General features: G+C 69.0%; 180 protein-coding genes, 1 tRNA gene and 1 pseudogene. 72 read left to right on the top strand and 110 right to left on the bottom strand.

Annotated features, from left to right (window positions below):
• On the top strand, positions 1 to 1616 hold a 1616-nt coding region (locus tag Q0599_RS19725; RefSeq protein WP_298833300.1), incomplete at its 5' end, for a sodium-translocating pyrophosphatase.
• A gap of 63 nt (positions 1617 to 1679) precedes the next feature.
• On the opposite strand, the gene Q0599_RS19720 is transcribed toward Q0599_RS19725, so the two are convergent.
• On the bottom strand, positions 1680 to 2279 hold the full coding sequence (locus Q0599_RS19720) for an HAD family hydrolase (protein ID WP_298833298.1): 600 nt from the start codon (positions 2277 to 2279) through the stop codon (positions 1680 to 1682).
• Between the two features lie 155 nt (positions 2280 to 2434).
• Here Q0599_RS19720 and Q0599_RS19715 point away from each other — a divergent pair, with 155 nt between their 5' ends.
• The gene (locus Q0599_RS19715; protein WP_298833296.1) at positions 2435 to 2695 is read left to right on the top strand and encodes a hypothetical protein; all 261 of its coding nucleotides are present in this window, start codon (positions 2435 to 2437) and stop codon (positions 2693 to 2695) included.
• A 29-nt stretch (positions 2696 to 2724) separates the two neighbouring features.
• Here Q0599_RS19715 and Q0599_RS19710 read toward each other — a convergent pair whose 3' ends face one another.
• Complete coding sequence (locus Q0599_RS19710) at positions 2725 to 3690, bottom strand: PDR/VanB family oxidoreductase (RefSeq protein ID WP_298833293.1); 966 nt, start codon at positions 3688 to 3690, stop codon at positions 2725 to 2727.
• Complete coding sequence (locus Q0599_RS19705) at positions 3687 to 4721, bottom strand: aromatic ring-hydroxylating dioxygenase subunit alpha (protein ID WP_298833290.1); 1035 nt, start codon at positions 4719 to 4721, stop codon at positions 3687 to 3689. Before Q0599_RS19705 ends, Q0599_RS19710 begins: the two co-directional genes overlap by 4 nt.
• 94 nt (positions 4722 to 4815) lie before the next feature.
• On the opposite strand from Q0599_RS19705, the gene Q0599_RS19700 reads away from it, so the two are divergent.
• On the top strand, positions 4816 to 5526 hold the full coding sequence (locus Q0599_RS19700) for a GntR family transcriptional regulator (protein ID WP_298833287.1): 711 nt from the start codon (positions 4816 to 4818) through the stop codon (positions 5524 to 5526).
• A gap of 56 nt (positions 5527 to 5582) precedes the next feature.
• On the opposite strand, the gene Q0599_RS19695 is transcribed toward Q0599_RS19700, so the two are convergent.
• From Q0599_RS19695 to Q0599_RS19645, 11 genes are all read right to left on the bottom strand, one after another.
• Positions 5583 to 5659, bottom strand: a tRNA-Pro gene (locus Q0599_RS19695).
• A gap of 43 nt (positions 5660 to 5702) precedes the next feature.
• Positions 5703 to 6143, bottom strand: coding sequence for a MerR family transcriptional regulator (locus Q0599_RS19690; protein WP_298833285.1), 441 nt, complete (start codon positions 6141 to 6143; stop codon positions 5703 to 5705).
• A 34-nt stretch (positions 6144 to 6177) separates the two neighbouring features.
• Complete coding sequence (locus Q0599_RS19685) at positions 6178 to 6540, bottom strand: integration host factor subunit alpha (RefSeq protein ID WP_298833283.1); 363 nt, start codon at positions 6538 to 6540, stop codon at positions 6178 to 6180.
• Between the two features lie 13 nt (positions 6541 to 6553).
• Positions 6554 to 8968, bottom strand: coding sequence for a phenylalanine--tRNA ligase subunit beta (gene pheT, locus Q0599_RS19680; protein WP_298833281.1), 2415 nt, complete (start codon positions 8966 to 8968; stop codon positions 6554 to 6556).
• 10 nt (positions 8969 to 8978) lie between these two features.
• Positions 8979 to 10022 (bottom strand): phenylalanine--tRNA ligase subunit alpha, encoded by a 1044-nt coding sequence (gene pheS, locus Q0599_RS19675; RefSeq protein ID WP_298833278.1) that lies wholly within the window; start codon positions 10020 to 10022, stop codon positions 8979 to 8981.
• 113 nt (positions 10023 to 10135) lie between these two features.
• A complete protein-coding gene (gene rplT / locus Q0599_RS19670) occupies positions 10136 to 10492 on the bottom strand; it encodes a 50S ribosomal protein L20 (RefSeq protein WP_298833275.1) in 357 nt (118 codons plus the stop codon).
• A 23-nt stretch (positions 10493 to 10515) separates the two neighbouring features.
• Positions 10516 to 10719: a 50S ribosomal protein L35 gene (rpmI, locus tag Q0599_RS19665; protein ID WP_298833273.1), complete on the bottom strand. Its 204-nt coding sequence runs from the start codon at positions 10717 to 10719 to the stop codon at positions 10516 to 10518.
• A 119-nt stretch (positions 10720 to 10838) separates the two neighbouring features.
• Entirely contained in the window at positions 10839 to 11387 is a 549-nt protein-coding gene (gene infC / locus Q0599_RS19660; protein ID WP_298833320.1) for a translation initiation factor IF-3, read from the bottom strand.
• An 89-nt stretch (positions 11388 to 11476) separates the two neighbouring features.
• The gene (gene thrS / locus Q0599_RS19655) at positions 11477 to 13396 is read right to left on the bottom strand and encodes a threonine--tRNA ligase (RefSeq protein ID WP_298833271.1); all 1920 of its coding nucleotides are present in this window, start codon (positions 13394 to 13396) and stop codon (positions 11477 to 11479) included.
• Positions 13397 to 13574: 178 nt separating this feature from the next.
• Positions 13575 to 14018 (bottom strand): glycine zipper 2TM domain-containing protein, encoded by a 444-nt coding sequence (locus tag Q0599_RS19650; RefSeq protein ID WP_298833269.1) that lies wholly within the window; start codon positions 14016 to 14018, stop codon positions 13575 to 13577.
• 169 nt (positions 14019 to 14187) lie between these two features.
• A complete protein-coding gene (locus Q0599_RS19645) occupies positions 14188 to 15261 on the bottom strand; it encodes a phospholipase (RefSeq protein ID WP_298833266.1) in 1074 nt (357 codons plus the stop codon).
• A 40-nt stretch (positions 15262 to 15301) separates the two neighbouring features.
• Here Q0599_RS19645 and nthA point away from each other — a divergent pair, with 40 nt between their 5' ends.
• Genes nthA through Q0599_RS19630 form a run of 3 tightly spaced genes read left to right on the top strand, consistent with a single transcriptional unit; the run spans position 15302 to position 16934 of the window.
• Positions 15302 to 15922, top strand: a complete 621-nt coding sequence (gene nthA / locus Q0599_RS19640) for a nitrile hydratase subunit alpha (protein WP_298833263.1) — start codon at positions 15302 to 15304, stop codon at positions 15920 to 15922.
• Complete coding sequence (gene nthB, locus Q0599_RS19635) at positions 15919 to 16578, top strand: nitrile hydratase subunit beta (RefSeq protein WP_298833260.1); 660 nt, start codon at positions 15919 to 15921, stop codon at positions 16576 to 16578. Before nthA ends, nthB begins: the two co-directional genes overlap by 4 nt.
• Positions 16575 to 16934 carry a nitrile hydratase accessory protein gene (locus tag Q0599_RS19630; RefSeq protein ID WP_298833258.1) on the top strand — a complete coding sequence of 120 codons (360 nt, stop codon included), beginning with the start codon at positions 16575 to 16577 and terminating at the stop codon, positions 16932 to 16934. Before nthB ends, Q0599_RS19630 begins: the two co-directional genes overlap by 4 nt.
• A gap of 12 nt (positions 16935 to 16946) precedes the next feature.
• Here the strand turns inward: Q0599_RS19630 and Q0599_RS19625 are convergent, their stop codons facing one another.
• Both Q0599_RS19625 and Q0599_RS19620 read right to left on the bottom strand, forming a co-directional pair.
• Complete coding sequence (locus tag Q0599_RS19625; protein WP_298833256.1) at positions 16947 to 19280, bottom strand: Tex family protein; 2334 nt, start codon at positions 19278 to 19280, stop codon at positions 16947 to 16949.
• Positions 19281 to 19374: 94 nt separating this feature from the next.
• Complete coding sequence (locus Q0599_RS19620) at positions 19375 to 20076, bottom strand: hypothetical protein (protein ID WP_298833253.1); 702 nt, start codon at positions 20074 to 20076, stop codon at positions 19375 to 19377.
• 115 nt (positions 20077 to 20191) lie between these two features.
• Between Q0599_RS19620 and Q0599_RS19615 the strand changes: the two genes are divergently transcribed.
• From Q0599_RS19615 to Q0599_RS19600, 4 genes are all read left to right on the top strand, one after another.
• Entirely contained in the window at positions 20192 to 20884 is a 693-nt protein-coding gene (locus tag Q0599_RS19615) for a hypothetical protein (protein WP_298833251.1), read from the top strand.
• A 78-nt stretch (positions 20885 to 20962) separates the two neighbouring features.
• Positions 20963 to 21277, top strand: coding sequence for a BON domain-containing protein (locus tag Q0599_RS19610; RefSeq protein WP_298833248.1), 315 nt, complete (start codon positions 20963 to 20965; stop codon positions 21275 to 21277).
• Between the two features lie 63 nt (positions 21278 to 21340).
• On the top strand, positions 21341 to 21487 hold the full coding sequence (locus Q0599_RS19605; RefSeq protein ID WP_298833245.1) for a lmo0937 family membrane protein: 147 nt from the start codon (positions 21341 to 21343) through the stop codon (positions 21485 to 21487).
• 10 nt (positions 21488 to 21497) lie between these two features.
• Complete coding sequence (locus Q0599_RS19600) at positions 21498 to 21719, top strand: hypothetical protein (protein ID WP_298833243.1); 222 nt, start codon at positions 21498 to 21500, stop codon at positions 21717 to 21719.
• Here the strand turns inward: Q0599_RS19600 and Q0599_RS19595 are convergent.
• Positions 21716 to 22969: a TIGR03862 family flavoprotein gene (locus Q0599_RS19595; protein WP_298833240.1), complete on the bottom strand. Its 1254-nt coding sequence runs from the start codon at positions 22967 to 22969 to the stop codon at positions 21716 to 21718. The genes Q0599_RS19600 and Q0599_RS19595 overlap by 4 nt on opposite strands.
• A gap of 84 nt (positions 22970 to 23053) precedes the next feature.
• Here Q0599_RS19595 and Q0599_RS19590 point away from each other — a divergent pair, with 84 nt between their 5' ends.
• The gene (locus Q0599_RS19590; RefSeq protein ID WP_298833237.1) at positions 23054 to 23776 is read left to right on the top strand and encodes a thioredoxin family protein; all 723 of its coding nucleotides are present in this window, start codon (positions 23054 to 23056) and stop codon (positions 23774 to 23776) included.
• Here Q0599_RS19590 and Q0599_RS19585 read toward each other — a convergent pair.
• The 21 genes from Q0599_RS19585 to Q0599_RS19485 form a co-directional block, all read right to left on the bottom strand.
• Positions 23759 to 24268, bottom strand: coding sequence for an ASCH domain-containing protein (locus Q0599_RS19585; RefSeq protein WP_298833235.1), 510 nt, complete (start codon positions 24266 to 24268; stop codon positions 23759 to 23761). The genes Q0599_RS19590 and Q0599_RS19585 overlap by 18 nt on opposite strands.
• Positions 24269 to 24346: 78 nt before the next feature.
• On the bottom strand, positions 24347 to 25258 hold the full coding sequence (locus tag Q0599_RS19580; RefSeq protein ID WP_298833233.1) for an SDR family oxidoreductase: 912 nt from the start codon (positions 25256 to 25258) through the stop codon (positions 24347 to 24349).
• Positions 25255 to 26187: a glutathione S-transferase family protein gene (locus Q0599_RS19575; RefSeq protein WP_298833230.1), complete on the bottom strand. Its 933-nt coding sequence runs from the start codon at positions 26185 to 26187 to the stop codon at positions 25255 to 25257. The genes Q0599_RS19580 and Q0599_RS19575 overlap by 4 nt, the downstream gene beginning before the upstream one ends.
• A gap of 9 nt (positions 26188 to 26196) precedes the next feature.
• A complete protein-coding gene (locus tag Q0599_RS19570; protein WP_298833228.1) occupies positions 26197 to 27846 on the bottom strand; it encodes an isovaleryl-CoA dehydrogenase in 1650 nt (549 codons plus the stop codon).
• A 34-nt stretch (positions 27847 to 27880) separates the two neighbouring features.
• Positions 27881 to 28900 carry an NADP-dependent oxidoreductase gene (locus Q0599_RS19565; protein ID WP_298833226.1) on the bottom strand — a complete coding sequence of 340 codons (1020 nt, stop codon included), beginning with the start codon at positions 28898 to 28900 and terminating at the stop codon, positions 27881 to 27883.
• A 10-nt stretch (positions 28901 to 28910) separates the two neighbouring features.
• Positions 28911 to 29348, bottom strand: coding sequence for a PaaI family thioesterase (locus tag Q0599_RS19560; RefSeq protein ID WP_298833222.1), 438 nt, complete (start codon positions 29346 to 29348; stop codon positions 28911 to 28913).
• A 78-nt stretch (positions 29349 to 29426) separates the two neighbouring features.
• Positions 29427 to 30218, bottom strand: coding sequence for an SDR family oxidoreductase (locus Q0599_RS19555; RefSeq protein WP_298833219.1), 792 nt, complete (start codon positions 30216 to 30218; stop codon positions 29427 to 29429).
• A 25-nt stretch (positions 30219 to 30243) separates the two neighbouring features.
• Positions 30244 to 32217: a M3 family metallopeptidase gene (locus Q0599_RS19550; RefSeq protein ID WP_298833216.1), complete on the bottom strand. Its 1974-nt coding sequence runs from the start codon at positions 32215 to 32217 to the stop codon at positions 30244 to 30246.
• Positions 32214 to 32411: a hypothetical protein gene (locus Q0599_RS19545; protein ID WP_298833213.1), complete on the bottom strand. Its 198-nt coding sequence runs from the start codon at positions 32409 to 32411 to the stop codon at positions 32214 to 32216. Before Q0599_RS19545 ends, Q0599_RS19550 begins: the two co-directional genes overlap by 4 nt.
• 2 nt (positions 32412 to 32413) lie before the next feature.
• Positions 32414 to 34258 carry an acyl-CoA dehydrogenase gene (locus tag Q0599_RS19540; protein ID WP_298833206.1) on the bottom strand — a complete coding sequence of 615 codons (1845 nt, stop codon included), beginning with the start codon at positions 34256 to 34258 and terminating at the stop codon, positions 32414 to 32416.
• Positions 34255 to 34701, bottom strand: a complete 447-nt coding sequence (locus tag Q0599_RS19535; RefSeq protein ID WP_298833204.1) for a PaaI family thioesterase — start codon at positions 34699 to 34701, stop codon at positions 34255 to 34257. Before Q0599_RS19535 ends, Q0599_RS19540 begins: the two co-directional genes overlap by 4 nt.
• On the bottom strand, positions 34698 to 35597 hold the full coding sequence (locus Q0599_RS19530; RefSeq protein ID WP_367180972.1) for a haloalkane dehalogenase: 900 nt from the start codon (positions 35595 to 35597) through the stop codon (positions 34698 to 34700). The genes Q0599_RS19535 and Q0599_RS19530 overlap by 4 nt, the downstream gene beginning before the upstream one ends.
• 10 nt (positions 35598 to 35607) lie before the next feature.
• Entirely contained in the window at positions 35608 to 36783 is a 1176-nt protein-coding gene (locus Q0599_RS19525) for an acetyl-CoA C-acyltransferase (RefSeq protein ID WP_298833202.1), read from the bottom strand.
• A gap of 17 nt (positions 36784 to 36800) precedes the next feature.
• Positions 36801 to 37382 (bottom strand): phosphohydrolase, encoded by a 582-nt coding sequence (locus Q0599_RS19520; RefSeq protein WP_298833200.1) that lies wholly within the window; start codon positions 37380 to 37382, stop codon positions 36801 to 36803.
• Between the two features lie 7 nt (positions 37383 to 37389).
• Complete coding sequence (locus tag Q0599_RS19515; protein WP_298833198.1) at positions 37390 to 39483, bottom strand: 3-hydroxyacyl-CoA dehydrogenase NAD-binding domain-containing protein; 2094 nt, start codon at positions 39481 to 39483, stop codon at positions 37390 to 37392.
• Positions 39484 to 39595: 112 nt separating this feature from the next.
• Complete coding sequence (locus Q0599_RS19510) at positions 39596 to 40291, bottom strand: ABC transporter ATP-binding protein (RefSeq protein WP_298833317.1); 696 nt, start codon at positions 40289 to 40291, stop codon at positions 39596 to 39598.
• Positions 40292 to 40293: 2 nt separating this feature from the next.
• Positions 40294 to 41070, bottom strand: a complete 777-nt coding sequence (locus tag Q0599_RS19505; protein ID WP_298833196.1) for an ABC transporter ATP-binding protein — start codon at positions 41068 to 41070, stop codon at positions 40294 to 40296.
• Positions 41067 to 42359, bottom strand: a complete 1293-nt coding sequence (locus Q0599_RS19500; protein WP_298833188.1) for a branched-chain amino acid ABC transporter permease — start codon at positions 42357 to 42359, stop codon at positions 41067 to 41069. Before Q0599_RS19500 ends, Q0599_RS19505 begins: the two co-directional genes overlap by 4 nt.
• Positions 42360 to 42363: 4 nt before the next feature.
• Positions 42364 to 43392, bottom strand: coding sequence for a branched-chain amino acid ABC transporter permease (locus Q0599_RS19495; RefSeq protein ID WP_298833185.1), 1029 nt, complete (start codon positions 43390 to 43392; stop codon positions 42364 to 42366).
• Positions 43393 to 43496: 104 nt separating this feature from the next.
• Positions 43497 to 44735, bottom strand: a complete 1239-nt coding sequence (locus tag Q0599_RS19490) for a branched-chain amino acid ABC transporter substrate-binding protein (RefSeq protein ID WP_298833182.1) — start codon at positions 44733 to 44735, stop codon at positions 43497 to 43499.
• A gap of 133 nt (positions 44736 to 44868) precedes the next feature.
• Positions 44869 to 46515: a 3-(methylthio)propionyl-CoA ligase gene (locus Q0599_RS19485; protein WP_298833180.1), complete on the bottom strand. Its 1647-nt coding sequence runs from the start codon at positions 46513 to 46515 to the stop codon at positions 44869 to 44871.
• A 198-nt stretch (positions 46516 to 46713) separates the two neighbouring features.
• Here Q0599_RS19485 and msrB point away from each other — a divergent pair, with 198 nt between their 5' ends.
• The 4 genes from msrB to Q0599_RS19465 all read left to right on the top strand — a co-directional run bounded on the left by msrB (position 46714) and on the right by Q0599_RS19465 (position 48845).
• The gene (gene msrB / locus Q0599_RS19480) at positions 46714 to 47112 is read left to right on the top strand and encodes a peptide-methionine (R)-S-oxide reductase MsrB (RefSeq protein WP_298833178.1); all 399 of its coding nucleotides are present in this window, start codon (positions 46714 to 46716) and stop codon (positions 47110 to 47112) included.
• The gene (locus tag Q0599_RS19475; RefSeq protein WP_298833176.1) at positions 47109 to 47753 is read left to right on the top strand and encodes a septation protein A; all 645 of its coding nucleotides are present in this window, start codon (positions 47109 to 47111) and stop codon (positions 47751 to 47753) included. Before msrB ends, Q0599_RS19475 begins: the two co-directional genes overlap by 4 nt.
• Entirely contained in the window at positions 47750 to 48019 is a 270-nt protein-coding gene (locus Q0599_RS19470) for a BolA family transcriptional regulator (protein WP_298833174.1), read from the top strand. The genes Q0599_RS19475 and Q0599_RS19470 overlap by 4 nt, the downstream gene beginning before the upstream one ends.
• Before the next feature lie 61 nt (positions 48020 to 48080).
• The gene (locus Q0599_RS19465) at positions 48081 to 48845 is read left to right on the top strand and encodes a peptidylprolyl isomerase (protein ID WP_298833315.1); all 765 of its coding nucleotides are present in this window, start codon (positions 48081 to 48083) and stop codon (positions 48843 to 48845) included.
• Positions 48846 to 48869: 24 nt separating this feature from the next.
• On the opposite strand, the gene Q0599_RS19460 is transcribed toward Q0599_RS19465, so the two are convergent.
• Positions 48870 to 49556: an ABC transporter ATP-binding protein gene (locus Q0599_RS19460; protein WP_298833172.1), complete on the bottom strand. Its 687-nt coding sequence runs from the start codon at positions 49554 to 49556 to the stop codon at positions 48870 to 48872.
• Here Q0599_RS19460 and Q0599_RS19455 point away from each other — a divergent pair.
• Positions 49555 to 50229, top strand: a complete 675-nt coding sequence (locus tag Q0599_RS19455; RefSeq protein ID WP_298833170.1) for an arylesterase — start codon at positions 49555 to 49557, stop codon at positions 50227 to 50229. The two genes, Q0599_RS19460 and Q0599_RS19455, sit on opposite strands and share 2 nt — an antisense overlap.
• Positions 50230 to 50232: 3 nt before the next feature.
• On the opposite strand, the gene Q0599_RS19450 is transcribed toward Q0599_RS19455, so the two are convergent.
• From Q0599_RS19450 to scpA, 7 genes are all read right to left on the bottom strand, one after another.
• Complete coding sequence (locus Q0599_RS19450; protein ID WP_298833167.1) at positions 50233 to 52227, bottom strand: DUF6600 domain-containing protein; 1995 nt, start codon at positions 52225 to 52227, stop codon at positions 50233 to 50235.
• 142 nt (positions 52228 to 52369) lie between these two features.
• Complete coding sequence (gene def, locus Q0599_RS19445) at positions 52370 to 52906, bottom strand: peptide deformylase (RefSeq protein WP_298833164.1); 537 nt, start codon at positions 52904 to 52906, stop codon at positions 52370 to 52372.
• Positions 52903 to 53379: a VOC family protein gene (locus Q0599_RS19440; RefSeq protein ID WP_298833162.1), complete on the bottom strand. Its 477-nt coding sequence runs from the start codon at positions 53377 to 53379 to the stop codon at positions 52903 to 52905. The genes def and Q0599_RS19440 overlap by 4 nt, the downstream gene beginning before the upstream one ends.
• Positions 53380 to 53381: 2 nt before the next feature.
• On the bottom strand, positions 53382 to 55412 hold the full coding sequence (gene accC / locus Q0599_RS19435) for an acetyl-CoA carboxylase biotin carboxylase subunit (protein WP_298833159.1): 2031 nt from the start codon (positions 55410 to 55412) through the stop codon (positions 53382 to 53384).
• A gap of 21 nt (positions 55413 to 55433) precedes the next feature.
• Positions 55434 to 56966, bottom strand: coding sequence for an acyl-CoA carboxylase subunit beta (locus Q0599_RS19430; RefSeq protein ID WP_298833156.1), 1533 nt, complete (start codon positions 56964 to 56966; stop codon positions 55434 to 55436).
• Between the two features lie 13 nt (positions 56967 to 56979).
• The gene (gene meaB, locus Q0599_RS19425; protein ID WP_298833153.1) at positions 56980 to 57987 is read right to left on the bottom strand and encodes a methylmalonyl Co-A mutase-associated GTPase MeaB; all 1008 of its coding nucleotides are present in this window, start codon (positions 57985 to 57987) and stop codon (positions 56980 to 56982) included.
• A gap of 1 nt (position 57988) precedes the next feature.
• The gene (gene scpA / locus Q0599_RS19420) at positions 57989 to 60151 is read right to left on the bottom strand and encodes a methylmalonyl-CoA mutase (RefSeq protein ID WP_298833151.1); all 2163 of its coding nucleotides are present in this window, start codon (positions 60149 to 60151) and stop codon (positions 57989 to 57991) included.
• A gap of 141 nt (positions 60152 to 60292) precedes the next feature.
• Between scpA and Q0599_RS19415 the strand changes: the two genes are divergently transcribed.
• From Q0599_RS19415 to Q0599_RS19400, 4 genes are all read left to right on the top strand, one after another.
• Positions 60293 to 60982, top strand: coding sequence for a GntR family transcriptional regulator (locus Q0599_RS19415; RefSeq protein WP_298833148.1), 690 nt, complete (start codon positions 60293 to 60295; stop codon positions 60980 to 60982).
• A gap of 23 nt (positions 60983 to 61005) precedes the next feature.
• Positions 61006 to 61518: a dihydrofolate reductase gene (locus tag Q0599_RS19410; protein ID WP_298833143.1), complete on the top strand. Its 513-nt coding sequence runs from the start codon at positions 61006 to 61008 to the stop codon at positions 61516 to 61518.
• 198 nt (positions 61519 to 61716) lie between these two features.
• Positions 61717 to 62286 (top strand): histidine phosphatase family protein, encoded by a 570-nt coding sequence (locus Q0599_RS19405; RefSeq protein ID WP_298833140.1) that lies wholly within the window; start codon positions 61717 to 61719, stop codon positions 62284 to 62286.
• Positions 62287 to 62358: 72 nt separating this feature from the next.
• Entirely contained in the window at positions 62359 to 62991 is a 633-nt protein-coding gene (locus Q0599_RS19400; protein WP_298833138.1) for an exopolysaccharide biosynthesis protein, read from the top strand.
• Here Q0599_RS19400 and Q0599_RS19395 read toward each other — a convergent pair.
• Complete coding sequence (locus Q0599_RS19395; RefSeq protein ID WP_298833135.1) at positions 62972 to 63352, bottom strand: hypothetical protein; 381 nt, start codon at positions 63350 to 63352, stop codon at positions 62972 to 62974. The genes Q0599_RS19400 and Q0599_RS19395 overlap by 20 nt on opposite strands.
• Positions 63353 to 64061: 709 nt before the next feature.
• Between Q0599_RS19395 and Q0599_RS19390 the strand changes: the two genes are divergently transcribed.
• Entirely contained in the window at positions 64062 to 64784 is a 723-nt protein-coding gene (locus Q0599_RS19390) for a bifunctional 2-polyprenyl-6-hydroxyphenol methylase/3-demethylubiquinol 3-O-methyltransferase UbiG (protein ID WP_298833132.1), read from the top strand.
• Between the two features lie 23 nt (positions 64785 to 64807).
• On the opposite strand, the gene Q0599_RS19385 is transcribed toward Q0599_RS19390, so the two are convergent.
• The 7 genes from Q0599_RS19385 to Q0599_RS19355 all read right to left on the bottom strand — a co-directional run bounded on the left by Q0599_RS19385 (position 64808) and on the right by Q0599_RS19355 (position 69817).
• A complete protein-coding gene (locus Q0599_RS19385) occupies positions 64808 to 65095 on the bottom strand; it encodes a copper-binding protein (RefSeq protein ID WP_298833129.1) in 288 nt (95 codons plus the stop codon).
• 20 nt (positions 65096 to 65115) lie between these two features.
• Complete coding sequence (locus Q0599_RS19380) at positions 65116 to 65601, bottom strand: DUF411 domain-containing protein (RefSeq protein ID WP_298833126.1); 486 nt, start codon at positions 65599 to 65601, stop codon at positions 65116 to 65118.
• A gap of 1 nt (position 65602) precedes the next feature.
• Positions 65603 to 66109 (bottom strand): cupredoxin family protein, encoded by a 507-nt coding sequence (locus Q0599_RS19375; protein ID WP_298833123.1) that lies wholly within the window; start codon positions 66107 to 66109, stop codon positions 65603 to 65605.
• 16 nt (positions 66110 to 66125) lie between these two features.
• Positions 66126 to 67541, bottom strand: coding sequence for a copper oxidase (locus tag Q0599_RS19370; RefSeq protein WP_298833120.1), 1416 nt, complete (start codon positions 67539 to 67541; stop codon positions 66126 to 66128).
• A gap of 15 nt (positions 67542 to 67556) precedes the next feature.
• A complete protein-coding gene (locus Q0599_RS19365) occupies positions 67557 to 68981 on the bottom strand; it encodes a TolC family protein (protein ID WP_298833118.1) in 1425 nt (474 codons plus the stop codon).
• Positions 68982 to 68992: 11 nt separating this feature from the next.
• On the bottom strand, positions 68993 to 69301 hold the full coding sequence (locus tag Q0599_RS19360; protein ID WP_298833115.1) for a hypothetical protein: 309 nt from the start codon (positions 69299 to 69301) through the stop codon (positions 68993 to 68995).
• An 84-nt stretch (positions 69302 to 69385) separates the two neighbouring features.
• On the bottom strand, positions 69386 to 69817 hold the full coding sequence (locus tag Q0599_RS19355; RefSeq protein ID WP_298833112.1) for a hypothetical protein: 432 nt from the start codon (positions 69815 to 69817) through the stop codon (positions 69386 to 69388).
• 56 nt (positions 69818 to 69873) lie between these two features.
• Here Q0599_RS19355 and Q0599_RS19350 point away from each other — a divergent pair, with 56 nt between their 5' ends.
• Positions 69874 to 70662 carry a hypothetical protein gene (locus tag Q0599_RS19350; RefSeq protein ID WP_298833110.1) on the top strand — a complete coding sequence of 263 codons (789 nt, stop codon included), beginning with the start codon at positions 69874 to 69876 and terminating at the stop codon, positions 70660 to 70662.
• Positions 70663 to 70738: 76 nt separating this feature from the next.
• On the opposite strand, the gene Q0599_RS19345 is transcribed toward Q0599_RS19350, so the two are convergent.
• The 4 genes from Q0599_RS19345 to Q0599_RS19330 form a co-directional block, all read right to left on the bottom strand.
• The gene (locus Q0599_RS19345; protein ID WP_298833107.1) at positions 70739 to 71863 is read right to left on the bottom strand and encodes a hypothetical protein; all 1125 of its coding nucleotides are present in this window, start codon (positions 71861 to 71863) and stop codon (positions 70739 to 70741) included.
• On the bottom strand, positions 71860 to 72273 hold the full coding sequence (locus Q0599_RS19340) for a hypothetical protein (protein WP_298833104.1): 414 nt from the start codon (positions 72271 to 72273) through the stop codon (positions 71860 to 71862). The genes Q0599_RS19345 and Q0599_RS19340 overlap by 4 nt, the downstream gene beginning before the upstream one ends.
• A gap of 80 nt (positions 72274 to 72353) precedes the next feature.
• Entirely contained in the window at positions 72354 to 74198 is a 1845-nt protein-coding gene (locus tag Q0599_RS19335; protein ID WP_298833101.1) for a hypothetical protein, read from the bottom strand.
• A gap of 28 nt (positions 74199 to 74226) precedes the next feature.
• Complete coding sequence (locus Q0599_RS19330; RefSeq protein WP_298833098.1) at positions 74227 to 75675, bottom strand: phosphatidylserine/phosphatidylglycerophosphate/cardiolipin synthase family protein; 1449 nt, start codon at positions 75673 to 75675, stop codon at positions 74227 to 74229.
• A 461-nt stretch (positions 75676 to 76136) separates the two neighbouring features.
• Between Q0599_RS19330 and Q0599_RS19325 the strand changes: the two genes are divergently transcribed.
• Positions 76137 to 76502 carry an SH3 domain-containing protein gene (locus Q0599_RS19325; RefSeq protein ID WP_298833095.1) on the top strand — a complete coding sequence of 122 codons (366 nt, stop codon included), beginning with the start codon at positions 76137 to 76139 and terminating at the stop codon, positions 76500 to 76502.
• A gap of 2 nt (positions 76503 to 76504) precedes the next feature.
• Here Q0599_RS19325 and Q0599_RS19320 read toward each other — a convergent pair whose 3' ends face one another.
• A complete protein-coding gene (locus Q0599_RS19320; protein WP_298833092.1) occupies positions 76505 to 78133 on the bottom strand; it encodes a mechanosensitive ion channel family protein in 1629 nt (542 codons plus the stop codon).
• A gap of 308 nt (positions 78134 to 78441) precedes the next feature.
• On the opposite strand from Q0599_RS19320, the gene Q0599_RS19315 reads away from it, so the two are divergent.
• The 7 genes from Q0599_RS19315 (at position 78442) to Q0599_RS19285 (ending at position 85458) form a co-directional block, all read left to right on the top strand.
• Complete coding sequence (locus Q0599_RS19315; protein ID WP_298833089.1) at positions 78442 to 79179, top strand: Crp/Fnr family transcriptional regulator; 738 nt, start codon at positions 78442 to 78444, stop codon at positions 79177 to 79179.
• Between the two features lie 312 nt (positions 79180 to 79491).
• Entirely contained in the window at positions 79492 to 80547 is a 1056-nt protein-coding gene (locus Q0599_RS19310; RefSeq protein ID WP_298833086.1) for a L,D-transpeptidase, read from the top strand.
• Between the two features lie 52 nt (positions 80548 to 80599).
• Complete coding sequence (locus Q0599_RS19305) at positions 80600 to 81244, top strand: hypothetical protein (RefSeq protein ID WP_298833084.1); 645 nt, start codon at positions 80600 to 80602, stop codon at positions 81242 to 81244.
• Positions 81245 to 81275: 31 nt separating this feature from the next.
• A complete protein-coding gene (locus Q0599_RS19300) occupies positions 81276 to 82352 on the top strand; it encodes a hypothetical protein (RefSeq protein ID WP_298833081.1) in 1077 nt (358 codons plus the stop codon).
• Between the two features lie 40 nt (positions 82353 to 82392).
• Entirely contained in the window at positions 82393 to 83232 is an 840-nt protein-coding gene (locus tag Q0599_RS19295) for a hypothetical protein (RefSeq protein WP_298833079.1), read from the top strand.
• A gap of 249 nt (positions 83233 to 83481) precedes the next feature.
• On the top strand, positions 83482 to 84903 hold the full coding sequence (locus Q0599_RS19290) for a hypothetical protein (protein ID WP_298833077.1): 1422 nt from the start codon (positions 83482 to 83484) through the stop codon (positions 84901 to 84903).
• 318 nt (positions 84904 to 85221) lie between these two features.
• The gene (locus tag Q0599_RS19285) at positions 85222 to 85458 is read left to right on the top strand and encodes a hypothetical protein (RefSeq protein ID WP_298833073.1); all 237 of its coding nucleotides are present in this window, start codon (positions 85222 to 85224) and stop codon (positions 85456 to 85458) included.
• Here the strand turns inward: Q0599_RS19285 and Q0599_RS19280 are convergent.
• Entirely contained in the window at positions 85439 to 85777 is a 339-nt protein-coding gene (locus Q0599_RS19280) for a hypothetical protein (protein ID WP_298833070.1), read from the bottom strand. The two genes, Q0599_RS19285 and Q0599_RS19280, sit on opposite strands and share 20 nt — an antisense overlap.
• 94 nt (positions 85778 to 85871) lie before the next feature.
• Here Q0599_RS19280 and Q0599_RS19275 point away from each other — a divergent pair, with 94 nt between their 5' ends.
• Positions 85872 to 86174, top strand: a complete 303-nt coding sequence (locus Q0599_RS19275) for a hypothetical protein (RefSeq protein ID WP_298833067.1) — start codon at positions 85872 to 85874, stop codon at positions 86172 to 86174.
• Here Q0599_RS19275 and Q0599_RS19270 read toward each other — a convergent pair.
• From Q0599_RS19270 to Q0599_RS19260, 3 genes and pseudogenes are all read right to left on the bottom strand, one after another.
• Positions 86147 to 87463 (bottom strand): DUF1015 domain-containing protein, encoded by a 1317-nt coding sequence (locus tag Q0599_RS19270; protein WP_298833064.1) that lies wholly within the window; start codon positions 87461 to 87463, stop codon positions 86147 to 86149. The two genes, Q0599_RS19275 and Q0599_RS19270, sit on opposite strands and share 28 nt — an antisense overlap.
• A gap of 266 nt (positions 87464 to 87729) precedes the next feature.
• A pseudogene (locus Q0599_RS19265) lies at positions 87730 to 89185 on the bottom strand (IS1182 family transposase).
• Between the two features lie 106 nt (positions 89186 to 89291).
• Entirely contained in the window at positions 89292 to 90566 is a 1275-nt protein-coding gene (locus tag Q0599_RS19260; protein WP_298833061.1) for a M12 family metallopeptidase, read from the bottom strand.
• Between the two features lie 413 nt (positions 90567 to 90979).
• Here Q0599_RS19260 and Q0599_RS19255 point away from each other — a divergent pair, with 413 nt between their 5' ends.
• Positions 90980 to 91747 (top strand): exodeoxyribonuclease III, encoded by a 768-nt coding sequence (locus Q0599_RS19255; RefSeq protein WP_298833058.1) that lies wholly within the window; start codon positions 90980 to 90982, stop codon positions 91745 to 91747.
• A 26-nt stretch (positions 91748 to 91773) separates the two neighbouring features.
• Here Q0599_RS19255 and ntrC read toward each other — a convergent pair whose 3' ends face one another.
• The 7 genes from ntrC to Q0599_RS19220 form a co-directional block, all read right to left on the bottom strand.
• On the bottom strand, positions 91774 to 93252 hold the full coding sequence (gene ntrC / locus Q0599_RS19250; protein ID WP_298833055.1) for a nitrogen regulation protein NR(I): 1479 nt from the start codon (positions 93250 to 93252) through the stop codon (positions 91774 to 91776).
• Positions 93253 to 93296: 44 nt separating this feature from the next.
• Positions 93297 to 94391, bottom strand: coding sequence for a nitrogen regulation protein NR(II) (glnL, locus tag Q0599_RS19245; protein WP_298833052.1), 1095 nt, complete (start codon positions 94389 to 94391; stop codon positions 93297 to 93299).
• The gene (locus Q0599_RS19240) at positions 94388 to 94903 is read right to left on the bottom strand and encodes a hypothetical protein (protein WP_298833049.1); all 516 of its coding nucleotides are present in this window, start codon (positions 94901 to 94903) and stop codon (positions 94388 to 94390) included. The genes glnL and Q0599_RS19240 overlap by 4 nt, the downstream gene beginning before the upstream one ends.
• A 155-nt stretch (positions 94904 to 95058) precedes the next feature.
• Positions 95059 to 96474 carry a type I glutamate--ammonia ligase gene (gene glnA, locus Q0599_RS19235; RefSeq protein ID WP_298833046.1) on the bottom strand — a complete coding sequence of 472 codons (1416 nt, stop codon included), beginning with the start codon at positions 96472 to 96474 and terminating at the stop codon, positions 95059 to 95061.
• A gap of 225 nt (positions 96475 to 96699) precedes the next feature.
• Positions 96700 to 97521 (bottom strand): molybdopterin-binding protein, encoded by an 822-nt coding sequence (locus Q0599_RS19230; protein ID WP_298833043.1) that lies wholly within the window; start codon positions 97519 to 97521, stop codon positions 96700 to 96702.
• Complete coding sequence (locus tag Q0599_RS19225; RefSeq protein ID WP_298833040.1) at positions 97518 to 98366, bottom strand: EI24 domain-containing protein; 849 nt, start codon at positions 98364 to 98366, stop codon at positions 97518 to 97520. The genes Q0599_RS19230 and Q0599_RS19225 overlap by 4 nt, the downstream gene beginning before the upstream one ends.
• Positions 98367 to 98425: 59 nt before the next feature.
• The gene (locus Q0599_RS19220) at positions 98426 to 99241 is read right to left on the bottom strand and encodes a TIGR00266 family protein (protein ID WP_298833037.1); all 816 of its coding nucleotides are present in this window, start codon (positions 99239 to 99241) and stop codon (positions 98426 to 98428) included.
• 141 nt (positions 99242 to 99382) lie between these two features.
• On the opposite strand from Q0599_RS19220, the gene Q0599_RS19215 reads away from it, so the two are divergent.
• From Q0599_RS19215 to Q0599_RS19200, 4 genes are read left to right on the top strand one after another with little or no spacing between them, the layout of a single operon-like run.
• Positions 99383 to 100597: a GGDEF domain-containing protein gene (locus tag Q0599_RS19215; RefSeq protein WP_298833035.1), complete on the top strand. Its 1215-nt coding sequence runs from the start codon at positions 99383 to 99385 to the stop codon at positions 100595 to 100597.
• Positions 100598 to 100617: 20 nt separating this feature from the next.
• Positions 100618 to 101439 (top strand): IclR family transcriptional regulator, encoded by an 822-nt coding sequence (locus Q0599_RS19210; RefSeq protein ID WP_298833312.1) that lies wholly within the window; start codon positions 100618 to 100620, stop codon positions 101437 to 101439.
• 21 nt (positions 101440 to 101460) lie between these two features.
• Positions 101461 to 103137, top strand: coding sequence for a Na/Pi cotransporter family protein (locus Q0599_RS19205; RefSeq protein WP_298833033.1), 1677 nt, complete (start codon positions 101461 to 101463; stop codon positions 103135 to 103137).
• Positions 103138 to 103141: 4 nt separating this feature from the next.
• A complete protein-coding gene (locus Q0599_RS19200) occupies positions 103142 to 104002 on the top strand; it encodes an EamA family transporter (protein WP_298833031.1) in 861 nt (286 codons plus the stop codon).
• Between the two features lie 15 nt (positions 104003 to 104017).
• Here Q0599_RS19200 and Q0599_RS19195 read toward each other — a convergent pair whose 3' ends face one another.
• The 4 genes from Q0599_RS19195 to smc form a co-directional block, all read right to left on the bottom strand.
• Complete coding sequence (locus tag Q0599_RS19195; RefSeq protein WP_298833028.1) at positions 104018 to 104794, bottom strand: NUDIX domain-containing protein; 777 nt, start codon at positions 104792 to 104794, stop codon at positions 104018 to 104020.
• Positions 104791 to 106848 (bottom strand): NAD-dependent DNA ligase LigA, encoded by a 2058-nt coding sequence (gene ligA, locus Q0599_RS19190; RefSeq protein ID WP_298833026.1) that lies wholly within the window; start codon positions 106846 to 106848, stop codon positions 104791 to 104793. The genes Q0599_RS19195 and ligA overlap by 4 nt, the downstream gene beginning before the upstream one ends.
• Before the next feature lie 142 nt (positions 106849 to 106990).
• Positions 106991 to 108046, bottom strand: a complete 1056-nt coding sequence (locus Q0599_RS19185) for a cell division protein FtsZ (protein WP_298833024.1) — start codon at positions 108044 to 108046, stop codon at positions 106991 to 106993.
• A gap of 13 nt (positions 108047 to 108059) precedes the next feature.
• Positions 108060 to 111575, bottom strand: coding sequence for a chromosome segregation protein SMC (smc, locus tag Q0599_RS19180; protein ID WP_298833022.1), 3516 nt, complete (start codon positions 111573 to 111575; stop codon positions 108060 to 108062).
• Positions 111576 to 111769: 194 nt separating this feature from the next.
• On the opposite strand from smc, the gene queF reads away from it, so the two are divergent.
• The 9 genes from queF to Q0599_RS19135 all read left to right on the top strand — a co-directional run bounded on the left by queF (position 111770) and on the right by Q0599_RS19135 (position 120472).
• Positions 111770 to 112198, top strand: coding sequence for a preQ(1) synthase (gene queF / locus Q0599_RS19175; protein ID WP_298833309.1), 429 nt, complete (start codon positions 111770 to 111772; stop codon positions 112196 to 112198).
• A 22-nt stretch (positions 112199 to 112220) separates the two neighbouring features.
• Complete coding sequence (gene dapC, locus Q0599_RS19170; RefSeq protein ID WP_298833020.1) at positions 112221 to 113411, top strand: succinyldiaminopimelate transaminase; 1191 nt, start codon at positions 112221 to 112223, stop codon at positions 113409 to 113411.
• 3 nt (positions 113412 to 113414) lie between these two features.
• Positions 113415 to 114236 (top strand): 2,3,4,5-tetrahydropyridine-2,6-dicarboxylate N-succinyltransferase, encoded by an 822-nt coding sequence (dapD, locus tag Q0599_RS19165; RefSeq protein ID WP_298833018.1) that lies wholly within the window; start codon positions 113415 to 113417, stop codon positions 114234 to 114236.
• Positions 114237 to 114273: 37 nt separating this feature from the next.
• Positions 114274 to 115461 carry a PilT/PilU family type 4a pilus ATPase gene (locus Q0599_RS19160; RefSeq protein ID WP_298833014.1) on the top strand — a complete coding sequence of 396 codons (1188 nt, stop codon included), beginning with the start codon at positions 114274 to 114276 and terminating at the stop codon, positions 115459 to 115461.
• A gap of 5 nt (positions 115462 to 115466) precedes the next feature.
• Complete coding sequence (dapE, locus tag Q0599_RS19155) at positions 115467 to 116615, top strand: succinyl-diaminopimelate desuccinylase (protein ID WP_298833011.1); 1149 nt, start codon at positions 115467 to 115469, stop codon at positions 116613 to 116615.
• The gene (gene prmB / locus Q0599_RS19150; RefSeq protein WP_298833006.1) at positions 116612 to 117508 is read left to right on the top strand and encodes a 50S ribosomal protein L3 N(5)-glutamine methyltransferase; all 897 of its coding nucleotides are present in this window, start codon (positions 116612 to 116614) and stop codon (positions 117506 to 117508) included. Before dapE ends, prmB begins: the two co-directional genes overlap by 4 nt.
• Before the next feature lie 4 nt (positions 117509 to 117512).
• A complete protein-coding gene (locus Q0599_RS19145) occupies positions 117513 to 119465 on the top strand; it encodes an ABC-F family ATP-binding cassette domain-containing protein (protein ID WP_298833003.1) in 1953 nt (650 codons plus the stop codon).
• Between the two features lie 85 nt (positions 119466 to 119550).
• Positions 119551 to 120039, top strand: a complete 489-nt coding sequence (locus Q0599_RS19140) for a MarR family winged helix-turn-helix transcriptional regulator (RefSeq protein WP_298833000.1) — start codon at positions 119551 to 119553, stop codon at positions 120037 to 120039.
• Positions 120040 to 120049: 10 nt separating this feature from the next.
• Positions 120050 to 120472, top strand: coding sequence for an organic hydroperoxide resistance protein (locus Q0599_RS19135; protein WP_298832997.1), 423 nt, complete (start codon positions 120050 to 120052; stop codon positions 120470 to 120472).
• Positions 120473 to 120479: 7 nt separating this feature from the next.
• Here Q0599_RS19135 and Q0599_RS19130 read toward each other — a convergent pair whose 3' ends face one another.
• A complete protein-coding gene (locus Q0599_RS19130; protein WP_298832995.1) occupies positions 120480 to 121409 on the bottom strand; it encodes an asparaginase in 930 nt (309 codons plus the stop codon).
• 75 nt (positions 121410 to 121484) lie between these two features.
• Here Q0599_RS19130 and lexA point away from each other — a divergent pair, with 75 nt between their 5' ends.
• On the top strand, positions 121485 to 122162 hold the full coding sequence (gene lexA / locus Q0599_RS19125; protein WP_298832992.1) for a transcriptional repressor LexA: 678 nt from the start codon (positions 121485 to 121487) through the stop codon (positions 122160 to 122162).
• Positions 122163 to 122178: 16 nt separating this feature from the next.
• On the top strand, positions 122179 to 122475 hold the full coding sequence (locus tag Q0599_RS19120) for a helix-hairpin-helix domain-containing protein (RefSeq protein WP_298832990.1): 297 nt from the start codon (positions 122179 to 122181) through the stop codon (positions 122473 to 122475).
• 13 nt (positions 122476 to 122488) lie between these two features.
• Here Q0599_RS19120 and Q0599_RS19115 read toward each other — a convergent pair whose 3' ends face one another.
• Positions 122489 to 124894, bottom strand: coding sequence for a penicillin acylase family protein (locus Q0599_RS19115; protein ID WP_298832988.1), 2406 nt, complete (start codon positions 124892 to 124894; stop codon positions 122489 to 122491).
• Positions 124895 to 125044: 150 nt separating this feature from the next.
• Between Q0599_RS19115 and Q0599_RS19110 the strand changes: the two genes are divergently transcribed.
• From Q0599_RS19110 to Q0599_RS19090, 5 genes are all read left to right on the top strand, one after another.
• Entirely contained in the window at positions 125045 to 125494 is a 450-nt protein-coding gene (locus tag Q0599_RS19110) for a hypothetical protein (RefSeq protein ID WP_298832986.1), read from the top strand.
• A 142-nt stretch (positions 125495 to 125636) separates the two neighbouring features.
• Positions 125637 to 126644, top strand: coding sequence for a D-2-hydroxyacid dehydrogenase family protein (locus tag Q0599_RS19105; RefSeq protein WP_298832985.1), 1008 nt, complete (start codon positions 125637 to 125639; stop codon positions 126642 to 126644).
• Positions 126641 to 127798 (top strand): MFS transporter, encoded by a 1158-nt coding sequence (locus tag Q0599_RS19100; RefSeq protein WP_298832984.1) that lies wholly within the window; start codon positions 126641 to 126643, stop codon positions 127796 to 127798. The genes Q0599_RS19105 and Q0599_RS19100 overlap by 4 nt, the downstream gene beginning before the upstream one ends.
• Positions 127795 to 128370 carry a chromate transporter gene (locus Q0599_RS19095; protein WP_298832982.1) on the top strand — a complete coding sequence of 192 codons (576 nt, stop codon included), beginning with the start codon at positions 127795 to 127797 and terminating at the stop codon, positions 128368 to 128370. Before Q0599_RS19100 ends, Q0599_RS19095 begins: the two co-directional genes overlap by 4 nt.
• The gene (locus tag Q0599_RS19090; RefSeq protein WP_298832979.1) at positions 128367 to 128915 is read left to right on the top strand and encodes a chromate transporter; all 549 of its coding nucleotides are present in this window, start codon (positions 128367 to 128369) and stop codon (positions 128913 to 128915) included. Before Q0599_RS19095 ends, Q0599_RS19090 begins: the two co-directional genes overlap by 4 nt.
• Here Q0599_RS19090 and Q0599_RS19085 read toward each other — a convergent pair.
• From Q0599_RS19085 to rlmB, 4 genes are all read right to left on the bottom strand, one after another.
• Complete coding sequence (locus Q0599_RS19085) at positions 128912 to 129361, bottom strand: hypothetical protein (RefSeq protein WP_298832973.1); 450 nt, start codon at positions 129359 to 129361, stop codon at positions 128912 to 128914. The two genes, Q0599_RS19090 and Q0599_RS19085, sit on opposite strands and share 4 nt — an antisense overlap.
• Positions 129362 to 129467: 106 nt before the next feature.
• Positions 129468 to 130094, bottom strand: a complete 627-nt coding sequence (gene upp, locus Q0599_RS19080) for a uracil phosphoribosyltransferase (RefSeq protein WP_298832970.1) — start codon at positions 130092 to 130094, stop codon at positions 129468 to 129470.
• A 33-nt stretch (positions 130095 to 130127) separates the two neighbouring features.
• Positions 130128 to 130883 (bottom strand): NAD-dependent deacylase, encoded by a 756-nt coding sequence (locus tag Q0599_RS19075; RefSeq protein WP_298832968.1) that lies wholly within the window; start codon positions 130881 to 130883, stop codon positions 130128 to 130130.
• Positions 130876 to 131616, bottom strand: coding sequence for a 23S rRNA (guanosine(2251)-2'-O)-methyltransferase RlmB (gene rlmB, locus Q0599_RS19070; protein ID WP_298832965.1), 741 nt, complete (start codon positions 131614 to 131616; stop codon positions 130876 to 130878). The genes Q0599_RS19075 and rlmB overlap by 8 nt, the downstream gene beginning before the upstream one ends.
• A 150-nt stretch (positions 131617 to 131766) precedes the next feature.
• On the opposite strand from rlmB, the gene thrH reads away from it, so the two are divergent.
• Positions 131767 to 132384 carry a bifunctional phosphoserine phosphatase/homoserine phosphotransferase ThrH gene (gene thrH / locus Q0599_RS19065; RefSeq protein WP_298832962.1) on the top strand — a complete coding sequence of 206 codons (618 nt, stop codon included), beginning with the start codon at positions 131767 to 131769 and terminating at the stop codon, positions 132382 to 132384.
• A gap of 3 nt (positions 132385 to 132387) precedes the next feature.
• On the opposite strand, the gene Q0599_RS19060 is transcribed toward thrH, so the two are convergent.
• Entirely contained in the window at positions 132388 to 133104 is a 717-nt protein-coding gene (locus Q0599_RS19060) for a DUF1624 domain-containing protein (protein ID WP_298832959.1), read from the bottom strand.
• A 109-nt stretch (positions 133105 to 133213) separates the two neighbouring features.
• Between Q0599_RS19060 and Q0599_RS19055 the strand changes: the two genes are divergently transcribed.
• Positions 133214 to 135037 carry an ATP-binding protein gene (locus tag Q0599_RS19055; protein ID WP_298832956.1) on the top strand — a complete coding sequence of 608 codons (1824 nt, stop codon included), beginning with the start codon at positions 133214 to 133216 and terminating at the stop codon, positions 135035 to 135037.
• An 82-nt stretch (positions 135038 to 135119) separates the two neighbouring features.
• On the opposite strand, the gene Q0599_RS19050 is transcribed toward Q0599_RS19055, so the two are convergent.
• The gene (locus tag Q0599_RS19050) at positions 135120 to 136100 is read right to left on the bottom strand and encodes a crotonase/enoyl-CoA hydratase family protein (protein ID WP_298832954.1); all 981 of its coding nucleotides are present in this window, start codon (positions 136098 to 136100) and stop codon (positions 135120 to 135122) included.
• The gene (locus Q0599_RS19045) at positions 136097 to 136744 is read right to left on the bottom strand and encodes a TenA family transcriptional regulator (protein WP_298832951.1); all 648 of its coding nucleotides are present in this window, start codon (positions 136742 to 136744) and stop codon (positions 136097 to 136099) included. Before Q0599_RS19045 ends, Q0599_RS19050 begins: the two co-directional genes overlap by 4 nt.
• A 261-nt stretch (positions 136745 to 137005) precedes the next feature.
• On the opposite strand from Q0599_RS19045, the gene Q0599_RS19040 reads away from it, so the two are divergent.
• From Q0599_RS19040 to ftsH, 3 genes are all read left to right on the top strand, one after another.
• A complete protein-coding gene (locus tag Q0599_RS19040) occupies positions 137006 to 137599 on the top strand; it encodes an NAD(P)H-dependent oxidoreductase (RefSeq protein WP_298832948.1) in 594 nt (197 codons plus the stop codon).
• 43 nt (positions 137600 to 137642) lie between these two features.
• A complete protein-coding gene (locus tag Q0599_RS19035) occupies positions 137643 to 138470 on the top strand; it encodes a helix-turn-helix transcriptional regulator (RefSeq protein WP_298832945.1) in 828 nt (275 codons plus the stop codon).
• Positions 138471 to 138534: 64 nt separating this feature from the next.
• A complete protein-coding gene (ftsH, locus tag Q0599_RS19030) occupies positions 138535 to 140391 on the top strand; it encodes an ATP-dependent zinc metalloprotease FtsH (RefSeq protein ID WP_298833306.1) in 1857 nt (618 codons plus the stop codon).
• Here ftsH and Q0599_RS19025 read toward each other — a convergent pair.
• Genes Q0599_RS19025 through purL form a run of 3 tightly spaced genes read right to left on the bottom strand, consistent with a single transcriptional unit; the run spans position 140370 to position 145648 of the window.
• Positions 140370 to 141188, bottom strand: a complete 819-nt coding sequence (locus Q0599_RS19025; protein WP_298832943.1) for a metal-dependent hydrolase — start codon at positions 141186 to 141188, stop codon at positions 140370 to 140372. The two genes, ftsH and Q0599_RS19025, sit on opposite strands and share 22 nt — an antisense overlap.
• Positions 141185 to 141610: a hypothetical protein gene (locus Q0599_RS19020; RefSeq protein ID WP_298832940.1), complete on the bottom strand. Its 426-nt coding sequence runs from the start codon at positions 141608 to 141610 to the stop codon at positions 141185 to 141187. Before Q0599_RS19020 ends, Q0599_RS19025 begins: the two co-directional genes overlap by 4 nt.
• A 39-nt stretch (positions 141611 to 141649) precedes the next feature.
• Positions 141650 to 145648, bottom strand: coding sequence for a phosphoribosylformylglycinamidine synthase (purL, locus tag Q0599_RS19015; protein WP_298832936.1), 3999 nt, complete (start codon positions 145646 to 145648; stop codon positions 141650 to 141652).
• A gap of 92 nt (positions 145649 to 145740) precedes the next feature.
• Here purL and map point away from each other — a divergent pair, with 92 nt between their 5' ends.
• From map to Q0599_RS18995, 4 genes are all read left to right on the top strand, one after another.
• Positions 145741 to 146544 (top strand): type I methionyl aminopeptidase, encoded by an 804-nt coding sequence (gene map / locus Q0599_RS19010; RefSeq protein ID WP_298832933.1) that lies wholly within the window; start codon positions 145741 to 145743, stop codon positions 146542 to 146544.
• 24 nt (positions 146545 to 146568) lie between these two features.
• The gene (locus Q0599_RS19005; RefSeq protein ID WP_298832930.1) at positions 146569 to 149208 is read left to right on the top strand and encodes a [protein-PII] uridylyltransferase; all 2640 of its coding nucleotides are present in this window, start codon (positions 146569 to 146571) and stop codon (positions 149206 to 149208) included.
• The gene (gene mnmH / locus Q0599_RS19000) at positions 149208 to 150263 is read left to right on the top strand and encodes a tRNA 2-selenouridine(34) synthase MnmH (protein ID WP_298832927.1); all 1056 of its coding nucleotides are present in this window, start codon (positions 149208 to 149210) and stop codon (positions 150261 to 150263) included. The genes Q0599_RS19005 and mnmH overlap by 1 nt, the downstream gene beginning before the upstream one ends.
• Before the next feature lie 165 nt (positions 150264 to 150428).
• Positions 150429 to 150977, top strand: a complete 549-nt coding sequence (locus Q0599_RS18995; protein ID WP_298832925.1) for a DUF2087 domain-containing protein — start codon at positions 150429 to 150431, stop codon at positions 150975 to 150977.
• Positions 150978 to 150983: 6 nt separating this feature from the next.
• Here the strand turns inward: Q0599_RS18995 and orn are convergent, their stop codons facing one another.
• A complete protein-coding gene (orn, locus tag Q0599_RS18990; RefSeq protein ID WP_298832922.1) occupies positions 150984 to 151541 on the bottom strand; it encodes an oligoribonuclease in 558 nt (185 codons plus the stop codon).
• A 63-nt stretch (positions 151542 to 151604) separates the two neighbouring features.
• Here orn and Q0599_RS18985 point away from each other — a divergent pair, with 63 nt between their 5' ends.
• From Q0599_RS18985 to rsgA, 3 genes are read left to right on the top strand one after another with little or no spacing between them, the layout of a single operon-like run.
• Complete coding sequence (locus tag Q0599_RS18985; protein WP_298832919.1) at positions 151605 to 152876, top strand: M48 family metallopeptidase; 1272 nt, start codon at positions 151605 to 151607, stop codon at positions 152874 to 152876.
• Between the two features lie 58 nt (positions 152877 to 152934).
• Positions 152935 to 153216 carry a 4a-hydroxytetrahydrobiopterin dehydratase gene (locus Q0599_RS18980; protein ID WP_298833303.1) on the top strand — a complete coding sequence of 94 codons (282 nt, stop codon included), beginning with the start codon at positions 152935 to 152937 and terminating at the stop codon, positions 153214 to 153216.
• A complete protein-coding gene (rsgA, locus tag Q0599_RS18975; protein ID WP_298832916.1) occupies positions 153213 to 154121 on the top strand; it encodes a ribosome small subunit-dependent GTPase A in 909 nt (302 codons plus the stop codon). Before Q0599_RS18980 ends, rsgA begins: the two co-directional genes overlap by 4 nt.
• Positions 154122 to 154128: 7 nt before the next feature.
• Here rsgA and Q0599_RS18970 read toward each other — a convergent pair whose 3' ends face one another.
• The 6 genes from Q0599_RS18970 to rpsP form a co-directional block, all read right to left on the bottom strand.
• Complete coding sequence (locus Q0599_RS18970; protein ID WP_298832913.1) at positions 154129 to 155118, bottom strand: CobD/CbiB family protein; 990 nt, start codon at positions 155116 to 155118, stop codon at positions 154129 to 154131.
• A gap of 31 nt (positions 155119 to 155149) precedes the next feature.
• Positions 155150 to 155845: a CoA pyrophosphatase gene (locus Q0599_RS18965; protein WP_298832910.1), complete on the bottom strand. Its 696-nt coding sequence runs from the start codon at positions 155843 to 155845 to the stop codon at positions 155150 to 155152.
• Between the two features lie 64 nt (positions 155846 to 155909).
• Complete coding sequence (rplS, locus tag Q0599_RS18960; protein WP_298832907.1) at positions 155910 to 156263, bottom strand: 50S ribosomal protein L19; 354 nt, start codon at positions 156261 to 156263, stop codon at positions 155910 to 155912.
• Positions 156264 to 156359: 96 nt separating this feature from the next.
• On the bottom strand, positions 156360 to 157112 hold the full coding sequence (gene trmD / locus Q0599_RS18955; protein WP_298832901.1) for a tRNA (guanosine(37)-N1)-methyltransferase TrmD: 753 nt from the start codon (positions 157110 to 157112) through the stop codon (positions 156360 to 156362).
• Between the two features lie 13 nt (positions 157113 to 157125).
• Positions 157126 to 157713 (bottom strand): ribosome maturation factor RimM, encoded by a 588-nt coding sequence (gene rimM, locus Q0599_RS18950; protein ID WP_298832899.1) that lies wholly within the window; start codon positions 157711 to 157713, stop codon positions 157126 to 157128.
• Between the two features lie 32 nt (positions 157714 to 157745).
• Positions 157746 to 157994, bottom strand: a complete 249-nt coding sequence (rpsP, locus tag Q0599_RS18945) for a 30S ribosomal protein S16 (protein ID WP_298832896.1) — start codon at positions 157992 to 157994, stop codon at positions 157746 to 157748.
• Between the two features lie 158 nt (positions 157995 to 158152).
• Here rpsP and Q0599_RS18940 point away from each other — a divergent pair, with 158 nt between their 5' ends.
• Together Q0599_RS18940 and Q0599_RS18935 are read left to right on the top strand one after the other, a co-directional pair.
• Entirely contained in the window at positions 158153 to 158695 is a 543-nt protein-coding gene (locus Q0599_RS18940; RefSeq protein WP_298832893.1) for a GNAT family N-acetyltransferase, read from the top strand.
• On the top strand, positions 158692 to 159144 hold the full coding sequence (locus tag Q0599_RS18935) for a hypothetical protein (RefSeq protein WP_298832890.1): 453 nt from the start codon (positions 158692 to 158694) through the stop codon (positions 159142 to 159144). Before Q0599_RS18940 ends, Q0599_RS18935 begins: the two co-directional genes overlap by 4 nt.
• A 4-nt stretch (positions 159145 to 159148) precedes the next feature.
• On the opposite strand, the gene Q0599_RS18930 is transcribed toward Q0599_RS18935, so the two are convergent.
• The 10 genes from Q0599_RS18930 to murJ form a co-directional block, all read right to left on the bottom strand.
• On the bottom strand, positions 159149 to 160159 hold the full coding sequence (locus Q0599_RS18930) for an inorganic phosphate transporter (protein ID WP_298832888.1): 1011 nt from the start codon (positions 160157 to 160159) through the stop codon (positions 159149 to 159151).
• A 24-nt stretch (positions 160160 to 160183) separates the two neighbouring features.
• Positions 160184 to 160831, bottom strand: coding sequence for a DUF47 domain-containing protein (locus Q0599_RS18925; RefSeq protein ID WP_298832886.1), 648 nt, complete (start codon positions 160829 to 160831; stop codon positions 160184 to 160186).
• A gap of 75 nt (positions 160832 to 160906) precedes the next feature.
• The gene (locus Q0599_RS18920) at positions 160907 to 161260 is read right to left on the bottom strand and encodes a DMT family protein (RefSeq protein WP_298832883.1); all 354 of its coding nucleotides are present in this window, start codon (positions 161258 to 161260) and stop codon (positions 160907 to 160909) included.
• Positions 161257 to 161739: a 2-amino-4-hydroxy-6-hydroxymethyldihydropteridine diphosphokinase gene (gene folK, locus Q0599_RS18915; RefSeq protein ID WP_298832880.1), complete on the bottom strand. Its 483-nt coding sequence runs from the start codon at positions 161737 to 161739 to the stop codon at positions 161257 to 161259. The genes Q0599_RS18920 and folK overlap by 4 nt, the downstream gene beginning before the upstream one ends.
• A gap of 9 nt (positions 161740 to 161748) precedes the next feature.
• Positions 161749 to 163260 (bottom strand): polynucleotide adenylyltransferase PcnB, encoded by a 1512-nt coding sequence (gene pcnB, locus Q0599_RS18910; protein WP_298832878.1) that lies wholly within the window; start codon positions 163258 to 163260, stop codon positions 161749 to 161751.
• Positions 163257 to 163928: an HAD family phosphatase gene (locus tag Q0599_RS18905; RefSeq protein ID WP_298832876.1), complete on the bottom strand. Its 672-nt coding sequence runs from the start codon at positions 163926 to 163928 to the stop codon at positions 163257 to 163259. The genes pcnB and Q0599_RS18905 overlap by 4 nt, the downstream gene beginning before the upstream one ends.
• Positions 163925 to 164608: a DnaA regulatory inactivator Hda gene (gene hda, locus Q0599_RS18900; protein ID WP_298832873.1), complete on the bottom strand. Its 684-nt coding sequence runs from the start codon at positions 164606 to 164608 to the stop codon at positions 163925 to 163927. The genes Q0599_RS18905 and hda overlap by 4 nt, the downstream gene beginning before the upstream one ends.
• On the bottom strand, positions 164605 to 165666 hold the full coding sequence (locus Q0599_RS18895) for an AI-2E family transporter (protein ID WP_298832871.1): 1062 nt from the start codon (positions 165664 to 165666) through the stop codon (positions 164605 to 164607). Before Q0599_RS18895 ends, hda begins: the two co-directional genes overlap by 4 nt.
• Positions 165667 to 165732: 66 nt before the next feature.
• A complete protein-coding gene (locus Q0599_RS18890; protein WP_298832869.1) occupies positions 165733 to 166602 on the bottom strand; it encodes a tetratricopeptide repeat protein in 870 nt (289 codons plus the stop codon).
• Positions 166603 to 166611: 9 nt separating this feature from the next.
• Positions 166612 to 168168 carry a murein biosynthesis integral membrane protein MurJ gene (murJ, locus tag Q0599_RS18885; RefSeq protein ID WP_298832867.1) on the bottom strand — a complete coding sequence of 519 codons (1557 nt, stop codon included), beginning with the start codon at positions 168166 to 168168 and terminating at the stop codon, positions 166612 to 166614.
• 78 nt (positions 168169 to 168246) lie between these two features.
• Between murJ and rpsT the strand changes: the two genes are divergently transcribed.
• Positions 168247 to 168543: a 30S ribosomal protein S20 gene (rpsT, locus tag Q0599_RS18880; RefSeq protein ID WP_298832864.1), complete on the top strand. Its 297-nt coding sequence runs from the start codon at positions 168247 to 168249 to the stop codon at positions 168541 to 168543.
• Between the two features lie 48 nt (positions 168544 to 168591).
• On the opposite strand, the gene Q0599_RS18875 is transcribed toward rpsT, so the two are convergent.
• On the bottom strand, positions 168592 to 168930 hold the full coding sequence (locus Q0599_RS18875; protein ID WP_298832861.1) for a DUF3579 domain-containing protein: 339 nt from the start codon (positions 168928 to 168930) through the stop codon (positions 168592 to 168594).
• 201 nt (positions 168931 to 169131) lie between these two features.
• On the opposite strand from Q0599_RS18875, the gene Q0599_RS18870 reads away from it, so the two are divergent.
• From Q0599_RS18870 to Q0599_RS18850, 5 genes are read left to right on the top strand one after another with little or no spacing between them, the layout of a single operon-like run.
• Positions 169132 to 170346 carry an aspartate aminotransferase family protein gene (locus Q0599_RS18870; protein WP_298832858.1) on the top strand — a complete coding sequence of 405 codons (1215 nt, stop codon included), beginning with the start codon at positions 169132 to 169134 and terminating at the stop codon, positions 170344 to 170346.
• 5 nt (positions 170347 to 170351) lie between these two features.
• Positions 170352 to 171284, top strand: coding sequence for an ornithine carbamoyltransferase (gene argF, locus Q0599_RS18865; protein WP_298832855.1), 933 nt, complete (start codon positions 170352 to 170354; stop codon positions 171282 to 171284).
• Between the two features lie 3 nt (positions 171285 to 171287).
• A complete protein-coding gene (locus Q0599_RS18860; RefSeq protein WP_298832853.1) occupies positions 171288 to 172031 on the top strand; it encodes a metallophosphoesterase family protein in 744 nt (247 codons plus the stop codon).
• Positions 172021 to 173469, top strand: a complete 1449-nt coding sequence (locus tag Q0599_RS18855; protein WP_298832850.1) for a bifunctional serine/threonine-protein kinase/universal stress protein — start codon at positions 172021 to 172023, stop codon at positions 173467 to 173469. The genes Q0599_RS18860 and Q0599_RS18855 overlap by 11 nt, the downstream gene beginning before the upstream one ends.
• Positions 173469 to 173801 carry a YkgJ family cysteine cluster protein gene (locus Q0599_RS18850; RefSeq protein WP_298832847.1) on the top strand — a complete coding sequence of 111 codons (333 nt, stop codon included), beginning with the start codon at positions 173469 to 173471 and terminating at the stop codon, positions 173799 to 173801. The genes Q0599_RS18855 and Q0599_RS18850 overlap by 1 nt, the downstream gene beginning before the upstream one ends.
• 21 nt (positions 173802 to 173822) lie before the next feature.
• Here Q0599_RS18850 and Q0599_RS18845 read toward each other — a convergent pair whose 3' ends face one another.
• The 6 genes from Q0599_RS18845 to Q0599_RS18820 form a co-directional block, all read right to left on the bottom strand.
• On the bottom strand, positions 173823 to 174071 hold the full coding sequence (locus Q0599_RS18845; RefSeq protein WP_298832844.1) for a hypothetical protein: 249 nt from the start codon (positions 174069 to 174071) through the stop codon (positions 173823 to 173825).
• 125 nt (positions 174072 to 174196) lie between these two features.
• Positions 174197 to 175084 carry a transglutaminase family protein gene (locus tag Q0599_RS18840; RefSeq protein ID WP_298832841.1) on the bottom strand — a complete coding sequence of 296 codons (888 nt, stop codon included), beginning with the start codon at positions 175082 to 175084 and terminating at the stop codon, positions 174197 to 174199.
• A 109-nt stretch (positions 175085 to 175193) separates the two neighbouring features.
• Positions 175194 to 177668 carry a circularly permuted type 2 ATP-grasp protein gene (locus Q0599_RS18835; RefSeq protein WP_298832838.1) on the bottom strand — a complete coding sequence of 825 codons (2475 nt, stop codon included), beginning with the start codon at positions 177666 to 177668 and terminating at the stop codon, positions 175194 to 175196.
• A 22-nt stretch (positions 177669 to 177690) separates the two neighbouring features.
• Entirely contained in the window at positions 177691 to 181101 is a 3411-nt protein-coding gene (locus Q0599_RS18830; protein WP_298832835.1) for a DUF2126 domain-containing protein, read from the bottom strand.
• The gene (locus Q0599_RS18825) at positions 181102 to 181935 is read right to left on the bottom strand and encodes a transglutaminase family protein (RefSeq protein ID WP_298832832.1); all 834 of its coding nucleotides are present in this window, start codon (positions 181933 to 181935) and stop codon (positions 181102 to 181104) included.
• A gap of 14 nt (positions 181936 to 181949) precedes the next feature.
• Positions 181950 to 182927 (bottom strand): alpha-E domain-containing protein, encoded by a 978-nt coding sequence (locus Q0599_RS18820; RefSeq protein WP_298832829.1) that lies wholly within the window; start codon positions 182925 to 182927, stop codon positions 181950 to 181952.
• Positions 182928 to 183005 lie beyond the last annotated feature (78 nt).

The raw sequence follows: 183005 nt of genomic DNA, 5'->3' as shown, positions 1-183005 counted from the left end.
TCGCGCGACTCGGCGGCGGCATCTTCACCAAGGGCGCCGACGTCGGCGCCGACCTCGTCGGCAAGGTCGAGGCCGGCATTCCGGAAGACGATCCGCGCAACCCCGCGGTGATCGCCGACAACGTGGGCGACAACGTCGGCGACTGCGCCGGCATGGCCGCCGACCTGTTCGAGACCTACGCGGTGACGCTGATCGCCACCATGGCCCTGGGCGCGCTGATGGTCGCCGCGGCGCCGATGGCCGCCGTCGTGTACCCGCTGCTGCTGGGCGGCGTGTCGATCATCGCCTCGATCATCGGTTGCGGCTTCGTCAAGGCCAGCCCCGGCATGAAGAACGTCATGCCGGCGCTGTACAAGGGGCTGATCGTCGCTGGCGTGCTGTCCTTCATCGCCTTCATCGGCGTGACCATGCTGGTGATGCCCGACACGGCGCTGGGCGCAGGCACGCAGATGCGCCTGATCGGCGCCTGCGCCGTCGGCCTGCTGCTCACCGCCGGCCTGGTGTGGATCACCGAGTACTACACCGGCACGCAGTTCAAGCCGGTCAAGCACGTCGCGCAGGCTTCCACCACTGGCCACGGCACCAACATCATCGCCGGCCTGGGCGTGAGCATGAAGTCCACCGCCTGGCCGGTGCTCATGGTCTGCGTCGCCATCGTCGCCGCGTTCTGGCTGGCCGGCCTGTACGGCATCGCCATCGCTGCCACCTCCATGCTCAGCATGGCCGGCATCGTGGTGGCACTCGACGCCTATGGCCCGATCACCGACAACGCCGGCGGCATCGCCGAGATGGCGGAATTGCCCTCGGAGGTGCGCGACGTCACCGACCCGCTGGACGCGGTGGGCAACACCACCAAGGCGGTGACCAAGGGCTATGCGATCGGCTCGGCCGGCCTCGCCGCGCTGGTGCTGTTCGCCGACTACACGCACGCACTCGAGTCGCGCGGGGTGCACATCTCGTTCGATCTGTCCGACCACATGGTGATCGTCGGCCTGTTCATCGGGGGTCTGATCCCTTACCTGTTCGGCGCCATGGCGATGGAAGCGGTCGGCCGCGCCGCCGGTGCGGTCGTGGTCGAGGTGCGCCGCCAGTTCCGCGACATCAAGGGCATCATGGAAGGCACTGCGAAGCCGGAGTACGGCAAGGCGGTCGACATGCTGACCACCGCGGCCATCAAGGAGATGATCATCCCGTCGCTGCTGCCGGTGGTGGTGCCGATCCTGGTCGGCCTTTTCCTCGGCCCGGCCGCGCTCGGCGGCCTGTTGATGGGCACCATCGTCACCGGCCTGTTCGTCGCCATCTCAATGTGCACCGGCGGCGGCGCCTGGGACAACGCCAAGAAGCTGATCGAGGAAGGCTTCACGGACGATGCCGGCGTGACGCACAAGAAAGGCGGCGACGCGCACAAGGCCGCTGTGACCGGCGACACGGTGGGCGACCCCTACAAGGACACCGCCGGTCCGGCCGTCAACCCGCTGATCAAGATCATCAACATCGTGGCGCTGCTGATCGTGCCGCTGCTGCCGATCAGCGGCGCGACGAGCAAGCCGACCGCCCACAGCGCCGCGCCCGTCGCGGTGGTGGTACCGGCGGCGGCCCCTGCGGCGAGCAAGTAGCCCGCACCCTTGCACGTTCCGAGGGCCGGCTGACGCCGGCCCTTTTTCATGCCCCGCAGCGCTTCAGCGCGACAGCCAGCGGCGCGTGAATTCCGGGAGGTCCTGGTGGAAACTGCTCGCGAGTTCCAGTTCCGGACCGGTGTTCGGGCTGCCATTGGGCGCGCGCAGGACGAGCGCGGTGTGGACCGACGCCGGGATGCCGCGGAAGTACGGCAGGTAGTCATCGACGAAGACCTCGGCACCCAGCGACTCGACCGCGTCGGCCTTGGGCGACCGCGCCGTCTCCCGATGGCCGGTGGCGATGACTCGCTCGATCGGGAAGTTGAGGCAACGCAGGTTGTACTTGCGCGCCGCCTCGAAGCGTTCCTCCACCGCCGACACGCACACCAGTTCGTAGCCCGCGTCGTGCAGGCGATGGCAGGCCTCGACGGCCCCTTGCAGCGCCGGCACGGTGGACCAGAACTTCTCGTCGAACGCGGCCTTGAAGCGCGACTTCTTGAACAGGCCCAGCCGTGGTACGTTCCATCGGTCCATCGGCCAGTAGGCTTGCGGGTCACGCTCCTGCGGGTACTCGCCGAAGGCGCGATGCCAAGCTGCCGCGTAGGCGAGGTGGAAGTCGAGCAGGACGCCGTCGGCGTCCAGGGCAATCACGGGTCGGCGCATGCAGCCACTCTAGCCGCCCCCAGCCCGCCCGCCGCTGACGCGTGGCCGGTTGTGCAACCGTTTACGTGGGTGTTGCGGAATACTGGGACAATAGCGGGTTGATCGGGGCTGTAGAGCCCCCATCTCTGCCTCTCGCTCTCCGGAATGACTGCGCCATGACCACACACCGCTCCACGCCTTCCACCCCGCCCGAGACGCCGTCCCTGAAGCTGCGACAGACCCAGGCGGAGTACACCGCGGCGCGGCCGAGCGCCGAGCCGGGCATCCGGCCGTTGATGTCGAGTTCGAAGATGTACGTCTGCCGCCGCTGCCAGGCCAACTTCAAGACCGGCGACGGCAAGCCCGACCCTCGACTGCCCGGCTTGGGCAAGTGCAACTCCTGCCTGGCCGCCTCGGCCGCCGCCGCCACAGCCTGACCGTTCCCGCGGCGGTGCCGAAGTCGACGCTAGAGGTCCAGCACCAGCCGCGCTGACTTCGAGCGCGAGCAGCAGGGCAGGAACTGGTCGTTTGCCGCCTGCTCATCGGGGGTGAGGTACTGGTCGCGGTGATCGGGCTCGCCGTCGATCACGCGCGTCAGGCAAGTGCCGCACACGCCCTGCTCGCACGACGTGGCCACGGACACGCCGGCCTCGGCGAGCGCCTGCACGACGCTGCAACCCGCCGGCACGACGACCACGCGGCCCGAACTGGACAACTGCACCTCGAACGAGCGGTCGCCGGCCTGCTCCACCGGCGCAGCGCCGAAGAACTCGTAGTGCAATCGATCCTCCGGCCAGCACTGTGCGCGTGCGCTGAGCAGTACCGCGTCCATGAAGCCCTGCGGCCCACAGACGTAGAGATGCTGGCCCGCCTGGGCAGACGCGAGCAGGCCCGCGATGTCCAGCCGCTGCGCGGCATCCCCATCGTCGAAGTGGAACTGCACGCGCGATGCGAAGGACGAGCGTGCGATGCGCTCGGCGAAGGCCGTGCGCGCCTTCGAGCGGCTGCAGTAGTGCAGTTCGAAGTCGGCGCCGATGTTGGCGAGCCGCTCGGCCATGCACAGCAGCGGGGTGATGCCGATGCCGCCGGCCAGCAGCAGGTGGCGCTTCGCCTCGTGCGCCAGCGCGAAGTGGTTTTTCGGCGCGCTGATGGGCAGCACGTCGCCTTCGGCCACGCGCTCATGCATCGCCTGCGACCCCCCGCGCGACATGGGGTCGCGCAGCACCGCGATCAGATAGCGGTGCGACTCGGTCGGGTCGTTGCACAGCGAGTACTGGCGTGTCGGACCGCCGGGCAGCTGCACGTCGATGTGCGAACCGGCCGAGAAGGCGGGCAACGGTGTGCCGTCCGCGCTGACGAGTTCGAAGCTGCAGATGCCCTCGGCCTCGACGGTCTTGCGCGCCACGCGCACTCTCAGCATTGCCGGGTTCATCCCGCCACCTTCTCTTGCTCGATCAGCCGATCGATGATGCGCCGCGCCTGGACTCCACCGAGATCGGTGTTCAGCGAGAGCAGTTTGCGCCCGGCCTGAGCGCTCAGGTTACGCTGCTGCGACTCGAGCATCTCCAGGTCTTCCTGGAACACCTTGCCCTGCGCTTCGCGGATAGAGGCGGTGAGCGCCTTGTCCTCGGGGCGGAAATTGCGCGCCAGGCCCCAAAAGTACCAGATCGAGGTCTCGGTCTCCGGCGTGATCAGGTCGACCACGATACCCGAGGTCTTCACCTGCGCCGGCGCGTCGAAGCCGCCCTGCCCGGCCAGCGCCACGCCCACGTCGATCAGCACGCTGGACGGCGGCACGAAACGGCAGCGCTGCCAGCGGTCGACGGTGGCCTCGGCATCCAGGCCGTTGCCGCGCATTGCTGCCTGCCAGAACGGCGGCGCCTTCACGCCGGGCATCTCGCGGCGGGTGATGACGACATCGCCCTCGGCCGTCGTGTGCGCCGGCACTTCATCGAGCTCCTGCTGGCCGATGCTGGTGGCGTGCACGTATTTCTCGTGTGTCAGGTCCATCAGGTTGTCGATCATCAGGCGGTAGTCGCACTTCACATGGAACATGCCGCCGCCAAACGTCCAGGCGGGATCCTCCGCCCAGTCGAGATTCGGCAGCAGCGCCGGGTCGGCCCGGCTCGCGTCGCCCGTCCACACCCACACATAGCCGTAGCGCTCGATCACCGGGAATGTGGCCACCGGCGGGAAGCCGCGCACACGCTGCCCAGGCATTGCCACCGCCTTGCCTTCGCAGCCCATCTCCAGGCCGTGGTAGCCACACACCAGCTTGCCCTCGACCACACGTCCAAGGGAAAGCGGCGCGCCGCGGTGCGGACACCAGTCCTCCAAGCCAACGGCCTGCCCCTGCGGGCCGCGGAAGAAGACGATGCGCTCGCCGCATACCGTGCGGCCCAGCGGCTTCTCGTCGATTTCGGCCGGCGTGCAGGCCACATACCATGCGTTCTTCGGGAACATTGCGCTCTCCTGGATTCCACTTCAAATGAACTATTGGATCCAATTGTCACCTATTCTCAGACGTCGATGCAATGTTGCCGCCATAATGGATCCAATGCAGCCCTCTTCGATTGACCCAGGAAGCGTCGTCGCCACGCTGCGCCAGCTCATCGTCGCCGGCCGCTTGGCGGCTGGCGAACGCCTGGCCGAGATTCCGGTGGCAGAGTCTCTCGGGGTGTCGCGCACGCCGGTGCGGCTGGCCTTTCGATCGCTCGAACAAGAGGGGCTGCTCTCCAAGGCCGGCAAGCGCGGCTACGTGGTGCGCAGCTTCTCCGAGGCCGACGTGCGCTCCGCCATCGAGGTGCGCGGCACCCTGGAGGGATTGGCGGTCCGGTGCCTTGCCGAGCATGGCATGTCGTCGCAGGTGCGTGCCGTGCTCGCCGAATGCATCGCCGAGGGGTCGGCGATCCTGGCCAAGGGGCACCTCGTCGAAGAAGACGTCGGCCGCTGGAGCCGGCTCAACAAGCGCTTCCACGGCACCCTCGTCCATGCGCACGAAAGCCGCGTGATCGCCGACGCGATCGCACGCAATGATCACCTGCCCTTCGCCTCCGCGGACTCGATTGCGCTGGACCGCGCTGCCCTGCCGGCCGAGTACGAGAAGCTGCGCATCGCGCAGTTGCAGCACCAGCTGGTAGTCGACGCGCTAGACCGCCGTGAGTCGGCACGCGTCGAGATGCTGATGCGCGAGCACGCCTGGGTGGGTTTCCGCTACGGCCAGTTCTTCGGACTGGCGGCCGGTCCCCTGTCAGGATCGCAGGGCTGAAAGACGAAACGGGCTACGTCTTGCGACGTAACCCGTTGGTCTTCCTGGACTGGCTTTGGTCGGGGTGGCGGGATTCGAACTCGCGACCCCTTGCACCCCATGCAAGTGCGCTACCAGGCTGCGCTACACCCCGACTAAGCCTTTCATTATAGGGTCAAACGCCCGCACCCTCCTGATCAGAGCACGAGCAACGCGCGGATCGCGAGCAATTCGGTGCGCATGTCGGCAGGTGCCAGCAGCGGATGCGAGGCGTCTGCTGGCGCGGCGGGATCGACGGTGCTCGTGGCGTCCAGCGCCTCTGCCATGTCGATGACCTCGTCGGGCTCGTCGAGCACCGCGGATGGACTGGCCTCCCGGCCCGTCGCCGGTTCGGACAACCGGTTGCGCGCGCCACTGATGGTGAAGCCCTGCTCGTAGAGCAACTCGCGGATGCGCCGGATGAGCAGCACCTCGTGGTGCTGGTAGTAGCGCCGGTTACCGCGGCGCTTCATTGGCTTGAGCTGGGTGAACTCCTGCTCCCAATAGCGCAGCACGTACGGTTTCACCCCGCACAAGTCGCTCACCTCACCGATCGTGAAGTACCGCTTGGCTGGGATGGCTGGGAGCGCTTTCTCCATGAAAATCAATAAGATCGCAAGAGAAAGCTAGACTTTACTCGAACTCCTCCCCGGCCGGTATGTCACCTTGCACGACTCCCTTGAGTTTGTGGCTGGCGTGGAAGGTGACGACGTTGCGCGCCTTGATGGGGATCGCCTCGCCGGTGCGCGGGTTGCGGCCCGGACGGGGCGCCTTGCGGCGGATGTTGAAATTGCCGAAGCTGGACAGCTTGACGTCCTCCCCGGTCACCAGCGTGCCGTGGATGATCTCGAAGAAGGCCTCGACCATGTCCTTTGACTCGCGCTTGTTCAGTCCGAGGCGTTCGAACAGCAGGTCGGCCAGCTCGGCCTTGGTGAGTGTGGGCGTCTCGATCGTCGGCAGGAGGACGCGGTCGCGGGACTTGTCGTTGTCGCTCATGGTCTTGGCGCCCCTACCCTCGCAGCCGCACGCCCAGGCGTGAGCTCAAGCGGTCGATCACCTCGGCCACGGTGGCATCGATGCGCTCGTCGGTGAGGGTGTTGTCGTTGTCCAGCAGTTCAAGGCGTACGGCGAGGCTGCGCTCACCGGCCCTCATGTCGCCTGACGGCGAGCTCGGCTTGTAGATGTCGAACAGACGCGCCGAGCGCACCAGCCCGCCGCGGCCCGCGCCGATGGCATCCATCAGCATCGCATGGGTGACCTGCTCGCCAGCGACCACAGCGATGTCCCGGTAGGCGGCCTGCTGCCGCGCAATGGCGGCGAAGACGGGCACGTCACGCTCGAGCACAGCCTCGAGGTCGAGTTCGAACAGCGCCGGCGCCGACGGCAGATCGTAGCCCTGGCGCCAGCGCGGATGCAGTTCACCGACATGGCCGATGGCACGGCCGTTCAGCACGACACGCGCACAGCGGCCCGGGTGCATGGCGGGATGCTCGTCGGCGAGGAAGGTGGCGCTGCGAGGTGCCAGCAGCGCCTCGACATCGCCCTTGACGTCGAAGAAGTCGACGTTGCGTTCCTTGCTGCCCCACTGCAGCAGGTCGAAGCGGCCCCAGGCCAATCCGGCGATGCGGCGCGGCTGGTCGATGCCGGCCACCGTATGGTCGGAGTCGCGCACCGACGCATCGCGGCGGTAGACGCGCCCCGTCTCGAAGACGCGCACGCGGCTGGCCCTGCGCGCCAGGTTGGATTGCAGCACCGCCATGAGGCTGCCGAGCAGGCTGGAGCGCATCACCGCCAGCGGACTGGCGATCGGATTGAGCACGCGGATCGGGTCGGCATTGCCGGCCAGTTCGCGCTCCCAGCGCTCCTCGACGAAGCTGAAGTTGACCGTTTCCTGGTAGCCCAGCTGGGCCAGCCCATGTCGAACGGCGCTCACGCCCCGCTGCGATTCGGTGCGCACGCGCGCCGTCACCGGCGCTTGCGGCGGCGTGTCGGGCAGCAGCCGGTAGCCGACCACGCGCGCGACCTCCTCGATCAGGTCCTCTTCGATCTTCAGGTCGAAGCGCCACGACGGAGGTGTCACCGTCAGCACCCCCGGCTCGCTGCTGAAGCACAGGCCGAGGCGCTGCATCACCTGCTCGCACTGCCGCTGGTCGATTGGCATGCCGATCACCTTGGCAGCACGCGCCACGCGCAGCCGCACTGGCTCGGCCTTCGGCAGGTTCAGCGCCTGGTCGTCCATCGGGCCGGCTTGGCCGCCGCAGATGTCGATGATCAGCCGTGTGATGCGCTCGATGTGCTCGACGGTGAGCGCCGGATCGACGCCGCGCTCGAAGCGGTGGCCGGCGTCGGTGGCAAAGTTGAAGCGGCGCGAGCGGCCGGCCACGGCTTCGGGCCACCAGAACGCAGCCTCGACGTAAACGTTGCGCGTGGCGTCGGATACGGCGGTCGCCTCGCCGCCCATGATGCCGGCCAGCGACTCCACCGCCTTGTCGTCGGCGATCACGCCGACCTTCTCGTCGACCTCGATGGTGTTGCCGTTCAGCAGTTCCAGCGTCTCGCCGGCACGGCCCCAGCGCACCGTGAGGCCACCGTGGATCTTGTCGAGGTCGAAGATGTGCGAAGGCCGGCCGAACTCGAACATCACGTAGTTCGAGATGTCCACCAGCGCCGTCACCGAGCGCTGGCCGCAGCGCGCCAACCGATCGACCATCCAGGCCGGCGTCTTCGCCTGCGGATCGACGCCGCGCACGATGCGGCCGGAGAAGCGGCCGCACAGGTCGAGCGCCTCGACCGTCACCTTCAGCACCGCGTCGTGCGAGGGCGTGACCGGCGGGAAGCTCGGCGCCTTCAGCGGCGCGCCGGTCAGCGCCGCCACCTCGCGTGCGATGCCGTAGACGCTCAGACAATGGGCCAGGTTGGGCGTGAGCTTGAGCGTGAAGAGGGTGTCGTCGAGCTGCAGGTGCCGGCGGAGGTCCGCGCCCACCGGCGCCTCGTCGTCGAGGATCAACAGACCGCCGTGGTCGTCCGACAGCTTCAGCTCGCGCGCCGAGCAGAGCATGCCCTGGCTCTCGACGCCGCGCAGCTTGCCGAGCTTGATGGCGAAGGGCGCACCGTCCTCGGCCGGCGGAAGCTGGGCACCAACCAGCGCGCAGGGCACGCGAATGCCAGCGCGCACGTTGGGTGCGCCGCAGACGATCTGCAACGTCGCACCGCTTCCGGCGTCGACCTCGCAGACATTGAGCCGGTCCGCGTTGGGGTGCTGCGTCACCGACAGCACCTTGCCGACCACCACGCCGCTGAACGGCGGCGCGGCCGGGCGCGTCTCTTCCACCTCCATGCCCGCCATCGTCAGCAGTTCGGCCAACTCGGCGGTGGAGATCGGCGGGTTGCAGTACTCGCGCAGCCAGGATTCGGGGAACTGCATGGATCTCGGGTCAGTTGAACTGGGACAGGAAGCGCAGGTCGTTCTCGAAGAACAGCCGCAGGTCGTTGACACCGTAGCGCAGCATGGCGAGCCGGTCCGGCCCCATGCCGAAGGCGAAACCGAGGTGGCGCTCCGGGTCGAGGCCGAAGTTGCGCACCACGTTCGGATGCACCTGACCGGAACCGGCCACCTCCAGCCACCTGCCTTTCAGCGGACCGCTGGCAAAGGCGATGTCGATCTCGGCCGAGGGTTCTGTGAACGGAAAGAACGACGGCCGGAAGCGCAGTTCCAGGTCGTCGGTCTCGAAGAAGTTGCGACAGAAGTCGGTGAAGACGACTTTCAGGTCCTTGAAGCTGACGTTCTCGCCGATCCACAGGCCTTCGCACTGGTGAAACATCGGCGAGTGCGTGGCATCGCTGTCGACGCGGTAGGTGCGGCCCGGCGCGATGACGCGGATCTCGGGCATGTGCTCCTTGCCCGCGTGCTTCTTTGCGTGTCTGCGCGCGTAGCGCACCTGCATCGGCGAGGTGTGCGTGCGCAGGTTGAGCCAGCGGCCGTCAGCGTCCTTCAGGTCGACGTAGAAGGTGTCCTGCATCGAGCGCGCGGGGTGGTTCTCCGGGCTGTTCAGCGCGGTGAAGTTGTACCAGTCGGTCTCGATCTCGGGGCCGTCGGCGACGTCGAACCCCATCGATCCGAAGATCGCCTCGATGCGCTCGATGGTGCGCGTCACCGGATGCAGGCCACCGATGCCGCGCTGCCGACCGGGCAGCGTGACGTCCAATGCTTCGACCTTGAGCTGCTCTTCCAACTCGGCTTGGCCGAGCGCGTCGCGGCGGGCCTGCAGCAGTGCTTCGACCTGCTGCTTGGCGGCATTGATTTGCGCGCCGCGGGTCTTCTTCGCATCGGCCGGAAGGGCGCCCAGCGCCTTCAGCTGCTCGGTGATGCGCCCGGACTTGCCGAGGTAGCGGGCCTTGGCGTTCTCGAGTTCGGCGGGCGTCGTCGCCCGAGCGAAGTCGGCCGTCGCATCGTCGACGAGGGGAGCGAGATCGTTCATCGCGTCGGAGCCTGGATGTCCTTCAACACAACAAAAAAAGGCCGTACACGAGGTCGGCCTTCGAATGCTGAGCCGGCTGCCGAGGCACTGACGTGCCCCGGCGGCGCAGCAGATCAAGCGAGCTGGGCCTTCACCTTCTCGACGATGCTGCCGAATCCGGCAGGATCGTGGACAGCCATGTCGGCAAGGACCTTGCGGTCGATGTCGATCTGGGCCTTCTTCAGGCCGGCCATGAACTTGCTGTAGGTGAGCCCCAGGCCCCGGCTCGCCGCGTTGATGCGGGCGATCCAGAGCTGGCGGAAGACACGCTTCTTGGTACGACGGTCACGGTAGGCATATTGCCCAGCCCGCATCACCGCTTCCTTGGCGATGCGGAACACGTTCTTGCGGCGGCCGCGGAAACCCTTGGCCAGTGCCAGAACCTTCTTGTGACGTGCGCGGGCGGTGACACCACGTTTGACGCGAGGCATTTCTCTTCTCCTTCAGCAGTAGGTCAGAGACCGGCGAATGGCAGCATCTGCGCCATGTGGCCCATGTTGGTCTCGTGCACGGTGACAACGCCACGCAGATGGCGTTTGTTCTTCGTGGACTTCTTGGTGAGGATGTGGCGCTTGAACGCCTGGCCCCGCTTGACGGTGCCACCCGGACGCACGCGGAAACGCTTCTTCGCGCTGCTCTTGGTCTTCATTTTGGGCATGACTGCTCCTTCTGTGTTGCTGCTGGCAGGCGCCGGTGAGAACTCCACCGTCTTGTTGGCCTGCAGCCGCTTCTGACAGCGCCCCGGCGACCAGACCGGGGCACTGAACTCTTCAAAATCTACTTCCGCTTCGGCGCGAGCACCATGATCATCTGGCGGCCTTCGAGCTTGGGCATGTGCTCGACCACCGCCACATCGGACAACTCGTCGCGGATGCGCTCCAGCAACCGCATGCCGATGTCCTGGTGGGTGATCTCGCGGCCGCGGTAGCGCAGCGTGACCTTGCCCTTGTCGCCGTCTTCCTCGATGAAGCGGCGCAGATTGCGCATCTTGATCTGGTAGTCGCCTTCGTCCGTCCCGGGACGGAACTTCACTTCCTTGACTTCGATGACCTTCTGCTTGGCCTTGGCCTCCGCTGCGCGCTTTTGCTCCTGGTACTTGAACTTGCCGTAGTCCATCAGGCGACACACCGGGGGGTCCGCCTGCGCGACGATCTCGACCAGATCGACGTCCATCTCGCCTGCCATCCGCAGGGCGTCCTGGATCGACACGATGCCCAGGGGTTCGTTCTCCGGGCCGTTCAAGCGGACTTCAGGGGCCATGATCTCGCGGTTGAGCCGATGTTTGCGCTCGGCGTTCGGAGTACGGCGGTCAGCAAAAGTAGCGATGGTTGGTACCTTTCAGCGGACTCCAAGGCAAGAGAAGTCCAAAAAAACGATCTGCGCGCCGGTCTACCAGCGTGTGGCCACCGTCGTGATCACAGCTTGCGGGCGACGTCTGAGGCGATCTTCTCGAGGAAGTCGGCCAGAGCCATCACACCGAGGTCCTGGTTGCCCCGGGCGCGCACAGCAACGGCCCCGTTTGCCTTCTCCTTGTCACCCACGACGAGGATGTACGGGACCTTTTGCATCGAATGCTCGCGGATTTTATAGGTAATCTTCTCGTTCCGCAAATCGCCAGCCGCTCTAAGTCCTTGTTTTTGCAGCATTTTGGTCACGTCCGCGGCGTAATCGGCCTGGGAATCGGTGATGTTGAGCACGCTGACCTGGCGCGGAGCCAGCCAGATGGGCAGCGCGCCGGCATGCTGCTCGACCAAGATGCCGATGAATCGCTCCAGGCTGCCGACGATGGCACGGTGCAGCATCACCGGATGACGGCGCGCGCCGTCCTCGGCCACGTACTCCGCGCCGAGCCGCTCGGGCATCGAGAAGTCGACCTGCATCGTGCCGCACTGCCATTGCCGGCCGATCGCATCCTTCAGCGTGTATTCGATCTTCGGGCCGTAGAAGGCGCCGTCGCCCGGGGAGATGACGAACTCCACGCCGGAACGGCGCAGACTCTCCATCAGCGCGTGTTCGGCCTTGTCCCAGATCTCGTCGGAACCGATGCGCGCCTGCGGGCGCGTCGCCACCTTGTAGATGATCTCGGTGAAGCCGAAGTCGGCATAGACCTTCTGCAGCAGGGCCGTGTAGGCAACGCATTCGTCGAGGATCATGTCCTCGGTGCAGAAGATGTGGCCGTCGTCCTGCGTGAAGCCGCGCACGCGCATGATGCCGTGCAGGCCGCCGGTGGGCTCGTTGCGATGACACTGGCCGAACTCACCGAAACGCAGCGGCAGGTCGCGATAGCTCTTGATGCCTTGCTTGAAGATGAGGATGTGCCCGGGGCAGTTCATCGGCTTGAGCGCGTAGTCGCGCTTCTCCGACTCCGTGGTGAACATGTGCTCCCGGTACTTGTCCCAGTGGCCCGTCTTCTCCCACAGCGCCTTGTCCAGCAACTGCGGACCCTTGACTTCCTGGTAGCCGTTGTCGCGGTAGACGCGGCGCATGTACTGCTCTACCTCCTGCCACAGCGCCCAGCCCTTGGGGTGCCAGAACACCGTGCCGGGTGAGTGCTCGTCGAGGTGGAACAGGTCGAGCTCGCGGCCGAGCTTGCGGTGGTCGCGCTTCTCCGCCTCCTCGAGCATCGTCAGGTGCTTCTGCAGGTCGTCCTTGCTCGCCCACGCCGTGCCGTAGATGCGCTGCAGCATCTCGTTGCGATGGTCGCCGCGCCAGTAGGCGCCAGCCACCTTCATCAGCTTGAAATGCTTCAGGCGCCCCGTCGACGGCACGTGCGGCCCTCGACAGAGATCCTCGAAGGCGCCCTCGCGGTAGAGCGACACGTCCTCGCCGGCCGGGATGCTGGAGATGATCTCGGCCTTGTAGTGCTCGCCCAGCCCCTTGAAGTAGGCCACCGCCTCGTCGCGCGGCAGCACACGGCGCTCGACCTTCTCGTCCTTTTTCGCCAGTTCGCTCATCTTGGCCTCGATGGCCGCCAGGTCCTCCGGCGTGAACGGGCGCTTGTAGGCGAAGTCGTAGTAGAAGCCGTTCTCGATCACCGGACCGATCGTCACTTGCGCCTCGGGGAACAGTTCCTTGACGGCATAGGCGAGGAGGTGTGCCGTCGAATGGCGGATCACCTCCAGGCCGTCCGCATCCTTGTCCGTCAGGATCGCCACCGGCGCATCGGCCTCGATGCGGTAGCTGGTATCGACCACGCGGGCGGCATCGCCCTGGCCCACGCGGCCGGCAATCGCCGCCTTGGCCAGGCCGGGACCGATCGCCGCGGCCACCTCAGCCACCGTCACCGGGCCGGGAAACTCGCGACGCGAACCGTCGGGCAACTGAATCGAGACCATCACAGACTCCAGAAACGAAAAAAGCGCGGACCGTGCCGCGCCTCGAATGAACAGGGAGGAAAGATGAAGATCGACGCGCGCAGCTCCGCTAGACCTTCAAGGCCCGGCACGTAGTCCGCGGTGTCATAACCATCACGCCTTTCTCGCTCTTGCTGTTGAACCGGGCCTCGATTGTATTTCAGTCGCGGTAGACCTGGTTGTTCTCGATGCGCACGCGGTCGCCCACACGCAGGTCACCGAGCTGCGCGTAGTCGAAGCTGCGCACCTGGCCGTGCTGGGTGAGGATGGCGACGCGGTAGAAGTTCTGCGCGCCGCGGCGGTTCTTCTCGATCTGGTTGCCGATGATGGCACCGCCCACGGCGCCAACGGCAGTCCCGGCATCGCGACCTGATCCACTGCCGATCTGGCGGCCGACAACGGCGCCGATCACGCCGCCGAGCAGCGCGCCGCCGCCGCTGGTCTGGCTCTCGGCACGCACCAGGTCGATGCTCTGCACTTGGCCGTACTCGACACGGTAAGCTGAAGGCGTCGGTGCGGCGGGCTGGGTGGCCGGGTGCGTCGCGCAGCCGGCCGCCATCAGCGCGGCGAGCAGGGCAGCGCCCAGAGTCAGGGATCGTTGCATATGCTTCTCCTCGGTGAGACGCGCCTCGCCGGCAGGATGCCCGCGGGCGCGTGCTCAATCAACGTGGCAGCGTGCGGCAGGTGGTACTGCCGCCGAGCAAAGAAGTGTTGCTCGACCGTTCGCGGCGCGCTCCGGCGCACCCCGCGCAGGCGTCGCACCAGCCGGCGCGTCAGCCCAGGGGCTCTGGCGCGATGCGGGCAGGGTCCTCGAGCCAGCGAGAGAACTCCTCCGCCAGGCGCTCACTCTCCGCGACCGCGCGCGACCAGTCGGCCACGCGCGCGGCGAGGTCGTCGCCATAACGCTTGAAATCGCTGCGGTCGGGCAGCTTGGCGTTCGGCAGCGTGGCGATCCACTGCGGTCGCGGCGACAGCACGATCACGTTGTCGAGATGCGCGGTGGCGTGGTGACGGTGGCGCAGCGCCTTGTCCAGCCAGCCCGGAATCACCGTCTTCTGGAAATGCGGGTAGAGCACCAGGCCCTCGTCCATCGAGGCGTAGTTCAGGCGCAGGTGGTAGTCGGTGATGCCGCCGTCCCAGTAGGCCCCGCGCGGACCGCCGGGAATGTCGTGCACCGCCTGCAGCCAGAACGGGATGGAGCAGCTCGCCAGGATGCTCGGCTGGAGGTTGCGCGCTTCCAGGGGCACGAGGTGGGTGCGGAAGTCGCGCAGGTGGATCGGCAGCGGATCGCGCGTGTCCGAGAACACCACACGTTCCAGCCAGCCACCCATGGCCTTGCGGCTGACGGCGTTGGTGGCGAAGGCGCCGAGGTAACCCAGCGGTGTGCGCAGCTTGCCTTCGCGGCTCAGCAGATGGCGGCCCCGGCTGGTGAAGACATGCAGGCGGAAGCGGGGGTGGTTCAGCACCTCCGACTCATGCCCACCGAAACGCTCGGCCAGCTTGGCGCCGAATACCTCGCTGACGTGCACGGCCTTCGGCGGCTTGCCCGGTTCGTGCTCGTAGCTCTGGCGGATGTAGTCGTCGGCCATCCGGGAAAAGGCGCGGTCCGGCTCCGGCAGACAGGCAGTCGCCATGCGCCAGGCGCCGATCGAGGCGCCGAGCAGGTGCACCGGCTGCGCGCCATCGACCAGCCAGTCGCCGAACAGGAAGCGGTCGAGCGGATTGAGGATCAGTCCCTTGGGTCCGCCCGCGGCGGCAGGGATGGCGCGCACGTCGACGCTGGACAGGCCGCGCTCGCGCAGATGTCTCAATGCGCCCGGACCGGCGTGGATCTGCAGAGCTTGCATGGGCTCGCACTGTAGCGAAGCGCCCGCTACGATCGCCGCCATGGGACACGAGCACCACGAACACGAGCACAGCGAACTCGGCGAGATGGACCTGCGCGTGCGGGCCCTCGAGACCGTACTGTCCGCGAAGGGCTACATCGACCCGGCCGCGCTCGACGTGCTGATCGACACCTACCAGACGAAGATCGGCCCGCGCAACGGCGCCCGCGTGGTGGCCCGGGCGTGGATCGACCCGGCCTTCCGCGACTGGCTGCAGCGCGACGCCACCTCGGCGATCGCCTCGCTCGGCTACGCCGGCCGCCAGGGCGAGCACATGGTGGCGGTGGAGAACACGCCAGACACCCACCACATGGTGGTGTGCACGCTGTGCAGTTGCTACCCCTGGCCGGTGCTCGGCCTGCCGCCCACCTGGTACAAGAGCGCGCCGTACCGCTCGCGTGCGGTGAAGGATCCGCGCGGCGTGCTGACCGACTTCGGCATCGCGCTGCCCGAGTCGACGACGATCCGCGTCTGGGACTCCACTGCCGAGGTGCGCTACCTCGTCATCCCGATGCGACCTGCAGGCTCCGAGGGGCTGAGCGAGCAGCAGCTTGCCGCCCTCGTCACGCGCGATTCGATGATCGGCACGGGGCTGCCGCGCAGACCCATGGAGGCGGCATGAGTTACGTCAGCCATGCCGATCTCGGCGGCCGCGACGGCTACGGCCCCGTCGTGCCCGAGCCCGAGGGCGAACTCTTCCATGCCGAGTGGGAGCCGCGTGCCCTGGCGCTGACGCTGGCAATGGGCGCCACCGGCGCGTGGAACATCGACATGAGCCGCAGCGCCCGCGAGACGCTGCCCGACTACGCCCGGCTCGGCTACTACCAGATCTGGCTGGCGGCGCTGCAGAAGCTGATGGTCGAGCGCGGTCTGGTGCTCGCAGGCGAGATCGCAGCAGCGCAGCCGCTGCACGAGGCGAAGACGCTCGGGCGCGTGCTGTACGCCCAGGACGTGCCGGCCGTGCTCGCCAAGGGCTCCGCCACGCAGCGCCCCGCCGTCACCGGCGCACGCTTCGCCGTCGGAGACCGCGTGCGCACGCGCGGCGGCCCTGTCGGCCACCACACCCGCCTGCCCGGCTATGCCCGCGGCCATGTCGGCACCGTCGAGCGTGTGCACGGCGTGCACGTCTTCGCCGATGCGAACGCTCAAGGCCTGGGCGAGCAGCCGCAGTGGCTGTACACCGTGGCCTTCGACGGGCGCGAGCTGTGGGGCGCAGGGGCGCAGCCCGGGCTGAGCGTCTCGATCGACGCCTGGGAGCCCTACCTGGAGCCGGCATGAAGATCCCCACCCTGCCCCATCAGCCGCTCGCCGGTGACGAGCCGGTGTTCCGCGAGCCTTGGGAGGCCCATGCCTTTGCGCTCGCGGTCTCGCTGCACCGGCAAGGCCTGTTCAGCTGGACCGAGTGGGCCGCGGCGCTGGCCGCGCAGATCCGTCGCGCGCAGGCCGAGGGCGACGCCGATCTCGGCGACACCTACTACCGCCACTGGCTGGCCGCCCTCGAGGCGCTCGTCGCCGAGAAGGGTGCGAGCAGCGCGGGCGAGCTCGCCCGCTACCGCGATGCCTGGGACCGCGCGGCCGAGCGCACGCCGCACGGCCGCCCGATCGAGTTGCAGGACCGCGACTTCGCGGCCTGAGCCGATCCCGCGCTACTTGCGCGACTGCAGCTTGGCGAACGCCGCCGCCATCGCCGACTGCCCCTGCGGCTGAGCGCCGCCGCGCACCGGCGCCGGCCGCTCGCCGCGGCCCGCCGGCCGGAAGCCGATGTCGCCGCGTTCGCCCTTGGGCGCCGGCCTGGTGTCCGGCTTCATCGTCAGCGAGATGCGCTTGCGCGCCAGGTCCACTTCCAGCACCTTGACCCTGACGATGTCACCGGTCTTCACCACCTCACGCGCGTCGTTGACGAACTTGTTGGAGAGCTGGCTGACGTGCACCAGACCGTCCTGGTGCACGCCAAGGTCGACGAAGGCACCGAACTGAGCCACGTTGCTGACCGTGCCTTCCAGCGTCATGCCGGGCTGCAGATCCTTGATGTCCTCCACGCCGTCGTTGAAGCGCGCCACCTTGAAGTCGGGGCGTGGGTCCCGGCCGGGCTTCTCCAGTTCGGCGAGGATGTCCTTCACGGTGATCGCGCCGAAGGACTCGTCGGCGAAGGCCTCCGGCTTGAGCGAGCGGATCACGTCGCTGCGGCCCATCACCTCGTGCACCGGCTTGCCCACCGCGGCGAGCATGCGCTCGACCACCGGGTAGGTCTCGGGGTGCACGCCGCTCTGGTCCAGCGGGTTGTCGCCACCGCGGATGCGCAGGAAGCCGGCGCACTGCTCGAAGGTCTTGGCGCCCAGGCCGCTGACGTCGAGCAGCTGCTGGCGGCTGCGGAAGGCGCCGTTCGCATCACGCCAGCGCACGATGCTCGAGGCCACGGCGTTGGACAGGCCCGACACCCGCGCCAGCAGCGGCGCCGAGGCGGTGTTCAGGTCCACGCCGACCGAGTTCACGCAGTCCTCGACCACCGCGTCCAGGCTCTTCGCGAGCTCGCTCTGGTTGACGTCGTGCTGGTACTGGCCGACGCCGATGCTCTTCGGATCGATCTTCACCAGCTCGGCCAGCGGATCCTGCAGGCGGCGCGCGATGCTCACCGCGCCGCGCAGGCTGACGTCGAGTTCCGGCAGCTCCTTGCTGGCGAACTCGCTGGCCGAGTAGACCGAGGCACCGGCCTCGCTGACGACGACCTTCTCCAGCTTGACCTCCGGAGCCATGGACTGGATGCGCTTGATCAGGTCGGCGGCGAGCTTGTCGGTCTCGCGGCTGGCCGTGCCGTTGCCGATGGCGATCAGGTTCACGCCGTGCGTGGCCACCAGGCGGCCGAGCGTGTGCAGCGAGCCTTCCCAGTCGTTGCGCGGCTCGTGCGGGTAGACGGTATGGGTGTCCAGCACCTTGCCGGTGGCATCGACCACCGCCACCTTGCAGCCGGTGCGGATGCCGGGGTCCAGGCCCATCACCACGCGCTGGCCCGCCGGCGCGGCGAGCAGCAGGTCGCGCAGGTTCTCGGCGAAGACCTTTATGGCCACCTTCTCGGCCTCCTCGCGCAGGCGCGAGAACAGGTCCCGCTCCAGGCTCAGGCTGAGCTTGACCTTCCAGGTCCAGGCGATGGTCTTGCGGATCAGCTCGTCGCCCGGCCGCTTGCCATGGCGCCAGCCCAGGTGCACCGCGATGCGGCCTTCGGCCAGGGTCGGATGGCCCGGCACCACGTCCTCGTCGCGCACCAGCTTGGCATCGAGGAACTCCTGCGTGCGGCCGCGGAACACCGCCAGCGCTCGGTGCGAGGGCACGGTGCGGATCGGCTCCGCGTAGTCGAAGTAGTCGCGGAACTTGGCGGCGTCGGCGTTGTTCGGGTCCTTGCCGTCCATCAGCCTGCTCTGGAACAGCCCCTCGGCCCACAGCCACTCGCGCAGCTTGCCGACCAGCACCGCGTCTTCCGCCCAACGCTCGGAGAGCAGGTCGCGCACGCCGTCGAGCACGGCATGCGCATCGGCGAATCCGGCGTCGGCATTGACGAAGGCCGCCGCCTCGGCCAGCGGCTCCAGCGACGGGTCGGCGAACAGCCTGTCGGCCAGCGGCTCCAGGCCGGCCTCGCGGGCGATCATGCCCTTGGTGCGCCGCTTCGGCTTGTAGGGCAGGTAAAGGTCTTCCAGTTCCTGCTTGGTCGGCGCCGCCTCGATCGCGGCGCGCAATTCGGGCGTCAGCTTGCCCTGCTCGTCGATGCTCTTGAGCACCGCCGCACGGCGCTCCTCCAGCTCGCGCAGGTAGCCCAGGCGTGCCTCCAGCTCGCGCAGCTGGATGTCGTCCAGGCCATCGGTGGCCTCCTTGCGGTAGCGGGCGATGAACGGCACCGTGGCCCCGCCGTCGAGCAGCTCGACGGCTGCGTTCACCTGGGCCGGCCGAACCTTCAGCTCGGCGGCGATCTGCAGAAGAATCTTGTCCAAATCCCGGGGGCCCACGAGGGGCGGTTTCGCAAAGCGGCGCAGTGTGCCACAAGGGGCGACACGCCTCGTTGCAGGTGCGGCAGCGCAGCGAGAGTCACTCGCCGGCGGCGAGCCCGGCTTCCCACAACGCGTCGGCGGCGGTGAAGATCGAGACATCGCCCGGCGCGACGCCGGCACCGGCCAGGCGCACCCGGGCCAGCGTGTCGTGGTGGCTGCCCGGAATGAGGTCCCGCGAGCGCTCCGCCACCCGCCATGCATGCAGCCGCGCGTAGTGTTGCGGGTGCTGCCGCTGCGTCCAGGCCAGGCCGACCAGGTCGCCGTAGCCCTCTTCGCGGCGTGTCGACTGCATCTGCACGTAAGCGGGCTTCAGCTCCGCGCCGATCGCCGCGGGCACGCTGGCGACGAAGCCGGCAGGCAGTCCGTGCCACTTGCCGTCGAGGTAGCGCCGGCAGTGGCCCAGTTCGTGCGCGGCCATCAGTTCGAGCGTGGCGGCCAGCAGTCCGGGTTCGATGCGATCGAGCGTCGCCTGGGCCTCGGGGTTGTCGCGCATCGAGAACACCAGCTTGCAGCGACCGTCGACGAAGCCCAGCTCGAGCGGCGCCGCGCCCGGGGTCGGCTGCGGCTGCACGACGATGTCCAGCGCCAGGCCCGACGTCCGGGCATAGGCCACCACCGGCCACACGCCCTTCAGCCAGCGCTGCTCGGTGGCGCTCAGGTCGGCCGCACGGCATGCGCCTGCGGCCAGCATGGCCACCAGGAAGGCCGCAATCCGGACATGCTGACGAAGGCCACTCATGCGAGCTGTATCGGCGTTCCGCCAGGGACATTGTGTCAACTCAGCGTCTGTGCGCTAGCGAACCGAAAAGCCGCCGCCACTGGAGTACGTTCGCAGAGTTCCAAAGGAGATCGCAGTGCGCCGTCTATTGATCGTCTTGTCCCTGTTGCTCGGATCGGCCACGTCGGTCCTGGCCCAGGTCAGCGTGGGAATCGGTATCAGCGCGCCCGGCGTGAGCATCGGCATCAACCTGCCGGCCTACCCGCGGCTGGTGCGCGTGCCGAACTACCCGGTCTATTACGCGCCCCAAGTGCAGGCGAACTTCTTCTTCTACGACGGCCTGTACTGGGTGCTCGAAGGCGACAACTGGTACGCCAGCTCCTGGTACAACGGGCCGTGGGGCCTGGTGGCGCCCGAGGTGGTGCCGGTCTACCTGCTGCGGATTCCGGTTCGCTACTATCGCAACCCGCCGCCCTACTTCCGCGGCTGGGAACGGACCAGGCCGCCTCGCTGGCAGGAACATTGGGGCCATGAGTGGCAACAGCGCCGCGACGGCTGGGACCGTCGCACGCGCGTGCCGCCGCCGCCACCGGCGCCCCCGCCCAACTACCAGCGCAAGTTCCCCAACGAACGCTATCCGCAGCCGGACCAGCAGCCGTCGCTGCACGGTCAGAACTATCGCTACCAGCCGCGTGAGCCGGTGGTGCGTCAGCACTACCAGGAGCGGGCCCGCCCGCCGGCCGCTGTGCCGCAGAAGCGGGGCCAGTCCGATCGCGGCCAGGGACAGGGCCACGGCAAGGACGACGACGGACCCGGCCGAGCCAAGTAACCGGGCGCCGGCTGGAGCCGGCCGCCATCACGGATCCAAAAGCACTCCATTCCCAGACAAACTCACAGGAGAGAGACCATGAAGATCCGCACCATCGCCAGCGCCGCCCTGACCGCCATCGCACTGCTGACCATCAGTGGTTGTGCCGTCACGCGCGGCCAGGAGTCCGTCGGCGCCTATGTCGACGACGCGACCATCACCACGCAGATCAAGAGCCGCTTCGTCGAGAGCAAGGAGGTCGACGCCGCGTCGATCCGCGTCGAGACATTGAACGGCACCGTGATGCTCTCCGGCTTCGCCAAGAGCGCCAACGAGAAGGCGGCGGCCGATGCCATCGCGCGCAAGGTCAACGGCGTGAAGTCGGTCAAGAACGAGATCGCCATCCAACCGTGAGCTTCGCCTCACAACCCGATGTGAAACCGATCGAGCGACGTTGCGACACGAGGGAGAACCACCTTGCTTGAGACCATTGCAGTCATCCTCATCATCCTGTGGCTGTTGGGACTGGTCACGTCCTACACGATGGGCGGACTCATCCACGCTCTGCTGGTCATCGCGATCGTGGTGATCCTCATTCGAGTGATTCAAGGTCGACGACTGTAGGAGCCAGCTCATGAACAGCATCAGGATGGTTGCCATCGCGCTGATCGTCGCAGGGGTGCTGGGGCTCGCCTACGGCGGCTTCAGCTACACGAAGGAGACACACCAGACGAAGCTCGGGCCGATCGAGCTGTCGGTGAAGGAAACGCAGCGGGTCAACGTGCCGCTGTGGGCCGGCGTGGCGGCGATCGTCGTCGGCGGCGCGCTGCTGGTGTTCGGCGGCAAACGCGGCTAGGCGCCGCGCCGCGCCGCGCCCAGCCCGGCGACGCGGCCGCTGGCGAAGCAGGCAGTGAGCAGGTAGCCGCCGGTGGGCGCCTCCCAGTCGATCATCTCGCCGGCGCAGAACACGCCGGGGAGCGCACGCAGCATCAGCGTCTCGTCCAGGGCCTCGAAGCGCACGCCGCCGGCGGTGCTGATCGCTTCGTCGATCGGCCGCGCGGCCAGCAGCAGGATCGGCAGCGCCTTGATCGCCGCAGCCAGCGCGGGCGGGTCGGCGCAGGTCTCGCGCGGCAGCAGCTCATGCAGCAGCGCGGCCTTCGCGCCGTCGAGCCCCAGGCGGCTCTTCAAGTGCGTCGAGAGCGAGCGCGAGCCGCGCGGCCGTGCCACTTCGTCGCGCACGAACTCGAAGGGGCGCTCGGGCAGCAGGTCGATCTCGGCGACGGCCGTGCCGTTCGCGGCGATGGTCTCGCGCAGCAGCGCCGACGCCGCGTAGACCAGGCTGCCCTCGATGCCAGTCTCGGTGAGCACGAACTCGCCGCGCTGCTCGAAGCGCCTGCCGCCGGGCGCCGTGCAGCGCAGCGCCACGCTCTTCAGCGGCGCACCGGCGAAGCGCTCGCGCAGGTGTGCGCTCCAGCCCTTCACGTCGAAGCCGCAGTTCGAGGGTCGCAGCGGGGCGATCTCCACGCCACGCGCGGCCAGCAGCGGCACCCAGGCGCCGTCGGAGCCGAGCCGCGACCAGCTCGCGCCGCCGAGCGCCAGCACGACGTTGCGCGCGCGCACGATCACCTCCCCTGCCGGCGACGCGAAACGAAGCGCATGCACGCCCGCCTGCGCGTCGCCCCAGCCCACCCAGCGGTGCCGCATGTGCAGCCGCACGCCGGCGCCGCGCAAGCGGTGCAGCCAGGCGCGCAGCAGCGGCGCCGCCTTCATGTCGGTCGGAAAGACGCGCCTCGAGCTGCCGACGAAGGTGGTGATGCCGAGATCCTTCGCCCAGTCGCGCAGCGCCTGCGGGCCGAAGGCCTGCAGCCAGGCCGCCACCCGTTCGCGCGCCGCGCCGTAGCGGCCGACGAACGGCTCGAACGCCTCGCCGTGCGTGAGGTTCAGCCCGCCCTTGCCGGCGAGCAGGAACTTGCGGCCCACCGAGGGCATGGCGTCGTACACGTCGACCGACACGCCTGCGGCGGCCAGTTCCTCCGCCGCCATCAATCCTGCCGGGCCGCCGCCGACCACCACGGCGTGCAGCGGTTCGACGGGCAAGGCGGTCATGGTGCAGGCGGGCGGATTCGAGGGCGGGGCAGTGTGACACAGCGCGACGAGTCAGATTTCCGCCCGGTCCGCGACCCAGGCACCATGAAGCAGCTTTCCTTCGTCGTCCTCGTCGCCTGCGCGCCCCTCGCGATGGCACAGGCCCCGGTCTGCAGCGCGCGCAGCGGTGACACCGTCACGCCGGTCATCGAGCTCTACACCTCGGAGGGCTGCAGCTCCTGCCCGCCGGCCGACCGCTGGCTGTCGACCTTGCAGCCCGGCGCACCGAACGTTGCCCTGGCCTTCCACGTCGACTACTGGGACCGACTTGGCTGGCGCGACCGCTTCGCCTCGCCGGCCTTCAGCCGGCGCCAGCAAGCGCAGCGTGCCGTCAACGGCGCGCGCGTCAGCTACACGCCGCAGGTGGTGGTGCAAGGCGTCGACCTGCCGGACTGGCGCGGCATCCGCCTGCCGGTCTCGAACTCGGCGAAGGCGCAGGTCGACATCACGATCAGCGGCGACGGCGGGCGCTTCGACGCGATCGTGCAGGCCCGGCCGGGCGCTCCGGCACGGCTGGCAGCCTTCTGGGCCGTCAGCGAAGACGGCCACCTCAGCCGCGTCACCGCGGGCGAGAACGCCGGCGAGAAGCTCGCCCACGATCACGTGGTGCGCGAACTGCACGACGTGCCGCCGTGGATGGCCGCCACCATCCGCCTGCAGTTCGCGCCGGCGCTCGCGCTCGACGCCGCGCACCCGCGCGCGCTCAGCCTCGTCGTGATCGACGCCGCCACCGGCAGGCCGCTGCAGGCGCTACGCCTGCGCTGCTGACCCGGGAAGCGGCCAGACGAGGTCGAAATGCTCCAGCACCAGCTCGCTGGATTCGCCGATCTCGAAGCCCTCTCGCTCGGCCTGCTCCGACCATTGCTGGCGATGGGCGACCAGCCACCATTGCAGCGTCAGGTCGCCCTCACCGGCGGCGAAGGCGAACTCGTCGTCGATCTGGCTGAACAGGCGAAGCTCGACGCGGGTGTTGCGCACGATGGCACGCGGATGCCCGGCACCGTCGAGCACGACCAACAGGTCTCCCGGGCCGGGCAAGGGCTCGAGGTCCTTCTCGAACTCGCGCCTGAGCGTGGCGTGCGCGCGCTTGACGCCGCTGCGCACCAGCAACGCGAGCTCGTCGGCCAGCGCACGCGTCGGTCCAAGCGCGGTGGCCGCGAAGCCCGCCACCTTGAGGTTGCAGCGGCGCTGGCAGTCAAGCCAGAAGGCTTCGATCTCGTCGGCGCGGCCGCCCGCCGGCGGGTCGTCGGGCCGGGCCATCAGGCGCCGCCGGGCCGCGCCAGGGGGTCCGAGCACCCCGGCGTCAGGCCGGCGCGAAGCGACGTGCGGGTCCACATCTCAGTCGGTCTCGCGCAGCGCCTGGCGCAGGGCCTCGCCGATCTCCGGCTTCAGCGCAAAGGGGTCGGTCGGGTTGCGGCCGAGCATGATGTCCTCCATGCGCGTCTGCACGCTGGCCAGCGACTTCGGGTGGCTGTAGACGTAGAAGCGGCCCTCGCGCACCGCGTCCAGGACGAGCTGCGCCACCTGCACGGCGCTGACCTTGCCGCTGCTCACGGCCTTGTCGCTCATCGCCTGTGCGATCAGCTGGCTCTTCGTCGGCCGCACGTCGGACTCCTGCATCTCGGCCGGACGGTTGCGCTGGCTCTGGTGGATGCCGGTGGGCACGAAGAACGGGCACAGCACCGACGCACCGATCTGCGCGGTCACCAGGCGCAGGTCCTGGTAGAGCGTCTCGCTCATCGCCACCACGGCATGCTTGGTGACGTTGTAGACGCCCATGTTGGGCGCGTTCAGCAGGCCGGCCATCGACGCGGTGTTGACGATGTGACCCTCGTAGGACGGGTCGGCCTTCGCCGCCTCGACCATCATCGGCGTGAAGACGCGCACGCCATGCGCCACGCCCATCAGGTTGACGCCGACGACCCATTCCCAGTCCTTCAGCGTGTGCTCCCAGATCAGGCCGCCGGCGCCCACGCCGGCGTTGTTGAACACCAGGTGCGGCACGCCGAAGCGGGCGCGCGTCGCCTCGCCCAGCGCCTCCACCTCGGCGGCCTTGGCCACGTCGAGGCGGAAGCCCATCACCTGCACGCCGAAGCCGCGCATCTCCTCGGCCGCGCGCTCCAGCGCGTCCTGCTGCACGTCGGCCATGACGAGGTTCATGCCTTCGCGCGCGGCCAGGCGCGACAGCTCCAGGCCGAAACCCGATCCGGCGCCGGTGATGACCGCGGTGCGGCCTCTCAAGATCTTCATGCTTTCGCTTCCTTTCGAATCTGGAACCCGAGCCTCGGAAAGTGCACGTGCAGCGTGCCGGCGCGCTCGTCGTGGCGCTCGATCACCACCTCGTCGCGCGTCAGGCCGACCAGGGCGCCCGGCACCGGGTCGCGGCCGTAGTCGATGGGCATCACGGTGACCGCCTCGCCGGCCTCGAAACCGAGCCCGGACTCGACCTGCGTGGGCTCGCGCGTCGTCGCCGCAGCGGCGACGGCGATCGCCTCGCCGCTCTTGAACGGCGTGAGGCTGCCGTGGCCGAAGGCAGTCATGCGCGCATACCAGCCGCGCAGGCGCTCGAAGGGCTGCAGGATGGCGGTCATCGGCGGCGCGAGATGGGTGAACCACAGGCAGTGCGCCACCGAGAAGTCGGCGATGCTGACCTGCGCGCCGCAGAGGAAGCCCCGACCGTCGCCGAGCTGCCCCTCCAGCCAGCCGAGGTAGGTCTGCAGCGCGACCGTGGCGTCGACTGCCGTCTGCCGCGTCATGCCGGCGGTGAAGGGCGCGCGGTCCACGGCGAAGGCCTTCAGGCCCTCGGGCGGCACGCCGGCCATCACGTGCGTCAGTCCCTGCGGCTGCAGCGTGTACGGAATCACCGACCAGAACAGCGTGCCGTCCGCCCACTGCGCGAGCAGTTGCGCCGCGCCGCTGCAGCCCGGGGGATAGAGCGGCGGCTCGGGCTGGGCGCGGTCGAGCACGCGCGCGATCAGCGCCGTGTCGCACCAGATGTCGGCGCCGCGCTGCAGGAACGGCGTGCGGCGGTAGCCGCCGGTCAGCGCCACGACGTCGGGTTTGGGCATCACGCTCGGGATGTGCACCGAGTGCCAGGCCATCGCCTTGGCGCCGAGGATCAGTCGCACCTTCTCGGAGAACGGCGAGTTCGCGTAGTGGTGGAGGATGAACGGGTTCATGGGTCGCGCTCAGCAGGGCAAGGCGCGCGCGACGATCGCGTCGAACGCCGTCGCCGCGGGCAGTGTGCCGAAGGCCTGGCCCCAGTCGTGCCCCAGCCGCGAGCGGGCGAAGGCCTCGAAGACGAAGTCCGGCGCATGCTGGCGCAGCAGCGCCGCCTGCACCGCCAGCGCCACGTCCTGCGCGAGCCGGCGCGCCTCGACCTCGTCGCTGGCCGCGTCGATGCGCGCGGGCAGCGCGTCGGTGAAGCGGTCGTAGGCGGCATCCACGCCGCGCGCCGGTTCGAGTTCGCTGGCCAGGGCCTCGGCCACCGAGCCGCCCTTGCCGCCCTGGCGCAAGGCACGCAGCAGGTCCAGCGCCATGATGTTGCCGGCGCCCTCCCAGATCGAGTTCAGCGGCATCTCGCGGTAGACGCGCGCCATCACGCCCTCGCCTGCCTCCTCCACGTAGCCGTTGCCGCCCAGGCATTCCATCGCCTCCTGCGCCAGCGCGCTGCCGCGCTTGCAGATCCAGAACTTGGACACCGGCGTGAGCACGCGGCGCATGAGCGCCTCGAAGGGGTCGTCCTGGCGGTCGATGGCGCGCGCCAGGCGCAGTGCCAGGGCGGTCGCCGCCTCGGATTCCAGGGCCATGTCGGCCAGCACGTTCTTCATCAGCGGCTGTTCCACGAGCCGCTTGCCGAAGGCCAGGCGCTGCGCGGTGTGGTGCAGGGCCAGGCTGAGCGCCTGGCGCATCAGGCCGGCAGTGCCGAGCGCGCAGTCCAGCCGCGTCAGCGTGCCCATCTCGAGGATCTGCGCCACGCCGCGGCCGCGCTCGCCGACGCGCCAGGCGCTGGCGGCATGGAACTCCACCTCGGAGCTGGCGTTGGCGTGGTTGCCGAGCTTGTCCTTCAGGCGCTGGATGTGGATGGCGTTGAGCGAGCCGTCGGGCAGCACGCGCGGCAGGAAGAAGCAGGACAGGCCGCCCTCCTCCTGCGCCAGCACGAGGAAGGCGTCGCACATCGGCGCCGACATGAACCACTTGTGGCCCGTCATCTCGAAGCGCTCGCCCCACGCGGTGCTCTCGGCGAAGACGGCGCGCGTGGTGTTGGCGCGCACGTCCGAGCCGCCCTGCTTCTCGGTCATGCCCATGCCCATGGTCACCCCGGGCTTGTCGCCGAAGGGCACGAGGCGCGGGTCGTAGGCCGTGCTGGCGAGCTTGCCGAACCAGGCCTCGAAGACGGCTGCGTTGGCGCGCAGTGCCGGCGTGACCGCGTAGGTCATCGAGATCGGGCAGAGGATCGACGGCTCCAGCTCGGTGAACTGCATGAACGCCGCGGCGCGCTCGATGTGCGCGCCGGGACCCAGCGACCAGGGCCGCCCATGCAGCCCGGCCGCCACCGCCTCGGCCATCAGCGCGTGGTAGCTGGGGTGGAACTCGACGCGATCGATCCGGTGGCCGAAGCGGTCGTGGGTCAGCAGGCGCGGCAGGTGCGTGTTGGCCAGCCGCGCATGCGTCTGCCATTCGGCACTGCCCCAGCGCGCGCCCTGCGCCAGGCTGGCCGCCTCGTCGCGCCGCGGCAGGTGGAAGGCCAGCGCGTCGCGCAGCGCCCGGTTGCCGGCATAGAGGTTGACGTCGACCAGCGGCAGCGGCTGGTTGAACACGTCGTGGGTGCTCGTCATGACTCGTCCTTCCTCGCGCCGCCCGCGGCGCGGATCAGAGAAGCTTGACCAGTTGCTTGCCGAAGTTCTTGCCCTTGAGCAAACCGAGGAAGGCTTCGGGCGCATCCTCGATGCGCGGCGCGATCGTCTCGCGGTACTTCAGCTGGCCCGAGGCCACCAGCGTGCCGAGTTCCTTCAGCGCCTCGGGCCAGAGTTCCATGTGCTCGCTGACGATGAACCCTTCGACGCGCAGCCGCTGCGTGAGGATCAGCGACGGGTTGGACAGGGGAATCGGCGCGCCGTCGTAGCCGCTGATCATGCCGCACAGCGCGATGCGTCCGAAGGCATTCATGCGGCGCAGCACGGCGTTGAGGATCTCGCCGCCGACGTTCTCGAAGTTGCCGTCGATGCCGTTCGGTGTCGCCTCGGCCAGCGCCGCCTCCAGCGACTTCGGGTCACGGTGCTGCTTGTAGTCGACGCAGGCGTCGAAGCCGAGCTCCTCGACGACGTAGCGGCATTTGTCGGCCCCGCCGGCGATGCCCACCGCGCGGCAGCCGCGCACCTTGGCGAGCTGGCCCACCGCGCTGCCCACGGCGCCGCTGGCCGCGCTGACCACGATGGTCTCGCCGGCCTTCGGCATGCAAAGCTTGACGAGGCCATACCACGCCGTCACGCCCGGCATGCCCACCGCGCCCAGGTAGGCCGACAGCGGCACGTGGGTGGTGTCGACCTTGCGCAGCAGGCCCGGCTGGCCGGCGTCGACCACGCTGAACTGCTGCCAGCCTCCCATGCCGGCGACGCGGTCGCCGACGGCGAACTTCGGGTGCCTCGACTCGACCACCTCGCCCACCGTGCCGCCGATCATCACCGCGTCCAGTGCCTGCGGCGCGGCGTAGCTCTTCGCGTCGTTCATGCGCATGCGCATGTAGGGGTCGAGCGAGAGGAAATGGTGGCGCACCAGCACCCGGCCGTCCTGCAAGGCCGGCACCGGCGTCTCCACGAGCCGGAAGTTGTCGGCCGTGGCCTCGCCCTTCGGACGCGAGGCGAGCAGCCACTGCTTGTTCATCGTTGCCATGGGAACTCCTTCAGTCGGAGGCGTTGAGCCTCTGGATGCGGCGCCCGCCGGCAGGCAGGCCCTTCATGAACTTGAACGTGCCGGTGGCATGCGCCACCAGTTCGCCCTGCTCGTCGACCACCGAGCCTTCGGTGAAGGCCAGCGACGCCGTGCGGTGCAGGAGCTTTCCGCGCGCCGTCATCCGGCCGAGCCCGGCGCGCAGGAAGCTGGTCTTCATCTCGATCGTCACCACGCCGGGCGACTCGGGATGGCCTGGCTGGTTCGGGCTGCGCGCGGCGTGCGCCATCACCACGTCGAGCAGCGTCATCGTCACGCCGCCGTGCGCCACGCTCCACGAGTTGGTGAGTTCCTCGCGCAGGGTCAGCGCGATCTCCGCCTCGCCCGCTTCGCAGGACAGCAGTTCGAAGCCGAGGTGCTCGACGAAGGGGATGTGCACGAAGAACTTCATGCGTCGCACCCGGCCACTCGCCGCCCCGGGGCGCCCCGGAGGAGGGCCGCGAGCGAAAGCGGGCCTGTGGGATTGATGTCAGGCACCGTGGTGCACCGCGCTCACGCCGCCGTCCACCGCCAGGATCTGCCCGGTGATGTGCTTGCCGGCCGCCGAGGCGAACAGCAGCGCCGCGCCCTTCAGGTCATCGTCGTCGCCGATGCGGCGCAGCGGCGCGGCGCGCGACAGGGTGTCGACACCGATGCGCTCCAGCGTGCCCTTGGTCATCTTGCTCGGGAAGAAGCCCGGTGCCAGCGCGTTGACGGTGATGCCGTGCTCGCCCCACTCGCCGGCCAGCGTGCGGGTGAAGTTGACCACCGCGCCCTTGCTGGTGCCGTAGGCGATGAACTCCACGTCGCCCGAGCCGGACAGGCCGGCGATCGAGGCGACGTTGATGATGCGGCCGCGCTTCCTCGGAATCATGCTGCGCTTGCCGATCTGCTGGCTCATCAGGAAGATGCTGCGGATGTTCAGGTTCATCACCTTGTCCCAGGCCTCCAGCGGATAGTCCTCGGCGGGCGCGCCCCAGGTGGCGCCAGCGTTGTTGACGAGGATGTCGATGTCGCCCAGGCGCTGCAGCGCCTCGCCGGCGACGCGCTCGATCTCGGCAGGCTGGCTCATGTCGGCAGCCACCCAGCGCGCGTCGATGCCCTTGTCCTGCAGCGATGCGACGGCCTCCTCGAGGTCGGCCGCCTTGCGCGAGGTGAGGAAGATCTTCGCGCCGGCTTCGCCGAGCGCCTCCGCGATCTGCAGCCCGAGGCCGCGCGAGCCGCCGGTGACGAGCGCGGTCTGGCCGCTGAGGTCGAACAGTTTCTGGACGGGGGTGCTCATGGTCGGTCTCCGGTATCGAATGGGGTCACTGCTGGTTGAGGCTGCGGAAGAAGGCATCGCGGTTGCCGGGCCGGCCGAGGAAGCGCCGCACCAGTTCCTCGGGCGCCACCTGGCCGCCCTGGGCGAGCACGGTGTCGCGGTAGCGGCGGCCGGTGGCCGGGTCGGTACGGTCGGCGGCGAAGGCGGTGCGCAGGTCCTCGGCGACCACCAGGCTCCACATGTAGGCGTAGTAGCCGGCCGAGTAGCCGCCGGCCACGTGGCTGAAGTTGGCCGGGAACATCGTGCCCGGCACGTGGCCGAGCGGCGTGGCCCCCTCCATGCGCGCCCACAGGCGCATCGGCTCCTCCTGGCGGCGGCCGTGCAGCGCGAGGTCGTAGCGCGCGAAGACGAGCTGCCGCGCGGTGGCGATGCCCTTGGCGAAGTGGCGTGCCCGATCGGCGCGCTCGATCAGCTCGCGCGGCAGCGGCGGGCACTCCGCACAGATCCGGCCGAACAGCGCCAGCACGGCCGGGTCGTAGACCCAGTCCTCCAGCATCTGCGACGGCGCCTCGGCGAAATCGAGCTGCACGTTGGTGCCGCCCTGCAGCGCATAGCGCGTGGTCGACAGCAGCGCATGCAGCGCATGGCCGAACTCGTGCAGCAGCGTCTCCAGCTCGGCCAGCGTCAGGCCCTGGTCGTTGAAGTTGACCACCAGCGCCGCGGCCGGCAGCCGGCCGGCCTTCGTCGAGACGTTGCGGAACGACCAGACAGCCGCGTGGTTGTACTTGTCGGCGCGCGGGTAGAGGTCGACGAACAGGGTGCCGAGCAAGGCACCGTTCTCGTCGCGCGCCGCGTAGGCCTGCGCCTGCGGATGCCACAGCGTCTGCGCGACGGGCTCGAAGCGCACGCCGAACAGGCGCTGCGACAGCGCGAACACGAACTCCAGGCTGCGCTGCGGCGGGAAGTGCGGACGGAAGGCTTCCTGGTCCACGGCGTAGCGCTGCCCGCGCAACCGCTCGATGAAGTACATCACGTCCCAGCGCTGCAGTCGCGTCGCCTGCAGCGGCTGCTGCGTCGCCTGCGCCTTGGCCTCGCGCAGCAGGGCGAGATCGGAGCGTTCGCGCTGCGCCACCGCCTGCTGCACCTCGGCGAGGAAGCGCGACGCCTGGTCCTCGCTGCCCACCATGCGCCGGCGCAGCGCGAAGTCGGCATAGGAGTCGAAGCCGAACAGCTTCGCGTACTCGCGCCGCAGCTGCGCGAGCCGCTCCAGCGTCTTCAGGTTGGCTGCGCCGCCCTGGCGCATCGTCGCGCGCCACATGCGCTCGCGCGTGCGCTCGCGCAGCGCGCGCTGCATCACCGGCTCGGCCGTCGGGTAGTCGAGGCCCAGCAGCACGCGGCCTCGGGCGTCGCGCCGGGCGTTCTTCCACACGGGGACGGGCACGCCCTCCAGCTCGTCCTCGTCGTAGGCCACCACGTCGCGACTCTCGCGGATGCGCCGGTCGAAGTCCTGCGCGAGCCGCGTCAGCTCGGCGTTGATGCGCCGCGCCCGCTGCTGCGCCGCTGCCGGCAGAGCGACACCAGAGTCCTCGAAGGCATCGAGCTGCTCGCGCTGCAGCCGGCGGTCGATGTCGTCGGCGACGGCGGCCTGCTGCAGTCGTGCATGGACCTTGGCGTTCTGCAGGAAGGCGGTGCTGAAGCCCTGGTAGGCGAGGTCGCAGGCGTCGGCGGCGTCGCGCACCGCCTTGTCCGGATGCACGGCAGGCAGCAGCCAGAGCGGCCCCATGGTGTCCTCGACGCGCTGCATCAGGCCATCGAGCGCACCCAGCACGTCGGCCCCGGCCTCGGGCAGCGTCTCGATGTCACGGGCACGCTGCTTCAGATCGGCGAGCAGTCGCTCGCAGTCGGCGCCCACCTGCGTCGCGCTGTCGTAGCGAGGGAACTCGTAGACTTGCGCCGCCGCCGCCTGCGTGAACAACACCACCGCCAGCGCGACGAGCCGGCGCCACGGTAGGGCGATCATCCCCTGTCGTCCTTCATGCGCGAGCGCACCCAGATCAGCACCACCCCCAGCGCGGCGACGATCCCGCCGGCGACGACCAAGGTCCAGCCCAGAGCGGCATCGCCCTGCCGCTGCAGCGCCAGGCCCAGGCCCACGGCGAGCAGCCCCGCGTAGATCAGCACCCAGACCCAGGTCTCCAGCGTCGAGGCGCGCATGCTCAGAACCAGTTCTCGTCCATCGTGCGGCAGGTGTCGTCCCGCGAGGCCACCACCTGCAGCCAGGCCGCCACCTTGGGCAGGTCGTGACGGAAGAAGAAGCGGCAGGCGGCAAGCTTGCCGCGCAAGGCGGCCTCTTCATCCGCACCACCCTGCGCCAGCGTCGCCTGCGCGCACAGCGCCACGTCGAGCCAGATCCAGGCGATCACCGTGTGCCCGAAGGCCTGCAGATAGGGCACCGCGTTGGCCAGCGCCGCCTCCGGGTTGCCGGTGGCCCAGGCGGCCTGGGTGGCGCGGCCGACCTCGGCCCATGCCGCGGCCAGTTCATTGCCCAGCCCGTCCAGCTCGGGCACGGCCAGTGCACGATCGATGGTGGCATCGAGGCGCGCGCCGAGCAGTTGCAGGCCCTTGCCGCCGTCCATCAGCACCTTGCGGCCGAGCAGGTCCAGCGCCTGGATGCCGTGTGTGCCTTCGTGGATCATGTTCAGGCGGTTGTCGCGCCAGTACTGCTCGACCGGGAAGTCGCGCGTGTATCCATAACCGCCGTGCACCTGGATGGCCAGGCTGTTCGCCTCCAGGCACCACTCGCTCGGCCAGCTCTTGGCGATCGGCGTGAGCATTTCCAGCAGCAGTCCGGACTGCGCGGCGGCGTCGGGCGAGCCGGTGTGCAGCTCGTCGACCAGCCTGGCGCAGTAGAGCGCCAGCGCCAGCGCGCCCTCGCACCAGCTCTTCTGCGCCAGCAGCATGCGCTTGACATCGGCGTGGCGGATGATGGGAATCTGCGGCTGCGTGGCGTCCTTGCCCGAAGGCCCCATCGGCCGGCCCTGCGGCCGGTTCTTCGCGTAGTCGAGACTCGCCTCGTAGCCTGCGTAGCCAAGCATGGTGGCGCCGAGACCCACCGCGATGCGCGCCTCGTTCATCATGTGGAACATGCAGCGCAGCCCCTGGCCGGGCTGGCCGACCAGGTACCCGATCGCGCCCGCGGATCCGCGCACCGGGTAGCGGCCTTCGCCGAAGTTGAGCAGCGTGTTCGGGATGCCGCGGTAGCCGAGCTTGTGGTTCAGGCCGGCCAGGGCCACGTCGTTGCGCTCGCCGGTAAGCCGGCCTCCGGCATCGACCAGCTTCTTCGGCACGATGAACAGCGAGATGCCACGCGTGCCTGCCACCAGCTTTCCGTCCGGCCCGGGGATCTTGGCCAGCACCAGGTGGACGATGTTCTCGGAGAGTTCGTGCTCGCCGTTGCTGATCCACATCTTGTTGCCGCGCAGGCGGTAGCGCGGGCCCAGCGGATCGGCCTCGAAGCCTTCGCCGTCCGGCGTGGCGCGGGTGACGATGTCCGACAGGCTGGAACCGGCCTGCGGCTCGGACAGGCACATCGTCCCGAAGAAGCGACCGGCGAACTCGTTCTTCGCGAACACCTCGCGCTGCAGCGGCGTGCCATGAGCCATCAGCAGGTTGGCGTTGCCGCTGGTCAGCATGCCGGCGCCGCCGACGCCGATACCGGCCTTGGAGAAGAAGGCGTGCGCGGCCATCTCGACCACGCAAGGCAACTGCATCCCGCCGTACTCATAGTCCTGCGCGGCGGCCAGCATGCCGGATTCGGCATAGGCCCGCGCCGCGGCGCGGGACGCTTCGGGGACGTGCACTCTCTCGCCGTCGAACCAGGGCTCCTCGGTGTCGACGAGGCGGTTCGCCGGCGCGAACTTGTCGGCTGCGAGCTTCTCGCACATGTCGAGCACCGCATCGAAGGTTTCGCGGCTGTGCTCGGCGAAGCGCTCGCGCTGCTGCAGCGACTCGACGTCGAGCCAGTCGTAGAGCAGGAAGTCGGCGGTCTCGCGGTAGCTCATGACACCCCTTTCGCGGCGGCGTCCGGCAGGCGGGCGATCGTGCCCTGCGCGATCGCGCACAGCTTCTCATCGTCGCCGACGGCAGCGAACACCTCGCAACGGCACACCGCCTGCGTCCGCCCGACATGCTCGGCCCGGGCGCGTGCTACGAGGCGCTCGCCGGCGGCGGGGCGGACATAGTTGATCTTGAATTCGGCGGTCACCACGGGCACCTGCAGGGCCGTGCCGCCGGCGTAGGTCAGCGCGTTGTCGGCCAGGTAGCTGACCACGCCGCCGTGGACGAAGCCGTGGTGCTGCTTCAACTGCTCGGTGACCGCGAGCTGCAGTTCGCAGCGCCCCGGCTGCAGCGCAGCGAGTTCGGCGCCGAGCAGCACGCTGAACGGCTGGCGCGACAGGATCTCGCGCCCCATCGCGAGGAAGGCGGCCGGGTCGACGGCGTTCATGGTGCCGACAGCCCGAAGTGCGCGAGCGCCGCCGCGGCGATCGGCGCGCCCCACTCCTGAACGAAGTGCCCACCCTCGGCCACCTCCATCGGCGCCGGGCAGCCGCGGATGACGGCCTGCAATGCGCGCATCGGCACCTCGCCGAGCACCGGGTCCTTCATGCCGATGGCCATGAAACTCGCCCCGTCCCAGCGCTCACGCCAGAAGGCGCGCGCCGCGCGGCTGATCGCCGCGCCGGGCGCGTCCTCGCCGTCCGGCACCATGTTCGGGAAGGCCCGAAGCGCCGCCTTGTAGCTCGCATCCGGGAACGGCGCATCGTAGGCGGCAGCCTCGGCCGTGCTCATGTCCGGCTTGCCGCGCTGGATCAGTCGGCCGACCGGGAGGTCGGTCTGGCTGTTCGAATAGCTGCGCCATTGGCGGAAGCCCTCCGTCACCTGCCCCGTGCCCAGCGCGGTGTTCATCGCGAGCAGCCGCGTGAAGCGCCCCGGCAGGTCCATCGGCAGGGTCAGGCCGAGCAGGCCGCCCCAGTCCTGGCAGACGAGCAGGATGCTGTGCAGGTCCAGCCGCTCGACGAAGCGCAGCAGCATGTCGCGGTGCCGCTCGAACGTGTGCCAGGCCTCATCCACCGGCTTGTCCGACTTCCCGAAGCCGATCAGGTCCGGTGCGACGACCCGCAGCCCCGCGCCCGCGAACACCGGGATCATGTGGCGGTACAGGTAGCTCCACGCCGGATTGCCGTGCAGGCACAGCGCCGTGGCCGTCGCCTTCCGCGGCCCCTCGTCGACGTAGTGGACCCGCAGCCCCTCGAAGCCGGGCAGGTCCTGGAGGTGGTGCGGCGCGAAGCCGTAGCCCGGCAGGCCAGCGAAGCGTGCCTCGGGCGTGCGCAGCGCATTCATGCCGCCGTGCTCAGAGCACTTCGAACACGCCCGCTGCGCCCATGCCGCCGCCGATGCACATCGTCACCACCACGCGCTTGGCGCCGCGGCGCTTGCCTTCGATCAGTGCATGGCCGGTGAGGCGCTGGCCGCTGACGCCGTAGGGGTGGCCCACCGCGATCGCGCCGCCGTTGACGTTCAGGCGGTCCATCGGGATGCCCAGCGTGTCGGCGCAGTACAGCACCTGCACGGCGAAGGCCTCGTTGAGCTCCCACAGGTCGATGTCGGCCACCGTCAGACCCAGGCGCTTGAGCACCTTGGGCACCGCGAACACCGGTCCGATGCCCATCTCGTCGGGCTCGCAGCCGGCCACCGCGAAGCCGAGGAAGCGGCCCAGCGGCTTCAGGCCCTTGCGTTCGGCCAGGCGCTCGTCCATCACGATGCAGGCGCCTGCGCCGTCGCTGAACTGGCTGGCATTGCCCGCGGCGATCACGCCGCCGGGCAACGCCGGCTTGATGCCGGCCACCGCCTCGTAGGTGGTGCCGGGGCGCAGGCCTTCGTCGGCGCTGACCGTCACTTCCTTGGTACGCAGGCCGAGCTGCGCATCGGCCACGCCGGCCATCACGGTGATCGGTGCGATCTCGTCCTTGAACTTGCCGGCTTCCTGCGCCGCGCAGGCCTTCTGCTGGCTGGCCGCGCCATACTGGTCCATGCGCTCGCGCGCGATGCCGTAGCGCTTGGCCACCTGCTCGGCGGTCTGCAGCATGCTCCAGTAGATCTCGGGCTTGTGCTGCACCAGCCAGGGGTCGGCGAGCATGTGCTTGTTCATCTCGTTCTGCACGCAGGAGATGCTCTCCACGCCGCCGGCGGCAAAGATGTCGCCCTCGCCGGCGATGATGCGTTGCGCGGCCAGCGCGATGGTCTGCAGGCCGCTGGAGCAGAAGCGGTTCACCGTCATGCCGCTGGTGGTGATGGGCAGGCCGGCGCGCAGCGCGATCTGGCGCGCGATGTTGGCGCCGGTGGCGCCCTCCGGATTGGCGCAGCCCATGATGACGTCGTCGACCTCGGCCGGCGCGATGCCGGCGCGCTCGACGGCGGCCTTCACGGCATGGCCGCCCAGCGTGGCGCCGTGGGTCATGTTGAAGGCGCCCTTCCAGCTCTTGGCCAGGGGCGTGCGGGCGGTCGAGACGATCACGGCGTTGGTCATGGAAAGACTCCTGTCGGTCAGGCGGCGGGCATCGCCGCCTTGTAGATGCTGTTGCGGGGCTGGGCGAACACGCGCCGCAGCAGGGGTTCGAATTCCTCGATCGGCAAGGTCTCGGCCTTCGGGTCGAAGGCCGGGTTGTCGTAGAGCGCGCAGAACTCGGCGGTGCGCTCGTAGTGCTGATGGCCCTTGAACTGGTCGCGCAGGTTGCGGTCCAGCCCCAGGTGGTGGAAGAAGTAGTAGCCCTGGAAGATGCCGTGGTTCTGCACCATCCAGAGGTTGGACTCGCTGACCACCGGCTTGAGGATCGCCGCGGCCACGTCGAAGTGGTTGAAGGGCGCCAGCGTGTCGCCGATGTCGTGCAGCAGCGCGCAGACCACGTACTCGTCGTCGCGGCCGTCGCGCAGCGCGCGCGTGGCGGTCTGCAGCGAGTGCGTGTAGCGGTCGACCGGGAAGCCGCCGTAGTCGCCTTCGAGCAGCCTCAGGTGCGCGATCAGCCGGTCGGGCAGCGCCTTCACGAATGGCGCGTACTCGCCGGCGATCCTGCGCCAGTCCTCCGCCGTGCTTTCCTCCATGCGAGTGAAGGTGGCCCGTTCGCTCATGGCGGCCTCAGCTGAACGTCTTGCCTTCGGCCGCCAACTTGGCCAGCAACGGCGCCGGCTCCCAGAACTTGGCGTCGTCGTTGGGGTTCTTCGCGAAGCGCTTCATCGCCTGCACGACGTTGAAGAGGCCCACGGTGTCGGCGTAGCACATCGGGCCGCCGCGGAACAGCGGGAAGCCGTAGCCGGTGAGATAGACCATGTCGATGTCGGACGCGCGCAGCGCGATGCCTTCCTCGACGATGCGCGCGCCCTCGTTGACCAGCGCGAAAACCAGCCGCTGCACGATCTCCTCGTCGGAGATCTTGCGCGGCGTGATGCCGAGCTCGCTGCGGTGCTTGGCGACCATGTCCTCCACCAGCTTGGACGGGAGCGCGTCGCGCTTGCCCGCCACGTAGTCGTACCAGCCGGCGCCGGTCTTCTGGCCGAAGCGGCCCATCTCGCAGAGCAGGTCGGCGGTCTTGCTGTAGCGCAGGTTCGGCTTCTCGATGTAGCGGCGCTTGCGGATGTACCAGCCGACGTCGTTGCCGGCGAGGTCGCCCATGCGGAACGGGCCCATCGCGAAGCCGAACTTCTCGACCGCCTTGTCCACCTGCGCCGGCGTGCAGCCTTCTTCGAGCAGGAAGCCGGCCTGCCGCGAGTACTGCTCGATCATGCGGTTGCCGATGAAGCCGTCGCACACGCCCGAGACCACGCAGGTCTTCCTGATCTTCTTGCCCAGCTGCATGACGGTGGCCAGCACGTCCTTGGCGGTCTTCTCGCCGCGCACCACCTCGAGCAGCTTCATGACGTTGGCCGGGCTGAAGAAGTGCGTGCCGATGACGTCCTGCGGGCGCTTCGTGAACGAGGCGATCTTGTTGACGTCCAGCGTCGAGGTGTTGGTCGCCAGGATGGCCCCGGGCTTCATCACCTCGTCGAGCGTCTTGAACACCTGCTCCTTGACGCCCATGTCCTCGAACACGGCCTCGATGACCATGTCGGCGTCCTTCAGGTCGTCGTACTTCAGCGTCGTGCTCAGCAGGCTCATGCGCTGCTCGTACTTGTCCTGCTTCAGCTTGCCCTTCTTGACCTGGGCCTCGTAGTTCTTGCGGATCGTGGCGACGCCCTTGTCCAGCGCCTCCTGCTTCATCTCCAGCATGACTACCGGGATGCCGGCATTGAGGAAGTTCATCGCGATGCCGCCGCCCATGGTGCCGGCGCCGATGACAGCCAGTTTCTTGACCGCGCGTACCGGCGTGTCGGGCGGCACGTCCGGGATCTTGGTCGTGGCGCGCTCGGCCATGAAGGCATGGCGCAGCGCCTTGCACTCCGGCGTGAGCATCAGGTTCATGAAGAGCTCGCGCTCGACCTTCATGCCCTCGTCGAACTTCATCGTCGTCGACGCGGCCACGGCATCGACGCACTTCGGCGGCGCCGGGAAGTTCCTCGCCATCGCGCCCACCGTGTTGCGCGCGAACTGCAGGTAGGCCTGCGCATTCGGATGCTCGACCTTGAGGTTGCGCACCAGCGGCAGCGGCCTCCGGTCGACGACCTCGTGGGCGAAGGCGATCGCACCCTCGATCAGGTCGCCCTCGACGACGCGGTCGAACAGCTTCTGGCCCGGCGCCTTGGCCAGCAGTTCGCTGGCCACCGGCTCGCCGCTGACGATCATGTTCAGCGCGTTCTCCAGGCCGAGCACGCGCGGCAGGCGCTGCGTGCCGCCGGCACCCGGGATGAGGCCGATCTTCACTTCCGGCAGTGCGATCTGCGCGCCCGGCGCCGTCACGCGGTAGTGGCAGCCCAGCGCCAGCTCGAGGCCGCCGCCCATCGCGACGCTGTGCACCGCGGCGACGACCGGCTTGGTCGACGCCTCCAGCGCCAGGATCACAGACAGCAGGTTGGGCTCGGCGATCGCCTTCGGCGAGCCGAACTCGCGGATGTCGGCGCCGCCCGAGAAGGCCTTGCCGGCGCCGGTGACGACGATCGCCTTGACCGCGTCGTCGCCGAGTGCCTTCTCCAGGCCGTTGACGATGCCCAGGCGGGTCTCGTAGCCAAGGCCGTTGACCGGTGGGTTGTCGAGCGTGATGACGGCGACGTCGCCGCGTGTCTGGTAGGTGGCGGTCATGCGGAGTTCCTCTCGGTCGGGAGGGAGGGGATGGAGCAGAAAAGAACGATCGTTCGATTCTAGGATGGCGGGAAGCCGCACCGTTGTCGCTGCCGTGACAGCGCGTCGAGGTTCAGACCTCCAGCCACTCCTTGCGAATATAGGCGTTGCCGCGCAGTTCGGCCGGCGTGCCCTCGAAGACGATGCTGCCATGGCCCATCACGTAGCAGCGCTGCGAGATCTCCAGCGCGATGGTGAGCTTCTGCTCGACCAGCAGCACCGACACCCCGCGCGCCTTGAGCTCTTTCAGGTACTCGGCGACCAGCTCGACGATCTTCGGCGCCAGGCCCTCGGTGGGCTCGTCGATCATGATCAGGTCGGGGTCGCCCATCAGCGTGCGGCACAGCGTCAGCATCTGCTGTTCGCCGCCGGACATGACGCCGGCCTGCGTGTGCTGCCGCTCCTTCAGGCGCGGAAACAGGCGATACATGTCGTCGAAGGTCCAGCGCGGCTGCTTCTTGCCACGCTTCTCGCCGAGCATGAGGTTCTGGTGCACCGTGAGCTTGGGGAAGATGTCGCGGTTCTCCGGCACGTAGCCCAGGCCCAGGTGGGCGATCTCGAAGGACTTGCGGCCGAGCACCTCCTCGTCGCGGTACTTCACGGAGCCGGTGCCATCGACCAGGCCCATGATGGCCTTCACCGTGGTCGAACGGCCCGAGCCATTGCGGCCCAGCAGCGCGACGATCTCGCCCGGCTGCACGTTCATGTGCACTCCGTGCAGCACATGGCTCTTGCCGTAGTAGGCGTGCAGGTTGTCGACGGTCAGCAGGCTCATACTGCCGCCCCCGACGCCTGCGCTTCGGCCAGCACCGAACCCAGGTAGGCCTCCTGCACGCGCGGGTTCGCGCGCACCGCGTCCGGCGTGTCGAAGGCGATCACCTCGCCATAGACGAGCACGGCGATGCGGTCGGCCAGACCGAACACCACGCCCATGTCGTGCTCGACGGTCAGCAGCGTCTTTCCTTCGGTCACCTCGCGGATCAACTGCACGAAGCGCGTCGTCTCGCTGCGGCTCATGCCGGCCGTGGGCTCGTCGAGCAGGATCACCTCGGCGCCGCCGGCGATGGTGATGCCGATCTCCAGCGCACGCTGTTCGGCGTAGGTCAGGTTCATCGCCAGCACGTCGCGCCGTTTGTCGAGCTTGATCATCTTCAGCACCTCTTCGGTGCGGTCGTTGGCGTCCTTGGCATCGGCCAGGAAGCGCCAGAACGAGTAGCGGTAGCCGCGCGACCACAGCACCGCGCAGCGGATGTTCTCGAACACCGACAGCCGCGTGAACAGGTTGCTGACCTGGAAGCTGCGCGCCAGACCCATGCGGTTGATCTCGAAAGGCTTGCGGCCGAGGATGGACTGGCCGCTGACCAGGATGTCGCCGCTGCTGGCGTGGAACCGGCCGCTGATCAGATTGAACAGCGTCGACTTGCCGGCACCGTTCGGGCCGATGATGGCCACCCGCTCGCCCTGCTTCACCGACAGGCTGACACCACGGATGATCTCGGTCTTGCCGAAGCTCTTGCGAACGTCCCTCAGTTCGACGGCGAAGCTCACAGCGCCTCCCTCCGCTTGATTTCCTTCTCGATTTCGCCCTGCGTCTCGCCCCATTCGCGCACGAAGCTGCGCCGCGCGAGCTCGAACAGTCCCGCGCCCGTCACGACCACGAACACTGCGCCGAACCAGGTGTCGGCGCTGGACGTGTTCAGCGACGCGCCGAGGAACTTCATCGTCGGGCCGAGCGCCGCGTTGAGCTGCACGTGGTAGACCATCTCGATCATCGCCGCCACGCCGAGCAGCAGTGTCATGCCGGCGCCGCCCAGCGCCAGGTAGGCGGTCCACAGCCGCCGCAGCTTGCCGAAGGCAGCCACACGCAGGTTCATCATGATCAGACTGGCCACGCCGCCTGGCGCATACATCACCATGAAGAGGAAGATCAGCCCGAGATAGAACAGCCAGGCCTTGGTCCACTCCGACAGCAGCACGATGCCGATGACCATCAGCACCGCGCCGATGATCGGCCCGAAGAAGAAGGTTGCGCCGCCCAGAAACACGAACAGCAGGTAGGCGCCCGAGCGTGCCGCGCCAACCACCTCGGCGGTGACGATCTCGAAGTTCAGCGCCGCCAGCCCGCCCGAGATGCCGGCGAAGAACCCGGAGATCATGAAGGCGCGCCAGCGCACCTGCTGCGTGTCGTAGCCGACGAACTCGACTCGCTCGGGGTTGTCGCGCACCGCGTTGAGCATGCGTCCCAGCGGCGTGCGTGTCAGCGCGAACATCGCCGCGGTGCAGACGAAGGCGTACAGGGCGATCAGGTAGTAGACCTGGATCTGCGGGCCGAAGCTGACGCCCAGCACGGGCTTGCCGATCACGCGATTTCCGGAGATGCCGCCCTCGCCGCCGAAGAACTCCGGCAGCATCAACGACATCGACCACACCAGTTCGCCCACGCCCAGCGTGATCATCGCGAAGGTGGTGCCCGACTTCTTCGTGGTGACGAAGCCGAGCAGCGCGGCGAAGGCGAAGCCGGCCAGGCCGCCGACGATCGGGATCAGGCTGACCGGAACCGCCAGCGCGCCCGCCGTCGCCGCATTCAAGGTGTGGATGGCGAGGAAGGAGCCCAGGCCGGTGTAGACCGCGTGGCCGAAGCTGAGCATGCCGCCCTGCCCCAGCAGGACGTTGTAGGACAGGCAGGCGATGATCGCGATGCCCATCTGCGACAGCATGGTCAGCCCCAGGCTGCTCTTCCAGGCCAGCGGCGCGACGACCAGCAGCAGCGCGAAGAGGCCCCAGATCAGCCAGCGGCTGACGTTCCAGGGCTTGAATCGGTAGACGTTGTTGGCCATGGCCTCAGTCCTCTCGGGAGCCGAGCAGGCCACGCGGTCGCAGGATCAGGATCAGCACGAGCAGCAGGTAGGGCAGGATGGGCGCGGTCTGCGCCAGGGTGATCTTGGCGATCGGATAGATCGGGCTGTCCGGCCCGATCGTCCATCCAACGCCCTGCCCGATGTCGATGAGGGACTTGTCGACCGTCAGCGGCAGCGTTTGCAGCAGACCGATGAGCAGCGAGCCGACGAACGCGCCGGGCAGCGAGCCCATGCCACCGATGACGATCACCGCGAAGATGATCGGCCCGATGTTCGACATGTTGGGCTCGGTGACGAAGGTGATGCCGCCGGTCACGCCGGCGAGGCCGGCCATCGCGCAGCCCGCACCGAACACCAGCATGAACACGCGCGGCACGTTGTGGCCCAGCGATTCGGCCATCTCGGGGTGGGTCAGCGCGGCCTGGATGACCAGGCCGATGCGCGTGCGCGTCAGCAGCAGCCACAGGCCGAGGAGCATGAACAGCGCCACCACGGCGAGGAAGGCGCGGTTCAGCGGGAAGCGGGAGCACTGCACGATCACGTCCGCTGCGCCCTTGCACATCGCCTCGGGCGCGACTCCGGCGACGATGCGCATCGACTCGGCCGACGACTGCACGATGGTGAAGGCCGTGCCCTGCAGGGCCGGCGGCGGCGTGAACGGCACCGAAGTGCGCCCCCAGATCAGCTGCACCAGTTCGTAGAGCACATAGGACAGCCCGAATGTGACGAGCAGTTCGGCCACGTGGCCGTACTTGTGCACCTTGCGCAGGATGGCGCGTTCGAACACCGCGCCGGAAGCGCCCACCAGCAGCGGCGCCAACAACAGAGCCGCCCAGAAACCGACCACGCCGGTGAGCGTGTAGGCGAAGTAGGCACCGAGCATGTAGAAACTAGCGTGCGCGAAATTCAGCACGCCCATCATGCTGAAGATCAGCGTGAGGCCCGAGCTGAGCATGAACAGCAGCAGCCCGGAGCTGATGCCATTGAGGAGGTTGATGAGGAGTTGGTCCAAGGCCGCGAGGGGATCGTGGCGACGGCCGTGAGGCCGCCAGGCCGGGTCGGGAAAGACAAGGCCCGCGGGAGAGGGCTCCGGCGGGCCTGTCGAAGCTCAGACGCTCAGGCGCCCGGTCGCTTCATCTGGCACGAGGTGGGCGTGCTCGACACGTAGGGCTCGAACACCTTGTTCTGCACCCAGGTGTAGCCGGTGCCTTCGGCGTTCCACTGCTTCTTCGGGTCGCTGATCTTCTTCCAGGTGGCGATGTACAGCGGCTGCTGCAACTGGTGGTCGGCGGCACGCATCGTCACGTCGCCCGAGAAGCTCTTCACCGTCAGGCCCTCCATCGCGGCGGCGACCTTCACCGGGTCGGTGGACTTGGCCTTGGCGATGCCCGCGGCCAGTGTCGGCAGCACGTGCAGCGTGGACAGCAGCGACAGGTCTTCCTTGAACTTGTCGTGGAACTCATGCGTCCACTTCGCGAGCTCGGGGATGTTCGCGTGTCCGATGTAGACGAACTTGATCTTGCCGTCCATCGTCGGGCCGATCGCCGAGGGCGAGCCGTTGGCGCCGGCATAGTAGGTGTAGAAGTTCGCATCCAGGCCGGCGTCCTTCGCCGCCTTGATGAGCAGCGACATGTCGGTGCCCCAGTTGCCGGTGACCACGCTGTCAGCACCGGAGGCCTTGATCTTGGCGATGTAGGGCGCGAAGTCCTTCACCTGTCCGATCGGGTGCAGGTCCTCGCCGACGATCTCCACGTCGGGGCGCTTGCGCGCCAGCGCTTCCTTGAAGAACTTGGCGACCTGGTGGCCGTGGGCGTAGTTCTGGCCGATGACGTAGACCTTCTTGACGTTCTTCTCGTCCTTCATGTAGGTCGTCAAGGCCTCCATCTTCATGGAGGTGTCGGCGTCGAAGCGGAAGTGCCAGAAGCTGCACTTGCTGTTCGTCAGATCTGGGTCGACGGCGGCGTTGTTGAAGAACACGACCTCCTTGCCGGGGTTGCGCTCGTTGTGCTTGTTGATCGCGTCGATGATGGCGCCGGCCGCACCCGACCCGTTGCCCTGCGTGACGAAGCGGATGCCCTGGTCGATGGCTGCCTTGAGCACCGTCAGGCTTTCCTGCGGCGAGGCCTTGTTGTCGAACGAGACCACCTCGAACTTGACGCCGGCCGGGTTGTTCGCGCTGAGCTTCTCGGCGACGAACTGGAACGTCTTCAGGCTGTTCTGGCCGATGTTGGCGAAGGGGCCCGACAACGGGTCGATCCAGGCGATCTTGACTGTCTCGCCCTTCTGCGCCCAGGCGGCGCCGGTCATCACCATCGCACCGCAAAGGGTGCCGAGGACGTGTTTCGTAAAGTTCATCGAGCTCTCCGGAAGTCAGATGTGTCCATCGGGGACAAAGCCCTCGGACGGTAACGGAAGCACCCTTCGTCGGGTTTTAGGGACTACCCCGAACGCTTGTCACCGTCGAGACAGGGGGCTTGCCGACGTGAACTCAAATGGTGGGCAGTCGATGGTCCTTGAACAGCTCGCGCAGTTTGAGCTTCTGCATCTTGCCGGTGGCGGTGTGCGGGATCTCGCCGACGAAGGCCACGTCGTCGGGGATCTGCCACTTGGCGATGCGGCCTTCGAAGTAGGCGAGCATCTGTTCGCGCGTGAGCTCGGCGCCGGGCTTCTTCACCACCACCAGCAGCGGACGCTCGTCCCACTTCGGGTGGCGGCAGGCGATCGCTGCCGCCTCGAGCACCGCAGGGTGACCCATGGCGATGTTCTCCAGATCGATCGAGCTGATCCACTCGCCACCGGACTTGATGACGTCCTTGCTGCGATCGGTGATCTGCATGTAGGCGTCGGCATCGATCGCCGCCACGTCGCCGGTGGGGAACCAGTCGCGGCCGTTGACCTTGACCAGTGGCGACTCCGCCCGCTGGAAGTAGCTCTGGATCACCCATGGCCCGCGCACCACCAGGTTGCCCGACGCCTTGCCGTCCCAGGACAGCGGGGCGCCGTCGTCGTCGATGATCTCCATGTCGACGCCGAAGATGACCTTGCCCTGCTTCTCGAGGATGCGGCGCTGCGCCTCGAGGTCGAGCGACGCGTGCTTGGCCTTCAGCTTGGACAGCGTGCCCAGCGGCGACATCTCGGTCATGCCCCAGGCGTGGATGACCTCGACGTCGAAGTCGTCCTCCAACGTGCGCATCATCGCGGGCGGGCATGCGGATCCCCCGATCACCGTGCGGCGCAGCGTGCTGAACTTCAGCTTGCCGGCCTGCGCGAAGTTGATCAGGCCCAGCCACACCGTCGGCACGCCTGCACTGAACGTGACCTTCTCGGCCTCCATCAGCTCGTAGAGCGACTTGCCGTCCAGGTGCGGCCCCGGAAAGACCAGCTTGGCGCCGATCATCGGCGCCGCGTAGGGCGTGCCCCAGGCGTTGACGTGGAACATCGGCACCACCGGCAGGATCACGTCCTTCGCGCCGACCCCCATGCCGTCGGGCAGCGCCAGCCCGTAGGTGTGCAGCAGCGTCGAGCGGTGGCTGTAGACCGCGCCCTTCGGGTTGCCGGTGGTGCCCGACGTGTAGCAGATGCTCGACGCGGTGTTCTCGTCGAAGTCCGGCCAGCGGAAGACGCCGTCCTCGCCGTCGACCAGGTCCTCGTAGCACAGCAGCCCGGGAATGCTGCTGCCCGCCGGCATGTGGCTGCGGCCGACCATGGCGACGAAGTGCTTCACGCTGCCGAGCTGGGGCGCGAGCTTTTCGACCAGCGGCAGGAAGTTCAGGTCGAAGCAGAGCACCTTGTCGGCCGCATCGTTGGCGATCCAGGCGATCTGCTCCGGGAACAGGCGCGGATTGATGGTGTGGCAGACCAGCTCCGAGCCGGAAGCGCCGTAGTAGATCTCGAAGTGACGGTAACCGTTCCAGGCCAGCGTGGCGACGCGGTCTCCCGGTTCGCATCCCAGCCGCGCGAAGGCCTGCGCCAGCTTGCGCGCTCGCAGCTCGGCGTCCCGGTAGGTGTAGCGGTGGATATCGCCCTCGACGCGCTTGGAGACGATCTCGATGTCGCCGTGGTGGCGGGCGGCATGCACCAGCAGCGAGGAGATCATCAGCGGCATCTGCATCATCTGGCCCATCAGGCGTGGCATGGTCTCGCTCCGTGTTCGAAAGTGATGAAGGGTGGGCAGCCGCAATTGCTGCGACGCAGCGATGATAGGAACCCCGCCAGGGGCACTCTGCCTGCGGTTTACCCCTAGCGCCTCCGAGGGCGCCGGGCGTGACTACACTGCCGGTCCATGCAGCAACCCGCGGGCGTGGGTGCCATTCCTTCGCATCTCCTGTCCACCATGAGCGAGTACAAGGTCAAGAAGTCCGACGCCGAGTGGCGGGCTCAGCTCGACCCGATGCAGTACGAGGTCACGCGCCACGCCGCCACCGAGCGCCCATTCACCGGCAAGTATTGGAACCACTGGGAACAGGGTCGCTACCGATGCGTCGGCTGCGGCACGCCGCTGTTCGAATCGACCACCAAGTTCGACGCGGGTTGCGGCTGGCCAAGCTACTGGCAACCGATCAACAGCGAGGTGATCGAGCGAGTGGTCGACCGTAGCCACGGCATGGTGCGTGTCGAGGTCCGCTGCAACCATTGCGGCGCACACCTCGGCCATGTGTTCGAGGACGGCCCAGCCCCCACCGGCGAGCGCTATTGCATCAATTCGGCTGCGATAGACTTCGCGGCCAAATGAAGCTGCTGTTCGACTTCCTGCCCATCATCCTGTTCTTCGGCACCTTCAAGGTGACCGAAGGACGCAAGGACTGGGCAGCCCAGTTCGCCTCCGACCATCTCGGATTCATGGTCTCCGGAGGCGTCGTGGGCCCGAACGAGGCGCCGGTGCTGCTGGCTACCGTGGTGGTCATCGCCGCCACGCTGGCGCAGGTGGCCTGGATTGTCGCGCGCGGCCGCAAGGTCGACACCATGCTGTGGGTCAGTCTCGCGCTGGTGACCGTGTTCGGCGGCGCGACGATCTGGTTCCACAACGAGACCTTCATCAAGTGGAAGCCCAGCGTGCTGTACTGGGTGATGGGGCTGACCTTCTGGCTCAGCCAGTTGATCTTCCGCAAGAACCTGCTGCGCGCCCTGATCGGCGAACAGCTCCTGCTGCCGGCCGGCGTGTGGCAGCGGCTGAACTTCATGTGGATCGCCTTCTTCGCCTTCATGGGCCTGCTGAACATCTACGTGGCCTACAGCTTCAGCACCGACACCTGGGTGAACTTCAAGCTTTTCGGCGGCATCGGCCTGATGCTGGTGTTCACGGTGGCGCAGGGCTTCTACATCAGCCGCCACGTCGCGCCCGACACCGAGGGCGGCGAGACGCCGCGCGCATGAGCATCGTCACGGCGCAGGCGATCGAGGCAGCGCTGCGCGCCGCGCTAGCGCCGGTCACCCTCGAGGTGAAGGACGACAGCCATCTGCACGCGGGCCATGCCGGCGCCCGCGAGGGCCGCCATTTCAGCGTGCGCGTGGTCAGTGCGCGCTTCAACGGTTTGTCACGGGTTGCCCGCCACCGCCTCGTTTATGATGCCTTGCGAAGCCTCATCCCCCAGGGCATCCATGCCCTGGCCATCGACGCCCGGCAGCCGGGCGAACTCTGATCTCCCCGCCATGAAGACCACTTTCCCGTCGTTTCGCCTTTCTTCGCTCGCGATCGCCGCCATGCTCGCCGCACCGCTGGCCGCGCAGGCGCAGAACATTGCCGTCGTCAACGGCAAGGCGGTGCCCAAGTCGCGCGTCGAAGCGCTGATGAGCCAGGCCACGCGCTCGGGCCAGCCGAAGACGCCCGAACTGGAGCAGCAGGTGCGCGACGAAGTCGTGCTGCGCGAGATCTTCCTGCAGGAGGCCGAGAAGCGCGGGATGGCCGCTTCGGCCGAGTACAAGCAGCAGATGGAGTTTGCGCGACAGACCATCCTCATCCGCGAGCTGTTCAGCGACTTCCAGAAGAAGAACCCGGTCACCGACGCCGAGGTCCAGGCCGAGTACGAGAAGTTCAAGGCACAGTCCAGCGGCACCGAGTACCGCGCGCGCCACATCCTGGTCGAGAAGGAAGACGAGGCCAAGGCGCTGATCGCGCAGATCAAGGGCGGCGCCAAGTTCGAGGACGTCGCGAAGAAGAATTCGAAGGACCCGGGGTCCGGCGAGAACGGCGGCGATCTCGACTTCGCCGCGCCCGGCGCCTATGTGCCCGAGTTCTCGCAGGCGATGGTCAAGCTCAAGAAGGGTGAGATGACCGACGCACCGGTGAAGTCGCAGTTCGGCTGGCACGTCATCAGGCTCGACGACACGCGCGACGCCAAGTTCCCCCCGCTCGAGGAGGTGAAGGGCCAGATCCAGCAGCGCCTCGGCCAGCAGAAGCTCGCCGAGTTCCGCGACGCGATCCGCGCGAAGGCGAAGACCGACTACAAGTTCAACACGTTGAACTGATTCGGTCCGGCCCGGTTGGCCGGACTACATCGCCATCGTGCCGAGGTCCACGCGACCGGCCTCGATGCGCAGTTGCCGGTCGCAGCGGGCGGCGATGCCACGGTCATGCGTGACCAGCACCAGCGTCGTGCCGGCCTCGCGGTTGAGCTCGAACATCAGTTCCATGACGCGCTCGCCGGTGGCGAAGTCGAGGCTGCCGGTGGGCTCGTCGGCGAGCAGCACCGCCGGCTTGACGACGAAGGCACGCGCCAGCGCCACGCGCTGCTGCTCGCCGCCGGACAGTACCTTGGGGTAGTGGCGCAGTCGCTCCGACAGGCCCACGCGGCCCAGCATCTCGGTGGCCAGCGCACGCGCATCGTGCCGGCCCTGAAGCTCCAGCGGCAGCATCACGTTCTCCAGCGCTGTCAGGTTGGCCAGCAGCTGGAAGCTCTGGAACACGAAACCCACCTTCTGCGCGCGCACCTCGGCGCGCGCGTCCTCGTCGAGCGCGAAGAGGTCGATGCCGGCCAGCCTCACGGTGCCGGTGGTCGGCGTGTCCAGGCCGGCAATGATCGACAGCAGCGTGCTCTTGCCGGATCCTGAGGCGCCCACGATCGCCGCCGACTGACGCGCCGCCAAGGTGAAGTCGATCTCGTGGAGAATCGTCAGCGTCCCGCTGGAGTCGTTCACCTGCTTGGTGACACGTTCCACGGCAATGATGGGTTCGGACATGGATCAGTGGTGGGTTCGACATGCGGCGACGCGCCGCGCCTGGCTGGCGCACTGTAGCCTGCTCGCGCTGGGCCTGGGCACCGCAGGGGCGAAAGGCGCCACGCGCGACAGGAGCCCGGCCAGACTGCTCGTCGTCGGCGACAGCCTGTCGGCCGAGTACGGCATCGCGCGCGGCAGCGGCTGGGTGGCACTGCTGGAGAAGCGCCTCGGCCGCGAAGGCATCGCCGCGTCCGTGGTCAACGCCAGCATCAGCGGAGACACCACGTCCGGCGGACGATCGCGACTGCCGGGCTTGCTCAAGCAGCACCGGCCGACGCACGTGCTGATCGAACTGGGCGGCAACGACGCGCTGCGCGGCCTGCCGCTGGGCATGACGCGCGACAACCTCGCTGCGATGGTCAGGCTGTCGCGAGAGGCCGGCGCCAAGGTGCTGCTGCTGGGCATGCAGGTGCCGCCCAACTATGGGCGCAAGTACGGCGAGGACTTCGCCGCGCTGTTCGCGACGGTCGCCCGGCAGGGCGGCGCGGCCCTCGTGCCCTTCTTCCTCGAGGGCGTGGCCAACGCGGCGAATGCCGAGGCGATGTTCCAGCCCGACCGCATCCACCCGGTGGCGCAAGCCCACCCGGTCATGCTGGACAACGTCTGGCCGGTGCTTGCGCCGCTGCTGAAATAGCGCTCAGGGCTCGCGGCGCGGTGACGGGCTTCCTTGAGAGCGTCCGTTGCCCACGTCCGGACGCTCGCGCAGTGCCGGACCCGCGCCGCTGCCTCGCTGCTGTGCCGCGGGCGGTGCGGTCGGAGTCGGCTGCGGCCGGACATGCGGCCGGACCTGAGGCTGGTCGTGCGGCTGGACCTGCGGCTGCGGTCGCACGATTTGCGCCGGCGGCGTGGGCGGCGTGGGCGGCGTGGGCTGCGGGGGCCGCGCGGGCTGCGTGGCCTGCGGGGGCCGCGCGGGCCGTTCGGGCCGTTCGGGCCGTTCGGGCTGTTGGGGCCGCACCGGCCGCTCGGGCTGCTGGGGTCTGTCCAGCTGAGCCGGCTGGACCAGCCGCACCGCCGGCTGCGGTGCCAGGCGGGTCTGCGGCGGCGGCACCGGCTTCACCTCGCGTCGCACATCGCGCTCACGCACACGTTCCCGCTCATGTTGCCGCTCGGCCTCTCCCTGCCCCCCAGGCGCCGGCCGCACCACATCGGGCCGGTCACGCTGGAAGCCCGGCGCTTGTTCGCGCAACGCAGGCGTCAATCTGGTCGCAGGCAGGCCCGGGGGCCGCGCGACCGGCGCACCGGACCGGCGCGGCGCAGGGGTCGGCGCAGCCACTGGCGGTGCCGCCACCACCGCGCCGCGTGTAGGCTGCGACACGATCTCGCGCACCGCCGGCGTGTCGCGCAGCTGGCGTGCCGCCTGCGCCACCGGCTGGCGGGCGGCGAACGTGCTCGTCGGCACCACCGTCACCGCATGCGGGAACTTGCGGTTGCGGTAGTCACGGTTCGCCACCGCCTGCTGCGGGTTGTTGATGATCGTGGTGATGTTGGTGATGTTGGTGACGTGCGTGACGTTCACGCTGCGCACATACCGCGGGCTCACGCGGTAGGTCGGCACATAGACTTCGCGCGGCGCCAGGGGCACCCAGCCCACCGCCGAACCACCGCCCACGCTGATGCCGATCGACAGGCGCGGCCCGCCGATCCAGGCCACCAGCGCCGGCGCATAGACGGGGCGGCGCACGTAGGTGCCCGGCGACCAGCACCAGGTGGCACCGACATAGACCCAGCGGCCATAGTGGAAGGGGGCAAATCCCCAGGGCGCTTCGTCGACCCAGGTCCAGCCCCAGGGCGCCACCCAGACCCAGCGGCCGGTGGTGTACGGCGCCCAGCCTGGCGCGACCACGCGCGGCACCCACAACGCCCCGTACTCGGGGTTGTCCTGCCAGTAGCCGTAGCGGTCCAGGTCCTCGACGCCGGTCATCTCGGGCGACACGTAGCGGGTCGAGGCCGTGCGATCGTCGGCACGGTCGCGCTCGGCGACCCAGCTCGAGAAGGAGTCACGCTCCGGCTCGACGATGCTGTACTGCGGTACGTCGCCGCGATCGAGCCAGAACTCGGCGCGCTGGCCGGCATTCACGGTGAGCGCGCTGTTGCGCGCCTCGTAGTAGGCCTGACCGGACAGCACGGTCACGAAGCTCGCCTCGTCGGCGCGGTCGAAGCGGTAGCGACCGGTGCGCTGCAGCGTGAAGCGGCCTTCGCCGGTCAGCAACTCGAACTCGCGCACGCGATCCCGGCTGCGCACGCGCACGGCCAGGCTGCCGGCGTGGAGTTGCAGGGACAGGCTGTCGTCGTCCAGTCGCAGCACCTCGATCTCGGTGGCACCATCCAGCCGCAACGTGGTCGAGCCGATGCGCACCTCGCTGCGCGCATTCCCGTCGGTGGCAAGGCGGTCGCCGGAGGTCAGCGGGCGGTTGAGCTCGGCGGCCATCCACTCGCCTTCGTCGGGGTGGTAGAGCCAGACCTGGCCCTGCACCTCGGAGATGCGGCCGACGCGGCCGGGCGGGTCGACCACCTGTTCCTCCTGTTGCGAGGGCACCGGCGCCGCGTCGGCTGTGGTGGCGTGCAGCGCAGGCCAGGCACAGGCGATGAAAAGCGCCAGGGCGCCGAGAAAACGTTGGTTCGGGCTTCGCATGGTGTGGCCTCTCACGTCACTTGTCGTCGTGACTCCGGGGCGCCGCCAGAGTTGCAGCGCAGGTGCTGTTCCAACGCGGCGCCGCCGGCCCCCGCCGACGTCGTACCGGCACGTGACACACAGCTTTACACAAGCGAATCCTTCATTCGTCTTCGGAGGCGTCCAACCCGGGAAACAGCACGCTGGTGAAACCGAAACGGCTGAAGTCGCGCACGCGCATCGGATAGAGCTTGCCGATCAGATGGTCGCACTCGTGCTGCACGACGCGAGCATGGAAGCCGGCCGCCTCGCGCTCGATGGCATGGCCCAGGGGGTCGAAGCCGCGGTAGCGGATCTTCGCGAAGCGCGGCACCACGGCACGCAGCCCGGGCACCGACAGGCAGCCTTCCCAGCCCTCGTCTTCCTCGTCCGACAGCGGCTCCACGCTGGGGTTGAGCAGCACCGTCTCGGGCACGGGCTCGCGGTCCGGATAGCGGCGGTTGGTCGTGAAGCCGAAGATCACCAGCGCCAGGTCAACGCCGATCTGCGGCGCCGCCAGCCCGGCGCCCTCGGCGGCGCGCATCGTCTCGAACATGTCGGCGATCAAGGCGTGCAGTTCCGGCGTGTCGAACTGCCGCACCGGCTTGGCGACGCGCAGCAGCCGCGGGTCGCCCATCTTCAGGATCTCGCGAACGGTCATGCGCCGATGCTAGCGAAAGCGGCGATCACCTCCGGCGGCGCCTGCACCAGTTCGACCAGCACGCCCTCCCCGCCGACCGGGAACTCCTCGTTGCCCTTGGGGTGCAGGAAGCAGATGTCGTGGCCGGCCGCGCCGCGCCGGATGCCGCCCGGGGCGAAGCGCACGCCGTTGGCCGCGAGCCATTCGACCGCCCTGGGCAGGTCGTCGATCCACAGGCCGATGTGGTTCAGCGGCGTGGCGTGAACGGCGGGCTTCTTGTCCGGGTCCATCGGCTGCATCAGGTCGACTTCGACGGTGAACGGCCCCGCCCCCATCGCGCAGATGTCCTCGTCGACGTTCTCGCGCTCGGAACGGAAGGTGCCGGTGACCTCCAGCCCCAGCTTGTCGACCCACAGCGTCTTCAGGCGGTTCTTGTCGAGCCCGCCGATGGCCACCTGCTGGATGCCCAGCACCTTGAACGGACGCGTGCCCATGTTCACTGGAACTCCATGATGACCTGGTCGACGGCCAGGCTCTCGCCCTTGTTCGCCGACACCTTCGCGACCACGCCGTCCTGCTGGGCGACGAGGATGTTCTCCATCTTCATCGCCTCGATGACGGCGAGCTTTTCGCCGGCGCGCACCGCCTGCCCAGGCTGCACGGCCACGTCGACGAGCAGGCCCGGCATCGGCGAGAGCAGGAACTTCGACAGATCGGGCGGCGCCTTGAAGGGCATCAGCGCCTCCAGTTCGGCGGCACGCGCCGACAGCACGCGGGCATCGATGCGCGCCCCGTTGTGGGTGATGCGGTAGTGCAGGCCGATTCGCTCGATCTGCGCGGTGAACGGCCGGCCGTCGACCTCGCCGCCGACCGCGATGTCGCGCAGCGGCCCGGCGAATCGCAGCTGCCGCGTCCGGCCGCCGATGGCGACGGCGTAGCTGCCGTTGCCGTGACTCACGCGCAGCGGCGTCTGCGTGCGCTGGCCCCGCTCGTCGGTGAGCACGACGACGAAGTCCTCGCCGATCTGCAGCTCATGGCCGGGCAGCTGACCGGTGATGCGCGAGGCGCGCTCGCGCATGCGGCGATGCGCGGCGCCGGCAAGCATGAGCAGGAACTCCGGCTCGTCGTGCGGCACCTGCTCGGCCGAGAAGCCCTTCGGGTAATGCTCGGCGATGAAGCCGGTATTGAACTCGCCGGTGACGAATTTCGGGTGCGCGAGCAGTGCCGACTGGAACGGGATGTTGCTCGACACGCCGCGGATCACGAAGCCGTTGAGCGCCTCGCGCATCTTGCGAATGGCGTCGTCGCGGTCCAGGCCGTGCACGATCAGCTTGGCGATCATCGAGTCGTAGTACATCGGGATCTCACCGCCCTCGTACACGCCGGTGTCCACGCGCACGCCGCCACCCTCGGGCACCGGATGCGCGGCTTCCATCGTTTGCGCCGGCGGCTGGTACTTCACCAGGCGGCCGGTGGAGGGCAGGAAGCTGCGGAACGGATCCTCGGCGTTGATGCGGCACTCCATCGCCCAGCCTCGGCGCGGAATGTCGGCCTGCACGAAGCCGAGCTTCTCGCCGGCGGCCACACGGATCATCTGCTCGACCAGGTCCAGCCCGGTGATGCACTCGGTGACCGGATGCTCCACCTGCAGCCGGGTGTTCATCTCGAGGAAATAGAAGCTCTGGTCCTTGCCGACCACGAACTCGACCGTGCCCGCGCTCTGGTAGTTCACCGCCTTGGCCAGCGCCACGGCCTGCTCGCCCATCGCCTTGCGCGTGGCCTCGCTGATGAACGGCGACGGGGCCTCCTCGATCACCTTCTGGTGGCGACGCTGGATCGAGCACTCGCGCTCGTGCAGGTAGACGCAGTGGCCGTGTGCATCGCCGAGCACCTGGATCTCGATGTGGCGCGGCTCCTCGACGAACTTCTCGATGAACACGCGATCGTCGCCGAAGCTGTTCTTCGCCTCGTTGCGGCAGGAACTGAAGCCGTCGAAGGCCTCCTTGTCGTTCCAGGCCACGCGCAGGCCCTTGCCGCCGCCGCCGGCGCTGGCCTTGATCATCACCGGGTAGCCGATGTCCTTGGCGATCGTCACCGCGGCTTCCGGCGACTCGATCACGTCGTTGTAGCCCGGGATGGTGTTGACCTTGGCGGCCATCGCCAGCTTCTTGGACGCGATCTTGTCGCCCATCGCGGCGATCGAGGCGTGCTTCGGACCGATGAAGATGATGCCCTCCTCCTCGACGCGGCGCGCGAACTCCTCGTTCTCCGACAGAAAGCCGTAGCCGGGGTGCACCGCCTGCGCGCCGGTGCTTTTGCAGGCCGCGATGATCTTGTCCATCACGAGATACGACTCGCGGCTCGGCGCGGCGCCGATGAACACCGCCTCGTCGGCGAGCTCGACGTGGCGCGCGTCGCGGTCGGCCTCCGAGTAGACGGCCACCGTCCTGATGCCCATCTTGCGGGCGGTCTTGATGACGCGGCAGGCGATCTCGCCGCGGTTGGCAATGAGGATCTTGCTGAACATGATGGTTGTCTCCTCCGTCCTCTAGAGCGGGATGTTCCCGTGCTTGCGCCACGGGTTCTCCAGTTTCTTGTCGCGCAGCATCACGAGGCTGCGGCAGATGCGCTTGCGCGTCTCGTGCGGCTGGATCACGTCGTCGATGTAGCCGCGCGCGCCGGCCACGAACGGGTTGGCGAAGCGCGCCTTGTACTCGGCTTCCTTCGCCGCGAGCTTGGCCGGGTCGCCCTTGTCCTCGCGGAAGATGATCTCCACCGCGCCCTTGGCACCCATCACCGCGATCTCGGCGTTCGGCCAGGCGAAGTTGACGTCGCCGCGCAGGTGCTTGGAGCTCATCACGTCATAGGCGCCGCCGTAGGCCTTGCGCGTGATGACCGTGATCTTCGGCACCGTGCACTCGGCGTAGGCATACAGCAGCTTGGCGCCGTGCTTGATGATGCCGCCGTACTCCTGGCTGGTGCCGGGCATGAAGCCGGGCACGTCGACGAAGGTCAGCACGGGGATGTTGAAGGCGTCGCAGAAGCGCACGAAGCGCGCCGCCTTGATCGAGCTCTTGATGTCCAGGCAGCCGGCCAGCACCAGCGGCTGGTTGGCGACGATGCCCACCGTCTGCCCCTCCATGCGTCCGAAGCCAATGACAATGTTCTTGGCGTAGTCGGGCTGCAGTTCGAAGAAGTCGCCGTCGTCGACCGTCTTGGCGATCAGCTCCTTCATGTCGTAAGGCTTGTTCGGGTTGTCCGGCACCAGGGTGTCGAGCGACCAGTCCAGCCGCTCGGCCGGGTCGTCGCTGCGGCGCACCGGCGGCTTCTCCTTGTTGTTCAGCGGCAGGTAGTTGAACAGCCGGCGCAGCATCAGCAGGGCGTCGACGTCGTTCTCGAAGGCCAGATCGGCCACCCCGCTGCGCGTCGTGTGCGTGCCGGCGCCGCCGAGCTCCTCGGCCGTCACCTCCTCGTGCGTCACCGTCTTCACCACCTCGGGGCCGGTGACGAACATGTAGGAGCTGTCCTTCACCATGAAGATGAAGTCGGTCATCGCCGGCGAATACACCGCGCCGCCGGCACAGGGGCCCATGATCATGCTGATCTGCGGCACCACGCCCGAGGCCAGCACGTTGCGCTGGAACACCTCCGCATAGCCGCCCAGCGAGGCCACGCCTTCCTGGATGCGCGCGCCGCCGGAGTCGTTCAGGCCGATCACCGGCGCGCCCACCTTCATCGCCTGGTCCATCACCTTGCAGATCTTCTCGGCATGCGCCTCGGAGAGCGCGCCGCCGAAGACGGTGAAGTCCTGGCTGAAGACGAACACCAGCCGGCCGTTGATCATGCCGTAGCCGGTGACCACGCCGTCGCCCGGGATCTTGTTGTCGGCCATGCCGAAGTCTGCGCAACGGTGCTCGACGAACATGTCCCACTCCTCGAACGTGCCCTCGTCGAGCAGCAGCTCGATGCGCTCGCGCGCGGTGAGCTTGCCCTTGCCGTGTTGCGCAGCGATGCGCTTCTCGCCGCCGCCCAGGCGCGCCTTGGCGCGCTTGGCTTCGAGCTGCTGGATGATGTCGTGCATGGTGGGTGCCTCCTCAAGGCTTCGGATGCTGGAACAGGTTCAGGAGCGTGCGCGCCGCGGCGGACGGCGCGATGCGCGCCTCGTCGACGTCGTGCAAGGTCTGGGGCAGCGCGGCTCGCACCGCCGGATGCTGGTCGAAGGCGTGGCGCAGGCCGGCGTGCACGATGTCCCACATCCATGCCAAGGCCTGGTGACGCCGGCGCGCCTCGAAGTCGCCGCTGGCGCGGCGCTTCGATTCGGACTCCTTCACGGCCGCCCAGAAGTCCGCGATACCCTGCACCTTCAGCGCGCTGAGCTGCATCACTTTCGGCTGCCAGCGGTCGCCGGCGTGGGTCGGGTGGCCATGGAAGTTGAAGACGCGCAGCGCGGAAGTGATCTGCGCCTGCGCACGCGTGGCGGCACTCGGGTCGATGTCGGCCTTGTTGATGACCACCAGGTCGGCCAGCTCCATCACGCCCTTCTTGATCGCCTGCAGGTCGTCGCCGGCGTTGGGCAACTGCAGCAGCACGAACAGGTCGGTCATGCTCGAGACGGCCGTCTCGCTCTGGCCGACGCCGACGGTCTCGACGATCAGCACGTCGTAGCCGGCTGCCTCGCACACCAGCATGGCCTCGCGCGTCTTCTCGGCCACGCCGCCGAGTGTTCCGGCCGCCGGGCTGGGGCGGATGTAGGCCGCCTCGTTGACGGAGAGCTGCTCCATGCGCGTCTTGTCGCCGAGGATGGAGCCGCCAGACACGGACGACGACGGATCGATCGCCAGCACCGCCACGCGATGCCCCTGGCCGATCAGGTGCAGGCCGAGCGCCTCGATGAAAGTGGACTTGCCCACGCCCGGCACACCGGAGATGCCGAGGCGGATCGCATTGCCGCTTTGCGGCAGCAAGGCATTGAGCAGCGCATCGGCGCGCGCGCGATGGTCCGCGCGCGTCGATTCGAGCAGGGTGATGGCCTTGGCGAGCGCGCGCCGTTCGCGGCGCAGCACGCCCTCCATCAGCGCCTGTTCGGCAGCCGGCAGGTTCACGTCAGGCCTTCTTCGCGAGACTCTGCTTGATCTGCTCGAGCACGTCCTTCGCGCTCGCCGGGATCGGGGTGCCGGGGCCGTAGATGCCTTTCACGCCCGCCTCGTGGAGGAAATCGTAGTCCTGCCGCGGGATCACGCCGCCGACGAAGACGATGATGTCGTCGGCGCCCTGCTCGCGCAGGCTCTTGATGATGGCCGGCACCAGCGTCTTGTGGCCGGCAGCCAGCGTGGAGACGCCCACCGCGTGCACGTCGTTCTCGATCGCCTGGCGCGCGCACTCCTCGGCGGTCTGGAACAGCGGGCCCATGTCGACGTCAAAGCCCAGGTCGGCGAAAGCCGTGGCCACCACCTTGGCCCCGCGGTCGTGGCCGTCCTGGCCCAGCTTGGCGATCATCACGCGCGGGCGGCGGCCCTGCGCTTCCGCAAAGGCGGCGATCTCGGCCTTCAGCTTGTCCCAGCCCTCGGCACTGTCGTAGGCGGCTGCGTACACCCCGGTCACCTTCTGCGTGTCGGCGCGGTGGCGCCCCCAGGCCTTCTCCAAGGCATCGGACACCTCGCCCACCGTTGCACGCAGGCGGATCGCCTGGATGCTCAGGTCGAGCAGGTTGCCCTGGCCAGTCTCGGCACAGGCGGTCAGCGCGTCAAGCGCTGACGCCACCTTTGCGCCGTCGCGTCTTGCACGCAGCGCCTCCAGGCGACGCACCTGGTTCTCGCGCACCGCGTGGTTGTCCACCTCCAGGATCTCGATCGGATCCTCTTTCCCCAGCTTGTACTTGTTGACGCCGACGATCACGTCCTTGCCCGAATCGATGCGCGCCTGCTTCTCGGCGGCGCTGGCCTCGATCTTCAGCTTGGCCCAGCCCGAGTCGACCGCCTTGACCATACCGCCCATCGCATCGACTTCCTCGATGATCTTCCAGGCGGCATCGGCCATGTCCTGCGTGAGCTTCTCCATCATGTAGCTGCCCGCCCAGGGGTCGACCACGTTGGTGATGTGCGTCTCTTCCTGGATGATCAGCTGCGTATTGCGCGCGATGCGGGCGCTGAACTCGGTGGGCAGCGCGATGGCTTCGTCGAGCGCATTGGTGTGCAGGCTCTGCGTGCCGCCGAACACGGCGGCCATCGCCTCGATGGTGGTGCGCACCACGTTGTTGTAAGGGTCCTGCTCGGTGAGGCTCCAGCCCGACGTCTGGCAGTGCGTGCGCAGCATCAGGCTCTTCGGGTTCTTCGGCGCGAACTCCTTCATGATGCGCCACCACAGCAGGCGCGCGGCGCGCATCTTGGCCACTTCCAGATAGAAGTTCATGCCGATGGCCCAGAAGAAGCTGAGCCGGCCGGCGAACTCGTCCACGTCCAGACCCTTGGCCAGCGCGGTCTTGACGTACTCCTTGCCGTCGGCCAGCGTGAAGGCGAGTTCCAGCGCCTGGTTCGCGCCCGCCTCCTGCATGTGGTAGCCGGAGATCGAGATCGAGTTGAACTTCGGCATGTTCTTCGCCGTGTACTCGATGATGTCGCCGATGATCCGCATGCTCGGCTCGGGCGGGTAGATGTAGGTGTTGCGGACCATGAACTCCTTGAGGATGTCGTTCTGGATGGTTCCGCTGAGCTTGTCCTGGCTGACCCCTTGCTCCTCCGCCGCCACCACGTAGCCGGCCAGCACCGGCAGCACGGCGCCGTTCATCGTCATCGACACCGACACCTTGTCCAGCGGGATGCCGTCGAACAGGATCTTCATGTCCTCCACCGAGTCGATCGCCACGCCGGCCTTCCCGACGTCGCCCGTCACGCGCGGATGGTCGCTGTCGTAGCCGCGGTGGGTGGCCAGGTCGAAGGCAACGCTGACGCCCTGCCCGCCGGCGGCGAGCGCCTTGCGGTAGAAGTCGTTGGAGGCCTCGGCGGTGGAGAAGCCGGCGTACTGTCGAATCGTCCACGGCCGCACCGCGTACATGGTCGCCTGCGGGCCCCGCACGAAGGGTGCGAAGCCGGGCAGCGTGTCGGCGTGGGGCAGCCCCTCGAGATCGGCCGCGGTGTAGACCGGCTTCACGACGATGCCTTCGGGCGTGACCCAGTTCAGCGCCTGGACGTCGCCACCTGGTGCCGACTTTGCCGCCGCCTTCAGCCATTGCGCCATGCCTTCGGACGCGCGGACAGGATCGTTGGACATGTGCTTCTCCTCGCTCGATGTTCCGGCGCCCCCGGCGCCGCAAAGCTTGGGATGGACGGCCAGGCCACTCTTGGCCATAATTCAAAATTGAATTATATCTTCAGCTTCTCAGCTTTCTGCCAGCTTTCGCCTGCCGTCGACATGTCAACGTCCGGAGCCGACTCCCCCGTTCTCGCCGCCGGCAAGCCGCGCGCCGCGGGCCGCCTGGCCGAGCGTGCGCTCTACGAACAGGTGGCCGAGCAGTTGCGCACGCGCATCCTCGCCCACCAGCTCGCGCCCGGCAGCTGGATCGACGAGCAGGCCCTCGCCGCCGAGTACGGCATCAGCCGCACGCCGCTGCGCGAGGCGCTCAAGGTGCTGGCCACGGAAGGCCTGGTGACGATGAAGCTGCGCCGTGGCGCCTACGTGACCGAGGTGTCGGAGCGCGACCTCGCCGAGGTCTTCCACCTGCTCGCGCTGCTGGAGAGCGATGCCGCGCGCGTCGCCGCGCAGAAGGCCACGGAGGCGGAGATGGCCGAGCTGCGCGTCATTCACGACGAACTCGAGGCCGCACTCAACGACCGCGACCGCTTCTTCGCCGCCAACGAGCGCTTCCACATGCGCCTGCTGGAGATCGCCGACAACCGCTGGCGGGTGCAGATGGTGGCCGACCTGCGCAAGGTGATGAAGCTGAATCGCCGCCAGTCACTGCTCAAGCAGGGCCGGCTGGAGGCCTCGCTGAAGGAGCACCGCCTGATCATGGCGGCGTTGACGGCGCGCGATGCCGAACGCGTGCAGGCGCTGATGAGGCAGCACCTGAACGCCGGGCGCGAGGCCGCGGCACTGGCCTGAGCCCAGGCCCGACAATGCCGCGGATGACGAAGCACCGCCCCACCCTCGCGCTGATCGCCGCCGTCGCCCGCAACCGCGCCATCGGCCACGGCGGCGAACTGCTGTGGCACGAGTCCGAAGACCAGAAACACTTCCGCCGCGTCACCATGGGCTGTCCGGTGATCATGGGCCGAAAGACCTGGGACTCGCTGCCGCCGCGCTTCCGCCCCCTGCCCGGCCGGCGCAACATCGTCCTGACGCACCAGCCGCATTGGCAGGCCGAAGGCGCCGAGCGCGCGGGTTCGCTGGGCGAGGCGCTTTCGCTCGTCAGCGACGCGGCCAAGGTGTTCGTGATCGGCGGCGCGGAGCTCTACACGCTGGCGCTGCCGCATGCGGACGAACTCGCGCTGACCGAGATCGACGCCGAGTTCCAGGCCGACACGTTCTTCCCCGACTGGTCACGCGCCCAGTTCCGCCTGGTCGAGACCGAGCCGCGCACCAGCGCCGACGGCACCGGCTACCGCTTCAACCGCTACGAGCGCATTGCAGCGGCCTGACTCCGCGGCACAACGCGCCGGCTCGGCCGCTCGCTGCGAATGCGCGGCCCAACCGCGATAACCACCGCGGAGGCCATGACTTTCCGACGGACAGCGCGAGACCACAATGCGATGGTCATCATTGCGCTTCGTCCCATCACGTCTGCAGCGGAACATGACCACGCTTATCTGCCTTCGCCGACATGGCGGCATCCGGCCATGATCGGCCGCCGCACCGTAGTGCTCGCCGGACTCGCGGCACCGGCCTGGCCCGGTTCGGCCGCGGCAGGCGACGCCGAGGCGCTGCTGCGCCAGGGCGGCGTGGTGATCGCCTTCCGCCATGCCCTCGCGCCCGGCACCTTCGACCCGCCGGGATTCCGCATCGGCGACTGCGCCACGCAGCGCAATCTCAGCGAGGAAGGCCGCGCGCAGGCCCGGCGCATCGGCGAATGGTTCGCGACGCGCTCGCTGAAGCCCGCGCGCGTGCGTTCCAGCCCCTGGTGCCGCTGCATCGACACCGCCACGCTGGCCTTCGGGCCGCCCGAGGTGGAGTCCTCGCTCGGCTCACCGCGCGGCTACCCCGAGGCCACCAACGCCGAGTCGATCCACAGGCTGCGCCGGGCCGTGGCGGCCGCCTCGGCACGGCGCGACCGCTTCGAGGCGTGGGTGACGCACATGTTCGTGCTCTCGGCCCTGGTCGGCGAGGGCAGCGGCTCCGGCGAAGGCTTGGTGTTGCGCGCGGACGCTACCGGCGCGCCGAAGGTGCTGGCGCGGCTGACCGTCGCCTGAACGGCACTGGCTAGAATCGCCGCGCCTTCTGCCCTCGGCGTAAAGTGGCCCGGCCGCCACCGCGCCCCGCGCATGACTTCCCCCGATCCCGACGCCGCCTCCCACAAGATCCCGTTGTCGGCACTGCTGCAGGCGATGGCGGCCGACACGAGCCGCGAGCGCATCTCGGTCTCCGACCTGCTCGAAGCCCTGGGCGACCGCGCCCTCGCGGCGATGCTGATCGTCTTCGCCCTGCCCAACGTGCCGCCGATGCCGCCCGGCACCTCGGCCCTGCTCGGCGCGCCGCTGGTGTTCCTTGCCGCCCAGATGGCCCTCGACCTCAAGGCCTGGTTGCCCAGAGTGGTGGCCAGCCGCTCGATGTCGCGCAGCGACTTCACCACGCTGGTGCGCCGCATCTCTCCCTGGATGGTGCGCGCGGAGCGACTGATGCGCCCGCGCGCCACCCTGCTCGCGAGCGGACCGATGGAGTCGGTGGTCGGCGCACTGTGCCTGTTGCTGTCGATCATGATCCTGCTGCCAATCCCTCTGGGCAACATGCTGCCCGCGCTGGCAATCTGCCTGCTCGCGCTGGGCATCCTCGAGCGTGACGGACTGTGGGTGCTGGCCGGAATCGCTGCGTCCGTCGCCGCCACCGTGCTGGTGTCGGGCGTCGTGTTCGCGATGGCGAAAGCAGCGATCTATTTCGTCACGAGAGTTCTAGGCTGAGCTTCAGCGTCACCGGTCGCGCGGCCTTGTTGGTCCACATCCAGCAATAGTCCTGGTCGAGCGCGACCGGCAGGCTGCCTGCGCCACGCCTCATGGCGCTGCGCCTGGCCGGGTAGAGCACTTCCTTGCCGACGTGGTAATGGATGTTGAAGTCCAGCGGTCCGCCGGCCTCGAACACCCAACGCACCGTGGCGCCCCGGTCCAGCTTGCCGCAGATCTCGGCGAACCGACCCGGTGCAACCTCGGCGCTGTGCTCGAAGCGCCGCTCGGCGTTCCAGGCGATGTCGATGACCCCGGCCTTCGCCGAGACAACCACGAAGGCGGGGGCAGAGAGTGCGACGAGGAGTTTCCAGGTTCTCATCGGCTCGATGGTACGGGCTTGTGCCGTCGGGCGGCGGTGACCGGTGCCACCTGCGCGAGCAAGGCACCGCGGCCGACCGACGGCGCATGCACAGGCAGGCCCGTGCACCCTTCTCCCTCGTCAGGATGACTGCCTCTGCGAAGATCTGACAACCGCCGAGCAGACGGTGCGCAGGGCCATAAGTTCTTTCCCGGACCTCCCCCTGGGTTGGGGGGAGAAGGAACTCGGTTCTTATCCTAGATTAAGTGCGTGTCGAAAGGAATGGTTGCCGTTGGGATGTTGCTTGCCATGCTTTGGCAGGCCGCTGCAATGGGGCGGGCCGGCTGGACCGTCGCGGCGCTCGCCGATCCGGTCGATGCCGGGCTGCATTGGAATCTACAGACGCACCAGCATGCACAAGGCGCCGCGCAGCTGGTCGAGGCAAGCGCCGAGTCGGTCTGTCACCTCATCGGCGATGGGTCCAACCCTTCGGCTCCGCCACCCGATGGCGAGCCCATGCCGCGCGCATTTCGCCTTCACAACCTGCCGACGCCGTACGCCATGAGAGCGCTCGCACCGCCTTGTCTCGAAGGGCCCCGGCGCCCTCCCCGTTCTCGGGCTTGACCACGCGCGGCCCCGTCGGGCCGTCACGCCACCGCACGGCGCCAGCCTTCGGCGCTCGCGGTCGTTCTCGTAGCGACGCTGCGTTCCGGACTTGTGAGTCATCGACATGCTTGAGAGAACCCCTTCCATCGAGGAACAGGCTGCCTACTGGGACGGCTGGAACGTACGTGCCCGCAGCGACCGCCTGCCACCGTCGTCGCAGCGACAGGGCGACGTCGTCGAAGCCGCTGTTGCCGGCCACCAACGCCGAGACCTGTCGATCGTCGACATCGGTTGCGGCACGGGCTGGATGTGCGAGCGACTGGTGCGATACGGCAGCGTCACGGGCATCGACATCACCGCAGTCACGCTGGCACACGCGGCTCGTCGTGTGCCGCAGGCACGCTTCCTCTGCGGCGACGTGCTCGAACTCGACCTGCCGCAGGCGGGCTTCGACGTGGCCGTCTGCCTCGAGGTGCTGTCGCACGTCGCGGACCAGCCTGCCTTCGTGGCGCGGTTGGCCGACCTCCTTCGTCCCGGCGGCACGCTCGTGCTCGCCACGCAGAATCGCCCGGTCCTGCAGCGCTGGAGCGTTGTGGCCGAACCCGATCCGAGTCAGATCCGCCATTGGGTCGACCACCGCGAACTCAGGAGCCTGCTCGCGCCGAGGTTCGCCACAGTGCGGATCGAGTCGCTCGTGCCGGTCGGCGACCGCGGCCTGCTGCGCATGGTGAACTCGCCGCGCCTCAATGGCGCGCTCGCCAGGTTCGTGCCGCCGCATCGCATCGAGCGCGCCAAGGAATGGTGCATGCTGGGCCACTCGCTGGTGGCGACGGCGACGCGGGTCTGAGGCCAGCCAGCCGCTCCGCAGCCTCAGCGCACCACCTGGATCTCGGTCACGACGTACTTGCCCGACTCGTTGACAGCCTTGAACTTCACCTTGTCGCCGGCCTTCACCTGCTCGAGCACGCCCTTGTCCCTGACGTTGAAGACCATGGTCATGGCCGGCATGTCCAGGTTCTTGATCTCGCCGTGCTTGAGCGTGAGCTTGGCGCCGTCCTTGTCGACCTTGCGCACCTCGGCGTCGGTCAGATCGGTCGACGCGATCGCCGGAAGCGCCGTGGTGAATGCGAGCAGCAGGCTGGAAAGCAGTTTCTTCATGGTGAGCCTTTCGGATTGAGTCAACGGTAGGAACTGAACACGCTGGTGCTGCCGTCCTTCGCGATCAGCAGCACGTCGTAGGGGTCGCGGCGGCCGCCGTACTCGGGACCGTCCATGCCGGGCGAACCGACCGGCATGCCCGGCGCGGTCAGGCCGATCGCGTCGGGCTTCTCTTTCAACAGGCGCAGCACGTCCTTTGCCGGCACGTGGCCCTCGATCGCGTAGCGGCCGATCACCGCGGTGTGGCAGGAGCCGAGCCGCAGCGGAATCCTCATGCGCTCGCGCATCGCGGTGTTGCCGACCTCGTGCACGCGGAAGCGGAAGCCGCTGGCCTCCATGTGCGCGATCCAGTCTTTGCAGCAGCCGCAGGTCGGGCTCTTCCAGACGTCGGCAAGGAAGGTCGGCGCCTGGGCGACGGCCCAGGCGGGAACGATCAGGGCGGCAAGTCCGGCCAGGCCCAGCAGCCGGCGTTCGCGGCGAAGGCGTTCGTTGCGTGGTGTGTCCATCTCATTGGCTCCTGGAGGCGGTGGCGGCAACGACGACCTTGCCCACCATGCCGGCCTGATAGTGGCCGGCGATCAGGCAGGCGAAGTCGAATTCGCCCTCGCGGTTGAAGGCCCAGACGATCTCACCCGTCCGGCCTGGCGCGACATGGGCCATGTACGGTTCGTCGTGCTCCATGTCGGGGAACCTCATCATCATCGCGGCGTGCTCGTCGAGTTCCTTCTTCGTGCCAAGGACGAACTCGTGCATCGTCCGACCGCGGTTGTGGATCACGAAGCGCACCGTCTCGCCCTGTCGGACCTCGATGCGAGACGGCGTGAAGCGCATGTCGTCGCCCATGCCGACCTCGATGCTGCGGCGCACCTCCTTGGCGTCGCCGACGATGCCCCAGGGTTTCTGCTCTTTGGCCATGGCCGCCGGATGCTTCGCGGAGTCCTGATCGCCATGCGCCAGCACGGCCGTGGATGCGGCCGCGATCAGCACGGGGGCGAAAAACTTCATCGCATTCATCAACGTCGCTCCTCGTTCAGTGGTTGTCATGCCCGCCGGTGGGCTTGCGCGCCTTCACCTCGACGTCTCTCTGCGGCCGCGCCAGCGGCGCCATCGAACCGCCGCCCTCGGCCTGGAAGCGCGCCGGGTCGGGCAAGGTGCCGGTGAACTCATACGCCACCGTGCCGGGCGGGTGCTTGAACCAGCCCGGGTCGCCGTAGTCGCCGCGCTTCTGTTCCTTGCGCACCTTGAGCACGCTGAACATGCCGCCCATGCCCACCGCGCCGAAGGGCCCCTGGCCGGCCATCATCGCTGCGGTGTTGTCGGGCAGGGGCATCTCCATCTCCGTCATGTCCTTCATGCCACGCTCGCCCATCACCATGTAGTCGGGGATCAGCCGGGTGATCTGTCGCGCCACCTGGCTGTGATCGACGCCGATCATCGTCGGCACACCGTGGCCCATCGCGTTCATCGTGTGGTGGCTCTTGTGGCAGTGGAAGGCCCAGTCGCCCTCCTCGTCTGCGATGAATTCGAGCTGGCGCATCTGGCCCACCGCGATGTCGGTCGTCACCTCGTATTGCCGCGTGCTCTTCGGCGTCGGCCCGCCGTCGGTGCCGGTGACGAGAAACTCGTGGCCGTGCAGATGGATGGGATGGTTGGTCATCGTCAGGTTGCCGATGCGCAGCCGCACCTTGTCCATGTGGCGCACGTTCAGGCTGTCGATGCCGGGGAAGATGCGGCTGTTCCAGGCCCACAGGTTGAAGTCGAGCATCGTCATCACCTTTGGCGTGTAGCTGCCCGGTTCGATGTCGAAGGCGTTGAACAGGAAGCAGAAGTCGCGGTCGACCGCGTCGATCAGGGGGTGCCTGGCCTTCGGGTGCGTGACCCAGAAGCCGTACATGCCCATCGCCATCTGCACCATCTCGTCGGCATGCGGGTGGTACATGAAGGTACCGGGACGGCGTGCGACGAACTCGTAGACGAAGGTCTTGCCCGGCGGGATGCCCGGCTGGGTGAGGCCGGTGACGCCGTCCATGCCATTGGGCAGGCGCTGGCCGTGCCAGTGCACGCTGTGCAGTTCGCCGAGCTTGTTGGTGACGAAGATGCGCACGCGGTCGCCTTCGACCACTTCGATCGTCGGCCCCGGGCTCTGGCCGTTGTAGCCCCACAGATGTGCCTTGAAACCGGGCGCCATCTCGCGCACCACCGGTTCGGCCACAAGGTGGAACTCCTTCACGCCGTTGTTCATGCGCCAGGGCAGCGTCCAGCCGTTGAGCGTGACGACGGGGTTGTAGGGCCGGCCGCTGGACGGCGACAGCGGCGGCATGGTGTCGGGCCTGGTCTGCAGCACCGGTTCGGGCAAGGCGGCCATCGCCACCTTGCTGACAGCCGCGGCGCTGGCGGCGGCGGTGATCGCGCTGGCGCCGGAGAGGAAGTTGCGTCGGGAGACCATGGGTAGTCCTGCGGTTCAGTGCCCCGCGCCGCCGGCTTCGGCAGGCGGGTTGACGGAGATGGCCGCGGCAGCCTCGAGACTGGGCTTGCCGATCAGTGCCATGTCGAGGTCGGCCTGCGCGATCCAGAAGTCACGCAGCGCGTCGATGGCGGCGTTCACGCTGGCGATCTGCACGCGCGCGTCGGCGAGCAGTTCGAACACGCCGATCAGCATGCCGTTGTAGCGCAGCACGTTCTCCTCGGCGATGCGCTGCTGCAGCGGCACGATCTCGTCGCGGTGGTGCTTCGCCACGTCCCACGCCGTGCGGTAGGCGCCATAGGCTTCGCGCACCTCGGAGCGCGCGTTGATCGCCGTCTCGGCGGCGTGCTCGAGGGACTGCCGGTAGACGCTCTCGGCACGTGCGACGCGCGCCGTGCCCCAGTCGAACAACGGCAGCTCGAAGCCGATCTCCCAGCCGCGCTGCACCGGGGCCTCGTTCGAGCTGTTGCGCATGACGCCGAACTCGAGCACGTTGACGAAGCGGGTGGTACGCGTCAGGCCCAGGTTCTTCGCCGTCTGCGCGGTGGCCAGGCGCGCGCCCTGCACGTCGAGCCGCTGCGCCAGCGCGATGCGCTCGACGTCCGGCAGCTCGCTGGGCGCGTCCGGCAGCTCGGGCAGACGCTCGGGCAGGCGGTACGCGGTCTGGTCGCCCCACAGTCCGAGCAGCCGCGTCAGCCGTTCACGCGCACTGCGCTGCGCCTGCTGGGCGCGCGCCAGGTTGAGCGCGGCCTCCGCATAGAACGACTGCTCGCGCGCTTGCTGCAGCTTGCTGAAGTTGCCCACCTGCGCCATGCGCCGGGCCAGTTCGGCGCTCGCTTCCGCGGCCTGCATCACCTGGGTGCTGTAGCGCACCGTCTCCTGCGCCGCGACCGCCTGCACCCAGGCCTTGCGCGTGTCGGCGGCGAGCGTGAGCACAGCCATCGCCGCCATGCCCTGGGTCTGCGCGAAGCGGCGCGACTCGATCTCGCGCCGCATCGGCAGGGCGAGCAAGCGGGCGAGGTCGAAATGCAGCCCTCGCTCCCACTCGATCTCGTCGCCCTGGGTCAGGCGGCCGAACGCGAAGCCGGGGTTGGGCAGGCGGGACGCCTGCACCAGATCGGCCTCGCCGATGCCAAGTTCGAAGAACGAGGCTTGCAGGCCACGGTTGTTGAGCAACGCCAGCTGCACCGCGTCGTCCAGGGCCAGCGGCCTGGCGAGCAGCTCGTCGACACGCCGGACGATCGCCTCGCGGTCGGCCTCGCTGCGCGCCCAGTGGACCTCCTTGCCGAGCCGCTCCTTCGCGGTCTGCTCGACGCTGGCGAAGCCGCCATCCGGCGAGAACGAGGCACACCCCGCGAGCAAGGTCGCGGCGAGGATCGCGAGGGCGAGTCGCGCTCGCCGACCACAGGGGAAGGATGACATGCGGCCCATCCTCAGTGCCTCTGCATGTCCGCAGGCATGGCGGCAGGCTGTGATGCGGCCGGCTCGGGCCGGGCCGCCTCGCGGGCGTAGGCGCGCCAGCCGCCGATGCGGTTGACGCGCTCGTTCGCATCCTTCCAAGAGTCGACGCGCAGCTCGCCGGCGCTGCGGTGGTTCGCCAGCGTCGATGCGTAGGTCGACGGCGGCACCACGGCACGGGCGTCGAGTGGGTCGGGCGCGGCACGCACGGACTGCGCCGGCAGCGTGGTCACGGCGGACAAGGCGGCGGCCGCCACCAGGCCGCCACGAATGAGATCGATCATCGGAATCCTCGCAGGAACGCATCGGGGCCGTCCGCGGTCGCGGATGGGCGAAGCTCGGGCGTGCCGGCGGAACGCGCCGGCCGTTCAGGCGAGGAAGGGTCGGGGTGGTCGATCCAGGCCGCCGGTCAGGAAGGCGGCTGCTTCCATGGGCATCGTCGCTGGCTGCGGGCCCACGGCTGGAAGTTGCGGCAGTTGCAGTGCGCTGGCCGGCAATCCCAGCCCCACGCAGCAAGCCGCACAGGCGCTGCACTTGGCAAAAGCAGCGACGGCATGTGACTTCTCGGCCACCGGCGCATGGTCGACTGCGCCGCCGCCGGCGTCGTGCGTCTGCGGTGCCGACGCGGTGTCATGGGGATGCGCATGCGCATCGCCGTGGTGGACAGCGTGCGGCGCCGTCACCGTCTGCGTGCGCTCGTGGATCGGCTGGCAATGCTGCATGCCGGCCGCGGCGAAGCCCTGCACCGGCAGGGCGACCGCCATCAGGCACAGCAACAGGACACGCCACAGCGAACGCATACCCGTACTTTACCGCGAAGCCCGATTGCCCCCCTCACGCGACGAAAATCACCCCCATGACGCCCGCCCTGCTTCTGAAACGCATCGACGAGATCGGCCTGGCGCTGCGCGACAGCGGCCACGCCTTGGCGCTGATCGCGCTCGGCTCCATCGGCCGCCAGACCGACCGCCTCGACCGCTTTTCCGACCTCGACTTCTTCGCCATCGTCGAGCCCGGCCACAAGGCGCGCTACGTCGAGCGCCTCGACTGGCTGGCGGCGGCGCACCCGGTCACCTGGCATTTCCGCAACACCGCCGACGGCCACAAGGCGCTGATGGACGACGGCGTGTTCTGCGAATTCGCCGTGTTCGAGACCAATGAACTCGACCGCATCCCGTTCGCGCCTGGGCGTGTCGTCTGGAAGCGCGAGGGCGTGGACGAGCGCATCGCCGAGCCGCGCCGGGTCCTGCCCGATGACCGCCTGCCGGACGAGACCTGGATCGTCGGCGAAGCGTTGAGCTGCTTGCTCGTCGGCCTGCAGCGCTGGCACCGCGGCGAGAAGCTGTCGGCGGCGCGCATGGTGCAGTCGCACGCGGTGGACCGGCTGATCGAGCTCGATGCGCTGCGGCAGCGGGCTGCCGCCGGCGCGGACCCCTTCAACCGCGAGCGGCGCGTCGAGGTCCGCCAGCCTGCGCTGGCGGCCGACCTGCCGCGGGTCATGCCGGGCTACGAGCGCACGCCCGAAGCCGCGCTGGCGATGCTGGAAGCCTTGCAGCGTCGCGGCGCGCTGCTGAACCCGGCGATCACCGGGCGCATCCGCGCATTGGCCGCGGGCACGATGCCCGTCGGACCCGCAGCGTCCTGACAGCAGGTCGACGCGAGGCGCTCCGGGCGAACTGAGGAGGCCCCGGTCACCTGGGGATGTGCCAGGCGGACCTCGCTCACCGCGACGTCCCGACGACCCATTGCACGATCGCCCGGAACAACGCCTCGCGGGGATAGCGGCGCCCCGAGGTCAGTGCCCGCACCAACGGATTGGGATGGCGATCACGCGGCAGCGCGACATCCCAGTGGTCGGCCCGGACCTCGGCCAGCAGCGTGCTGCGCGGCAGGATGGCGTCGAATGCCAGCAGTTGGCCGTCGTTGTGCGGATCGAAGGCCGCCAGCTGGCGCGCTGTCGCACGCAGCGGAAGCGCCAGCTCATCGAGCGGCGCGTGCGCGACGATCGAGTAGTAGTCGATGCCGGCAGGCGGCGGGTTCGCGGCCAGCCAGGCGATGCGTTCGCGGCGCGTCAGGCTGCCCATCTCGCCGCCTTGGGACGCCGTACAGTCGAACGGGGTCACCCTCGGTGACAGGGCGTCGAAAGCCGCCTCGTAGCGGTCGGCCAGCGGCGAGCCCATCACCGCACCGGCCACGGACACCACCGCCACGACGCTGGCAGGCACGCCGCCCTCACGCTGCAGGATGGCCAGCGCCACGAGCAGGTCGGCCACCCCCTTGGAGTAGCCGACCAGCACGAGGCGGCGACGATCGGGCAGCGCGCTCTCGGCGCGGATGGCATCGGCCAGCAGGCGGCCGTTGGCGGCCGAGGAAGCGCGCCCCGGCACTTCCAGCAGTTGAATGGCGCGCAGGCCCAGGTCCGCGTACTGCCGATAGGGCGCGGCAACGTCGGCCGGTGGCGGTCGCAGCACACCGTCGCCGAACGGCACGGACTGCGCGCCGACGCAGTCGCCGAACAGTCCGGGAACGACCAGCACGACGGTCGCCGGCGCACGCGCAGCGAACGAGGCCCGCAGCCGCGCGAGGTCGGGCCGCGGTGCGGTCGACGCCGCAGGCGCGAGGTGCAGCCAGCGGGTGCGGTCCGCGTCTTCACTGCGCTCTGCCGTGCCGGACTCGCGCTCGAACAGCTCGGCAAAGGCGGCCCTCTCGTCGCGCACGCCGGCCAGGGCCAGCGGCAGGGACACCGTCGGCGGCTGGTCGGCGCGGTACGGCAGCAGTCCCACCGGAGCGCACCCGGCGCAGCACCAGGCGACGGCACCCGCCAGCGCCAGCTCACGCGGGGTCACTTGCTGTCGGCGCTCACGGCGTTGTCGTATGCCTGGTGCAGATCGCGGTACGCGTTGGCGAAGCCCTCCTTGGTCGCGTCCCAGGCATTCGCCGAAGACTTGGCCAGCCTGTCGAGCTGAGACTGCGCCTCCTTCCTTTTCAGCTCCAGCGCCCGGATGTCGGCCTCGATGGCCTTCCTGGCCTCCTGGTTCGCTCCTTGCGCCTGCTTCTTCATCTCGGCGATGCGCCGGTCGGTGGCGGCAATCAGCTTCCTGCCCTCCTGCACGGCGACCCCCTTCTCCTGGTGCGCGTATGCCTTGAAGCGCTCCCAGGCGGTCAGCGGCTGGGACGTGCCCTGCTCGGCGGCAATGGCACCGATCGCGAGGACCGTCAGGAGCGCCATGGCCTGCGGGCGCCAGAACTTCTTCATCACTTCGTCCCCCTTGTTCCGAGCGGCCGGAACGGTCGCTCCCTCTACCGAGGCCCAGTCGCGGCGGGGCCCTCGCCGTATCACTCGTTGCCGACGCTGGCTTCGATGCGGAAGAACTGCTCGGATCGTCGCTTGGCCTCTCCGCGGTGGCTGTTGCGCGCGTCGTCGGTGAGCTCGAAGTCGATCCTGGCCGCCTGCACGGCGCGACACGTCATGTACGCCTCCGCCTGGGGGGATTTCAGGTCGTCGAGATGGCTGCCCAGCATGTCCACCAGCTGGGCCTTGCGTCGAAACAACGCCACGTGCGCGGCAAAGTCCGCCGGCTGCTCGGCCTTCAGCAGCTGCGCACAGTCGTGGAAGTCCGACGGTCCGCACCACGCCGGCAGCTGGACCTCGTGCAGGGCATGCGCCCGAGTACCCAGGTGCGAGGCGAGTTGCAGGATCGTGTCGAGCATCGCGTCCTGGTAGGCCTGTGCGTGCTGGTACAGCGGCTGCTCGCAGGTCTCGCAGACTGCCGCGAGCGACTCGACGAGCCACTCCAGCAGACTGCCGCGCGATCCGCGCTGCCGTTGCACCACCTCCCGATCGAAGCGCACGAACGCATCGGGTTCGGGACCGATCCGCGCGCAGGCCTCTGCTTCCCAGGCCGCCAGCAGGCCAGCGTCATCGTGTATCGGACGATCGGCGTTCGGCATCAGCTCGCCGCGCACGAGCAGCCGCGCGGCGCGCTCGTCATAGGCGAAGCTGATGCGACGATACGCGATCGGCCAGTCCGACAGGGAACTCACGTTCAGCTCGAGCAGCGGCCGGTTGTCGAGTGCACGGTGCGTGGCCCAGAAGCCTCGGTGCGTATGGGCCGACAGGTAGACCAGCGGATGCTGCAGGTTGGACATGAGGTTGCGCAGCATCAGGCGTGTCGGCAGGCCGAGCGATCGCCAGTTGTGATGGCCGGCGAAGACCACGATGTCGCCGTTGCGCGCGGCCTCGAGCACCCACTTCGTGACAGCCGTGATCTGCTCGAAGTGCACGTGGCCCATGCTGCCTGGGCTGCGGCCCATGATCGTGTCCCAGGTGCTGACCAATGAGCCGGCCTGGTTGGTGTCCAGACCGATGACGATGACGTCGCGCGTCGCTCCCGGCGCGCGGGGCATCTTCAGGCGCTGTGCCAGGAACGAGTCCGCATAGGCGTAGCCGTCGAGCAGGTTGGCCTCGATGGCGGAGACGAACGCCTGCGGGTCGGGATGGCGCCAACTGACGCGGAACCCGCCGTGTGCCGGAGGCACGGGCAGACCCGGCGCACCCTGCGATCGACCCGCCTGTTGGGCAAGGTACAGACTGATGAAGTCGCGCTTGCTCAACGCCTCGCTGGACGACTTGCGCTGGGTGTCGTCAGGAGCGGCGCCGCGCCGGCAGGCATGATTCCAGCGCCTGGCGTCCGGGTCGAGCACCGCATCGAGGATGCGATAGCCGTAGATGCCGAACATCAGTCCGTCGTGATTGCCCGGCAGGATCGCGCCGGGTCCGTCCATGTCGCGCAAGATGTGCCCGATGCGTGCGGCCTCCGAACGGCACGACAGGTCGAGGACGTCGCCGAGGTGGATCACCGGCGCTCCCGGATGCCGCCGCAGGACCCATTCGAGGATTCGCCGGCCGAACAGAGGCTGCTCCGGCGGTCGCTGGGCAACCTCCACGTAGGCGTCGACAGCGCTGTCGTTGTCGTGCAGCGGATAGCCGGTGGACTCGTGCTCCTGCGTGTCGCCCAAGGCGATGACCGGCAGCGTCAGATCGGCGTAGTGGCCCTCCGGCTCGGGGCCGGGGCCTGGCTGCGGCTCGAAGCTCGCGCAGCCAGCCGCCAGTGCGGTGGCGAGCAGCAGCAGCGGACGGCGCGCCGCGCGGAGCGTGGCAGTGAGGTTCAAGTGCGTCATTGGGGCTCGAGCGACGGACGGCACGGGGTCAGTACAGGCTGGGAGGAAAGAGCTTGAAGAACAGGTTCTCGACGCGCTGCCAGGGCGTGCGCGCGGGCTGCTGCGTCAGCGTGCCGGCGTCACTGGTCCAGCGCAGCGTGCCCTGCCTGGATAAATCGACGCGCCAGCTGTTGGCGCTGTGCATATCGAGCTCCATCCCGTCGGCGAGCGCCTGCGCAAGTGGCTCGCTGTCGATCAGCACGCCCATCTCCGCATTGATGACCTCCGATCGCGGGTCGAGATTCATCGACCCGATGAAGCTGCGCCGTCGGTCGATCACCATCGCCTTCGTGTGCAGGCCGACGAATCCTCCACGCGCTGACGGCAGGTCGACGACCCGACTGCGCATCGCCGGGTCATGGCGCAATTCATGCAGGTGTGCCCCCGTCTCGAGCAGGGGCCGGCGCCAGGCCTCGTAGTGGCTGTTCACGGCCGGCACGTCGTGCGACGCCAGCGAGTTGGTCAGGATGCGCACCTTGACACCTCGCCCGCTCAGGGTGCGCAGATCGTCGAGAAAGGCCGCGTCGGGGATGATGTACGCGTTGGTGATCAGCACCTCCCGCTGTGCCGTCAGCAGCAGTTCGCGGAAGGCCTCGGGCATGTGGTTGTGCACCCGTGCCGCGCGCGAAGGAGAGTCGGTGTGCACGACGCTGCGCCCGGGATGCAGCGTCGCCGGGAGGCTCTCGATCTCCAGCGTCCACGAACGCCGGCCCTCGAGCATGCGGCGCAGGCGGCCGTCGGCCTCGAGTTGCGCCAGTGCCGCGCGCTCGGCCTCCGATGCCACGGGGTCGACGGTCGACGGCGCGCCCCGCGGAACGCCGCGCACCCAGTCGCTGTTCCAGTAGCGGTCGAAGACGACACTGGCCTGCCGCGCCACCGGACCGATGCCGAGCACATCGAGGTCGCGGAAGTTGAACGCCTCGTGGAGCCCGAAGTACTCATCCCCGATGTTGCGACCTCCGATGATCGCCACCCGGTTGTCGGCGATCAGCTGCTTGTTGTGCATGCGGCGATTGAGCCTCTGGAAGTCCCAGACCGCCTCGGCGGCACGGCCGAGCAGCGAGCGTTCGTGCCAGCCGTTGAAAACACGGATCTCGATGTTGGGGTGCCCGTCGACCTGCGCCAGCATCGCATCGCGAAGCTCGACGTGCCCCATGTCGTGCAGCAGGGTGTTCAGATCGTCGAACAGCAGGCGCACGCGCACACCGCGATCGGCCGCAGCGATCACGCGCGCCAGCAGCAGTTGCCCGACCTTGTCGCCGAACCAGACGTAGTACTGCAGGTCCAGCGAATAGCGCGCGGAGTCGACGGCCACCAGACGCCAGGTCAGCGCGTCGAGGCTGTCATGCAGCAGGTGGAAGCCCGAGACGTCTTCCCCGTGGCGCGTTCGAGTCTGCTCCTCGGCGGCCGTGAACACACTGTCGGCACGCGGGGCCACGGCCTGGGACGGAATCGGCTTCGGCGCCGGCACCCGTGTCGCACAGGCCGCGAGCGAGACTGCAGCCGCAATCATCAGCGCCCCCCAGCTCGTGGCGCGCGATGCCGCTGCGCGGTACGGACGCAGCACGGCCCGAGGCCGCACCTCGCCTACCGCCGGCATGGGCGTGCGCACGGCGGTTGGGGGCGTTCGGCAGGGTCCGTCAGGGGCACCCGATGCATGGCCATGCTTCTTCCGGGGCCACACGAAATCCCCGAGCCTCCTCTCTGCTGCTGGCGGTCATTCTGGCCAGTGCCCGACGGCGAGAACTAGCAAGCGCTTGACAATCTCGCCCCTCGCGCCCACGTGGGTCTTCCCACCGGCCAGCCGGCGTCGCTCAGCTGCAGGCACGCCCATCGCCCCTCGGCTGCTCAGTGGCTCCGCGACGGCTGCAGGGCCGTCCGTCGAGGAGATCGAGGAACATGCGAATCAAGGCTGCACAGCGGCTCATTGCCATCGGACTGGCGCTCGGCGCAGCCCAGGCGTCCGCCACCGCCGACGGTCCCGACCACTACGTCGTGCGGGATGTCGCGCCGGACGACGTGCTGAACATCCGCACCGGACCGAGTGCGCGTGCGCGCAAGATCGGCTCGATTCCCCACGACGGCAGCTGCATTCGCAATCTCGGCTGCCAGGGGGGCCTGACGTACCAGGAGTTCAGCGAACTGACGCCGGCGCAACGGAAGCAACGCCTGCGCGAGAACCCCCGCTGGTGCCGCATCGAGTACCAGGGCGTGACCGGCTGGGTTGCGGGTCGGTATCTGGCGGAAGGGTATTGCCAGCGCTGAGCTCAGCGCAGCGCCGCGCTGACGAGGTGCACGGTGCGTGTCGGGAAGGCGAAGTCGGCGCCGGCCTGCTGCACCACCCGCACGATCGCCAGCAAGGCTTCCTCGCGGCAGTCGACAAACTCTGCCCAGCTCGGCACCTCGAACCAGGCCAGCACGGTGATGTCGAGCGTGCTCTCGCCGAGACCGGCGAAGTGGACATCCACGACCTCCTGCCAGACGCGTGGATGCTCTCGAAACACCCGCTCGACACCTGCACACACCTCGAGGATCTGCTCGGGCGTGGCACCGTAGGTCAGGCCGATGGTGGTCGTGAAGCGGAAGCGGTCGCGCGCCGCGTAGGACTCGATGCGCAGATCGGCCAGCTTGCCGTTCGGCATGCTGATCAGCGTTCGGTCGGCCGTGCGCAGCCGCGTCGAGCGCAGGCCGATGTTCTCGATCACGCCGGTCACGCTGTCGACGCTGACGAGGTCGCCGACACGGAAAGGCTGGTCGACGGCGATGGACACCGAGCCGAACAGGTTCTCGATCGTCTTCTGGGCCCCGAAGGCCAGCGCCAGCCCGCCGATGCCCAGGCCCGCGAGCAGCGTACCGATCGGATAGCCCAGCGCCGACAGCACGGCGAGGATGCCCCCGAAGACGATCGCTCCTCGCGCGAGGTTGCCCCCGACCGAGATCAGCGTGCGCGCCGACGCGCTGTCACGCGCCCACGGCCGATCGAGCATTTGCCGCGCCCCGACGCCCGTGCCGCGCCACAACGCCCAGAACAGGGCGAACACGATGCCTGCCGTCGTCAGGCCGTCGATCAGGCGTGCGGCGGGCCGCAGCAGCAGCAGGTGCCGCGAGCCCACCAGCAGCACCATCAGGCCCCAGGCCAGCGACAGTGGGCCGGCGATGCTGGCGACGAACTCGTCATCCCAGAGGCTGGGGGTCCGCGCGGCGACCTGGCGCAGCAGCCAGCGCGTCGCACGTCCCAGCAGGCTGCCGACGAGCCAGGCCAGCAGCAGCAGCGCCACGAGGGCGAACCATTGCCACCACAGCAGTTCCAGCGGACCGGGGAGCAGCATGAACTCGAAACCCGAACTGACGAACAGCTCACGCAGCCAACGGTCCGGCAACGTTCCGTACCACGCGTCGATGCGCGCGACGGTGGCGGCCGAGAAGGCCCAATGCGCCCCCTGGTCATCGCTGCGCCGCACCATGCGCAGCGCCTCGTTCCGCCCATCGACGGTGAAGCGCGCCACCTCCTCCAGGTGGGACGGCAACCCGTCGCCAACATGTCCGGCATGCGAGTCGGACACCGTCTCCAGGTCGATCCAGCCGGTGTCGTCGATCACCGCCTTCAGACGACGGGCGAGTTCCGGGCCCCGCGGCCGCTGGGAGGCTTCAAGCACCAGATAGCGGGTCGCGAGGTCCCAGCGGCCGGTGCGCACGGCCTCGAAATAGTGCGCCAGCGAGGCACGCGGCGAGTCCGGGGCGCCCAGTTCCACCGGCGCTGCGGTGACGACGTCGAAGGCCGTTCCCACTGCGGCCGCCGAAGCCGCGGCGGACGAAGGCGGGGACGCCGCCGCCGGCTGTGCCTGCACGGGTGCCCACAGCGGTCCGCCGCACAGGGCGACCAGCAGGGCACTCACCGCTGTGGGCCGCAGCCGGGCCCCCATCCTAGGGAGCATCTGGAAGAAATTCATGAATCGCGGGTACGCAGCCACGCTGCCGGCGACGTGCCGGCGCACGCGAGCACTGCAGCACCTGGCTGCTGACTTCGCAGGAGGAGCGATTCTGGCGATGGCTTGCCGGGCAGACTAGCAATTGCTTGACAATCGTCCGACAGGCCCGAGGGGCCCTTCGATGGCTTCGTGACGTGAGCAGTACCAAGACGACACCGCCGGACTCCCGACGCCTCACAGCACCGAATCAGCGACGGCCAGTGCCGCGGGCCGAGGTGGCGACGCCGGCTCGCTGGGCGGAAGCCGGCTCGCGCGCATGCGCGATCGCCGCAGTGCCGCCCTTCATGGGCTGGCCGGCGGAGGCCGTGCGCCGTCTCGCCGAGGCCTCGCGCCCGTCGAAGCATCGACGCGGTCAGGCCATCCTGTCGCGCGGCAACCGCCTGCACGCGGTGCATCTCGTCGTCGAGGGCACCGTCCATGTGAGCCTCTCGGCGGCGGGAGGCCGAACCGTCGTGTTCGCGATCGCCCGGCCGGGCGCTGCGCTGTTCGGCGTCGGATCGCTGGTCGACGGCAGCCCGATGTCCAACGACGTGGTGGCCGACGAGCCGGTCACTTCGCTGGCGATTCCCGTCGCTGCCGTCCGCGCCGAGCTCGCGCGCACACCGGAACTGTGGGAGTCCATCGCACGTGAGATCACGTCGCGGGCGCGCTTCACGGTCGACCAGTTGTCCGACTTCCTGTTCGAGCCGTTGCGTTCGCGCGTGGCACGGCTGCTGCTGGCCCTGGCGGCCTCCACCGGTGCCGACCAAGACGACGAAACCGTCTCGATCGGCCTGCGCCTGCCGCAGGAGCGGATCGGCGAGATGCTGGGTGTCTCGCGACAGACCGCCGCGGCACTGGTCCGCGAAATGGTCCATGACGGCCTCGTGCAGTGGCGCTACGGCGGCGTGACCCTGCTCGACCTGCCGCGCCTGCGCTCGATCGCGGAACCGACGGCGCACGGCACCCGCTAGCAGCGGCACGCGCCGCCGCCAACGGTGGGCGGCGGATCCCAAGCACTCGCGCGGCGTCGACGGGGTGGCGGCCGACGCTCCGGCAGGACGAACGACTGTCAAGCGCTTGCTAGTTGGAAGGATGTTCCCTCGCAAAGAATGGCGGCGCTCTTCCCCTCCGGTAGGGAGCATGCCGTCGCCCGAGCACACCGCCCACCCGGGCTTCGCAGAGGAAGCCAGCCATGCGGACCGTTCGCAAGGGACCCGGGCGACCACACGCCGGACGGCGGCCTCCCTCATGGCCGCTCCGGGACGACAGCCGAGGAAGAAGCCATGATGCAGTTCGCGACGAAGATGCACCGCCGCACACTGCTGGCCGCGCTGGCCACCGGGCTGCCGCTTGCCCCGGCCTTGGCCAACGTCCCATTCTGGGGCGACAAGGCATCGCGGTCCGTCGAGACTCCGTCCGACGAACTCAAGCCTGGCCAGTGGGTGTGGAGCGCTCAAGAGGCGCCGCAGGGGCCCGTCCTGGTCGTCGTCAATCTCGACCAGCAAGTCGCATACGCATACCGCAACGGCGTACTGATCGGCACGACGACGATCAGCACCGGCAAGAAGGGCCACCGGACACCGGTCGGCGTGTTCCAGACGCTGCAGAAGGACAAGCATCACCGCTCCTCCAAGTACAACAACGCTCCGATGCCCTACACGCAGCGGCTGACGTGGGACGGGGTGGCGCTGCATGCCGGTGGACTGCCTGGCTACCCGTCATCGCACGGCTGTGTGCACCTGCCGTCAGGCTTCGCCGAGAAGCTGTTCGAAGTCAGCCCGCTGGGGATGACGGTCGTCGTCGCCAAGGGCGAGCGCACGCCGCTCGACCTGCGCCATCCGCTGCCGATCTCGCCGATCGACCCGCGCACGGGGACCGTCGAGCACGAGCCGCGACTGTCCGATCAGGAGCACTTCCGCTGGTCGCCGCAGAACGCTCCGGACGGACCTGTGTCGCTGGTCGTCAGCCGTGCCGATGCGCGGGTGATCGTGATGCGTGGCGGCATCGAGATCGGACGCTCCCGCGTCACGATCACGAACCCGCCGCAGCCGTTCGGTACGCACGCCTTCATCGCGCATGCCCACGACGCCGCGACAGGCTCCGCCACCGGTGGCCGCTTGCGCTGGGTCGGCGTGGCGGTGCCGGGCCACGCGGGGGACGCCGGTCGCACACTGACCGCGGAAGACTTCAGCCGGGTGCGCTTGCCCAAGGATTTTCTCGATGCCCTGAGACCGGCGCTCGCTCCGGGGTCCGCGCTCGTCGTGACCGACGCACCGATCCTGCCGGACACGACTGGCGCGCCGATGACGGTGGTCACCAACCAGCCGCCCGAGACCTGAATGCCAGGCCTGCACGTCATCGTGCTGACCTTCCATCGACAAGGAGATCCTCATGCAGTGGAGTGCACTCATCGTGTCGCTTGCCGCCGGGCTCGCCAGCGGAGCCGCGGGCGCAGCGGTGCCGCTGTTCACGGCCCAGTGCCCCGGCAGCGTGAACGTCGATGCCGACCGCCATGGCACGGTGCGCGTCAACGGCCACAAGGCCAGCGTGCGCAAGATCAACGCCGATAGCTACGAGGCCAAGCACGACAAGGTCATTTACTCGATCGCACGCGACGGGAACGAAGTGCTGGTCTCGTTCACCGGTCCGCGCCGGGCGAACGGCGTGTGCACGGTCACCGCCAGCACCGCCGGCACGCCGGCCGCCAGCGGCCGGCCGGCGCACTCGGAACGTGCCGGCCAAGGCCTGTTCGACGCGCGTGGCCCGATCCCCTGCGCCCAGCATCGGGGCCAGCCGATGGGCCAGTGCCAGATGGCTGTGGCACGCGACCCAGGCGGATCTGCGACGGTCGTCATCACACGGCCCGATGGCCACACGCGCGCGGTCTTCTTCGACAAGGGCAAGGCCATCGGCGCAGACCTGAGCCAGGCAGACGGCAACATGAGGTTCAAGGCCACCAAAGAGGCCGATCTGTACATGATCCGGGCCGGCGACGAGCGCTACGAGATCCCCGAGGCAGTCGTTTTCGGCGGCTGAGCCCGGCGCGAACCGGTCCACGCAGGCACGAATGCGCCAGGCCATCGATCCGATGCTTCGGGCCCGTGCGGCGGTGTGGCTGGTCCCGATCGTCCTGGCCGGCTGCGCAGTCGCAACCACATCGACTGAAGCCCCCCCCGATCCCGATCTCGGCATCGCGATCCGCGATGCCATGCAGGACGAGTCCGACGCGCACTGGTTCGGCGCCGCGGCAGATCTCGACGGCGACGGTCGCGATGAACGGATCGCCTACGTGGCGAGCCCGATGGTGTGTGGGACGGGCGGGTGCCCGCTCTGGGTGTTCGCACGCGTGTCGCAGGGCTGGCGCGTCGTGAGCCAGACGAGCGTGACGCGTCCGCCGGTGCGGCTGGCCCCGCGCCAGACGAACGGCTGGAGGAATCTCGTGGTGCGGGTGGCCGGTGGCGGCCTGCCGGCCCGGGATGTGGAGCTCGCCTTCGACGGGCGGCGCTACCCCGCGAACCCGACGACGGTGCCGGCGGCAGCGGCGCACGACGCGGCCGCGCTGCCGGTGCTGATTGCCGGGTTCGCCTCGTACCGCGACGGCCGCCCGGTGCCGCCCGCGGCCTTTGGCGACCGCAGTCTGCCGGTCGCCGCGACGGTGCAGGGCTACGCGGTGCACACGCGCGAGGCCGACGAACTGCGCGTGGTCGTGATGCAGCGGTTGACCGACCGGTTTGCGGCCGAGCGAGGCATTGGTGTCACGGACGCGGAGCGCGACGCGTACCTCCGGGACGTCGACGCCACGCTGCGCGCACGCGGCATCACCCCGGAGCGGACCGACGACGCCGAAGAGCGCGCGGCACGGGAGCAGGTGGCCGTCCTCTTCGTGCGCCAGTGGAAGATCCACCGCGCGCTGTTCGAGCGCCACGGCGGCCGTGTCGGCTTCCAGCAGGGCGGGCCCGAGCCGCTGGATGCTCTGCGCACGCTCGCCGAAGCGGCGCAGGCGCGCGGCGACCTCGTGTTCCATGACCACGCCCTCGAGGCCGCCTTCTGGCGCTACTTCCGCAACGACGAGATCCATCAGTTCCACCCGCCTGCCGGCGCCGCGCGCATGTTCGAGCACCCGCCTTGGGCCGCGACGCGCTGATGCCTGCCCCACCGTCACCCCCGCTCAAGGAGACTCCACGATGACCTCTTGCAGGACTCTCGGCCGGACACGGCAGCGCGCCGGCGTGGCACTGCTGTGCGGCTCGCTCGTCGCGGCCCCGCTGCAGGCGCAGCAGGCCAACCCCGTGGCGGCGCTGTCCGACCTCGTGTACCAGTCCTACGATCACACGCAATCGCAGCTCCACGCGCGCGGCTATTCCTATGTCCACGCCGACCAGCGTGGCAGCAAGCAATGGCAGTACTGGTGGCTGCAGAAGGACCACCTGTGCGCACGCGTGGCCTATGTGGACAGGCGGGCCACGAGCATCGTCGAGGCGCTGGCGACCGACTGCAATCGACAGCCGGCCACCGAAGCGTCCAAGGACCGCGGCATGAGCACGGGCGCCAAGGTGGCCCTCGGCGCCGCCGCGCTGCTGGGCGTCGCAGCCCTCGCCCATCGCTCGCACGAGCGCGATCAGGAAAAGCACAAGAACGAACAGCAGGTCGCTGAGTACGAGCGAGGCTACCGCGATGGCCTGTACCACCAGCCCTATCACGACTACAACCGCTCGCCGTCGTACGTGGACGGCTTCCATGCCGGCCAGCAGAAGCGCGACGCCGAGACGAGTTACCGCTCGCCGTACGGCCATCACAGCGGACACGCCGCCTTCGTCAACCTCAACGATCTCGTGGGCTCGCGCGGCAGCAGTGCCGACGACGCACTTCATCGGCGTGGTTTCGTCAGCATGGGCGGCTACAAGTCGGGCAGCAGGTCCTTCTCGACGTGGTGGAGCGCAAGCACGCGTCAATGCGTGCAGGCCGTCACGGCCGACGGTCGCATCCAGGCCATTCATCTCCTGTACGAAGGAAACTGCACCTGACCGGATCGGCAGCCACTCGTCCATTGCCAGCAGTCGGGTCGGATCATGGAGAGCAGGACACCGAAACGGCTAGCCACCTGCCTGTTGAGCCAGGGCGAGGCGACGCTGATGTCGCTCGGCACGAGCTTCGCCTGCCCAGAGACTTGAGCGCTCGCGCTCACCACCACGACGCCGCACGATTGACAGCCATCAATCCCGAGCGGCGCCGTCGTCGGCCATGATGCTTGCAGCACCCACGCCCACCCCGCCATGGGACAAGAGATCGCCGATAGCGCCTTCAGCGCCGCGGACCGCGAACAGTTCGCCCGACGCCTGGCCGCGGAGACGCGCCTGGCGCGCGACTGCTTTCGTGCCGGCGGTTTCGCGAGCGACGCGCGCACGGCCGGCTTCGAACTCGAGGCCTGGTTGGTCGACCGCAATCTCTTCCCCGCGCCATGCAACCAGCGTTTCCTGGCACGGCTGGACAGCCCGTTGGTGGTGGCCGAGTTGTCGCGCTTCAACATCGAGCTCAACGGCACGCCCCAGCCACTGCAGGGTCGGGGCCTGTCCGCCCTGGAAGCCGAACTGGCCACCACGTGGAAACAGTGCGTGGCCACGGCGCACGAGGACGAAGCCACGGTCGTGGCGATCGGCACCCTGCCCACGCTGCGCGAGGCCGACCTGAACCTGGCCCACATGACGCCGTCCAACCGCTACGTGGCGCTGAACCGGGAGGTGCTGCACATGCGGGGCGGCCGGCCGTTGTCGCTGGACATCAGCGGTTCGCACGATCACCTCGTCACCACCCACGCGGACGTGATGCTCGAGGCGGCCACCACCTCGTTCCAGGTGCACCTGCAGGTGCCGGCGTCGCAGGTGGCGCGGCACCTCAATGCCTCGGTGCTGCTGAGCGCACCGCTGGTGGCGCTGGCAGCCAATGCGCCGTTCCTGTTCGGCCAGCGGCTCTGGCACGAGACGCGTGTGCCCCTGTTCGAACAGGCCGTCGATTGCGGCGACGACGCCCACCCCGAGCTGCGCCGGGTCACTTTCGGCCACGGCTACCTGGGCGCCGACCCGACCGAGGTCTTCGCCGACAACGAGGCGCACTATCCGGTGCTGCTGCCGATGCTCAGCGACGCGCCGCCCGAATCCTTCGCCCACCTGCGGCTGCACAACGGCACGCTGTGGCGCTGGAACCGGCTGCTGATCGGCTTCGACGACGCCGGCGCACCGCACCTGCGCATCGAGCAGCGCGTCATGCCCGCAGGCCCCAGCGTGCCCGACATGCTCGCCAACGCCGCCTTCTACTATGGGGCGGTGCACATGCTGGCGGCCGCGGTCGCGCCGCCCGAGGCGGCGCTCCCGTTTGCCCAGGCGCGCGACAACTTCTATCGCGCCGCCCGCGACGGGCTCGATGCTCGGCTCACCTGGCTGCACGGGCGCGAGACCAGCGCCGTCGAGCTGCTGGAGCACCTGCTGCCGGTGGCTCGCGAAGGGCTGCAGCGCCAGGGCATCGTCTCCGCCGACATCGATCGATACATGGACACGCTGGCCGTGCGCCTGCGCACCCGGCGCAATGGCGCCGCCTGGCAGATCGCCCATCACGAGCGTCACCGCGACGTCTTCCGCCTGACGGCCGACTACCTGGAGCACCAGCGCAGCGGCATGCCGGTGCACGAGTGGCCTGTCTGACCCTCGACGCCGGCATCGACAGCATGGTCACCCACAGGCCCCGCAGCATCGCCGCCGGCCTCGCGTTCAAGCCGCCGCCCGGCTGGCGCGGCCTGCGCGAGGCGCGCGAGCGCCTCCGGACCTGCGCATGGACGACGTCGGCGAGCCGGCACGGGCAGTCGCCGCGCCCGATGCCCGATGGCAGCCGCAGCATGCCGCCGAAGCCGCGGCCTGGCTCCCATCGTTGACGAATGGCATTGCAGGCAGCCCCGTCGGGCCTAGGATGTGGAGTCTCCCGGTCATGGGCCGGACCCGCTGAACCATTCACCGGAGACCACGATGGACCTGAAACTCCACCTGATCGACAGCTTTCATGCCCGCGGCAGCGACGGCAAGGAATACAAGGTCTGCGCCTACGAACGCATGCGCCACGACGAGTCGATCCACGACGGACAGGAGCGCTGGCTGCCGACTGGCGTCACCGAGTACCGCCTGGCCAGCGGCGACCCGATCGACGCGCGCGACGATGGGTCGATGACGGTGCTGAACAGCGGCGTCATGCTGAACACGGGCTGAGTTCAGCCCAGTTCTTCGGCCGGTCGCGCCACTGCTCGACGCCCTGCACGCGGCGGCGCGTGGTGCCGCCCAGGCGTTGTGCCAGCTGGGTGGCGCGAAAGGCGTGGCCGACGGTCGGCCCCGCTTCATGGGCCACACCGCGTTCGAGCGGTCCCACCTCGCCGCCCTTGGCGACGAAACGCGAGAGCATCGGGGTTCGCACGATGGCCCGCTTCTGAACCGGTGGCCGGGCCCGCCGCGGGTGCACAGCCACGCCCACGACCCGCGCGATGGGCGGCACCTGCCCGCTCGGATGCACCGGCTTGACCGGGTCGCACATGCGAGCGCGGTGCGCGACTTCTGGCAAGAGGAGGCACTGCGCAGCGTGGTCCACCCCGAGGCCGACGCTGCCGCAGCCGCTGCTCGAGGCCCCGATGGCGCTGGCGGCGACGGACAGCGTGAGCCCCGACGACCTGGTGCTCAACGACGCGATCTACTGCGAGCGCCGCGGCCAGACCTGCGCGGTGCGCCACCACGCAGCACACCGCCGGGCCCGGTTTCCCGAGCGACGACACGACGAGGTGCTCGTCTTCATGCACTCCGACAGCGCCGCGCAGCCCGAGGCAGCGCCCCACACAGGCGGTGAGTCACGCCGCTTCAGCGGCGTCGCCTGTCGCGTGGGCAGCCCGGTACGAGGCGGATGGGGCAGCTATCGGATGCGCCGCGCCTCGAGATAGAAGCGCTTCTCGTCGGCCTCGCCCATCGAGAAGCTCTTGCGCGGCAGGGGACCGTGGCGCGCCACGCGGCCGATCAACTCGCTCTTGCCCAGCGTGGCCAGATGCAGCCCGGCGCAGTTCTTCTCGCTCGCCAGCTGCGCCAGTGCGTCGTCGCCGTGCACATAGTCCACCTCGCGTGCACCTCCCTGGGCCAGCAGCGCATCCACGAAGCCCTGGAAGGTGGCCACGTCCAGCTGCGCGGCGGGTGCATCCGCCACCACCACCAGCGCATGACGACCACCCGGCTGCACCAGCCCGGCGGCATGCTGGCTGCGCGGCAGTGCCGCAAGCGCGGTGCGCATCGCCGCCGCATCGGGCTGCTCCAGGATGCGCAGCCGGGTGCCGAAATGCGCCGAGAGCGCCTCTCGGATGTCGCCGGTCACGCCGATCAGCAGGCGGTGGATGGGCGAGAACTCCAGCGCGGGGTCGTGGATGTTCTCCACCTCCACCAGCGCCCAGCGTGCGGGGTGGTCGGGCCCCGCGGTGGCCTTGATGCGATCCCAGCAGGCCTTGGCGGTGGCCAGCGAGTGGTTGCCGTCGCCCATGGCAAACAGCATGGGCGGCGCGTCGGGCGGCAGGCCGTGCCGCGCAGCGAACGCGGCGCCATGGCCCAGCGCCTGCAGCGCCTGCACCACATCCGCCTGCGCGCCGGCATCCAGCGCCAGGCCAGCCACGCGGCCGCCGCCCAGCATCAGCGGCGTGTCGTACAGCGGCTTCAGGCGCGCACGTTGCGCCACCAGCGGTTCGATGACCGTGCCCTGGGGGTCGTCGATCAGCACGAGGATGTGCGGCAGCTCCAACTCGGCACCCAGGCGCACCTCCACCCGCGGAGCAATGCGTTCGACGATGGTGCCCTCGGTGGGTCGGATCAGGCTGGTCGAGGTGGGTGCATGGTCGTAGTGCTCCAGGTCCAGTTCCATCATCAGCCCGCGGCGCACACGCCCGTCGGGCAGGCTGCGCTCCACCAGCACGGCGCCGGCGTGATCGCGCAGCAGTCCCGCGGCCAGGTAACGCCGCATCGTGGCCTGGATGCGCGCGATGCGGGCGGACTTGTCCGCGCTGGCCAGGAACACCTCGGGAAGGATCAGGTGCAGCGTGGACGGCGCATCGCCCACCTGGCCTGCCACGCGCTCCCAGTAGCCCGGGTCGCTCGTGTACTGGTCGCAGGCGATCACGCTCCAGCGCTGCAGATCGATGTCCGCACGGGGCAGCAAGAGATGCGGGGAGCGGAAGCAGGGGTCAGTGGCCATGGGTGGCGATCATGCCGCACATCAGCGGCGGGGCGATGCCCGCGATGGAGTTGCTGCGACACAGCCTGGCAGCCGATGCCCGCTGTGGGTCGACGGGTGACGGACGTTCGCGAGTGACGGCGACCGGCCGGGCCCGTGTGAGAACGTCCTAGGGATTGGTGTTTGACTCGGCTATTGCATTGCCCGTCGCCGAGGCATCCAGTACGCGAGTCAGCTTTTGCCATCTCGGCGCCTCATTTGCGGCGGCGCCAATGAGCTTCGAAGGCTCAAGCCCCCGCCATTCGCATCGCCTTCAGCGTTCTGGCAATACCCAACACCTGCATGACCCGCATGAGGTTGTAAGCCAGCACGTGCAGGCTCATCTCGGTGTCGACGTGCTCGAGCCCGCGCATGAGGAAGTGCGTCGTCCCCATCCAGTGCTTCAGCGTGCCGAAGACGTGCTCGATGGTGCTGCGTCGCTTCGTCGCAGCGTCATCGCATCGGGCTGCCGGTCGAGCCGGCGCTGCATGGCATCCAGCACGTGCTCGTGCTCCCAGCGCGAGATGCGTCGGTAGTCGCTCGGTGTGCACCGACGCTTCATCGGGCATTCGGGGCAGGCGCTGCTCCAGTAGCGGTGGATCTGCAGTCCGTTCTCTTCTCGTGTGTACCGGTAGATGGCGATCTGCCCTGCAGGACACAGGTATTCGTCGTCCCGCGCGATGTCGATGAAGTCAGCCTTGCCGAAGCGTCCCTCGGCCTTGGCGTTGGAGGTCATTGGCTTGGGCACGAAGGCCTGGATCCCGACGTCATCGCAGGCCTTGATCTCCGGTCCGTTGAAGTAGCCGCGGTTCGCGTAGGCTCGCAATCCGGGCTTGGCCATCGCCTCGCGTGCGGTTAGCGCCATCTTGCTCAGTTGCGCCCGGTCATGTCCGACATTGGTGACCTCGTGCGCGACGATCAGGTGGTGCTTGGCATCGGCCGCGGTCTGCACGTTGTAGCCCACCAGGCCCGTTCCCTTGGCCTGCGACATCATCGAACGGGCATCGGGGTCGGTCAGCGACAGCTGCTCGTCGGGTTGCTGCTTCAGCTTGTCCCGCATCCGATCCATACGGCGCATCTGGGCGCGCAAGGTCGCGATCTTGACCTTCAACTCGCGGCCCGGGGCGCGAACTCCAGCAGCGGCAGGGTGCGATGGGCCGTGTCGAGCGGGGCCAAGTAGGGCCGGATGCTCTCGTCGATCTGCTGTTGGCGCTTGTCGATCTTGGCGGGCGTGAAGTTGCGGTCGCGGCCGTTGACGGCCTTGAATTTGCTGCTGTCGATGGCCACGGTGGCCTGCGTGAACAGATTGAGCTCGCGGCACAGCACGACGAAGCGGCAGCACACGTTGCGGATGCCCGCACCGTTGTCGCGCCGGAAGTCCGCGATGGTCTCGAAGTCCGGGGCCAGACGGCCCGTCAACCACATCAGCTCGACATTGCGCTGGGCTTCGCGTTCCAGGCCTCGGCTGGACTGGATTCGATTCAGGTAGCCATAGACGTAGATCATGAGCAGGACTGCCGGGTGGTACGACGGCCGTCCGGTCTGCGCCGGGGCGGCGCCGTCGAAGCCCAGTGCGCGAAGGTCGAGCTCCTCGACGAAGGCGTCGACCGCGCGCACCGGGTTGTCCTCGGCAATCAAGTCGTCCAGGCACTGCGGCAGCAGCGTCACCTGGCTTCGCTGCTCGCCTTCGACGAATCGACCCATGTGCAACCTCCCGGGCGGAGTTGCTTCAATCTAGGCGATGCGAGGGGAGATTTCACACAGGCTCGGCCACGACCGGGCACTGCTGGAGGGCCAGTTTGGAGTCAGTTCACCACCACATCACCGCGGTCTCGCCGGCATGATCGGCGTAGTACAGGCGCAGGCGCAGCACGTACTTCTTGCCGCGCGACAGGCGCAGCTTCAAGTAAGCGTTGCGGTCCTCACCGCTGTCATCATCGCCGCCGCGGTATTTCATCTCGCCGTTCACGTCCTCGAACAGCACGATCACCACGTCGGAGGTGCCGAAGGTCTTGATCTCATAGTTGCGGCTGCGTGCGGGCAGCAGGCGCAAGTCCACCTGCTGGCCGGCGGCGATGTTGAGCTTGCGCGATTCCAGCAACTTCAACTCCGGGAAGCCGGCCACCGGACCCAGGGCCGGGTAGAGTTGCTTTACATAAGTCTGGTCGCGCGCCGAGAGGCCGCCCGCCGGTTGCAGCGCCTGGGTCCGGAACCTCTCGGGCACCTTGATCAGGCCGGCCTCGAACGGGTAGTGCATCACCGAGTTGGCGTCCCACTCGATGCCCTGCACTTGCGATTCGTCGAGTTTGCGAATGATGTTGAAGAAGGTCTTCTGGCGGCTCCAGCTGTTGGGCGGCTTGGCCAACGCGGCATACACCTTCTCTTCGTCCCACACGATGCCGGCGAACGGGTTCTGGTGCTCGTGCTCGAAGCCCAGCGTGTGGCCGATCTCGTGGATCGGGGTGTCCAGGTCGCCGGTGAGGTTCCAACCGAAGTTCATCGTGCGCTGGTCGGCACCGATGTCCAGGATGGCGCGGCCCACGTACGACCAGGCGCCGTCGCCCTGTTGAAAGTCGATGCGCACCATTGCCTGGTCACGCGAGGCCACCTCCTTGAACGTCAGCCCGATGCCCAGATCGGCCCATGCCTTGAAGGCCTTGCGCACCTGCGCCTTCTGCGTCTCAGCTCCGGCCCAGGGCATGAACTGGGTACTGCCGTCGGCGAATGTGACGTTCTGGCCGTCGGTCGGCTGATCGAAGAAGTAGTAGCTCAGTTCGGTGCCGTTCACCCATTTGTCGCCGATGACATTGATGGCACGTGCGCGGTCGGCGCTCACGCCGGGCCCGAACTCGCGCGGCATGGTGGGGCGGGCGTTGCAGTAGCGGTGGGTGTAGCGCGGTGCCTTGTCTTCGGCGGCGGCCGGAGCCGTCTTCTTTGCAGCGGAGATGCGGGCCATGGCTTGCTCCTTCAACGTGGGGGCCCGCAGCCTAGTCCGATCGGCCCGCGCCACCATCCTTCGATAAGGGGAGCACAGAGCACGATGTTGAGGCATATCAATCAGGTTGCGGGCTGGGATGCGCTGCACCGACAGCGGCCGCGCCAGCGACTGCTGCCCGATGTGCCACGAGGTTCAACCGTCTGCAGCGCCCGGCCACGCGCAGGCGCCCGCGGCGGCGCCCTGGCCTGCATCCCCAGGTGCGTGGGGTCCTCTCGATGACGCTCGCAGGATGGCCGCAGCGATGCTCAGTTCACCGCCGCACTGTCGGGCCTTGTTCCCGGTCGATCGGTGAATGCCCGCCTGCTTCGCGCGACTGGTACGTAGCAGCGTGGCCCACGACAAGGGGCGAGCGGACCGGCGGCGCGCCGGACCTGCAGGCGCCTGGTGCTGACAGGGTGATGGCGGGCACAATGAGCCGATGCGATGACATGCAGCCAAGCGCGTAGCCGGCACACGGTGCAGTCCCGCGGCCCACTGACCCACAACTCATCTTCAGAGACATGCGGCTCGCCACCTGGAACGTCAACTCCCTCGCCGTACGGCTGCCGCAGTTGCTCGACTGGCTCGTCGCCAACCCGGTCGACACCATCGTGCTGCAGGAGACCAAGCTCACGGACGACAAGTTTCCGCAGGCCGAACTCGAAGCAGCCGGCTACCGTGCGCAGTGGTTCGGGCAGAAGACCTACAACGGCGTGGCCTTGCTCAGCCGTCGCCAGGCCGCCGACACGGTACGCAACATTCCGGGCTTCGACGACGACCAGGCCCGTGTGATCGCCGCGACGGTGGACGGCCTGCGTGTGATCGGCGCCTACTTTCCCAACGGCCAGGCACCGGCCACCGACAAGTTCGCCTACAAGATGCGCTGGCTCGACGCGTTGCGCGCCTGGCTGGCCCGCGAACTCGTCGTCCATCCGCAGCTCGTTCTGCTGGGTGACTTCAACATCGCACCGGAGGACCGTGACGTCTACGACCCGGTCGCCTGGGCCGGACAGATCCACTGCACGCCCGAGGAGCGCGAGCAGTTCCGCTCGCTCGTCGCGCTCGGGCTGCACGATGCCTTCCGCCTCTTCGAGCAGCCGCCGAAGAGCTGGAGCTGGTGGGACTACCGCAACCTCGCGTTCCGCAAGAACCAGGGTCTGCGCATCGACCACATCCTCGTCAGCGACGCGCTCAGGCCGAAGGTCAGCGCCTGCTCGATCGACAAGCTGCCGCGCAAGAACGAACGGCCGAGCGATCACGCGCCCGTGACCGTCGAGTTGTCCGACTGATCCGGGGCCGAGCGACCGGTGGGGGACTAGTCGTCCAGGCCGAGTTCCTGGATCTTGCGCGTGATCGTGTTTCGGCCGATGCCCAGCTTCTGCGCCGCCTCAATGCGCCGGCCGCGCGTGATGTCCAGGGCTGTGTGGATCATGCGCGCCTCAAACTTGCGCGTCAGCGCGTCCCACACCTCGGGCGAGCCGGCCCTCAGCAACTGACGAGCCTCTTGCTCGAGGCCGGCGAGCCAGTCGCTGCCTGCGGCGACCGCGATGGGCGGGGCGGGCTCCGGCAGCGCCGGCGCCGCGGACGCCACGGCCGGCTCTGCGGCCACCACCGCAACCGGCGCGGACGCAGATGGTGCGGCTTCGCCCATCAGTTCGGGCGGCAAGTCCTTGGGTTCGATCACCTGCGCCGGAGCCATCACCGTCAACCAGTGGCAGATGTTCTCGAGCTGGCGCACGTTGCCGGGGAAGTCGAACCTCATCAGCCTGGCCAGCGCCGCATCGGTGATGCGTTTGGCTTCCACGCCCAGTTCGCGCGCGCTCTTCTGCAGGAAGAAGCGGGCCAGCGCAGGCACGTCCTCACGACGCTCGCGCAAGGCCGGCAGGCGCAGCCGGATCACGTTGAGGCGGTGGAACAGGTCCTCGCGGAACACGCCCTGCTTGACGCGGTCCTCCAGGTTCTGGTGCGTCGCGGCGATCACGCGCACATTGGCGCGCATCGGGTTGTGCCCGCCGACACGGTAGAACTGGCCGTCCGACAGCACGCGCAGCAGCCTCGTCTGCAGATCGAAAGGCATGTCGCCGATCTCGTCGAGGAACAGCGTGCCGCCGTCGGCCTGCTCGAAGCGACCGCGACGGGTGGTCTGCGCGCCGGTGAAGGCACCACGTTCGTGGCCGAACAGCTCGGACTCGAGCAGGTCTTTCGGGATGGCCGCGGTGTTGATGGCAACGAAGGGGCCGCTGGCGCGCGGGCTGTGCTTGTGCAACGCATGGGCGACGAGCTCCTTGCCGGTGCCCGACTCGCCGGTGATCAGCACGGTGACCACGCTCTGGCTGAGCCGGCCGATGGCGCGGAACACGTCCTGCATCGCCGGCGCCTGGCCGAGCATCTCGGGCATCTGCGACTGCGCCGCGTCGCGCACTTCCTCCCGCAGGCTCTCGTCGACGGCGCGGCGGATCAACTCGACCGCCTTGGGCACGTCGAAGGGCTTGGGCAGGTACTCGAAGGCGCCGCCCTGGAAGGCGCTCACCGCGCTGTCGAGGTCGGAGTAGGCGGTCATGATGATGACCGGCAGGCCGGGGTGGCGCTCCTTGACCTTGGTGAGCAGCTCGATGCCCGAGCCGCCGGGCATGCGGATGTCGGACACCAGCACTTGCGGCTCCTCGTCCTCCATCGCGGCGAGCACGTCCCGCGGATTGGTGAAGCTGCGCACCGCGAGTTCCTCGCGCGCCAGCGCCTTCTCCAGCACGAAGCGGATGGATTGGTCGTCGTCAACGATCCAGATGGGTTTCATGCCCTGCCTGTGGTGGCCACCCTCTGCCGCTTCGTCGCGGCGGCTCAGGGCAGCGGTATCACGATCTTGAACAGCGTCCTGCCCGGTTCGCTCTCGCATTCGATCGTGCCGTGGTGCTGCTGCACGAAGGTCTGCGCGAGCGTGAGTCCAAGCCCCGAGCCCCCTTCGCGCCCGGACACCAGCGGGTAGAAGATGTGCTCTCGGATGGACTCCGGCACGCCCGGGCCGTTGTCCTCGATATGCAATTCCAGTGCCAGACGATAACGCTGCTTGCCCAGGGTGACCTGCCGCGCGATGCGCGTGCGCAGGATGATCATGGCGTCCCCGGCAACGATGCGCTCGGCCAGCGCCTGTGCGGCGTTGTGAGCGATGTTGAGCACCGCCTGAATGAGTTGCTCGCGGTCGCCCCGGAAGTCCGGAATCGACACGTCGTAGTCGCGCTCGACCTGCAGCCCCTTCGGGAACTCCGCCATGATCAGAGAACGAACGCGCTCGCAGACCTCGTGGATGTTGACGTCGCTGACCACGTGCGGCTTGCGGTGCGGTGCGAGCAGGCGGTCGACCAGCGCCTGCAGCCGGTCGGCCTCGTTGATGATGACCTGCGTGTACTCGGTCAGCGCGCGGCTCTCGACTTCCATCTCGAGCAGCTGCGCCGCACCCCGGATGCCGCCCAGCGGGTTCTTGATCTCGTGGGCGAGATTGCGGATCAGTTCCTTGTTCGCACGGGCCTGGCCGAGTGCGCGCTCCTCGCGATCCTGTCGCGTCTGCTGCTCGATCTCCACCAGCTCGAGCAGCAGGTGCGACGTGCCGTCCATCTGATTGACGATCGCGTGCACCGGCAGCGCATCGGCGGCGCCATGCGCGGGGCGGCGCAACAGTGCCTCCATGCGGCTGGTGGAGAACTCGTTGCGCGCCACCGCCGCCACGGTCTCGCGCAGCATGTCCGCATCGACGAACCAGTCGAACAGCGAACCGCGCTGCACGCTTCGGCGCGACAGGCCGAGCACGTTCTCGAAGGAGGCATTGGCGAAGATGCAGTGCCCCTCCGGCGAGACCACCGCGACCATGGTCGCGAGGTGGTCGAAGGCGGCGTACGGTGCCGCGTCGTCGGCATGGGCGAGCGGCGCAGCAAGTTTCACGATGGCGGCAGCTTGGCCAGCTCACGCTTGAGCGCGGCGACGTCGCTCTCCTTGCGCGCGATCGCGGACTTCATCTCGGCGACGCGGTCGAGATACTTCTGATAGTTGCGCTCGTCGCCCCGCCGCTCGGGCTCGCCGTTGTTGTATTCCTTGCGCATCTGCTCGAGTTGCTCTTCTTCCTTCTTCAGTTCGGACTCGAGGATGCGGCGGGCATCGCCGTCGCGGGCACGCTGCTGCGCCGGATCGACCTTGGCATCGGCCGGGCGCTGGTTGCTGGCAGCGGCAGGCACGGGTGACGCAGTGCGCGGCCGCGCACCCTGGATCACGGTGATCGGCACCCCTTCCAGCACCTTGCAGCCTTTGGCCTCCGCTTCCTTCGCGCTGATGTCGGCACTGCTCGTGTACACGTTGCCCGGGCAGCGGTAGACGGTGGTGCCTTGCGCCGCGGCCGATGCCGGCCACAGCGCGGGTACAGCCAGCAGGGCCAGGAGGCTGGAACGGATTCGGTGCATGCGTGGAACTCCTTGCCTGCCCAACGCCGCAAAGGGAACCGCGGCCGACAGGGGTCGTGGGGCAATTGTCGCCCAGGGTCGGTGCATCGAAAGCAGAGAGAAGTTCCAGAAAAAAGGGACGGCCAAGGCCGTCCCTTCTGCGCCGCGTGAAAACCTCACAGGGCGTAGTACATGTCGAACTCCACCGGGTGGGTGGTCATGCGGAAGCGCGTCACTTCCTGCATCTTCAGCTCGATGTAGGCGTCGAGGTAGGCGTCGGTGAACACGCCGCCCTTGGTCAGGAAGGCACGGTCCTTGTCGAGGTAGTCCAGCGCCTGGTCCAGGCTGTGGCACACGGTCGGGATCTTCGCGTCCTCTTCCGGCGGCAGGTGGTACAGGTCCTTGGTGGCGGCCTCGCCGGGGTGGATCTTGTTTTCCACGCCGTCCAGGCCGGCCATCAGCAACGCGCTGAAGGCCAGGTACGGGTTGGCGGTGGGATCCGGGAAGCGCGCCTCGATGCGGCGGCCCTTCGGGTTCGCGACGTACGGAATGCGAATCGAGGCCGAGCGGTTCTTGGCCGAGTAGGCCAGCTTCACGGGAGCCTCGAAGCCGGGCACCAGCCGCTTGTAGCTGTTCGTGCCGGGGTTGGTGATCGCGTTCAGCGCACGGGCGTGCTTGATGATGCCGCCGATGTAGAACAGCGCGAACTCCGACAGGCCGGCATAACCGTCGCCGGCGAAGAGGTTCTTGCCGTCCTTCCACACCGACTGGTGCACGTGCATGCCCGAGCCGTTGTCGCCGACGATGGGCTTGGGCATGAAGGTCGCCGTCTTGCCGTAGGCAGCCGCGACGTTCTGGATCACGTACTTCTGCAGCTGGAGCCAGTCGGCGCGCTGCACCAGCGTGCTGAACTTGGTGCCGATCTCCATCTGACCGGCGTTGGCCACTTCGTGGTGGTGAACTTCGACCGGGATGCCCAGTGACTCGAGGATCAGGCACATCTCCGAGCGCAGGTCCTGGCCGCTGTCGACCGGCGGCACCGGGAAGTAGCCGCCCTTGACGCCCGGGCGATAGCCGCTGTTGCCATGCTCGTAGTCCTTGCCCGTGTTCCAGGCCCCTTCCTCGGACTCGATCTTCACGAAGCATCCCGACATGTCGACCTGCCAGCGCACGCTGTCGAAGACGAAGAACTCGGGCTCGGGGCCGAAGTAGGCGGCATCACCCAGACCGGAGGACTTCATGTAGGCCTCGGCGCGCTTGGCCAGCGAGCGCGGGTCTCGCTCGTAGGGCTTGCCGTCGCTGGGCTCGAGCACGTCGCAGGTGAGGATCAGCGTCGGCTCCTCGTAGAACGGGTCGATGTTGGCGGTGTTCGGGTCCGGCATCAGCAGCATGTCGGAAGCCTCGATACCCTTCCAGCCGGCGATCGAGGAACCGTCGAAGGCGTGACCCGAGCTGAACTTGTCTTCGTCGAAGGCGGAGACAGGCACGGACACGTGCTGCTCCTTGCCGCGGGTATCGGTGAAGCGGAAGTCGACGAACTTGACCTCGTTCTCCTTCACCATCTTCATCACGTCGGCGACGGTCTTGGCCATCAAAGATCTCCTGGCAGTCTGCTTGTGGGATTGGTCGAGTATTCGGGTCGGAACCCTGCGAGATGGGCGCGGGGCCCGAAAAGCGCACAGGAATGTAGCAGAAGGCATGCCAACGACCTCCGCCACGCCCCGTGGTCGGTCCTGTAGGCATGCACCACGCCGGCGGAGGGGAAGACCCATTCCGGTGCCATCAGACGCACTGGCTTGGTGCGGTCCTTGCCGAAATCAACGCACCAACTCAGGGCCGAGTTGCGCGCCATGGGCGGCCAAACCGCCGAGCAGTTCGGCGTAGGCCGCATCGAGGGCTTGCTCGGCCCCCTTCACGCCCAACTCGATGTGGCGGCCCCACTGCGGATGGTCGACGCTGGGCAGGCTGAACACCTTGATGCCGGGGAAGCGCGCCTCGATTGCCAACATCAGCGGCGTCAGCGTCGCCTCCATCGTGCCGAACACGATCACCGACTTCTCGCGCGTGGCCACGCGCCGATGCGCCTTCGCGCAGTGGGTGTCGAGCACCCACTCGATCATCGGCCAGGCCATCACCGGGAAGCCCGGCACGAAGAAGACGCCGCCCTCGCCCCCACCGGGGTGCAGACTGAAGCCGGCGATCTTGTTGTATGGATTGGGAATGAGGCGCGCGCCCTCTGGGAACACGCCCATGTTGAGCCGGTGCACGTTGTCGGGCCGGTCCGGCTCGTAGGGCAGACCCTGCTCGCGCGCGATGTCCTGCATGCGCTCGCGGATCAGTTCGGCAGCCTGAGCATGCAGCGCGAGCGGTGCGCCCAGCGCACGGCTGGCGCACTGGCGCGTGTGGTCGTCCGGCGTCGCGCCGATGCCGCCGCAGGAGAACACCACGTCGCCCCGCTCGGCCTCGGCGAACGCGTCGCGCAGGTCGGCGGTGATGCGCCCGGGGTCGTCGCCCACGTAGCGTGCCCAGGCCAGGCCGAGTCCACGCGCCTCGAGCAGTTCGATGATCTTGGGCAGGTGTTTGTCGGCGCGTTTGCCGGAGAGGATCTCGTCCCCGATGATGATCAGACCGAAGTTCATGGCGGAGGCAGCATCTCCATGGCGGGCGAAGGCGCCGGCGCGGGGGCGATGGCTTCAGCGCGCAGCCTCTCCAGCGCGGCGAGCGCGAAATGTGCGAACCACAGCGCCGCGAAGGCGAACACCAGGGTGTAGATCCAGATCGCCACCGGCACCAGCACCGGCGCCAGCGCGACGAACATGACGCCCGAGGCCCATACCAGGCTGGGCGCCGCGCCCAGGTAGCCGGCCAGCACGCCCATGCCCAGCAGCATGGGTCGGTAGCGTCGCACGATCTCGTGGCGTTCCGCTCGGCTGGCGTGCTCGGAAAGCACGTCGTAGATCAGCACACGATAGGTGAGCCAACCCCAGATCAGCGGTGGGATCACCAGCACCAGCGGCGGCACCAGCCACAGGGGCAACGAGATCAGCATCGCCAACAGGGCCACCACGGAGGCGCCCAGCGCGCCCAGCGTGCCGGTCCACCACGAGCCGCCATGGCGCAGTTCCAGCGCCGGAAAGCGCCGCTCGGCCACCAGGTGCAGCATCGACGGCGTCATCAGCACGGCGACGCACAGCAGTGACACGACCACGATCACCGGCGTGGCGAGGAAGACGACGATCAGCGGTGCGAGCGCCGATTTGAGCCCGCCCAGGTCGAAGCGCTCCAGCCAGGTGAAGAAAGAAGTGACCAGCGACCAGCTCTCGAGCGTCGCGTTGACCGCGTCGATGGACCGGTCCCAGAACAGGTAGCCCAGCCCCAGCGCCGCCACCACCATCAGCACCAGCGGCAGCACCGACAGTGCGATGACGCGCGGGTGCAGACAGTAGGCGGCGGCACGCCAGAAGGAGTCGATGAGCAGGCGCATGCGGTCGAGGATAGCCCAGCGTCCTGGCGCGCATCCCGCGCCGTCGCCGGGAGGGCGATCTACTCGTCGTCGCCGCCGAGCACGCCGCCGAGCAGGCCCCCGGCGCCAAATCCGCCGAGCACCGAACCCTCGCCGCGCCCACCGCCACCGGTCTGCGGCGCTGCCGCGAAGACGCGCGAGGCCAAGCGGGAAAACGGCAGGCTCTGCAGCCACACCGTGCCCGGACCGCTCACCTTGGCGAAGAACAGGCCCTCGCCGCCGAACAGCGCGGTCTTGATCTTGCCGACATACTGGATCTCGAAGTTGACCTCCGGTGTCATCGCCACCATGCAGCCGGTGTCGACCATCAACGTCTGGCCGGCCTGCAGTTCGCGCCGCACCACGGTGCCACCGGCGTGCACGAAGGCCAGGCCGTTGCCCTCCAGCTTCTGCATGATGAAGCCTTCGCCACCGAAGAAGCCGACCGACAGCTTCTGCTGGAAGTGGATGCCCAGCGAGACGCCGCGCGCGGCGCACAGGAAGGCATCCTTCTGGCAGATCAGCGTGCCGCCGAGCTGGCGCAGGTCCATCGGCAGGATCTTGCCCGGGTACGGCGCGGCGAAGGCCACGCGCTGCTTGCCGGGCGACTGGTTGGTGTAGACGGTGGTGAACAGCGACTCTCCCGTCACCAGCCGCTTGCCGGCCCCGAGCAGCTTGCCGAAGAAGCCGCCCTGCTGCGGGCCGCCATCGCCGAACACCGTGTCCATCTGGATGCCAGCGTCCATGAACATCAGGCTGCCGGCCTCGCCGACCGCCGCCTCGCCGTGATCCAGTTCGACCTCGACGAACTGCATCTCCGAACCCCTGATCTCGAAATCCACCACGTCCATGGCCATGTTCTGCCTCTCCTCGATGTGAGCCACCCGAAAAATGGGCGAGATGCTACCGACTCCGGCCAATCCCTAGCTTTACCCCCCCAAAGAGTTAACCCACGCATCAGGCAGACGCGCCAGAATTCGACCGGTCCGTCGTGCGACATGAACCTGCACCTGCCCACCCTGCTGACTGTCTGCGTCGCCGCGGTGGCCACTTCGGCCACCGTGATGACGCTGTATGGCAGCACGCAGCGCACCTACCGCGGCTTCGGCTGGTGGGTGCTGGCGCAATGGCTGCTGGCGCTGGGCTGCCTGCTGCAGTTGTTCCGCGGGGTCACGCCCGGAGTGCTGCCGCTGGCCAATCTGCTGCTGCTGCAGTGGCCGGTGGTCGTGCTCGCCGGCATGCGCCACTTCTGCCTGCGACGCCCGAGCCGGGTGCCATCGACGATGGACTGGTTGCTGCTCGCGCTGGCCTACCTCGTCTGGCTGGCCACCTGGGCGGCGCAGGCCTCGCTGGCGGCGCGCGTGGCCGCCTTCGCCGGCGGCGCCTGCGCGCTGCACGCCTACAGCGCCGCGATGGTCTGGCGCATGGCAGAGACGCGCCGCAGCGTGGCGATGAAGCTGCTGGTCGTGATCGACCTCGCGGCCGCGGCGGTCCAGTTGGCGCGCCTGGCGCTCGCTCTGATCGGCCGCGGCGAGAGCGCGGCCGCCCAGGAGGTGCTGCTGGCCAGCGGGTTGGTCGTGGTGGCCTCGTCGCTGGTCATGGTCTACCTGGCGCTGATGCTGACGAACGAGCGCAACGAGACCAACCTGCGTGCCTTGCACCGCAAGCTGCGCTACCTCGCCGACATCGACATGCTCACCCGCGTGCCGAACCGCCGGCACTTCCACGAGCTGGCCGGCCAGGCCCTGGCCGCAGGCCCTGTGCAGCCCTGTGCGCTGATGATGTTCGACATCGACCACTTCAAGCGCATCAACGACCTGCTCGGCCACGCCAGCGGTGACGAGGCGCTGCGCCAGGTGGCCCGCTGTGTGCGCGACTCGCTGCGCGCGCCCGACGTGGCCGGCCGACTGGGCGGCGACGAGTTCGCGGTGCTGCTGCCCGACACGGGCGTGGACGACGCCATGACCGTCGCGGCACGCATCGTCGCGCGCCTGGGCGATCGCCAGGTGGCGCCGAGTCTCGCGCCGCTGAGCCTGAGCTTCGGCGTGGTGCAACTGCATCCCGGCGAATCCCTCGACGACGCGCTGCGGCGCGCGGACCAGGCGCTCTACGAGGCCAAGCGGCAAGGCCGCAGCCGCGCCGTGCCGGCCTTCGGCATGGAGGCCCAGCCGGAGTTCGGTGAAAGCCGCTCGCTCGGCCTGACCAGCCTCTGAATCCCCACCTGGCCGGGACGATAGACTGGCGCATGCCCGAGTCCGCGACCCTGCCCGCGCCTGCCGACGAACGTCCGCGCCCCGGCGACAGCTACGTCCAGTCCTTCGCGCGCGGCCTGGCCGTGATCCGCTCCTTCGATGCCAGGGCGCCGCAGCAGACGCTCACCGAGGTGGCGCAGCGTGCCGGCCTGACGCGCGCCGGCGCGCGTCGCATCCTGCTCACGCTGGAAGGTCTGGGTTACGTGCGCAGCCAAGGGCGCCAGTTCAGCCTGACACCGAAGATCCTCGACCTCGGCTTCGCCTACCTGTCGTCGCAGCCGCTGTGGAATCTGGCCGAACCGGTGATGGAGAGTCTGGTCGAGGACGTGAAGGAATCGTGCTCGGCCGCGGTGCTTGACGGCGCCGACATCGTCTACGTGCTGCGCGTGCCGACCCACAAGATCATGAGCATCAATCTCGGCATCGGCAGCCGGCTGCCGGCAGCATGCACATCGATGGGGCGCACGCTGCTGGCGGAGCTGGACGAGGCGACCCTCGACGCGCTGCTGGCACGCCACCCGCTGCAGGCGCACACCGCCAGGACGATCACCGACCCGGACGCGCTGAAGGCGGAGCTGGCGCGGGTTCGCCGGCAGGGCTGGTGCGTCGTCGACCAGGAACTCGAAGAGGGCCTGGTGTCGCTGTCGGTGCCGATCCGCGACCGCGCCGGCCGCGCCATCGCGGCCATGAACGTCAGCGGCCAGGCGGCGCGCACCTCAGCGGACAGCATGGTCGAGCAGTTCTTGCCGCGTTTGCGGTCGGCAGCGGCGCAGATCTCGCAAATGCTGCAGATGAAGCCCTGAACGCAGATCCGCGGAGCCCTCTTGATCCACCTGCTCAACCTGCTCGCCGCCATCGCCCTGCTGGTGTGGAGCACGCACCTCGTGCGCACCGGCATGTTGCGGGTGGCCGGGGAGAACCTGCGCGGCATCCTGTCGCGCAGCTTCAGCAACCGGCTCAGCGCCATGTTCGCCGGGCTGGGCGTGACCAGCCTGGTGCAGTCCGCCACCGCGACCTGCCTGATCGTCGCGAGCTTCGTCGGCAAGGGCTTGGTGGCGAGCAGCGCGGCGCTGGCGGTGATGCTCGGTGCCGACGTCGGCAGCGCGATGATGGCGGTGATCTTCTCGTTCGACCTGTCGTGGCTGTCGCCGCTGCTGATCTTCGCCGGCGTGGTGATGTTCACCACGCGACAGGACACCGGCGTGGGCCGCGTCGGGCGCGTGCTCATCGGCCTGGGGCTGATCACGCTGGCGCTGCGGCTGATCGTCGACGCCACCACGCCGCTGACCGAATCGCCGGCCGTACGCGCGCTGCTTGCCTCGCTGCCCAACGAGGTGCTGCTGGACATCGTGGTCGGCGCGGCGCTCACCGTGCTGTCCTACTCCAGCCTGGCCATCGTGCTGCTCACCGCCACGCTGGCGAGCTCGGGCATCGTGCCGGCCAACGTGGCGCTGGGCCTGGTGCTGGGCGCCAACCTCGGCAGCGGCTTCCTGGCGCTGCTCGCCACCAGTGGTGCTTCGCCGCAAGTGCGGCGGTTGCCGCTGGGCAACCTGATGTTCAAGGGCCTGGGCGCGGCCATCGCCATCCCGCTGCTGCCGCAGGCCCATGTCTGGCTGCAGCTGACCGGCGCGTCGGTGCACGAGCAGGTGGTGTGGTTCCACCTCGGCTTCAACGTGATGCTGGCGCTGCTCTTCATCAGCTTCACCGGCGGTGTGGGCCGGCTCGTCGAGCGCGTGCTGCCCGAGCCGGCACTGGGCGCCGACGCCAGCCGCCCGCGCCACCTCGACCCTTCGGCGCTGGCCACGCCTTCGCTGGCGATCAGCTGCGCGGCACGCGAGGCGCTGCATCAGGCGGACGTGGTGGAGACCATGCTGCGCGGCATCCTGCCGGTGATCCGCCACAACGACCTGGTGCTTGCCGAGCAGTTGCGCAAGATGGATGACGCCGTCGACGAGCTGTACTCGGCGATCAAGTTCTATCTCACGCAGATCTCGCGCGAGGCGCTGTCCGTGCGGGAAAGCCGGCGGTGGACCGACATCCTGTCCTTCACCATCAACATGGAGCAGATCGGCGACGTCATCGAGCGCGTGCTGCAGGACGTGGAAGACAAGAAGATCCGCAAGAGCCGCAGCTTCTCGGAAGCCGGCCTGGCCGAGATCAGCCATCTGCACGAGCGCTTGCTGGCCAACCTGCGCCTGGGCATGAGCGTGTTCCTCGACGGCCATGTGCGCGACGCGAAGAAGCTGCTCGAGGAGAAGGCGCGCTTCCGCGACCTGGAGCGCGAGTACGCCGCCAGCCACATCGCGCGGCTGCAGGACAACACCGCGCAGAGCATCGAGACGAGCTCGCTGCACCTCGACCTGATCAGCGACCTCAAGCGAATCAACTCGCACATCTGCTCGATCGCCTACCCCATTCTCGACTCGGCCGGCGTGCTGTCGCAGACGCGCATCCGCCACTCCAAGCTCGCCGAGCTGAGCGTCGACGAAGACAAGCGCTGACGCCGTGGGCACGCTCGCCTGGCCGGTGCTGGCCGCCGTGTTGTGCGGCGCCCTGCTGCACGCCTCGTGGAACGCACTCATCAAGGGCGGCAGCGACAAGGCGCTGGACACCGCGCTGATCCACGGCCTGGGGCTGGTGATCGCGCTGCCGGTGGTGGCCGTCGTCGGCCTGCCGCCGCGAGACGCCTGGCCCTATCTCGCCGCCTCGATGGTCGTGCACCTGGCCTACTACGTTGCCCTCGTCGGCGCCTACAGGCACGGCGACCTGGGTCTGACCTACCCGGTGATGCGCGGCCTCGCACCGCTGCTGGTCGCGGCTGCAAGCGCAGCGGTGATCGGCGAGCCCCTGCCGCCCGCCGCCTGGGCGGGCGTGCTGGCAGTGAGCGCCGGCGTGATCGCCATCGGCCTGTCGCGCGGCTCGGTGGGAGGCCATCCGGCCAAGGCCTTGCGCTATGCGCTGGCGAACGCGGCGATCATCGCGCTCTACACGGTGATCGACGGGCTGGGCGTGCGCGCCGCCGGCCACGCGGCGTCGTACGTGGCCACGCTGTTCCTCTTCGAGGGGCTGCCCTACTTCGCCCTGGTGATGTGGCGCCGATCCGGCCAGCGCGAGGCAGCGCTGCACTACATGGGCAGCCGCTGGCGGCTCGCGCTGGCCGGCTCGGCCGCATCGTTCGGCTCCTATGCGATCGCCCTGTGGGCGATGACGCAGGCGCCCGTGGCGGTGGTTGCCGCCCTGCGCGAGACCTCCGTGCTGTTCGCTGCGGCGCTGGGTGCTCTGTGGCTGAAGGAAGGCTTCGGCGCAATGCGCGCCGCGGGCACGGTGCTGGTGGTGGCAGGCGTGGTGGCGTTGCGGCTGGCCTGAATGGCGCGTCCGGGCTCAGCGCCGCGCATCCATCTCCAGCGCATGGGCGTGGATCAGCGCCGCCTCCAGCGTGAACTGGCCGGCGGCGATGCCGTCGCGCAGCGTATCGGCGTCGATGCAGGAGAAACCGGCCACTTCGCCATCCTGGTTGGCCGGCTGCAGGCGGCGCGGCACAACGGCTTGGAACAAGGTCGCGCGCTCGACCATGTAGCCCTCGGCCACCGGCCGGCGGATCTGCAGGTGGCCGAGCGGCCGCAGCACATCGAGTTCGGCCAGGCGCAGACCGGCCTCTTCCCAGGTCTCTCGTTCCAGCGTCCGCGCCACGGTCTCGTCGGCCGCCATCAGGCCGCCGACCATCGTGTCCCACAAGCCCGGGTCGGTGGCCTTGTCGAAGGCGCGCTGCTGCACCCAGAAGCGCCCGTCGGCGTGTCGTCCGACCAGATGCACCGCGTGCGTGGTGATGCCCAGCGGACGCACCGCGGCCCGCTCGATGGCGCCCTGTCGCCGGCCTTCGGCATCGATCACCGGCAGCAGTTCGTCGCGCCAGCGGCTTGCCAGACCCTGGCCGCGCAGCCAGTGCGCCAGCTCGGCGAGCGCCTCGTCATCGTGCGAGCCGATCTGCCAGGCGCCCGCCGCTGTATGCAGGGGCAAGCCGGCCTCGGCCATGCGCTGGCCCATGGCCGGCTCGATCGAGCCGATCTCGACCCTGCCCAGCCGAAGCGGCTCGCGCGGAACCAGCGGCGCCTGCGCGGCACGCCGCCGCAATTCCTCCAGCCACTGCGGATCGTTCACGCTGCGCCTCCCGCGAGCAACGCGCGCAGCCCGTCCTCGTCGAGCACCGCCACACCCAGCTCGCGCGCCTTGTCGAGCTTGCTGCCGGCTTCGCTGCCGGCAATCACGCAGTGGGTCTTCTTCGACACCGAGCCGCTGACCTTGCCGCCGGCCTCCTCGATCAGCTCCTTGGCCTCGTCGCGCGACAGCGTGGGAAGCGTGCCGGTCAGCACCAGCGTCTTGCCCGCCAGCGGCTTCGGCGCCACGTCGGCGTGGTGCGCATCGTGCTCCGCCCAGCGCACGCCCACCGAGCGCAACTGCTCCACCACCTCGCGGTTGTGCGGCTGGTCGAAGAAGGTCCGGATGCTCTGCGCCACCACCGGACCGACGTCGTTGACCTCGAGCAGTTGCTCGACGCTGGCATCCATCAGGCCGTCGAGGCGGCCGAAGTGCTTCGCCAGGTCCTTGGCCGTGGTCTCGCCGACATGGCGGATGCCCAAGCCGTAGAGGAAGCGCGCCAGCGTGGTGTCCTTGCTCTTGGCCAGGCCTGCAAGCAGGTTGGCCGCGCTCTTCTCGCCCATGCGCTCCAGCGCGGCGAGCTTGGCCAGGCCCAGCGTGTACAGCTCGGGCAGGGTGCGCACGATGCCGGCGTCGACGAGCTGATCGACCAGCTTGTCGCCCAGGCCCTCGATGTCCATCGCGCGACGCTGCGCGAAGTGCAGGATGGCCTGCTTGCGCTGTGCCGGGCAGTACAGGCCGCCGCTGCAGCGCCAGTCGACCTCGCCCTCCTCGCGCGCGATGTCGCTGCCGCAGACAGGGCATTTCCCGCCCAGGCGTCTGTACAGGTCGAAGGGCTCGCCGGCGTCGGCCGGACGCCGCTCCAGCACCACGCCCACCACCTCGGGAATGACGTCGCCGGCCCGGCGCACGATCACCGTGTCGCCGATGCGCACGTCCTTGCGCCGCGTCTCGTCCTCGTTGTGCAGCGTGGCATTGCTCACCGTCGTGCCGCCGACGAACACCGGCTCCAGCTTGGCCACCGGCGTGAGCTTGCCGGTGCGGCCGACCTGGATGTCGATGTCGCGCAGCACCGTCATCTGCTCCTGCGCCGGGTACTTGTGCGCCACCGCCCAGCGCGGCTCGCGCGAAACGAAGCCGAGGCGCTGCTGCAGCGCGCGCGAGTTCACCTTGTAGACCACGCCGTCGATGTCGAACGGCAGCGCATCGCGCCGCTCGCCGGTGGTGCGGTGGAACTCGACCAGGCCCGGCGCGCCCCGCACCACGGCGCGGTCGGCACACACCGGCACGCCCATCGCTTGCAGCGCATCGAGCAGCGCCGCATGCGTGGCCGGCATGGGCCAGCCCTGCACCTCGCCCACGCCGTAGGCAAAGAAGCTCAGCGGCCGCGACGCGGTCACCGCCGGATCGAGTTGGCGCACCGCGCCGGCGGCGGTGTTGCGCGGGTTGACGTAGGTCTTCTCGCCTTTCGCGCGCTGCTGTTCGTTGAGTGCCTCGAAATCGTCGCGGCGCATGTAGACCTCGCCGCGCACCTCCAGCACGGGCGCGTCGACGTCCTCCAGGCGCAGCGGGATCTGGCCGATGGTGCGGATGTTCTGCGTCACGTCCTCGCCGGTCTCGCCGTCGCCGCGCGTGGCCGCCTGCACCAGCACGCCGCCCTCGTAGCGCAGGTTGATCGCCAGGCCGTCGAACTTCAGTTCGGCGGCGTACTCCACCGGCGGGGCGTCTTCCGGAAGCTCCAGCTCGCGGCGCACGCGCGCGTCGAAGGCGATCGCCCCCGAGGCCTCCGTGTCGGTTTCGGTGCGGATCGACAGCATCGGCACCGCATGCCGCACCGGCTCGAAGCCCTCCAGCACCTTGCCGAGCACACGCTGCGTGGGCGAGTCGGTCGTCAGCAACTCGGGATGCGCCGCCTCGATGGCCTGCAGTTCCTGGAACAGGCGGTCGTACTCGGCGTCGGGGATCTCCGGCGCGTCGAGCACGTAGTAGCGGTGCGCATGGTGATGCAGCAGCCGGCGCAGTTCGGCAGCGCGGACGGAAGGATCGGGGGAACGCATGCCGCGATTGTCGACCAGCCGCGTTGCGCCCCGGGCGCCCGCGGGATTCAGGCCAGAGCGAAGGCCCGGCGAAGCCGGCCGGCGCCGGCCTGAGGCGAGCCGCCTGCGCTGTGCACCTTCACGGGCGCCTCGCTCCGGCGGCTCAGCTGAACAGGCGACGCGCGGCGGGCGACCCTGCAGCGAGGTCGCGCGACGCCAACTCCTCGTACAGCCGCGTCAGCTCGCCGCCGATCACCGCGAAGCTCTCGGCACCGAGCGGGTTGCCGTTGTCGTCGACGATCGCCGCGTCCATGCCCAGCGACAGCGCTTGCGCGCTCGCCTGCCAGGCGACGAAGGGCTCGCTGGCCGCATCGGTCTGCGGCACGTCGAAGCTCAGCGTCACGTCGCGCAGCGCAGCCTGATTGGGGTCGTCGGCCAGCGCCGCCTGAGAGTCGAAGGCGAGCGTCAGCACCGGCGGAGCCCCCTCCTCCGTTCCCGGCAGCACCAGGCGCCCCGGCACCATGCCGGCCACGAAACCGTGCCGGGCAGCGTGCTGCTGGATGTAGCCCACGCTCCAGGCCACCGAGCGGGAACGCAGGTGCACCGCGAGCTGGGCGTCGTGATCGCCGGCGAAAGCGTCGAGCTCGCGGGCCCGTGCGACCACCTCCAGCATGTCGGGGAAGTCGGCCATCGCACCGATCGCGTCGGCGAAGGCCTGCACCTTCTGCACGAACTCGGAGTACTCGATCTCGTTGAGCGCGCCGCTGCGGTTGGCGAGCTGCACCCCGGCCTGGAACTCGCCGTAGCGCTGGCCGGCGGCCGGCGGCTCCCACTCCTTGCTGAACACGTTCAGGCCCTCGATGAAGAAGGGCTTGCTGCCTGCGCGACGCGTCGGCGGCAGGTGGGAGATCGCCATCTCGCCGCTGATCTGACCCTCGACGCCGAGCGTGGCCACGGCGTCGATCAGCGCATCGACGCGCGGCACGCTGCGGCGCGGCGGACGCACCTCGGCGACCGTGCCGTCGGAATCCGCGGCGGCATCGGTCGACTGCAGGCCTGGTTCGGACGCGACGTCGACGAGCACCGGCTCGCGCGGCTGAGTCGGTGCGGGCGGCACGACCCTCTTCGGCTGCGCCCTGCGCGACTGCCAATAGGCATGCGCGGCCATCGCCGCCAGCACCGCCGCACCGAACAAGGCGAGCGCGACGGTGAGGCTCATGGCCGGTGCACCTTCAGGCCGCCTCGGCCATGCTGACCGCCGCTTCCATGTCCACGGCGACGATGCGCGACACGCCCTGCTCCTGCATGGTCACGCCGATCAGCTGCTCGGCCATCTCCATGGCGATCTTGTTGTGGCTGATGAAGAGGAACTGCGTGCCCTGCGCCATCTCCTTGACGAGCTTGGCGTAGCGCTCCGTGTTGGCGTCGTCCAGCGGCGCATCCACCTCGTCGAGCAGGCAGAACGGCGCCGGGTTGAGCTGGAAGATGGCGAACACCAGTGCAATGGCGGTGAGCGCCTTCTCGCCACCCGAGAGCAAGTGGATGGTGCTGTTCTTCTTGCCCGGCGGCTGCGCCATCACCTGCACGCCGGCATCGAGGATCTCGTCGCCGGTCATCACCAGCTTCGCGTTGCCGCCGCCGAACAGAGACGGGAACATGCGGCCGAAATGTTCGTTGACCTGGTTGAAGGTGTTGCCCAGCAGGTCGCGCGTCTCCAGGTCGATCTTGTGGATCGCGTCCTCCAGCGTCCGGATCGCATCGGTGAGGTCGGCGTTCTGCGCGTCGAGGAAGGTCTTTCGCTCGCGCGCCGCGGTGAGTTCGTCGAGCGCAGCGAGGTTCACCGCGCCCAGTGCGTTGATCTCGCGATTGATGCGGTCGATCTCGCCCTGCAGTCCCTGGAGCCTGACGCCGTTCTCCTCGATGCCCTTCGCCAGCGCCTCGAAGTCGACGTTGGCGGCCGTCAGTTGCTCGAGGTACTGTGCGCCGCCGAGCTGCGCCGCCTGTTCTTCCAGTTGCAGCTTGGTGATGCGCTCGCGCAAGGGTTGCAGGCTCTGCTCGTGCGACAGGCGCTGCTCCTCCGCGCGCCGCATGCGCAGCGTCAGGTCGTCGTATTCGCTGCGCTTGGCACCGAGCGCCGCCTCCCGCTCCAGCTTGAGTGCCAGCGCGGTCTGCAGTCCGGCCTGCGCGGCGGCGTCCGTCAGGCGCTCCAGCTCGTCCTGCAGTTGCTGGGCCGACGACTGATTGGCCGCCACCTGTTCCACCGCCGTCTCGATGCCGCGCTGCAGCTCGCCACGCCGCGCCGCCAGCGATCGAGCATGGAACTGCGCCTCCTGGCTCTGGCGCTCCAGCGCACGCAGCTGCTCACGCGCCTCGGACAGCTTGCGCTCTGCCGCGATCACGTCCTCGTCCAGCTCGGCGTGGCGCTCCTGCGTGGTGGCGAGCTGCATGTCCAGCTCCTCGAACCTCGCCTCGCCGGTGGCGCGGCGCTCGTTCAGCTCGTCGAGCTGTCCGTCGAGCTCGGCAAGCTCCTCGTCGAGCTGCGCGCGGCGTGTGCTGGTCTGCTCGGCCAGTTGCGACAGGCGCAGCAGGTCCACCTGCAACTGGTGGGCGCGCGTCTGCGCCTCGGCGGCATCGCGGCGCACGCCGACCAGGCGCTGCGAGGCCTCGGTGTAGGCCGCCTCGGCGCGCACCAGGGCGCTGCGCGCTTCGTCGGCAATCAGCGCCTGTGCACGCAGCTGGCGCTCCAGGTTCTCGATCTCCTGCGCGCGCGCCAGCATGCCGGCCTGCTCGGAGTCCGGCGCGTAGAAGGCCACGGCGAACTGGCTGACCTGATGGCCCTCGCGCGTGGTGATCACCTCGCCGTGCGTCAGCTTGCCGCGCGCGGCGAGCGCCTCGTCGAGGTTCTGTGCGGTGTAGACACCCTCCAGCCAGTCGTTCAGCAGTGCCTTCAGCCCGGCGTCGCCCAGCCGCAGCAGGTCGGACAGGCGCGGCAGCGTCTGGTGGGTATTGGCGATGGAGGCATTCGGCGGCGTGTAGAAGGCCAGCTTGGCCGGTGGCGCGTCGTCGGCGAAGGCGCGCACGGTTTCGACACGGCCGACCTCCAGCGCGTTGAGCCGCTCGCGCAGCGCCGACTCCAGCGCCGTCTCCCAGCCCGGCTCGATGTGCACCTTGGTCCACAGACCCTGCAGGCCGTCCAGGCCGTGCTTGGCCAGCCAGGGCTTGAGCTTGCCCTCGGTCTGCACCTTCTCCTGCAGGGCGCGCAACGCATCGAGGCGCGCGTTCAGATCGGCCTGCTTGGCCGACTCGGCATTGACCTGCTCCTGCTTCGTGCGGCGCTCCTCGTCGAGCGCCGGCACCTGTTCGCCCAGTTCGTGCAGCCTCGCGTCGGCGGTCGCCTGCGCTTCGTCGGCCACCTCGGCCTGCTGCTTCAGCTCGGCCAGGCGCTGCGTGTCGGGAGCGGCGAGCTGCTGCTTCTCGGCGACGAGCCGCTCGCGACGGGTGTTGAACTGGCGGCGCTGCTCGTCGATGTTTCGGCTCTCGGCCGCCAGCAGCTGGATCTGCTGCTGCACCTGGGCCACCACATTGCGCTGCTCGTTGCTCCTGGCCTGCGCGGCGCGCACCGCGTCTTCCAGCGTCGGCAGATTGCCGGCCTGCTCCTCGGCCTGCGCGGCGAGCACCTCGCCCCGCTCTTCGGCGGCGGCGATCTGCTCGGCGATCTGGCCGAGTTCATCCTCGGCCTCGCGGCGGCGCTCGTCCCACTGTTCGCTGCCGGCCTTCAGCTCGGCGAGGCGCTGCTCGACGCGCGCACGGCCCTCGACGACATAGCGGATGCGTTCCTCCAGCCGGCTGACCTCCAGCGCTGCCTCGGCGAGCAGGCCTTGCGCGCCGTGCAGTTCGTCGCTGGCGGTGTAGTGCGCCTGGCGGATCGTCTCCAGTTCGGCCTCGCCCTGGCGCAGTTCGGCCAGGCGCGCCTCGAGCGCGTTGGTGGCCTCGAGCACCGCCTTCTTGACGCGCTCTTCCTCGCTGGCCGCGTCGCGGTGCTTGAGGAACCAAAGCTGGTGCAGCTTGAGTTCGCCGCTTTGCTGCAGGCTGCGGTACTGCTGCGCCACCTCGGCCTGCTTCTCCAGCTTGTCGAGGTTGCTGGTCAGCTCGCGCAGGATGTCCTCGACCCGGACCAGGTTCTCGCGCGTGTCCTTCAGCCGGTTCTCGGTCTCGCGGCGGCGCTCCTTGTACTTGGAGACGCCGGCGGCTTCCTCGAGGAACAGGCGCAGTTCCTCGGGCTTGGATTCGATGATGCGGCTGATCGTGCCCTGGCCGATGATGGCGTAGGCGCGCGGGCCCAGGCCGGTGCCGAGAAAGACGTCCTGCACGTCGCGGCGGCGCACCGGCTGGTTGTTGATGTAGTAGCTGCTGGTGCCGTCGCGCGTCAGCACGCGCTTGACGGCGATCTCGGTGAACTGGTTCCACTGGCCGCCGGCGCGCGCGTCGGCGTTGTCGAACACCAGTTCGACGCTGGAGCGGCTCGCCGGCTTGCGGTTGCCCGAGCCGTTGAAGATCACGTCCTGCATCGACTCGCCGCGCAGTTCGCTGGCCTTGCTCTCGCCCAGCACCCAGCGCACCGCATCCATGATGTTCGACTTGCCGCAGCCGTTGGGGCCCACCACCCCGACCAATTGCCCGGGCAACTGGAAGTTGGTCGGCTCGGCGAACGACTTGAAGCCGGAGAGCTTGATCGAGTTCAGGCGCATGGGAGAGCGGGTGACTGCTCGGCGTCGAAGTTCGGAGACTTTCGCCAAGTCCTTGATTCATATGAGAAAACCCGCGCTGCCGCGGGTCCTCTTCGGGGCGGGATGATAGCATCGCGGCCCCGCGCAATCCCTCTCCAGACGTGTCCGCCATGGCCAAGAAGACCCCCGCCCAGCCGCCGCTCAGGCAGCGTCCGATGCCGCCCAATCCACCCAGCGCGCCGAGCAGGGAACTGCACGTCTTCGAGAATCCGGCGCCGGAGCGCGACTATGTCATCCAGTTCCAGGTGCCCGAGTTCACCTGCCACTGCCCGCTGACCGGCCAGCCCGACTTCGCGCACTTCACCATCGACATGATCGCGGACAAACTGTGCGTCGAGCTGAAGAGCCTGAAGATGTACTTCTGGAGCTTCCGCGACGAGGGGGCGTTCCACGAGAAAGTGACCAACACCATCCTCGACGACATCGTCGCGGCCACGGCGCCGCGCTTTATCCGCATCACCGCCAAGTGGTACGTGCGCGGGGGCATCTACACCAACGTGGTCGCCGAGCACCGCAAGAAGGGCTGGAAACCCCGGCCCCGCGTAGACCTGCCGGCGCACCCGGCACAGACCGGCCTGCTGTGAGGCAGGCATCGATAATTCGCCGATGAACCCGCTCCTCGCGCGCCTGCACCCCTACCCGTTCGAGAGACTGCGCGAGCTGACGCGCGGCATCACGCCCAATCCGGCGCTCGCACCGATCGGCCTGGGCATCGGCGAGCCCAAGCATGCGACGCCGGAACTGATCAAGCGCGCGCTGACCGGCCACCTCGCGGGTCTGGCCAGCTACCCGGCCACCGCGGGCGAGCCCGCGCTGCGCCAGGCCTGCGCGGCCTGGGTGCAGCGCCGCTACGGCGTGGCGCTGGACGCCAACACGCAGGTGCTGCCGGTGAACGGCTCGCGCGAGGCGCTGTTCGCGCTGGCCCAGACGGTGATCGACCCGACGAAACCCGGCGCCGCCGTCGTCTGCCCCAATCCCTTCTATCAGATCTACGAGGGTGCGGCGCTGCTCGCCGGGGCCCAGCCGCACTACGCCAACAGCGACCCGGCGCGCAATTTCGCCCCCGACTGGGCCAGCGTGCCGGCGGAGGTCTGGGCGCACACGCAGTTGCTCTACGTCTGCTCACCGGGGAATCCGACCGGCGCGGTGATGCCGCTGGCGGAGTGGAAGATGCTCTTCGATCTGAGCGACCGCCACGGCTTCGTCATCGCCTCGGACGAGTGCTACTCGGAGATCTACTTTCGCGACGAGCCGCCGCTGGGCTCGCTGGAGGCCGCTACCCGGCTCGGCCGCAGCGATTTCCGCCGGCTGGTCGCGCTGACCAGCCTGTCCAAGCGCTCCAACGTGCCGGGCATGCGCTCGGGGTTCGTCGCCGGCGATGCCGCGATCCTCAAGCCTTTCCTGCTCTATCGGACCTACCACGGCAGCGCGATGAGCCCGGTGGTGCAGGCCGCCAGCATCGCGGCCTGGAACGACGAGGCGCATGTCGTCGAGAACCGCGGTCTGTACCGCACCAAGTTCGCCCAGGTCACTCCGCTGCTCGCGCGCGTGATGGATGTCGCGCTGCCCGACGCCGGCTTCTACCTCTGGGCGCGCGTGCCGGGCGGGGACGACGTAGCCTTCGCGCTGCAGTTGCTCGCTCAATACAATGTGGCCGTGCTGCCCGGCAGCCTGCTCGCCCGCGAAGCCGGCGGCATCAATCCCGGCGCCGGCCGCGTGCGCATGGCCCTGGTGGCCGGCGTCGACGAGTGCCTCGAAGCCGCGCAACGCATCGTTTCCTTCATCCAAGCCCGCTGAGCCATGAGCCAACAACTGCAGAACATCATCGACCTCGCCTGGGAGAACCGCGGCAGCATCACCGCGGCCAGCAGCCCCGAAGTGCGCGAGGCGGTCGAGCAGGTCATCGCCGATCTCAACGCCGGTCGCCTGCGCGTGGCCGAACGACAAGGTGTCGGCCAGTGGACGGTCAACCAGTGGATCAAGAAGGCGGTGCTGCTGAGCTTCCGCCTCAACGACAACAAGCCGATGCATGCCGGCGACCTGGCCTTCTTCGACAAGGTGCCGCCCAAGTTCTCGCACCTCGACGAGGAGCACATGCGTGCCTCGGGCGTGCGCGTCGTGCCGCCGGCCGTGGCCCGCCGTGGCTCGTACCTGGCGAAGAACGTCGTGCTGATGCCCAGCTACGTGAACATCGGCGCCTACGTCGACGAAGGCACCATGGTCGACACCTGGGCCACCGTGGGGTCCTGCGCACAGATCGGCAAGAACGTGCACCTGTCCGGCGGCGTCGGCATCGGCGGCGTGCTCGAGCCGCTGCAGGCCAACCCGACGATCATCGAGGACAACTGCTTCATCGGCGCGCGCTCGGAAGTGGTCGAGGGCGTCATCGTCGAAGAGAACTCGGTCATCTCGATGGGCGTGTACATCGGCCAGAGCACGAAGATCTACGACCGTGCCACCGGCGAGGTGAGCTACGGCCGCATCCCGGCCGGCTCGGTGGTGGTCAGCGGCAGCCTGCCCAGCGCCGACGGCAAGTACAGCCTGTACTGCGCGGTGATCGTCAAGCGCGTCGACGCGCAGACGCGTGCCAAGACCAGCATCAACGAACTGCTGCGCGCCTGAACGGGCCCCACCACGACACACGCACGGGAGGATCGGCATGAGCGGCGGAAACATGGAACGCGTCCTGCGGCTGATGGCCGAGAAGGGCGCGTCGGACGTCTACCTGTCGGCCAACTCGCCGATCCTCATCAAGATCAGCGGGCAACTGCTGCAGCTTTCCGACCAGCCGCTCACGCACAGCCAGCCACGCCAGCTGCTCGCCGAACTGCTGACGCCGACGCAGCTTGAGGAGCTCGACGACACCGGCGAGTTGAACATGAGCATCGGCCTGTCCGGCGTGGGCAGCTTCCGCCTGTCCGGCTTCAAGCAGCGAGGCTCGGTCGCGGCGGTGTTCCGCTGCATCCCGGTGGTCATCCCGTCGCTGGAAAGCCTGAACGTCCCGCCGATCCTGAACACGCTGATCCTCGAGAAGCGCGGCCTGATCCTGATGGTCGGCGCCACCGGCACCGGCAAGAGCACGACGCTGGCGGCGATGCTCGAGCAGCGCAATCAGCAGATGGCCGGGCACATCCTCACCATCGAGGATCCGATCGAGTTCCTCTTCACCAACAAGAAGTCGGTGGTCAACCAGCGCGAGGTGGGCCGCGACACCAACAGCCTGCAGGTCGGCCTGAAGAACGCGCTGCGCCAGGCGCCGGACTGCATCATGATCGGCGAGATCCGCGACCGCGAGACCATGACCTCGGCGATCTCGTACGCGCTGTCGGGCCACCTGGTGCTTTCCACGCTGCACGCGAACAACTCGTACCACGCGCTCGGGCGGATCCTGTCCTTCTACACGCCGGAAGCGCGCCCGGCCCTGCTGGCCGACCTGGCCGCCGGGCTGAAGGGGGTGATCTCGCAGCGCCTCGTGCGCGCCGTCGCCGGCGGACGCGTGCCCGCCGTGGAGGTGATGCTCAACACCAAGCTCGTCTCCGAGCTGATCGAGCAGGGCGATTTCAGCGGCGTGAAGGAGGCGATGGAGAAATCGCTCGCAGAAGGCTCGCAGACCTTCGAGCAGGACCTCGCGCGACTGATCACCACCGACGTCATCACCCGCGACGAGGGCCTGGCCTACGCCGACTCGCCGACCAACCTGATGTGGCGCCTGCAGAACGACATGTCGCCCGTCTCGCGCATCCAGCCGAAGAAGGAAGAGTCGGACGACCAGCCGACCTTCACCGAGATCCAGCTTGATGTGCGCGAGGAGACGAGCACGATGTCGGGCCTGCTGCGGCCCAATTGAGCTCGATGACACGGACCCTGCACCTCGTCGAACAGCTCATCGCCTGCCGCTCGGTGACGCCGGACGATGGTGGCTGCCAGGCCATCATCCGCGAGCGCCTGCTGCCGCTCGGCTTCGAGTTCGAGACGCTGGTCTCGGGCCCGGACGACTTCCGCGTCACCAACCTCTGGGCCCTGCGACGCGGCAGCGATGCGCGCGCCCCGCTGCTGGTGTTCGCCGGTCACACCGACGTCGTGCCCACCGGTCCGCTGGCGCAATGGACGAGCGACCCCTTCGTGCCCACCCATCGCGGCGGCAGGCTCTACGGCCGTGGCGCCGCCGACATGAAGAGCTCGCTGGCCGCCATGGTGGTCGCCACCGAGGAGTTCGTCGCCGCCCACCCGGCGCACCGCGGCTCGGTCGCCTTCCTGCTCACCAGCGACGAGGAGGGCCCGGCGAACGACGGCACGGTGAAGGTGGTCGAGCGGCTGCAGCGCCAGGGCGTCCGCCTCGATGCCTGCATCGTCGGCGAGCCGACCTCGGTGCAGCGGCTCGGCGACATGGTGAAGAACGGCCGCCGCGGCTCGCTGTCCGCGCGGCTCACGGTCAAAGGCGTGCAAGGCCACATCGCCTACCCGCAGTTGGCGAAGAACCCCATCCACCTCGCCGCCCCGGCGCTGGCCGAGCTGGCGGCAATCGAGTGGGACCGCGGCAACCGCTACTTCCCGCCGACGAGCTGGCAGATGTCGAACATCCACGCCGGCACGGGCGCGACGAACGTCATCCCGGGCGAACTGGTGGTGGACTTCAACTTCCGTTTCTCCACCGAGTCGACGCCCGAGGCGCTGAGGCAGCGCGTGCAGGTGGTGCTCGACAGGCACGGGCTGGATCACGAGCTCGCCTGGACGCTCGGCGGCGAGCCCTTCCTGACGCCGATCGGCTCGCTGAGCGACGCACTGGCGGGCGCGATCCGCGCCGAGACCGGCATCGAGACCGAGCTGTCGACCACAGGCGGCACCTCCGATGGCCGCTTCATCGCGAAGATCTGTCCGCAAGTGGTCGAATTCGGGCCGCTCAACGCCAGCATCCACAAGATCGACGAGTGGGTCGAGGTGGCCAGCCTCGAGCCCTTGAAGAACATCTACCGTCGCACTTTGCAGACATTGCTCGCATGAAGCTCATCGACCTCATCACCGCGCAGAGCGCCCGCCTCAAACAGGCGGGCGTTTCGTTTGGCCATGGCACGACCAATGCCTTCGACGAGGCCGCCTGGCTGGTGCTGTTCGCACTCGGCCTGCCGCTGGATGCGCTCGAGGAACGCGCCCAGCGCGAACTGCCGCCCGAGGAGCAGGCCAAGGCCGAAGCGCTGGTGACGCGGCGCATCGAGACGCGCCAACCCGCCGCCTACCTGACCAAGGAGGCTTGGCTGCAGAACGTGCCGTTCTACGTCGACGAGCGTGTCATCGTGCCGCGCTCCTTCATCGCCGAGTTGCTCGTCGACGGCGAAGAAGTGGGCACGCTCGATGCCTGGCTGTCGGACCGCACGAAGCGCGTGCTCGACCTGTGCACCGGCAACGGCAGCCTGGCGGTGATCGCTGCGATGGCCTATCCGGAGATCGAGGTCGACGCTGCCGACATTTCCGAAGATGCACTGGCGGTGGCGCGCCTCAACGTCGACCGCCACCGGCTGGGCTCGCGCATCCGTTTGCTGCAGTCGGACCTGCTCGCCGCCGTGCGCGGCCCTTACGACCTGATCGTCTGCAATCCGCCGTACGTGAGCAGCGAAAGCATGGCCAGGCTGCCCGCCGAATACCGCGCCGAGCCGGCGATCGCGCTGGCTGGCGGCGACGACGGCATGGACCTGGTGCGCCGCATCCTGCGCGACGCGCCGGCGCAGATGAACGCCGACGCGGTGCTGGTGCTGGAGATCGGCCACGAACGGCACCATTTCGAGCGAGCCTTTCCGCGCGCCGAGGTGGCCTGGCTGCCCACCAGCGCGGGCGACGACGAGGTGCTGCTGATGACGCGCGACGCCCTGATCAGGCTCGCCAGGCAGAACAAGGGCTGACCCGATGCTGGCGCTCAATGACATCTCGCTGCGCCGCGGCGTCAAGCTGGTGCTGGAGCACACCAGCGTGACGCTGCAGCCGGGCGAGAAGATCGGTCTGGTCGGCCGCAACGGCGCCGGCAAGTCCTCGCTGTTCGCGCTGCTGACGGGCAAGCTGCAGGCCGACGGCGGCGAGGTGCAGATGCCGCCGCGCTGGCAGCAGCCCGGTGGCATGGCCGAGGTGGCGCAGGACATGCCCGAGACCGATGAGGGTGCGACCGACTTCGTGCTCGCCGGCGACACGCCGCTGATGCTGGCGCGGTCACGCCTCGCGCAGGCCGAGGCCGCCGATGATGGTCATGCCATCGCCGAGGCGCACCACGCCATCCAGGATGCCGGGGGCTTCGACGCCCGCTCCCGAGCGCAGGCGATGCTGATGGGTCTGGGCTTCCGCAGCGAGCAGCTCGACGCGCCGGTGAACAGCTTCTCCGGCGGCTGGCGGATGCGGCTGCAGCTCGCCCGCGCGCTGATGTGCCCGGCCGAGCTGATGCTGCTCGACGAGCCGACCAACCACCTCGACCTCGATGCGCTGGTGTGGCTGGAGTCCTGGCTGAAGCGCTATCCGGGCATGCTGATCGTGATCAGCCACGACCGCGAGTTCCTCGACGCGATCACGCAGGTGACGCTGCACCTCGACAACGCCAAGCTGACGCGCTACGGCGGCAACTACACCGCCTTCGAGGAGATGCGCGCCGAGCGCATGGCGCTGCAGCAGGCCAGCTACGAGAGGCAGCAGGAGCGCATCGCCCACCTGCAGAAGTTCATCGACCGATTCAAGGCCAAGGCGAGCAAGGCCAAGCAGGCGCAAAGCCGGGTGAAGGCGCTCTCGCGCATGGAAAGGCTGGCGCCGGTGCTGACGGCAGGCGACTTCCAGTTCGAGTTCCGCGAGCCACTGTCGCTGCCCAACCCGATGCTCGCGCTGTCGGGGCTCGCCTGCGGCTACCGCGGCGAGGACGGCCGCGAAACGGTCATCGTCAAGGGCATCGAGCGCTCCGTGCTGGCCGGCCAGCGCATCGGCATCCTCGGTGCCAACGGCCAGGGCAAGTCCACGTTCGTGAAGACGGTGGCGCACGAGCTCGCGCCGCTGGCCGGCACGATGACCGAGGGCAAGGGTCTGGCGATCGGCTACTTCGCGCAGCAGGAGCTGGACCTGCTCTCGCCGGCGGACGGCCCGCTGATGCACCTGGTGCGCCTCGCACGCGACATCGGCCCGAACGCGCGCGAGCAGGAGCTGCGCGACTTCCTCGGTTCCTTCCGCTTCACCGGCGACATGGTGACGCAGGCCGTCGGCACCATGTCCGGCGGCGAGAAAGCGCGGCTCGTCCTCGCCATGCTGGTGTGGCAGCGGCCCAACCTGCTGCTGCTCGACGAGCCGACCAATCACCTCGACCTGACGACGCGAGAGGCGTTGTCGATGGCGCTCAACGAGTTCGAAGGCACGGTGATGCTGGTCAGCCACGACCGTGCGCTGCTGCGCGAAGTCTGCGACGAGTTCTGGCTGGTCGCCGCGGGGGAGCTCAAACCCTTCGACGGCGATCTCGACGACTATCAGCGCTGGCTGCTCGAGCAGTCGCGCGAGGCGTCCAAGGCGGCCTCCGAGCAGTCGCGCCGGATTCGGGAGGAGGCGTCGCCGGTCAATCGCAAGGAAGACCGCAAGGCCGCTGCCGCGGCGCGACAGGCGCGCGCCGACGAGGTCAAGCCGTTGAAGAAGGAACTGACCCTGATCGACCACAAGCTCGGCGTGCTGTTTGTCGAGCGCGACAAGCTCGAGGCCGGCTTCGCCGACGCCTCGCTGTCGCCCGAGCGACTGGCCGACGCCGGCCGGAGGCTGAAGGCGGTCAACGACGAGATCGAGCGGCTCGAGGGCCGCTGGCTGGAGCTGAGCACCCGCATCGACGAGATGGGCGCGGCGCCCTGAGCCCGCTGCGACGATGCCCCTGCATCGCCGGAGGCTATTATGTTGCGCACAATCTAATTGTTCAACTTGAAATACAGTCCACACCATGCCTCGCACCACGAACGCTCCCGCAGCGCCCCGCAGCCTCGACTGGTTGCAGCTCGACCGGCAGCTGTGCTTCGCGCTGTATTCGTCGTCGCTGGCGATGACCAAGCTCTACAAACCGCTGCTCGAGCCGCTCGGCCTGACCTACCCGCAGTACCTCGTGCTGCTGGTGCTGTGGGAGCGCGACGACCTGTCCGTCGGCGAGCTGGGCGAACGCCTGTTCCTTGACTCCGGCACGCTGACGCCGCTGCTCAAGCGCATGGAGGCCGCCGGATGGCTGCAGCGCGCGCGCGCCGCCGCTGACGAACGCCGCGTCATCGTCAGCCTGACCGCGTCGGGCCGCTCGCTCAAGCAGCGCGCGCAACCTGTACCCCGCGAACTGGCAGCCGCCAGCGGTTGCAGCGCCGACGAACTGGTCTCGCTCACCCAGCGCCTGCAGCATCTGCGCACGCAGCTGCTCGGGACCAATTCCCCGCCCCACCATCCTTGAAGGAAGTTCCATGGCTCTCGAGAAAGTGATCTACACCGCCCGCGCCACCACCACCGGCGGCCGCGAAGGCACCTCCAGGTCCGATGACGGCAAGCTGAGCGTCACGCTGGCCCCGCCGAAGGAGATGGGCGGCAACGGCAACGGCACCAACCCCGAGCAGATGTTCGCCGCCGGCTACTCGGCCTGCTTCATGGGGGCGATGAAGTTCGTCGCCGGCCAGCGCAAGAAGGTCGTGCCGGTCGACGCTTCGATCACCGCCGACGTGGCGATCGGCCCGATCCCGGCCGGCTTCGGCATCCAGGTGGCGATGCAGATCAGCATTCCCGGGTGGTCGAAGGAAGAAGCGCAGGCGCTGGTCGACGCCGCGCACCAGGTCTGCCCCTACTCGAACGCCACGCGCGGCAACATCGACGTCACGCTGGCCGTCGTCTGAACGCGTTTCAGCGGCGCATCAGCTGAAGCATCAATTCGATGCGCGCCTGCACCGGCGTCAGCGTCCCCGCCACGGGGATGAGGTCGCCAGCTCTGGCCTGCACCGGACCGTCGAGGCAGCGCGTGCTGCGCCACACAGTCACTCCGGCATGCTGGGCCTCGACCAACGCCGCCGCCAGCACATGGTGCAAGCTGCCGTTGCCGGTGCCGGCCACGACGATGCCTCGCACACCGGCCCTGACCAGCGCCTGAACGCCCTCGGCACGCGCGCCGGCGTGGCTGGTGACGAGTTCCACCCAGGGCCAGGGGGCCGCCAGCACGTCGAGCCCGAGCGCCTTGCCGGTCGGCCAGTCGCGCAGACGCCGCACGCGGCCTTCCTCGAAACGCGCCAGCGGCCCTGCATCCCCCGATGCGAACGCCTCGACCCGGTAGCTGTGCACCTTGCGCACGTCGTAGGACGAATGCACCGTGCCGGCGAGTGCCGCCATCACGCCACGCGCGCCGGGCTCGCGTGCCAGCGTCACCGCATCGAGCAGGTTCTGCGGGCCGTCGCGCAGCAGCGCGGTGGCCGGCCGCATCGCGGCGGTCAGCACCACCGGCTTGGCCGGTGCGAGCAGGCGCTGCAGCAAGTAGGCCGTCTCCTCCAGCGTATCCGTGCCGTGCGTGATCACGATGCCGGCCACCTCTTCGCTCGCCAGGTGGTGGGCCACACGCCGGGCCAGCGTCGCCCACACCGTGAAATCCATGTCCTTGCTGTCGAGCTGCGCCACCTGCTCCGCGATGAGCGGCACCTCGCGCAGCGCCGGCACGGCCTCGATGAGCGCGCGGACACCGAGCTGAGCGGCCGTGTAGCCGATGTTGTCGGCGGGGTTCGCGGCGGTGCCGGCGATCGTCCCGCCCGTGGCCAGCACAGCCACGGTCTGTGCGATGTCTTGCATTTTCCGGAAACTGGATGAAAATACAGTCACTGGACATCTATCCAGCGACGACGTCATTCCCGCCCAGGAGCCCCCGTGCAGGAAAAGCCCAAACTCACCGACCGCCAGCAGCAGATCCTCGACCTGGTGCAAAGCGCCATCGAACGCACCGGTGCCCCGCCCACACGGGCGGAGATCGCCGCCGAGCTCGGCTTCAAGTCGGCCAATGCCGCCGAGGAGCACCTGCAGGCGCTGGCACGCAAAGGCGTCATCGAACTGGTAGGCGGCACCTCGCGCGGCATCCGCTTGAAGTCTGACACATTGCGCGCGCTGAACGAATCGCGCGGCAAGCAGTTCATCCTGCCGCTGCCCAGCCTGGCGCAGTTGTCCTTGCCGCTGGTCGGACGCGTTGCCGCCGGCGGCCCGATCCTCGCGCAGGAACACATCGACCAGACCTACCTGGTGGAGGCGAGCATGTTCCCGCGCCGCCCCGACTACTTGCTCAAGGTGCGCGGCATGAGCATGCGCGACGCCGGCATCATGGACGGCGACCTGCTCGCCGTGCAGAAGGCCAAGGACGCGAAGAATGGCCAGATCGTCGTGGCCCGCCTCGGTGACGAGGTCACCGTGAAACGATTCCGCCGCACGCGCAACGCCATCGAGCTGATTCCCGAGAACCCCGATTTTCAGACCATCGTGGTGCACCCCGGCGAAACCGAGTTCGAGCTGGAAGGTCTGGCCGTCGGTCTGATCCGCAACAACATGCTGATGTGAGATGGGAGCGGCGCTGATGATCAAGGCCCCCAAGGCGGCCAGTGCGGCCGACTGCCAGACACTCGAGCAGTTGCCCAACATCGGTCCGGCGCTGGCCGCGGACCTGCGCCTGATCGGCATCCGCACGCCCGCCGACCTGCGCGGCAAGGACGCCTTCGTGCTCTACCAGAAGCTGTGCGCCGCCACCGGGCAGCGCCAGGATCCCTGCGTGCTGGACACCTTCATGGCCGCCACCGACTTCATGAGCGGCGCGCCGGCAGCCCCATGGTGGAAGTACACGCCGCAGCGCAAGGCGCTGTTCGGCCAAGTCTGATGGCGGAACTGCGTCAGCGACGGGGTTGCAGCACCAGCGTGTGCTCGGCGGCTCCGCTCCACACCGGCACGTACTCCACCTTCGCCCAGTGGTCGACGAAGCGGCCATACAGCGGCGACAGCACGATGCCCGACTGCCCGGTCGAGTGCATGAAGCGCGACTGCAGCGGGTCGCCGAGGTCGTAGAGGGCGCGCAGCGAGGGGCCATGTTCATCGAGGTACAGCTCGCCAGTGGTGGCGTCGGGCTTGAGGTTGACGCGCGACACGTTGACGGTGTAGGTGTCGCCGCCCACCGAAGTGCGCAGTTCGAACCAGCGGGCCAGCGCCTTCACCTTGCTGAACGGACGATGTTCCGAGCGCGCCTGGTGCGCTCGATCCCATCGCCAGGCGGCCAGGTCGGCGCCCTGGGCCGCTTGCAGTTCGTCGAGTGCACGCGTCAGCGCGGCCGCGTTCTGCTGTGCGCAGCTCTCCGCCGCCGGTGTCGACTTGTCATCGCACCACCAGGCGTCGTTGCGCTCCATCACCGCCTCGAGCGCTTCCCGGTACGCCCGCGCGCTCGCCGACCACACAGTCGGTCCCGCTTCTTCGGCGAACAGCCCTTGCGCGAGCTGCCGAGCCCAGGCCCAGAAGATCAGCGGCGCGGCCTTGCCGCCCACCATGCGTCCGTCGAAGTCGGCCAGCTCGCGTTGTGCCGCCTCGGCCAGCGGGTGATCCGAGGCAGCCTGGCGCAGCACGGGCAGCAGCCGCAGCGCGGCCAGCGACAGGTCGTCGGCCTGCATCGCACGCAGATCCTCGATCGAATGCTTCGGCTTCGCCGCGAGCATCTGCTCGATGCGCTGCATGCGGTAGGGCGGCGCCCACTCGCTGCTGATGTAGTGTGGGTAGTCGACCGGGTGAATGCGCTGATTGGCGGTGGCGATCCAGCCCCGCACCGGATCGGCCTCGCGCGGGGTGGCCGTCGGGTCGAGGAAGCCGGCCCAGTCGAAGCGGGCCTCCCAGCCGGGTGACGGCACCTGGCCCTTCAGTTCGTTGTCGGGCTTGCGCAGTGGCACGCGCCCGGCCGAGACGACGGCAATGCGGCCGGCGCGGTCGGCCACCACCATGTTCTGCATCGGCGCGACGTAGCGTGCGGTGGCCCTGACGAACTCGTCGACCGAGCGCGCCTGCGCCATGTCCAAACTCGCCTCCATCGTGCCGGGGTCGGGGTCGAGAGCCGTCCAGCGCATCGCGATCGCATAGGCGGGCGTCGCGGCGGGGCCGGTCAGACCCTCGCCGGCACCACCGTCGGAAATCACTGGCCCGTGGCGCGTCGCGCGCACGGTGAGGCTGACGTCGGCCTGCCCCTTCACCTTGATCGTCTCGGCGAAGGTGTCGAACTTCTCCCAGCCCTGCGGCGTCTGGTAACGGCCCGGATCACCGGGCTGGAGGCGCTCGAGGTAGAGATCCTGCACGTCCGGGCCGGTGTTGGTGAAGCCCCAGGCGATGTGCTCGTTCTGCCCCAGCACCACCGTCGGCAGACCCGGCATGGTGGCGCCGGCCACCTTCCCCGCCGGCGTCTCGATGCGCGCGAAGTACCACAGTGCCGGCGCACTCAGCTTCAAGTGCGGGTCGTTGGCGAGCAGCGGCTTGCCGGTGGTGGTGTGCGAGCCCGCCACCACCCAGTTGTTCGAGCCCACGCCCTCGATGCCGGATTCCGGCGCCGCCGCCAGGGCCTGCGCGCCGAGCGTGCCATCGACCTTCAGCGCACGGAACAGCGCGGCATAGTCGGCGGTGACCAGCGGCTTGTCGCCCGGATAAGGCGGCAGCAGTTCGTTGATGCGTGTCACCGGCATGCGCAGTGCGAGACGCATGCGCTGCAACTCGGTGGTCCAGTTGCCGCCCAAGTCCCAGGCCATCATGATCGCCCATGCGAGGCTGTCCTGCGGCGTCCAGGCCTCGGGATGCAGCCCCAGGATGAGAAACTCGGGCGGGCGCGCCTTCATCGCTCCCTGCACGAAGGCGTTGATGCCTTCGCTGTAGGCACTCAACAAGGCACGCGAGCGCGGCTCGATACGCTCCCACTGTGCGTTGGCGGCACGCTTCACGCCCAGCGCACGCAGGAAGCGGTCAGTCTCCAGCGCTGCAGCGCCGAAAGCCTCGGCAAGTCGTCCGGAGCCGATGCGTCTGTGCGTCTCGAGTTGCCACAGCCGGTCCTGCGCATGCACGAAGCCCAGCGCGAAGGAGGCGTCCTCCATGCTCGCCGCACGAATCGTCGGGATGCCGGCGGCATCGCGCTCGATGCGGACCTCGCCAGCAAGCCCGCGCAGCTGGAGCGTGCCGTCGGCCTGGGGCAGTACCCGCGACCGATAGCTGCCGATGGCCACGGCCGACACCGCCACGAGCACGGCCAGCAGCAGCCCAAGTCTCCGAATCCAACGCATTCTTTTTTCTCCGTCCATCTTCGGCAGGCGCGCAGCTTACGCCAGAGCGGGAAAAAGCCGCACTTTCCGCCGCTTCTCGCCACGCCACGCCGCCGCGGGCAGGTTCACACTGGACCCACTCTCGCAATTCGACGAGTACCCGTTGGGACCATGCTGTCGCACCCGCACGACCACCACCCCCCCCCGGGCCGAACGCGGCCTGCGCGGCTGGAAATCTGTCCGCCCGAGCGCCACCGGCCGGCGCAGGACTGGCTGTCGCGCGTGCGCACCTGGTTGACCGCCGGCTGGCCCGGCGACGACGCGCGCAGCGATGACTCCGCCGATCGCTCGATGTCCCTGGCGGCTGCGCGCCAGGACTTCTTCGCCGCGGCGGCCGATCTGCAGCTTCCTGCAGCCACCGCGCTGCTCGACCGCATCGAATTCGCCAAGTCGATGCGTGAGCTCTGGCATCTGCGCGCCGAGGTGTTCGCGCTGGTTTCTCTGGAACTCAGCCAGAGCGAGGCCGACCGACGCCTGGCGACGCTCAACCGCCACTTTCCAACGCGCGCACCGCGGTCGGGCTTCGCCAGCCTCGCCAGTCCCAAGGACATGTGGCCCTGACCGCGGGCCGGCGACTCGTCAACGCGCACTCAGCGCCCGCTGATCAGCATCGGGTTCTCCGCAGCGGGCAAGGAGAATCGCGGACCGTAACGAGGCCGCGCCGCCCGTGCACAATCGAGCGCGAGTTTTCCGACCTGCCGCCGTGAACATCATCATCCTCGACGACTATCAGGACGCCGTGCGCAAGCTGCAGTGCGCCACCATGCTGGAACCCCTGAACGCCAAGGTGTTCACCAACACCGTCAAGGGCATCGGCCAGTTGTCGATCCGGCTGCGTGACGCCGAAGTGCTGGTGCTGATCCGCGAGCGCACCCAGTTCCCGCGCCAGCTGCTCGAGAAGCTGCCCAAGCTGAAGCTGATCTCGCAGACCGGCCGCATCGGCCCGCACATCGACGTCGAGACTTGCACACGACTGGGCATCGCCGTCGCGGAGGGGGTGGGCTCGCCGGTCGCTCCGGCGGAGTTGACCTGGGCGCTGATCATGGCGGCGATGCGACGGCTGCCGCAATACATCGGCAACCTCAAGCACGGTGCCTGGCAGCAGTCGGGGCTGAAGGCGGCGTCGATGCCGGCGAACTTCGGCATCGGCATGGTGCTCAAGGGCCGCACGCTGGGCATCTGGGGCTACGGCAAGATCGGCCAGATGGTCGCCGGCTACGGCCGCGCCTTCGGCATGCAGGTGCAGGTGTGGGGCAGCGAGGCCTCGCGCGAGCGCGCCGTGGCGGACGGGTTCCGCGCCGCCGAGGGCTGCGAGCAGTTCTTCGAGAGCAGCGACGTGCTGACGCTGCACCTGCGGCTGCACGACAAAACGCGCGGCATCGTCAAGCTGGACGCGCTGTCGCGCATGAAGCCGACCGCGCTGCTGGTCAACACCTCGCGCGCGGAACTGATCGAGGAAGGCGCGCTGGTCGGCGCGCTGAACCGCGGTCGACCCGGAATGGCCGCGGTCGACGTGTTCGAGAGCGAGCCGATCCTGCAGGGTCACCCGCTGCTGCGCCTGGAGAACGCGGTGTGCACGCCGCACATCGGCTACGTCGAGCAGGACAGCTACGAGCTCTATTTCCGCGCGGCGTTCGAGAACGTCGTCAACTTCATCCACCAGAAGCCGACGAACATCGTCAACCCGGACGCACTGCGCGTGATGCGATGAGCGCCGGCGCGGGCCAGGTGCGCTGGGCGCTCCTCAGCGGCAATTTCGTCATTGGCTGTGGCGTGATGGTGGTGGCCGGCACGCTCAACGACCTGGCGCGGTCGCTGCAGGTGTCGGTGGCCCTGGCCGGACAGCTGATCGCCGTCGGCGCCGTGGTGATGGGCGTGGGTGCGCCGCTGCTGGCCGGCTGGGTGGCGGGCTTCGATCGTCGCCGGCTGCTTGCCTTCGCCCTCGCCTGGTATGCATTGGGACATGCCCTGTCCGCAGCGATGCCCGACTATGCGGCGCTCGCGCCGGTGCGAGCCTTGTGCATGCTTGGCGCTGCGGTGTTCACGCCGCAGGCCGCCGCGGCGATCGGCCACATGACCGCGCCCGAGCACCGCGGCCGCGCCATCACCTTCGTCTTTCTCGGCTGGTCGGTCGCCTCGGTGGCGGGCATGCCGATCGCCGCCTGGCTCGGCGAGACCTTCGGCTGGCGCATGGCCTTTGGCGCCGTGGCGCTGCTCGCGGCCGCATCGGCCGCCTGGGTCTACGCGGCCATGCCCGACGGCGTGAAGCCGGCCGCGCTGTCGCTGGCCGCCTGGCGCGACGCCGTCACTCATCCGGTGCTGATGGCCATCGTCGCCGTCACCGCGCTGCAGAGCGCCGCGCAGTTCACGCTCTTCTCCTACTTCGCGCCCTACTACCGTCAGGTGCTGCAGGCGACGCCGACCCAGATCAGCCTGCTGTTCGCCTGGTTCGGCCTATTTGGGTTCATCGGCAACGTGCTGCTGACGCGCGGCATCGACCGCTTCGGCGCAGCGCGCAGCGTCTCGCTGACGCTGGTGCTGATCACGCTGTCGCTGCTGGCCTGGCCACTGGCGACGGGCTTCGCATCGATGGCGATCGTGCTGGTGCCATGGGCGTTGGGCTGCTTCTCGACCAATTCGGCACAGCAGGCGCGGCTCGGCCTCGCGGCGCCCATGCTGGCACCAGCGCTGATGGCGCTGAACACCTCGGCGATCTACCTTGGCCAGGCGGTCGGCGCGGCCAGCGGCGGCATGCTGCTGACGCACTCGGGCTTCACGCTGCTGAGCTGGGTGGGCTGTGCCTGGATGGCGGCGGCGATCACGCTCAGCGCCTGGGCGGCAGCGCGCTCGCGGAGGCCGGCATGAACACGTCGGGCCAGGACTGTGGCGGTGGCCCGCGCTCGCTCAGCGACCTGTTCCTGAGCTTCACCCGCCTCGCACTGCAGGGCTTCGGCGGCGTGCTGGCGGTGGCGCAGGTGGAACTGGTCGAGCGCAAGCGCTGGCTGTCGCGCGCGGAGTTCGTCGAGCTGCTGTCGGCCAGTCAGGTGCTGCCCGGGCCGAACATCGTCAACCTCGCGCTGATGCTCGGCGACCGCTGGTTCGGCACGCGTGGCGCCGTGGCGGCGCTCGGCGGGCTGGTGCTGGCGCCGCTGGCCATCGTGATGGCGCTGACGCTGGTCTACGACCACTTCGCATCGGTGCCCGCGGTGGCCGGCGCCTTGCGCGGCATGGGCGCGGTGGCAGCGGGTCTGGTGCTCGCCACCGCCTTCAAGCTGCTCGGCAGCTTGCACGGCAACCGCCTCGGGCCATGGCTTTGCCTGGCCGTGGCGCTGCTCACCTTCGGCGCCGTGGCGCTGGGGCGCGTGCCGCTGGCGGCGGTGATCGCCGTGCTCGGTCCGCTGGCCTGCGCGCTCGCCTGGTGGAGGCTGCGCGCATGAACGGATTGGCCGCTGCCGAGCTGATCGCCCTGCTCGGCCATTTCATGCTGCTCAGCCTGCTCGCGGTGGGCGGCGCGATCACCACCGCGTCGGACATGCACCGATACGTCGTCGTCGAGCAGGGCTGGATCAGCGATGCGCAGTTCACCAGTTCGATCGCCATCGCGCAGGCGGCGCCGGGGCCGAACGTGCTGTTCGTCGCGGTCATCGGCTGGAACGTCGCCGGCTGGGCCGGCGCGCTGGCCACGCTGGCCGGCACGCTGGTGCCTTCGACGCTGCTCGTGCTGGCGGTGTCGCGCTGGGCGGCGCGGCGGCGCGAGAGCCTGGCCGTGCGCACTTTCACGACCGGCATGGCGCCGCTGACGCTGGGCCTGCTGATGGCCACGGGCTGGGTGCTGGCCGAACCCTTCGTGCGCACGCCCGACCAGCGTTGGGGGGCGCTGGCACTGATCGCCGTCACGGTGGTGACGACGATGCGCGTGAAGCTCAGCCCGATGTGGCTGGTGGCGCTGGGCGCCGCGGTCGGCGCCTTCGGCGGACTCTAGGCGAGCGCCCTGTCGAGCAGACCGGGCAGGCCGGCGAGTTCATCCGCCACCGCTCCCGGCAGGCCATCCCAACCCGAGTCGAGCGACTGCGGCACCAGCACGTCGGTGCCGCCATGGGCGCTGCGCCGCACCTGGACGGACAGGGGCACATCGGGCGGCGAGTCGGCAGACTCCATCAGAACGAGGGTGCCGCCGACCGTCGAGGCAAGCACGATCACTGGCCCTTGCAGCCCGACGCGTGCGATGACCTCGTGGCCGCGCGCGCGCGCCGCGTCCTCGATGCGTCGGACGGTCTCCGTAACGCCGTAGGGGCTGTGGCGCAGCACGCGCATCGAGCCGGCCAGGCGCTCGGCATCGAGCACGCCGCGGCCGGTGCACAGCGACGCCATCACGACCGCGAGACTGCCGGTCATCCAGAGCCGGAAGGGGGTTCGGGTGGTGTCCATCCACACACCCTAACCGCCGGTCATGTCACCTGCAAGACAGCTTTGGATTCAGCATGTAAAGAATGGAAAGCCGCGTTCTACCGCAGGTCAAACACGCTTTGCCCGCTCACTTGGTGCCGAAGATCTTGTCGCCGGCGTCGCCCAGTCCGGGGATGATGTAGCCGAGTTCGTTGAGATGGCTGTCGACGGCGGCCGTCCAGCAGCGAACATCCGGATGCGCCTTGTCGAGCGCGGCGATGCCTTCCGGCGCAGCCACCAGCACCAGCGCGCGCACGTCCTTGCAGCCGCGGCTCTTCAGCAGCTCGATGGTGGCGATCATCGAGCCCGCGGTGGCCAGCATCGGGTCGACGATCAGCGCGGTGCGCTCTTCGAGGTGGCCGACGAAGCGCTCGAAGTAGTGCTCGGGCTGCAGCGTCTCGTGGTTTCGCGACAGGCCGACCACGCTGACCTTGGCACTGGGGATCATGTCGAGCACGCCGTCGAGCATGCCGAGGCCGGCGCGCAGGATAGGCACCACCGTGACCTTGCGGCCGGCGATGCGCTGCACCTCGGTCGGCCCGCTCCAGCAGGCGACCGTCGCCGCCTCCAGCGGGAAGTCGGCGGTGGCTTCGTAGGCCAGCAGCCGCGCGAGCTCGTGGGTCAGCTCGCGGAACTTCTTCGTCGAGATGTCGGCCTCGCGCAGCAGGCCGACCTTGTGCTTCACCAGGGGATGGCGGACGTCGATGACGGGCATGGGGGTGCGGGGTTCGAGGGCGGTGCCTCGAGTCTAGCCGCCGGCCGCGAACAGGCGCGGCAACAGCGCCGCCGCCGTGCCCTGCAGCAGTGCCTGGGCGTCGGCGTCGATCTCGCTGCGGCACGGGTTGACGATGGCGACGAAGGCGCCGGCGCGGCGCGCACTCGCGGCCAGACCGGCCGCCGGCCACACCGCACCCGAGGTGCCGACCACCACCATCACCTGCGCGCTGCGCGCCGCACGCTCGGCGGACTCCAGCGCGCCCGGCGGCAGCATCTCGCCGAACCACACCACGCCGGGCCGCACCAGGTTGCCGCAGTCGGCACAGCGCGGCGGACGGCCGGGCTGCGCCGCCTCGACCTCGCAGGCCGCGCCTCGCCGGCAGGGCTCGAGCCAGCGGTCGCGCAGGATGTCGCCGTGCAGGCGGAGGGTGTCGCGATTGCCGGCGCGCTGGTGCAGGTCGTCGACGTTCTGCGACACCACCGTCAGCACGCCCGGCCGGCGTCGCTCGAAAGCGCCCAGCGCGAGGTGTCCGGCGTTCGGCTGCGCGGCGCGCACGCCCAGCTTGCGTTCGGCATACCAGTCCCATACGAGCGCTGGGTCGGCGCGGAAACCCTCCTCGCTGGCGAGCTGGGCCGGGTCGAAGCGCGACCACAGCCCGGTCAGCGCGTCACGGAAGGTGGGAATGCCGCTCTCCGCCGACATGCCGGCGCCGGTGAGCACGCAGATGCGCGAAGCGACTTCGATGCGCGCGCGCAGGTCGCGCACGACATCGTCGAGGTCACCCACGGCGCTCGCGCTGGCGCAGCGCCTCGTACAGGCAGACACCCGACGCGACCGACACGTTCAGACTCTCCACCGCACCCTTCATCGGCAGGCGCACCAGCTGGTCGCAGGTCTTTGCGGTGAGCTGGCGCATGCCATGGCCCTCGGCACCGAGCACCAGGGCCACCGGCCCGCTCAGATCGACGTCGTACAGCGACTGCTCGGCGCGGTCCGACGTGCCGATGACAAGGATGTCCCGCTCCTTCAGCTCGCCCAGCGTGCGCGCAAGGTTGGTCACCATGAAGTAAGGCACCGTCTCGGCCGCGCCGCTGGCCACCTTGGCGACGGTGGCATTGATGCCCACCGCATGGTCCTTGGGCGCAATCACGGCGTGCGCGCCGGCGCCGTCGGCCACGCGCAGGCAGGCGCCGAGGTTGTGCGGGTCGGTGATGCCGTCGAGCACCAGCAGCAGCGGGGACCCCTCGACCGCATCGAGCGTGTCGTCGAGCGAGTGGCTCATCGCCACCGGCTGAACGCGCGCCACCACGCCCTGGTGGCGGTGCGTGCCGGCGAGCCTGTGCAGCCGCTCGTCGTCGCTGTCGACGATCCGCGCGCCAGCCGCGCGCACACGCTCGACGAAGGCGCGCATGCGCTGGTCGCGCCGCGCGGCGTCGACATGCACCTCGATGACCGACTGCGGCGCGGACTTCAGCCGCACGGTCACGGCGTGAAAGCCGAACAGCACTTGTTTGCTCATGTCGGTTCCGCCCGGCCGCGCGCAGGAACCGATGTCGCCTTCGGGGGCGGCCAGCGTGGTGAGCTTGGGCTTGTCATTCCGCGATGGTAGCGGCCGAGGCATCGGGTACCATGCGCGCCGCCCTCCACTGCTCGTCCGGAGCCCGTTTCCATGCAAATGATCTGCCTCGACCTCGAAGGCGTGCTCGTGCCCGAGATCTGGATCGAGTTCTCCAAGCGAGTGGGCATTCCCGAACTGGCGCGCACCACGCGCGACGAACCCGACTACGACAAGCTGATGCGCTTTCGCATCGATCTGCTGGCGAAGAACCGGCTCAAGCTCGCCGACATCCAGGACGTCATCGGCGGCATGGGCCCGATGGCAGGTGCGAGGGAGTTCCTCGACGACCTGCGCAGCCGCTACCAGGTGCTGATCCTGTCGGACACGTTCTACGAGTTCGCGCAGCCGCTCATGCGCCAGCTCGGCTGGCCGACGCTGCTGTGCCACAGGCTGGAAGTGGACGCCGAAGGCTTCGTCACCCGCCACGTGCTGCGCATGGCCGACCAGAAGCGCCACGCGGTCAACGCGCTGCGACTGCTGAACTTCCAGGTCATTGCCGCGGGCGACTCGTACAACGACACCGGCATGCTGGCATCGGCCCACGCCGGCTTCTTCATCCACCCGCCCGAGTCCATCGTCGCGCAGTTCCCGCAGTTTCCGGTGACGCGCAGCTATGCCGAGCTGAGCGCGGCGATCGACGCGGCTGCCACAAGGCTGCGCGGCGGCTGAGCGTCAGCGCGTCAGCGCCAGCACGCCCATCAGCGCGCCGATCAGCACCGGCTGGTGCACCATGTAGAAGCTCAGGCTCCAGCGGCCGAGGGCAGCCAGCGGCGCGAGCGGACGGACCAGCGGCCCGGCGAGCCAGTGGCGCCGGTGCACCAGCACCCAGCGCCCAGCAGCCAGGCCCCACAGCATCACACCCAGCCAGGGCAACACCGGGGCGAAGTCTTCGGTGACCGGCTTGCGCGTGACCAGGCCGACCCAGTTGGTCAGTCGGCTGTCGAAGAACGGGTGCTGAAAGAGTTGCGGCAGCAGGATCGCCGCACCGCCCGCGACCCACAATCCGCCCTTGAGCGGCGCGAGCAGCCGCGCGAGGATCAGCATCAGCGCGATGCCGTGCAGGATGCCGAAGCTGATCCAACTGCTCGGAAACATCAGCGCCGAGCCGAGGCTCACCAGTACCGCACAGACTGCGATCTGCGCCCAGCGCCGCCAGAAGCGCTGCCAAGACTGGCCCTGCTCCAGCGCGACAGCTTGGCTCAACCCGGCGCAGAACAGGAACAGCGAGACGATGCAGACGCGCTGCAGCGTCCACAGCGGGTCGGTGTAGAAGTTCTGCTTGATGACGCCGAAGTAGTTCAGGTCAAAGCAGAAGTGAAAGACGGCCATCCACACGATGGCCGCGCCGCGCAGCGCGTCGAGCCGATCGAATCGTTCACCTGCTGCCACAGCGCTCGGAAGAGTGTCGACTTTCCAACGATAGCGCACGCCCGCTCCGGGGCCACCCCGGCGTGACGCTTGATCATCACGGTACCCCCCGCGTTATGCTCGCACATTAATGATGCTGACCACGACCACTGAAGCCGAAGTTCGTCGCGAGTTGCTGCGGCTCGCGCTGCACAACGCCGGTCGCAGCGTGTGGGCACAGGCCATCGTGGTGAGTTTCATCGTCTGGCTGGGCTGGCGCGCCGGAGAGCAGTTCGACGCGATCGTCGCCGGCATCATCGGCTACCTCGGCACCGCGTGGCGCTGGTGGCTGGCGCGCCGCTATGCCGACACGTCCCTGCTCGACGAGGACGGCGTGGCGCGCGCGAGCCACATGCTCGAAGGCAACGCCGCCATGGCCGGCGCGTTCTGGACGGCCAGCGTGATCGGCATCTACGCCCATCAGACGGGCAGCGAAGCCACCGCCTTCATGGTCATGGCGTGCGGCTCGACGGCGGTCGCAGCCTATTTCATGTCCCTGGTCGGCCACTCCTTCCTGCTGCTCGCCGTACCACAGATCGGCGCCGTGATTGCGGTGTGCGTGATGGTGGAGAACGTGCGCTCGCTGCCCTTGGCAGTGCTGGCGGGCATCTTCGGCCTGACCATGTACCGCGCGGCGCGAGAGTTCACCCTGGCAACCACGCGGGCGGTGCGCCACGGCCTGGAGGTCGATGCTGCCAACGCCTCGCTGCAGCGCGCCAAGGCGATGACCGAGGCGGCCAACGACTCGCTGCGGCGCGCCAAGGAAGCTGCCGACGCAGCGAACATGGCCAAGTCGCAGTTCCTCGCCACCATGAGTCACGAGATCCGCACGCCGATGAACGGTGTGCTCGGCGCGCTGGAACTGCTGCGCAGCTCCAAGCTCGATCCGCAGCAGCGGCGGCTGGTGAAGACGGCTGCCTCGTCGGGCGAGTCGCTGATGACCATCCTCAACGACGTGCTCGACCACTCCAAGATCGAGGCCGGCAAGCTCAACCTGGCGCGCACCCCGCTGTCGCTGCACGCGACCGCCTCGTCGGTGGTGGCGCTGTTCCGCGCCAATGCCGAGGCGAAGGGCCTGACGCTGCTGCTGGAGATCGATCCGGACACGCCCAACCGCGTGCTCGGCGACGCCCAGCGCCTCAAGCAGGTGCTGCTCAACCTGGTCGGCAATGCAATCAAGTTCACCGAGCGCGGCGGCGTGTCGCTGCGGCTGAGGCCCGGTCGCGGCACCATGGATCGGCCGCGCGTGCGCTTCGAGGTCGTCGACACGGGCATCGGCGTGCCGCCCGAGGCTCAGGACCAGCTCTTCCAGCCGTTCCACCAGGTCGACGGTTCGCGCAGCCGCCGCGCAGGCGGCACCGGGTTGGGCCTGGCGATCAGCCAGAAGATCGTCGAGGCGATGGCCGGCCGCATCGAGCTGGAGAGCCAGAGCGGCCGCGGGTCGCGTTTCCACTTCGAGCTGACCTTCGACGCCGACCCGCATCCGCCGGAAGGCGACGTCATCGACTCGGCCATGACACCGCTGGACCCGCTGCCCTCGCGCCTGTCGGGCACCGTCCTGGTGGTCGAGGACAACCCGGTGAACCGCGTCATCGCCGAGGAGATGCTCGAGTCGCTGGGTCTGGACTGCATCGAGGCGCAGGACGGCGTGGAGGCGCTGGACGTGCTCGCGCGCCGCTCGGTGGACCTGGTGCTGATGGACTGCCAGATGCCCGTGATGGACGGCTACACCGCCACCCAGCACATCCGAGCCCGCGAACTGAAGCAGCGGCTGCCGCGCACGCCGATCGTCGCGCTGACCGCCAACGCCTACGAGGAAGACGCCGCTCACGCGCTGGAGGCGGGCATGGATGGCCACCTCGCCAAGCCCTACACGCGCGACCAGCTGCGCGACATCATCTCGTCCTGGCTGTGAGGCCGGCCGGCCCCGCGCGGGGACGCGCGCCGGCCTGGCAACGGCCCGGCGCTCGGCACGGCGCCTCGGCCCTCCTGCGGGGCTAGAGCGCGCCCCAGGCGGTGATGCCGGTGCCGCGCTCGTCGCCCCAGCCGGTGTTGCCGTTGCGCAGCTCACCCCAGGCGGTGTCGAGCTCGATGCGCTTGATTTCCTCCACCGCCCCGTCATCGGCGCCGCCGGCCTTGCGCACCTGGGCACGGGCGAGCCGCTCCATCAGGCGCAGGTCGCGTGTGGTCAGCGTCAGCGCCGTCTCGGCCCACAGCTCGACCACCTCGAGCAGCGAGTCGTAGGTGATCGGCGCCACCAGGCGCTGCGCATGCAAGGCCGCCAGCGTGCCGCGCAACCGCGGGTCGACGGCACGCACCAAGTCGAGGATGGCATCCTCGCCCGAACCGTCGTCCACCACGGCATCGACCAGACTGCGGCGCAGCAGCTGCTCCGCGGTGAAGAGGCGCCCGCTGAGGATCATGTCCTTCGCCACCGAGAAGCCGGCCTTGCGGATGGTCAGCGGCCAGGCGCCCATGCCGGGGAAGAGATTGAACAGCACCTCGGGGAAGCCGGCCTGCGCGCTGCGCTCGAAGATCACCTTGTGGAAAGGCAGCACCGACTCCAGCCCACCGCCCAGCGTGTCGCCCTGCACCAGCACGGTCGTGTGCACGCCGCGCTGCGCCGCGTGCTCCAGCCACCAGACCAGGTCGATGCAGCGGCGGCCGTACATCTTCAGCGAGTCGATGTCCTGCGCGCGCACCAGCAGCACGAACAGGGCGAGGTCACCGCCGAAGTTGAACACGCCGGTCACGTCCGAGCTGAGCACCAGGTGGCGCACCAGCCCGGGGTTTTCGGCGATGTCGTCGAGCACGCGCTGCATCTCGGTCAGGCCGGCCAGGCTGTAGCACTGGATCGGTTTCACGCAAGTGCGCACGCGCAGCATGCCAAGTTCCCCCGTCCACTCCAGGCGCAGGTACTTGTAAGGGCGAGCGAGCATCTGCGGCAGGCCGCCCGATGCGAGGAACTGAGTTGTCATACCTGTTCGATGATGCGCGTGAAGTGGTGGAAGTTAATCAAAGCCGCGTCGACCACCGCGTCGCAGGCCGGAGTGTCGTCCAGCGTGTTGAGGATCTTGCGCAGGTCCGCCATGTGCTCGGCGTCCATGGTGGCGTGCGAGTTGATGAAGGAGACACCGCGTTCACCGTCGAGCAGCAACGACTCCTTGATCGCCGAGGCGAACGGCCCGCCGTACACCGAGGCAATCACTTCCAGCGTGTAGAGCATGCCCAGCACCGAGCAAGGATGATGCCGATCGGCCGCCCAGTAGTTGTAGCCGACCAGCGTGCGCGTGAAGGCCGAGGGCATGTGCGCCTCGGTCGCCGCGGGCGCCACGCCCACCGCCTCGAGGTCGTTGCGCACCCATTCTTCGTGCCCGGACTCCTCCAACATGTGCTGGTAGAGGAAGTAGCGCACCTGCTTGTGCGTGTCGCCGAGGCGGCTGGCGGCGGCCGCGCTCACCGGATTGAAGTGCCACACCACGTGGTAGAGCTCGAGCAGCAGCGTGCGGTAGCGCTCCAGCGGGAGTCCATGGGCAACGGCGTCCAGCACCACCGGGTGCGTTTCGAAGGCACGGCGTGCCTCGTCGGTGCGGGCCACGAGGTCCGCGAAGAACATCGACATTCAAATCTCCAACGACAGTTCATGGGCGTCGCAAGGCCGTTCTCAGATCACGCGCACCGCGGCGCGGCCCATTGCTTTGCAACGGTTTCCTCGCATTGTGGCGGCGACGGACCACTGCACCAATAGTCAGGATTGACAGGGTGTCGGAACCCGGGCGAAGCGCCGGAGGCATGCACGGCGCGGCGCGCTTGAAGAATCGCAAGGCCGGTTCGGCGGCCTGGCACGACCATAGGCATCAGGGCGAGGCCCGGGAGCCACAGCATGGGCGAGAAGCGCCGAATCCTCATCATCCAGGGTCACCCGGACGTGACCGAGGTGCATCTCGGCCATGCGCTGGCGCAGGCATACGCCGCGGGCGCCAGCGCGGCCGGGCACCAGGTGCGCACCGCCACCCCGGCTCAGCTCGACTTTCCGCTGCTGCGCAGCCAGAAGGAGTGGGAGCAAGGCCCACTTCCCTTGGCGCTGCAGAAGCCGCAGGACGACATTGCCTGGGCGCAGCACCTCGTGCTGTGCTTTCCGTTGTGGATGGGCGACATGCCTGCCTTGCTGAAGGGCTTCTTCGAGCAGGTCGCGCGGCCGGGCTTCGCGTTCCGCACGGCGGACGGCAATCCGTTCGGGCAGAAGGGACTGGCCGGGCGCTCGGCGCGCGTGGTGGTGACGATGGGCATGCCGGCCCTCGTTTACCGGCACTACTTCCGCGCCCACAGCGTGAAGAGCCTGGAGCGCAACATCCTCGGTTTCGTCGGCATCTCGCCCGTCCACGAAACGCTGATCGGCCAGGTTGACAGCCTCGACGAGGCGGGCCGTGCGAAGTGGCTCGCCAGGCTCGCTGCACTCGGCCGCCGCGCTGCCTGAGCGACGCCGGCCAAGCCACGCGGGCTGCGCTATCGTGGCCACCATGGCCCTCAGCCCGCCCCTTGCCGCCGCCTCGCCGCCGGTCGGCGATCTGTTGCGCGAGTGGCGGCGGCGGCGCCGGCTCAGCCAGCTCGACCTCGCCGGCGCCGCCGATGTCTCCACGCGGCACCTCAGCTGCGTCGAGACCGGCCGCGCGCTGCCCAGTCGCGAGATGGTGCTGCGCCTGTCCGAGCGGCTGGAGGTGCCCCTGCGCGAACGCAACCGGCTGCTGACCGCCGCCGGCTATGCGCCGATGTTCGCCGAGCGGCGGCTCGACGACCCGGCGCTGGAAAGCGCCCGTCGCGCGATCGACCTGGTGCTGAAGGGCCACGAGCCCTATCCCGCGCTCGCCGTCGACCGGCACTGGACGCTGGTCTCCTGCAACCGCATGGTGCCGATGCTGCTGGCCGGTCTGCCGACCCGGCTGTTGCAGCCGCCGCTGAACGTGCTGCGCCTCAGCCTGCATCCCGAGGGCCTGGCACCGCGCATCGTCAACCTGGTGCAGTGGCGCGCCCACCTGCTGCACCGCTTGAGCCACCAGGTCGACGCCAGCGGCGATCCGACCCTGTCCGCGCTGGCCGAGGAACTCGCCGGCTACCCGCCTGCGGCCGGCGACGACGCCGGACCCCTGCAGGCCGACGCGTCGTCCGTGGCCGTGCCGCTGCGGCTGCGCACGCCCGAAGGCGCGGTCAGCCTGATCAGCACCATCACCGTGTTCGGCACCCCGGTGGACATCACGCTCGCCGAGCTGGCACTGGAGGCCTTCTTCCCCGCCGACGCAGCAACCGCCCAGGCGCTGCAGCGCCTGGCGGCGCGCATCCCGTCGGCCTGATTCAGGTCAAGCGCCGAAATCGGCTTGCTGGCAGCATCGCGGCGTGCCCAAGGCCCCCATGAACATCGACCGGCAGCAGACCTGGAACGTCGGCTACTGGATGCTCGCGCTGCTGCTGCTCATGCTCGCGCAGAGCCTGTGGCAGGGCGGCTCGCGCATCGAGGCGGTGCCCTACAGCGTGTTCGAGAAGGCGCTCGCCGAGGGGCGAATCGCCGAAGTGACGGTCTCCGACCGCAGCATCACCGGCACGCTGAAGTCGCCCGAGAACGGCAAGACCACGCTGGTGGCCACGCGCGTCGAGCCCGACCTCGCCGCGCGGCTGGAGAAGTACGACGTGCCCTACACGCGCGTGGTCGAGAGCCCGCTGCTGCGCGACCTGCTGTCGTGGATCGTGCCGGCGCTGGTGTTCTTCGGCCTGTGGTACTTCGTCATCCGCCGATTTGCCGACAGGCAGGGCATGGGCGGATTCATGTCGATCGGCAAGAGCCGCGCCAAGGTCTACGTGGAGACCGACACCGGCGTGGACTTCGGAGACGTCGCCGGCGTCGACGAGGCCAAGGAGGAACTCAAGGAGGTGGTCGACTTCCTCAAGCACCCGCAGGAGTACGGCCGTCTGGGTGCGCACATTCCGAAGGGCGTGCTGCTGGTTGGCCCGCCGGGCACCGGCAAGACGCTGCTGGCCAAGGCGGTGGCCGGCGAGGCGGGCGTGCCCTTCTTCTCGATCTCGGGCAGCGAGTTCGTCGAGATGTTCGTCGGCGTGGGCGCGGCGCGTGTGCGCGACCTGTTCGAGCAGGCGCGGCTGAAGGCGCCGGCGATCATCTTCATCGACGAGCTCGACGCGCTGGGCCGCGCGCGCGGTGCCTTCCCGGGCCTGGGCGGCCACGACGAGAAGGAACAGACGCTCAACCAGCTGCTCGTGGAGATGGACGGCTTCGACACCTCGTCGGGTCTGATCATCCTGGCTGCCACCAACCGGCCGGAAATCCTCGACACCGCGCTGCTGCGCGCCGGGCGATTCGACCGCCAGGTGCTGGTCGACCGGCCCGACCGCAAGGGCCGCCTCGACATCCTGAAGGTGCACGTCCGCAAGGTGAAGCTGGCCGCGGATGCCGGGCTCGACGAGGTGGCCGGCATCACCGCCGGCTTCAGCGGCGCCGACCTCGCCAACCTGGTCAACGAGGCGGCGATCGCCGCCACGCGGAGGCATGCCGATGAGGTGACGCTGGCCGACTTCACCGTGGCGGTGGAGCGCATCGTCGCCGGCCTGGAGCGGCGCAGCCGCGTGCTCAACCCGCACGAGCGCCGCGCTGTGGCCTTCCACGAGATGGGCCATGCGCTGGTGGCGCTGTCGCAGGCCGGCAGCGACCCGGTGCACAAGGTATCGATCATCCCGCGCGGCATCGGCGCGCTGGGCTACACCATCCAGCGACCCACCGAGGACCGCTACCTGATGACGCGTGCCGAGCTGGAACGCAAGATCGCCGTGCTGCTGGGCGGCCGCGCGGCGGAGATGCTGGTGCTCGGCGAGCTGTCCACCGGCGCCGCCGACGACCTCGCCAAGGCCACCGACATCGCGCGCGAGATGGTCACGCGCTACGGCATGGACGAAGGACTCGGCCATGTCGCCTACGAGGCGCCGCGCGCGCCCTCGCCCGAGCTGGCGATACCCTGGGCCAACGGCTCGCGCACGCTGTCGGAGCAGACGATGCGCCGCATCGACGAGGCGGTGGGCTCGCTCGTCGCCGCCGGCTTCGCCGCAGCGACGCGTCTGCTGACCGCGCACCGCGACCTGCTCGAACGCGGTGCGGCGATGCTGCTCGAACGCGAGACGCTGGCCGAGGACGAGCTGCGCACACTGACGGCGCCGTTGCGCGAGGCGCCGGGCGCGGGCGCAGGCGATCAGCCGCCGACGACGGCGTAGGCCTCGCCGTTCTCGCGCAGCCAGCGCTCGCCGAGCGAGGCATCCTGCTGGCGCGGATGGAAGGCGCTGCCGAAATAGGCCCTCCACGGCCCATAGACCTGCCGCAGCAGGCCTTCGCGGGAGAGCAGCAGATGCCAGCCGCTGCGCCAGGTGCGCCACCTGAACAGTTCGCCGTCGTGCCACAGGTTGCGCAAGGTCTGGCGGAACACGTCGAGCAGGAAATGCGTGGTGACGATGCGCATGAAGCGCGCTCGCCAGAACTCATTGCCGCCGAGCGCGCGGTACAGGTCGAAGGCGGTGCTGCGGTGCTCGGATTCCTCGGCTGCATGCCACATCCACAGCGTCGCCAGGCGCGGCTCGGCACCGGCCAGGCAGTCGGGGTGGCGCAGCGTCCAATCGGCGAAGATCGCCGTGATGTGCTCGGTGGCGGCGGTGGCCGCCACCCAGTGGCGCGGGTCCAGGCCCTCGAGTCGTCTGAGCCGGCGCAGCGCCCGCTCGGCCCAGCGATTGACGTGTCCCTGCGACTCCAGCTGGCCGTTGAAGAGCGCATGCAGCCGGCGGTGCGTGGCCTCCTGGCCGATGAACCCCTGCACCTCGCCGGCCATCGCCTCACGCTGCGCCTGCGGCAGCGCCTTCATGCCCAGCTTCACCGCATCGATGAAGAACTGCTCGCCGACCGGGAAGCTCATCGACAGCGCGTTGAACCAGGCCGTGCGGAAGGCGTCGCCCCCGTTCCACTGGCGCGGGAACGGCGTCTCCAGGTCGATCAGCAGCCGGCGCACGACCAGTTCGCTCACTTCGGCAGTCTCCGCTTCAGCTCGTCCTTCAGCCGCGCATGAGCCTCGGGCTTGAGCACCCTGAGCAGGTCGAGGTCGGCGAGCAATCTCGCCACGCGGGCCTCGGCATTGCCCGCCTTGATCGCATCGATCTCCGCCTTCATCGCGCGGAAGTCGTCGAAGCGTTCGTCGGCGGCCTTCGGGTCGCGCGCTTGCACCAGAACCTCCAGCGCGTCGCTGATGCGGCCAAGCTGGCGACCGTAGCTGTGCTTGCTCAGCACGTCGGCTTCGGTCTGCGGTGCGCTGCTGTTGAAGGCGTTCACGTTCAGCGTCCAGCCCGGCAGGATGGGCTGCACCAGCGTGTTCGGCGCGAGCTGCATCGCCGCGCTCCACTGCTTCAGCCAGCTCGCCGGGTCCCAGGTGGGGGTGTCGGTGCCCGCCATGACATACCTCCGTTGCGCGTGCCTGCAGTGTGACAGCCTTCAGCCCACCCAGCGGCGCGCGTTGCGGAACATGCGCATCCAGGGGCTGAAGGCACTCTTGTCGCCGCTCGTCCAGCTCATCTGCACGTTGCGGAAGACCCGCTCCGGGTGCGGCATCAGCACGGTGAAGCGGCCGTCGGCCGTGGTCACCGAGGTCAGGCCGTCGGGGCTGCCGTTAGGATTCGCCGGGTAGGCTTCGGTGGGCGCACCCGCGTGGTCGACGAAACGCATGGCGCGATGCACCGCCCGGGCGTCGCCGCGCTGAGAGAAGTCGGCGAAGCCCTCGCCGTGCGCCACCGCGATCGGGATGCGGCTGCCCTCCATGCCGGTGAAGAAGATCGAAGGGCTTTGCAGCACCTCGACCAGCGATAACCGCGCCTCGAACTGCTCGCTCTTGTTGCGCGTGAACTTCGGCCAGGCCTGCGCGCCGGGAATGATGGGCGCGAGCGCGGCCATCATCTGGCAGCCGTTGCACACGCCGAGCGCGAAGGTGTCGGAGCGGCCGAAGAATGCGGCGAACTGCTCGGCCAGCACCGGGTTGAACATCACCGAGCGCGCCCATCCTTCGCCGGCGCCCAGCGTGTCGCCGTAGCTGAAGCCGCCGCAGGCGACGAAGCCCTGGAAGCGGTCCAGCCGCGCCCGGCCGCTGTGCAGGTCGCTCATGTGCACGTCGAAGGTCTCGAAGCCGGCCTGGTGCATCGCGTAGCTCATCTCGACATGCGAGTTGACGCCCTGCTCGCGCAGGATGGCCACCTGGGGCCGCGCCTTGGCCACGAAGGGCGCCGCCACGTCATCGGCGGGATCGAAGCTCAGGTGCAGGTGCAGGCCGGGGTCACCAGTGCGGCCGGCCTGCGCATGCTCGGCATCGGCGCAGGCCGGGTTGTCGCGCAATACGGCGATGCGCCAGCTCACCTCGTCCCAGGCCTGGTGCAGGTCGCGCAGGGACGACGCGAACACCACCTTGGTATCGCGCCAGACTTCGACCACGCCGCGCTCGTTGGTCTTGCCGACGAAGTGGCTGTGCCGGGACAGGCCATGCGCGCGCAGCGTCTGCATCACCTCGTTGCGCACCGCGCTGGGCACCTGCAGCACCACGCCCAGCTCCTCGTTGAACAGCGCCTTCAGCGTCAGTTCCTGGCGGCGCGGACCGACCTGCGCCGTCCAGTTCTTCGAGTCCCCGTACTCGGCACGGCTGTCGGCGATGCCGTCGCCCTCGGTGACGAGCAGGTCAACGTTCAGGCTGACGCCGAGCTGGCCAGCAAATGCCATCTCGCACACCGTGGCCCACAGCCCGCCATCGCTGCGGTCGTGGTAAGCGAGCAGGTGGCCCTGGCCGCGCAGCTCGTTCACGGCCGCCACCAGCGCCTTCAGCAGCGCCGGGTCGTCCAGGTCGGGCACGCCATCGACGTCCAGACTGCCGACCTGCTCCAGCACCTGGGCCAGCATCGAGCCGCCCATGCGCTTCCTGCCCTGGCCGAGGTCGACCAGCACCAGGGTCGTGTCGCCCGGCTGCAGCTGCGGGGTCAGCGTCGGTCGCACATCGGCGACGCTCGCGAACGCCGAGACGATCAGGCTCACCGGCGCGGTGACCTGCTTCGCGGCCCCGCCCTCGCTCCAGCGCGTGCGCATCGACAGGCTGTCCTTGCCCACCGGCACGCTGATGCCCAGCGCCGGGCACAGCTCCATGCCCACCGCCTTGACGGTGTCGTACAGGGCGGCGTCCTCGCCCGGCTCGCCGCAGGCGGCCATCCAGTTGCAGCTCAGCTTCACGCGCGCCAGCTCGATCGGCGCGGCCAGCAGGTTGGTGACCGCTTCGCCCACCGCCATGCGGCCCGAGGCCGGCGCATCGAGTGAGGCCAGCGGCGTGCGCTCGCCCATGCTCATCGCCTCTCCGGCGAAACCGGCGTAGTCGGCCAGCGTCACCGCGCAGTCGGCCACCGGCACCTGCCAGGGGCCGACCATCTGGTCGCGATGGTCCAGGCCACCGACGGTGCGGTCGCCGATGGTGATGAGGAAGCGCTTGCTGGCCACGGTCGGGTGGCGCAGCACGTCGAAGGCGGCCTTCTCCAGCGCCACGTCGTCGAGCTTCAGCGCCGGCGCACTGCGCACCACGCGCTCGACATCGCGATGCATGCGCGGCGGCTTGCCGAGCAGCACCTCCATCGGCATGTCGATGGGCTTGTCGTCACTGCCAGGCTGCTCCAGCACGAGTTGCTTCCGATCGGTGGCCACGCCGACGATTGCGAACGGACAGCGCTCGCGCTCGCACATCGCCTGGAACAGGGGCAGCGCGTCGGCGCGCACCGCCATCACGTAGCGCTCCTGGCTCTCGTTGCACCAGATCTCCTTCGGCGCCAGGCCGGATTCCTCCAGCGGCACCTTGGAGAGGTCGAAGCGCGCCCCCTTGCCCGCGCCGTCGACCAGTTCGGGGAAGGCGTTGCTGATGCCGCCCGCGCCGACATCGTGGATGGCGAGGATGGGGTTGCTCTCGCCCAGCGCCCAGCAGTGGTTGATGACTTCCTGCGCGCGGCGCTGGATCTCCGGGTTGCCACGCTGCACCGAGTCGAAATCGAGCTCGGCGGCGTTCGCGCCGGCGGCCATCGAACTGGCGGCGCCGCCGCCCATGCCGATGCGCATGCCCGGACCACCGAGTTGCACGAGCAGGGTGCCGGCGGGGAACTCGATCTTGCTCGTCTGCGAGGCGGAGATCGTGCCCAGGCCGCCGGCGATCATGATCGGCTTGTGGTAGCCGCGGCGCACGCCGTCGACCGTCTGCTCGTAGACGCGGAAGTAGCCCAGCAGGTTGGGTCGCCCGAACTCGTTGTTGAAGGCCGCGCCGCCCAGCGGGCCGTCGATCATGATCTGCAGCGGGCTGGCGATGTGCTCGGGCTTGCCGTAGGGCTGCCGTTCCCACGGTTCGCTGGTGCCCGGCAGGTGCAGGTTGGAGACCGAGAAGCCGGTCAGCCCCGCCTTCGGCCGCGAGCCGCGGCCGGTGGCGCCTTCGTCGCGGATCTCGCCGCCGGCGCCGGTGGAAGCGCCCGGGAAGGGCGAGATCGCCGTCGGGTGGTTGTGCGTCTCCACCTTCATCAGCACGTGGGCGGTGTCGCGGCGCGGCCCCCAGGCCGGCGCATTGGTGTAGCCCTGCGGCAGCCAGCGCTCGACCTCGTGCCCCTCCATCACGCTGGCGTTGTCGCTGTAGGCGATCACCGTGTGCTGCGGCGCGAGCCGATGCGTATTGCGGATCATGCCGAACATCGACTGGTCCTGCGCCACACCGTCGATGGTGAACCGGGCGTTGAAGATCTTGTGCCGGCAGTGCTCGGAGTTCGCCTGCGCGAACATCATCAGCTCGACATCGGTCGGATTGCGCTGCAGGCCGGTAAACGCGGCGACGAGGTAGTCGATCTCGTCGTCCGACAGCGCCAGGCCGAAGTCCTTGTTCGCTGCCTCCAGGGCGACTCGCCCGCGGCCCAGCACGTCGACATGTTCCATCGGCTTGCCGGGTTGCTCGTCGAACAGGTGCTTCGCGTCGTCGCGCGCCAGCAGCACGCTCTCGGTCATGCGATCGTGCAGCAGCGCGGCACATCGCCGGAGTTCATCGGCGCTCAGCGGCTTCGCGCCGCCGAGCAGGCCGTTCTTCAGCGCCAGCCTGAACTCGGTGACGCGTTCGACGCGCCGGATGGCGAGGCCGCAGTTGTGCGCGATGTCTGTGGCCTTCGACGCCCAGGGAGACACCGTGCCCAGGCGCGGCGCCACCACCAGCAACGCGCCCTCGACCGGGCCCGCGTAAGGCTCGCCGTAGCGCAGCAGGGCCTCGAGCCTGTCGTGCTCGGCGCCGGCCAGCGGGTGGTCGCTCCACACCCAGTGGACATGCCGGGCATGGACGGCCGTGATGCGCGCCTGCACGGCCTGCAGGCGAGGCAGCAGCGCTTGCGCGCGGAAGGCGGACAGCGCGTTGCCGCCCTCGAAGTGGAACAGGTGCTTGGGGCTGGAGGTCACGCGACGGTCTCGGGGTGGAAGGCCGGCCTTGGGGCAGGGGCGCCCCGGTGGAAACCCGCGATTTTACGTGGCCGATGAGATAATCCGCGCCCATGACGATCACGATCAAGACCGCAGCCGACATTGAGGGCATGCGGCTCGCCGGCCGGCTGGCTTCCGAAGTTCTGGACATGCTCACGCCGCACGTCAAGCCCGGCGTCACCACCGAGCAGCTCGACAAGCTCGCCCACGACCACATCGTGAACGTGCAGGGAGCGGTTCCGGCGCCGCTGAACTACGCGCCGCCGGGCTACTCGCCCTACCCGAAGTCGGTGTGCACCTCGATCAACCACCAGGTCTGCCACGGCATCCCCAACGACCGAGCGCTGAAGAACGGCGACATCGTCAACATCGACGTCACCGTCATCAAGGACGGCTGGCACGGCGACACCAGCCGCATGTTCGTCGTCGGCGAGGGCTCCATCGCCGCCAGGCGGCTGTGCCAGATGACCTACGAGGCAATGTGGAAGGGCATCGTCAAGGTCAAGCCTGGCGCGCGCCTGGGCGACATCGGCCACACCATCCAGACCTTCGCCGAGAGCAATGGCTTCTCGGTGGTGCGCGAGTTCTGCGGCCACGGCATCGGCCGCAAGTTCCACGAGGAGCCGCAGGTCCTGCATTACGGGCGCCCCGGCACGCTGGAGGAGCTCGTGCCGGGCATGACCTTCACCATCGAGCCGATGATCAACGCCGGCAAGCGCGACATCCGCGAAATGGGCGACGGCTGGACCATCGTCACCAAGGACCGCTCGCTGTCCGCCCAGTGGGAGCACACCGTGCTGGTCACCGACACCGGCTACGAGGTGCTGACGCTGTCGGCCGGCAGCCCGCCGCCGCCGGTCTTCGTCGGCGCCTGAGTGGCGTCCCGGGGCACAAAGACCGTGGCTGCCGCCATTCCCGACCGCGTCGACGCGAGTGCCGCAGCGACCAGCGTGACCGAGCTGCGCCATCGCTTCCGTCAGGGCAAGGCCGAGCTGCTGCAGCACTTCCAGACCTCGCGTGCCAGCACGCCGGCAGCCTCGCGGCTGCTGAAGGCGCTGGCCAAGCATGTCGATGCCACGCTTCAGGCGCTGTGGGCGCGCTCGGGCATGCCTGCCGGCGCCGCGCTGCTGGCGGTCGGCGGCTACGGACGCGGCGAGCTGTTCCCGCATTCCGACGTCGACGTGCTGGTGCTGCTGCCGCCGGCAGCGGTGCGCCAGCCCGATGCCGACGCGGGCGCCACGCAGGCGGCGATCGAAGGCTTCATCACCGCCTGCTGGGACATCGGCCTGGAGATCGGCTCGAGCGTGCGCACGGTCGACGAGTGCCTTACCGAGGCGGAGCGCGACGTCACCGTGCAGACCGCGCTGCTGGAGAGCCGCTACCTGTGCGGCTCCCGCCGCGTCTTCACCACCTTCCGCCACGCCAACACGCGGGCCATGGACCCCCGCGCCTTCCTGAGAGCGAAGACGCTGGAGATGATCCAGCGACACCAGAAATACGAGGACACGCCCTACGCGCTGGAACCGAACTGCAAGGAAAGCCCGGGCGGCCTGCGCGACCTGCAGGTGGTGATCTGGGTGGCGCGTGCCGCCGGCCTGGGCAAGAACTGGAACGAGCTGGCTGCCAAGGGCCTGATCACGCCCTTCGAGGTCAAGCAGTTGCAGCGCAACGAGGGCCTGCTCAAGCTCATCCGCGCGCGCCTGCACATCATCGCCAACCGCCGCGAGGACCGCCTCGTGTTCGATCTGCAGACCGCCGTGGCCGAGAGCTTCGGCTACCGGTCCGTGCCGGGCCAGCGCGCCTCGGAAGTGCTGATGCGCCGCTACTATTGGGCGGCCAAGGCGGTGGCCCAGCTGAACCAGATCCTCATGCTCAACATCGAGGAGCGCGTCGCCGGCTCGCAGGATGCCCCGATGCGCCCGATCGACGAGTTCTTCCTCGAGCGCGGCGGCATGCTCGAGGTGGCGAGCGACGATCTCTACCAGCGCCATCCCCACGCGATCCTGCGCACTTTCCTGGCCTACCAGCAGACGGTGGGTGTCAAGGGCCTGTCCGCGCGCACGCTGCGGGCGCTGTACAACGCGCGCGAACAGATGGGCGCCGAATTTCGCCGCGATCCTGTGAACCGCGCCACCTTCGTGCAGATCCTGCAGGAGAAGGAAGGCCAGACGCACGCCTTCCGGCTGATGAACCAGACGTCAGTGCTGGGGCGCTACCTGTGGGTGTTCCGGCGCATCGTCGGGCAGATGCAGCATGACCTGTTCCACGTCTACACGGTGGACCAGCACATCCTGATGGTGCTGCGCAACGTGCGCCGCTTCTTCATTCCCGAGCACGCCCACGAGTATCCGTTCTGCACCCAGCTCGCGCTGACCTGGGACAAGCCCTGGATCCTCTACGTCGCCGCCCTGTTCCACGACGTCGCCAAGGGCCGTGGGGGCGACCACTCCGAGCTCGGCGCCGCCGAGGTGCGGCGTTTCTGTCGCGATCACGCCATCGGGCGCGAAGATGCCGCCCTGATCGAGTTCCTCGTGCGCGAGCACCTGCGCATGTCGCGCATCGCGCAGAAGGAGGACCTCTCCGACCCCGAGGTGATACAGGACTTCGCGAAGCGCGTCGGCAATCCGCGCTACCTGACCGGCCTGTACCTGCTGACCGTGGCCGACATCCGCGGCACCAGCCCGAAGGTGTGGAATGCCTGGAAGGGCAAGCTGCTGGAGGATCTCTACCGCTGGACGCTGCGCGCCCTGGGCGGCGCCAAGCCCAACCTCGACGCGGAGATCGAGGCGCGCAAGGAAGAGGCGCGTCACCTGCTCAACCTGCACTCGATGCTGCCCGACACCGAGGGGCCGCTGTGGAAGACGCTGGAGGTCAGCTACTTCGCGCGCCACGACGCCGGCGACATCGCTTGGCATGCACGCTCGCTGTTCCGCCACGTCCAGACGAAGGATCCGGTCGTCAAGGCGCGTCCGTCGTCGCTGGGCGAAGGCCTGCAGGTGCTGGTCTACGCACCCGACCGGCCCGACTTGTTCGCGCGCATCTGCGGCTACTTCGACGGCGCCGGCTTCAACATCCTCGACGCCAAGGTGCACACCACGCGCGCCGGGTTCGCGCTCGACACCTTCCAGGTGACCAGCCCGCAGCTCGAGGGCCACGAACCGACGCATTACCGCGACCTGATCTCGCTGGTCGAGACGCAGCTCGGGCAGGCCCTGGCCGACACCGGCCCGCTGCCCGAACCCAGCCGCGGGCGGCTCTCGCGACGCGTCAAGTCCTTCCCGATCACGCCGCGCGTGACGCTGCGCCCCGACGAACGTGCCCAGCGCTGGCTGCTCGGCGTGTCCACCAGCGACCGCTCCGGCCTGCTCTACGCCATCGCCCGCGTGCTGGCACGCCACCACGTCAACCTGCAGCTCGCCAAGATCACCACGCTGGGCGAACGGGTGGAGGACACCTTCCTGGTCGACGGGTCGGCACTGCAGCAGAACAAGAAGCAGATCGAGATCGAGAGCGAGCTGCTCGACGCGATCAGCCCCTGATGCCGCTCGTCACCATCTCCGCCGCCGATGCGCTGGCGCGGCTCGCCGAGTTCGATGCGGTGATCGATGCGCGATCGCCGAGCGAGTACGCCGAGGACCGACTGCCCGGCGCGATCAACTGGCCGAGCCTGGACGACGCCGAGCGCGCGCTGGTCGGCACCGAGTACAAGCAGGTCTCGCCCTTCGCGGCACGCAAGCGCGGGGCGGCACTGGTGGCACGCAACATCGCCGCGCACATCGAGCGCGAGGCGATGGACAAGCCGAAGGACTGGACACCGCTGGTCTACTGCTGGCGCGGTGGCCAGCGCAGCGGCTCGCTGGCCACCGTGCTGTCGGCGATCGGCTTTCGCGTCCACCTGCTCGACGGCGGCTACCGCGAGTACCGGCGCGCGGTGATCGCGGCGCTGGAAGATCTGCCGCAGCGCTTCGACTTCCGCGTCGTCTGCGGCACCACCGGATCGGGCAAGAGCCGGCTGCTGCAGCGGCTGGCGGACATCGGCGTGCAGGTGCTCGATCTGGAGGCGCTCGCCAACCACCGCGGCTCGGTGCTGGGCCTGGTGCCGGGCAGCCCCCAGCCCGGGCAGAAGCAGTTCGAGTCGCGCGTCTGGGACGCGCTGCGCCGGCTCGACCCGGCCAAGACGGTGATCGTCGAGAGCGAGAGCAGGAAGATCGGCGACCTGCGCGTGCCCGAGAGACTGATCGAGCGCATGCGCGCCGCCCCCTGCTTTCGACTGGATCTGCCGCTCGACGCCCGGGTGCAGCTGTTGATGGAGGACTACGACTTCTTCGTGCGCGACAGCGAGACCTTCTGCCGGCGCCTGGACGCGCTTCGCGTGCTGCGCGGCCACGAGGTGGTCAACGGCTGGCAGGAAGCGGCCCGAGCCGGCCGCACCCGCGAGGTGGTGCGTCACCTGCTGGTCAGCCACTACGACCCTGTCTACCTGCAGTCGATGAAACGCAACTTCGCCGGCTTCTCGCAGCCGGTGCAGGTGCTCCAGTGGGACGGCAGCGCCGCGTCGCTGGACGGCGCCGCGCAGCGCATCGCGCTGCTCTAGAATCCGCGCACCGGTCGGCAGTTCACCCAGGCGTTGCCGCGCACGACGTGCGAGCTAAACCTGCCATCTCCTCCCTGCTTGGTCGCCTCCGCGTGCGCCGGGCCGGAAGTCGGCAACCCCCGGCGGCTTGGCAACGAGCTTGGCGCATGAAGGACGGAGACCCTCATGACCCGTACCGACGTTCCGCTGCATGCGGCCGACATCTCCAGCTTCGCCAAAGCGCTCGGCCGAGATCTGAAAGCCGCGCACGAGCGGCTGCAACGGCCGCCCGGCCATGTCGAGCTGCTCAACATGCTGGCCCGCGCCGCCGGCCACCGAAACTTCCAGAGTCTGAAGGCGCAACCCGCGGCGCCGCTGCCAGAGTCCCCTGAGCCGGCTGCGACGCTGACCGACACCGCCGCCAAGGCGTTGCGCCAGTTCGACGCGCACGGCCGGCTGGTGCGTTGGCCGATCAGGTTCAGCGTGCAGCGCCTGATGCTGTGGGGCCTGTGGATGCGCTTCGACGGCAAGCGCCGCTACAGCGAGCGCGAGGTCAACGAGTTGCTCAAGGCCTGGCACCTGTTCGGCGACCACTGCACGCTGCGCCGCGAGCTGGTCGCGATGAAGCTGCTGGCGCGCACCGATGGCGGCGCCGAGTACCGCAAGCTGCCGCGGCGGCCCGACGCCGAGGCCGTGGCGCTGATGCGCGCGTTGCGCGGGCGTGGCGCCGGCTGAGCCGGACTACCTGGCCAGGAAGTGCTCGCGGTAGTAGGCCAGTTCGTCGATCGACTCGTGGATGTCGGCCAGCGCAGTGTGAGCCTGGGCCTTCTTGAAGCCGGCCATGATCTCCGGCTTCCAGCGCTTCGCCAGCTCCTTGAGGGTGCTGACGTCGAGGTTGCGGTAGTGGAAGAAGGCTTCCAGCGCGGGCATGTGGATGGCGAGGAAGCGTCGGTCCTGGCAGATGCTGTTGCCGCACATCGGTGACTTGCCCGCCGGGACGAACCGCTTGAGGAACTCGATCACCTGCGCGGTGGCCGCGCTCTCGTCGACGGTCGAGGCCTTCACGCGGTCGATCAGGCCGCTGCGGCCGTGGGTGCCCTTGTTCCAGGCGTCCATGGCGTCGAGCGTGGCGTCGCTCTGGTGGATGGCGAACACCGGGCCCTCGGTGCGGCAGTTCAGGTTCGCGTCGGTCACCACCACCGCCACCTCGATGACGCGGTCGCGCTCCGGCACCAGGCCGGTCATTTCCAGGTCGATCCACACCAGGTTCTGCTCGTTCGGGGTCAGGATGTCGCTCATGAAAAACTGGAGAAGAGAGGTTGCGGAGCCGGGGGGCATTCTCGCAGTTCTACACTTGCGGCCATGCAATCCCTGCTCCTCACTTCGTGCTTCGTGGCCGCGCTGCTCGTCTCGCTGGCGCTGAAGTACTGGCTGGCCACGCGCCAGATGCGCCACGTGTCGGCCCATCGCGACCGCGTGCCGACCGCGTTCGCGGCCACCATTGCCTTGGCCGCGCACCAGAAGGCGGCCGACTACACACTCGCCAAGGGGCGTTTCGGGCTGCTGTCCACCGCCTTCGGCGCCGCGGTGCTGCTCGGCTGGACGCTGCTGGGCGGGCTGGACGCGCTCAACGGTACCGTGCGCGATGCGCTGCAGCCGCGGCTTGGCGACATGGGCTATCAACTCGCACTGCTGGCCGCCTTCGCGCTCGCCGCGGGCGTACTCGACGCGCCGTTCGAGATCTACAGCACCTTTCGCATCGAGCAGCGCTTCGGCTTCAACCGCATGACCTGGAAGCTCTATCTGGCCGATGCACTCAAGGGCCTCGTCGTCGGCGCCGTCGTCGGGCTGCCGATCGCCGCGCTGATCCTGTGGATCATGGGCGCTGCCGGGGCACTGTGGTGGCTGTGGGCCTGGGCCGCGTGGATGGGCTTCAACCTGCTCATCCTGGTGCTCTACCCGACGGTGATCGCGCCGCTGTTCAACAAGTTCGAGCCACTCGCCGACGAGTCGCTCAAGGCACGCGTGCAGGCGCTGATGGCGCGGTGCGGCTTCACGGCCAAGGGCCTGTTCGTGATGGACGGCAGCCGGCGCTCGGCCCATGCCAATGCCTACTTCACCGGCTTCGGCGCCGCCAAGCGCGTGGTGTTCTTCGACACGCTGCTGTCCAAGCTGACGCCCAGCGAGGTGGAGGCGGTGCTCGCCCACGAGCTCGGCCACTTCAGGCACCGGCACGTGCTCAAGCGCATCGTCGCGATGTTCGGCATCAGCCTGGCGGGCTTCGCACTGCTGGGCTGGATGTCGGGCCAAGCCTGGTTCTACGCGGGCCTGGGCGTGGAGCCGAACATCGGCGCGCCGAACGACGCGCTTGCCCTGCTGCTGTTCCTGCTCGTCGCACCGGTGTTCGGCTTCTTCATCTCGCCGCTGCTCGCTCAGCTGTCGCGGCGCCACGAGTTCCAGGCCGACGCCTACGCCTGCCGGCAGGCCAGCGGCGCCGACCTCGCTGCCGCGCTGCTGAAGCTGCACGAGGACAACGCCGCCACGCTGACGCCCGACCCGGTCTACGTGAAGTTCTACTACTCGCATCCGCCGGCCTCGGAACGTCTCGCGGCGATGGCGCGTCCGGCAGCATGAGGCAACCATGACGAATCTGCTCCACCAACGTTGCAAGGGCCTCGAGGGCGGTGCGCCGATGAGCGCGGAGGCGATCCGTGACCACCTCGCCCAGGTCAGCGGCTGGCAGCTGTCGAACGGCGCCATCGAGAAGACATTCAGCTTCAGGAACTACCACGAGACGATCGCCTTCGTGAACGCGCTGGCCTGGATCGCCAACGCCGAGGATCACCACCCCGAGCTGCGTGTGTTCTACGACCGTTGCGTGGTGCGCTTCGACACCCACTCGGTGGGCGGCATCTCGGTCAACGACTTCATCTGCGCGGCCAAGGCGGACGCGCTGGTGGCCTTCGTCGCTTGACGCAGCACACCGAACTCGACCTCGGGCTCGTGGTGGCCGGCCACGGCCGCCACTACACTGTCGAGACGCCGGAAGGCCGGCGCATGCACTGCACGCCGCGCGGCAAGAGGAGCGACTGTGTGGTCGGCGACCGCGTGCGCTGGATGCCCACCTCCGAAGGCGAGGGCGTGATCGAGGCGGTGGAGCCACGTCGAAACCTGATGCACCGGCAGGACGAGTGGAAGACCAAGTCCTTCGCCGCCAACCTGGACCAACTGCTCGTGCTGGTGGCCGCCGAGCCGGTGTTCAGCGAGTCGCAGCTCGCCCGCGCGCTGATCGCCGCCGAGGCCGCCGGCATCCCCGCCTCCATCGTGCTGAACAAGGCAGATCTGCCGGCGATCGCCGCGGCCCGCGAGCGGCTCGCACCCTACGCCGCGATGGGCATAGCGGTCCACGAGGTGGCGCTGAAGGCGCGACCCGAGGCCAGCCGCGCGGCGCTGGCGCCGCTGCTGCAGGCCAGGGCGACGCTGGTACTGGGGCCCAGCGGCACCGGCAAGAGCACGCTGATCAACCTGCTCGTGCCAGACGCCGGCGCGCAGGTCGGCGAGATCTCGCGCTCGCTGAACTCCGGCCGGCACACGACGACGACCACGCAGTGGTACTGGCTGGATGCGCAGCGCACCACGGCGCTGATCGATTCACCGGGATTCCAGGAGTTCGGCCTGCGCCAGGTGGACGCGCAGCAGCTTGCCGCGCTGATGCCGGACTTCCGCGCGCCCTCCACCCAATGCCGCTTCTACAACTGCACCCACGTTCAGGAACCCGGCTGCGGCGTGCTCGCCGCAGTGCAGTGCGGGCAGATCACCGCATCGCGCCACCGCATCTACTGCGAGATCCTCGCCGAGCTGAATCGCTCGCGCTACTGAACCGGCGTCAGCCGATGAGGTTGGCCAGCGACAGCAAGGCCAGCAGCAGCATCCACAGCACCACCGAGCGCCACACCAGGCCGACGATGCTGCGCAGATGGCCGGTCACCGGCGGCAGGCCCGGCGTGGACCCCTCAGCCCCCGCGGCCTCGGGCAAGGCCCCGGCCTCGAAGGTCTTGGAGCGATCCGGAGTGACCCCCGGGGCGGCGCTGCCGCCGAGTTGCACGCCCACCGCGCCGGCCGCAGCGGCCAGGATGATGCCCTCGTTCTCGTGCTGCCACAGTCCGGCGTCACGGCGCCAGCACGTGATGGCCTCCTCGAAGTTGCCGACCACCGCGAAGCCGAAGGCAGTCAGCCGTGCCGGCACGTGGTCGATCAGGCCGAACAGCCACTGTGAGCGCCGCATCAGCCGCTCGTTGATCGGCGCGCCCACCGTGCGGCTCTTGAAGGCCCAGTAGCGGCTGGCCAGCTCTGCCATGCGATAGAGCACCGCGCCGGCCGGGCCGAGGCCGAGCGCGGACAGCAGCACGAACCAGAAGAACACGCCGAACACATGCCGGTGCGCCGCGAGCAGCGAGTGCTCGATGACATGACGCAGCAGTTCGGTGCGCGGCAGTTCGCTCGCATCGAGGTGGCGCCACTGCGCGAGCAGGCGCCGCGCGTCGTCTTCATCGCCGCGCTCCAACGCGTCGCGGATGTCGGTGAAGTAATGGCTGAACTGCCGGAACCCCAGCGTCAGGTACAGCACCAGGACGTTCCAGCCCAACGCCAGCAGCAGGCTGAGATGACCGATGGCGAGGTAGATGCCCATCGTGGCCAGTGCCGGCACCAGCACGGTGACGCACCACACCACCCACGCATGGTGGTCGCGGCCCGCATCGAAGTTGCGGCCCGCCCAGCGCATCCAGCCCGTCAGCGTGTCATGGACGACGTTGTCGCGCGGCAGCGGCTTGAGCTGTTCGATCAGCAGGGCGAACAGGACGGCAAAGAAACTCATGCCGGTCGATGATACCGGCCGGGCCGGCGCTTCAGCGCGCGAGGAACGCGTAGAGGTTGCGCAGCATGGCCGCGGTGGCGCCCCAGATGAAGTAGCGGCGCACCTGGCCGTCGGCGCCCGGGCCGTCCCAGGGCATGGACAGGAATCTCCGCTTCACACCGCCGAACTCGATCTCGTGGCGCTGATGGTGTGCCGGGTCCATCAGGAAGGGCAGCGGCACCTCGAAGGCCTCGGCGACCTCGAAGCGGTCGAGCGCGAGCAGGAAGCCGGGGCGTACCAGTGCGACCACCGGCGTGACGATGAAGCCGGTCACCGTGGTGTACACCGGCAGCGAACCGATCACGTCGACATGCGCGCGCGCCAGGCCGACCTCCTCTTCCGCCTCACGCAGGGCGGTATGGACCGCGTCGTCGTCGCTGTCCTCGGATCGGCCGCCGGGAAAGCTGATCTGCCCGGCGTGATCGCGCAGGTGGTCGGTGCGACGCGTCAGCAGCACGGTGAGTCCGCGCTCGTGTGCCACCAGCGGCACCAGCACCGAGGCATGGGCCGGCTCACGATCCGCGAAGAGCCGGCCGTCTCCGGTGATCTCCGGCTCCCACGCCAGGCCCGCGGCGAAGCGCTCGCGCAGCGCCGGCGCCTGCAGACGCTCGTGCGGCACGGCGCTCAGGTGCGCATCGGTGCCGATCACGGGCACCGAGAGCGGGTCGAGGACGGGTGCGCGGGTCATGGGTTCTTCAATGACAAAGCCGCCCATCGGGGCGGCTTCGTGTCCACGGCGGTCCGATCCAAGGTCAGGCCAGCTTTTCCTTGATGCGGGCCGACTTGCCGGAGCGCTCGCGCAGGTAGTACAGCTTGGCGCGACGCACGTCGCCGCGGCGCTTGACCTCGATCGACGCGATCAGCGGGCTGTAGAGCTGGAACGTGCGCTCGACACCTTCGCCGCTGGAGATCTTGCGCACGATGAAGCTGCTGTTCAGGCCGCGGTTGCGCTTGGCGATCACCACGCCTTCGTACGCCTGGACGCGCTTGCGCGTGCCTTCGACGACGTTGACGCTGACGATCACGGTGTCGCCAGGAGCGAATTCGGGGATGGTCTTGTTGAGGCGGGCAATCTCTTCCCGCTCGAGGGTCTGGATCAGGTCCACAGGTTTCTCCAAGGATCGTGCCCGGGGGTGTTGGAAGGTGGCGGCAGCCTGGAATTCCCTGGCGCCTTGCCCGGCAGAGGATCGAAAAGCCTGCGATTATAGCCCGAGGCCGGCAAGGTACTGCTCGTCCGCCGCGCTCAGCCGGCCGCACGCTCTGGCCGCGGCGATCAGGTCCGGGCGCCGCCGCGCGGTCAGTTCCAGCGATCGCTCGCGCCGCCAGCGTGCGATGTCGGCATGGTGACCCGACAGCAGCACCGGCGGCACGGGCCGGGCGGCGTTCCCTTGCCCCAGCACCTCCGGCCGGCTGTAGTGCGGGCAGTCGAGCAGGCCATCGGAAAAGCTGTCCTGCTCGTGCGAGCGGGCGTCACCGAGCACGCCCTCCTGCAACCGCGCCACGGCGTCGAGCAGCGCCAGCGCCGGCAGCTCGCCGCCGGAGAGCACGAAGTCGCCCAGGCTCAGTTCGACGTCGACGTGGGCATCGAGCACGCGCTGGTCGATGCCTTCGTAGCGGCCACACAGCAGGACGGCCCCGGCGCCGGCAGCGAACTCCCGCACCACCGCCTGATCGATGCGCCGCCCTGTCGGCGTGAAGTGCACCACGGGCGCAGCCGCGCCGCGTTCGGCCCTCGCCGCCGCCAGCGCACGCTCCAGCGGCTCGGCCAGCATCACCATGCCGGGGCCTCCGCCGTAGGGCCGGTCGTCAACGCGACGATAGTTGTCCTCGGCGAAGTCGCGCAGCGGCCAGAGTCTGACGTCGATCTGGCCGCTTTCGAAGGCGCGGCGTGTCACGCCCACCGTCAGGTGCGGCGTGAACAGTTCCGGGAACAGTGTGAGAACGTCGAAGCGCATGGCCGCGCCCGGCTCAGAAGTCCAGACCCCAATCGACGCGGATGCGCCGCTGCTCGAGGCTGACCTCGTCGATGTAGGGCCCGACGAAGGGAATCAGGCGCTCGTCGGACTCGCCCTTGCCCCCCTCGGGCATCACGCGCAGCACGCTGTGCGCGCCGGTATCGAGCAAGCCGACGACGGTGCCCAGAGGCTGATCCTGACGGTTCACGACGCTCAGGCCGACCAGGTCGACCCAGTAGAACTCATCGGCGCCGGCGGTCGGGAAGCTGGCGCGGCCGACGAAGATGCGTGCGCCGCGCAGCGCCTCGGCGGCGTCGCGGTCGGCGATGTCCAGCGAACGTGCAACCACGCCGTCGCCATGCTCGCGCGACTCGGCGATCTTCAACAGCAGGGGAAGTGGCGGCGACCCGGGACGCTGGGGTCGCGCCTCGCCGGGCGCCTTCAAGAACCAGCGGCGAGAGGAAAACAGCGCCTGAGGCTCGCTGGCGAAGGGCTGGACCTTGAACCAGCCTTTCACGCCCCAGGCGCCGGCAATGCGCCCGACCTCGATGGCGTCGTCGGGCCAAGCCGGCTCGGCTGCGGACGACGGGGGGGACGTCACGGCCGCTGCCGCGCGCGCTTCGGCTCGCCCGTTCAGGCGGCGGCCTTGGCCTGGGCGACCAGGCGGGCAACGGTCGGCGACAGCTGAGCGCCCCGACCGGTCCAGTGCTCGACGCGGTCGAAGGCCACGCGCAGCGGCTGCTCGGCACCGGACGCGACAGGGTTGTAGAAACCCACGCGCTCGATGAAGCGGCCATCGCGGCGGTTGCGCGAATCGGCGACGACGATGTTGAAGAACGGGCGCTTCTTGGCGCCACCACGTGCGAGTCGGATCACGACCATGACTTTGATTCCTTGAATCCGGGGTGATCCGCCTCGCCAGGAGACACGGCTGGTGCCGGCAGATCGGAGCTCGCCGCCGTAGATACGCCGATCACCCGAACGGCCAGCAACGAAACTCGGCATTATAGTCGGCTCCGCGAATCTGACCGCAACGCCCGATGCCCTCCTCCACCCTCGTGATCCGGCCCAGCAGCGCGGCCGACCTGCCCGCCATCACGGCCATCTACGCCTGGAACGTGGCGCACGGCACGGGCACCTTCGAACTCGACGCCCCGGACCTGGCCGAGATGGGAAGGCGCCGCGACGATGTGCTGTCCAAGGACCTGCCGTGGCTGGTGGCCGAGCGCGACGGCCGGGTGCTGGGTTTTGCCTACGCCAACCATTTCCGACCGCGTCGGGCCTACCGCTTCTGCCTGGAAGACTCGATCTACCTCGACGAAGGCGCGCGCGGCCAGGGCGTCGGCCGACTGCTGCTGGCCGAACTGATGGCGCGATGCGAGGCGGCCGGTGCCCGCCAGATGCTCGCGGTGATCGGTGATTCGGCCAACGCCGGCTCGATCGGCGTGCACCGCTCGCTCGGCTTCGAGCACACGGGACTGCTGCGCGCGGCGGGCTGGAAGTTCGGCCGCTGGCTCGACGTGGTGCTGATGCAGAAGGCGTTGGGCCTGGGCGACGGCACGGCTCCGGCGGATGCGGCATGAGCGCCGGCCGTCACTACAAGTCGAAGACGCTCGCCACCTGGATCGCGGTCGTCGGCGGCGCGCTCGGCCTGCACCGTTTCTACCTGCACGGCCTGCGCGACGCCAGGGGCTGGCTGCACGGACCGCCCACCCTGCTCGGCCTGTACGGCGTGCAGCGCATGAACGAATTCGGCCAGGACGACAAGCTGGCCTGGGCGCTGATCCCGTTGCTCGGCCTCATGCTCGCCGGCACGATGCTTGCGGCCATCGTCTACGGCCTCACGCCCGACGAGACGTGGGACGCGAGGCACAACCCGGGCTCCACCAGCCGCGAGACGCGCTGGGGGCCGGTGCTCGGCGTGATCGTCGCGCTGATGCTCGGCGCAGCGGCGCTGATGGCCACCGTGGCCTTCAGTGGCCAGCGCTACTTCGAGTGGCAGGTCGAGGAAGGGCGCAAGCTGAGCCAGTGAGGCCTTAGAACAGCGTCAGGCCGACCCAGTAGAAGACCCCGGCGACGAAGGCCGAGGCCGGGATCGTGAAGATCCAGGCCCAGACGATGTTGCCGGCAATGCCCCAGCGCACGGCCGCGGCGCGACGCACCGATCCGACACCGACGATGGCGCCGGTGATCGTGTGGGTGGTCGACACCGGGATGCCCAGAGCGGTGGCGAGGAACAGGGTCATCGCCCCGCCCGTCTCGGCGCAGAACCCACCCACCGGGCGCAGCTTGGTGATCTTCTGGCCCATGGTCTTGACGATGCGCCAGCCACCGAACATGGTGCCCAGGCCGATGGCGATGTAGCAGGTCCAGATCACCCAGCCCGGCGGCAACTTGTCGCTGGCCGCCGTGTAGCCGGTGGCGATGAGCAGCATCCAGATGATGCCGATCGTCTTCTGCGCGTCGTTGCCGCCGTGACCCAGGCTGTACAGCCCGGCGGAAACCAGCTGCAATCGGCGGAACCAGTTGTCCACCCGCAGCGGTGACACGCGCCTGAACAGGTGCGCGACGATCACCATCAGCAGCGAGCCGAGCACGAAGCCCAGCAGCGGCGAGACGAAGATGAAGGCCAGGGTCTTCAGCACGCCGCTGGCGACCAGCGAACTCGCGCCGGTCTTGGCGATCACCGCCCCGACGATGCCGCCGATCAGCGCATGCGACGAACTCGACGGGATGCCGTACCACCAGGTGACGATGTTCCAGAAGATCGCGCCGATCAGCGCACCGAACACCACGTGGTGGTCGACCACGCCTGGCACGACGATGCCCTTGCCCACCGTCGCGGCCACCTTGAGCTGGAAGATGAAGATCGCAGCAACGTTGAAGAATGCGGCGAACAACACCGCCTGCTGCGGCTTGAGCACGCCGGTGGACACGACGGTGGCAATCGAATTTGCCGCGTCGTGAAATCCGTTCATGAAGTCGAAGGCGACGGCCAGCACGACCAGCAGGGCGACGACCCAGAAGGCGACCTGGATGTTTTCCATGGGGCGAGTCCGATCGCTCGCCGATCAGGAGTTCTCGAGGACGATGCCCTCGATCAGGTTGGCCACGTCCTCGCAGCGGTCCGAGATGGACTCCAGTTGCTCGTAGATCGTCTTCAGCTTGATCAGCTCGCGCACGTCGGTCTCCTCGCGGAAGAGCTTCGACATCGCAGCGCGCATGACACGGTCGGCGTCGGACTCGAGTTTGTCGATCTCCTCGCAGGTCTTGATGGCAGCCTCAGCCGTGGCCTGGTGGTTGATCTTGGCGAGGAGCGTCACCGCATGCTGCACGCGCTCACAGCACTTGGCCGAGAGGTCGCCCAGGCGCAGCACCTCCTCGGTCATCGCGCGTACGTCGTACAGGGACATCGTCTCGGTGGCGTCCTGCAGCAAGTCCAGGATGTCGTCCATGGCGTTGATCAGGCCGTGGATCTGCTCGCGATCGATCGGCGTGATGAAGGTCTTGTGCAGCAGGCGGTTGACTTCGGCGGTGACGCGGTCTGCGCTGCGCTCGGCAGTGACCACCTGTTCGGCATACTTCTCCCGCAGTTCGAGGTCTGCGTAGTTCTGGATCATCAGCATGAAGGCGCGCGCGCCCTCGACGATGTGCGCACCGTGCTGGTTGAACAGCTCGAAGAAATTGCCCTCCCGCGGCAGCAGCTTGCCGAACAGCATCCCTCGCCCCTTCGTGGTTGTCACAGGTCTGTCACGGGCGCGAGTGTAGCGTCCGCCCCACCGGGCCCTTCCCGGTCAGCCGCGAAAGATGAAGTACACCGCGCCGACCAGGCACAGCCCGGCCCAGACATAGTCCAGCCTGAACGGCTGGTGCATGAAGAACATCGCGAAGGGCACGAAGACCGCCAGAGTGATGACCTCCTGCAAGATTTTCAGCTGCGCCAGCGAGATGCCACCGGCGAAACCGATGCGATTGGCCGGCACCTGCAGCAGGTATTCGAACAGCGCAATGCCCCAGCTGATCAGCGCGGCGGCGTACCAGGGCCTGTCGGCGAGGTTCTTCAGGTGGCCGTACCAGGCGAAAGTCATGAAGACGTTCGAGGCCACCAGCAGCGATATGGTCTGCAGCGGCACCGGCATGCTGTTCATGGCGGCAGCTTCTCGATGCGTTGATCGGCCACACCGGCGAGCAGCGAAGCCACGGCGCCGCGGCCCGGAATCACCCGGTCGGGCGCCAGTTCGGCCAGTGGTCGCAGGACGAAGGCGCGCCGGTCGGCACGCGGGTGCGGCAGCGTGAGCTCGGGGGAGTCGAGCACGAGGTCGCCATGCAGCAACAGATCGAGGTCGAGTGTGCGCGGTGCGTTGCGGTACGGACGCTCGCGGCCGTGCGCGCCCTCGATGGCCTGCAGCTGCCGCAGCAGGTCGAGCGGGGCGAGCGAGGTGCGCAGCTCGGCGACCGCGTTGAGGTAGTCCGGCCCGCTCGAGTCGACCGGCGCGCTGCGGTAGAACGACGAGCGCCGCAGCAATTGCGTGCGGGGCAGCGCCGCCAGCGCGTCGAAGGCCGCTTCCAGCGCCGCCCGCGCATCCCCCAGGTTCGCGCCGAGGCCGACGTAGGCCAGGCTGGCCACGACGCCCGCTCAGTCGGCCGGGGGCACCGAGGGCCCGCCGTCGCCGCCTTCCCTGCTCGTGCCCGAGCCGCCGGCAGGCTTGCGCCGCCGCCGTCGCTTCTTCTTCGACAGTTCGCCCGCTTCGCCGGGACCGGAAGCGCGGCGCGCGGCGTCGCGCTCGCGACCTTGCTCGAGCAGCGCCTCTCGCTCCTCGTCGCTGCCGAGCGAGAAGTCCTCCCACCACTCGGCAAGTTCGGCATCGACTTCGCCGGCATCGGCGCGCAGGCGAAGGAAGTCGAATCCGGCACGGAAGCGCGGCTGCTCCACCAGCGTCAGCGGTACGCGGCCGACGCGCCGCTCGAAGCGCGGCTGCATCATCCAGATCTCGCGCATGTCGGCTGCCAGCTTGCCGCGGCCGGAGATGTCGCCGATGCGCGCGTCGAAAGCGGCATCGATCGCCTGCTGCAGCGCCGGAAAGGCGGGTTCGCCCTTCGCCCTGATCTTCCGCCAGCGGTCCTGCACGTCGTGCCACAGCATGCAGGCGAGCATGAAACTCGGCGCCACCGGCTTGCCCTCGCCGACGCGGCGATCGGTGTCGGCCAGCGCAAGCTGCACGAACTTCTCGCGCCCGTCGTGGCGGTGCGCCTCGTCGAGGGCGACGTCGAGCACGGGAAACACGCCGCGGTGCAGGCCTTGCTTGCGCAGTTCCTCGATGCTGGCCAGTGCATGGCCAGTCTGCAGCAGCTTGATCATCTCGTCGAAGGTGCGCGAAGCCGGCACGTTGTCGAGCAGCGCGGCCAAGTCCCGGATCGGTGCGCGCGTCTTCGGCTCGATCTCGAAGCCCAGCTTGGCGGCGAAGCGCACCACCCGGATGATGCGCACCGGGTCCTCGCGGTAGCGCGTGACCGGGTCGCCGATCATGCGCAGCAGCTTCTTCTTTGCGTCCTTGATGCCGCCGTGGTAATCGACCACCACCTCGCGCGTCGGGTCGTAGTACATGGCGTTGACGGTGAAGTCGCGCCGCGCGGCGTCCTCGATCTGCGGGCCCCAGACGTTGTCGCGCAGCACGCGGCCGCTGGCGTCGACCACGCTGGTCTTGCCGGCGAGGTCGCCCTTTGAGGTCTTCTCGTTGCCGGCCACCTGCTCGGCGGCGGCGGCGTCGATCAGGGCGCGGAAGGTCGAGACCTCGATCACCTCGTGGTCACGCCCGCGACCGTACACCACGTGCACGATGCGGAAGCGCCGGCCGATGATGAACGCGCGGCGGAACAGCGCCTTGACCTGCTCGGGCGTGGCGTTGGTGGCCACGTCGAAGTCCTTCGGGCGCAGGCCGAGCAGCAGGTCGCGCACCGCGCCGCCGACGATGTAGGCCTCGTGGCCCGCCTCGGCCAGCGTCTTGACGACCTTGATCGCACGTTCGTCGACCAGTGACAGGTCGATGCCGTGCTCTTCCTTCGGCACCTCGACGCGCCTGCCCAGCGCAGCGCCGGAACTCGCCTTGGACGACTTGCCCAGCAGCTTGTCGATGAGTTTCTTGATCATTCTTCGAAGAGTCTCAGGATGCGCCAGCCGCGCTCGCGCGCCACGGCTTCCAGCGTCGGCGACGGGTTGGTGGCCACGGGGTCGGTGGCCCGCTCGAGCAGCGGCAGGTCGTTGGGCGAGTCGCTGTAGACGCTGATGCGCTCGAAGTCGCCCCAGTCCTGGCCCGACTCGGCGAGCCACTGCCCCACCCGCACGACCTTTCCGTCTCGGTAGCTCGGCGTGCCGGCGATGCGGCCCGTGATGGTACCGCCTGGGCCTTGCTCCAGCCGGACGGCGATCAGCGCCTCGATGCCGAAGGCGCGCGCGATCGGGCCGGTGACGAAGTCGTTGGTGGCCGTGACCAGGGCAACCTTGTCGCCCAGCGCCTGGTGTTCGCGCACCAGCGCCAGCGCCTGCGGTCGCAGCGCCGGCTCGACCACCTCGCGCATGAACCGGGCATGGGCGGCGGCCGCTTCGGCCGGCCCGTGGCGGCGCAACGGCTCGGTGGCGAAGGCGATATAGGCATGGATGTCCAGCGCGCCCGCCTTGTACTGGGCGTAGAACTCGTCGTTGCGCTGCCGGAACGCGACCTCGTCGACCCAGCCGAGCCGGATCACGAACTCGCCCCAGGCGTGGTCGGAGTCCAGCGGAATCAGCGTCTCGTCGAGGTCGAACAGCGTCAGGTTCACGGCGCGCCCTCCTCGGCGAGCATCTGCTTGAGCATGGGCACGGTGATGGCGCGTTTGTGGGCCAGCGAGAAGCGGTCGAGCCGCTCGAGCTGCGCCATCAGCGGCTTCAGATTGCGCTCGAAGCGCGTCAGCAGGTAGTCCATCACCTCGTCGGAAAGGAACACGCCACGCCGGTCGGCCTCGCGGCGCAGCGCCGCGCGCATCTCGGGCTCGGCCAGCGGCTGCAGTGCGAAGACGTGACCCCAGCCGAGTCGGGTGCGCAGGTCCTCGCGCAAGGGCAGGTCCACTGGCGGCAGCCGGCCTGCCGCGGCGATCGGGATGCCGTGGGTGGTGGCATCGACGAAGAGCGCGAAGGCGGCATGTTGCCTCGCCTCGTCGAGCAGGTCGCTGTCGTCGATGACGATGAGTGACCAGGCCTCGTCCAGCAACCAGGGAAGTGCGCTGCCCGGCTCGAACCAGCCGCTGCGCTGACCCTGCGCATGGGCACGGCGCACCAGCGCGCGCAGAAGGTGTGTCTTGCCGGTGCCGCTCGCGCCCCAGAGGTAGGTGACCGGCGCCCCGGCGACGGCGCCCTGCGCCAGGTGAGCCAGTGCGGCGGCGTTCGGGCCGGGCACGAAGCGCTCGAAACTCTGCTCGGGTCCCTCGCCGATCGCGCCTATGGCCAGCGGCAGCTGCTTCATCCGCGGTACAAGGGACTGGCGAGGTAGGCGGTGCGCAGGCGCCGCACGGCCACGACGAGCAGCGCGCTGACCGGCAGCGCGATCAGCACACCGACGAAGCCGAACAGATGGCCGAAGGCGAGCAGCGCGAAGATCACCATCAGCGGATTCATGCCGATGCGCTCGCCCACCAACTGCGGCGTCAGCCAGAGGCTCTCCACCAGCTGGCCGATGCCGTACACCACCGCCACGGCGATCACGCCGTACCAGCTGGCGAACTGCAGCACGCCGGCGAGCAGCGCCAGCACCAGGCCGAGACCGAAGCCGAGGTAGGGAATGAAGATCGCCAGGCCGGTGAAGACGCCCACCGGCAGCGCCAGGTCGAAGCGGAACAGCGCCAGGCCGATGCTGTAGAAGGCCGCGAGGATGAGCATCACCAGCATCTGACCGCGCAGGTACTGGCCGAGCACCGCGTCGCACTCGTCGAGGAAGCCGACCACGCGCTCGCGCATGCGCGGCGGGACCATGCCCTGGGTGCGCTCGACCAGTTGCGGCCAGTCGATGAGCAGATAGAACAGCACCACCGGCACCAGCACCATGTTGCCGATCACCGCCAGCACGATGCTGCCGCCGATGCGCGCCGAGCTGAGCGCGGCAGCCAATCCGTCCTCCAGGTTGGCGTCGAGGTACTTCAGCACGAAAGCCTTGATGCCGGCGATGTCCAGCGAGACGTGGATGCCGAACTGCGCCAGCCAGGGCGAGAGGTTGCGATTCAGCTTGTCGGCCAGCAGCGGGATCTGCTCGCGCAGCAGCGGCAGTTCCTTCGAGATGATCGGCACGATGAGCAGCAGCACGGCCAGCACGGCGACGATGAAGAGCACCTCGACCGCCAGCACCGCCAGCAGCCGCGGCACACGCCGGGCGGCAAGGCGCTCCACGGCCGGATGCAGTGCGTAGGCCAGCACTGCGCCGACGATGAAGGGCGTGAGCACCGGCGCGAGCAGCCACAGCAGCAGCGTGGCGGACAGCGCCATCGCGGCCCAGGCCAGGCTGCGTCGTTGAGCAGGGGTGAGGTTCATGCGGCCGCGCATTCTACGTGGCGCCCCTGCCGGGCAGCCCAAGCAGCGAAGCGCGCCGCGGCCGCCTCAGTGCAGGCGCGGCGTGCCCTGCTGGCGCAGTTCCGCCAGCCGCGCCGAGATCGCCTGGCGGTCCTGCGCATCGCTGGCGTGCTCCAGGTAGTCGGCGAGGTCGCCGACCGCGGCGCTGTTCAGCCCGAGTTCTGCATAGGTCAGACCGCGGTCACGGCGCTCCTCCCAGGCCTGCGGCAGCAGCAGCACCAGGCGATTGAGCACTGCCAGCAGGCGCGGCCAGTCTTCGGCGCTGCGATGGATCTCCTTCAGGTTTCGCAACATGCGGGCGATCACGTCGCGCGGCAGAGCCGATTGCAGGAACAGCCCCAGCGGCGCGTCGAATTCGCCGGTGAGCCCGCGGCTGCGCTTGTAAGGGGCAAGCAGTTCGTCGAGTTCCTCGCGCGACAGCGACTGGCCGGTGAACGGATCGATCACCACCTCGCCCTGAGACATCTTCAGCTTGACCAGGAAGTGCCCGGGGAACGACACGCCGCGCGCCGTCAGGCCGACCTGCGTGGCCAGCTCGATGTAGATCACCGCTAGCGTGATCGGGATGCCGCGCCGCGTGGCCAGCACGCGGTGCAGGTAGCTGTTGGACGGGTCGTAGTAGTCGTTGACGTTGCCGGCGAAGCCCAGCTCGTGGAAGAAGAAGCGGTTCAGCCAGCGCAGTTTCTGCAACGGCACGGCGTCGGCCGGGATGCGCCGGCGCAGCCGGTCCGCCAGGGCGTCGAGTTCGGCCAGCACTGACTGCGTGTCGAGCTCGGGGAACTCGTCCTGCGCGATCGCGACCGCCGCCTCGACCAATGGCAAGCTGGCGTCGTCGGCCACCAGCGTCGCGAAGTAGTCGAGCGCGCTCGGCGCCTCGAAATGCAGCGGACCGGCCATGCAGGCAGTTTAGCCGCGGCGGATGAATTGGCGTAGCTTCAGCCCGGTGGCCAGCAGGCAGGCGAAATACAGCAGCATAGCCGCGGCGATGCAGCCGGCCAGCGCTGCGACACGCGTCCAGGGCTGCGCGCGCAGGCCGATCCAGTCGATCGACTGCGCAGCCCAGACGAGCAGCGCGCCCATCAGCGCGTTGGCCAGCAGCACGCGCAGCGCGAACGGCAGCCAGCCCGGCTCGGGCGTGTACAGCTCGGCGCGGCGCAGGCCGACGAACAGCCAGCCGGCGTTGATCAGCGCTCCCAGGCCGATCGACAGCGCCAGCCCGGCATGGCCCAGCCAGGGCACGAAGGCAAGGTTCATCAGCTGCGTGAGCACCAGCACGACGATGGCGATGCGCACCGGCGTGCGGATGTCCTGGCGGGCATAGAAGCCCGGCGCGAGGATCTTCACGCCGATCAGGCCGAGCAGGCCGACGCCGTAGCCCATCAGCGCGCTGGCGGTGCGCTCGACGTCGCGCGGCGTGATCGCACCGTAGTGGTAGAGCACCGACACCAGCGCTTTGGGGAACACCAGCAGCGCCACAGCGCAGGGCAGCGCCAGCATGAGCACCAGCCGCAGCCCCCAGTCGAGCAGGCCGGAATAGCGCTGCGCCTCGCCGGTCGCCTGCGCGGCAGACAGCTGTGGCAGCAGCACCACGCCCAGCGCCACGCCGAGCAGTGCGGTGGGGAACTCCATCAGCCGGTCGGCATAGGTGAGCCAGGACACCGCGCCCACCCCCTGGTGCGAGGCGATCTGGGTGTTGATCAGCAACGACAGTTGCGCCACCGACACGCCCAGCAGTGCAGGCGCCATCTGCTTGAGCACGCGCAGCACACCCGGGTGGTGGAAGGCCTCGCGCAAGGCCCTCGGTCCCAGGCCGACGCGCGGCAGGCAACCGATGCGCGCCAGCGCCGGGATCTGCAGCCCCAGTTGCAGCACGCCCCCTGCCATCACCCCCAGTGCCAGGGCATAGATCGGCTCGATGCCGTGTCGGCGCAGCACCGGCGTCAGCAGCCAGGCGGCGGCGATCACGGCGACGTTCAGCAGCACCGGTGTCGCCGCCGGCAGCGCGAATCGCTTCCACGTGTTGAGGATTCCCGCCGCGAAGGCGACCATCGACATGAAACCGATGTAGGGGAACATCCAGCGCGTCATCACCACCGCGGCGTCGAACTGCTCCAGCCCGGAAGCAATCAACCAGATGACCACCGGCGAGGCCACGATCCCGAGTGCGCAGGTCACCAGCAGGGCCCAGAACAGCACCGTGGCCACGGCGTCGATGAGGCGGCGTGTCACCTCGTCGCCCTCGCGCGCGCGGGTCTCCGCGAGGATGGGCACGAAGGCCTGCGAGAAGGCGCCTTCCGCGAACAGCCGGCGCAGCAGGTTCGGGATGCGGAACGCTACCTGGAAGGCGTCCATGAAGCCGCTGGCGCCGAAGATGGCGGCCACGATGGCTTCGCGGGCCAGGCCGGTGATGCGCGACGCCAGCGTGAACAGCGATACGGTGGAGGCGGCCCGCAGCAGGTTCATGAGGAGGGGCGGATTATAGGCAGCGTCATATCCTGCTATACTCACGGTTTTTGCCCCACCCAGGACAGAAGCTACAGCATGGCCACCTCTTCCAAAGCCAAGAAGACCGTCCGCATCGCGTCGGGACGCAAGCGCGTCCGCCAGGACGTCAAGCTCAACGCCGCCAACACCGCGCTGCGCTCGAAGTTCCGCACCGTCATCAAGAACGTCCAGAAGGCCGTGCTCGCCGGCGACAAGGCCAAGGCGACCGAAGTCTTCCAGGCTGCCCAGAGCGTGATCGACTCCGTCGCGGACAAGGGCCTGTTCCACAAGAACAAGGCTGCCCGCCACAAGAGCCGCCTGTCGGCCAAGGTCAAGGCGCTCGCCGCCGCCTGATTTCGATTCCTGGGGTGGTACCGAAGGGCCTGCGCTGCAGGCCCTTCGTCATTTCTGCCCCGTCTTCTTCCCGCCCGGCTCCGGCAGCAGGCAGGCTTCGCTGGTCTGCAACTGGTTGTCGCGGGCGAAGTTCATGACGAAGTCCCAGGCCATCGGCTCAATGTCGCGCAGCGCTTCGTTGACGATCACGCATTTCACGCCATTGATGACGCGTGGCACGCAGTAGGGCGAGTAGCCGATGTAGGCGCCGATTCCTGAGTGCACCCCGTCGGGGCGGAAGCAGGCCATCGCGCCGGCCAGTCGCTCGGCCCAGTCGCTCGGGCGGAAGGTCCTGCCCTCGAGGGTCACACCCTGGATGAAGATTTCGCGAAGTTGGGGGGCGGTCATGGGAGCGAAAGGGTGCCCGGGGGCCCTGCCACCAGGGCGGCTCGATCCAGAGCAGCGGCCGATCGGCAGCCGCCATTGTGCCGCGCTCTTGCTGCGCCGCAGCAAGTTGGATGCCGGAGTCGAATGCGCCCATGGGCAGTTGTCGGCGCCTCAGGGGGCGACCCTTAGAATCCGCGCTCGCCTTTGGCGCTGGAGAACGCGATGAATGCCCCGGAAAAAGTGCCCGCGAGTCCCGAACCGCACGTGATGAACACCTACGGCCGCCTGCCGATCGCGCTGTCGCATGGCCAAGGCTGCTGGGTCTGGGACACCGAGGGCAAGAAGTACCTCGACGGCCTGGGCGGCATCGCGGTGAACACCCTGGGGCACGCCCACCCCAAGCTGGTGCCGGCGCTGCAGGAGCAGGTCGCCAAGCTGATCCACAGCTCGAACTACTACCACGTGCCGCTGCAGGAACAACTCGCCGCCAGGCTGTGCGACCTGTCCGGGCTGAGCAAGGTGTTCTTCTGCAGCACCGGGCTGGAGGCCAACGAAGCGGCGATCAAGATCGCGCGCAAGTTCGGCCACGACAAGGGCGTTGATCGCCCGGAGATCGTCGTCTACGAGAAGGCCTTCCATGGCCGCTCGATCGCCACGCTGTCCGCCACCGGCAATCCCAAGGTGCAGGCCGGCTTCGGCCCGCTCGTGGAAGGGTTCCCGCGCGTACCGCTGAACGACGTCGAGGCGCTCGAGTCACTGGCCGCGACGAACCCGAACATCGTCGCCGTCTTCATGGAGGTGATCCAGGGCGAAGGCGGCATCAACCCGGCCACCGTCGATTACCTGCGCGCGGTGCGCAAGCTCTGCGACGAAAAGGGCTGGCTGCTCATGCTCGACGAGGTGCAGTGCGGCATCGGCCGCACCGGCAAGTGGTTCGCCCACCAGTGGGCCGGCATCCGGCCCGACGTGATGCCTCTGGCCAAGGGCCTGGGGTCTGGCGTGCCGGTGGGCGCGGTGGTGTGCGGCCCGCGCGCGGCCGACGTGCTCGGCCCGGGCAACCACGGCACCACCTTCGGTGGCAACCCCCTGGCCATGCGTGCCGGCGTCGAGACGCTGCGCATCATGGAAGAGGAAGGGCTGCTGGCCAATGCCGAGAAGGTCGGTGCCGCACTCAAGGCCGGACTGCAGCGCGAACTCGCGGGGGTGCAGGGCGTCACCGAGATCCGTGGCCAGGGCCTGATGCTCGGCATCGAACTGGCTCGACCCTGCGGCGAGCTGCTGGGCCGCGCCGCGCAGGCCGGGCTGATGCTCAGTGTCACGGCCGACAAGGTGATCCGCCTCGTGCCGCCGCTGATCCTTTCGGAGGCGGAGGCCGCGCAGATCGTCGCCCTCCTCGTGCCGCTGATCAAGGCCTTCCTGGCCGAGCCGGCGAAGTGAGTCCCATGAAGCCCGGCATGAGCCTGATGAAGCACTACCTGCAGTTCAAGGACCTGCGCGCCGAGGAATACGCCTACCTCTTCGAGCGCACCGCGATCATCAAGAAGCGCTTCAAGAACTACGAGAAGTACCAGCCGCTGGCCGACCGCACGCTGGCGATGATCTTCGAGAAGGCCAGCACGCGCACGCGCGTCAGCTTCGAGGCCGGCATGTACCAGATGGGCGGCTCGGTGGTGCACCTGACCACCGGCGACAGCCAGCTCGGCCGGGCCGAGCCGATCGAGGACAGCGCGCGCGTGATCAGCCGCATGGTCGACCTGGTGATGATCCGCACCTACGAGCACAGCAAGCTCGAGCGCTTCGCGGCGCATTCGCGGGTGCCGGTGATCAACGGCCTCACCAACGAATACCACCCCTGCCAGATCCTCGCCGACATCTTCACCTTCATCGAGCAGCGCGGCGGCATCCAGGGCAAGGTGGTGGCCTGGGTCGGCGACGGCAACAACATGGCCAACACCTGGCTGCAGGCGGCCGACACCCTCGGCTTCACCTTGCACGTCAGCACACCTTCCGGCTACGAGATCGACGCGCAGGTCGCCGGCGTCTCCAACCCGGACTGCCTGAAGACCTTCAAGCGCCCGGTGGATGCCTGTCGCGGCGCCCACCTCGTCACCACCGACGTGTGGACCAGCATGGGCTACGAGGCGGAGAACGAGGCGCGCATGAAGGCCTTCGCCGACTGGTGCGTGGACCGCCCGATGATGGCGGCCGCGCAGCCCGACGCCCTCTTCATGCACTGCCTGCCGGCGCACCGCGGCGAGGAGGTCGAGGCCGAGGTCATCGACGGGCCGCAGTCGGTGGTCTGGGACGAGGCCGAGAACCGCATGCACGTGCAGAAGGCGCTGATGGAGTACCTGCTGCTCGGCCGCATCGGCTGAACGATGCTCCTCGCGCTGATCACCGACCTGCACGCCAACCGCGAGTCGGTCGGTGCGGTGATGGACCATGCGAAGTCGCAGGGCGCGCTGCGCTATGCCTTTCTCGGCGACTTCGTCGGCTACGGGGCCGACCCGGGCTGGGTGGTCGACCTGGTGCGCGAGCACGTGGCGCGCGGCGCCATCGCCGTGATGGGCAACCACGACGCCGCCGTCGTGCAGGGCGCACTGCCGACCATGATCCCCGAGGCGCGCCAGGTGGTGGAATGGACGCGCGAGCGGCTCGACCCCGAGCAGCTCGCCTTCCTCGCCACGCTGCCGATGTCGGTCAGCGACGGCGAGCGGCTGTTCGTGCACGCCAATGCCTTCGCGCCGAAGGAGTGGGCCTACGTGCTCGGCCGCACGGAGGCGGTCCGCAGCCTGCAGGCCACGTCGGCGCGCTTCACCTTCTGCGGCCACGTGCACGATCCCAAGCTGTTCCACCTGACGGCCACAGGCAAGATCGGCGACTTCGTGCCGAGCGCCGGCATGCCGATCCCGCTGTCCGAGCAGCGCCGCTGGCTGGTCATCCCGGGTTCGGCCGGCCAGCCGCGCGACGGCAATCCGGCGGCCTGCTACGCCACCTTCGACACCGTGACCGCCACCCTCACCTACTTTCGCGTGCCCTACGACACCGAGGCGGCGGGCGCGAAGATCCGAGCTGCGGGGCTGCCGCAGCGCCTGGCCCGGCGGCTCGAACATGGCGAATGACGACGGCCACACCGCGCACCGGCTCGACGCCGGCCAGGTGATCGACGGTTTCCGGCTCGAGGAGCACCTGCACCGCGGCGGCATGGCCCACCTCTGGCGCGTCAGCCGCATCGATGCGGTCGATGACCCGCCGCTGATCATGAAGGTGCCGCGCATCAAGGGCGGCGACGATCCGGCGACCATCGTCGGATTCGAGGTCGAGCAGATGATCATGCCGGCGCTGGCGGGCGCGCACGTGCCGCGCTTCGTCGCCAAGGGCGACTTCACGCGCCAGCCCTACATCGTGATGGAGATGATCCCCGGCCACTCGCTGCGCGCGCGCTTCGACGCCTCGCCCTTGCCGCTGGACGAAGTGGTGGCGGTGGGCGTGAAGGTGGCCACCGCGCTGCACGACCTGCACCGCCAGCATGTCGTGCACCTCGACGTGAAGCCGAGCAACATCATGTTCAGGCCGACCGGCGAGGCGGTGCTGATCGACTTCGGCCTGTCCCGCCATGACCGGCTGCCCGACCTGCTCGACGAGGAGTTCGAGCTGCCGATGGGCACCGGCCCGTACATGTCGCCGGAGCAGGTGCAGTTCGTGCGCAACGATCCGCGCAGCGACCTGTTCGCGCTCGGTGTGCTGCTGTACCACCTGGCCACCGGCGCGCGGCCGTTCGGCAACCCGAACAGCGTGCGGGGGCTGCGCCAGCGACTGTTCCGCGACCCGGAGCCACCGCGCTCGCTGCGCGCCGAGGTGCCGCCCTGGCTGCAGGAGATCATCCTGCGCTGCCTCGAGGTGCAACCCGGCCAGCGCCACCAGAGCGCTGCACAGCTTGCGTTCGAGCTGCAGAACCCCGACCAGGTCACCCTGACCGAACGCGCGCTGCGCAGCGCACGCAGCGGTGGCGTCACGACGCTGAGACGCTGGCTCTCGGCCATCGGCAGCGAACCGGAAGGCGCCGCCAGCGCCGCCGAACAGGCCGAGCGCAGCCCCATCCTGCTCGCCGCGGTCGACGTGGCCGGCGCCACGCCGGCGCTGCTGCAGGCGGTGCGCCACACGGCGCTGCGACTGCTGCAGACCGAGCCCGGCGCGCGCCTGGCCTGCCTGACGGTGATGAAGACCCACCGCATTGCCACCGACGAGTACCTCGAACCCGACGGCAGCAGCAAGCATGTCAAGTTGCTGGTGCAGTTGAAGCACTGGGCCCATCCGCTGCTGCGCGCGCTCGACCCGCAGCGTGAACTGCAGGCCGGCAGGGTGACCTACCACGTGCTGGAGGCGCCGGACGCCGCCGACGCGATCGTCGAGTACGCACGCAAGAACCACGTCGACCATGTCGTGATGGGCGCGCGCAGCAGCGGCGGATTGCGGCGTTACCTCGGCAGCGTGTCGGCGCAAGTGGTCGCGGAGTGCGACTGCACCGTCACCGTCGTGCGCGCCAGCGCGGAGGACTGATGCCGGACAACGCCTGCACGCGCTGCGGCGCCTGCTGCGCGGGGTACCGCGTCGACTTCGCGCGCGCGGAACTGGCCAGCAGGGGCGGCCCGGTGCCGGACGGCCTGACGGTCGAGGTCAACGACCATACCTGCCGCATGCGCGGCACCGACCACGCCGCGCCGCGCTGTGCCGCACTCGTCGGGACGATCGGCGTGCAGGCGCAGTGCGGCATCTACGAGTGGCGACCCTCGCCCTGCCGCGAGTTCGGCCTGCGAGCCCCGCTGGGCCAGGGCGACGAGGCCTGCACCCGTGCCCGCGCGCGCCACGGGCTGCCGCCGCTGTCCGCCTGAGGCCGGGTGCCGGCGCCGGGCTCACTCGGCAGGCGCCGCGGGCAGCGGCCGGCGCCAGGCTTCGGTCCACTCGGCCAGCAGCGTGTCCCCCGGCTGGCCCTCGCGCACCTGCAGGCCATGCTGCAGTTCGCGGCTGGACGCGTACCAGCCGGGACCGCAGTCTTCGACCTCGTCGGCTCCCGGCCGCATCATGCAGAAGCGGCGCAGGAAGCGTTCCTCGGCCGCCCGGTGGCGGCACAGGTCGGCGATGCGGGTGATGAAGCGGGCCATCGGGTCCTCCAGCAGGCGGGTTGCGCTGGAAGCCAGTCTCGCGAGGCCCGGCCGCGTCGACCATCGCCCTTGCGCGTCACCCGGCGGCAGGCCCCCCAGCCCGTCCCCCGGGCGGGGGGACGGCGTCAGGGCGCGACGGGGATCACGCTCACCGCCACGTCCATCGCCTGCGTGCCACCGCCGAGGATGACACCGCGCAGCGGCACCACGTCGGCAAAATCGGCGCCCCAGGCGAGCGTGATGTAGCGCTGGTCGGCGAGCTGGTCGTTGGTGGGGTCGAACTCCACCCAGCCGTGGCGCGGCGACCAGGCCGCCACCCAGGCGTGGGACGCGTCCACCCCCATCAGGCGGGGCTTCCCGGGCGGAGGCTCGGTGAGCAGATAGCCCGACACGTAGCGCGCCGCCAGGCCGTGGCCGCGCAGCGCGGCGAGCATCAGGTGGGCGAAGTCCTGGCACACGCCGCGCCGCTGCTGCAGCACATCGTCGACCGAGGTGCTGACGCTGGTCGCGCCGGCTTCGAATTCGAAGTCGGCATGGATGCCGTGCATCAGGCCGGTCACCGCCTCCAGCCAGTCGCGGCCGGGCGAGAGCTCCGCCGACGCGTAGCAGCGGGCAGCGTCGGACAGCGGCAGCAGCGCGGTGGGTTCGGTGAGCCGGGCAGCGTCCAGGTCGGCTGGCGCACCGGGGCGGCGCAGCAGTTCGGCCACCGTCTCCCACGGCTGAGCGTCGCCCGCCACCAGCTGCGTCCGCGCCCCCACCTCCACCTCGGCATGCATGAGCACGCGCAAGCGGCGGTGCGCGCCGTGAATGCCGAAGTGGGTGACGGTGTTGCCGTGGGCGTCCGGCCCGTCGTGGCGCTCGTCGGGGCGCGGGTCGATGTCGATCGCGTGGGTGAGCAGCTTCTGCCACGGCAAGGCGCGCGGCGTCAACCGGGCGCGCTGCCAGGACTGCGAGACCGGCGCGTCGTAGGCGTAGCGCGTCTCGTGCTCGACGCGGTAGCGGATGGCCTTCACGTCCGCCCCTGCGCTGGCAGATGCGCCGTCCGTCCCGCCGCGGCAGCGCGGGCCGGCTCGCGAGCGGGCCGGCGCCCCAGCCGCAGTGCCGAACTGCTGGCGCCGGCACTCATGCGACGAGCGACAGCACCGAGCGCGACGCCGCGTGCGAGAAGAACTTCAGCGTCAGCTCGTCGGACACGCCGCCGGCGATGCGCTGCAGCTGGTCGAGCAGCTCGGCCAGCGCCTCGCTCTCCGGATGCAGCTCGGCCGGCGTCAGAGCGGCCAGCGCCGCCTGGCCGGGCGCCACCACGTCGCTGGCGAAGCGGCCGTGCACCGTCTCCAGCTTGGCGACGTATTCCGCCAGCCCCTTGAGCTGGAAGGCCAGCGAGCGCGGCACCAGCTCGTCACGCACCAGCAGGTCGAGCACCGGCAGCCACTCCGGCTGGACCAGGTAGCGCGAGCGATAGGTCACCGCGGAGTCGGCCCATTCCAGCAGCCACTGCAGGCCCTGGTCGCGGCCCTCGCGCGTGGCCACCTGCAGCGCCGTGGCGAGGTTCCACAGGCGCTCGATGCGCCGTCCCATCGACAGGAAGCGCCAGCCGGTACCACGCGTCATGCCGTCGAGCACGAAGCCCGACAGCGTGACCATCGCCGTCACCGCGCGGTCCAGCCAGGCCAGCGCGAGCGGCAGGCGCATGGCCGTGGACGACGCATTGCGCTGGAACACCGGGTCGCCGATGAGCTGGTTGATGGTGCGCCAGTGGTCGGCCGACATGCGGTCGCGCAGCGTGAAGGCCACGCGCGAAACCTGGCGCAGCCGCTCGGCGAGCGCACCGTCCGGATGCGTGGCAGCGCGCAGCAGCGCGATGGCGGGCTCGTCGTCGGCGTCGATCAGCCCGAGGCGCTCGCACAGCGCCAGCGCGGCCGAACCGCCATCGACCTCGGTGTCGTCGAGCTGCGCCTCGATGGCCACGCGCAGCAGCCGCACCGCGGTGTCGGCACGCTCGCCGTAGCGCCCGAACCAGAACAGGTTCTCCGCCGTGCGCGACGGCAGATTGGCTCGCGAGCTGACCAGTTCGGCCGGCGTCACCGTGCTGGTGAGCAGCGAGAAGGAGGCATTGACCGGCGCGTCCGACAGCACCCACGTGTCCTTCGAGCGGCCGCCGCGCTGCATGGCGACGACGCGCGGCTCCTCGTCGCCGGCCACGCGCGTCAGGCCGCCGGGCATGAGTCGATAGCCGTCGGGCGTGGCCACGGCGAAGACGCGCAGACCGACGGTGCGCGCCGCCAGCGTCTCGCGGCCATGCGCGCTGCGCTCCAGCACCGGCGCCTGCGAGACGTGCACCCACTCCTGCGCCACGTAGCGCTGCGGCCGCACTGCGACGCGCGCCTTCAGTCTGGCGCGTGCGGCCGCATCGAGGTCGGCCCCGAACACCGAGGGCTCGCGCGACGAGCGTTCGATCGGCTTGATCAGCACCTGGTCGAGCCGCTTCCAGGCGTCCTCGAAGGCCGCCGGCTCGCCCAGCCACCAAGTGGCCACCGAGGGCAGCTTGAGAGGCTCACCGAGCAGCTGCTCGCACAGCGCCGGCAGGTAGCCGAGCAGCGCCCCCGACTCCAGCACCCCCGAGCCCAGCGAATTGGCGAGGAGGACGGTGCCGCGCCGCGCGCATTCGGTGAGGCCGGCCACACCGAGCGCGGAATCGGAGCGCAACTCGAGCGGGTCGCAGTAGTCGTCGTCCTGGCGACGCAGCAGCGCGTGCACGCGCTGCAGGCCCTCGACCGTCTTCATCCACACGCAGCCCTCGCGCACGGTGAGGTCGCTGCCCTCGACCAGCGCCACGCCGAGGTAGCGCGCCAGCAGCGCATGCTCGAAGTAGGTCTCGTTGTAGGGGCCGGGAGTGAGCAGCGCGATCAGCGGCACGCCGTCGCCCGGGCCGCCGCGCGGTGCCCAGCGCAGCAGCGAGTCCTTCAGCGCGGCGAAGAAGGAGGCCAGGTGCTGCACGCGCAGTTCGCGGAACATCTGCGGGAAGACGCGCGAGACGACCAGCCGGTTCTCCAGCGCGTAGCCGGCGCCCGAGGGCGCCTGGGTGCGGTCGCCCACCACCCACCAGCGCCCGTCGGGCGAGCGCGCCAGGTCGGCGGCGTAATGGAACAGGTGCACGCCGCCCGACGGCCGGATGCCCTGCGCCGGCGACAGGTAGCCCGCGTGACCGAACACCACCGCCGGCGGCACGGTGCCGCGTCGCAGCAGTTCCTGCTCGCCGTACAGGTCGGCAAGCACGCGGTTGAGCAGTTCGGCGCGCTGCGTCACGCCCTCCTCGATCGCCTGCCACTCGGGCGCGGACAGCAGCAGCGGCAGCGGATCGACCGCCCAGGGGCGGTCCATGCCCTGCGGATCGGCATAGACGTTGTAGGTGATGCCGTTCTCGCGCACCTCGCGCTCGATCAGCGTTAGCGTGTCCGACAGGCTGCCGGCGCCGCGCGCGGCCAGCGCGTGCAGGAAGGGGCCCCAGTGCGGCCGCGGCTGGTGCGGCGCCGCCAGCAGCTCGTCGTAACGGCCGCTGCGGGCAGCGTAGCCGGCGAGCAGGGACTTCAGCAGCATCGAGGATGTCGAGATCGGGTCCTCAGGATTGTCGCCGCAGGTCCAGCGTGAACGGGAAGTTCGGATTCCTCTCTTCGCGGGGGATGCGCATCTCGCCCGGCGTGTGACCGAGACGGAAGAAGCGCGCCAGCCGCCGCGCCTCGGCTTCGTAGGCGTTGACCGGGAAGGTGCTGTAGTTGCGCCCGCCCGGGTGCGACACGTGGTACTGGCAGCCGCCCATCGATCGACTCATCCAGCCGTCGACCAGGTCGAAGGTCAGCGGCGCGTGCACGCCGATCGTCGGGTGCAGCGACGAGGCCGCATTCCAGGCGCGGTAGCGCACCGCGCCGACGAATTCGCCGACGCGGCCGGTCGGCTGCAGCGGCACCGTGCGGCCGTTGCAGGTGAGCAGATGGCGGTCGCCGACCAGCCCGGTGACGCGCAGCTGCAGCCGCTCGACCGAGGAGTCGACGAAACGCACCGTGCCGCCCGCCGCCCCCTCCTCGCCCATCACGTGCCAGGGCTCGAGTGCCAGGCGCAGCTCGACGTCGACGCCGCGCGCGCCGAACTCGCCCAGGCGCGGAAAGCGGAAGTTCAGGTGCGGCGCGAACCAGTCGGCCTTCATCGCATAGCCGAAGTCGTTGAGCTCCTCGACCACGTCGCACAGGTCTTCCCACACGAAGTGCGGCAGCATGAAGCGGTCGTGCAGCTCGGTGCCCCAGCGCTTCAGCCGGCTGGGCCGGTAGGGGTGCTGCCAGAAGCGCGAGATCAGCGAGCGCATCAGCAGCTGCTGCGTCAGGCTCATGCGCGCATGCGGCGGCATCTCGAAGGCGCGCATCTCCAGCAGGCCGAGCCGCCCGGTCGGCCCATCGGGGGAGTACAGCTTGTCGATGCAGAACTCGGCGCGGTGCGTGTTGCCGGTGACGTCGATGAGCAGGTTGCGCAGCAGGCGGTCGATCATCCACGGCGGACAGGCCGTGGGACCGAGTGCGGACTGGCGCTGCAACTCGGCGAAGGCGATTTCGATCTCGTAGACCGAGTCGTTGCGCGCCTCGTCGATGCGCGGCGCCTGGCTGGTCGGGCCGATGAACAGGCCCGAGAACAGGTAGCTGAGCGCCGGGTGGTTGTGCCAGTAGGCGATCATGCTGGCCAGCAGGTCGGGCCGGCGCAGGAAGGGCGAGTCGGCCACGGTCGCACCGCCGAGCACGAAGTGGTTGCCGCCGCCGGTGCCGGTGTGGCGGCCGTCGAGCATGAACTTCTCCGTCGACAGCCGCGTCTCGTGGGCCGCCTGGTAGAGGTGCGTGGTCTGCTCGACCAGTTCCTCCCAGCTGTGTGCCGGATGGATGTTGACTTCGATGACGCCCGGGTCCGGCGTCACGCGCAGCGTCGACAGGCGCGGATCACGCGGCGGCTCGTAGCCCTCCAGGATCAGCGGCAGCTTCATCTCCAGCGCCGTGTCCTCCACCGCGGCGACCAGCTCGAGGTAGTCCTCCAGCGCCGAGGTCGGCGGCATGAAGACGTACAGCCTTCCGCCCCGCGGCTCGGCGCACAGGGCCGTGCGCGTGATCCAGCCGGCCGACTCGAAGCGCTGCGGCGTGCGCAGTTCCGGCGCCGGGCTCGACGCAGCAGGCCCTTCGTCGAGCTGGCCGAAGCCGCTGTGGCGCAGCGCGGCGCGCGAGCGATCGGCGAAGCTGCCTGCCGGCGCGGCGCTGGCACCAGGCGCGGGCTCGCCGAACTGGCTCGGGAAGCGCAGCCTCTGGTAAGGCGGCAATGCCGCGAAGGGCTGGGTCGGGTCGGGGGTGCGCACCCAGGGCATGTCCGTGTCCGACGCCCAGGGCTGCGAGTCCAGCGGCAGCCGGTAGCCCATCGCCGAGTCGCCCGGGATCAGGTAGCAGCGCTCGCTGCGCAGGAACCAGGGCCCGCTCTGCCAGCGCGCCGGCCCGCCCGCATGCCGGGCCACCGGAAGCACGTGGCCCACCACCTTGTCCAGGCCCTGGCTGAACACCTTGCGCAGGCGTTCGCGCTCCAGCGGATCCGCCAGCCGCGCATCGAAGGGATCGACGTTGCCGGGCAGCTTGCGCTCGCGCCACAGGTAGTACCAGGTGTCCTCGTAGGCGGGGAAGACGTACTTCGTATCCAGCGCCAGGCGCTTGGCCACGCCCTTGAGGAACAGACGCGCCTGCACGTCGGTGACACCGTAGTCCTTGTGCTCGTCGGCGAACAGCTCCGGATGCGTCCACGCAGGCTCGCGGTCCTTGCGCCAGAACAGGTTCAGGCTCCAGCGCGGCAGCTGTTCGCCGGGGTACCACTTGCCCTGGCCGTAGTGCAGCAGGCCGCCCTCGCCGTACTTGGCGCGCAGCCGCTCCATCAGGTCGGCGGAGAGCAGCCGCTTGGTGGGCCCCAGCGCCTCGGTGTTCCACTCGGCGCCGTCGCGGTCGTCGACCGAGACGAAGGTCGGCTCGCCGCCCTGCGTGAGGCGCACGTCGTTGCGACGCAAGTCCTCGTCGACGCGGTGGCCGAGCGCCTCGATCTCGGTCCACTGTTCGTCGCTGTAGGGCAGCGTGACACGCGGCGCCTCCCAGACGCGCGAGACCTTCATGTGGTGCTCGAACTCGGTCTCGCACTCGTCGATCAGGCCGGTGACCGGCGCGGCCGAGCCGGGGTCGGGCGAACAGGCCAGCGGGATGTGGCCTTCGCCGGCGAGCAGCCCGGAGGTCGGATCCAGGCCGATCCAGCCCGCGCCGGGCAGGTAGACCTCGCACCAGGCGTGCAGGTCGGTGAAGTCGACCTCGGTGCCGCTGGGACCGTCGAGCGACTTGACGTCGCTCTTCAGCTGGATCAGGTAGCCCGACACGAAACGCGCCGCGAAGCCGAGGTGGCGCAGGATCTGCACCAGCAGCCAGCCCGAGTCGCGGCAGGAGCCGCTCGCGTTGACCAGCGTCTGCTCGGGCGTCTGCACGCCGGGCTCCATGCGGATCAGGTAGGCGATGTCCTTCTGCAGCTTCTGGTTCAGCTCGACCAGGAAGTTGGTCGTCTGCTTCTTCTCGCGCGGGATGCTCGCCAGGTAGTCCGCGAAGGCCGGTGTCAGCTCGCCCTTCAGCCGGTAGGGCGCGAGCTCGTGGGCGAGCGAGGGGTCGTACTCGAACGGGAAGTGCTCGGCCGAGGGCTCGAGGAAGAAGTCGAAAGGGTTGAGCACCGACATCTCGGCGACCAGGTCGACCTCGATGCGGAAGCTCGTCGTCTTGTCCGGGAAGACCAGCCGCGCGAGGTAGTTCGATTGCGGGTCCTGCTGCCAGTTGACGAAGTGGGTGGCCGGTTCGACGCGCATCGAGTAGCTCAGGATGCGCGTGCGCGAATGCGGCGCCGGCCGCAGGCGGACGACCTGCGGCCCGAGGTGGACGGGCCGGTCGTACCGGTAGTGGGTCACGTGATTGAGCGCGACGTGGATGGACATTCAGGGCTCCAGGATGATCTTCTCGACGGCTTGGCTCACCAGCACGCGCACACGCATCGATTCGTCGCCACCGCCCTCGCGCACGCCGCGCACCGGCGCGCAGGCCGCGTAGTCGGGACCGACGGCCAGCCGCACGTGGCGCTCGTCCATCAGGCTGAGGTGGGTGACGTCGACGCTCAGCCAGCGCCGCTCGGCGAGGTCGAGGCAGACGTCGGCCCAGGCATGGCTGGCCAGTTCGGGCGCCTTCGGCGAATGGAAATAGCCGCTCACGTAGCGCGCCGGCAGCCTGGCGGCGCGGCAGGCGGCGATGAACACGTGCGCCTGGTCCTGGCAGACACCCTGGCCCAGCGCGAGCGCCTGCTGCGCGTTGGTGCTGACGTCGGTCGCACCGGCGCGGTAGGCGATCCGTTCGCGCACCGCTGCAGCCAGTCGCAGCAGCGAAGCCTCGTTGACCGATTCCTGCAGGAACATGCGTCCGAGCTCGGCGAGCGAGGCATTCGGAGCGGTGAGCGGCGTGGCGCGCAGGTACAGCGCCGGGTGCGGCGCGGAGGGATCGTCGATCAGCCAGGGCGACGGCCTGGTCGTCACGGTGCCATGCGCCTGCACGCTGCCGCAATAGACGTGCCGGCCACCGCGGGCGCGCGCCATGCTCCAGCTGTGCGACAGGTTGCCAAAGCCATCGCGCTGCGCGTAGAGCCGGCCCGGCGCGCTGAGCTGCCACTCCATCACCTCCTGATGCGCGTTGGCCTGCGGCGTCAGGCACAGTTGCTGGAGCGCGTATTGCAGCGGCGCGCTGTACTCGTAGTGCGTCTCGTGGCGAATGCTGAGTTTCATCGCTCAGCGCGCCCTCATTGAACGGGCACGAGGAAGTCGCGGCTGATGCCCACGCCGATGGTGTTCACGCGGTCGAGGAACTGCGTCAGGAAGGCGTGCAGGCCGGTGGCGAGGATCTCGTCGATGCGGCCGTACTGCAGGTCGGCGCGCAGCCGGCCGGCCTGGCGCAGCGTCTCGCCCGACTGCTCGTTGGCCACCATCTTCAGGTTGCCCACGACTTCGTGCATGCAGGCCGCCAGCGAGCGCGGCATGTCCGGGCGCAGGATGAGCAACTCGGCCACCTTCTCCGGCAGGATCACGTTGCGGTAGGCCTTGCGGTAGACCTCGAAGCCGGAGACGGAACGCAGTATCGCCGACCAGTGGTAGAAATCGAACTCGACGTCCTTGGCGGCACCCTGCCCCTGCGCCTGCGCGGCGCCGAAGAACTCGCTGTCCACGGCGTGGAACTTCACGTCGAGCAGGCGCGCGGTGTTGTCGGCGCGCTCGAGAAAGCTGCCGATGCGCAGGAAGTGGAAGGCCTCGTCCTGCAGCATCGTGCCCACGGTGACGCCACGCGACAGGTGCGAGCGGAACTTCACCCACTCGAACAGCGCGCTCGGGTCGCGCTGGAAGTCGCTGCCGACGACCATGCGCTGGAACTCCAGCCAGGTCTGATTTTGCGTCTCCCAGACCTCGGTGGTCAGCGTGCCGCGAACGGCCCGGGCGTTCTCGCGCGCCGCCATCAGGCAGGAGCGGATGCTCGACGGGTTCTGCGCGTCGGACACCATGTACTGCATGACGTTGCGGGCGTCGACGGCACCCCCATAGCGCCTGGCGAAGTCGCCGCTGAGCTCGGAGATGCCCAGCAGGCCCTTCCAGCCCTTCTCCGCGGCGTCGGCCGATTGCGGCAGCAGCGAGGTCTGGTAGTTGACGTCGAGCATGCGCGCGGTGTTCTCTGCCCGCTCCATGTAGCGGGACATCCAGAACAGGTGGTCGGCGGTACGGGACAGCATGTTCAGGACTCCTTCACGCCTCGAGCACCCAGGTGTCCTTGGTGCCGCCGCCCTGCGACGAATTGACCACCAGCGAGC

The organism is uncultured Piscinibacter sp. (assembly GCF_937952055.1).
Lineage (GTDB): Bacteria > Pseudomonadota > Gammaproteobacteria > Burkholderiales > Burkholderiaceae_C > Piscinibacter.
The sequence above is the reverse complement of the archived record's forward strand: the minus strand, read 5'-3'. Positions and strand labels throughout refer to the sequence as shown.

Bases quoted from the DNA above. Each gene is read 5' to 3' on its own strand.
- Q0599_RS19720 (WP_298833298.1), bottom strand. From the start codon at position 2,279: ATGCGCCGACCCGTGATTGCCCTGGACGCCGACGGCGTCCTGCTCGAC.
- Q0599_RS19715 (WP_298833296.1), top strand. From the start codon at position 2,435: ATGACCACACACCGCTCCACGCCTTCCACCCCGCCCGAGACGCCGTCC.
- Q0599_RS19710 (WP_298833293.1), bottom strand. From the start codon at position 3,690: ATGAACCCGGCAATGCTGAGAGTGCGCGTGGCGCGCAAGACCGTCGAG.
- Q0599_RS19705 (WP_298833290.1), bottom strand. From the start codon at position 4,721: ATGTTCCCGAAGAACGCATGGTATGTGGCCTGCACGCCGGCCGAAATC.
- Q0599_RS19700 (WP_298833287.1), top strand. From the start codon at position 4,816: ATGCAGCCCTCTTCGATTGACCCAGGAAGCGTCGTCGCCACGCTGCGC.
- Q0599_RS19690 (WP_298833285.1), bottom strand. From the start codon at position 6,143: ATGGAGAAAGCGCTCCCAGCCATCCCAGCCAAGCGGTACTTCACGATC.
- Q0599_RS19685 (WP_298833283.1), bottom strand. From the start codon at position 6,540: ATGAGCGACAACGACAAGTCCCGCGACCGCGTCCTCCTGCCGACGATC.
- pheT (WP_298833281.1), bottom strand. From the start codon at position 8,968: ATGCAGTTCCCCGAATCCTGGCTGCGCGAGTACTGCAACCCGCCGATC.
- pheS (WP_298833278.1), bottom strand. From the start codon at position 10,022: ATGAACGATCTCGCTCCCCTCGTCGACGATGCGACGGCCGACTTCGCT.
- rplT (WP_298833275.1), bottom strand. From the start codon at position 10,492: ATGCCTCGCGTCAAACGTGGTGTCACCGCCCGCGCACGTCACAAGAAG.
- rpmI (WP_298833273.1), bottom strand. From the start codon at position 10,719: ATGCCCAAAATGAAGACCAAGAGCAGCGCGAAGAAGCGTTTCCGCGTG.
- thrS (WP_298833271.1), bottom strand. From the start codon at position 13,396: ATGGTCTCGATTCAGTTGCCCGACGGTTCGCGTCGCGAGTTTCCCGGC.
- Q0599_RS19650 (WP_298833269.1), bottom strand. From the start codon at position 14,018: ATGCAACGATCCCTGACTCTGGGCGCTGCCCTGCTCGCCGCGCTGATG.
- Q0599_RS19645 (WP_298833266.1), bottom strand. From the start codon at position 15,261: ATGCAAGCTCTGCAGATCCACGCCGGTCCGGGCGCATTGAGACATCTG.
- nthA (WP_298833263.1), top strand. From the start codon at position 15,302: ATGGGACACGAGCACCACGAACACGAGCACAGCGAACTCGGCGAGATG.
- nthB (WP_298833260.1), top strand. From the start codon at position 15,919: ATGAGTTACGTCAGCCATGCCGATCTCGGCGGCCGCGACGGCTACGGC.
- Q0599_RS19630 (WP_298833258.1), top strand. From the start codon at position 16,575: ATGAAGATCCCCACCCTGCCCCATCAGCCGCTCGCCGGTGACGAGCCG.
- Q0599_RS19620 (WP_298833253.1), bottom strand. From the start codon at position 20,076: ATGAGTGGCCTTCGTCAGCATGTCCGGATTGCGGCCTTCCTGGTGGCC.
- Q0599_RS19610 (WP_298833248.1), top strand. From the start codon at position 20,963: ATGAAGATCCGCACCATCGCCAGCGCCGCCCTGACCGCCATCGCACTG.
- Q0599_RS19600 (WP_298833243.1), top strand. From the start codon at position 21,498: ATGAACAGCATCAGGATGGTTGCCATCGCGCTGATCGTCGCAGGGGTG.
- Q0599_RS19595 (WP_298833240.1), bottom strand. From the start codon at position 22,969: ATGACCGCCTTGCCCGTCGAACCGCTGCACGCCGTGGTGGTCGGCGGC.
- Q0599_RS19590 (WP_298833237.1), top strand. From the start codon at position 23,054: ATGAAGCAGCTTTCCTTCGTCGTCCTCGTCGCCTGCGCGCCCCTCGCG.
- Q0599_RS19585 (WP_298833235.1), bottom strand. From the start codon at position 24,268: ATGGCCCGGCCCGACGACCCGCCGGCGGGCGGCCGCGCCGACGAGATC.
- Q0599_RS19580 (WP_298833233.1), bottom strand. From the start codon at position 25,258: ATGAAGATCTTGAGAGGCCGCACCGCGGTCATCACCGGCGCCGGATCG.
- Q0599_RS19575 (WP_298833230.1), bottom strand. From the start codon at position 26,187: ATGAACCCGTTCATCCTCCACCACTACGCGAACTCGCCGTTCTCCGAG.
- Q0599_RS19570 (WP_298833228.1), bottom strand. From the start codon at position 27,846: ATGACGAGCACCCACGACGTGTTCAACCAGCCGCTGCCGCTGGTCGAC.
- Q0599_RS19565 (WP_298833226.1), bottom strand. From the start codon at position 28,900: ATGGCAACGATGAACAAGCAGTGGCTGCTCGCCTCGCGTCCGAAGGGC.
- Q0599_RS19560 (WP_298833222.1), bottom strand. From the start codon at position 29,348: ATGAAGTTCTTCGTGCACATCCCCTTCGTCGAGCACCTCGGCTTCGAA.
- Q0599_RS19555 (WP_298833219.1), bottom strand. From the start codon at position 30,218: ATGAGCACCCCCGTCCAGAAACTGTTCGACCTCAGCGGCCAGACCGCG.
- Q0599_RS19550 (WP_298833216.1), bottom strand. From the start codon at position 32,217: ATGATCGCCCTACCGTGGCGCCGGCTCGTCGCGCTGGCGGTGGTGTTG.
- Q0599_RS19545 (WP_298833213.1), bottom strand. From the start codon at position 32,411: ATGCGCGCCTCGACGCTGGAGACCTGGGTCTGGGTGCTGATCTACGCG.
- Q0599_RS19540 (WP_298833206.1), bottom strand. From the start codon at position 34,258: ATGAGCTACCGCGAGACCGCCGACTTCCTGCTCTACGACTGGCTCGAC.
- Q0599_RS19535 (WP_298833204.1), bottom strand. From the start codon at position 34,701: ATGAACGCCGTCGACCCGGCCGCCTTCCTCGCGATGGGGCGCGAGATC.
- Q0599_RS19530 (WP_367180972.1), bottom strand. From the start codon at position 35,597: ATGAATGCGCTGCGCACGCCCGAGGCACGCTTCGCTGGCCTGCCGGGC.
- Q0599_RS19525 (WP_298833202.1), bottom strand. From the start codon at position 36,783: ATGACCAACGCCGTGATCGTCTCGACCGCCCGCACGCCCCTGGCCAAG.
- Q0599_RS19520 (WP_298833200.1), bottom strand. From the start codon at position 37,382: ATGAGCGAACGGGCCACCTTCACTCGCATGGAGGAAAGCACGGCGGAG.
- Q0599_RS19515 (WP_298833198.1), bottom strand. From the start codon at position 39,483: ATGACCGCCACCTACCAGACACGCGGCGACGTCGCCGTCATCACGCTC.
- Q0599_RS19500 (WP_298833188.1), bottom strand. From the start codon at position 42,359: ATGGCCAACAACGTCTACCGATTCAAGCCCTGGAACGTCAGCCGCTGG.
- Q0599_RS19490 (WP_298833182.1), bottom strand. From the start codon at position 44,735: ATGAACTTTACGAAACACGTCCTCGGCACCCTTTGCGGTGCGATGGTG.
- Q0599_RS19485 (WP_298833180.1), bottom strand. From the start codon at position 46,515: ATGCCACGCCTGATGGGCCAGATGATGCAGATGCCGCTGATGATCTCC.
- msrB (WP_298833178.1), top strand. From the start codon at position 46,714: ATGAGCGAGTACAAGGTCAAGAAGTCCGACGCCGAGTGGCGGGCTCAG.
- Q0599_RS19475 (WP_298833176.1), top strand. From the start codon at position 47,109: ATGAAGCTGCTGTTCGACTTCCTGCCCATCATCCTGTTCTTCGGCACC.
- Q0599_RS19470 (WP_298833174.1), top strand. From the start codon at position 47,750: ATGAGCATCGTCACGGCGCAGGCGATCGAGGCAGCGCTGCGCGCCGCG.
- Q0599_RS19465 (WP_298833315.1), top strand. From the start codon at position 48,081: ATGCTCGCCGCACCGCTGGCCGCGCAGGCGCAGAACATTGCCGTCGTC.
- Q0599_RS19455 (WP_298833170.1), top strand. From the start codon at position 49,555: ATGGATCAGTGGTGGGTTCGACATGCGGCGACGCGCCGCGCCTGGCTG.
- Q0599_RS19460 (WP_298833172.1), bottom strand. From the start codon at position 49,556: ATGTCCGAACCCATCATTGCCGTGGAACGTGTCACCAAGCAGGTGAAC.
- Q0599_RS19450 (WP_298833167.1), bottom strand. From the start codon at position 52,227: ATGCGAAGCCCGAACCAACGTTTTCTCGGCGCCCTGGCGCTTTTCATC.
- def (WP_298833164.1), bottom strand. From the start codon at position 52,906: ATGACCGTTCGCGAGATCCTGAAGATGGGCGACCCGCGGCTGCTGCGC.
- Q0599_RS19440 (WP_298833162.1), bottom strand. From the start codon at position 53,379: ATGGGCACGCGTCCGTTCAAGGTGCTGGGCATCCAGCAGGTGGCCATC.
- accC (WP_298833159.1), bottom strand. From the start codon at position 55,412: ATGTTCAGCAAGATCCTCATTGCCAACCGCGGCGAGATCGCCTGCCGC.
- Q0599_RS19430 (WP_298833156.1), bottom strand. From the start codon at position 56,966: ATGCACGACATCATCCAGCAGCTCGAAGCCAAGCGCGCCAAGGCGCGC.
- scpA (WP_298833151.1), bottom strand. From the start codon at position 60,151: ATGTCCAACGATCCTGTCCGCGCGTCCGAAGGCATGGCGCAATGGCTG.
- Q0599_RS19415 (WP_298833148.1), top strand. From the start codon at position 60,293: ATGTCAACGTCCGGAGCCGACTCCCCCGTTCTCGCCGCCGGCAAGCCG.
- Q0599_RS19410 (WP_298833143.1), top strand. From the start codon at position 61,006: ATGACGAAGCACCGCCCCACCCTCGCGCTGATCGCCGCCGTCGCCCGC.
- Q0599_RS19405 (WP_298833140.1), top strand. From the start codon at position 61,717: ATGATCGGCCGCCGCACCGTAGTGCTCGCCGGACTCGCGGCACCGGCC.
- Q0599_RS19400 (WP_298833138.1), top strand. From the start codon at position 62,359: ATGACTTCCCCCGATCCCGACGCCGCCTCCCACAAGATCCCGTTGTCG.
- Q0599_RS19395 (WP_298833135.1), bottom strand. From the start codon at position 63,352: ATGAGAACCTGGAAACTCCTCGTCGCACTCTCTGCCCCCGCCTTCGTG.
- Q0599_RS19390 (WP_298833132.1), top strand. From the start codon at position 64,062: ATGCTTGAGAGAACCCCTTCCATCGAGGAACAGGCTGCCTACTGGGAC.
- Q0599_RS19385 (WP_298833129.1), bottom strand. From the start codon at position 65,095: ATGAAGAAACTGCTTTCCAGCCTGCTGCTCGCATTCACCACGGCGCTT.
- Q0599_RS19380 (WP_298833126.1), bottom strand. From the start codon at position 65,601: ATGGACACACCACGCAACGAACGCCTTCGCCGCGAACGCCGGCTGCTG.
- Q0599_RS19375 (WP_298833123.1), bottom strand. From the start codon at position 66,109: ATGAATGCGATGAAGTTTTTCGCCCCCGTGCTGATCGCGGCCGCATCC.
- Q0599_RS19370 (WP_298833120.1), bottom strand. From the start codon at position 67,541: ATGGTCTCCCGACGCAACTTCCTCTCCGGCGCCAGCGCGATCACCGCC.
- Q0599_RS19365 (WP_298833118.1), bottom strand. From the start codon at position 68,981: ATGTCATCCTTCCCCTGTGGTCGGCGAGCGCGACTCGCCCTCGCGATC.
- Q0599_RS19360 (WP_298833115.1), bottom strand. From the start codon at position 69,301: ATGATCGATCTCATTCGTGGCGGCCTGGTGGCGGCCGCCGCCTTGTCC.
- Q0599_RS19355 (WP_298833112.1), bottom strand. From the start codon at position 69,817: ATGCGTTCGCTGTGGCGTGTCCTGTTGCTGTGCCTGATGGCGGTCGCC.
- Q0599_RS19350 (WP_298833110.1), top strand. From the start codon at position 69,874: ATGACGCCCGCCCTGCTTCTGAAACGCATCGACGAGATCGGCCTGGCG.
- Q0599_RS19340 (WP_298833104.1), bottom strand. From the start codon at position 72,273: ATGAAGAAGTTCTGGCGCCCGCAGGCCATGGCGCTCCTGACGGTCCTC.
- Q0599_RS19335 (WP_298833101.1), bottom strand. From the start codon at position 74,198: ATGACGCACTTGAACCTCACTGCCACGCTCCGCGCGGCGCGCCGTCCG.
- Q0599_RS19325 (WP_298833095.1), top strand. From the start codon at position 76,137: ATGCGAATCAAGGCTGCACAGCGGCTCATTGCCATCGGACTGGCGCTC.
- Q0599_RS19310 (WP_298833086.1), top strand. From the start codon at position 79,492: ATGATGCAGTTCGCGACGAAGATGCACCGCCGCACACTGCTGGCCGCG.
- Q0599_RS19305 (WP_298833084.1), top strand. From the start codon at position 80,600: ATGCAGTGGAGTGCACTCATCGTGTCGCTTGCCGCCGGGCTCGCCAGC.
- Q0599_RS19300 (WP_298833081.1), top strand. From the start codon at position 81,276: ATGCGCCAGGCCATCGATCCGATGCTTCGGGCCCGTGCGGCGGTGTGG.
- Q0599_RS19295 (WP_298833079.1), top strand. From the start codon at position 82,393: ATGACCTCTTGCAGGACTCTCGGCCGGACACGGCAGCGCGCCGGCGTG.
- Q0599_RS19290 (WP_298833077.1), top strand. From the start codon at position 83,482: ATGGGACAAGAGATCGCCGATAGCGCCTTCAGCGCCGCGGACCGCGAA.
- Q0599_RS19285 (WP_298833073.1), top strand. From the start codon at position 85,222: ATGGACCTGAAACTCCACCTGATCGACAGCTTTCATGCCCGCGGCAGC.
- Q0599_RS19280 (WP_298833070.1), bottom strand. From the start codon at position 85,777: ATGTGCGACCCGGTCAAGCCGGTGCATCCGAGCGGGCAGGTGCCGCCC.
- Q0599_RS19275 (WP_298833067.1), top strand. From the start codon at position 85,872: ATGGCGCTGGCGGCGACGGACAGCGTGAGCCCCGACGACCTGGTGCTC.
- Q0599_RS19270 (WP_298833064.1), bottom strand. From the start codon at position 87,463: ATGGCCACTGACCCCTGCTTCCGCTCCCCGCATCTCTTGCTGCCCCGT.
- Q0599_RS19255 (WP_298833058.1), top strand. From the start codon at position 90,980: ATGCGGCTCGCCACCTGGAACGTCAACTCCCTCGCCGTACGGCTGCCG.
- ntrC (WP_298833055.1), bottom strand. From the start codon at position 93,252: ATGAAACCCATCTGGATCGTTGACGACGACCAATCCATCCGCTTCGTG.
- Q0599_RS19240 (WP_298833049.1), bottom strand. From the start codon at position 94,903: ATGCACCGAATCCGTTCCAGCCTCCTGGCCCTGCTGGCTGTACCCGCG.
- glnA (WP_298833046.1), bottom strand. From the start codon at position 96,474: ATGGCCAAGACCGTCGCCGACGTGATGAAGATGGTGAAGGAGAACGAG.
- Q0599_RS19230 (WP_298833043.1), bottom strand. From the start codon at position 97,521: ATGAACTTCGGTCTGATCATCATCGGGGACGAGATCCTCTCCGGCAAA.
- Q0599_RS19225 (WP_298833040.1), bottom strand. From the start codon at position 98,366: ATGCGCCTGCTCATCGACTCCTTCTGGCGTGCCGCCGCCTACTGTCTG.
- Q0599_RS19220 (WP_298833037.1), bottom strand. From the start codon at position 99,241: ATGGCCATGGACGTGGTGGATTTCGAGATCAGGGGTTCGGAGATGCAG.
- Q0599_RS19215 (WP_298833035.1), top strand. From the start codon at position 99,383: ATGAACCTGCACCTGCCCACCCTGCTGACTGTCTGCGTCGCCGCGGTG.
- ligA (WP_298833026.1), bottom strand. From the start codon at position 106,848: ATGCGTTCCCCCGATCCTTCCGTCCGCGCTGCCGAACTGCGCCGGCTG.
- Q0599_RS19185 (WP_298833024.1), bottom strand. From the start codon at position 108,046: ATGAGCCTCACCGTCGCGCTCGCCTTGTTCGGTGCGGCGGTGCTGGCG.
- smc (WP_298833022.1), bottom strand. From the start codon at position 111,575: ATGCGCCTGAACTCGATCAAGCTCTCCGGCTTCAAGTCGTTCGCCGAG.
- queF (WP_298833309.1), top strand. From the start codon at position 111,770: ATGCCGCCCAATCCACCCAGCGCGCCGAGCAGGGAACTGCACGTCTTC.
- dapC (WP_298833020.1), top strand. From the start codon at position 112,221: ATGAACCCGCTCCTCGCGCGCCTGCACCCCTACCCGTTCGAGAGACTG.
- dapD (WP_298833018.1), top strand. From the start codon at position 113,415: ATGAGCCAACAACTGCAGAACATCATCGACCTCGCCTGGGAGAACCGC.
- Q0599_RS19160 (WP_298833014.1), top strand. From the start codon at position 114,274: ATGAGCGGCGGAAACATGGAACGCGTCCTGCGGCTGATGGCCGAGAAG.
- dapE (WP_298833011.1), top strand. From the start codon at position 115,467: ATGACACGGACCCTGCACCTCGTCGAACAGCTCATCGCCTGCCGCTCG.
- prmB (WP_298833006.1), top strand. From the start codon at position 116,612: ATGAAGCTCATCGACCTCATCACCGCGCAGAGCGCCCGCCTCAAACAG.
- Q0599_RS19145 (WP_298833003.1), top strand. From the start codon at position 117,513: ATGCTGGCGCTCAATGACATCTCGCTGCGCCGCGGCGTCAAGCTGGTG.
- Q0599_RS19140 (WP_298833000.1), top strand. From the start codon at position 119,551: ATGCCTCGCACCACGAACGCTCCCGCAGCGCCCCGCAGCCTCGACTGG.
- Q0599_RS19135 (WP_298832997.1), top strand. From the start codon at position 120,050: ATGGCTCTCGAGAAAGTGATCTACACCGCCCGCGCCACCACCACCGGC.
- Q0599_RS19130 (WP_298832995.1), bottom strand. From the start codon at position 121,409: ATGCAAGACATCGCACAGACCGTGGCTGTGCTGGCCACGGGCGGGACG.
- Q0599_RS19120 (WP_298832990.1), top strand. From the start codon at position 122,179: ATGATCAAGGCCCCCAAGGCGGCCAGTGCGGCCGACTGCCAGACACTC.
- Q0599_RS19115 (WP_298832988.1), bottom strand. From the start codon at position 124,894: ATGCGTTGGATTCGGAGACTTGGGCTGCTGCTGGCCGTGCTCGTGGCG.
- Q0599_RS19110 (WP_298832986.1), top strand. From the start codon at position 125,045: ATGCTGTCGCACCCGCACGACCACCACCCCCCCCCGGGCCGAACGCGG.
- Q0599_RS19100 (WP_298832984.1), top strand. From the start codon at position 126,641: ATGAGCGCCGGCGCGGGCCAGGTGCGCTGGGCGCTCCTCAGCGGCAAT.
- Q0599_RS19095 (WP_298832982.1), top strand. From the start codon at position 127,795: ATGAACACGTCGGGCCAGGACTGTGGCGGTGGCCCGCGCTCGCTCAGC.
- Q0599_RS19090 (WP_298832979.1), top strand. From the start codon at position 128,367: ATGAACGGATTGGCCGCTGCCGAGCTGATCGCCCTGCTCGGCCATTTC.
- Q0599_RS19085 (WP_298832973.1), bottom strand. From the start codon at position 129,361: ATGGACACCACCCGAACCCCCTTCCGGCTCTGGATGACCGGCAGTCTC.
- upp (WP_298832970.1), bottom strand. From the start codon at position 130,094: ATGCCCGTCATCGACGTCCGCCATCCCCTGGTGAAGCACAAGGTCGGC.
- rlmB (WP_298832965.1), bottom strand. From the start codon at position 131,616: ATGAGCAAACAAGTGCTGTTCGGCTTTCACGCCGTGACCGTGCGGCTG.
- thrH (WP_298832962.1), top strand. From the start codon at position 131,767: ATGCAAATGATCTGCCTCGACCTCGAAGGCGTGCTCGTGCCCGAGATC.
- Q0599_RS19055 (WP_298832956.1), top strand. From the start codon at position 133,214: ATGATGCTGACCACGACCACTGAAGCCGAAGTTCGTCGCGAGTTGCTG.
- Q0599_RS19050 (WP_298832954.1), bottom strand. From the start codon at position 136,100: ATGACAACTCAGTTCCTCGCATCGGGCGGCCTGCCGCAGATGCTCGCT.
- Q0599_RS19045 (WP_298832951.1), bottom strand. From the start codon at position 136,744: ATGTCGATGTTCTTCGCGGACCTCGTGGCCCGCACCGACGAGGCACGC.
- Q0599_RS19040 (WP_298832948.1), top strand. From the start codon at position 137,006: ATGGGCGAGAAGCGCCGAATCCTCATCATCCAGGGTCACCCGGACGTG.
- Q0599_RS19035 (WP_298832945.1), top strand. From the start codon at position 137,643: ATGGCCCTCAGCCCGCCCCTTGCCGCCGCCTCGCCGCCGGTCGGCGAT.
- Q0599_RS19020 (WP_298832940.1), bottom strand. From the start codon at position 141,610: ATGGCGGGCACCGACACCCCCACCTGGGACCCGGCGAGCTGGCTGAAG.
- map (WP_298832933.1), top strand. From the start codon at position 145,741: ATGACGATCACGATCAAGACCGCAGCCGACATTGAGGGCATGCGGCTC.
- mnmH (WP_298832927.1), top strand. From the start codon at position 149,208: ATGCCGCTCGTCACCATCTCCGCCGCCGATGCGCTGGCGCGGCTCGCC.
- Q0599_RS18995 (WP_298832925.1), top strand. From the start codon at position 150,429: ATGACCCGTACCGACGTTCCGCTGCATGCGGCCGACATCTCCAGCTTC.
- orn (WP_298832922.1), bottom strand. From the start codon at position 151,541: ATGAGCGACATCCTGACCCCGAACGAGCAGAACCTGGTGTGGATCGAC.
- Q0599_RS18985 (WP_298832919.1), top strand. From the start codon at position 151,605: ATGCAATCCCTGCTCCTCACTTCGTGCTTCGTGGCCGCGCTGCTCGTC.
- Q0599_RS18980 (WP_298833303.1), top strand. From the start codon at position 152,935: ATGAGCGCGGAGGCGATCCGTGACCACCTCGCCCAGGTCAGCGGCTGG.
- Q0599_RS18970 (WP_298832913.1), bottom strand. From the start codon at position 155,118: ATGAGTTTCTTTGCCGTCCTGTTCGCCCTGCTGATCGAACAGCTCAAG.
- Q0599_RS18965 (WP_298832910.1), bottom strand. From the start codon at position 155,845: ATGACCCGCGCACCCGTCCTCGACCCGCTCTCGGTGCCCGTGATCGGC.
- trmD (WP_298832901.1), bottom strand. From the start codon at position 157,112: ATGCGCTTCGACGTTCTCACACTGTTCCCGGAACTGTTCACGCCGCAC.
- rpsP (WP_298832896.1), bottom strand. From the start codon at position 157,994: ATGGTCGTGATCCGACTCGCACGTGGTGGCGCCAAGAAGCGCCCGTTC.
- Q0599_RS18940 (WP_298832893.1), top strand. From the start codon at position 158,153: ATGCCCTCCTCCACCCTCGTGATCCGGCCCAGCAGCGCGGCCGACCTG.
- Q0599_RS18935 (WP_298832890.1), top strand. From the start codon at position 158,692: ATGAGCGCCGGCCGTCACTACAAGTCGAAGACGCTCGCCACCTGGATC.
- Q0599_RS18930 (WP_298832888.1), bottom strand. From the start codon at position 160,159: ATGGAAAACATCCAGGTCGCCTTCTGGGTCGTCGCCCTGCTGGTCGTG.
- Q0599_RS18925 (WP_298832886.1), bottom strand. From the start codon at position 160,831: ATGCTGTTCGGCAAGCTGCTGCCGCGGGAGGGCAATTTCTTCGAGCTG.
- Q0599_RS18920 (WP_298832883.1), bottom strand. From the start codon at position 161,260: ATGAACAGCATGCCGGTGCCGCTGCAGACCATATCGCTGCTGGTGGCC.
- pcnB (WP_298832878.1), bottom strand. From the start codon at position 163,260: ATGATCAAGAAACTCATCGACAAGCTGCTGGGCAAGTCGTCCAAGGCG.
- hda (WP_298832873.1), bottom strand. From the start codon at position 164,608: ATGAAGCAGCTGCCGCTGGCCATAGGCGCGATCGGCGAGGGACCCGAG.
- Q0599_RS18895 (WP_298832871.1), bottom strand. From the start codon at position 165,666: ATGAACCTCACCCCTGCTCAACGACGCAGCCTGGCCTGGGCCGCGATG.
- Q0599_RS18890 (WP_298832869.1), bottom strand. From the start codon at position 166,602: ATGGCCGGTCCGCTGCATTTCGAGGCGCCGAGCGCGCTCGACTACTTC.
- murJ (WP_298832867.1), bottom strand. From the start codon at position 168,168: ATGAACCTGCTGCGGGCCGCCTCCACCGTATCGCTGTTCACGCTGGCG.
- rpsT (WP_298832864.1), top strand. From the start codon at position 168,247: ATGGCCACCTCTTCCAAAGCCAAGAAGACCGTCCGCATCGCGTCGGGA.
- Q0599_RS18875 (WP_298832861.1), bottom strand. From the start codon at position 168,930: ATGACCGCCCCCCAACTTCGCGAAATCTTCATCCAGGGTGTGACCCTC.
- Q0599_RS18870 (WP_298832858.1), top strand. From the start codon at position 169,132: ATGAATGCCCCGGAAAAAGTGCCCGCGAGTCCCGAACCGCACGTGATG.
- argF (WP_298832855.1), top strand. From the start codon at position 170,352: ATGAAGCCCGGCATGAGCCTGATGAAGCACTACCTGCAGTTCAAGGAC.
- Q0599_RS18860 (WP_298832853.1), top strand. From the start codon at position 171,288: ATGCTCCTCGCGCTGATCACCGACCTGCACGCCAACCGCGAGTCGGTC.
- Q0599_RS18855 (WP_298832850.1), top strand. From the start codon at position 172,021: ATGGCGAATGACGACGGCCACACCGCGCACCGGCTCGACGCCGGCCAG.
- Q0599_RS18850 (WP_298832847.1), top strand. From the start codon at position 173,469: ATGCCGGACAACGCCTGCACGCGCTGCGGCGCCTGCTGCGCGGGGTAC.
- Q0599_RS18845 (WP_298832844.1), bottom strand. From the start codon at position 174,071: ATGGCCCGCTTCATCACCCGCATCGCCGACCTGTGCCGCCACCGGGCG.
- Q0599_RS18835 (WP_298832838.1), bottom strand. From the start codon at position 177,668: ATGCTGCTGAAGTCCCTGCTCGCCGGCTACGCTGCCCGCAGCGGCCGT.
- Q0599_RS18830 (WP_298832835.1), bottom strand. From the start codon at position 181,101: ATGTCCATCCACGTCGCGCTCAATCACGTGACCCACTACCGGTACGAC.
- Q0599_RS18825 (WP_298832832.1), bottom strand. From the start codon at position 181,935: ATGAAACTCAGCATTCGCCACGAGACGCACTACGAGTACAGCGCGCCG.
- Q0599_RS18820 (WP_298832829.1), bottom strand. From the start codon at position 182,927: ATGCTGTCCCGTACCGCCGACCACCTGTTCTGGATGTCCCGCTACATG.